The following is a 230,686-nucleotide window of genomic DNA, read 5'->3' as shown; positions in this document are numbered from 1 at the left end:
CGGAGGCGCGCAAGGAGCGGATCGATCAGGCGATCGACGAGCTCGATCGGATCCTCGCCGAGCGCGCCCACCCCCAGAAGCCGCAGGCCTCGCGCCCCGAGGACGCGACCGAGGTGATGCTCCGGCGCATCTCGATGCTGCCGATCCTGCAGGACGGGCCGGAGGCGACGGAGGGCGGGGGCGCGGCCGACGCGGCGCCGCCCTCGTCCCCGGCAGGGCCCGCGAGCTCGCGCATGTCGGGGCCGGCCAGCTCGCGCATGTCGGGGCCGGCCAGCTCGCGCATGTCGGGGCCCGCGAGCTCGCGCATGCCGGGGCCGACGAGCCCGCGCCGCGCGGCCCAGGATCCGATGCGCAAGTCGAATCCGGACGCGACGCGCAAGTCGACCCCGGATGCGACCCGCAAGTCGAATCCGGACGCGGCGACCTCGCCGCTCGAGTTCCCGGCAGGGCTCCAGCCCCTGGCCATGGGCCCGCCGCCGCTGCACGCGGGTCGTCCAGCGGCGCACGCGGGGCCGGCGGCGTACGTCGATCCGGTGGCGCACGCGAGCGGCCCCACGAGCGCGGTCGCGTCGGTGCCCGAGCGCCGCGCGCCGCAGGGTCCTTCGAGAGGGTCCATCGTCCGCGTGGCGCTGCTCGCGCTCGTCGTCCTGGCCCTGGCCGCGGCCGCTGCGTTCGTGCGGATCGAGCGTTCCGGCCGCCCGCCGTCCGGCGGTGCGGTGCTGCCCTCCGCGAGCCCCAGCGCGCCCCTGCCGACCGTGGACGCGCCCGACGCTGCCGCCGACGCCGCGGCAACGCGGGACACGGCCGCGACCGCCGCGACGACCGCGAGCGACGCCGTCGCCGACGCCGCGCCCCCGGCCGACGCGGCCGCCGCGGAGCTGGTCGCCGACGCCGGCGCCCCGGCCGACGCAGCCGCCGATGCTGCGGCCTCCGCCGACGCGGCCGCCCCTCTCGCCAGCGGGCAGCCAGCGTACGTCCCCGGCGCCGCGCCCGCGCCGGGGACACCGTACCCGGGCTCCTCGGTCACCCCTGCGCCGCGCGTCCCAGGGCCCTTGCCCACGCCGACCGTCACCGGGTGGCCTCCGCCACGGCCCTCGCTCCAGCCTGCGCTCCCGTCGACCGCACCCGCCCCGACGCCGCCGCGCGTGCCCGTTCCCGCTCCGGCTCCGTCGCGGCCGCGCCCCGCTGCGCCGCCCCTCGACCTGGCGCCGCGGTAGCGCCGTCGGACGCGGCAGGGCCGCTTCCCGGCAGCCCGCACGGCCATCACATCGCGCTCAGTCCTGCTTCGGCCTCTCGGGCGGCGCCTCGTCGGGCGGCGGCGGCGGCGGCGGTGTGGCGCGGGACGCAGCCTTCTTCAGCGACGACTCCGCGAGCGACACCAGCATGGCCAGGTTCACCGGCTTCGAGAGCAGGAAGATCGCGTGCCGCCGCAGCGCGCGGATGCGAGCCTGCTGCGACTCGTCGGCGGTCACGACGAAGACGGGCGTATCCCGGTTCAGGGCCCCCTTGGCCGAGAGCGACTCGAGCACGCTGAAGCCGTCGACCAGCGGCATGTGGAGATCGAGCACCACGAGCTCGAACTTGCGCGCGGAGAGCCGGCGCAGCGCCGGCGCCCCGCCGTTCGCCTCCTCGACGTCGCCCAGCCGACGGAGCGCGCGCGCAAACATCGCTCGGATCGCGGCGTCGTCGTCGATGACGAGGATGCACGTCACAGCATCACGATGCTCGCACGGATGCGGAAGCGCTGGAAGCTCGCCGCCAGGCTTCACATCGCGCGGAGCGAGCGTACGCAAACCTGCGCAGCGGTGATCGTCCTCTCGCGGCTTCGCTTCATTCCGACGTCGGCTTCGCGCCTCCGCGTTCGCCAGCGCACGGCAGCGCCTCGCGATCGAAGCGACGAGCGCCCGGCTCGCACGACGCAGACGGACGCATCATCAACGCAGATCCTGTGTTCAGCGGCCCCGGCCGAGACATGGACGCCACGTACGGGCTGCGGTAAACGCGGAGGAAGACGTCATCGACACCGCGCACCGCAAAGGAACGGATCCCATGGGCAAGTTCACCCTCACGCACGAGATCAACTGCAACCTCGAGACGTTCTGGAAGCTATTCCTGGACAAGGGGTTCAACGAGGAGCTCTACAGGAAGGAGCTCGGCTTCCCCGAGTTCACGATCACGGAGCAGGTCGAGACGGAGACGGAGATCCGCCGGAAGTCCGCCGGAAAGCCGAAGATGAATCTGCCCGGACCGGTGGAGAAGCTGCTCGGCTCCGGCTTCCGCTACACCGAAGAGGGCAAGCTGAACAAGGCGACGAAGGTGTGGACCTTCAAGCTGACGCCAAGCACCCTGGCCGACAAGATGCGCAACGAAGGCACGGTGCGCGCCGAGGCGATCGGCGACAACAAGGTGCGTCGGATCGCCGAGATCGTCATCGAAGCGAAGGTGTTCGGCGTCGGCGGCATGCTCGAGAGCAGCGCCGAAAAGGAGCTGCGGCAAGGGTGGGAGCAGAGCGCGGTCTTCATGAACAAGTGGATCGCCCAGGGCAGAACGATATAGCCAGCCCCGCGCCGAGCAGGGGCCGATCGGCCGGCCCCTGCCGCGCAACCTCGGGTGCCTGAGGCGGAGCGCCTGAGGCACGCGCCGCCCGACGAACGGACGGCGATGCCGGCGAGGAGGGGATCGCGAGCGGCGTTCTCGCGGCTTCCATCCAACGAGCCAGCAAGGACGCGATCCTTCACGTCCAGGGTCGAAACGGAAGATCAGCGGCTCCGGCTCTTGCTGAGGCGGCGCACGGGAACCAGGGCCACGGCATGGAGCACGTCGTCATCATCGGAGGCGGCTTCGGCGGCCTCTACGCGGCGCGGGCGCTCCGGCGCGAGCCGGTGCGGGTGACCGTGATCGATCGGCACAACCATCACACGTTCCAGCCCCTCCTGTACCAGGTCGCGACGGCGGGCCTGAGCGCGAGCGACATCGCCACGCCCATCCGCCACGTGCTCCGCAAGCAGAAGAACACGAGCGTGATGCTCGCCGAGGTGAAGGCGATCGACCCCGTCCACAAGCGGGTGATCTTCGAGGACGGCGAGCTCGGCTACGACAAGCTCATCGTGGCCGCCGGGGCGTCACACTCCTATTTCGGGCACGACGAGTGGGCGGCCGTCGCGCCCGGGCTCAAGACCGTCGAGGACGCGCTGGAGATCCGACGGCGCGTCCTCCTCGCCTTCGAGGCGGCCGAGCGCGAGCCCGATCCGGCGCGGCGGAGCGCCTGGATGACGTTCGTGGTGGTGGGCGCGGGCCCGACGGGCGTCGAGCTCGCCGGCGCCCTCTCGGAGCTCGCGAGGCACACACTCGTGCGCGAGTTCCGGCACATCGACCCGAGCAAGACCCGCATCCTCCTGCTGGAAGGGGCCGGGCAGGTGCTGCCGTCGTACACGCCGGAGCTGGGCGAGAAGGCGCGACAGCAGCTGGTGGCGCTCAACGTGGAGGTGCGGACGAACTGCCGCGTCACCGAGATCGACGAGGAGGGGGTCTCGATCGGCGACAAGCGGATCGACGCCAAGACGGTGCTCTGGGGGGCCGGCGTGGCGGCGTCGGCCGTGGCCCGCACCCTCGGAGCGCCGCTCGACCGGGCGGGGCGTGTGCTGGTGGCGCCGGACCTGACGGTGCCCGGCCACGAGGACATCTACGTCATCGGCGACCTCGCGTCGGTGAAGCAGGAGGACGGGACGCCCGTGCCCGGCGTGGCGCCCGCGGCGATCCAGGGAGGGCGCCATGCCGCGCGCAACATCGCGCGCACCTTGCAGGGGCTGCCGCGGCTGCCGTTCCGGTACAACGACCGGGGATCCATGGCGACGATCGGGCGCGCCGCGGCGGTCGCCGACTTCGGCAAGCTGAAGCTCTCCGGGTTCCTGGCGTGGCTCGCGTGGCTGTTCGTCCATATCCTCTTCCTGATCGGCTTCCGTAACCGCTTCCTGGTGCTGTTCTCGTGGGCCCTGTCGTACGTGACCTACCAGCGCGCCTCGCGGCTGATCACGGGAGAGATCCCGCCGCTCCTGGAAGAGCACCGCGCGCCGGGGCTCGAGGCGCGCAAAGACGACGGCGCCGTCAGGATGAGCCAGCCGATGGAGCACGCGCGCTCGCGCGCATAGGCGCCGCCCGAGAGCTCACATGTCGTCCGGCGGCGTCTTGCGCTCGTCTGGACCTCGGCGACTGAGCTGCGTTAGCGTCATCGACCATGCACAGCCATCCCGGACAGGGCGCCTCGGCGCACCCGTGGCGAGCGCTCCTCGCCAGCGCAGCACCTCTCGCCGCACTCCTGCTCAGCGCCCCCTCCGCCTTCGCGCAGGCGCCTCCTGCGGCGCCGCGCGCAGCCGCGCCTGCCGGCGAGCCGCAGCCCGCGCCCTACGGGGCCCCCGCGCCGTACGGCGCGCCTGCCGCCTACGGGCAGCAGCAGCCCGGCTACTACCCGCCTCCCGGCTACGGCCCGCCGCCGGGGTACGCGCCGCCGCCCGGATACGCGCCGCCGCCCGGATACGCCTCGCCTCCCGGCACGTACCCGGTCGGCCCGAGGGTCATGAACTACGAAGAAGGGCAGGCCGTCCCGGAGGGCTACCGCGTCGAGGAGAGGGCGCGCCGCGGCCTGGTCATCGGCGGCGCCGTGACCTTCGGCGTCACCTACATCCTCTCGGCGATGGTCGGGCTCGTCGCGGAGAGCGCGGACAGGGCGAGCGGCGGGACCGGGGAGAGCTACCTCCCGCTCTACATCCCGGTCGCCGGCCCCTTCATCACCATCGGCACCGCGGATGCGAAGGGCGGCGGCGTCTTCGTGCTCATGGTCGACGGGCTGGCTCAGGCCGCCGGGGTCGCGATGTTCATCGGCGGCCTCGCCGCGCCGGAGAAGAAGCTCGTCCGCAACGACGTCTCCCTGTCGGTGAAGCCGATCGTCACGGGCGACACCGTCGGCATCGGCGTCTCCGGCTCGCTCTGAGCGGGCGCCGCCCGCGCCTCGGCGTCACGTCACCACGGGCGGCGTCTCATCCATCGTCTTGACGGCGCGCTTGGCCCTGCGGCGCACGTCGACGTGCAGCGACTCGTCGAAGTTGATGGCCGAGAACGCCGCCCGCGCCTCGATGTTCTTGCCGAGGGCGGCGTACGCCTCGGCCTCGTTCCATCGCAGCTTCCAGTCGCGCTTCGCGAGGTCCGAGAGCCTCGCGGCATCGGCGATGATCTCCGGGTACCGCTGCTGCTTCCCGAGCTCGCTCCAGTACTCGGCGCGGAGATCGTCGTCCCCGGGCGCGAGCGCGACGGCCGCCGCGAAGCCCGCGAGCGCGTCGTCGAGCCGGCCTGCGACAAGCTCGGCGCGCGCGAGCGAGCGGCGCGCGCCGGCGCTCTCGGGGTGGGCCGCGACGAAGGCGGCGAGCGCGGGGATCGCCTCGTTGACCTTCTGGATGTCCGCGGGATCGCTCGGCCAGAACCGGAGCGAGAGCGCGGCGAGGTCGCCGGGGTCGCTCTCCAGCGCGCGCTCGATCGCGGCGGGCGCATCCGCGCCGCGGCCCGCCTGGGACAGGCACTTCGCGAGCTCGACCCACGCGCCCGACGAGGACGGCGCCGTCACCACGAAGCCCTCGGCCGCGGCGAGCGCCTCGTCGGTGCGCCCGAGCGATCGGAGCGCCGCGATCCGCGCGAGGTGCGCGCGCTCGCCGTTCGCCCCTTCGCCCGCGGCGGCGACGGCGCGCTCTGCAGCGGCCAGCGCGACGTCGTGGCGGAGCTCGCGCTCGTGGTAAGCGAGCTGCTCGAGATAGAAGGCGCCGTCGCGCGGCGCCGCGTCCCACTGGCCCGCGAGGTACTCGAGCACCGCGTCGGCGCGCACGTAGACGAGCGAGGCCGCGTCGCGCGGGTTCTCGTAGATCGGCACGAGGACCCCGAGCTGCACCATCGCGTCGAGCGCGGGCTGGCAGTCGGGCTTCGCCTCGAGCGCGAGCACCATCTCGTCGAGGGCGGCGTCCTTCTTCTGCATCGCGAGGTGCACCTGCCCGACCGCCACGTGGTAGTCGGCGTCGCCCTGGAACGTCTTCCGGATGGCCTGGAAGCTCTTCAGCGCCGCGGGATGATCGCCCAGGTTGGCCTGCGCGGAGGCGAGGTTCAGCCGCGCGGCGTGATCGTCGGGATCCATCGTGATGATGCGCTTGAGCGCCGAGATCGCCTTCTCGTAGTCGCGCTCGCCGAAGGCCTTCTGCGCGCGCTCCCAGACCGGGGCCTTGTCGAGGAAGGCCTCGAATTGCGAGACGAGCGTGCTGTTCTGCTTGCGCCAGACGCCGCTCTTGCCGGGCTCGGAGTTCGTCAGGAAGTCCTTGATCCACTTGCGGGCGGCGTCGATGCTGAGCCCCTTGTCGGCCAGCCCTTCGAACTCGCCCCGAGGCACCGGCATGCGCGCGGGGATCCCCTGCCGGCGCGCCGTGGTCTCGTCCAGGCCGATCAGCACCCAGTCGCTTTGCTCGCTCATGATTCAAGGACGGTAGCCGCCGTGCCCCGCCGGGATCAAGCGACGTCTCGGCGTGTCGCGCGTGTCGCGCATGTCGCGCGCGTCGCGCATGTCGCGCGCGTCGCGCATGGTTGCCCTCGCGAGCGCAGCGGCGCTTCAGGAATAGAACCAGGCCAGCAAAACGAACGCCATGAACGCCGCCGCCGCGACGGCGAGCGCAAGCGTGCGCGGCACGCCGAGGAGCATCGGCCGTAGGCGTTCCTGGAACGCGACCGCGTCAGCGGAGCTGGGCGGGCTGACCGGCGCGTCGACCCGGACGGCAAGCGCAGCGGACGGCGCGCCTGCCGCGTCGCTCCTCGCGGGGCCTTCGGCCGTGATCAGCGGGGCCGCGCTCGCGCCGCCGGGCGCCGGCGTGAGCCGATACGGGGGCGCGCCGAAGTCCGAGGCCCGCGACGTGGTCGGTGACGCGAGGTGCTCGAGGCCGAGCTGGGCGAGGAGGGCTCGCTGCTCGTTGCCCGACGCGACGGGCATCGCCGCCGTCTCGGGCGCGAGCGTGAGCGGCGTGGACATCACCTTGTGCATCGCCCGCTCGAGCGCGAGCGCCTCGTCGAGGCGGTGCGACGCGCGCTCCGGCGCGGCGCTCGCGGAGAGGCGCAGCGCCTCGACGGCCATCTCGGAGAGGTGAGCCGCCACCTTGGCCTGCGCCAGCTTGCGCTCGGCGTGCGCGACCGCGAAGCGCGCCTCCTCGCGGAGGCGGATCGCCTCCGTCGTGAGGCGGTCGACCTCTACGTGCAGCTGCTTCGGGCCTTCCGGTGCGCCCTGGGCCGTCAGCGCGGTCCCGGCGTCGTGCTCCACGGAGTACGCGGCCACCACAGGGGTCGCGGGCGTCAGATCGTTCCCGGAGATCTGCAGCGGCTCGTTCCCGGACACCGGCAGCGGCTCGCTGTCCCGCGCGGTGATGGATCCGTACGAAGGCAGGCTGCTGCGCCGCCGTCCTGCGCCCGAGCTGGAGGACGCGGGGTCGGCGCGCCCCCGGCCGTTGCTGCCGACGACGACCGTCGCCTCGTCGGCCGTCTCGGAGGCCATCGGTCCGCGCCGGCCCAGGACGTCGTCCGCCGTGTCCGCCTCGCGCGGCGTGAAGCTGGTCGGCGACGGGGACGGCGTGCCGCGTCGCGCCTCGATGTCCGTCGCGTCGTTGTCCTGAGCGCGCGCCGCCCCGTTGCCGCGGGGCCGATCGGGGGGGCTCGCCCCCCTGCCCCGCGCATCGGCCGAGGGCCGGCGCGGGATCGCCTCCGCGGTCGAGAGCGAGGGGCGCGGCGCCTTGGCGACCCCGGCGAAGCCGCCGGCGACGGCGCGCTCGAACCAGCGCATCTGCCTCATCGCGTTGCGCCGAACGAAGCGCCCGAGCGCCTCCTCGTTCCCCTCGAGGTACCCGTGGCTGTGCAGCCAGCCCTCCAGCCGAGCGAGGATCTCGTCCGCGCTCTGGAAGCGCGACGGCGGGTCGGTCTCGAGGCAGCGCGACACGATCGACACGAGCTCCTTGTCGATCTTCGGCCGGAGCTCCCGCAGGTCGGCCGCCGGCTGCGTCGACATGCTCCGCAGGAGCTCGTAGTCGCTCGACGACGGCCACGGGTGCTTGCCCGTGAACAGCTCGAACAGCACGACGCCGAGCGAGAACAGATCGGAGCGCTTGTCGGCGGAGCCCCCGCGGGCCTGCTCCGGCGCCATGTAGGTCGTCACGCGCCGGCGCGCCCCGACGGCCGTCGTCATCACGCGGAGCGACGATTTGGCGAGCCCGAAATCGGCGATCTTCACCTCGCCCTGGAACCCGACGAGCACGTTGCCCGGCGTCAGATCGCGGTGCACGAGGTTGAGCAGCGCGCCGCTCGGCGAGCGGAGCTCGTGCGCCGCGCTGAGCCCGCGACAGAGCGTCGCGCCGATGTGAACGACGAGCCGCTCGGTGAACATCTCGCCCGTGTCGAAGACGGTCTTCATGAGCCGCGCTAGGCTCACGCCCTGCACGAGCTCGACGGCGAAGTACCACCCCTGCTCGTCCGTCCCCCAGCCGGCGACCTCGACCACGTTCGGGTGCTTGAGCGCGGCGGTCGTGCGCACCTCGTCGAGGAACCGGGTGGAGACGTTCTGATCCTCGGCGAAGTGCGGGTGCAGCCGCTTGACGGCGAGCAGCTCCCCGGGCCGGTGCGGACCTGCCGACCTGCAGAGATCAACGCGGGTGGTGGCCCCCGACGCGATCTCGGCAAGGAACTGGAGCGAGAGCGCAGCCGGCGCGGGCTCGGGGAGCCGAGACATGCACGGGGAAGTCTAGCGGGCGACGGCACCCACCGGAAAGAGCCTCAACCGCCCGCGCGCACCGCGGCGATCGCGGCGGCGACCCCGGAGGGGGTGGCCTTGAGGTGCACGTCCAGGTGGTCATCCTTGGTCTTTAGCGCACGGACACCGAGCACCGGCGCGCAGATGCGCAGCGCCCGCGCGACCGTCGGATTCCCGCCGAGGGCCGGAATTTTGAGGAGATCCAGGGTGATCCTGTCGTCTTTCGCGTCGATCAGCGCGGCGGGCCGCTTGGGCATGAAGGACACGAGATCGCCGGGCTTGTTCAGGTCGATCGCCCCCGAGCCGATCAGCCCGGCGATCGGCGAGGCCTCGTCGCCCATCACCTGGAGCTTGAGGTCGGCGATCCGCAGGCCGACCTGGATCGCGTCCGCGCGCACGTCGAGCTCCTCGGCGAAGACCGTGAACGAGGCCCGGATCGGCGCGCCCATGACCTTCACCGTGAGCGCGAGGCGCAGCCCCGGGGGCGCGGCGTCGATCTCGATGTCCTTCGGCGCGCGCTTTCCGCCGCTGAGCTCCCGCGCCAGATAGCGCAGCGCATCGATCGGGACGCCGAGGCGCAGGCGGAGCGCGCCGCGCAGCGCCCTCCCGATCTCCTCGGGGTGCGCCTTGAGATAGTCACCGGCGTGGCGAAGCAAGACCTTCGGGTCGGGCTTGGGCATCGTTGGGGCAGCTACGTTTGCCCGGAGTCTGGCCTGCGCGCAAGGGGCGAGCGCTCGGTCACCAAGCCATCGACGAGCGGAAAGGCCGCTGTTCGAGAGGGGTCGACTCGGTCACACTCGGGCCCGATGCAGACCAGAATCCTACTTGTCATGGCGACAACAGTGCTCGCGATCGGCTGCGGATCGGCCGACGCGACGCTCGGGTGGACGCCGAGCGGCAGCGGGGGCGGGGGCCAGGACGGTGATGGCCGGGGCGTTGACGGCGACGAGGAGGGCGGCGGCGGGGGCCAGGACCATGGCGACGACGGCGGAGGCGACGGCCAGGACGATGGCGACGACGGCGCGCCGACCGGCGAGGAAGGCGGCGGTCCGAGCGGCGGGGCGCCGGGCGCCTTCTGCGCCCCGCCTCCGGCGTGTGATGCGGCGCCGCCGGATCCGGGCGAGGAGCTCGCGTGGAACCACCCGTCTTCGTACCTCATCGCCGGCGCAGGGAGCCCCAACCACCGCGGGCGCGACCTCTACCTGACGCCGGATGACCCGCAGTGGATCATCGGCAAGTTCGCCTACGGGATCACGGACAAGGACCTGAAGGACGAGCGTGTCGACATCTACGTGCTCCGCGGCTGCGACGGCGCGTGGGAGCGCCTCGGCTCGGCGACCACGACGGAAGCGGACTCGGCGCACCGCGCGGTCGAGGGCATCAGCGACGACGGCGGCCGCGTCTACTTCGAGATCCCGGCGGCGCAGCGGCTCGGTCCGGGCCGGCACCGGATCCACATGGTCGTGCGCGGCGACCTATCGAGCACCGATCTCTTCATCGAGGTCGTCCCGCGAGGTGCCCCGATGTTCGTCAGCGACGTCGACGGGACGCTCACCGGCACCGAGACTGAGGAGTTCACCTCGCTCCTCCTCGGGGAGTTGCCCGATGTGCACGCGCACGCGGCGGCGGCGCTCCACCGGCTCACGTCGAAGGGATACCGCCCGATGTACCTGACGGCGCGGCCGGAGTGGCTCGTCCAGCGCACGCGCGATTTCCTCGAAGCGTACGGCTTCCCGCCCGGCATCGTGCACACCACGCAGGGCCTGACCGGCGCGACGGGCGACAGCGCCGCGGAGTACAAGACGGCGGAGCTGGAGCGGCTGTTCGACGGAAAGGAGCTGCTGCCCGCGTGGGCCTTCGGCAACACGGCGACCGACGCCGACGCCTACCAGAGCGCCGGCGTGATGCCGCCCGGGCGGCGCGTGTTCTATCGGTTCGACGACGACACGCACGGGGGCCGTCGCATCGACGACTACGGCGAGCTGCTCGCCGAGATCGACGCGCTCCCCAGCCTCTGCGACTGATCCGACGCGCCTGCGCGTCAGCCAGGCGCCTGCTCGGTGAGGGCGCCGCTCGCCGACGGCTCCGCCGCGGCCGAGGCGCCGGCCGGCGCCTCGACGCGACCGCCGATCGAGCGGAGGAGCTCGCTCACCGCGGCGTGGGCGCGCTCGCGCAGGTCGTTGACCCGCGCGCCCTCGCGGCCGTCCGGGCGGACGGAGATCGGCTCGCCGACCCGGACGCGGACGATCCGCACAGTGCCGTCGCCCGAGTCGATGGCGCCCTTCTTCATGAGCAGGTGCGTGCCGTCGATGGCGACCGGCACCACGGGCACGCCGGCGCGGACGGCGGCATAGAAGCCGCCGTTCTTGAACTGCCGGAGGACGCCGTCCTCGCTCCGCGTCCCCTCGGGGAAGACCAGCAGCGGCTTGCCGCTCTTGAGCACCTCCTCGAACCGCGCGATCGCCTCGACCGCGGCGCGGGAGCCGACCGTGCGATCCACAGGCACATGGCCCGCGAGCCGAAGGTGCCACCCGAGGAACGGGATCTTCATGAGAGAGCGCTTGGCAGCCCACTTGAAGTCGCCCGGCAGCACCGCGCCGAGGGCCAGGATGTCCAGCAGGCTCTGGTGGTTCGAGCAGTAGACGAACACCCCCGGAGGCACGTTCTCGAGGCCGCTCGCCTGGATCTCGATAGCGAGCCCGCGCGCGCTCGCCTGGCACCAGCGGCGCATCGCCCAGAGGCTCGCAGCGCGCTGCGGCGTCAGGGGGCCCAGCGTCAGCGACACAGTGCCGTACGCCATGGTCCTGAGGGTGAAAGGGACCCACTGGCGCGTTGCCAGCCATGCGCTCTTGAGATCCATACTACAGCGCTTACCACTCTCCATGTCGGGCGAAAACGCGTAGGTTCTTGCGCACTAGGGCTCAGCGCAAGCGGCGTTACCCGACTGCCGATCGCCGCTCTGCAGCGATGCGCGCCACGGCGCTCGCGTCGGCGCTCACCGCGGACCGGGACCTCTCCGCGGCCAGGGTGGCCGATCGAGCGACGCGCTCTCGCGGCGGCGTGCAGCTACGGGCCGAGCGGCGGCGTGAGCAGCCCCCAGCCGACCGTGGCCGGACGCCCGGCGCGCTCGAACTTGACGGTGTACAGGCCTACCTCTTCGGCGCCCTGAACGACCGCGGGGCGCAGCGCGCCGACCCATTCGGCCCAGACGTTCGCCCCGATCTTGAGCCGCGGCTTGACGGGGAGCGGGCGGAGCGCCGACTCGTCGGCGAGCAGCGCGGCGCCGCCGTACCCGAGCGCGAACCACCGCGCGGAGCTGCTGGCCAGCGACGTCCGGACGGCGCCTGGCTCGGCCGGGGGACCACCGAGCCGCGACACGAGGAGCACGTGACGCCACGTCTCACCGTCCTTCCACGCGGCGAAGTTGCCGGGAGCGAGCCCCTCGGTCTGCACGACGAAGCGAACGCCCTTGAGCTGCGCGAGCGGGGTCCGCGGGTCCATGTCGGTGTAGCGGACCTCGATCTTGTCCTTCACGAAGCGCGTGATGACGGCGTGCTTCATCGTGCCGTTCCACTCCGTGAGCACCGGAGCGTGGGGCTGGAGGCGGGGCGCGTCGGGGACGGGGACGACGTAGCCCGGGTGAACCTTGTACGACGGTCCGCCCCTGCCCTCGACGATGAGGTCGTCGCCGTCGAACCCGACCACGGTCGCCGAGTACAGCACGAGCGTGGACCCGAGCTTGGCCCCGGCGAGCATCCGGTCCGAGAACGTGAACACGCGGCGGCCTGGATCGAGCTTGCTCGGGTACGGGGGAAGGCCGAGCGGGTTGGACGCGTGCGCCGCGCCGGTCGGCGTCGGGGCCTCTGCGAACGCAGGCCGCGGCAGCGCGGCGACGGGCGGGCTCTGGGAGGGCGTCGGCGTCGGGGTCGATACGGGCGCGGAGTCGCACGCGGCCGCGATGCACGCTGCCAGGAGGCAAGCGAGCGCCGCGACCGCGCTGCGGGAGCGCGGCGCGCGGGCCCCGAAGCATCGCGTCGCGCGGCTTTCGCGATCGTTCGCGGTGGCGCGACCCAGCCTGCGGGACCCAGCCCCGAGGCCGCCGGGACGTCGGTCAGCCATCGGGGGCGAGCATGGACTGCGAAGCCGACGACGGCGAGCAGAAAGGGATAGGAAGGTGACGTGACGAAGCGTCGGCGGTCCCATGTGACCGCCCGCGTCAGAGCCGGAGAATGAAGGCGCCGCGGTGCGGCGGAGCACCGCGCTCCTCGCGACGCGCTCGGCGCCTCTGCGCTACCCTGCAGCGCGATGAAGCGCGCGTTCAGCGTCGAAGAGCTCAAGCAGACCGCGCCGCGCCTCGCCGTGGAGCGCCGCGCCGTGCGCTTCCAGGACGTCGACGCGGCCGGGATCGTCTTCTATCCGCGGGTCCTCGAGTATTTCAGCGACGCCTACATGATCGCGCTGAAGGAGCGAGGCATCGACGTCCCCGCGATGATCGCGGGCGGCGCGTTCAAGCTGCCGCTCGTCCACGCGGAGGCCGATTACCTCCTGCCGCTCCGCTTCGGCGATGCCATCGAGGTCGAGGTGCTCGCGCCGAAGCTCGGCGACACGTCGTTCACGGTGGGCTACCGCGTGACGACGGCGGGCCGGGTCGCCGCCATCGGGCAGACCGTGCACGTGTGCATCGACGGCGCGCGCTTCACGCCGTGCCCGCTCCCGGACGATCTGCGCGGCGCGCTCGGGTAGGCGCGCCGAGCGACGGCCGCCCGGCGGCGCGCTGGGCGCTGGCGCGGCGGGGCTAGCTCGGCGGGAAGGGCGCGAGCGCGGTCGCGAGCTGCGCCGCCGCGCCGGCGCGATCGAGCTTGCCCGCCGCGGTGAGCGGCAGCGCCGCGACGGCGCAGAGCCGCCGCGGGCGCTTGTGCGGGGCGAGCCGCGCCGCGACGACGGCCGCGAGGTCGCCGAGCAATGCGGGTGGAAGCGCGGCGCCGCCCGGCGCGCCGGGCGCGGGCTGGTCGGGGACGATCGCGGCCGCGACGACCTGGCCCCAGCGCTCGTCCGGCACGCCGAACACCACCGCGCCCGCGACGCCCGGGCAAGACGCGAGGACCTGCTCCACCTCGGCGGGGTAGACGTTCTCGCCGCCCGTCACGATGAGATCGCTCCGGCGCGAGGCGACGTGGAGCCGCCCGACGGCGTCGATCGCGCCGAGATCGCCGGTGCCGAACCAACCGGCGCCGTCGACCAGGAGCTCCGGCGCGCGCTCGGGGCCGCGGTAGTAGCCGCGGAACAGCACCGGGCCGCGGATCTCGATGCGGCCCACGCCGTCGCCGCCGGCGCCCTCGATGCGCAGCTCGACGCCGGCGATCGGGGAGCCGGAGCCCGGCTCTCGCGAGCGCGGATCGCGCGGGCGCTGCACGGTGACCTGCGAGCACGCCTCGGTGAGTCCGTACGTGGTGAGCGCAGGGACGCCGCGGCGCGCGCACTCGTCGAGCGCCCGCTCCGGGGCGCCCGCGCCGCCGACGAGCACCGCGCGGAGCCGGGCGAGGACGTTGTCGCGATCGGCCTCGAGCAGCGCGAGCAGCATCGTCGGCACCACGGAGAGCAGCGTCGCGCGATCGCGGGTGATCGAGGCGAGCACCGCGGCGGGATCGAAGCGCGGCGCGAGGATGACGGCGCGCCGCGCGAGCAAGCAGCGGGTCATGATCGAGAGGCCGCCGACGTGGCAGAGCGGAAGGCAGAGCAGCCAGCGATCGTCGTCGCGCACGCCGAGGTTGGCCGCGCTCCCCTCGGCGGCGGCGAGGAACGCCTGACGCGGGAGCACCGCGCCCTTGGGCCGCCCGGTGGTGCCCGAGGTGTAGACGATCGCCAGATCGCCTGTGGGATCCGGACGCGGGACGCCCGTGACCTCAGCGGCGCGCGGTCCGCGCTCGCGCAGCGCGGCGAGCTCCGGCGCGACGTCGTCGAGCAGGGCGGCGAGCGCGGGCTCGCGCAGCACGAGGTCGGGCCGCGCGTCGTCGATCAGGATGCCCGCCTCGCCAGCCGTGAGCCGGGGGTGAATCGGGACGAGCACGGCCCCGAGCGCGAGCAGCGCGTGGAGGACGACCACGGTCCCGAGCGCGTTCGGGGCGACGAGCGCGACGCGGGCTCCCTGCCCCACCCCCGCGCGGGCGAGCCGCGCGCACACGGCCGCGACCGCGGGAGCCAGCTCGCCGAAGCGGAGGGCGCCGCCAGGGCCGACGCGGAGGGCGGGGACGTCGATCGCGCGCGGCGCGTCCTCCTCGGCGCCGCCGTGGACGATCGCCGTCCGGGCGGCGATCGCGGGATCGCACACGGCGTCGAGGAGGCTCAGTCCGTCCATGGTCGGACGCCGAGGCCGGGCTGTTCGCTGGCGGCGATGAGCCCGCCCTCGCGGAGCTGCGGGATCCGGAGCTCGGGCCACGCCTCCAGGCCGGCGTGCGCGTCGAGGCCGCACGCGAGCGGGGGGCGCGGCAAGGCGAGCGCGAGCTCGCACGAGGCGGCGAGCGCGATCGGACCGTCGAAGAGGTGCGTCACCACGGCGTCGAGGCCGCGCGCCTGCGCCCTGCTGGCGAGCGCGTGCGCGCCCAGGAGACCGAGCATCGCGGGCTTCAGGATGAACGCGGCGCAGCCTTCCGCTTCCAGCAGGCGCTCCGGCATGCCCTCCAGGGCGAGCGACTCGTCGGCCGCCCACGGGACATCCTGGGCGCCGAGGTGATGGAGCAGCTCCGGCGCCACCGGCTGCTCGACGAAGCGCGGGCCGAGCGGGGCGAGGGAGGCGAGCCGACGGCGCGCCTCGCCGAGCGACCACGCCGCGTTCGCGTCGAGCCGGAGCTCGACGCCCGGGTGCTCCCGCCGGAGCGCGCGCAGCGCCTCGAGGTCGCGCGTGAAGCCCTCCTCCCCACGCGAGCGGAGCTTCACCTTGATCGCCCGGATCCCGCGCGCCGCGAGCGCTCGAGCGCGCTCGAGCATCTCCGGCAGCGCCGCCGAGGTCGTGAGCAGCCCGTTGACCTGGACCTCGGCGTAGCGCCCGTGCCCGCCGAGGCACGCCGACATCGAGAGGCCGAGGCGCTGGCTCACCAGATCGAGCAGCGCCGTCTCCAGGGCGAAGCGCGCCGCCGGGAGATCGCGCAGCCGCGACGACAGCGGCGCGAGGGCGCGCTGGATCGCGAGCGCCGTCGCCGCGCCCTCGGCCGGCAGGTCGATCGCGCCGAGCGCCCCCGGCAGCTCGGCGAGCGCGCGCTGGCCCTCGTCGGCCGTATCGGGCGAGAAGCCGGGGAGCGGCGTGGCCTCGCCCAGGCCGACGCGCCCGTCGTCGTCGGTGAGCGCCAGAACGAGGCCCCGGCGCGCGCCATCCAGGACCCGTGGCGCGAGGCGGGCATCGACGACGCGCATGATCCCTACAGCCGGGCCGCGAGGCCTAGCGAGAAGAGCAGCGCGTAAGCGAGCAGCAGCTTCGCCGTCCCGGCGAGGCAGTCGTTGAGCGGCCGGCCGTCGGTCGTCGCCAGCACCCGGAGCAGGCGCGCCGCGCGCGGGAACGTCGCGAGCACGAGGAGCGTCCACCGCCGGCCCTCGCCGAAGGCGAGCGCGATCGGCACCGCGTAGGCGACGGCGAAGAGCATCGCGTATTCGATGACGCCCGCGCGGCGTCCGAGCCGGACGGCGAGCGTGCGCTTGCCGGCGACGACGTCCGTCTCGCGATCGCGGACGTTGTTGACGACGAGCACGGCGGTGGCGATGGCGCCGACCGGCACGGCCGCCGCCCACGCGAGCGGCGGGACCGAGCCGAGCTGGACGAACGCCGTACCGCAGACGGCGACGAGCCCGAAGAACACGAACACGAAGAGATCGCCGAGGCCGTGGTAGCCGAGCGGGTACGGTCCGCCGGTGTACGCGACGCCGGCGAGGATCGAGACGACGCCGATCACGACGATGGGCCACCCGCCGACGAGCGCAAGGTGAACCCCGAACGGCAGCGTGAGGGCGATCGTAACGAGGAGCCCGACGCGCACCTGGCGCGGGGTGAGCAGGCCGGCCTGCACGGCGCGCGTGGGGCCGAGCCGCTCGTGCGTGTCGGCGCCCTTCTCGTGATCGAACACGTCGTTCGCGAAGTTCGTCGCGATCTGGATGAGCATCGCGCCCGCGAGCGCCGAGAGCGCTGGGCCGAGCCGCATCCCGCCGAGCGCGTAGGCGACGGCCGTCCCGACCATCACCGGCGCGAGCGCCGCGGTGAGCGTCGCCGGCCGGCACGCGAGGAGCCACGCTCGGAGCGAGCCGGGGCGCACGGCCGCTGCGCTCGCGGCCTGAGGGGCCGCCGCCGCGCTCACGATCCCCTCCTCGGCCCGCGGGGCCCGCGCGCTCCCGCGGCGACGCGATCGCCCCCGCGCTGCGCGACGTCCTCGCCGGACGCGTCGCGCGTGACGTCCTCGGGTCCGGGACTCCTGTTCGCGTTCACCTGGCTCATGACCGTGGCTCCCTCTCGGCTAGCTCGGGGTTCTCGGCGCGCGCGCCGCTCATGGAGACTGGAGATCCGCCGCCGCCCCCTCCGCGGCCGGCGCGCTGCACAGGGCGGCGACATCGCGGCGGACGTCGGACCAGAGCCGCGCCACGCGGGCGGCGCCGTCGTGGGGCGGCACAACCGCCTCGATCAGCGTCGCGCCCGGACACTGGTACGCCGCGGCGAGCGCGCGGGCGAGGTCTCCGGCGGTGCCGGCGCGCTGGTAGGCGAGCCCGAACATCGCCGCTGCAGGCCCGAAATCGAGGTGCTGCGGCATGGTGAAGCACCGCTCGAGCAGCTCGGCGCCGCGCCTCGCGATGGGGAGGTGCTCGAAGATGCGGCCGCCGTCGTTCTGGACCACCACGATGACGAGCGGCGCCCGGCCATCTCCCGTTGCCTTCGCGGCGAGGAGCAGCCCCGTCAGATCGTGCAGCAGGCTGAGATCGCCGAGCAGCAACGTGACCGGCGCGGCCGCGGCCACGCGGGCGCCGGCGGCCGCGGACACGAGGCCGTCGATCCCGCTCGCCCCGCGCTGGTGCAGCACGCGCAGCGCGCGCGCCGACGGTGGGCAGTATGTGTCGAGGTCGCGCACCGGCATGCTGTTGCCGATCGCGAGCAGCGAGCCCGCCGGGCACGCGCTGGCGACCGCCCGGGCGATCGCGCCCTCCGTCAGCTCGTCCCCGGCGCACGCGCGCGCGGACTGCGCCGCCGCGATCTCACCGGCGCGCGCGAACGTCGCGGCCCAGTCCCGCCGCCCGCGCCCCAGGCTCAGCGCCGCGCCGGCGAGGCGCGCCGCGAGCGCCTCGCACACCTCCACGGGCTCGCCCATGACCAGGGCAGCCGCGGCGCTCGTCGGGTCGTTCCAGCCGTGCGCGGCGACGACGACGCGGCGGGTGCTCGCGTGCTCGGCGATGTAGGTCGCGTACCCGGCCGACGTCGGCGGGGCGCCGAGCTCGAGGACGAGATCGGGCGCGTTCGCCGCGCGAAACTCGGGCGCGCGGAGGAACGCGTCGAACGACGCCGGCATCACGACGCCCTCGGTGAGGCCGCCGAAATAGATCTGGCTCGTGCCCTCGGCGAGCACCGGGAAGCCGGTCGCGCTCGCGAGCGCGAGGACCGCGCCGCGCGCGCGCGCGTCGTCCTCCCGGCTCGGGGCGGGGCCGCACACGATGAGCCCACGCTCGGCGCGCGCGCAGCGCATCGCGAGCTCCTCGATCGCGCGCCCGTCGACCGCGGCGCGAGCCGGCACGACCCGCGTGCCGCCGCGGCGCATCAGCGCCTCCCACTCCGCCTGCCACGGCTCGGGCCCGAGCGCGTCGACCGGCTCGAGCGGCTTGCGGAAGCGCGCGTTGATGTGGACCGGGCCCGGCGTGGGCGAGAGGGCGCGCGCGACCGCCTGGGCCGCGATGCGCGCCGCCGCGCGCATCGCGAGGGGCGACGGATCCGGCAGCCCGAGCTCGGCGAAGTGACGGACGTGGTCGCCGAAGAGCTTCGTCTGATCGATGGTCTGCGCGGCGGCGGCGTCGGCGAGCTCCCACGGGCGGTCGGCCGTGATCGCGATGAACGGGGTGAAGCTCTGGTGCGCCTCGATGATCGCCGGGAGCGCGTGCGCGCCGGCGGTGCCGGAGGTGCAGACGAAGACGCTGGGCCGGCCGGTGACGCGCGCCTGCCCGAGCGCGAAGAACGCGGCGGCGCGCTCGTCGACGACGCTGTGGCAGCGCACCTCCTCGCTCTCCATGGCCGCGATCGCGAGCGGCGTGGAGCGCGAGCCGGGGCAGAGGACCAGGTCGCGCACCCCGGCCTGCGCTAGCGCGCGGACGAACAGCTGCGCCCAGGCAGAGTGGAGGTTCGACCCGCCCATCACCGCCCCCCGAGGCCCTCTCTCGCGCGCACCTCAGGCCCCCTCGGGCGTCGCGACGAAGAGGCACACGACGCCCATCGTGAGCGGCTCCACGCGGAGCACGCGCAGCCCCGCGCCGCGCATCAGCTCCGCGAACTCGTCGGGCGGCGGGAACCTCGCGATCGAGTCCTGCAGGTACCGGTACTCGTCCCTGCCCGAGATCGCGCCGCCCACGTACGGGACGACCGTGTGGATGTGGAAGCGCGCGAGCTTGCTCATGAGGCCCCCGCGCGGCTCGCTGAGCTCGAGGATCGCGATGCGACCTCCGGGCCGCGTCACGCGCGCCATCTCGCGGAGCGCCCGCGCGCGATCCGGGACGTTGCGGATCCCGAACGCCATCGAGATGGCGTCGACGCTCGCGTCGCCGAGCCGGAGCTGCTGCGCGTCGCCGACCTCGAGCTCGATCCGCCCCGCGAGCCCCGCGGCCTCCACCTTCCGGCGGCCGACGCCGAGCATCCCCTGCGACGGATCGACGCCGATGACCTTGACCTCGTGCGTCCGCGCGATCGCGATCGCGAGATCGGCGGTGCCGGTCGCCAGGTCGAGCACCGTGGCCCCGGGCGAGAGCTCGAGCGAGCGCACCGCGCGCCGCCGCCAGCCCTGATCGAGCCCCATCGAGATGATCCGGTTCAAGAGGTCGTACCGCTCCGCGATGCCGTCGAACATCTCGCCGGTGCCGAAGCGGCGCCCGCCGCGCGGAGCCTGATCCTGGTTCGCCTCGCTCATGTCCCGCCCTCCGCTTGGTGCACCGCGCGCGGCGCCTCGGCTCGCTCGGGCGCGAACCGCTTGCCCTCGCCTGACGCCGGCGCGGCGCCCTCCCCGCCCCCTGCGCCGAGCGCGCGCTTCCGCTCGTGGAGCCGCATGTGGCCTCGCTGGATGCCCTCGCTCGCGAGCGCGCGCAGCGCCGCCAGGTTGGACGCGAGCCCGACGGACGCCAGCACCACCGCCAGCTCGCGCGCGCTCTTCGCGCCCACGAGCTGCAGCGCGGCGCGCACGCCGGCGTGCACCTCGGTCGCGCCGCCCACCGTGCCGACGGCGAGCGGCAGCTCCGCGCGCCCCGCGAGCCCGCCGGGGATGCGCTCCCACGTGCTGAGCGGCCGGTACCGGCCGCCGATCGACGCGTACGCGTGCGCGCCCGCCTCGATGGCGCGGAAGTCCTGCCCGAGCGCGACCGCGGCCGCGTCGAGCCCGTTCATGAACCCCTTGTTGTGGGTCGTCGCGCGGTACGGATCGAGCTCCGCGAAGCGGCTCGCCCGCGCGATGCCGCTCGCCACGTCCGCGCCGCCGAGCGCGTCGTCCGTCACGGTGGCCGTCACCCGGACGAGGCGGCGGACGGTCAGGTTCGAGAGGATCCGCAGGCCCAGCGTCCCGCCGGCGATGCGCTGCACGAGCGGCGCCACCGCCTCCGCCACGGTGTCGACGAGGTTCGCGCCCATCGCGTCGCCGACCTCGACGTAGAGGTGCACAACGAGCACCCCGAGCTCCGCCGAGAGGACGCGCACCTCGAGATCGCGGCAGCCGCCGCCGCGCGCCACCATCCTGGGGATGGCCGCGTCCCCGGCCGCGAGCAGGCTCGCGCGCGCGGCCTCCAGCCGGCCCGCGGCCGCCTCCGCGTCCGGCACGTCGTCGAGCTGGACCTGGGCGGTCATGATCGGCGGGTCCGCCTCGCCGGAGAAGCCGCCCGACCGTCGGACCATGCGCGCCGCGTTCGACGCGGCGGCGATGACGCTCGGCTCCTCCACCGCCATCGGCACCAGCACGTCGCGCTGGTTCACGCGGAAGTTCAGCGCCAGGCCGAGCGGGAGCGCGTGCGTCGCGATGACGTTCTCGCACATCCGATCGGCCACCGCCGTCGGCAGCCCGCCCCCGCCCGCGAGGTGCGCGAGCGCGGCCTCGTCGAGCAGGCCGAGCGCCTGGATCGCGCGGAGCCGCTCTTCGAGGCACCGCTTGTAGAAGCCGCTGATCCGGCTGGACACGTTCTGGCTCATCGGGCGTCTCCGCGCGCCGCGCCCGCTCGCGAGAGCGGCGCGCGCTCCGCGCACTGCGTCAGGGGGTTCGTCATCGCCGCTCACCGCTTCCGCCGGGGCGTCGACATCGCGACCCCCTCCAGCGCCGCCTTCGCCGGGCTCTCCGGGAGCGGCTCGATGCTCCGCACCGCGTCCCCGCAGAGCCGGGACGCGAGCTCCAGGCAGTCGTCCACGACGTGCTTCTCGACCATGATCTGCGCGATGCGCCGGCCGAGCTCCGGCTCGACGGCCGTCTCCTCCGACGCGCAGTGCGCCTCGAGGGCGGGCGTGAGCTCGCGGTCTCGCTCCATGGCGAGCAGCAGCGGGTACGTCATCTTGCCCTCGCGCAGATCCGTGAGCAGCGCCTTGCCGGTCGCCTCTGGATCGCCCGCGAAGTCGAGGACGTCATCGACGAGCTGGAACGCGATCCCGAGGCTCGTCCCGAAGCCCTCGAGCGCCTTGCAGAGCGGCTCGCCCACGCCGCCCGCGCGCGCCCCAGCGAACATCGCCCAGCGGAACAGCGACGCCGTCTTGCCGTCGACGATCTGGAAGTACTCGCTCGTGCTCGTGCGCACGCGGCCCCGCGACGCGAGCTGGAGCGCCTCGGCGACGACCATCTCCTTGATCACGAGGATCACCCGCTCGAGCACGTCGGGCATGCCGACCGCCTGGATCTTGGAGAGCGCGTCGAGCAGGAGGTAATCGCCGCCGAAGATCGAGGCGGCGTTGCCGTAGATGACGCGCGCCGCGTCCGCGCCGCGGCGGCGGTCGCCGAGGTCGACGACGTCGTCGTGGAGCAGCGTCGCGTTGTGCACGAGCTCGACCGCCACCGCGAAGGTCCGCGCCGCGTCGTTGAAGCCGCTCCCGATGTGGGAGGCCAGCGCGACGCAGATCGGCCGCAGCCGCTTGCCGTTCAGGCCGAGCAGGTGCCGCGCGCTCCGGTGCGCCGGCGTCTCGCCGTCCAGCCCGACCTTCGCGATCTCTCTCTCGATGTCGCCGAGGTCCCCGTCGAGCAGGCGCCTCAGCTCCGCGAGGCGCGCCGCGAGCGCGTCGAGCCCTCGCCCAGCGCACATGCCTCCGAGGCTCGAGACGACATCGCTCCGCTGGACCGTCCCAGTAAACGTTGTTGTCGCAGTCATCCCATCTCCACCTGGAAGCACGAGCGCGCGCTGCGCCCCGCACCGCGCGGGGACCACGTGACGGCCCTGCTCTCCGAAATCACCGTCCCGCTAGGCGCCTCGCCGGGAACGCACGGCGCGGATGGGGAACCGGACCAGATCCCCGAACCGCGAGAAGTCCACGGTCCTGCTCTTGATGAACCCGTCGAGCGCCGCCTGAGCGACGATCACGAACGAGAGGAGCCGCTCCACCCGATCGAGGCTGAACCGGGCGGCTTCGGTGGGAGGCAGGCCCTCGAGCAGCGCCGAAGCCCGCTCGAGGCGCTCCCTCACGGAGTCGGCGATGAGCCGCTCGCGCTCGGCGAACACTTTGGAAATCATCTTCCAGAAGTCCGTCTCCGCCTCGAAGAACTCCTTCCGCTCTCCCGGTTTCCATACTCTTCGTACTACACCCCACCTTTGCAATTCTGTCAGCGACATACTCATTGCGCCGGAGGAAACCTGCAGGCGCTCGCCGATCTCGGCGGCGGAGAGGGCTCCGCCTTCGATGAACAGGACGGTCCAGATCCGCCCGAGCACGCGGCGGAAGCCCCAGTGCTCGATGACGTCGCCGATCGCGTCCGCCGCGAGCAGCTCCGCCTGGCGATGGATGTCGCTTGCGTGGCTCATGAAAGTTTCAAAATTCTCTGAAAGAACTGTGTGGGCCGACGTGCACCGGCGTCAAGACATTCCCGTCCGTTCTCGTCGCAGAGCACGAACGAGCGGGCGTCGGATCCGCCGCGTCCGCCACGCGGCCCTTCGTCGAGCTCCGCGCTGCTCCTGGGCAGCTCTCGCGTGTCCGCGGCCGCGGGCCTCTGCGCGGGGCCGCTTCTGGGGGTCGCGGCGGTGCGCGGCGTGGATGGGGGGTGAACCGATCGAGACGGCGTCAGCTCACGCGATCCGGGCCATGAGATCCCGGTTTTCCCGGAGCAGCGCCTCGGGCATGCGCGAGCCGAACGACTCAAGGAACGCCGCGCGATCGCGCGCTTCCTCGAGCCACGCGCCGCGATCGATCGCGAGGAGCTCCCGCATCGCCTCGTCGTTCACGCCGAGGCCGCTCGTGTCGAGCTCTCCGTCCGCGGGCATGATCCCGATCGGCGTGTCGCGTCCCTTCGCATCGCCGCACACGCGCGCGACGATCCAGCGCAGGACGCGGAGGTTCTCGCCGAAGCCTGGCCAGAGGAGCGCGCCCGCCTCGCTCTGCCGGAACCAGTTCACGTGGAAGATCTTCGGGAACCCCGCGCGGTTCTCGCCGAGATCGAGCCAGTGCCGGAAGTAATCGCCCATGTTGTATCCGCAGAACGGGCGCATCGCCATCGGGTCGCGGCGGACGACCCCGACCTTCCCGGTGGCCGCCGCGGTGGTCTCCGAGGCCATCGTCGCGCCCAGGTAGACCCCGTGGGCCCACCCGTGCGCCTCGCAGACGAGCGGCGCGAGCCGCGCGCGCCGGCCGCCGAAGACGATGGCCGAGATCGGCACGCCCGCCGCGGCGTCGAACTCCGCCGAGATGGACGGGCACTGGCGCGCCGGCGCGGTGAACCGGCTATTGGGGTGCGCCGCGGGCTCCTTGCTCTCGGGCGTCCACCGGCGTCCCCTCCAGTCGGTGAGCACCGGCGGCGCCGGGCCGTCGAAGCCTTCCCACCACGGCGTCCCCTCCGGCGTGAGCGCCACGTTCGTGAAGATCGAGTTCCTGGCCAGCGTCGCCAGGGCGTTCGGGTTCGTCTTCGAGCTCGTCCCGGGCGCCACCCCGAAGAAGCCGGCCTCGGGGTTGATCGCCCAGAGCCGGCCATCCCGGCCGATCCGCAGCCAGGCGATGTCGTCGCCCACCGTCCACACCTTCCACCCCTTCTGGGAGGCCGGCGGCACGAGCATGGCGAGGTTCGTCTTCCCGCACGCGCTCGGGAACGCCGCGCAGATGTACGTCACCCGCCCTCTCGGGTCCTCCAGGCCGAGGATGAGCATGTGCTCCGCGAACCACCCTTCGTCGCGCGCCATCGTGCTCGCGATGCGCAGCGCGAAACACTTCTTCCCGAGCAGCGCATTGCCCCCGTACCCCGAGCCGACGCTCCAGATGAGCCGCTCCGCCGGGAAATGGCAGACGAAGCGGCGCTCCGGGCTCAGGTCCCCGAGCGAGTGCAGCCCCCTGCAGAAGTCGTCGGAGCTGCCCAGCGCATCGAGCGCGACCCGGCCCATACGGGTCATGATCCGCATGCTGGCCACGACATAGGGGCTGTCGGTGATTTCGATTCCGACCTTCGCCGAGGGCGATCCCACGGGGCCCATCAGGTACGGGACGACGAACATCGTCCGCCCCTTCATCGCCCCGTCGAACAGCCGCCCTACCCGCTGCGACGCCTCATCCGGCGACATCCAGTTGTTCGTCGGGCCCGCATCCTCTTTATCGGGAGAGCAGATGAACGTGAGGTGCTCAGTCCGGGCGACGTCGGTCGGGTCGCTCCGGTGAAGATAGCAGTTGGGGTATCTCTCCCCGTCGAGCGCGAGCAGCGTACCGTCGCTCAGCATCCCCTGGATCAGCGTTCGGTTCTCCTCCTCGGAGCCGTCACAGAAGACGACCCGATCAGGTCGCGTCTGATGGGCGACCTCGTCTACCCACGCTGAAAATTTCCGGTTTTGCATACGTCTGCGAGCCTAGCCCGAGCGAGAACCTCCGCCAAGTGACAGCACTGTTGTAGTATTTCGTCAAATCTGGACGATCTGGCGCAGGCCCTCGGGCGCGGCAGCCGGTCGGCGCTGGCACATCGGGATGGGCTCAGTTCACGCGAGGCGAACGCAGGGACGTTCGGCTATGCTGGAGACGTGCAGCGTGTCGTCGACCTCCCTGATCGGGGCAGACTGATCGTCGCCACCGATTTGCAGGGCAATGTCGCGGATTTCGAGCGAATCGCCGAGATCTTCGAGCAGGCGGCGACCGGCCGTGACGGCGCTGTCCTCGTGATTACGGGCGACCTGGTCCACGGGCCCGAGCTCGACGAAGGGGAATGGCCCGACTACCTGGGCTCGTTCTACCGGGGCGACTCCGTGACCTTGTTGAAAAAGGCGAGGAGGCTCGCCGAACGCCACCCGGGCAGGGTCCACTACCTGCTCGGCAACCACGAGCACGCGCACGTGGGAGGTCCGGTGGTGGCGAAATTCTTCCCGGACGAGGCGCTGCGGCTTGAAGATCTCCTCGGGCCGGAGGACACGCTGGCGATGCGGAGCTGGTTCCGCGGGTGGCCGTTCGTGGCGGCCGCACGCGCAGCCCGGCTGGTCATGCTCCACGCGGCTCCGCACGCCCGTATCCAGAGCCGGCAGGATCTGGAGCGGCTCCCGCTCGACGGGTTCCTCGACGTGCCGCTCTCGGAGATGAGCCTGCATGGAACGCTCGGCGCGCTGCTCTGGGCGCGGAGCACATCGAGCGACCGCGCTCATGCGTTCCTCCGCGCGATCGACCCGGACGCTCGCGTGGCGATCTACGGGCACGACGTCGCGCGCGAGGGGTACGCCACCGAGCGCGAGCCGCTGCTCTGCCTCTCGACGAGCTTCGGTTGCTACGACGGCGACAAGCTCTACCTGGAGTGGGATCTCGCCGAGCCCGCGGAGAGCGCGGCCGACGTCGCGTGGCGCGGGCTCCGGTCGCTGTATCCGGACGCGCCGCGCGTCCACAGCGAACCCTGAGCGCTCCGGCGAGGACGTCGCGGGGCGCGACGACGACGCTCACGCCGCAGAACCGGGGGCGATCTGGGCCGGCGGCGCGGGGGGCTTCGGCGCCGCGTCCGCGTGGCGGCGCTGCGCGAGGATGCCGATGAGCGCGAGGATCAGCAGGACAGCCTGCGCTGCCAGCGTCTCGACGGTCGGGAAGATGCCGAGCGCGGGCACGCCGCGGAAGGGCAGCGCGTGGACAGGCACCTTGCCGGCCATCTGGAGGGCGGCGATGCCCTGCCCGGCGAAGGCGACCGCGAGCCCGTAGAGGAGATAGCTCGAGACGCGGAAGACGAGCTGCGGGGGCGCGAACCTGCCGGCGCGCGTGTAGCCCGCGACCACCGCGACGAGCACCACCGCGCCGACCACGGCGCCCGCGAGGGCCGCGGCCCCGGAGGCGTTCGACGCGAGCAGGGCCTGGTAGAACAGCACCGTCTCGAACGCCTCACGGTACGCGGCGAGCAGCGCGACGCCGAAGAGCGAGAGCGCCGCGCGCCTCGGCGAGATCTGCCCCTTCAGGAACCTCATCCAGCGGGCCACCTCGCGCTTCGCGAGCAGCGAGTAGCTCACGTAGAAGAGCACCACCGTCGCGAGGAGCGCCGTGACCCCCTCGATGAGCTCACGCTGCGCCCCGGAGATCGCGACGATCCGGGCGGAGGCGATCCACGTCAGGACGCCGAGCACGAGCGCGGTGACCCAGCCGAGGTGCACGAAGCGCCGTTTGTCCGCGAGCCCCGCCTGGGCCGCGAGGCCGAGGAGCGCCGCGATGAGGAGCGCAGCCTCGACGCCCTCCCGCAGGACGATGCCGGCGCTCGACACGACCGTCGAGGCGAAGCTCTTCGGCGCCGAGGTGGGCGACAGGAGCGACTCGGCGCGGCCGACGTCGCGCAGCAGCCCGTCCATCGCCGCGCCGAGCTCGGCCGGGGACGCGCCGCGCTCGAGGTCGCCGCGCAGCTCCCTGCTGCGGGCCTCGAGCGCTGCGGCGAGCGAGGCGTCGACGGCGCGGATGGGCGCCTCGATCGGCTCGATCCCCTCGAGGTACGCGTCGATGAGGTGCCCGCGGGCCGCGTCGCGCTCACCCCGCGCGATCGCCTGGCGCGCGCGCTCGATCTTCACGCGCACAAGGCCGAGCGGGGTGCGGGCGGCCCGATCCTCGTAGGGCGCGCGGAGCCGCAGGTCCGCCAGCACCGCCGCCTCGGCGTCGGCGGGGATGCCGGCGCTCCGGAGCTCTTCGCGCAGATCGGCGTCCGTGCGCGCCGAGAGCTCGGCGAGCGTGTACGCCGGCGCGGCGCCCGCCGGCGCCGGCGTGACACCTGCGTGGCGCAGGCCCGTGACGAAGAAGGCGAGGTCCCAGCGCTCGGCGTCGGACAGGAAGGTGAACGGGGCCATCGCCGTCCCGTCGACGCCGAAGCGGATCGTGCTCACGACGCGGTACGCGGCGATCGCCTCCCCGCGCTCGGGATCATGGAAGTTCACGGGGCGCGGCGTGAACGTGGCCGCGCGGGCGGTGTCCGCGCGCCCGGCCTCGCCGTGGCACGTCGCGCAGTGCTCCATGTAGAGGCGCTTGCCCCGCGCGGCGTCCGGCGCGGCGCGCGGCGCCTCCTCGATCTGGAACGCGCCGACGAGCTCGGTCCGCAGGCCCGCGATCAGGGCCGCGACGTCTGCCGGCGGCGCCTTCCGATCAAGCAGCTCGCGGAGCTTCGCGAGGCGATCCGCGAGATCGAACGCACGCGCCGGCGGGATCACCGGCTGGATGCGCGCCGCGATCTTCGCGCCGTCGGCGGCCAGCGAGAGCTGCTCGGCATACTCGTCGGGCACCGTGACGACCCCGCTCGCGACGGAGCCGCCATAGTCCGCCGCGATGTAGCCGAGGATATGGACGAGCCGCTGCGCCTCGACCTCGGGTGGCTCTCCCTGATCAGCGCGGGCGAGCGGGGCCCGCAACAACACGGCAGCCAGGCACAGGAATACGAGCCTCCAGCGGCCACGCGTGAAGTTGATAGTCATATTCAGAAAAATGACGCGCGCGGGCGGGGCGAGCAAGGCGGGGGATAGAGATGAGCTCGATCGGGAGCGCGCCGTCCGTCGTCGTCGACCTCGGCGTGCGCTAACGGCCGAGCTCCTCGACGACGGCCGCGACGCCCTCGTCGATTTCGACGTCGGTGACGTACGGCGCCGGGCCGATGCGGAGCACGTCGCGCCGGGAGTCGACGAGCACGCGCCGGGCGCGGAGGCGCTCCACGACGTCGCCCGCACGCGCCGAGCGGACGGCGACGAAGCCACCCCTGCGCTCGGGCTCGCGAGGCGTCACGACGTCGCCGCCGCGGCCCGCGGCGTCGAGGAGGCCGAGGATGCGCGCGGTCTGCCGGAGCGATATCGCGCGCAGCCGAGGGACGGTGAGGCCGAAGCGGTCCCAGTGCTCGATCACCGCGGCGGCGCGGTAGAGCGCAGAGGGGTCGAACGTGGATCCCGCGAAGCGAGCGCCCCCCGGCGCGTAGGCGACGCCGCCGCCGCTGCCCGCGAGCGCGCCGAAGTCGGCGAACCAGCCGGTGAAGACCGGGCGCAGCTCGCAATCGCGCGGGACGCGCATCCAGCAGATCCCCTCGCCCATCGCCGCGTACTTGTAGCCCCCCGCGACCGCGAAGACGTGAGGCGCCGCGCTGCCCCACGCGATCGGGACGACGTTGAAGGCGTGGTAGGCGTCCACGAGCGGGACGGCGCCGATCTCGGCCGCGCGCGCGACGATCTCGTCGAGCCGCGGCACCACCGTCGAGCTCTCGAAGAGCACGGCCGAGATCGCGAGCATCGAGGTGCCCGGCCGGAGCGCGGCGAGCAGCCGATCGGCGAGCGTGTGGCGCGGCTCGGCGCTCACCCAGTCGACCTCGACGCCGTCCTCGGCGAGACGAGCGAGCTGGCGCCTGAGCGAGTGGAACTCGCCCTGCGTGGTGACGATCCGTAGCCGCTCGCCGCGGGGGAGCGACGTGATCAGCCGGTAGACGAGCTCGTGCGTGTTCTGGCCGAAGGCGATGGCGTCGCCGCGCTCGAAGCCCATCCGCTCCAGGATCGCCGCGCCGACGGCGGAGAGCCTCGGCAACACCGCGGCGTCCCACTTGCCGTCGACGAGCCGCGCGGCGTCGTCGAAGCACGCGGCGAGCGCGTCGCGCGCCACATCAGGCCAGGCCTGGTGCGAGTGCCCCGTGAGCAGGATGCGCGGCGCCGCGTCCGCCGGCGCGAGGAAGCGCGAGTAGGCCGCGCGAAACGCGTCCAGATCGAGAGAGAAGCCCTGTTCCACGTCTCCTTGCATTCCAGCGCTCGGCCGCGGCCCCGCGCGGCGGACACCAGGGCGGCGAGGCCCCGTGCGGGCTGCCGCTTAACCCACTTCGATGCTCACTACCACCCGGTCGATCCGCGCGGTGCGGCGCGTCGCGCAGGGTGCGTGGATTGCGTCCTCGACGCGCATACAGCGGACTGGAGCGGCCTGCCATGTCCCCGCGCGCGGCGACGGCCCAGGCGACCGGACGCGAGAGGACCCGCTCCTGCACGAGATCGAGCCTCACTGGGGCTGGCTCCTCGGCCCGCCGCGACGTGATCGCCGTGGCGAGGCGACTGAACGCGCGATGGAGGCGCGCACCCGGCCGGTCCGATCATCGTAGGTGGAGGTAGCTCAATCGGAGCCAAATGGAGCGGCACGCGCTCCGGGTTCGAGGTGGGAGGTTCCATGACGCGCGAGGATTGCTGCGGCGTGGGAGGGGGGCCGGCGCGCCGGCGCGCTAGACTGCGCAACCTGCCGATGCGACCGCGCGCGGAATACCTCGAAGGGCTCGTCGATCTCCCGTCCCACGACGACCCGAACGTCCGGCGCGCGCTCTTCCGTCAGACGATGGCCTCGCTGGCCCTCATCGACGCGCTCGATGGATCGACCCCGCTCGACTCCCTCAGCCCGGATGGCCTGCTGCGGAGCGTCCAGACCGCCATGGCCGACGGGCTGCTCGACGATCTGAGCTGGCTCGCGCCGGCCGCGGCGAGCGTGGCGCTCTACGAGATCGCCGGAGCGCTCCCGCTCGGGCCCGAGCGGCGCGAGCTCGGCCGGCGCGTCCTCGGACAGCTCTACGCCGGCAACGCAGCGACGTTCGTCGCCCTCGCCACGCGCATGGCGGCCGGCTCGGCCCGCGGCCTGTCCGGGGCAGGGATCCGCGCCCGCGTGATGCTCTCGCTCTGGCTCCCCGCCGGCACGGACATCCCGGTCGAGCCGCTCGCGCTCCTGCTCGCCTCGCGGCGCGAGCTGTCGCGCGACTGGATCGCGGCGCCGTCGACGGGCTCGCTCCCGGAGCGACGCCTCGCCGCGCGCTTGATCGAGCGCGCCGCCCGCGAGGCGACCCGCCGGGCCATGCAGGGCGACGACCTCCCGCTCCGGCTGTTCCGCAACGTCGGCGACGGGCGGCGGCGCGACCTCGACCGCAGCGCCGACGGGATCGCGCTCGCGTGGCAGACGCTCCTCGCCGATCGCGAGCCGCTCGTGTGGCGCCACATCGCCGCGGCGCGAGGGCTGCTCGCGGGCGTGCTGCCCGACTTCGCCGAGGAGGTGCGCGCGCTGCTCGCCCAGGATCTCTCCCCCACGGAGTGGCGGCGCGGCGCGGCGTCGCTCGCCGCGAGCATCGCCGTCGATCCGGACGGCGCGCTCGGCCGCGCCGTCGAGCTCCTCCGGAGCCCGCTGTTCGCCGCGGACCCGGGCATCGCCACGGCGATGGCCTGGGGGCTCCCCGTCGCGGCCGACGCGGAGCCCGAGGCCGCCGACGCGCTGCTCGACGAGATCGCGCGCGCGTCCCCGATGGCGGCCGCCGAGACGATCGTCGAGCTCCGGCGCGAGCTCCGCGGCGTGGTGAGCCGCGGCGAGCCGTTCGGCGCGCGCGCCGCCGCGCGGTGCGCGCGCGCGCTCGAGGACGCGATCGAGGCCCCGCCAAGCGCGCACGTCCGCGATGACGGGCTCGCGGCGCTCGCGCGCGTCATCCACCGAGACCTCTCGATGGACGGCCCCGGGGTGGCGCTGCTGCGCGGCGCGCTCGACGGCGCCGTCGCGGCGTTCGTCGAGACCGGACCGCGCGAGGCGCACGGCCGCGCGCTCGAGGCGTACGCCTTGGCGACCGAGGTCGTGGGCGCGCTCGAGGAGATCGAGCTCTGCGAGCTCGACGACGCGCAGAGCACCGCGGCGCGCAGGGCCGCGGTGGGGCTCGTGCGCGAGCTGGACGCCGAGCTGCTCGGCTCCGGCATGCTGAAGAGCCTCCTGCTCCTGAACCGGCGGCCGAGCGACGACGCGACCGGGGTCGCGTCCCTCGACGATCTCGACGAGCGGCTCGCCCGCTGGCTGCTGCGCGCCGAGGGGCGCGCCGCCCGGGCGAGCGCATCGCCCCTCCTGCACGTGACGGTGCACCAGCGCAACCTGCGCGCGCTCATCCACCTGATCGACGGCGAGAGCACCGATTTCGGCAGCGATCCCGAGCTCAAGGCGCGGGTGCTCGCCCGCTGGACGGGCGCCATCAGCGTGCTGCTCGACCGGCTGCGCGCCGAGCGCGGATCGTCTCTCCGCCGCGCCATCGCCGCCTCGGTCGCTCGCGGCCTCGACGCGCTCGTGCGCGAAGGCGCGGCGGACGCCGCCGACATCTTCTTGCACGCCGCGATGCGCGGCGGCGACCCCGACGACCTCGACGTGCTCGGCCAGGCGAGCATGCACCCGGACGTCGCCCAGCTGCTGCGCGCCTACGCGCGGTTCGCGCGCGGCCGGCGCGAGGGCGGCGCGCGCGAGCCGGACGGCGACGCCTCGACGTCGCGGTCGCGCCGGTCGACGCGACAAGGCGCCCTCGACGCGGAGCTCGCCGAGGCCGAGCGCGCGCGCAACGCGCTCGAGCGCATCGCCGCCCTCGAGGCGCTCGTCACGGCGCTGCCGGCGGGCGCGTCGCAGCGCACGGAGATCGTGCGAGGCGCGCTCGCCCGCCTCGCGCGCGCGCTCGGGGCGATGAACGCGGCTCGCGCGCTCAGCGCGCTGACCGCGACGGGCGACGGCGACGTGGACGCCTCGCCGCTCGCCGCCATGGAAGAGGCCTTGACGCGCCTCGCGCAGCTGACCGCGGGCGCGCGCCGGCGCTGCGGAGATCACCCGGCCTCAGCGCCCTCCGGCGCGACCGAGCCGCTGCGCCTCGCCATCGAGCTCGCGCTGCAGGAGGACGACGACGCGGAGCCGAGCGTCGCCGCGCCCATCGAGGCGCTCGTCTCGGCGACACGCGCGAGCATCCCGAGCGCGCTCGCCGATGTGGTCGCCCTCGTCGTGCAGCGCGTCCTGCTCCTCCCGGTCCGGCGGCCGAGCACGCCGGGCGGGGTCGCCCCGCCCGAGCAACCGTTGCCCGCGTGGCTGCCGAGCCGTCGCACGCTCGGGGGCTTCTACGTGCACCGGCAGCTCGGCGGCGGCTCGCTGGGGACGGTGTTCGTCGTCACCCGCACCGAGGAGCGGCACGATCCGGCGGCGGAGCGCTTCGCCCTCAAGGTGCCGGAGTACGATCACACGGCGGCGCGGAGCGTCTCGGAGGCCGATTTCCTCCGCCTGTTCCGGGAGGAGGCGGGCGCGCTGCTCTCGCTGCCCGACCACCCGAACATCGCCCGCTTCGTCACGTTCGACGCGGGCGCCCGCCCCAAGCCGATCCTCGTGATGGAGCTCATCGAGGGCATCCGCTGCGACAAGCTGCTCGACGCTCGAGGCCTCACCTCGCGGAGCGCGGTGGCGCTGCTCGACGGCATCCTCGCCGGGCTGGAAGCGATGCACGCCGTCGGCGTCGGGCACCTCGACATCAAGCCGACGAACGTGATCCTGCGCGGGGGACGCGAGCCCGTGCTCGTCGATTTCGGCCTCGCGGGCCGCCACATCCGCCCCGGCTGCGCCACCGGCTGCTATGGCGCCCCGGAGATCTGGGGCGTCGTCCCGGCCGGAGCCAGCGCGACCCCGCTCACGGCCGACGTCTACAGCTTCGGCTGCCTCGCCTACGAGATCCTCACCGGGAGGACGCTGTTCGACGCGCCCACCGAGGTCGCGCTCATCACGGCGCACGTCACGCACGACGGGCTCCCCGCGCCGATCAAGCGCATCGCCGACGATCCGAGGACCGCGGACATCGCGGCGTTCATGTATGCCTGTTTGCGACACAACCCGCAGGCCCGCGCGACCGCCTCTTCCCTGAGGGAGATGCTGCTGCGGATCACCGGCCAGCTCGCCGATCTCAGATGGCCGCTCGATGACGGGCGGACCGCGAAGTACAGCGTCGGTGGACCCCGGAAAGTCCATACAGGAATTTCCTGATGCGTTTTTCCTCTGAATCCTGTCGGCTCAGAGAGGGGTTTAAGCAGTAGGTTGTTTCTCGGCGGCGCGTTCGGGGGGCCGCGTATCAGGCCGCCATGGCCCCCGGGTCAGCGCTGCTCGATCCCCATCGACGTACCGGCGCACCCCGGCGGCCAACCTTTCTCGATCGCGGCTGAGCGCTTGAGTCGCGCCACGCGATGCTCCGTGGCGGGACCAGGTTCGTGGGATACGGGCTCAGCCGCTGGGCGAGTCAGGCGTACGAAAGGACGCCGCAGCGAGCTTCACGCTGCGGATGAGCGCGTAGCGCACGAAGACGCGCCCCGCTATAAGGGGTGGCGTCGTTGATCCCCGCGCTGGAACCGCCTCGCGATGAAGCAGAGCTCCGATGCCGGGCGGACACGCTCGCCGGCCTGACGCTCGCCGATCTCGCGCGCGCGCTCGGTCGCGCGGTGCCCCGAGGCGGCGTGCGCACGAAAGGCGCCGCCGGCGCGCTCGTCGAGCGCGCGCTCGGCGCGACGGCCGGGTCGACATCGAGGCCCGATTTTCCCCACCTCGGGATCGAGCTCAAGACGATCCCCGTCGACGTGGCCGGAGCGCCGCAGGAGTCGACGTTCGTCTGCTCGATCTCCCTCTCGGACGCCGATCGCGCGGAGTGGGAGACGTCGCGCGCTCGCGCGAAGCTCGCCCACGTGCTCTGGGTCCCGATCATCGCGGCTCCGGGCCGGCCGAGCGAGGAGCGACGGCTGGGCGCCCCGCGGCTCTGGCGACCGACGGACGCGCAGGAGCGCGTCCTGCGCGCGGATTTCGAGGACCTGATGGGGTTCATCGGCATCGGCGCCGTCGAGGCGCTCACCGCGCACGCGGGGCGCTGGCTCCAGGTGCGACCGAAGGCCGCGAGCGGGCGCTCGCGGACGCTCGCGTTCGGACGCGACGGGGAGATGATCGCCGCGCTGCCGCGCGGCTTCTACCTGCGCCCCAGCTTCACGGGCGCGATCCTGAGCGATCCGGCTGCGATGCCGGCGTAACCGGCGAGACCGCGTCGCGGACGGGAGGCCCCGCCGCGCGTCACTTGCAGGGGACGACCTTCTTGGAGCCGTCCGGCATCGTGGCCGTGCATGTCTCCGTCGAGAGATCGTTGTTGACGGTCGGCGTGACGGTGCGCGGCGGCTCCGGCTCGTACGACCCAGCCGCCTCCGTTGAGCGCGCGCGCCCTCGCCCGCCAGCGCCTGCGCGCGGCGGCTTGCCCGGGCCGGCGCTCGGCGCCGCCGTAGCCGCTGCAGACGACCCGACCCCGGCATCGACCTCTGTCCCGGTCGCGCTGACGCCCGCATCCGACGCGCCTGCGTCCGCCGCGCTCGCGTCCGCCGAGCTCGCGCCCGCGTCGACGGTCGCTGCGCTGGCCGCAGGGACGACCACCGTCGGGCTCGCAATCGCCGTGTCCGGCGCCTGAGGCGGCGACGCCGTCGGCGCGCCGGGAGCCGCGGTGTCGCCCGGCGAGGGCGCGTCCGCCGGAGCGGCCACCTCGCTCCCTCGCACGGCGAAGCGGCTGCGCTGGAACTGGAGCGCGCCCCACGCGCCCACGAGGACGGCCACGGCCCCGACCGCCACGTAGAGCCACGTGCGCCCCCGGCGCGGGGCCTCTTCTTCTACCGGAGGCACAGAGCCGCCCGTGCGAGGGCCCCTGTCGCTCACCGACGGCCCACCGCTGCTCACGCGCGACGCGCGCGACGTGCGCGCCATGGCCGCTCGCGAGGCCGGAGGAGGCAGGTCGAGCTCCACGGCGTGCTGGCGAAGGATCCCCCCGATGGTCGTGCGCGTGCCCGGCGCGGCATACGGCGCGAGCGCCTGAACGAACTCCGCGATCGACTGGAAGCGATCTTCCGGCTCGCGCGCGATCGACTTCTCGATCACCTCGACGAGGCCCTCCGGCACCTCGGGGCGGAGGTCCTGGAGCGCCTCGGGCGGCGACGTGTAGATCTTCGCGCATAGCTCGGGGAAGCTATCGGCGACGTACGGCGGCCTGCCGCCGATGATCTCGAAGAGACACACGCCCAGCGCGTAGATGTCGGTGCGAGGATCGACGCTCTTCGAGGAGCGCATCTGCTCGGGCGACATGTACAGCGCGGAGCCGAGGATCGTGGTCGTCTGCGTGAGCGAGACGTTGCCCGTGTCGCCGGTGAGGATCTTCGAGACGCCGAAGTCGAGCACCTTGATGAGCGGCGCGCCGTCCGGGCGCTTCGTCAGAAACAGGTTCGCCGGCTTCAGATCGCGGTGGACGATCCCGAGCGAGTGCGCCTCCGCGAGCGCTTCGCACGCCTGGACGATGTGATCGATGCACTCGCCGATCGCGAGCGTGCCCGCCTCGGCGGCGTGGCCCGCGAGGTCCACGCCGTCGAGCAGCTCCATCACCATGTAGGGCTCGCCGCTGTCGAGCGCGGCGACGTCGAGCACGCGCACTACGTGGTGCGTCTGCAGCTTGGCGACCGTGCGCGCCTCGCGCATGAACCGCTCCGCCGCCTCGGTGTACGACATGAACTCCGGCAGCAGGAATTTGATGGCGACACGCGTATCGAGATCGAGGTGCAGCGCCTCCACCACGAGGCCCATGCCCCCACGGCCGATCGTGCGCTCGACGCGGTATTTGCGCGCAATGATGGTGCCAGGCGCAATCGTGTAGACGTTGTCGGGCTTGGGTGCCCCCCCGCCGAGCGGAAACGCGGCCGTCTCCAGGCCAACCGAGGCTTCTCCTTCGGGTTCCTCCGCGCCGAGCGGAAACGCAGCCGTCTCCGGGCCGACCGAGACTTCTCCTTCGGTCGAGTCCGGCTCACCAGAGGAGGGCGCCATCGAGCTAAGGTATACACGTCGCGCTTCTCCGAAGCGATTCCCCTCACGCGGCAGGAATGCAAAGTGCTGCGAAAAAACACCCCCCAGGTGGGACGTTCACGGGGAACGGGCGCAGGCGGGCGCGGCCCAGGGCAGGCCTGCTCCCGTGGCGCACCGCGGATTGAAGCGCCGCACGATCCGCCTGTGAGCGCCGACCGATGGCCAGATCACTCCTTCAGGATCGGCTCAACGGTCGGCCAAGGCGCTTGCCCTCGCAATGCCTGTTGACAGCGAGCTCAACGGGTGCGGGCGGGCGGGGTCCGGGACCGGCGCAAGTTCGCCGTCGACGAGGTCCGGTGCGGCCCCTCGGTGCCCTGCGCCGGGGTGTGCCGCGTCGCCTTGAGGTTGCCGAGATCGGCCTCGATCTCGACGCCGAGCGCACGGCAGCGCCGGATGAGCCGCTCCAGATCGACCCCCGCCTCGATCAGCAAGCCCGAGGGGGGTGACGGATCGACGAACATCTCGGCTGCAGGCCGCCGCGTACGGAGCAGCTCGCGGATCTCGGGATCTTCGATCCAGAGGAAGCCGGACGCGCCGACGAAGCTCGCCTTGCCGATGACGACGCTCGCCTGGATGAGCATGCGCGAGATGGTGTCAGGCAGCGGCGCGATCGCCTCGATGCGGGCGCGCAGGGCGTCGCTGTCGAGGCCGACCGACAGCGCGCGCGCGATCGACGGCGGCGTGAGCAGAAGGTCGACCTGATCGCCGACGCGGCCGATCTCCGCGAACGACGAGAGCCCGAGCACGGCGGCGACCTTGGCGATCGGACCGACGCGCAGCGCGTGCGCCTCGACGAACTTGCTCTTGCTGTTGTCCGAGCTCGGCGCCGAGCCCGCGAGCAGCGCCCGCCCGCGCGGCGTCAGCCGGAGCGCCAGATCCGCGCTGGCCACGTCCTCGGCCCCGCCGAGATCGATGATCCCGAGCGCCGGCAGCGACTCCAGCGCGATCCGCCGCGTGATGTCGGGAACATCCGGCGCCTCGACCGAGGCGCGCTCGGCCCAGCGGCGGACCAGCCGCTCGACCCCGGCGATGCGCTCGTCCGCCGCCAGGTAGCCCTGCAGCGACTGCCAGGGGACCCAGCGGCCCTCGCCGAGGTCGTGCAGCGCGTCGATCACCATCTCGCGGAGAGCGCCGATGGGGCTCGCGTCGCGGTTGTCCGAAGCGACCCGGAGCACCTCGCGCTCGGCCCGGGCTTCATCCCACGCGCCGCCGCGGCGCCATGTCGTGAACAGGAGCGGCGTCAGCTCCTGCACCTGGAGCGAGCCGGGGGGCGTCGCCGGCGACGCGGCCGAAGCGTCCCAGAGCCCGACGGCGCGCGACAGCGCGGCGACGAGCGCGACGCCCTCGACGTCGCGCCCGAAGCGCTGCGCGAGCCGAACGAGCAGCGATCGCGGCGTCCCGACGCCGGGGCGCACGTCGCTGCCCGGCTCGCGCACGCAGTACGAGAGCGCCAGCGCGAGCATGCCGGGATCCGAGGCGAAGCGAGCGCGCCGCGGAGCGTGATCTTCCTCGAGGACGAACGACCGGATCTGCTCGCGCCGCTTCTCGCGCATCCGGCGGCGATCCGCGCCGACGATCGCGGCCACCTCGGTCGGCACGACGTGCCGGTTCGGATGGATCGGGATCAGGAACGCGCGGCGCTCGAGCGCGAAGCCCGCGCCGCGGCGGCTCGCCGTCACGCCGCTCGCGCTGCGCAGGCGCATCGGCTCCCGCTCCAGATCGAGCAGCTCTTGCGTGTCGACCTCGCCGCCGACGGCCTCGACGGACTCGAGCAGGCGTCGCTCGACGGGCGCGAGGCGATCGATCTCCTCGCGGAGCCGGTCCGGATCGCTCAGCGTCTCCCACGCGTTCTCGAGGGACAGCGCGATGGGCGGCGTGGCCGGGCGACCGAGGTAGTGCGTCGCGATCGCGCTCATCGTCTCGAACGGCGCCTGCGCGAGCAGGGCGCGGATCGCCCGGGGGTCCTCGCTCTCCCAGCTCTTCAGCTGGACGAGGAACGCCGCGGGGAGCACGAGCTCGATGCCCTCGTCGGTCTTGCGCGCGTAGACGACGCCACGGGCGATGAGCGGCTCGAGCCCGGCAGGGAGCGAGGGGACGACGAGCACGCCGCCCGCCTCGGCGATGCGATGGAGCAGCTCGCGGCTGGCGGTCGGGAGCCGCGACGGGTCGCGCACGTCGGGGAGACCGACCAGCGCCCGCGCCGCCTGAGAAGGCGCGTCGATGCGCTTCGCCGCGTCGATGCGGATCCCCATGCGCGTGATGAGGCCCTTGAGCTCCGACTCTGGGAGGGCGCGCAGGATGGCGTCGAGCCGCCTCGGCGACTCGTCGAGCTCAGCCTCATCACTGCTCGCCATGCCTCCCGATTCGCGTGTCACCCGACCTAGCTCCTCATCTGCAGGATGCCCCCGCCCCGACTGTCGTCCGTTGGTTGTGGTCATGCGCTCGACCTGATCTCCCGGATATCCGATGACCCACGTTAACCAGCGGAATAGTCAGCCTCCTACCGTACACCAGGATGCTCGTCCAGCTTCAAGAAATCGAGCACTTTCATCCGCCGATCGCAATTTTCTCCGCTCACAATTTCGCTCGCGGGCAGAGCCACGTTCCCCGTTTCGCCTGTTCACCCCGGCGTTCTCCGCGTGTTTTTGCCGTGTTTTTGCCGTGTTTTTCGCGTGTTCTCCGGCTGCTCTCCGCGCGTCCTCCGCGCATCCTCCGCGCATCCTCCGCGCGTCCTCCGCGCGTCCTCCGCCCAGATTGCGCCTGTTCTTCGCATGACCACCCGCTGTTCGCCCGATTCGCCTCAGGCATCTCAGCTTCCATCTCGAGCGCTCTTCATCGTGTACCGCGACCATACGAAATCGCACGAAGCCGCACGCAATCACACGCGCTCATACGCAATCGCATGCGGCCGCGTGACATGCATGCGGCCGCATGGTCGCGTGTGCGGCGCCGTGGTGCGCCACGCGCGCCTTGGCCTCGCTCGATACGGTTTGCCACGCGATCGACGTCGGCGTTCGCGACGTCGGCTTTGACATCGTCAGCGCTGACGACGTCCGCGACGTCGGCCGCTCGACGTCCGCCGCACGACTCCCCCCTCGGCGTGCCCGGGGCGCGGGTCGCGCGGGTTCCGTCTCGCGCCACGATCGCGACGTCGCGATGCCGCGCACCTGTCGTAGTCGCCAGGCAGAGCCGGCCGGTTCGCTGCATATCGCTCACGAGGACGCCTCGGCGGCGAGCCGCGCTTGCCTTCCCGCGGGCCCACGTGGGAACGTCGCACACCTCCTTGATTTCCCGCCCCTGCTCGAGGCGCACCATGTTGTGCTCCACACCGCACGCCCGAAGCGACGAGCCCTCCTCCCCGCGCACACGCCCGCGGGTCGACAGGATCAGGCGACTCCTGAGTGACCCGGTGCCCTTTGCGCCCATGGCGTCGCGTGGAGACCCATCTTGATTCTGCGCGACCCCGTCCACGGCCTGATCGAGTTCGAGAGCGGCGAGGCGGCCATCGTTCCGCGCCTGCTCGGCGCCCGCGAGGTGCAGCGGCTGCGGCGCATCCGTCAGCTCGGGCTGACGTCGCTCGCCTTTCCTGGCGCAGAGCACACCCGCTTCGCGCATGCGCTCGGGGCCGCCCACGTGATGCGCCTCCTGATCGCGAGGCTCCGTCAAATCGACCGCGACCTTCCGTTCTGGCAGAGAGTGACCAGCGACCGCGCGCGCGACGCGATCGCTGCAGCGTTCCTGCACGATCTCGGCCACGGCCCGCTGTCGCATCTCTTCGAGGAAGCGATGCCGGGCGCGCTCCACCACGAGCGCTGGACCGAGCGCATCCTGCTCGACCCTTCCTCCGACGTGCACCAGGTGCTCGTGCGCCAGGATCCCTACCTGCCGCGGCGGGTCGCCGACCTCATCGGCGGCCGGCACGAGCTGCCTTACCTCGCCAAAGCGGTGAGCGGGACCTTCGACGTCGATCGCTGCGACTACCTGCTCCGCGACGCGCACGCGACGGGCGTCAGGTACGGCGAGTACGACCTGCCATGGCTGCTCCGCAGCCTCCGGTTCAGCGACGTCCAGGTGGAGATGCCCGGCGGCGGCGCGGCGTCTGCCCCGCCGGCACCCGCGCTCGCGATCGACGGGACGAAGGGGATGAGCGCGATAGAGTCGTTCCTGCTCGCCCGCTTCTTTATGTTTCAGCAGGTCTATTTCCACAAGACGACGCGAAGCGCGGAGTGGATGATCGGCGCCATCCTCCGGCGGGTCGTCACCCGCCTCGCCGCCGGGGACCGGATCCCCGAGGTCCCCGCCGCCGTCGCCGCGATGGCCGTCGGCGAGATGCCCACGCTGGAGCAGTACCTCGAGCTCGACGATGAGGTCCTGCTCGGCGCCATCCATGCCTGGGAGGCGGCGCCCGATCCCGTGCTGTCCGACCTCGCCCGCCGCCTGCGCGTGCGCTCGCTCTTCAAGTCGATCGAGCTGTTCCCCGAGCCCGGCGAGGCGCCGGCCGGGCGCGACGCGCGGCGCGCGGCGGCGCTGGAGACCGTGCGCGAGATCGCGCAGAGCGCCGGGCTCGACCCGGAGGTGTACGTCGGCGTCGACATCGCCGAGGACACGCCCTACGCCGAAGACGAGTCGCTCCTGGTCGTCTACTCCAGAGGACGCCCGCGGCGCCCCGCGGAGGTGTCCTTCTTGCTGGACCGGCTGCGCAACGAGACGATGACACGCACCCGTATCCTCTTCGCGCCCGAGCTTCGAGACACGGTGCGGGAGGCGCTGATACGCTGATGGCCACCCGGAACAAGGCCGCCCGGGGATCGTCCGAGCCAGGGCGCGAGCGCCGCACCATCGCCAGGACGCTCGCCAGCGTCGCGGCGCTCGTGGCGCTCGCGGCGGCGTCCACGGCGCACGCGGAAGGCGACGGCGCGTATGGTCGGCTGGACGGAGACGTCGAGCTGCGCGCGGGCGCGGGCGCCTCGTTCGCGAACGGCGGCCCAGCGCTCTGCGCGCAAGGCGCCGCAGCGTACCTCTCGACCGCCGGCCTGTACGCACATTACACCGACGCGCTCAGCGCGGATGGAGCGCCCGTTGCGCGCTCGATCGCGAGCGGCGTCTTCATCCAGCCGCTCTTCCTCGGCCGCTACGCGAGCGATCTCGAGCGCGGCGGCCCATGGCTCGATCTCTTCATCGATTCCGTCGCGCTCGGCGTCGGCGCGTTCTGGGAAGCTCCGCCCGGAGCCGGGCTCGCCGCGGAGCCCGGGCTGGAGCTCTCGCTGTCGCTCGACGTGCCGCTCCTCGACGATGCGACCGGCCCGTTCCTCGGTCTTCGGGGCGCGCTCCGCTTCCGCGGGCCAGAGCTTTCGGGCGACGAGAGCCGGCGCGACGCGCAGCGGGCGCTCCTGGCGGTCACGCTGGGCTGGCACCACGTCCTCCGCGCGCACCTCGTCGACGCAGGCGACCGTGGTCCCGCCCAGGTGGCGTCGCAGCACGGCGTGGCTTCCGCGAGGAGCCGTTGAGCGCCGCGCTCGACGAGCTGCGTGCGGCGCTGGTAACCGCGTTCCGTGAAGGGCTGGCGGAGCTCGATCCCGCAGGGCTCGTCGAGCGCGCGCTCGACGCCGAGGCCGGCGCGCACCGCGGCCGCGTGTTCGTGATCGCGGCGGGCAAGGCGGCGCCCGGGATGGCCCGGGGCGCGCTCCGCCGCCTGGGCCGCAGGATAGCCGGAGGGCTCGTCGTCACCGTCGCGGCCCCGGCGCTCGCCGCTCGCGATGAGAAGACATCGCCGACCGATCCCGAGGAGGCCGCGCTGCGCCCGCTGCGCGTGATGCGCGCGGCCCATCCCCTCCCCGACGCGCGCAGCGTGGACGCGGCCGAAGCGGCCCTCGCCATCGCGGCCGCGCTCGATCCCGAGGATGTCCTGATAGCCCTCCTCTCGGGCGGCGCCTCGGCGCTGCTCGCCGCGCCGCCTCCGGGCGTGTCCCTCGCGGACAAACAGGCCGTCGTGGCGGCGCTCCTGGAAGGAGGGGCCCCGATCCAGGACGTCAACCTCGTTCGCCGCCACCTCTCGCGGATCAAGGGCGGGCGCCTCGCGGCGGCGGCGGCCCCGGCGCGCGTGCTGACGCTGCTCATGAGCGACGTCGTGGGCGGACGCCCGCACGACGTCGGCTCGGGCCCGACCGTCCCGGACCCGACGCGCGTGGAGGAGGCGCTCGCGGCGCTAGAGCGCTGGGCACCTCGGTTCGCGTGGGTCGCGGCGGCGTTCAGCGAGTCGCTGAAGCCAGCGGCAGCGGACGCGCGCCTCCTGGAAGCGCGCGTGCTCGCCGATCCAGACAAGCTCGCCCAGCGCGTGGCGGCGGCCCTCGCCGACAGGACAGGGCTCCGCGCCGCCGCCGCCCCCGCCGAGGACGGCGGCGCGCCGGCGATCGTGGAGCGCCGCCTCGCGCTCGCGCGCACCCTCGCTCCCGGCGAAGCGGTCGTGATCCCGTGCGAGCCGACGCTGGCGCTGCCGGCCCAGCGCGGCGCAGGCGGCCGCGCAGGATGGATCGCGCTCGCCGCCCTGCGCGGCTTACCGCCGGATGTCGCGCTCCTCTGCGCAGCCTCCGACGGCGTCGACGGCAGCTCCGGCGCCGCGGGCGCGGCCGTTGCCCGCGCGGCAGCGACCGCGGTGGACGACCGCGCGATCGACGCGGCGCTCGCACGCTTCGACGACACCGTCGTTCACCGCGCGCTTGGCACGCGCGTCGAGACCGGGCCGACAGGTCACAACCTCACGGACCTGCACGTCGTCGCGCGAGCTTTCACCAGCGGCGCGCATGTGAGCTGACACAGAAGCGCGGAGGCGAGCGCAGAGGCGCGCCGGAGCCGACGCAGAGCCGCGCGTCACGACGCGAGCTCACGCGTGCTAGCGCTGGTGAGCGGTGCGCGCGCCGCGGGGACGGCGCGCCCTCACTGCGGCTCGACGACAGCGGCGGTCGTGTCGCCCATCGCTTCGCGCACGGCGAGCGCCAGCGCGCAGCTGTTCGCCTGCCGCTGCCGCGCATCGAGGACGCTCCCCTCGACCGAGGGCGTCCCGCCGATGAGGTTGCCGCTCGCTTCACGGCGCACCCGGAGGATGGGCTTGCCGTCGGAGAGCCGCCACACCCCGACCCGCGCCATGTGCGGCACGCCGAGCAGCGCCTCGGTGCTCGCCGCTCCTTCGGCCGGCTCGTCGAGGACGAGGAGGTAATACTGCGCTCGTGTGAGCAGCTCCGCCGCGAGCGGCACATCGTCCCGCATCGTGTCCTCGAAGCTGGACTCCAGCAGCCGCAGGCGGAGCTCGCTCGAGGCGTCCTGCGCGTCGCGCACCCACTCATCCGAGAGGACGTGCATGGTCCGGTAGGCGACGCGCAGGTTGAAGGGCTGCGCGGGCCTGGAGCAGCGCTCGGCCTCGTTGCAGTACTCGCCCGCCGGGCAGTCCCGCGTGCGCTTGCACTCCGCGCCGGCCAGCGGGTTCGGGTTCGGAGCCCGCAAGAGACACGCGGTGAACGCGTCGCGGAGCGACTGCTGCGCGTTCTTCCGGATGGCGTCGACGCCCGTGGCCTCGTCCACCCGGAGGCGCAGGTAAATACCGGCGAGCTCGCGGAAATTCCACGTCTTGAGCGCTTCTCGATCCACGAGCTCGGCCCCGGCGCTCCGCGCCAGATCGAGCGTCCAGCCCTCCACGCGCTCGCGCATGGGGAACCAGCGCGGGCCGAGCTCGACGGCGACGGCGCGCTGGCGCGCCATCAGCTTCTGGCGCGCGCTCTCGATCTGCCCCTGGGACCATTTCCAGTGGAGGATCGCGGAGACCGCCAGGACGAGGGCCGTGTAACCCCAGAATTTGGCCGGGGGCCAGCGCATCTTGGAGCGCGCTTCGCGCGCCTTGTAGACCGACGGCAGGCCGCGCTCGCGGGGCGGCTGTTCAGAGGACATAGGAGAGGCTCCACGCAGGAGGCACCAGCCCGATCACCCGAGCAAGGCAGCCTCCTCCACACGAGCCGCGTAGAGGGGAAAGCCGCGCCGAGCGCGCCGCTGGCGCCACCACGTTCCATGGTGACCGGGGACGCCGGGAGTCGCCCGGCATGCCCCATCCTTCTGTGCTCGATAGGTCAAGAAGCAGGGATTACTGCGACTTCGGGAGCTTGCTGACCATGAAGCTGACGTTCGGGTAACCGGCGAACGCCGCGGTCTGGAACACGCTCTTCACGACAAGCGCAGGCACGTTCTGATCGACCTGGAGGATACACACGCCGGGGAACGGCTTGTTCGGCTGGACCTGCTTCCACAGCTCGCGCTTGTTCTTGAGCAGGTTGAAGAGCTCGTCGATCTTCTGGAGCCGTCCGAGCTCCTCGATCGCACGGGTCGACCCGGCCAGGGCGCCGTCGACGAGGATCTGGTTGCCGTTGACCGCGACCATCGGCGCGTCGATGACGTCCTCGACGTTCTCCGCCTTCGGGAGCTTGACGTTCTTGTCGACCGCGATCTCGCCCGACGCCGAGAAGGACATCAGGAGGAAGATGACGGTCACGACGAGGAAGTCGATGAAGCTCACGAGGTTGAGCCCCGCGTTCGGGCTGCGAGCGCCGTGTCCGGACACCTTGTTCCACACGAACCGGAGCGGCACGCCCTTCATCAACCGGCGGCCCGGCTGGTGGATCACGTGGGCGTGGGGATTCTTGTGGTGCTTCGGATTGAACCTATCCATGTGCGCGCTCCTGCCTCAGCGGACCGAGAACGTCATGTTGAACACGGGGACCTGCTTGTTCCCATCGGGCAGCCGCATCTCGCGCTTGGGCGCGTAGAGCGCGTCGAGCACCGCGACGATCTCCTTGAAGGGCGTGCGGTTGTCGGTGTGGAGGATGGCCTGGTCGAGCTTCTTGTCGCTCGGATCCCGGTGACCGCCGTGGGTCTTCCACTCCTCCTCGATCCGCTTCGCCAGCTCGGGGTAGCGGACGATCTTCGCGCCCGCCTCGCCGATCTCGACGGGCGACTTGTTCACCTTGACCTCGTTGACCACCGTCGCGCCCTGCTTCCACACGAGCCCGAACTCGCTCTCGCCGATGTGCAGGTTCAGCACCTTCTCCGGCGTCTGCGGGGTGAGCTCCTTGTTCGGGTCCGGAGGGCCAGGGACCTGGGCGTCCGCGTTCATCCGCGAGTTGGTGACCCACACCGCCGTGATCAACAGGAATGCAATCGTGACCATCAGCAGGTCGATGAACGGGATCATGTTGATATCGCTGTTCGTCGACCGCTTTTTGCCGCCACCGTCGCCGACGTCTACGCCGCCCATATTGCCTTCCCAACGTGAGCCTGCGCTCACCTATCCAAGTTGTTCCGGGGAACGCCCTGCCCGCAGCTCGCGGTGGGCCACCATGCTGGGTCTGACTTCGTCGCTCTTCCGAAGTTCCCGGGGCCCCGGCGGCGAAAGCCGCCGCCCGGGGCTTCGAGGCACGAGAGCGGGCCCAGGTGACAGCGCACGCGAAGGGCGCGCGACGACCCGGGCCCGCCGAGGACCATCAGGCAGCCGCCTGACCTACTGCTGCGACATTCACCTTCTGACGGTTCGCGACGACGAGGTTGAGGATCTGCACCGACGCCTCGTTGATGTCGTCCTCGATGTGCTGCGTCTTGCCGTTCAGCACGGCGAAGCCGATGAGGCCGATGATGGCGACGCCGAGGCCGAAGGCGGTGCAGTTCATGGCCTCGGAGATGCCGAGCGCGAGCACGCGGGCCTTCTGGCTCGGGTCGACGGACTCGCCGGCGACGGAGCCGAACGACTTGATGAGGCCCGTCACGGTCCCGAGCAGGCCCGAGAGCATCGCGAGGTTCGCGAGCAGCGCGAGGTAGGAGGTGCGCGCCGAGATCTTCGGCAGCTCGCGGAGAGCCGCCTCATCCATCGCCGCCTGGACCTCCTCGTCGGGGCGGTTCACCTTGACGAGGCCGGCCTGGACGATGCGGGCGAGCGGGGCGTTCGCCGCCGAACACATCTTCACGGCCTTGGCGACGTCGCCCGCCAGGATGCACTTCTGCATGGTGGCGAGAAAGACGTCCTTATTGATGGACGAGCCGAACAGGTAGAGGGCGCGTTCGACGATGATGCCGATCGTGAGGATCGACCAGAACAGGATGGGCCACATACCCCACCCACCCTCTTTGAAAGCTTCATACGCTCCGTGCATTGCTTCTGTCCTCCAGTTCGCCTCGCGTCCCCGGGATGAGGTTCCGCGCAACTCGATCGGTTCCCTTTAGTCAGACTCGTGTTGCCGAGGGGCGGCAGTCTTTCACTCACACGTAACAACGGATGAGAGGCCTTTTTCGCTTGGCGGCGCTGGCCGTGGACGGCGTGCTCCTGTCGCTCTCTGGCGAGATGCCCACGGGACGCTAGCCGAGCGGCGCTGACCTCTGCAAGAGTCCTGTTCGTCTCTCCTGGGGCCGGCGCCCGGCGCCGTCCCAGCTCTCCCACCTGTCGTCCAAGACTGACTTCGCGTCGTCACGCCAGGGGCCCTTCATGGCTCTGGGCGCGGCTCCCCGTTCACCGCAGAGCGTGCCGCCTTGTGGCCAAGCTACGCCGACGCGCCCGGGGGACTCGCGCATCTTCGCGATTGAGACCCGGCGCCGTCAAGAGAGATTTGGCCACACGTGAGCGCTCTGATACGGGCAAAACTTTACAACAATCGCGAGGTTATGTCATGATCGGCCGGGAGCGATGCGGGCCGACCGGCACCAGATCCCGCGAAATTTCAGGGGGCGCAGCGTCAGCATGACCGCCGCCGGCCCGGCTGCGCGCCGCGGCAGTGCGCGCCGCGTTACCCTGGAGCGAGCGCAGCGACTCAGCGGCCCAGCCGACGGGGCGACGGCAGAGCACGGCAGGCCGCTCAAGCGCTGGCAGCTGGGGCGATCCAGGGGTCTCCGTACCCACCTGTCCGGCCTCGGCGCTCCGGGCGTCGGCCGCCGGGGCCGGGGCGAGCTCGCCGTGAGACACGCTGGTTCTTGCGGGGATTTTCGCCGATCCCGGCCTCGCGGCCTGGGGCGCGGCCACATCGCCGAGCTTGCACACGGGATCGCGCGGCAGTTATAGTCGCCGCGCCTGGAGATTGTCGGGCTTCTGACGACGCTGAGAAAGGGACTTCGAGGATGCGTCATCTGCTGATGTTGGCGGCCGAGGGTGGTGGCGAAGGTGGGATGTGGGAGGCCATCAAACACAACCCGACCTTCCTGATCGCGAACCTGGTCGTCTCCGCGGTCGTGGTGACCATCGTCATCGAACGAACCGCGTTCCAGCTGGGACGCTACCGCGTGAACTCCAAGGAGTTCTTCGCCCAGGTCAAGAAGCTGGTGGCGGCCGGCAACATCGACCGCGCCATCAAGCTCTGCGACGCGAGCGACTACCCGATCCTGCAGCTCGTCAAAGCCGGCCTCACCCACGCGAACAAGGGCGCCGACGAGATCGACGCCGCCCTCAGCGAGAAGCTCTCCGAGCTGAAGCCGGCCGTGGAGAAGCGCATCGGCGCGCTGTGGTCGCTCGCGAACATCGCGACCCTGATCGGCCTCATCGGGACGGTCTCCGGCCTCATCAACACGTTCGCCTCCATCGCGGCCCAGGGCCTCTCGCAGGCCGACAAGCAGCGGATGCTCTCGAACGGCATCGCGGAGGCCATGTACAATACGGCGTTCGGCCTCGCCATCGCCGTCGTGTGCATGATCGCGCACGTGCTACTCCACACCCGCTCCAAGAACATCCAGCACGATCTTGAGGCGACGACCGAGCGCGTCTTTAACCTGCTCACGATCAGCAGCAAGCCTGGCTACTAGCCCATGGCGGACCCGCAAGACGTCCCGCTCAGCTCGGCGCAGCGATCGAAGATCCGGCGCCTCTCGCAGCCCAAGGAGCCCGACGCCGGGGAGGAGGCCGGCGAGCTCAACGTCGTTCCTTACCTCGACATCATCACGAACATCCTCATCTTCGTGCTCGCCAGCGTGTCGGTGACATTCGTGTCGTCGATCGACACGACGCCTCCCTCCATCGGCGGGGGCAAGGTGCGCAGTGAGCTCTCCAGCAAGGCGTTGAACCTCTCCGCGTTCATCACCAGCCAGGGGATCTCGCTGAAGACGTCGAGCGGCAACATCGCGACCGGCTGCCAGGACGTCGGCGGCGGGGTCACGGTGCCGAAGGCGAACGACAGCTATGACTACCCCGCCCTCACGGCGTGCGCGAAGCGGCTCAAGAACGCCCGCCCCGAGTTCAAAGAGGAGACGCAGGTGACGATCACGGCGAACCCGGGCATCGACTACAAGACGATCATCGACGTGATGGATGCGCTGAGGAGCGACGACGGGGAGGAGCTGTTCCCGGAGGTCCACTTCGGGGTGGCCAGATGAGCGCCGAGCAGCCCCCTGCGCCGCGGCCGAAGGCGAGCGTCGTCCGCTACAAGGCGGCCCTCCGGAAGGCGATCCGGAGGAACCGGCGGGAGCCCGAGATCGACTTCCTGAACATCACGGCGATGCTCGATCTGATGACGATCATCCTCGTCTTCTTGCTGAAGAGCGTGGGATCGTCGGCGGCATCCATCCCGCAGTCGAAGGACCTCACCCTCCCGAAGTCGGTGATGCAGTCCGAGCCCTCCCAGGAGGGCGTGGTCGTCATCGTCTCGAAGTCGCAAATCCTGGTCGGAGAGGATCCGACCCCTATCGTCGTGCTGCCCAACCGGGAGCAGCTCGCGCAGTCCGGCGTCGACGCGAAGTACAAGCGCAGCGGACCGAACGATCTCTACATCGTGCCTCTCGCGAACGCCCTGTCCCACGCGCGCGAGACGGACAAGGCCATTCGCGCCGCGAAAGGGCTCGATCCGTCGTCGTCCGAGGCGATCATCGTGGCCGACGGGACGACGCCCTACCGCCTCCTGATCGAGGTCCTGTTCACCCTGGGGCAGAGCGAGTTCGGCAAGTACCACCTGATGGTCCTGAGCGGCAGCCGCAAGCCGTAGCCGTCTCCCCCACCCTGCCAGCCCAAAGCCCCCGCGGCGCCCCTCCGAGCGCCGCCATGGATGGACGCGTGCCACCGTGAACGGGCACACGCCCCTTGCGCACCGTCATGGCTCGGCCCGTGCCCACGAGCGGCGCGCTCCTCCCGCGCGCCGCGCCATGGCTCGGCCCGGGCCCACGAGCGGCGCGCTCCCCCCGCGCGCCGCCGCTCGTTCAGTCCACCGCGAACAGCTCTTCCAGGTCGGCCTTGGTGAGCTTCTTCGCGCCGCCGGCGTCCTCGCTGAGGACGGACGCGACGAGCTGACGCTTCTTGTCCTTGAGCAGCAGGATCTTCTCCTCGATCGTGCCCTCGGCGATGAGCCGATAGGCCGTCACCACCTTCGTCTGCCCGATGCGGTGAGCGCGGTCGGTGGCCTGCTGCTCGACCGCCGGGTTCCACCACGGATCGAAGTGTATGACCGTGTCGGCCGCGGTGAGGTTCAGGCCGGTGCCGCCCGCCTTGAGGCTGATGAGGAAGACCGGCACGCTCGGATCGCTCTGGAAGCGCTCGACGCGCTCCGCCCGGTCCTTCGTGGACCCGTCGAGGTACTCGTAGGCGACTCCATCCTCCTTCATCGCCTTCTCGATGAGCCTCAGCATCATCACGAACTGGCTGAAGACGAGGACCTTGTGCCCACCCTCGACGGCGTTCGCGATGAGCTCCCGGACCGCGACGAGCTTGCCCGAGTCGTCGTCGCCGAACTCCCGCGGCAAGCCGAGCAGCCGAGGGTCGCAGGCCGCCTGCCGGAGGCGGGTGAGGCCGGCGAGGATCTGCAGCTGGCTCTTCGCGAGGCCGACGCGCTCGACCTCGCCGAGGACCTGCGCCCGCACCTCGCGCGCGACCTGCAGGTAGAGCGCCCGCTGCTCGCCCGTGAGATCGCAGATCTGATCCATCTCGATCTTCTCCGGCAGATCCTTGGCGACCTCCTGCTTCGTGCGTCGCAGGATGAACGGGTGGATCGCGGCGCGGAGCCGCTGCGCGGTCTTGTAGTCGCCCGCCTCGATCGGGCGCGAGAAGCGCGCCTCGAACTTGTCGAGCGAGCCGAGCAAGCCCGGCGAGACGAAGTCGAAGATGGACCAGATCTCCGAGAGCCGGTTCTCGATGGGCGTGCCCGTCAGCGCGAGCCGGCGCTTCGCGCGGAGCCGCTTGGCCGCCGCGGCGGTGGCGCTCATCGGGTTCTTGATGTGCTGGGCCTCGTCGAGGATCGCGTAGCTCAGGTCGAGCTGCGCGAGGAAATCCTCGTCGCGACGGAGGAGCGCATAGCTCGTGATCACCACCTCCGCGGCCTTCACCTCGTCGATCTGGTCCTTGCGATCGGCGCCGTGCCAGAGGGCGACCGAGAGCGATGGCGCGAACCGGGCGAGCTCGCGCTCCCAGTTCGTCACGACGCTCGTCGGGGCGACGATCAGCGCGCGCATGTGCTTCTCCTCCTGCTTGACGGCGAGCAGGAGGGCGAGCGTCTGGACCGTCTTGCCGAGGCCCATGTCGTCGGCGAGCACGCCGCCCGATCCGATGTCATGGATGAACTTGAGCCACGAGAGGCCCGCCTCCTGGTAGGGACGGAGGGTCGCCTTCAGGTTCCTGGGCCGCTTGGTGCTGCCGATCTCGTCGATGTTGCTGAGCTTCTGGAAGAGCTCGCGCGCGGAGGCGGTCACGTTCGATCCGCTCGCGTGCTGGAGCAGCTCGTGCACCCGCCCGGCCTGCGCCAGCGGCAGCCGGCCGTTCTTGCCGGCCGCCATCATCAGCTCGACCTCACGGTCGAGCATCGCGCGCACGGCGTCCGGATCGAACGCGGCGAACGACCCGTCCTCGAGGCGGACGTAGCGCTTGCCCTCCGCGAGACAGCGGCGCAGCTCGTCGCGGTCGACGCCGACGCCCTCGCTCTCGAAGCTGAGCTTGACGTTCAGCCAGTCCATCCCGGAGGTGACCTTGGCGAACACGCCGATCGGCCTGCCTCGCACCTGCGTGTCGACGAGATCCTCGGGGACGAACAGGTCCCAGTCGTCGGGGAGTTCGGCGAGCCCCTCGGTCCAGAAGGTGAGCGCCTGATCGCCGTTCGCGATGAAGCCCTGGCCGGTCTCGTCGGGCCTGAGCCCGAGGGCGAGCAGCTTGCTCGCCGCCTCCTGCTGCGCGGCGATGTCCACGCGGATGCAGCGGGCGCGCTTCATCCCCTCCTCGGGCGGCTGTATGAGCACCGGGGGCGACATGCCGTCGGCGCGCACGGCGACCTCGGCGTCGCCGTAGGCGGCGGTCAGCGTGACGCGCGCCTCGATGAGCGAGCCGCCCGCGCGCATGCGGAACGTGGGCACGAGGTCGACGACCTCGGCGATCTGGTTCAGATCGGGCAGCTCCGCGCCGACCTCGAGCGCGATCTTGGGCAGCCCCTGCATGATGATGCGGGCCAGCTCGCTCATCGGCTCGCCGATGGTCGGCGAGCGGAGCAGGCGGCGCATCGCCGCCGGGGAGACGCGCTTGTCGATGCGGCGCGCGAGCCCCTCCTGCGTGTCGATGTGCCAGCCCGGCCAGCCCTCGAACCACCCGCCCTGCAGCAGCGAGAAGCGGCGCTTGTCGTTCCCGCGCTCGAAGCTCGTCTTCACGATGATGGTGTCGCCGCCGACGGTCTCGAGATCGAAGCGCGGCCGCAGGCTGTCGTCGCCGAACCGGAGCTGCATCAGCGCCGGCTCGAGCAGCACGCGCTGGCCTTCGAGCAGCGGGAGCAGCTCGGCCACGTCCTCGCCGCGGATGTCGACGGCCGGGTGGCGCGGGTTGCCGCTCTCGAACCGGGCGAGAAGACGGAGCGCATCGCGATCGGGCGTCGGATAGAGCGCCTGCCAGGCGAGCGCCGCGGAGGGCAGCACCGGGACGCGCGCCTCGGCGTCGAGGACGGTGACGGTGAGCGCCCCCTGCCGCACGTGGAGGCGGAACTCGACGCGCCGTGCCCCGGTGACGCCCTCGGGCGGGAGCCAGGCGCCGATCCCGGTCTGCTTGGCGGTCGCGTCAAGGACCGGCGCCGCGAGGGCGACGGGCGAGCCCGGCGGCCCGAGGTTGCCGACGACGGTCGGGACCGGCGCCGGCGGCGTGATCGCGAGCCGCCCGCGGCGGTCGCGCCGGCGCACGCGCTTCAAGGCGTCGCCGCCGGCGTGGGCGGTCTGCGGGACGAGCGCCGGGATCGGCGGCTCGCGCCGCGGCTGCGCGCCGCGCGCGTGATCGCGGATGCTGATGAGCAGCGCCGCGACGTGCTTGCAGTGCTGTCCAGCCTTCTGGAACGCCGGACAGGAGCACTGCGACTGGATGCCATCGGGCGAGAGCTCGACCTTGACCGGATACGGCTCGGAGTCGGCGGCGCGGACGGTGCCGCTCGCCATCGTCTCGTTGATGGAGATGTCCTCAACGACGCGGCGGCGGAAGTACTCCAGCCCGCGGAGGAAGGTACGGGCGCCAAGCAGCCTTCGCAGGCCACGATCGCTGAGGGTGGAGAGTGCGTCGGAGATCGGAGGCGGCACGTCGTGGGCTCGGGATACGGGTGCGGCGGCAATTCGCCGGGATGGGTCGGGTGAACGGGATCTCTTGGGAAATCCCGCTGGGTGAAGAACCGTCATCAGATGAAGAACGGCAAGAACACGATGGTCACGGCGGGGAGCATCTTGATGAGCACGTGGATCGCAGGACCGGCCGCGTCCTTGAGCGGATCGCCGATCGTGTCGCCAACGACGGCGGCCCCGTAGGTGGGGTTGTCCGCCCGCGCCCCCGTCTCGTCGACAAGGTAACGCCCACCGTGCGCGCCGGTCGCGATGTACTGCCTCGCATTGTCCCAGATCGCCCCGGTATTCCCCAAGAAGAGCGACCCGAGGACGCCTGCGACCGTCCCGGCCATGATCAGGGCCGCGACTGAATCGGCCGCGACCAGAGGATTATCTTCCGTCCTTGCAAAGCGCAAGGCAAGTCCCACGACGACGGGCACGACCGCCGAGACGAGGGCTGGCGCGATCATATGGCGCAGCGCTGCCCGAGAGACCATCTCGACGCAGGGCTCGTGATCGCCGACGAAACCCGGCGGGCGGGCGCGGGCCTGGCGCCTCACCTCGTCGAGGACGCGACGGCCGGCCTGGAGGACATTGCGAATGCAGCGGCCAGCCAGCCAGAAGACAAGGAGGATCCCGACCAGCGCGCCGAGATAGATCTCGGGCCGGTCGAGGCGCACGACCATCGCGGCCGCTTCGCCGCTGCTCGGCGTGCTCGCCGTCATCGCACGCCGCCGGGACTCGTCGAGGTAGCCGGCGACGAGCAGCAGCGAGGCGAGCGCGGCCACGCCGGCCGTGTACGCCTTCGTGAACGCCTTGGTCGTGTTGCCGACGGCGTCGAGCACGAGCGTGCGACCGCGCACGTCCGGCCGCTCGCGCGCGATCGTCACGGCGACGATGCCGCCCGCGTTGTCCACGATGGGACCGAACGCATCCATGGCAAGGACGTACCCGGCGGTGCCCAGCATCCCCATCGTCGCGACAGCGGTGCCGAACAGGCCCCCCCCGACGAGCCCGGAGCGGGCTCCGAGCAGGTAGGAGCCGAAGGTGGCGCCGACGACGATCAGGAGCGGGAGCACCGAGCTCTCGAGGCCGATGGCGAGCCCGCGCAGCACCGCCATCGCGGAGCCGCTGCGGGCCGCCTCGGCGAGCTCACGCACCGGGCGGTGGCGCTGCTCGGTGTAGTACTGCGTCACGTGCAGCACGCCGATGCCCGCGACGATGCCGATGACGCCGCACGCGAAGAAGACGACCCAGTGGGCGTCGAGCAGCCACTTGGCGGCACCGGCGATGCCGACGGCGTGGAGGGTGGCCGTGACGTAGAGCCCCCGCACGAGGGCGTTGAAGGCGTCCTCCCGGTCGTCGGTCTTGACGACCATGACGCCGAAGAGCGTCGCGATGACGCCGAACGCGCGGCTGACGAGCGGGAAGAGCACGACGGCGAGGGCGCTGGGCAGCCCGGCGTTGTTGCGGAAGAGCATCGCGCCGACCACCATGGCGCCCGCGTTCTCGGCGACGGTCGAGGCGAAGACGCCGGCCGCGCGCCCGGCGCAGTCGCCGACCGTATCGCCTGCCAGATCGACGATCGTGGCGGGGTTCTGGAGGTCGTCCTCGTCGAGCCCGACCTCCGCACCGGCGAGGTCTGCGCCGAGGTCGGCCGCCTTGGCGAAGGTGCCGCCGCCGAGCTGCGCCATCAGGGCAGCGAAGGAGGCGCCGAGGGGGTAGCCGGCGATGACCCAGGGGACGGTCGGGGCGAGCGCGAGCGCCTCGGCCGGCTCGGCGCCGAAGCCGCCGCGGAACGCGAGGACCGCCGCGAACAGGCCGCCGAGGCCGAGCAGGCTCATGCTCGCGACGAAGAGCCCCGACACGGCGCCGCCGCGGAGGGCGATCTGCAGGGCGAGATCGAGCGAGCGGCGGGCGCCGCTCGCGGCGCGCACGCTGGTGCGGGGCGCGATCCAGGTGGCGACGCGGCCTGTCGCGACCGCGCTGGCGGCCCCGACCGCGAACGAGAGCGTCAGCCACACGCCGAGCTCCAGCGCCGGCACCGGGTTCTTCTCCCCGGCGCGCCGGAGGAGGCCGTAGGCGAGGAAGATGGCGCCGCCGAGCATCGCGGAGACCGCGCCGATCACGCTGCTCTGGCGACGAAAGTACGCCTCGGCGACCCCCTGGATGATCGCGGCGACGCGCTGCATCTCGGGCTCGACCGCGGGGCGTGCGACGACCCAGCGAGCGAGGTAAGCCGCAAAGGCGAGCCCGATCAGGCCGCCGCTGAGGATGAGCGCAAGCTCCGTCATGACGGGCGGACCGGGCGCGCACCGTGGAAGCGCTGCCTCGGCCGTTGAGGGATGGTGCGGGTGGTGCCCGCGGAAGCGCCGCAGGAACCCGCGCTGCAGCGGCGCACGCCTTCCCTACTCCGGCCAGGAGAGCCGCGCAAGCGAAGAAGACGCGCGCGGCCAGGTCATTTCAGGTCCTTCGCATCGCGCCCGACCGCGTGGTCGAGCCGGGTCTTCGCGACGAGCGCGCCGACGCGCGCGTTGAGCTGCTGGAGCCGCGCGCGGGTGACCTCGGCCTCCGCGTCGACCACGTCGACGCTCGTCGCCCGCCCCGCCCGGAACAGCTCGGACCTGACGCGCATCGACTCCGCGGCCGCCGCGAGCTGGCGCTCTGCGGACTCGATGCTGCCCGCGGCCTTGTTCAGCTCAGCGTACGCCGAGGCCACCTCGAGCCGGAGGCCGTCGCGCAGCGCGGCCTTCTGCTCGGCGATCTGCGTGGTGCGGGCGTTCGCCTCGGCGGATGCGCCCGCGGTGGTGAAGATGTCGTTGATCACCCACGAGGCCCGGACGCCCGCGGACCATGTCATCGCGAACTTGTCCTGCGTCGGGAAGATGCGCTGGTTGGGGTTCGCGTAGGTGAGATCGGCGAACCCGTCCACGCGCGGGAAGTAACCGGCCCTCGCGACCGACTCGGCCTTCTCGAGCGAGTGCTGCGTCTCGTCGAGGGCGCGGATCTCGAGGCGCTTCTGGAGCGCCTCCTGCACCAGCGCCGGGAGCCCCTCGGCGGGCGGCTTCGCAGGGGCGCTGCCCATCACGTCGATCCCCAGCGCGAGCGGCCTGTCCGGCGTGGCGCCGAGCGCGATCCGGATCTGGTCGTCCGCGACAAGGAGCGCGGCCTGGGCCTCGTTGAGCACCTGCTCCGCGCCGGCCACCTGCGCCTCGAGCCGGAGCACGTCGGCGCGCGAGAGCAGCCCCACCTCGAAGGTGCGGCGCGCGTCGTCGACGTGCGCCCTGGCCTGAGACACCGCCTCACCTGCGACGACGACCTGCCCCTTCACGCGGACCCAGTTGAAGAACGCGACCTTCGCGTCGGCCGCGGCCTGCAGCGTCTCCGCCTGGAGCTCGAGCTTCTTCGCGCTCTCCGCGTGGGACGCGGCGGCGTATCCCTGGGAGATGCGGAACACGTAGTCCGAGATGGGTACGGCGAGGTTCGCCGTGAGCGAAATGCTGTTGAGCGGCGCCGGAAAGGACAGCGACGAAGCACCGACAGGCAGACCGCCGCTGTCGACGATGCACTGGCCTTGCACGCCGGTCGGACACGGACCGACCTGGATCAACCCCGTGTTCCGCGCGCCGACGACGCCCCCGAGCCCTGCGCTCTCGACCTCGGAGAGGCGCGTGTAGGTCGCGGTCGCGGTCACCCGCGGAAAGAAATTGACCATCGCCTGGTCGACCTTCGCCGACGCCGCGCGGAGGTCGGCCTGCTTGGCGCGGAGCGACGCGCGCGTCCGCAGCGCCGCGGTCGCGACGTCGTCCGGCGTCAGCCCCCCCGGCTGCGGCGCGAGCGCCGTGGCGAGCGGATCGGCCTTCGACGCCGCCGGCTGGGCTGCAGCGGCAGCCACCTGAGGCTGCGGTTGGCCCGCGGCAGGGGGCGCCGGCGCGGGCGGCGGGGTGACCGGCTGCGGAGCCGCCGGTCGGGGAGCGGCCGGTTGCCCCGCGGCCGGTGAGGCGATGAGCCCGAGGGCGAGCAGCCCGGCGAGCGTCGAAGCCAGCGAGATGCTGCGTCGAGACGAGGGTGCGGTGCTTTTCATGACCGGTCGGTCACTTATGGGCGGCGAGAGCACCCGTCAAGATCGCAGGCGATCCCGCGCATCGCGCCTCGGCGATCGCTCCCCTCGCCGTCGCGCGTGCGTGACCGGGCGGCGTGCTCTCTGCTCTCCCCATGACGCGCGTGGCGGAGCAGGCGCACATGAACCCGTGACGGCGCCCCGCGCTGCCCAAGGACGCGCTGGCGACGTGGTCTGACCTGTTCGCCATGGCGTGCCGCAATGGGCCAGAACAGCCGGGACATGACGGCTAGCTCCCGGGAGGGAGCTCTCGTCCAAAGCACCGTTCGCACCCGCTCACGAGCGCTGCGGGCGGCATAAATCCGACGGTGTTCTGAAGGCAGCGCTTATTGCGGCGCGCGATCAGATGGAAGAACATCTAATGAAGTGGCCGCCATCTTGCTTGGCGGCGGACCGGAGGCCCTCATGCATAGACTGCTTGCGTCGCGCCGCAGCGTTTCCCCGATCCTCGCCATCCTTGCGATCGCATCATCCTTCGCCGCCTGCGCCCCGTGGGATCTCGGTGAGGACGACCCCCCCGCCATCGACGATCCTGGGAGCGTCGCGGTCGCGGCGGAGCCTCCGCCCGCCATCAGCGGCGGGACACTCGCCGTGAGCAAGAGCGGCCTCCGGGCGGTGGCCGCGGATCCCGATCGCGACCGGGTGTGGATCGTCGATCTCGCGGCGCAGAAGCTGACCGCGGAGATCGCCCTCCAGAAGGGCGACGAGCCGGGCAGGGTCGTCGAGGACGGTGCGGGGCGCTTCCACGTCGCGCTCCGTCGCGGCGGCGCGATCGTGACCGTCGACGCGGACAGCGGGACGATCGTCGACCGGCGCGCCGTATGTCCGGCGCCCCGGGGGATCGCTTATGACGAGCAGACAGATCAGCTCCATGTCGCCTGCCTCGGCGGCGAGCTCGTGACGCTCCCGGCGGGTCCCGGAGCGGCGACGCGCAGCCTGAGGCTCGAGCGCGACCTGCGCGACGTCGTCGTGGACGGGGATCGGCTCCTTGTCAGCAAGTTCCGTGCGGCCGAGTTGCTCACCGTCGAGGCGGACGGCAGCGTCGTGGAGAATAAAAAGCTCCCGAAGTTCAACCTGTTCGGGCAGGAGTTCGCGCCGACGGTCGCGTGGCGGACGATCAAGCTGCCGGCGGGCGGTGTCGCGATCGTCCACCAGCGCGCCCTCATCGCGCCCGTCGAGATCGTGGAGGGAGGCTACAGCTCCGGTGGATGCGATGGGAGCGTCGTCCACAGCACCGTGTCGGAGGTCGGCTCCGACGGCCAGCCGAACCTGGCCGCTGCCCTTCCCTCTGCGACCCTCCCGGTCGACGTCGCGGTGTCCGACGACGGCGCCTCGTACGCGGTCGTCGCGGCCGGCAAGAGCGAGATCCTCATCACCAACGCCGTGAACATGAACTTCCCGGCGGACTTCGGCGAAGGAACCTGCGTCGAGCCGCAGCAGCGGGTGCCGGTGGACGGCGAGCCCACCGCCGTCGCGTTCGCCGGCGACTCCGTTGTCGTGCAGACCCGCGAGCCGGCGGGCATCCAGATCCTCGGGGTTACCGCCGCCGGCAACCACGTCGCCAAGAAGATCACGCTCCCCGGGGAGAGCCGGAGGGACACCGGCCATGAGATGTTCCACAGGAACGCGGCCGGCCCGATGGCCTGTGCGTCGTGCCATCCGGAGGGAGCCGACGACAACCATACCTGGAACTTCAACCCCATCGGACCGCGGCGCACCCAGTTCGTCAGCGGCGGGATCCTCAACACCGCGCCGTTCCACTGGGACGGCGACATGTCCGGCATCGAAGCCATCATGGATGAGGTCTTCGAGCGGCGCATGGGCGGCATGCACCAGGGACCGCGCCGGGTGAAGATCTTCGCCCGGTGGATCGACAGCCTCCCCGCTCCGCCGGTGTCGGAGGCGCCCGACACGGAGGCCGTCGCGCGGGGCGATGCCCTCTTCCACGACAAGGCAGTCGACTGCGCGAGCTGCCATACGGGCGCTCAGCTCACGACCAACGAGTCGCTCGACGTGGGTACGGGCAAGGCCTTCCAGGTGCCGTCGCTGGTCCGCATCGGAGCGCGCGCGCCGTTCATGCACGACGGGTGCGCGCCGACGCTGAAGGACCGGTTCACGAACCCCGCCTGCGGGGGCGGCGACCGGCACGGCAAGACATCCCACCTGTCGGAAAGCCAGATCGACGATCTGGTCGCCTACCTCGAGACCCTCTGACCCCTTTAGGCGGGATTTTCCGCCGGTGAGCCCGCCCGATCGCGACCCGTCACCGCGAATGATGTAACGAGCGCCGAGCCGCGATATGCTGGCGCGGCGTGAACGTCGCCGAAAAAGTCGCCACCCTCGAAGCGCTCCTCCACCGGGTGCAGCGGAACGCCGCTGCGCCTCGAACCCGGGCGCAGCTCGCGGCCTCCGCCGAGCTCGTCCCGAACCGCGGCGAGACGCCCGGCGCCATCGCCAACGACACGGCGGGCGCGGCCTCGCCCGACCCCAGGTTCAGCTCGGCGGAAACGTCGCCGGCGAACGAAGCACGGCCCGCAGCGGCGGCCGGCGCGATCGCCGCGAGCGGACTGTCTGCGCCGCGCGCCCCCGAGCCCGTCTTGGACGACGTCGGGGGGATCGTCGGCGCTAGCCCAGCCGACGCGCGCCAGATCGCCGCGCCCGCTGCGACCAGCGCCGCGAAGCAGCCTGCGGCGGCCGCGAAGGCGCCGCAGCAATCCCCGGCGAAGACGCCGCAACAGCCGCCGGTGAAGGCGCCCGCGACGGCCACGCCCACCGCGAGCGCGGCCAAGGCTCCGGCCGGCAAGCCGGCCGCAGCGACGCCGGCGCTGGGGCGCAGCCCGGCGCCGCCCCCCAGCTCACCCGGCAAGCCGGTCGCGAAGCCCGCGGCGTCGCTCGATCTCCCGCGGGCCGATGCCCGTGACGCCGGCCCCCCCGCCGGCGCCCAGGAGACCTACCGTCCGCCCGCGGACGCTGCCGAGCTGAAGGCCGCCAGACCCGCGGCCAAGGCCACGGCGCCCGCTGCCGCCGCCAGGTCGGCTGGCCAGGGCAAGGACGCGGCCGCTGCAGGCCCGGCGGTTCCCGCGGCCCGGGGCTCCAGCCCGCGCGCAGAGACGAAGCCGTTCTTCCCGCACGAGGACGTGGCTGCGCGGCCGAAGGTGACGGAGGGCGACAGCGAGCTCTCGTTCGCGGGGCTCCTCCCCGACGAGCCGGAACCCGGCCAGAAGCCCGCTGCAGCGCTGAGGCTCCCGGCGGAGCGAAGGCCGACCGCGGAGGCCGCGCCCGAGGCGCGCGCGGAGCGCAGGTCCTTGCTCGACCGCGCGGAGGCGCCCGTCGCGGCGCACGCCACGACCGCATCGGCTGCCGCGGACGACGCCGCCACGCTCGAAGCGGTCACGGGCCGCGCGCCGTCCTCTTCTGGTGAGCCGGTCACCCCCAAGGCGCCGGACCCGATCGCCGCCGCCACCCGACGCGCGATGGGGGAGCCTGCCACCGAGAGCGAGTTCAGCCGCGAGATGGTCGACGACGAGCCGACCGTGATCCGCGGCATGCTCGAGGACGAGCCCACCGTCATTCGTTCGCGCCCCGAGGGCCTCGAAGACGAGGAGACGGCGGTCCGTTCCGCGCGGTCCGAAGCTCAGGCGATCGCGCGCTCGGTCGCGGCGGAGACGGGCGATACGTCGCACGGAACGCCGAAGGATGGGAGCGAGGAAGCGGAGCGCAGGTCCAGGCCGAAGGCGATCGACCGCGACCTTCTCCCGAAGGTCATCACCAAGGACCCGCCCCTCCCGGCCGACAAGGACGTGAAGCCGTCCGACCACGTCACGACGCGGCCGACCGCGGACACGGGAGCCACCGTACGACCGCCGCCGCGCCCGCGCTCCCGCGCTGGCCTCGTCATAGCGGCCGTGGCGCTCCTCGTCGGCGGCGCAGCGGTCGCGTATCGGCTCGGCGTGTTCGGCTCCGAGCCCGCTCCCCTCCCGAACGTCGCCCCCGACACGTCTCCGGGAGCGACCCAGAACGTGACAGCGCAGCCGACGACCACCGCGCCGACGCCGACCGCCGCGCCCGCCGAGACGGCGCCGGCTGCTCCGTCGGCGGTCGAGACGGCGACGCCGGCAGCGAGCGCGGCGCCCGAGGCGAGCGCGGCGCCCGAGGCGAGCGCGGCGCCCGAGGCGAGCGCTGCACCGGCCGCAGGCAAAGCCGAGGATTTGCCGCCGAACCGGGGCCACCTGACGGTCAACTCGCCAGAGCGCGCTTCCGTGTATGTGAACGGCTCGCTCGCCGGGAGCACGGGAGAGACGCTCGACGTGCCTTGCGGGACACGTTACGTGCGGCTCGGCAAGCTGACGACGGAGAAGACGTCGGACCCCGTGTGGCTCTCCGCCGGCCAGGCGGTCATCGTCGGCTGCCGCAAACAGACGGTCGTGTCGATCACGCCCGCCGCGGCGAGCCCGACGCCCGATCGGCCGACGAAACGGAAAGGCAGCCCCGCCGGAACCGCCTCCCCGGACGGCGAGGGCGCTGCGCCCGCTCCGGCGGAGGAGACCGCGCCGGCGCCTGATCCCGCTCCGTAGCGACCCCCCCTTCACCGCTCCGATCGAGGCTTGCCCGCTCGAGAGGGCCACGTGCCCCCTGCTGAGGGGCAGGAGCGCGGTGCTAGTCTCCGCGCCCGATGGATTCCGAGACGACTACCCTTCCCCACGAGGCCGGCGCCGCGGCTGACGACGCGGCGCCGTCGGCGTCCGGCAGGGAGGCGAGCTCTGGCCCCTTCCCGATGCGTAGCCCCGCGGGAGGAGGGCCCCTCGACGACGTGGCCGAGACAGAGCTCGGCGCCATCGCAGGAATCGTCGCCAGAGCGCGCACGGCGCAGGTCGCTTGGGCCGAGGTCCCGATCAGGGAGCGCGCCGAGCGCATCGCGCGCGTCAAGCGGCGCCTGCTCGCGCGGGCCGAGGAGATCGCCGCGCTCGTTCACCGCGAGTGCGGCAAGCCGATCGAGGAGGCCGCGCTCGCTGAAGTGCTCCCGAACGCCGATCTCGTCGACTACTGGACACAGTCGATCGAGGAGCTGCTCGACGATTCCCCCGTCGCGCTCGATCCGCTCGCCTACCCCGGCAAGATCGGGCGAATCCAGAAGGATCCGCGCGGCGTCGTCGCGCTCATCACGCCCTGGAACTACCCTGTCGCGATCCCGCTGCGCACGATCGTGCCGGCGCTCCTCGCGGGGAACGCCGTGGTCTTCAAGCCGAGCGAGGTCACGCCGCGCTCCGGCGCGCTCGTGGCGTCGCTGTTCGAAGGGCTGCTCCCGGAAGGCGTCCTCGCCGTCGCGCAGGGCGGCGGCGACGTCGGCGCCGCGCTCGTCGGCGCCGGCGTCGATCTCGTCGTCTTCACCGGCAGCGTCGCGACCGGCAAGAAGATCGCCGTCGCGTGCGCCGAGCAGCTCGTCCCGACGTCCCTGGAGCTCGGCGGGAAGGACAGCGCCATCGTGCTCGGCGACTGCGACCTGGAGCGGGCCGCACGCGGCGTCCTCTGGGGCGCCTTCACCAACGCCGGACAGAACTGCGCATCGATCGAGCGGGTCTACGTCGAGCGGTCGATCGCGGACCGCTTCATCGCGCGCGTCGTCACGCTCACCGGGCAGCTCCGGGCCGGGGTCGACGTCGGCGTGATGACGACCGCGCGGCAGGCCGAGCTCGTGCAGCGTCAGCTCGAGGCGGCCGTCGAGAGCGGGGCGGAGATCCTCGCCGGCGGCGCGCCGGCAGGGGGCTCGCTCGCGTTCCCGCCGACCGTCCTCAAGGTGGAGCGCGAGGACACGCCGCTGCTACGGGAGGAGACCTTCGGCCCCATTCTTCCCATCATCGTGGTGAAGGACGCCGAGGAAGCGATCGCGCGCACCAACACATCCCGCTTCGCGCTCACCACCAGCCTGTGGACCCGAGGCTACGAGCGGGCCCCTGCGCTCGCGCGACGGCTGCGCTCCGGCGTGGTGACGATCAACAACCACGGCTTCACGGGCGCGCTCCCGGCCGCGCCCTGGACGGGGACGGGAGACAGCGGCTACGGCGTCACGAACAGCCCGCACGCGCTCTCGGAGCTGACGCGGCCGCGCTTCTTGCTCGAGGACCGCAGCAGGGCGAAGAGCGAGCTGTGGTGGTACCCTTATACGCCCACGCTCCGGACCATCGCCTTCGCGATGGCGCGGGCGCGAGGTGGAGCCGGATGGTTCGGCCGCATCAGCGCCCTCGTCGAGCTCGTCGCCGCGCTCGCGAGGCGCCTGCTCGGTCGCTGATCGCGAGGCCCATCGAGCGAACGAATGCGCCCTCTGATCCTCCTCTCCAACGATGACGGTTACTCGGCCCCGGGTCTGATCGCGGTGCGGGACGAGCTCGCCCGGCACGCCGACGTGGTGGTGTGCGCCCCAGCGGTCAACCAGAGCGCGACGAGCCACTCCCTGAGCCTGCACCGCGTCCTCCGGCTGCTGGAGACTGCGCCCGGCGTGTTCGCGGTCGATGGAACGCCCGCCGACTGCATCTACGTCGCCCTTCACGCCGGCACGCGCGTGCTGCCGCGGCGCCCGGATCTGGTCGTATCGGGCATGAACCGCGGGCTCAACCTGGGCGCCGACATCTTCTACTCGGGCACCGTGGCCGCCGCGCGCGAAGGAGCGCTCCGCGGGGTCCCCGCGATCGCGCTCTCCGCCGACGCGGGCGCGTCGCTCCCGGCCGCCGCGGAGCTCGGCGTCAGGCTCGCCCTTGCCCTCCACCGCGCTGCCGGACAGGAGGGACGCCGACCGGCGCCGCTGCTCAATGTCAACATCCCCGCGGGCGACAGCTGGCCCGTGCGGGCCACGCGCATGGGCGCGCGCTTGTACACCGAAGAGGTGATCTTTCGCCGGGATCCGCGCGGGCACGAGTACCTCTGGATCGGCGGCGCGGGCGTGCGTCACGACCTCGTCCCTGGCTCGGACACCGAGGCCTACGACGAAGGCGCCGTCAGCGTCACGCCGCTGACCCTCGACCTCTTCGCCGCGCAGCACGAGGGCATCGCAGGCCGCCTCGCCGCGGAGCTCAACGACGGCCGCACCGCCTGACGGAGCTCGCGTCGCGACGCCGTGGGGCGCTTTCCGGCTCGGGTGCGCTCGCCTACGCTCGGCGCATGTTCAACCACGACGCCCTGCCCTCCGAGCACGCGCTCCGTTACCTCAAGGCGCACCTACGCAACGTCCCGGATTTTCCGAAGCCCGGGATCCTCTTCAAGGACATCACGCCGCTCCTCGCGGATCCGCGGGCGCTCCACATCACGCTGGATCTCCTCGCCCAGCGCTTCATCGGCGAGCACGTCGACGTCGTGGTCGGCGTCGAGTCCCGGGGCTTCATCTTCGGCGGCGCGCTGTCGGCCCGACTCAACGCGAGCTTCGTGCCCGTACGCAAGCCCGGCAAGCTCCCGGCCGCGGCCGACCGGGTGGCGTACGCGCTCGAATACGGCACGGCAGAGCTCGAGATGCACAAGGGTTCGATCACGCCGGGGGCCAAGGTCCTCATCGTGGACGACCTGCTCGCGACCGGCGGCACGGCCGCTGCCGCGGCCGAGCTCGCGCGCAAGCAAGGCGGCGAGGTCGCCGGCTTCGCCTTCGTCGTCGAGCTCGATTTCCTAGGCGGTCGGGCCCTCCTCGCGGAGCGCGCCGGCGCCGCGGTCCCGATCTTCTCGATCGTCCGCTTCGCCGCGGGCGAGTGATCGTTCAGTCCTGGCCGACGCCGACCTGCAGCTTGCGCGCGACGGTGCGGCTCGCGGTCGTCGCACGGGTCGGCCCGCCGACGGGGAACGTGATCACAACCGCGCCCGCCCCGTCCTTGGTGATGCCCCCGCCATGCGCCCCGACCAGCCTGCCCAGGCTCGCCGCATCGAGCGCGGCGCCGGCGCCGCGCAAGGCGTCGATCGGCCCTACCCCGGGCAGCGCGGCGAGCGCCCCTCGATCGACCGCCGACATCTCGGCGAAGAGGCCGGACGCATAGACGAGCGCCGTCGCCGCCGCGGCCGGATCCGGGCCGCGGAACCAGGCGCCTGCGTCGTGGTAGGGCAGGTGCGCGCAGCGCGCGTACAGGGCGCCCAGCGCGCCGGTGGCCGCATCGGTCATACGATCCGCGAGCGCGACGAAGCGCGCCCGCTGCGCGGGATCGAAGTACGCCCGCGCGTATCCGCCGGAGAAGCGCGCCGTGATCGCGCGCCACGACGGCGAGCGCCCCGCCTCCTCCGCATCGAACCCGGGGACGATCTCGACGAGCCCGTCGGTGATCGCGGCGAGCTCGGCGTCGGCGCCCGCCGTCAGCTTGCCCTGCGCGATGAGCGCGCCTAGCCCGACGGACTCGGCGGTCAGCGCTGCTGGTTCCCCGGCGCCGCCGGCCTCCGCCGCGGCGGTGCCGCGCGGCATCGCCAGCCAGAGCTCCGCGACCCAGCCCGCGAGCTCGAAGGGCCCCATGGAAGCGCCGGCGTAGATCCGCTTGCGCGCGGCCTCACAGGTGCGCGCGTTCCGCGCCGCATCCTCGCCAGCGGTCGTCTCCGGCGCTGGGGGTGAGGCGGCCGGGGCCTCCCGCGACCGGAGCATGCGCGACGCGAAGAGCGCGACGACGGCCACGAGCGCGATCACGCCGACGGGGATCACGATGTGCCGCGACGGCCGGACCCGGGCGGCCGGCGCCGGCGGCGCGAGCGAGCTCACAGCGCGATGCGCCTGCGCGAGCCGCCGCGCGATGTCGGACGCCTTGCGCACGCGCAGCTCTTGCGGCAAGAGCGGCCACTGCTCGACCAGCTGCTCGAGATCGATCGCCACCGGCGCCCCGCGCCCGCGCAGCGCGATCTGCCGCCCCTGCACGCTCACCGAGCCCGGTGTTCCAAACAGGCCCAGAGCCTCCTGTACAGCCGCCTCGATCTCCCGCGCGGTGGGCTCGTCCACGATCGCAGGGTAGCCGGATTTGCGGCCGGCGTGCGGCCGCTTCTTCGCGCCGCGTCCGGCTGTCGTGGGCGCCGGCACGGGCGGCGAGGGAAATGCCGCGGAGGGCCGGTGGACATGGCACATTCCCGCGCGTGCAGAAGACGCGCGTCTACCTATCGCCGGGCATGTTCGGCTTCGCGACCCTCGCCTCCCTCGAGTACTTCGAGCACTTCATCCGCGCGATCGAGGAGCGCTTCCGCGATCGCGGCCGGATCGTCGAGATCCACGTCTGCGAGGTCCACCCGACGGCCTCCATCCTCCGCCGTGCGGCGAAGCTCGCCCGCCTCGTGGACGAGAGCGCCGGGGACGACGACGGCCCGATCCACATCGTGGGCCACTCGACCGGGGGCCTCGACGCTCGCCTCGTCGCCTCGCCCTCGGTACGGCTCCCCGGGAACGCTCACCGCCGGCTCGGCTGGACGAGCCGGCTGCGGTCCGTCACCACCATCAACACGCCCCATTTCGGCACCCCGCTGGCCGCCTTCTTCGCCACGGTGAGCGGCCAGCGCCTGCTCTACGCCGTCACCGCGCTGACGGTGGCGGGCCTCAAGCTCGGCGCGCCGCCGCTCGCGGCCGCGTCCGCGCTGGTCGCCGCGTTCGGCCGGGCGCAGCTCGGCTTCTTCGAGATCGAGCTCATCGATCGCGCGGTCGAGAGCTTCATCCGCGTGCTCGACGACGCGTCGAGCCGCGAGCTGCGCGCGTGGCTGAAGCTCCTGCGCGACGACCAGGGCGCCATCGTCCAGCTCATGCCGGAGGCGATGGACCTGCTCCACGCCGGCCTGGAGGACCGCGCGGACCTGCGCTACCAGAGCGTCGCGACGTACGCGCCGCGCAACGCCGTCCGCGACTGGGTGTCGGCGCTCCGGTCGCCATGGGGGGCGATGTCGGCCGCCATCTTCACAGCGCTCTCGAACATCACCGCTCGCTTGAACGAGCACTACCCTTGTCGCTCCCATGACGGCTCGATCGAGCAGAAGCTCGCGCGAGTGCTCGGCGAGCTGCCGCCGCCGGACGCCAACGACGGCGTGGTCCCGCTCGCCTCGCAGGTCTGGGGCGAGCTCATCTGGGCCGGCAAGGCCGACCACCTCGACATCGTGGGCCACTTTCCGGGCAAGGGTGGGCACATCGACTGGCTTGCGAGCGGCGCCCGCTTCAATCGCCTGCGCTTCGACGCGGTGCTCGACCGCATCGTGACCGGGATGGTGGCCGGCGAGCAGAGCGGCCTGAAAGAGCAGGCAGCGGCGCCGCTGCGCCCGCTGGTGGAGGCGCGGGCGTCCGAGCGCGGCCTGGACGCGGGGCAGAGCGGCGCCTCGAGCGCGCGCGGCGAGCCCACCGCGTGAGCCGCGGCGGCGCGGCGCGCGCGCTCGAGCAGATCGCGGCGGAGCTCGTCGAGTGCCGGCGCTGCGCGCGGCTCGTGGCGTGGCGCGAGGAGATCGCGCGGGAGAAGCGGCGCGCTTATCGGGACCAGACCTACTGGGGCCGCCCTGTGCCAGGGTTCGGCGATGCGGATGCGCCGCTCGTGATCGTCGGACTGGCCCCGGCGGCGCACGGTGCGAACCGCACCGGCCGGATGTTCACGGGCGATCGGTCGGGTGACTTCCTTTATGCGGCGCTCTTTCGCGCGGGGCTCGCCTCGCAGCCGACGAGCACTTCACGCGGCGATGGGCTCTCGCTCCGGGGCGTGTTCATCACCGCCCCCTGCCATTGCGCTCCCCCGGACAACAAGCCCACGCTCGCCGAGCTCGCGGCGTGCCGCGGGTGGCTCGACCGAGAGCTCGCGGCGCTGCATCGAGCGCGCGTCTACCTTGCGCTCGGCAAGATCGGCTATGACGCAGTCGGCGCGCTCGCCCGCGGACGTGGCGCGTCCGCCGGGGATCGCGCCGACGCTCCCCCACGACTCCCGAAGTTCGCGCACGGCGTGGAGGCGGCCATCCCGGATCCGCGCGGCGGCGCCGCGGAGGTGAGGCTCTTCGGCAGCTACCACGTCAGCCAGCAGAACACCCAGACGGGGCGGCTCACCGGCGACATGTTCGACGAGGTCCTGCGCCGCGCCGCGAGCGCAGCAGGGCTTCGCGTCCCCGAGCGATCCGGACGCTAGCCCTGCTGCGACAGGAGCTTCTGCAGATCGCCCGACTGGAACATCTCCATCAGGATGTCGGAGCCGCCGATGAACTTCCCATCCACGTAGACCTGCGGGATCGTCGGCCACTGCGAGTAGTCCTTGATTCCCTGGCGCAGCGATGGGTCGGACAGCACGTTGACGTCCTTGAAGTCCACGCCGCACTTTTTCAGGATGTCGACGGCCCGCGCAGAGAAGCCGCATTGCGGGAAGGTCTTGGTGCCCTTCATGAAGAGGACGACGCGGTTGCTCTCGACGGTATCCTTGATCGCCTGGTGGATGTCGCTCATGGCTCGTTCCTGATCTCCCGCCGGCCGCGAGCGGGATCGCCCGTTGTTCAATCTACACAGAAGCGGCGCGTGAGTGCCGGACCGCACGCCGTGGCGGCCGGCGGGGCTCGCGACGGGACCGCACTGGGCTCGCCAGGCGGACCACGTGACCGCCCCGCCTCGCGGGCGGTTGTGAACGGGGTCTTTGGTGTCGCCCTCCGCCCGCGTCAACTGGGCGAGAGCGTCGCGCGGGTCCAATGGAGGGCCGCAGGGCCCAGTGTATCCTCGGGCAGGTGCGACGACGGCTGGGTGCGTCCTCGCCAGCGACGCTACGGGGTCGGTGGGCTGCAACGGCCAGGCTCAGCGCATCGACCGAGGGGCCTCGGCGGCCGCGACCGTGGAGGACCACGACGGGCGCGCTCCCGCCCGTGGACAACGAAACGTACAACGCTGGTCGACATCGTGCTCCCGGACCTGTGTGCCCAGGCCTCGGCGGCGCCCGCTTTCGGCTGCCTGGGCGCGCCTCGAGCTGCCTCCACCTCAGCGTCTGGCCTCGCGCTGCCAAGTCGTTGTAGAACACGCCCCCACCTCGGCCGTCTCACCGACCGTGACCTGCGGCCGTGAGCCGCCGCGGGTGCGGCAAGCGTCCCAAGGTCGCGGCCTCACCCGCACAACCCTGAAGGAGCCTCGTATGCGCTTGCACGTCCTCGTCCCCGCGGCCCTGCTCGGCCTCGCGCCCCTCGCCTGCGGTGGCAGCGACCCGGAGCCGAACAACCCGTCGCAGATGCAGAACCAGTACGGGGCGTCAACCCAGTACCCGCCCGGACAGTACCCGCCTGGACAGTACGGTCAGCCTGCCCAGCCGGGCCAGTACGGTCAACCTGCCCAGCCGGGCCAGTACCCGCCGCCTGCCACCACGACGCCCGCCCCGACGCAGACCCCGACAGCGACGGGCACGAGCACCGGCCAGGCGACCCCGATCGCGCCCGCTGCGGTGAGCGCGGCGACCCCGGTGCTCACCGCCCTGGCGGCCTCCGAGGTCCAGGGCATGCAGCCGGAAGGCGGCGCGTTTGCCGGGCAGTTCCAGGACGGCCAGACGCTCGAGCAGCCGTTCAATATCCAGCCGGGCAAGTGTTACTCCGTGATCGGCGTGGGCCTCGGCGTCCAGGAGCTCAACCTGCAGATCGTCGCCCAGCCCGCGCCGATGCTCCCGCCCGTGGTGCTCTCCCAGGACAACACCACCGGACCGAACGCCACGCTCGGCGGCAAGGGCTCTTGCTTCAAGAACCCGCTCCCCGTAGGCGGCCCTGCGAAGGCCATCATGAGCGTCAAGGGCAGCGGCCTCGCCGTCGCCCAGATCTACGTGAAGTAGTCGCGTCCCCGCGATCCGGCGCCGCCTGCGTCACATGGCGCGGCGGCGCCGCCGTTGGCGGCGCTTCGCCGCAGCGCTGTCAGCGCCTCGCCGCACCGGCGCCAGCGCCTCGCGGCGTCGCCCGCTGTTCCGCCACGCAGCGTTGCACTCCCTCGCGGCGCGGAGCGAGAGCTCGCCCCCTGTTGAACCCGCTCGCCTCGCGTGCTGCTCGGCGGCTTCGGTGGCAATGACCGCCGCTCCCCTGGAGGGCCTCCGTGTGCTCGGCCCTCCGCTGTTCGCCGGGGAAGATGCAAGGTACACTCCAAGCGTGCGCTTGCCTTGGAAGCACTCGGCTCTCCGGATTGCCATGGTTGGACTGGCATCCTGCTCGCTTCGTCTGGCCGACGGAACGGCGGAGGGTCCCGATGTCCCGACGGATACCCCTCGACCCACCGTCGTGGCGTTCGAGGAGCGGGGGACGCTGCAGCTCGTCCCGGGGGAGCTGCGCACGGTCTGGATCAGGGCCCAGCCGCCAGCGCCCTACGAGGTGAGCTTCACCCTCCTCGGCGAAGCGGCGGGCGCATGGGTCGACCGAACGACGACCGTCGCGGACGAAAACGGCAGGGCTTCGGTCCAGCTGCACGCGTCGACCCTTGGAAGCACGTTTCGACTCCGCGCCGCAACGAAGGATGGGACGTCCGCAGAGCTCGGTGTTTCGGTGAGCGCGGAGGGCTTCGGCACGCTCCGCGTCATCCCGGCTTACGAGGGAAGGCGCGTCGCGAAGGACTGGACGGCGAGCGTCGTCGCGGAGGCCACCTGCGAGGAGATCGCCGCCGCTGCGCCCGAGGCGCCCGTGGGCGCGCTCGTAGCGCACGGCGGTCCAGACGAGCCGGTGGTCGTCGAGGGCGCGCCTGTGGGACCGAGCCTCAGCGTCGCTCTCCACAGCGGTCGAATCATGTGGGGTTGCGTGGGCGAACGAGAGCTTCAGGCCGGCTCCGCGCGCGACGTGTGGGTCCCGATCAAGGATCTTCCCATCGATCTGGCGGCGACGCGCCTCGACGCGAAGCTGACCCTCGTGACGGCGGAAGGGCTGAACGCGATGCTCGAAGCTGCGACCGAGCAGCTGCTCGACGCATTTTTGCCTGCCGGCGAGGAATCCGAGCTCCTGCTCGACGCCATGCAGCGCGCGGCACCACCGGACCAGGCGCCCGCGTTCGCCGCGCAGCGGCTCGAGCACGACTGGGACGCCGCGACCCAGGCGCACCTCGCCGCGCAGCCGATCCCTCTGCGCAACAGGTGTCGTGGATGGGCTCACGCCGGGCTCGCGGGTACGCCGCTCGCGCTCGACGGCCAGCTGAGCGGCGTGGACAACATGAAGGGACGCGCTCTCTTCGAGGCGACGTGGCTCGGCAGCGTGACCGCTGACAGCGCGGGCGTTCCACCGGCACATTTCATGTCGTGGACCGCGGATCCCGGCGACGTGCTCCGGCTTGCGGGGACGCTGACCTGGGTACCAAGCCGGTACATCGGCGGGGTGACCGGGCTCGGGGTCGCAGCGGAGTCGGCTGCGGAGTCCGTCCCTGCGGCGCTCGCCGCTGCGGCGGAGTGCCCGACGCTCGGCGAGCTGCTCGGCGGCTACCCCGGCTGCACCGGCGACTGCATGGCGACGCTGTGCGCTGGCGGGATCAAGCTCCTCTGGCGCGCTGGTCTGGAGGCATCCGAGACAGCCGGGATGATCGGCGAGATCGTCGTGAACGCTTCGGGCCCTGCGCAGATCAACAGCACCGCGGCGCCGATCGCATGGACCGCAGACTGGCTCGGAACCATTCGGTACGGGGAGGGCGAGCAGGTGAGCGTCGAGGGACAGGTAAACGCCGTCTCCCCGGACACCATCGCCAACTAGTCCCGCCAGCGAGCAGCCGGGCAAGGAATGGCGGAATTTCTGCGCCGCTTCGCGGTTCCTCCGCGCGGGCAGCCCTGCCTTGGTTGCCTCGGGGCCCCGCCCCGATCGCGAGCGCCCGCTTCGCGGAACCAGCGGATCATCTGGCAGCGTCCTTCGGTCCGCAGCGCAACCGCCACCTCCGGCCCGTCGCTCGCTCGGTCGCAGCGAGCGGGATCGCGCTGGCGCCAACGTCGTTCTGCTTCTCGGGTGCCTTCGAGAAGGCGCCCTGCAGCCTCACCGCCATCGCCTCGACGCACGCGCTGCCGGGGTCCAGGCGAAGCCGGAACTCGGCGTTATCGACGGAAGAATAGCTGCCGCCGAGATCGAAGCTCGGCATGCCCTCCAGGCTGGTGTCGAGGAGCCAGCCATCCTGACCCGGATAACAACGCTCGAGCCGTGGTTCCACGAGGTCCTTGCGGCCGAGCGGCACCGCCTCGCCCAGCGCGCCGGTGTCGCGGTCGATCGGGAGCACGTGCCAGGAGCCGGCGCGCACGCCAGGGTCGGGCGCTGCCGAGATCAGCAGACCGATACCGCCGCCGAGCGCACGCCGGACCAAGCGCGGCGGCTCCACGCCGTAGCTCGTGCGACCGGGCCGATAGTACGTCGCCAACTGCCGCGCGATCCCGAGGTCGGCGCGCCACAGCGCCACGACCTCGTACGAGCCGCCGGGCGTCACGAAGAACCACGTCTCGCCGAGCCGCACCGCGCCGTTCGGAAACGGCCGGAGGAAATTGCCGGCACGGCCGGCGCTGTCGCGTAACGGAAGGATCGGCAGCCCTTCCGAGACCGCGAACAGGCTGCATCCGGCGCCCCGACACACGTGGGTCAACGCGGCCCGTCCGCCAGGATCGAGGTACGCGCCCCAGGACGCAGCCCCCTGGTTCACCACCCCGAGCGCCTCGGCGGCCGAAGCCTCATCCGACCAGGGCGAGGCGCTCACACCGCTGGAACGCACCCCGCCCTCCGGGTCGAAGCGATCGTCGAACCGGAGCAGCCAGCGCCCGGCGCGCGCCCAATCCGCGCCCCGCTTGCCCCATGCGTAGGCGCGCATCGTCACGATGTCGTACGGAGCCCCGTTGTCGAGGCCGATCTCGTCCGCCCCGAGCTTCGGCGGCGGGCTGTTGCGGAAAGGAGCCCACGGCGACGTCGCGATCTCCTTCGACGGCGTGCGCGCGATCGACGACGCCGGGCGCGCGCCTTCGGCGCGCACGGAAGGCGCGGCGGACGGCTTGTCCTGCAGCGGCGGCGTCGTCGAGCCGAGCGCCTCGCAGCGCATCGCGATCGGGCTCCCCGCGCGGAGCGGCATCTGGAGCGCCGACGGGGGCTTCGCCTCGGCGAGATCGTCCGGCAGCGCCGTCTTGCCCCACCCGACCCGGATCCAGCCCCTGAAGACGCAGCCGACAGGCCCACACGCGCGCGTCCTCGACGCCGCAGTGTCGTCGTCTCGCTCCGGCAGGTCGATCGAGCGCCACGTCATGCCGCCGTCCGTCGACTCGGCAGCGCGCTCGCCTTCTCCGAGAGATAGAGCGAACCGCCCGGACAGCAGCGCGCCCGTGCCGTCCTGGCGCGGCGCGCCCGCGGTCACCTTCCCGCTCTTCACGTCGATCCGAACGCCGAGGATGGGCCCGCCAGCCTCTACCCAGCCGCCGATGACGCCGGGCTCACGCTCCTCGAACCCCTCGATCCACATGCCGCGCTGCAGATCGCGCGCGGTGCTGCGGGGCTTGTTCGGAAGGACCAGCGGGATCGTGGTCACGTCGCTCCCCTTGAGCAGCGTGAGCTGCCCCGATGCGTCGAGGCGGGGCGGCGAGACGACGGCGACTCGGCCATCCGACAGCGCGACGACGCGCTCGATCCCGACGTCTCGCACGGGTGCGCGGACGTGGATCTCGCGGGTGCGCCCGTCGGCGGCGACGACGCAGTAGGCACGCCCGTCATGCACCTCGCCGTCGTCACTGCAGGCCCCGCGGATCACCAGCGCGCCGTTGCCGCTCGAGACCACGAGACGGGGCCCGTCGAAGCGCATCAGCCGGCGCATGCCGAGCGGCGGCTGGAAAGCGTAGAGCGTCGTCGGCCCCTCGCGCTCGCCGCACACGAACCCGAACGACGCGCCCGTGCGGATCGCGTGGCAGGTCGCCTCTCGCTCCGGATAGGCGTCGGGCGCGATGTCGACGACCGCCCCGTCGCGCAGCGAGACGCGCGCCAGGGCGCCGCCGCGAGCCACCACCGCGGTCGTGCTCGAGTCGGGCCACCCGTCCTCGACCGCGGCACGAAGCGGGCGTCTTCCGAGAGGCCCCTGGGCGCGCGCCGGCGGCTCCTGCACGTCGTCGCTAGCCTCCAGGGTGCGGTATGTCACGCCGCCGCGCGCATCGACCGCGTAGAACCCGTTCGCGGTCATCACGGCGGGGTCGCCGCCGACGACGCCGACGGAGGTCGGCCGCGCGTCGATCTCGACCTCACGCCACGTGGCCCCTGCGTCGAACGTGACGAGCAGGCCGCGCAGATCGGCCTCGACAACGGCGCGCCAGCCGTCGGCGAACGCGAGCTGGCCGTAAGCGCTCGCCGGTGGGAGCGGGCCGAGCGGCATCGCCGCGCCCGTCTGCGCGTCGATCGCGAGCAGCCGATGGTTGTGCGAGAGCCGGGCATAGAGGCGATCGAACCCCGGGATGATCTCGTTCGCCTCCGACGACAGCTGGACGAGCGGATCGAGCGGGGCGAGCCACGCCTCGGCCCGCCAGAGCTGCGCGCTGCCGCGGTTCGAAGCGTAGAACAGGTAACCGCCCCCGAGGCGCGTCGGGAGCTTGAGCGAGGTGACCTGGCCCGACGGCAACAGGTCGGCGGCGCGCTCGAGCGATCCATCGTCGTGCGCGATGACGCGCATGCGATCGATGAGCACCCGCTTGGCCCCCGCCTCGCTGGCCACCACGCCGCGCTCGCCGACGAGATCCGGGAGCAGCATCGACGGCGTGACCATGGTCACGAGCGCCCCTTGCGATGATCGCCCGCCGGGAGCCGGACGCGACGCGTGCCCTGCGCCGCCGCGATCGCTCGGCGCCGGTCCTCCGGATGGCGTCATCGCCGCCCCTCCACCGCACCCCGCGACGCTCGCGCAGAAGAGCAGCGTCATCGCGGAGCGCCGCGCCGCGCGCGGCCTCCACCGAGGAATCGGCGGGTGCAGCCGCCCGTCGGGCTCGCTCATCACGGACGATGCTAGCGCGGCCGCCCGTGCGCCGCACCGTCCTTGCTGGCGCTCAGGCGAGAGGTGCAGCAACGGATCGCGTCGTGCGCGGCTTCAGCGGCCAGCTCGCGCCGTTCGCGCATCGCAAGGCCAGCGCCAGCGCAGCGACCACGCGCTCGACGCTGGCGAGGTCGATCTTGGTTCACCGCTCGGACGACGGCCGCCGCGCGCTCACTTGCCCTTTGCAGAGCACTGCATCGCGCACATCAGATCGCCGACCGCGCACCCGCAGCCGCCGCGCTTGGCGGGGGCCGGAGCGGCCGCCGCCGGAGCGGCTGCAGCAGGCGCCTGCTTGCCTGCGGTGCTGCCACCGGTGCTCGGGCGCGACGGCCTCGCAGCCGGGCGCGCCCCCGCCGCCGTCGGCGTGGCGCTCGGTGCCGCGCTCGCGACCGGCTCGGCCGTCGCGGTCGCTGACGCCGTCGCCGACGCGGTCGGCGCCGCCGTCGGCTCGGGCTCGGGGGGCGCCGTCGTCGCCGGCGCCGCCGCAGTGGGCGGCGTGGTCTCGGCTGCGGTGGACACCGGCGTGGTGCCGCCGCCCTTCATCAGGAAGAAGACGCCAGCGATCGCGATGCCCGCGATCGCGATGCCAGCGCCGATGATCAGGGGAGCGCGGTTCTTGGAAGGAGCCTCCCCGGCGGTCGGCGGCGCGACGGACGGCGCTCGCGCCGTGGTCACGATCGGCGCGCTGAGCTGAAACAGGCCGCCATCGTTGGCGACGATGCTCGCGACCGGCGACGGCGCTCGAACACCAGCTCCCGATGCGAGGGCCTTCAGATCGATGAGGCCGGAGTCGTCCGAGGCGCTGACGGCCGCCCGCGCAGGGGCAGGCGCGGCCTTCGCCGTGAGCGCGCTCAGCGAGAACAGCATCGAGTTCTCGTCGCGCTGGCCAGGGGCGGCGCCGCTCTTGAAGAGCGGAGCGCTCGTCGCTACGTCGTCGGAGCTGGGCCGGTGCGCCTCGGCCACCGGGCTCCCGCCGAAGAGGTCCTGCGTCGGACGCGCTGGATCGCGGCGCACCGCCGCTGCCCGGGGAGCGGCCGCCGCGACCGACTCGACCCCCGGGGAGGTCTGCCCGAGGGCCGCGCCCCCGCTGGGCGCCGACGTCGATTGCACCGACGCAGGCTCCTGCGCGGCCACGGAGGCAGGAGCACCGCCTGCATGGAGGGCCGACACGATCGTGTCGATCTGGCCGAGCGGCTGCCAGTCGGCCATCCCGTCCGCCCAGACGTACGTCTCGGCGTTGATCACCCCCGACTGGTAGCTCGCGACGATCTCGGCCAGCGCCATCGAGCGCTGATCGCCGTCCGCTACGTTGACCAGGTACGTCGTCCCGTCGTTCGGAACGCTCGTGCCTGACACCGGATCGGCGAGCCCGCCGTTCGTCGTCACGCCCGAGCTGTTCACCAGGATCGTGGCGCCGCATTTGCGGCACTTGATCTTGACGGTTCTGCCTTGGACCTTCTCGTCCGAGACGGTGTATTTCGACTGACAGGACTGGCAGGTGATCTTCATTGGGGGCTGGCCCGCAGGGGTGTAGTGCCGGCGAGGCGTCGCGTAGAGTTTACCTTGATCCCGCGCCGGTGGCCCGCTCTCTGACGTGCCAGTTGCGCGTCTGATCTCGCAGCTCCGCTTTACGATAGCCGAGGTCGTCGTCCCTTCGTAAAGCACAAAGGGACGGACCGCCGATGGGACCGCTGTCGGGGTGCGGCGCAGCAGCGCGCAGGTCGGGTCCCGGAGTGCGACCAGCCGCCTCTCCGCGCGGCTCAGCCGCTCATCCCCACTGGGAGGCGGCTCACACTCCTCCCACGCGCGATTGCTGCCGTACTGCGATCGTGCGGTACGGCGGTGCAGCGCAGCGGGCTCGCGGCGCGGCGAGGGCTCGCGGCGCGGTGCGGCGAGGATGCTCCGTCAGGCGTCGCCGCGCGCGGAACCGAGCTCCTCCAGGACGGGCTCGTCCGTGACGACCGGCACATCGTCGACCGGGTCTTGCGGCTCGGCGCTCTCGCTGTGCCCCTGGGCCTCGTGGCTCCCCACGTGCTCGCCGTACGCCTGCAGCTTCGAGTACAGGCCGCGGCGGCTGATCCCGAGCACGCGGGCCGCGCGCTGTTTGTTGCCGCGCACCGCCTCGAGGGTCAGCAGGATGAGCTTGCGCTCCGCGTCCGCGAGGCGCGTGCCGACCGGAAGGCGCAGCACGAGCGGGTGCTCCGCCGCCTCGCCGGCGTCCCGCGACGGCTCGGCGTCGTGCGCGCCCCCCTCCCCCGACGGCCTCCGCGGCAGCGAGGCAGGGCCGATGGAGGACGGCGCGGGCTGCGCGACGACGTGCGACGGCACGGGCTCGGAAGGGACCGCCAGATCGGAGGAATGGACGATCGGCACCGAGAGCGGCTCGGCCGGCTCGGGAGGAACGACCGGCGCCGTCACCCTCGTCGACGGGATGCTGTCGTAGGAACGCCGGGCCGAGCGCCGCTCGATCCGGCCCTGGCCGAGCTGGACGTCGTTGGCCGAGACCAGCTCGTTCGACGCGAAGAGCGCCGTCTGCTCGATGACGTTGCGCAGCTCGCGGACGTTGCCCGGCCAGTCGTGCTCGGCCAGCCGCTCGACGGCGGCGTCCGAGAGGCGGCGCGCCGGGGTGCCGTAGCGCTTGGCGAACTTGAGCAGGAAGCGCTCGGCGATGGGCAGGATGTCCTCCCTGCGCTCGCGCAGCGGGGGCAGCGTGACCGTGAACACGTTGAGCCGGTAGTAGAGGTCCTCGCGGAAGACGCAGTCGTCGACGAGGTCGAGCAGATCCTTGTTCGTGGCGGCGACGACGCGGACGTCGGCCTCGATCTCCTTGCGGCCGCCGACGCGCGTGAACCGGTACGTCTCGAGCACGCGGAGGAGGCTGACCTGAACGGCCGCGTCCATCGTGCCCACCTCGTCGAGGAAGACGGTGCCGCCCGCCGCCGCCTCGAATTTGCCCTCCGCGGCCGCGAACGCGCCGGTGAACGAGCCCTTCTCGTGGCCGAAGAGCTCGCTGCCGATGAGCTCGCGCGGGATCGCTCCCGTGTGGACCGGCACGAACGGGCCCGCGCGGCGGCGGCTCCGGTTGTGGATGGCGCGCGCGACGAGCTCCTTGCCCGTGCCGCTCTCGCCGACGATCAGCACGGGGGCCATCGTCGCGGCGACGCGCTCGATGCGGGTGAAGACCTCCCGCATCCGTGGCGAGCCGCCGATCATCCCCTCGAACACGAGCTGCCCATGGAGGGGATCGTCGTCGTCGAACTCGGTCGGCGGCGACGAGAGGAGCTCGCGGACGAGCAGCACGAGGCGCGCCGGATCGAGCGGCTTCTGGAGGTAGTCGGCCGCTCCCAGCTTGAGCGCGTCGACGGCGCTCGTGATCGACGCCGCGCCGGTGACCATGACCACGTGGGGCGGCGGCGCCTTCGGCTCAGGCCCCTCGAGCTCGCCGGGCGAGAGCCGGCGCATGAGATCGACCCCCGTCATGCCGGGCAGGTTGAGGTCCGTGACGAGCACGTCAGCCGGCGTCCGCTGGTGGATCTCGAGCGCTTGCTCGCCGCTCGACGCGACGACCACGTCGAGCCCTTCGTGGCGTAGCACCGCCTCGAGGATGGCCGCCTGATCGGGCTCGTCCTCGACGAGGAGCACCCGGCCGTGATGGCTGTGGCCCCGATGCGGCGAGCGCGCTTGTCCGCGCGGAATTGCAGCTGAAACTGCGTTCGGTCCCAAAGCTTCCCTCCCAGCTCGGCGGACGGACGGCTCGGCCCCGTGCGATATGAAACGTGCCGTTAAACTTGTACCTCGCGGGGGCCTCGCATCAACTCGGGAGTTGCCTCCTTCTCGGGTGCAAAGCCCCCTTCACATACCGTCCGCGACATGCCGTGTCTGCCCGACGGATGCGGCGCCCCGACCCGCTGACTCCTGTGGTGACACGCCGCCGCGCGCATCACCAGCGCTCGATGATGCCGCATGCGATGCGATCGGCCAGCGCCATGCACGTAAGCATCGGATTCACGGCGGGACTTCCAGGAAAGATGCTCGTGTCGACGACGTAAACGTTCTCCAGATCGTGGCAGCGCCCCTCCTCATTGACCACCCCGTCCCGCGGGCGCCGCGACATCCGCGCCGTGCCGAAGGCGTGGTTCGCCGCGGTGATCGTGTCGCGTCCGTCGAGCCGCTTGCTCTTCAAGATCTCGGCTTCTTTCGGCGATGTCAGCTCGTCGGGGACGCCGTGCAGCCCGGGCAGGATCGACACGGCCCCCGCCGCCCAGCAGATGTCGGACAAGATGCCGAGACCGCGCTGAATCTTCTCGACGTCACGCGGCGCGTAATCGAAACGCACATCCGGATCCCAGCTGCCGCGCTTCGGACGTACCGTCCCGCGTGACTGCTCGGCCGCAATGATGACGTCGAACGGCGCCATCCGGTTGTAGGTCCGGAGGTGACGCTGGTAATCGTGCCCGAAGCCGGGGAATCGAGCGGCGAGCACGGCGGGAGGCGACCAGAGGACCTCCAGCTTGATGCCTTGCTCGATGAAGTGGAGCGAATGGTATCCCTGGGTCGCGCCCTCCCACGGGTCGATGGGCTCGGGGAACACCGCCATGATGGCGAGCCCCGGGTGGAGCTGAAGCTCGTTGCCCACGTAGCCGCTCGAGCCGGCGGCGCCGCTGCGGAGCAGGATCAGCGGCGTCGCCATGCAGCCGGCCGCGAGCACGACGAGCTCGGCCCGGATCTCGACGGGCGCCCCCTCGCGCCACGTGAAAGGCTCGATGGTGCGCCCGCGCATCCCGGCGGCCCGCCTGCCGGAGAGGAGAAGGTGCTCGGCGCGCACGCTGGTGAAGACGCGCGCGCCCGCCCGGATCGCGGCCGGGATGTACGAGATGTCGGTCGACACCTTCGCGCGGTTGCGACACCCCGTGAAGCACTCCCCCGAGCCGCGACAGCCGCGCACGTTGCGATGGGTCGGCTCGCTCGACAGCCCCAGCACATCGCAGCCGCGCTTGAAGCGCAGGTTGCGCTCGCCCTGCACCTCCATCGGCGTGGGGCAGACGCCGAGCAGACGCTCGACGCGCTCGTAGTGGGGCAACAGCGCGTCCAGGGTGAGCGAAGCCGTGCCGGTCCGCTCTGCCCACTTGTCGAACACCCAGGCGGGCGACCGCGCGCAGATGGCCGAGTTGACGACCGAGCCGCCCCCGAGCGCGATCGCCTGCATGGTCGGGATGAGCATGCGCCCGCGGGCGGCCCGCATCCCGCCCTCGCGCAGCGTGCGCGAGAGCGACTCGCCCGCCTCCTGGCGGAAATCCTCCACCCCGAACGGCGGCCCCTCCTCGACGAGGATCACGTCGCGCCCGGCCTCGGCGAGCTCCTTGGCGACGACCGACCCGCCCGGCCCCGAGCCGACGACGAGCACCTCGCACGACGCCCGCACCTCGCCGCCGTAGTCGGCGAACACCTTCACCTGGGACCGCGGCTCGCTGGGCGCGAGCGGCTCGACCGCGGCCCTCGATCGGAGCGTGGCCTCGGAGAGCGAGCGCGGCTCGCGGTGATCTCGGCTCACGGCGCGAGGCGGCTCCGGGAGGACGGGGAGCTTCATGCCGTCACCCCCGGCGCGAGCGACGGAGGCTCTGCGGCGGGGGGCTCTCCCGCCGCTCTCGCGACGGCGCGGCGCTCGAAAGGCGTCGCGCAGCAGGCGACGCCGATCGCGCCGGCGACCTTCTCGTTCGCGAGGTAGCCCATCGAGAGCATCGTCCGCAGCGAGAGGAACGTGACCCGCCGCAGGTAGATGCAGCTCTGCGCCATCGACGCGAGCACCGCGATGCGATCGGCCTGCGGGAGGCGCGTGAAGCTGGCGCGGCGCGGCCCGAACACCCAGGGCGAGAGCTCGACGAAGTGGAACAGCAGCCTCATGTACGGCCGTAGAGGCCGAGGCGTGCGCGCGACGTAGCGGTCCATGTACTCGACAAGCCCGGCCTCCGTGCCGGAGACCGGGATAGGACCCCCGGCGGGGAACAGGGCGTCCGCGCAGGCAGCCACGATCGCCCGCTCCTTCACGGACAGCGCGCAGGAGGGCGGCCCGGAGGCCGGCGCCCTGCGCCCGAGGAAGACGGCAGCGAGGGCGAGCGCCGCGAGGGCGACGACGAGACCGATCACGGGCAGGTGCGCAACGAGCTCGCTCATCTCTCGACTCCTTCCTTGTCAGCACGGGAAGCCATCGCCGTGGCTGCCTCGACAGCGTAGTCCTACAGCCAGAGTGCGCAATTTCGTTCGCACTGCGTCGGGGTGTTCACACACCATCCTGTCCCGTTTTACGCAGCTCGACGTTGTGGCCGTGACAATCGCGGTATGGTCCGCGCCCGATGAGCGACGAGCCCGCGACCGCAGCGGACAGGACGGAGGATGTGGGAGACGGCGCGTGCATCGAAGGCGAGGAGCCGACGAGATCGGAGCGCCGGACGTCGGCGGCGCGCGATCTTCGAGCGTGGCTCGACGGAGCGCCCCTCTCCGCCTCGCTCGAGCTCACGCTCGGGCTGCTCGCGCCGATGCTGGTCACGCTCGCGGCCGCGCTCCGCGTCGCGAGCTTCACGATCGACGACGCGTACATCTCGTTCCGGTATGCGGAGAACCTCGCGAACGGAAACGGGCTCGTTTACAACGTGGGCGAGCGCGTCGAGGGCTACACGAACTTCCTCTGGACGGTGCTCCTCGCCGCGGCGGTGAAGCTCGGCGTAGCGCCGGCGACGGCGTCGAAGGTGCTCGGCGCCGCCTGCGCCGCGGGCGCGCTCGTCCCGACCTACCTCCTCTCCCGGCGCCTGCGTCCGTTCTCGAACGTGCCCTGCCTCGCGACGTGGCTGCTGGCGACGAGCGTCCTCTTCTCCGGCTACGCGGTGTTCGGGCTGGAGACGCCGCTGTTCCTCCTGCTCACGCTCTCGGGGACCGAGCTCTTCTTCCGCGAAGAGGACGCCGCCAGCGACGACGGCGGCGCTCGCCCCGCGCTCGCCTTCCCCTGGTCCGGCGCGGTGTTCGCGCTCGCCGCGCTCACCCGCCCGGAGGCGCCGCTGTTCCTCGGGCTGCTCGTCGTCTGGCACTCGGAGCAGGCGCTCTCGCGCCGGAGCGCGCTGCGCCTTGTCGCGTTCGCGCTCCCCGTCGCCGCGCACCTCGTGTGGCGGCACGGCTACTACGGCGCGTGGCTCCCGAACACGCTCGCCGCGAAGACGGGCGACTTCGCGCAGCAGATCCAGGGCGGTGGCGACTACGTCCGCAAGTACGCGCAGCACGCCGGCGCCTTCCTGTGGCTCGGGCTCCTCTCGGTCGCCTCGTCCCTCGTCCACCGGCGCCGGAGCGGCCTCGCCGTTGCGTCGATCGCGCTGCTCTTCGGCGTGTACGTCGTCGCGGTGGGCGGCGACTGGATGCCGTACTTCCGGTTCCTCGCGCCCGCGGAGCCGTTCGCGTTCCTGCTCGCCGACGACGCGGTCCGCGCCATCGCCGCGCGCCGCGAGCGCGTGGCGTCGCTCGCGATCGCCGCCTTCGGCGCGATCACGATCGCGACCCGCGCCGGCGAGCTCGCGCGGGCCCAGCGGAACCTCCTCGTCAACGACAAGGGCTTCTGGGACGACGCGGCAGGGCGCGCGGCCGACTGGCTGGTCGAGAACGCGGAGCCTGGTCCCGTCGCGCTCGCCGACATCGGCTACGTCGGTTACCGCACGGGCTTCCCGGTCGTGGACATGCTCGGGCTGCTCAGCCCTGAGGTCTCCCGCCTGCCGGGCGCGTACACGCACAAGGTCGGGGCCGGCTACACCGACGCGCTCTTCGCCAAGAACCCGCGTTACTTCGTACTCATCGCCGCGGGGATCGACTGCAAGAGCCCGACGGTGCCCTCCTCGCGCGCGTCGTACGACGATCCCAGGTTCACGAAGGACTACAGGCTCCGCGAGGTCATCGCCCTCCCGAAGGGCGGCGCCTGGTGCATCTACGGGAAGACGTCGTATCCCTGACGAGCGCTCGGGCGACGCGCGCGCATCGCCCGAGCGTGCGCATGGCCTCGCGCTCGCGTCGCCGGCCCCCGCGGCTCACGTCCGAGCGCCCGTCCGCGCCGGCGCTCCTCCCCCCCCGGCGTCCGCTTCCGCCGCACGGGCCGCCCAGAACGCGCGCACGTCCTCGATGCGCTCGGTGCGGCGCGCGTCGGGCAGGCTGTCGAGCAGCACGCGGCCATAGCCGCGCGTGCGGATCCTGCGGTCCAGGATCGCGACGATGCCGCGATCGGTCCGCGATCGGATCAGCCGGCCGAAGCCCTGTTTCAAGGTGATCGCTGCCTGCGGGACGCTGTAGGCGATGAACGGGTTGCCGCCGCCCTGCTCGATCGCCGCGCAGCGGGCCGCGACGACCGGATCGGTCGGCACCGCGAACGGGAGCTTCTCGATGATCACGAGGCGCAGCGCCTCGCCGGGGACGTCCACCCCCTCCCAGAAGCTCATCGTCGCGACGAGCACGGCGTGCCGCTCCGCTCGGAAGCGGCGGAGCAGCGCGCCCTTCGGCGCGTCTCCTTGCACGAGCAGCGGGGCCTGCCGCCCCGGAGCGCTCCCGTCCGCCCGGGCCTGCGCCGAGGCGCGCGCGAGCCGGACGCGGAGGGCCGCGGCGAGCGCGTTCATGGCGCGGATCGACGTGCAGAGGAGGAACGCGCCGCCGCCCGTGATGCCGATGAGCTCGGCCGCACGATCGGCGGCGCGCTCGACGAACGCCGCGTCGGTCGCCTCCGGGAGGTCGCGCGGCGTGTAGAGCAGCGCGGCGCTCGGGTAGTCGAACGGCGACGGGACCTCGAGCTCGTCGACAGGGACCGGCACGTCCTCGTAGAGGCCCATCCGCGAGCGGAGAAAGCGGAAGCCCGCCCCGGTCGAGCCGCCCGTCGTCAGCGTGGCGCTCGTCAGCACCACGGCGCCGATCCGCTCGAAGACGTGCTCGCGCAGCATGTCGCCGAGATCGACCGGCGACGCGCCGAACGAGACGGCGCGGCCGCGCACCTCGACCCACGTGACCTGGTTCGTCGCGGGATCGACGATGCGCGCCGCGTCGTCCCGCAGCTGCGCGGCGCGGTTGCCGACGAGCTGCACCGCCTCGCTGATCGCGTTCGCGCTCGCGTACGACGCGAGCGCCTCGAGGTGGTCGTCCAGGCGGTGGTACGCGTCGAGCAGCTCGCCGGACCACGCGTCCCTCGCGAGCGGGCTCCTGGCCTCGCCGCGATCCCCGCTGCCGGCGGCGCCGCCCAGCGAGGCGAGCCGATCGAACAGCGCGTCCGCGGACTCGCGCACCACGGCCGTGATCGCTGTCCCCTCGCCGCGCCCGAGGATGCGATCGGCGAGGCCCGACGCGATGAAGGCCCGGTCCGCGTCGCGCAGCATCGAGTCGACCCGCGCGCGCGAGACGCGGACGCCGAAGAAGCTCGTCGCGATGTCCTCGAGCTGGTGCGCCTCGTCGAAGATGACCGCATCGTACGGCGGGAGCGCGCCGGCCCCGGCGAAGCCGCGGCGCGCGCCGGCGATCTTCAGCGCGAGATCCGCGAAGAAGAGGTGGTGATTGACGACGAGGAGGCGCGCTGCCTCGCTGTCGCGCTTCATCCGCGTGACGAAGCACCGCTCGAAGTGCTCGCACGAGGCGCCGAGGCGCGTCTCGCTGGACGACGCGACCTCTCGCCAGACCGGATCCCCCTCGGCGAGGTAGGAGAGCTCCGCGACGTCACCCATCTCGGTCTCCTGCGCCCACGCCTCGATGAGCGGCAGCGAGCGCCCCGCGGTCCCGGCGCCCGCGCCAGGGCTCGTCCGGAGCTCGTCGAAGCGCCGCAGGCACAGGTAGTTGCCGAGCCCCTTGACCAGCGCCGCGCGCGGATCCAGCCGGAGGTGCTCGGCCACGAGCGGCAGATCCTTCGTGTAGATCTGGTCCTCGAGCGCCTTCGTCGCGGTCGAGACGACGACCTTGCGGCCGCTCAGTATCGCGGGGACCAGGTAGGCGAGCGTCTTGCCCGTCCCGGTGCCCGCCTCGCAGAGGAGAACGCGGTCCTCCGCGAGCGCTCGTTCGACGGCGCTCGCCATCGCGAGCTGCCCCTCGCGGTCCTCGTACCCCTCTAGGCCGCGCGCAAACGGGCCCGAGGGCCCGAGCAGGCTCGCGGCTCGGTCGAACGGCATCGCGTACCGCTCACCGCGGCAGGGCAGTCTTCTCCAGCGAGAGGGCGAACCCCACCTCGCTGACGGCGAGCTCGAGCGACGCCACGCGCTTCTCGAAGTGGACCTCGCACCACGTGTCGAGCGTCCGCTCGGGATCGCCGGGGTCGCGGACCTGGCGGAGCGCGGCCTCGGCCTCGGTGTAGCCATGCGCCACGGCGGGCTCGGCCATCCCGCGCGCCCGCTCGAAGAGCTGCTCGTCCGCCGCTCCCGGGAAGTCGTTGCGCTGGGCGCGCACGACGAACCCGACCCGAAGCGGCTCGGCGCCGACGACGATCCCCGAGTCCATGAGAAGGTTCTCGCGCACCCGCTCCGCGACCTGCACGGCGTCGCCCCGGGTACGGTAGACCTCGAATCCGGCCTGGAGCAGGGCCCTTTTTATCTCCGCGGGTGTCGGCATCTTCCGCTGGTTTCCGGCTACCCCCAGCTGTCAGCAGGAACATCCATCGCAAAATTGCGGGTGTCTCGTCAAGCCGACAGCACCGACATCGCCGACGGAGTGTGGCGCTCTGGCGCGCCGGCGCGCTCGTGCGTGCTCACGAGCTCGATCGTGGCAACCGCGAAGGTCCACCTTCCAGGCCCTCCAGGCCTGCCACACCCTGCCGATCAGCCACACCATCCAGGAAGCACACGCCCACGATCGATCCGTCTGGCTCGTCTTGCACCCACATTATCCTACCTGGGCGCGGGGTTCTGCCATCGAGCCAGACCGTTAGTTCCGTACCAGGATCGAGTGAATTTTCTATCACCACCCGAAGCCCGCCGACGCTCACGTTCAGCGTCCAGCCGGCGACGGCGCGCTCGCCGGTCTCCAGGCGCACCCGTTCGCTCAGCTCGCGGCGGGGGCTCCTTCGCCGGTTGGCCAGGAGCTCAGGTGGAATCTGGAGCGACGGGGGTGTGAGGGTTCTGCGTCGAATCACGAAAGAAAATTACAAGCATACGCCGTGCCCGGGGGACAGAAATGTAGGCTCCGGTCGATATTCAGTATGGACGGGAGCTGGTTCCGTGGTTCCACACGCCCCGGCGGGGATCGCTGAACCACGGAAGCAGCTGCAGAGGCGGCTCAGTCAGTGCGCGTCTGCATGGTCAGTGCGCGTCTGCATGGTCGGGCTGGTGGCCGGAGCCGTCGTTCGGCTCCTCGAAGACGGAGACAGGCTCGAGCAGCGCCAGCTGCTCGCGCTTGATGCCTACGCCCTTGTCGGAGAAGAAGAGGTCGTTCTCCTGGAGCCGCGAGCGCACACGGGCGATGAACAGGATAGGCATGCCCGCCTGCGTGTAACCAAGCTGCACGAGCGTGCCCTTCGGCCAGTTGCCGCCGTCGAACGCGAGCTCCTTGCGAAGCGTGTAGAACCCCTCCGCGGGAAGGCGCTGCAGCGAGTCCGCCCACGTCGTGCCCCGGAACGCGACGGCTGGGCCGTGGAAGTGCCAGCGGTTGTGAACGTTGTGGTCGGGCGTCGTGACCGTCGGCAGACCGTTGTCCGAGTGGTTGTGGAAGGAGACGATGGTGCCAGCAGGCACCTTGTCCTCGTTTCCGGGGAGCGGTTTTGTCGTCAGGTAGAGGCCGCAATCAGGGAGCTGAGACTTCGAGCTTGCCATGGCCTGTGCCCCTAGCCCCGCTCTCGACCGCCGTCAAAGACACGCCGTCGACGCCGTGCTATGCCGCGCCAGGCCAAGGCGGGAGGCCGCTCGAGGAGCGAGCGGCGCACGCCCCGGGAGCGAGCCCTTCGTGAACAGACTGAGCCAAATCTTCGGCGCCGCCATCATCATCGCGATCGCCGTCGTCTTCATCGTCCAGTTCCGCCCGAGCACGGGCCCCGTGCAATCGGCCGGGAGCACCTGCGCCGTCGAGGTCCGAGGCAGCTGCATCTCCTCGATCGACTTCAACGCGTCGAAGAACCTGCTCGCGATGCGGAGCGTCGACGAAAACCGCCTCCGGGCGATGGGTTACCGGCGGCTCACCGCCGAGGGGCTCTACGAGCGGTGGCTCCTCAACGAGGACGCGAAGCGCCTCGGGATCACCGTCTCGGACGACGAGCTCACGAACGAGCTCGTCTCTGGCAGGGTGCATGTCTCGCTCCCCGCCGACAAGATCCGCCAGGTCGGTTACGCCCTCAGCCTCCGGGAAGACCTCACTCGTTACCTGGACGTTCGCAACCGCCAAACGAAGAAATTCGACAACAAGCAGTATGAGAAGCAAATCCGGAACATCACGAAGATGAGCCCCACGGACTTCCGCGATTACCAGCGGAAGGAGCTCATCGCGGCCCGGATGCGCGATCTCATCCGGACGCGGGTCCGGGTCGGCGAGAATGAGGCGTTCGAGCAGTTCTCGCGCGAGAAGTCCACCCGGACGCTCAGCTACGTGCGCTTCGACCGACGCTTCTACAGCGATCTCATCGTGGACACGTCGGAGAAGGCCATCCAGGCCTGGGCCGACAGCAACAAGGAAGAGCTCGACAAGGCCTGGGAGGGGCGCAAGGCGCAGTATCAGCCCGAGTGCCGCGTCGCCCGGACCCTCGTGGTCGAGGTGAAGCCCGACGAGGCCGAGCAGGGGCCGGAGGCCGGCAAGGCGGCCGCGAAGGCGCGGATCGAGGGCGCGGTCCAGCGCCTCAAGAAGGGCGAGAGCTTCGCCGACGTGGCCCGCAGCGCGAGCGACGATCCGAGCGCGGCGCGCGGCGGCGAGCTCGGCTGCGTGGCCAAGGGCCGCCTCAGCAAGCCTGTCGAGGACAAGCTCTTCGAGATGAAGGCGGGCGAGGTGTCGGACCTCATCGAGACCGAGGACGGCTTCCACGTGATCAAGCTCGAGCAGATCGCGAAGGACGCCGAGGCCGAGAAGATCGGCCGGCTGGAGACGGCGCGCGACCTCTACATCGCCCACGAGTCGGAGCGGCTCGCGGCCGAGGGGGCGAAGCAGGTGCTCGCCGCCGCCGCTGGCGGCAAGTCGCTGGAAGACGCGCTCGCCGCTTACATGGCCCAGCTCACGCCGGCGAAGGCGAAGGAGGGCGCCGCCGCCCCGGGCGCGAAGGCGACCGGCGAGGCCGCCGCGGCGAAGCAGGACGGGAACAAGGCCGCAGGCGCGAAGGAGGGCGGCCAGGCCGAGCCCGGCGAGGCGCGGGCCCCCTACACGATCGCGAACCACCCGAACCGGCCCACCGTCGAGACGAGCCTGCCGTTCAACGTCTCGGGCTCGCCCATCGCGGACGCGAAGGACAGCACCGAGGCCGCGCGCATCGCCTTCCAGCTCGACAAGCCGGGCGACCTGCCCAAGGACCTCGTGCCGCTGGCGAACGGCTACGCGGTGATCCAGCTCAAGGAGAAGACCTCCGCGAGCCAGGAGCAATGGGACAAGGACCGCGAGTTCTACACGTCGGCCATGCGCGCCGCGAAGCAGAACGACGCGCTCATCGGGTACATGCGCCGGCTGAAGTCGACGATCGGCAGCGAGGTGAAGTACGACCAGAACCTCCTCAAGGAGTCCAAGCCAGCCGAGGACGGCTCCGGCGAGCCGCCGCTGCCGCTCGAAGACGAGGGGGAATGACGTCGCTCCCGCTGCGTGACGCGCGCGACGTCGTCCTCTCGAACGGCCTCAAGGTCGTCCTCGTCCCGCAACCGCACGTCCACCGCGCCGTCGCCTCGCTGTACCTGCGCGTCGGCTCGCGGTTCGAGGACCAGCAGAACAACGGGATCTCTCATTTCCTGGAGCACATGGTGTTCCGGGGGACCCCGACGCTGCCGTCCGCGCACGCGCAGGCGCTCGCCTTCGAGCGCCTGGGAGGGACGCTCTATGCGGCGACCCACGTCGACCACGGCGTGATGAGCATCTCGGTGCCGCCGGCGAACCTGGAGCCGGTGCTCGCCCTGCTCGGCGAGGTGACCACGTCGCCACGGTTCACCGCGATCGAGGTCGAGCGCGGCATCGTGCGCGAGGAGATCCTCGAGGACCTCGACGACGAGGGGCGCGACATCGACGCGGACAACAACGCGCGCGCGCTCATGTACGAGCGACACCCGCTCGGCTTCACCATCACCGGCGACATCGACGCGCTCGATCGCTTCGACGAGCCGATGCTGCGCGCCCACCACGCCCGGCACTACACGACGGCGAACGCGGTGCTCTGCCTCGCGGGGCGGCTCGATCCCGAGGCGTGCGCGCGGGTCGTCGAGCGGCACTTCGGCGCCATGCCGCGCGGCGAGCAGGTGCCCGCCATGCCGCCGCCCAACGGGCAGAAGAAGCCGAGGTTCCGCTTCATCGAGAACCAGTCGAGCCAGACCGATCTGCGGGTCGCGTTCCGGGGCGTGAGCGAGCGCGATCCGCGCGAGCCCGCTGTGGAGATGCTTCTCCGCGTCCTCGACGACGGCATGTCGACGCGGCTGTACGAGCGGATCTGCGACCGGCTGGGCCTCTGCTACGACGTGTCGGGGATGTTCGAGGCCTACGAGGACGACGGGGTCGTCGACATCGCCGCGGGCGTGCAGCACGACCGCGCGACCGTTGTGGTCCGGGAGATCTTCGCGTTGCTCCGCGAGCTCGCCGAGGTCGGCCCGCGCGAGGACGAGCTCGCCAAGGCGCGGGACCGCCACCTCTGGTCGGTGGAGGCGATGCTCGACGACGCCGAGGCGACCGCCGGCTTCCACGGGCTCGCGGCGCTCGCCGACATCACGCGCACCCCGGAGGCACGGCACGAGGAGCTCGCCCGCGTCAGCGTCGCGGACGTACGCGACGCCGCGCGCGCGTTGTTCCGGCCGGAGCGCCTCACCGTGGTGGCCGTGGGCCTGCTCCGCTCCTCGGAAGAGGCGAAGCTGGAGAAGGCTGTCCGCTCGTTCGGCTGATCCGCCGGGAACCCCGGCCGCGGCGCGCCCGCGACGCGCTGCACCCCCGCGGCCCGCATCGCGCCCGACAGAGACGATCGCAGCGACAAGCAGAAGGCGCCGCGAAAGCGGCCGGCCACGGAGGTGCGCCCCCGCACGCGAGGCTGACTACGGCTGCTCGCCGCACCGGAGCCCCTGAGGCGCTGGGCGGCGTGGGTCGGGTGACCGATCCCACCCATGCCAGCCGGTCTTTCAGGGAGCGGAGCGCGCAGCGGCCACGACGATTGTATTTGCGTCTATGCGCATTCATACATATATAAAGCCGTGGTCACGGTTGCGGAGACGCCGGCTCAACCGGAGGAGGCGGTCGCGCGGTGCGAGCTGTACCGGCTCCTGTCGGATCCGGTGCGGGTGCGGCTCCTCGGCCTGGCCGCGGCGGAGGAGCTCGCGGTCGGCGAGCTGGCCGAGCTGCTCCGCGAGGGCCAGCCGAAGATCTCGCGCCACGCGGCCGCGCTCCGCGAGGCGGGGCTCCTGCTCGCCCGGCGCCAGGGGACGTGGACGCTGCTCCGCCTGGACCCGCGCGCAACGACCGACCCCGTGGTCGACGACGCGGTGCGCGCGGGCCAGCGCGCGTGCGCGGCGGACGGGACGCTCGCGCGCATCGAGGAGGTGCTCGCCGCGCGTGACGCCGAGACGCGCGAGTTCTTCGCGCGGGGCGGGCGGCCGCTGCGCCCAGGGCCACCGTCCGAGCTCGCCGCCTACCTCGCCGCGCTCGCGCCGCTCCTGCCCCATAGGCGGCTGGCGGTCGACGCAGGCACCGGCGACGGGGCGCTGCTCGAGGTGCTGTCGCCCATCTTCGATCGCGTCGTCGCGCTCGATCGCGCGAGCGCGCAGCTGCAGCTCGCCGGGGAGCGGCTGCGGCGGCGCAGCCTCGAGAACGTCGAGCTTGTGTGCGGCGAGATCGACGGGCCGGAGGTGATCCAGGCCGTGGCGCGCGCGCTCGGCGTCGATCCTCCGGAGGCCGGTGAGGCCCTGTCCGGGGGCGCCGACGTTGTCTTCGCGGCGCGCGTGCTCCACCACGCGCCGCAGCCGGCGAAGGCGATGCGCGCGCTCGTCGAGCTCGCGCGCCCGGCGGCGCCCGGGCTCGGCGAAGGCGCGCACGCCCGCGGAGGCGCGGTGTGCGTGCTCGATTACGAGGCGCACCACGATCAGGCCCTGCGGGAGCAGGAGGCGGACATCTGGCTCGGCTTCTCGCCGGGCGACCTCCGGGGCCTCGCCGAGGAGGCCGGGCTCTCGGGCATCGCGCTCCGGCGCATGCCGTCCGCCTGGCAGGGCGAAGGCCCGGATCGACACCTGGTTTGGCAGCTGCTCGTCGGCTGGCGCGGCGCGCGCACAAGCGCATTCACCGAAAAAGGCAAAGGGACACCATGACTGCTGAGAAGAAGCTCTCGTACAAGGTCGCCGACATCACGCTCGCCGACTGGGGTCGCAAGGAGATCCGCATCGCCGAGAAGGAGATGCCCGGCCTGATGGCGCTCAGGGCGGAGTACGGCGCGACGCAGCCGCTCAAGGGCGCGCGCGTCGCCGGCTGCCTCCACATGACGATCCAGACCGCGGTGCTGATCGAGACGCTGGTGGCCCTCGGCGCGGAGGTCACCTGGACGAGCTGCAACATCTACTCGACGCAGGACCACGCGGCGGCGGCGATCGCGGCGGCCGGCATCCCGGTCTTCGCCTGGAAGGGCGAGACCCTCGAGGAGTACGACTGGTGCATCGAGCAGCAGCTCTACGCCTTCAAGGGCGGCAAGGGGCCCAACATGATCCTCGACGACGGCGGTGATCTCACGATCGTCGCCCACGAGAAGCACCCGGAGCTCTTCGCCGGCGCCGACCCGATCCGCGGGCTCTCGGAGGAGACGACGACCGGCGTGCACCGGCTCTACGAGATGCACCGCGCCGGCAAGCTGAAGGTGCCCGCGATCAACGTCAACGACTCGGTGACGAAGAGCAAGTTCGACAACCTCTACGGTTGCCGCGAGTCGCTGGGCGACGGCATCAAGCGGGCCACGGACGTGATGTTCGCGGGCAAGGTCGCCGTCGTGTGCGGCTACGGCGACGTCGGCAAGGGGTGCGCGCAGTCGCTGCGCGGCCTGGGGGCGCGCGTGATCGTCACCGAGATCGACCCGATCTGCGCGCTGCAGGCGGCGATGGAGGGCTACGAGGTGAAGCGCCTCGAGACCGTCGCGCCGATCGGCGACATCTTCGTCACGGCGACCGGCTGCGAAGACGTCGTCCGGGCCGAGCACATGCTCGCGATGAAGGACGAGGCGATCCTCTGCAACATCGGGCACTTCGACTCGGAGATCCAGATCGCGTGGCTCGAGAAGAACCCGGAGATCAAAGAGGAGAACATCAAGCCGCAGGTCGATCACTTCATCTTCCCGGACGGCAAGCGGCTGATCGTCCTGGCGCGCGGCCGGCTCGTGAACCTCGGGTGCGCCACAGGCCACCCGTCGTTCGTGATGTCGACCTCGTTCTCCAACCAGGTGCTCGCGCAGATCGCCCTGTGGACGGAGAAGCACACGGTCGGCGTCCACCTGCTGCCGAAGAAGCTCGACGAGAAGGTCGCCGCGCTGCACTTGCCGAAGCTCGGGGTCGAGCTGACGCAGCTCACGACGCAGCAGGCGAAATACCTGGGCGTCCCCGCCGAGGGCCCCTTCAAGGCCGAGAACTACCGCTACTGAGCGGCGGGCTTTCGGCGCCTCCGCCGCTGGGGTAGGCGGCCGATCGATGGATCCTCGCCACAGCAAGGACGAAGCCCAGCGCACCCTCGACACCTACGCCCCCGCCTGGGGCGAGGATCTCGCCCTCCGCGTCTACACCTCCCGCCTGCTCGGCGCCGATCCGTCGCTCGTCCTCCACGGGGGCGGGAACACGAGCGTCAAGAGCACGGCCGTCGACCTGCTCGGCGATCGCGTCGACGTCCTCTTCATCAAGGGCAGCGGGTGGGACCTCGCGACCATCGAGCCGCGCGGCTTCCCGGCGTGCCGCCTCGCGCCGCTCCAGCGCGCGTGCGAGCTCGAGGCGATGACCGACGAGCAGATGGTCGCGCTCCTGCGCGGCCAGATGCTGGATCCGGCGAGCCCGACGCCGTCGGTCGAGGCGCTGCTGCACGCGATCATCCCCGCGAAGTTCGTCGATCACACGCACGCGGACGCGGTGCTCTCGGTCATCGATCAGCCCGGCTCGGCCGAGGTCGTCCAGGCGATCTACGGGGGCGACGCGCTCTTCGTGCCGTATGTGATGCCAGGCTTCGCGCTCGCCCGCCGCGTCGCCGAGATCGTCCGGGAACGCCTTGCGGAAGGGGCGCTCCCGTCGGTGATGATCCTCGACAAACACGGCATCTTCACGTGGGGAGAGAGCGCCGAGGAGAGCTACACGCGCATGATCGACGCCGTGACGCGCGCCGAGCGCTACATCGTCGAGCGCAGCGCGATCGTCTCGCACCCCACGGTCGCGACGGACCCCGACGTCCGCGCCGCCATCGGGCCGGTCGTCCGCGGCGCGCTCGCCCGCGCGTCGGGGCGCCCGTGGGTCTGCACGCTCCGCACCGGCCTCGACCTGCTCGCGTTCTGCGCGCGCGACGATCTGGCCAGGGTCTCACAGATCGGGTGCGCTACCCCGGATCACGTCATCCGCACCAAGGCGCGGCCGCTCGTCATCGACTGCCACGAGATCGGCGACACGGCGCGCTTCCGAGCGACGGTCGAGCAGGCGATCGCGAGGTACACGGCCGAGTACCACGAGTACTTCCGCCGCTCCTGCGCGGCGCGGGGCGTCGTCCGCGACGAGCTCGATCCGTTCCCGCGGGTGCTGCTGTTCCCCGGGGTGGGCGCGCTGTGCGTCGGCGGATCGCGCGCCGAGGCGGAGATCGTCGCGGATGTCTACGATCACACCGTGTCCGTGATCGAGGCCGCCGAGGCGCTCGGCGGGTACCAGCCGGTCCCGGAGCTCGACCTCTTCGACATGGAGTACTGGAGCCTCGAGCAGGCGAAGCTGAAGCTCGGCGCAGGCCAGAGGGGCCCGCTCGATCGGCGGATCGCGCTGGTCACCGGCGCCGCGTCGGGGATCGGCCACGCGACCGCGGCGGCGTTCCTCGCCGCGGGGGCGCACGTGGTGCTGGCCGATCGCGACGAGGAGTCGCTCGAGAAGGCCGCCGCCGAGCTCGGGGGCCGCCATCGCGGCCGCTGCCTGAAGGTCGCCTGCGACGTGCGCAGCGAGGCGAGCGTGAACCGCGCGTTCTCGCAGAGCGCGGCGCACTTCGGCGGCGTCGACGTCGTCGTCTCGAACGCCGGCCGCGCGTTCTCGGGCTCCCTCCACACCTCCGAGGGGCACGAGGCGCTGTGCGCGTCGCTCGAGCTGAACCTGCTCGGCCACCAGAACGTCGCCCGCGCGGCGGCGCGGGTGCTGCTCGCGCAGGGCTCGGGCGGCGCGATCCTGTTCAACGCGTCGAAGAGCGCGTTCAACCAGGGGCCCGATTTCGGCCCCTACGGCGTCGCCAAGGCCGCGCTCGTCTCGCTCATGCGCCAGTACGCCGTCGACCTCGGCCCCCAGGGCATCCGGGCCAACGCCGTGAACGCCGACCGGATCCGCACCGCGCTCTTCGGCGCCGGCTTGCTGGAGGCGCGCGCCCGCGCCCGCAACGTCTCTGTCGACGACTACTTCCGCGACAACCTGCTCCGGCGCGAGACCACCGCGGCCGACGTGGCGCAGGCGTTCCTCTACCTCGCGACCGCCGAGGCCACGACGGGCTGCGTCGTGACCGTCGACGGCGGGAACGCCGCCGCTTTCCCCCGCTGAGCGGGCCGGGTCAGAGCTCCTGCGCGCTCGGCCCGCCGCTTCCCCCGCCGAGCATGGATCCGTCGAGGGGCTTGTGGGCGTCGAGCCGGATCTTCTTCCAGTCCCCCGAGCGGAACTTCCACACCATGGTCGCGGCGAGGAGGACCACGTAAGCGACGCCGGCGCCCCAGATGCCCATCAGGCCGAAGCCGAGCGTGATGCCGAGCAGCCACGCCAGCGGGACGAGGCAGGTGAAGTGCAGGATGAGCTCCACGACCATCACGAACAGCGTGTTGCCCGCGCCGAACAGCGCCTGCGTCAGGATCATGCCGACCGCGACGAGCGGCGTGCAGATGCCCATCACCTGGAGCGGCCGGAGCGCCGCGGCCTGGACGAGCTCGCTGCTGCTGACGAACGCGAGGATCTGCCGGGCGAAGATCGCCTCGAGCAGGCCGACGATCCCGAAGATCAGGAGCCCCAGCCGGACGCTGGTCCAGCCGAAGCGCGCGGCCTTGTCGCCGTCCTTCTCGCCGAGCGACTGCGCGACCAGCGTCGCCGTCGACGTGCCGAAGGCGAGGCAGGCGGTGAACGTGAGCTTCAGGATCCCGACGATCACCGTGGTCGCGGCGCCGTAGACCGGCTCCGCGCGGCCGCCGGGACAGAGCGGCGAGACCACGCCCGCCGGAGCGACCTGGTCGAGCTTGCTGGCGATCGCGTAGAAGAGGGCGAAGCCCGTCATGATCGCGACGGTCGCGATGGCGCTCGGGATGGACAGCCTGAGGATGGACCAGACGAGCGGGGCCGAGAGCTTGCTCGTGGCGAACGGGCGGTAGTGGCGCCGGTACGTCGGCAGGAGCGCGTACGCGAGCATGATCGCGAGGCCGACGTAGGTCGAGATGAAGCCGGCCATGCCCGCGCCGGCGATGCCGTACTTCGGGATGCCGAGCGAGGCGTTGCCGAAGATGAGCAGGATGCAGAGCACGATGTTCAGCCCGTTCATCGCGAGGGCCGAGACCAGGTGGATGTGCGTCTTGCCGATCCCGTCGAAGAACGCCTTCAGCGCGAACGTCGCCGCCATCGACGTCACACCGAGCAGGCGCCAGCCGAGGTAGTCGAGCGCCGCCTGCCGCGCGTCCGGCACCTTGATGATGACGGACAGGATGTACGGCATCGTCAAGTACCCGATCGCGGAGAACACGACGCCGGCGACGATCGAGAAGAACAGGGCGTTCGCGAGGACCGCGCCCGCGTCCGCGGGGCGATTCTCCGCGAAGCGGCGCGCCGTGAACGCCTGCGTGCCGACCGAGATCGCGCTGAGCGAGCCGCCGAACAGCCACAGGACGATGAGCGACGGCAGGAGCGCCGCCTGCGCGTTCGAGGACTCGGGGCACGGCAGGTGCGCGAAGAAGACGATGTCGACCTCGTTGACGATGCTCTGGGTGAGCATCGCCGCCACGGTCGGCAGCGCGAGCCGCAGGATGGCGCGATGGGGAGGGCCCGAAGTAACGGCGTTCGAACCCGGCGCGGACAGGGCGATCTGAGCCATCGCAGGCTGCGCGGTATACAACGCCGCAGCCTATGCGCGAGCGAAATGCGCCGCGTGGCGCGCGGCTACTCGGCTTTCGCGACCCGGGACCGCCGCTTGTGACGGCGCCGCTTCGCTTCGCTGCGATCCTCGTGCGCTTCTTTCTCCGCCGTGTCAGCCTCGCCACGAGCGGGTGTCGCCGCGGCCGACTCGCGCGCCGCAGACGAGGACGAGCGTTCGCGCGCCTTCGGGTCGCGCTTCGCGACCTCGCGGGAGGCGCGATCCTTCGCGCCGCGTGCTGCAGGCTTGTCGGCCTTCGTCGCCGACGCACGCGCGGCCACCGCCGGGCCGCGACGGGCGGCCTCGTCCCTCGCGGCCGGCTTCGCCGCGTCGCTCTTCACGACGGCGGCCTGCGCAGGCGGCACGACCGCCCCGGGCAGCGCGGCTCCCGCTCGGGGCGCTGCCGGATCGGATCCGGCAGCGGGCGCGGCAGCGAGGGACGAGGGCGTGGTGGTCCCCTGCCCCGCCGCGCCGAGCGCCGGCGCCAGGGCGGCCGCGAGCGCTGCGGGGTTGGCAGCCGCCGCGGACGCCGGCGTGCCTTCGGCCGCCGCGAGCGTGTCTCCCGCCGGCATCGGTGCGGCGGCTGCCGCGAGCGCCGGCGCCTCCGGCGCTGCTGCTGGCGCTTCCGCGGTGACCGACGGCGCCTCCGGGGCCGCTGCCGTCGCGCCCGGCGCATCGGGCTGCGCGGTGTCGCCCGACGACGGCACCGCCTCGCCCGCGGCGCTCTCGTTGAGGAGCGCAGCGACGGTGGGGACGCGGGCCGCGATCTCGCGCCCCTTGCCGACGACGAGCACGCCCGCGAGCGTCATCGCGGCGGCCACCGCGGCGAACCCCAGCGCGCGGCGGCGGGTGCGCGCGCGAGCGGGCTTGCCCAGCGCGTCCAGGATCGCCTTTCGCATCTCGGCGGCGCTCTGGAAGCGGACGCTCGGATGGCGGGCCAGCGCGCGCATCACCAGATCATCGACGAAGGGCGGGATCTGCCGGGTCGGCGCGCGCTCGCAGAGGCGCTCGGGGCTGCCCTTGATCTTCGCGTCGATCAGCGCGACGAGGCTCTGCTCGACGAACGGCAGGCGCCCGGTGAGCATCTCGTAGAGGACGCAGCCGAGCGCATACAGATCGGCGCGCCCGTCGATGCGCCCCGACGCGGCCTGCTCGGGGGCCATGTACTCGGGCGTCCCGACGATCGCGACCGCGGCTCGGGCCGGCCCTTCGCCGGCGCCCGTCTCGTCCGCGACGGCGCGGGCCTCGCCGCGCGCGTCGGAGAGGCGCTTCGCGAGCCCGAAATCGAGCAGCTTCAGGCCCGCATCCGCGAGGGAGAGCGCCCCCTCGGCGCCGCACGGGCGCGTCAGGAACAGGTTCTCGGGCTTGATGTCGCGATGCACGAGCCCCTCGGCGTGCGCGAGCTCGAGCGCGCTCAGCACCTTCGCGGCCATCGCGAGCGCGTCCCTCCAGTCGACCGCGCCGCCGCGGACGAGCACGGCGTCGAGCGTCTCGCCCTCGAGGAGGTCCATGGCGCAGAACAGGCGGCCATCGGCGGCCATGCCGAAATCGTGGACCTTCACGAGGTGCTCGTGGGAGAGGCGCGAGAGGACGCGCGCCTCGCGGCGGAAGCGGCTCGCGATCACGTCGGTCGCGGAGTGCTCCGCGGAGACGACCTTCAGCGCCACGCGGCGCCCGAGATCGACGTGCTCGGCCTCGTGGACGGTGCTGCTCGCGCCCGTCCCGATCTCGCGCAGCAGCCGGTAGCGCGTCCCCGGCAGCGTGCCGTCATCCACGCGCTCGGCGGAGGCCATCGCTTCCGCGCGCGGGCTCACCGGCGTCACCGCGGTGGCGCGGTGGGCCTTCGCGGCGGAGACGAGGGCCGCGAACTCGCCGCGCGAGCGCCCCGGCTCGCCAGGGAACAGGCGCTGCATGAGGTGCGCGGCCCGAGCGCGCACGCCGCGCTCGCCGCCGGGCAGGGCGACCGCGGCCCCGAGGAGCGCGGCGAGGTCGCGCGCCGCGGCGCGGCTCGACGGGTAGCGGGCGTCCCTGTCGAAGGCCGTGAGCCGTCCGATGGCGTCGTCGAGCGCCGGCGGAGCCCCCAGCGACAGAGCGATCGGCGGCGGGTCGTTCTGGTTGCGCGCGACCGCGGCCATGTGCGTTTGCGCGTCGCCCTGGAGGAACCGGCGCCCCGCGCACAGCTCCCAGAGCATGATCCCGAGCGCATAGAGATCGACCCGCGCGTCGCCCGGGTCTCCGTTGGCGACCTCCGGCGCGACGTAACCCGGCTTCGCGAAGACGACGCCCGCGACGGTGTGGCAGCGTCGGTTCTGCCCGCGGGCGGTGCCGAAATCGATGATCTTCACGTCGCCAGCGAAGCCGAGCATCACGTTCTGCGGCGACAGATCGCGGTGGACGATGGCGAGCGCGGCGCCCGACGGGTCCCGGCGCTCGTGCACGTGGGCGAGCGCCTCGGCGATCATCGTCGCGATCGCGACGGCCTCCGCCCAGTCGAAGCGATGCCCGAGCTGCACCGCGCGGGCCCGGACCTCCCCGAGGCTCCGGCCCTCGACGTGCTCGACCACCGCGTACGGCTCCCCGGTCGCCGGGTCGACGTCCGCCTCGATGACCTGCGCGACGCCGGAGTGCTGGAGCTGCGCCTGCACCCGCGCCTCGTCCAGGAAGCGAGCGATGTAGCTCGGGTCGGACGCGTGCTCGCGGCGGATGATCTTCACGACGACCGGGCGCTCCGCCCCCTCGAGGCCGGTCGTGGACGCGAGGAACACCTCCCCCATGCCTCCCCGGGCGATGCGCCGCAGGAGCACGTAGCGGCCGAGCGGCCGGGGAACATCGTCCGCAGCGAAGCCGCTCTTGTTGGGCTCGTGCGAGGGCGGAAGAACCGGGCGAGGCACGGTCGCGGAGGAGTTCGCCATGAAGCGAACCTACCGGATGTAGGACAAGGTGGGCCAAATTCGAGCAGGGTCGCTGCGCGACGCGGAAACCGGCCGCGCTCCTGCTGACGCGGTTCGCCTGATGCACCGGTTCGACACAGGGGCTCTCCAGTTTATCCACAGGGTTATCCACACCCTGTCGACAAGTCGCGTCCTCGGACGGTACCCTGGAGAAGCGTCGGGATCCGTCCTGGAGGCCCAGAAGTGCCGCGTTCCCGCGGGACGCGGGCCATTGCTCTCCTTGCACGCCTCGGCTAATCCTTGCCAGGGATGTCGCGACACGCTGTCCAGCGCCTGATGACCGTGCTGACGTTCGCGTTGGCGCTGGTCTTCCCGCTGACAGCGCGCGCTGTGATCGTCCCGGTGTGCGAGGACGACCTGATGACGATCGTCGCCCCGCCGGACGAGCCGTCATGCACCGTCCTGACCAGCGTCGACGACGCGACCGGCGAGACGAGGGACGCGCCCATCTGCGATCCCCGCGGCGCTTCCTCGGTCGCGCCGCCCCGCATGCTCCCGATCACCGACGCCCGGATCGACGCGGCGCCTGGATGCGCCGGGAGCGATGGCGGGCCGATGGTCGGGCCGAACTCGCGCCATTCCGGCGCTGTGAGCGAGCTCTCCAGCGCTCCCCAGCAGGCGCTCCTCCTTCCGGAGCTCGTCCTCCCTGCCCCGTGCGCGCCCGTCGCGCTCTCCTCGTTCGCCGTGACCTCCGGCGGGCCGCGTCCCGGCGTCGAGCAAGGCGTCTACCACCCGCCTCGATGAGGCGAGCTCGCCGGCAGCCCACACGCGATCGCGCCGCGCGGTCTCTCGGAGACCGCCGCTCCCGGCGCGGCGGTGGGCTGTCGCGCGATCCGGAGCGCTTGCCGGTCTGACCCGAGCCCTCTGGGCGCTGGTCCGGGCCCACGTCGCGCAGGCTCGCCCTCCCCAGGGCGACGAGCCGTCCGCGATCGAGGCCTGGCGCAGGCGCCGGCGCGCTGGGGTCGAGAGCGGCCCTGGCGCTCCTCCGGGGGCTGCGCCGCGCGCACGCGCGGCGGCGGCTCCCTCGGCCCGGGGTGGCTCGCCGCCCCGGGAGCTAACGATTGGCGATCTTGTCGCGGGCGCTGCACCCGGTGTCGCGCCCGCGTTGAAGGAGGGGCCCGCCTGGCGGAGCCCCACCACGTTGAGAGAGGAAACATCATGAACAAGGGAACAGCCATCGTCGGCTTTCTTCTCTGCTTCATCGCAGGGATGGGGCTGATGTGGAGCATCGATCGGAGCGCCGGCTCGCGCGGACATGACGTGATCGTGAGCGCCGACGACGGTCAGCCGTGGACCGACGAGGACGCGGCGGTCCCGGTGTCGTCGAAGGACCCCATGTGGGGCACGCGGGCGGCGCCGGTGACGATGGTCGTCTTCAGCGACTTCGAGTGTCCGTTCTGCAGCAAGGTCGAGACGACGATCAACCAGCTCAAGGAGAAGTACGGCCCCGAGAAGCTGCGCATCCTCTGGAAGAACAACCCGCTCCCCTTCCACAAGAACGCGCGCCCGGCGGCGCTCGCGGCCGAGACCGTGTTCCGCCTCGGCGGCTCGAAGGCGTTCTGGAAGTTCCACGAGCTCGCCTTCCAGAACCAGAAGAGCCTCTCGCCCGAGAACTTCGAGAAGTGGGCCGGCGACGCCGGCGTCGACAGGGCGAAGTTCAAGGCGGCGTTCGATCGGCAGGAGTTCATGGCCAAGATCGACGCCGACATGGCGGTCGGCAAGACCTCGGGCGTCACCGGCACGCCCGCCTCGATCATCAACGGCGTGTTCCTGAGCGGCGCTCAGCCGATCGACAAGTTCACCTCCGTCATCGACGAGCAGCTCAAGGCCGCGCAGGCGGCGGTCGCCGCGGGGACCAAGCCCGACAAGGTGTACGCGAAGCTCGCCGCGGAAAATAAGGCGAAGGCGCCGCCCCAGAAGGACCGCGAGCGCCCGCAGGAGGACGACAAGACCATCTGGAAGGTGCCCGTCGGCGAAGCGCCGGCGAAGGGCCCGGCCACCGCGCTGGTCACCATCGTCGAGTGGTCCGACTTCCAGTGCCCCTTCTGCAGCAAGGTCGTCCCGACCTTGGACGAGATCCTCAAGACCTACGGGGACAAGGTCCGGTTCGTCTGGAAGAACAACCCGCTCCCGTTCCACCAGCGCGCCGAGCCCGCGGCTGAGCTCGCGATGGAGGCCCGCGCGCAGAAGGGCGACAAGGGCTTCTGGGATGCGTACGAGCTGCTCTGGAAGAACCAGCAGAAGCTCAACGACGAGGACCTGCTCGGCTACGCCAAGGAGCTCGGGCTCGACGTCGAGAAGGTGAAGGCCGCGATCGCCACCAAGAAGCACGGCGCGTCCATCGCCGCCGATCAGGAGCTCGCGGACGACCTGCAGGCGTCCGGGACCCCGCACTTCTTCATCAACGGCCGCCGGCTCGTCGGCGCGCAGCCGATCGACAAGTTCAAGTCGATCATCGACGAGGAGATCAAGAAGTCCGAGGGGCTGCTCGCCAAGGGCGTCGCCGCCAAGGACCTCTACGCGGAGATCATCAAGGACGGCAAGGAGCCGCCGCCGCCCGAGCGCAAGGAGATCTCCGCGCCGGCGCCGAACAGCCCGTGGAAGGGCGGCGAGAAGGCCAAGGTCGTGATGCAGGTCTTCTCGGACTTCGAGTGCCCGTTCTGCAAGCGCGTCGAGGACACGGTCTCCCAGATCTCGAAGACCTACGGCGACAAGCTGAAGATCGTGTGGCGCCACCGGCCGCTGCCGATGCACAAGAACGCGCCGCTCGCGTCCGAGGCCGCGCAAGAGGCGTACGCGCAGAAGGGCAACGCCGGGTTCTGGGCGTACCACGAGACGCTCTTCGCGAATCAGGGGCAGCCGGACGGCCTCTCGCGCGCCTCGCTCGAGAAGTACGCCGAGGAGCAGGGCCTCGACATGACGAAGTTCAAGAAGGCGCTCGACGCGAGCACCCACAAGGCGTTCGTGGACTCCGAGGGCGCCGTCGCGGACAAGGCGGGCATCAGCGGGACGCCGGCGTTCGTCGTGAACGGCTACTTCATCAGCGGCGCGCAGCCGTTCTCGAAGTTCAAGAAGCTCATCGACAAGGCCATGAAGGAGGCCGGCGAGACCGCGCCCGCCGGGGTGAAGGTCGACGCCGTCAAGAGGCCGGCGCCCGCCGCGCAGCCGGCCGCCGCCCCCGCCGCCCCCAAGTGAGCCGCAGCGCGGTTCGCTCTCTCCCCTCCCCCTGACCCTCCCTACGCGCCCCACCCGACGGGCGGCTCCCGCTGAGCGGATGAGCCGCCCGCCTCCCTGCACGACGCGGGATCCGGTGGACCTCCCTCTGCGCGCCCTCTGTCCGTGAGCCGTGCGCGCGCCGCTCCCACGGGAAGCGGCGCCGCGAGCCGCGGCCTCGCGCCGGGACCTGCTCCGTGGCTACGGCATCAGCCGGTGGTGCGGAACCGCGAGCGCCCCTCGGAGATCCACCACGCGCGGTAGCGCTCCTGGGCGGCCTCCCGCTCCTGCCGCGGCAGGTCCTCGTAGTAGCCGAAATACTCCTTGGTGATGCCCTTCAGCTCGTCGATCGCCGCGCGGCGGATGGCGGGCTTCTCGTGCGTGAGCGCGTCGATGATCCACTCGATGCGATGGCGCTCGCCGTTCCTCGACCACCACGACAGCCACCTGCGCGCGTCGCGTCCGTGATCGTCCCGCGTGATGACGACCAGCGCCCGCGTCGCCGCCTCGACGATCGCCTCGTGAGGGTCGGTGAGCGCGCTCATGAGCGCCGGCACGCTGGCTCCGGAGCGGATCTCGGTCATCGTCTCGATGGCCGCGAGCCGCCGGGTGGGCGATTCCTCGCGATCGCGCGCGATGTGATCGAGCCCCTGCAGGATCGGCCCGCCCGCGAGCGGCACCGCGATCAGCGAGGCGGCCGACTGGATCGCGATCCGCCGCACGGCGATGCTGTCGTCGAACAGCCGCGGGAGCAGCGCGTTGGCGGCCTCCGGGTACGGCAGCTCGCCCAGCACGTGCGTGGCCCACAGGCGCACCTCGGGATCGGGCGAGGCGCTCCGCACCGTCATGAAGGGAAGCGCCGGGCGCCGGATCGCGACGATGAGCTCGAGCAGCGGTCCGCACTGGGAGGCCGGGGGCGCCGCGGCGACGATCGCCGCGCCCTCCGGACCGGAGAGCTGCTCGCGGAAGCGCTGGCGATCGACCCGGAGCGGACCGGGGAAGCGCGCGGCGACGATGGAGATCGCCGTCTCGCCGTTGCGCACGAGTTCGGCGAACGCCCTCGCGCCTGCCTCACCGCCCGCGAGGACGTGCTGCAGGAGCGAGGTGTACTCCGCGCGCAGGTCGCCAGCCGGCGACGACGAGACCGCAGCGCGCCGCTCGGACGGGGGCCTCGCGTACGCCGCGGAGGTCTCGACGGCGACAGGCGTGCGGCGGCGCCAGGAGGGGCGACCGACGGCCGGCGCCGGTCCGAGCTCCCGTTGCTCTTCGGCGCCCGGCGTGATCGAGCTGTCGAGCATCCACGGAGGCCGTGAGTACCGCTTCGTCCGCGCCTCTTCCGGCTCACCGAGATCGAGATCCTCAGACGTCGAGAGGGCTGGCGACGCGGGGATCTCGAGGTCGGGGATCTCGTCGATGATCGCCGACGTCGACGGGGCGATCGGCGCTGGCGGCGGCGTGGCCGCCGGCATCATCGGCGCCTTGACCGCCGGCATCATCGGCGGCGTGACCGCCGGCATCATCGGCGCCGTAACCGCCGTGCCCGACACGACGTCCACGTCCTCCTGGAGGCCCAGCCGGAACTGCGGATCCGTGCCGAGGTTCTGTGTGTGCGGCGTCGGGGCTGGCGGGATGGTCGAGCTGAAAGCCATCGCGTGCGCCACACCTTCGTCCGACGGCACGGGCTCAGCCTCCACGCCCGTGCCGCGCAGGCCAAATGCCCGCGCGACGGCATCGATCCCCGAACCGCCGTCCTCTGTGGACCAGCCGCCCTGCGTCCGCACGGCGTGCGGCGCGACATCCGAGGCGTCGGCGAGCGGGGGCTCTCTTACGTCGCGATCGGCGTCCGCGGCAGGCAGCTGGGCTCCCGCGGCGACGTCTGAGCCGTGCACCTCCGCGCGGACCATGCTGCTCAGCTCCATGAGCGCAGCGCGTGTGCGCAGTGAGAGCGGTCCATCCGTAACCTGCTCGTCCATCGGCGCCGCGGCGTCCTGCGACGGCGCAGCGGTGTGCTGCGACGGCGCAGCGGCGCCCTGCGACGGCGCAGCGGCCCCTTGCGACGGCGCAGCGGCCCCTTGCGACGGCGCAGCGGCGCCCTGCGACGGCGCAGCGGCGCCCTGCGACGGCGCAGCGGCGCCCTGCGACGGTGCGGTGGCGGGATGCAGCGGCGCGGACGCCTTGAGCGGAGGCGTGGCGGCATCATGAGGCGCCGGGCCGTCGCTCTGCTGGGCTCCGCCGCTGCGGTTCAGCTTCTTCCGCAGGATGAGCCGCTCCAACACCGTCGCCGCGATGCCGGCGAGCGCGATGAGATCGCCGATGTTGGAGAGCTCGACCGAGGTGGCGCCGTCGTCACCGTAGATGAGCGCTACCGCGCGGCCGCGCACGACGATCGGGACGACCGCCACGGCAGCCGCGTGCACCTTCCTGCCGAGCTCGCGCTGGAGCTCGGCGTCTGGTGCGCTGCCGGCGAGGGCGGTGACGAGCGGCGCGCGGAGCGCGCGCGCCCTGGCGAGGGCGCTCGGACGCTCGAAGGGCACGGCGATCTTCGCGACGCGCTCACGCTCGGCGCCTGGACCTGAAGCGTTGCGGCCTTCAGCGCGCTCGCCGTGCACCGTGAACAGGACCGTGTACTCGAAGTACTGCTGAGCGAAGTCGAAGAGGACCGCGAGCACCTCCTCGCTCGATCCGACGGCGGCGAGCGCCTGCTCGGCCATGGCCAGCGTGAAGGGGCCCTTGCGCCTCTGCGCAGCCGGCGCCGACCGCCCCGCTTCGCGCTTCGAGACCTTCGCCGCCGGTGAGCTCGCCGAGAGCTCATGTCGCTCCGCCGGAGGACCCGCATGGGCCGGCGCCGCGGGTACCGACGCTGCAGGAGCCGGCGCCGCGGGTGCCGACGGCGCCGGTGCCGGATCCGCGGGTGCCGACGGCGCGGGAGCTGGCTCCGCGGGTGCGGATGCGCCGGGCTCACGGTGGAGCGCCACGGCGGGCCGCGGAGGTGTCTCTTGCTGAGGACGGTGCGCAGCAGAGGCCCGCTTCAACCAGCCCTTCAGCAGCTGCGTGCCTGGCACCGGCGAACGCACGCCGGATGGCGCCGGCTCCGGCGAGGCCGCCGCTGCCGGGGCCGGCGCCGGGGTTTCCTCGGGCGGCGCCGGGGCTTCCACGGGCGGCGACGTGTGCACCGCCTCCGATGTCGCGAACGAAGCGAGGCGCGGTGCGAGCTGCTCGGGGCGCGGCGTCGGCGCTGCCGGCTCGTTCGCGGGCTCTTCCTGCGACGCAGCCACCTCGCCGGGATGCGCGGCCTCCGCGCCGGGATCCGGCGCGGCGAGGTCGCCCCAGGCTTGCGCCGCAACGGCGCGATCGCGCTGCGGCGCTACGTCGGCGCGGTGGGAGGCGACCACCTCGACCCGAGGCGAGTGCGCCTCGGGATAGCGGAGCGAGGACAGATCGAGCGGGTACGCAGCGACGACCGTCGGCTCGTCATCCATCTCGTGGAGCGGCGGCTTCCTCGGCGTGGGCACCGCCTCGTTGAGCGCGACCTCCGCGACGACCGTGTCTTCATCGTAGATCGAGGTCAGCGACTCCACCGTCGGAGCATCCTCGATGCTGGATCGCTTCTGCTGGGTCTCAACAGCATCGTCGGGATCCTCGACGCTGGCCGGTGAAGCCGCGTGGACCCCTGGAGGCGCCGGGGCGTCGACGCCTGCCGGCGAGGTCGCATCGGCGGCAGGGGGCGACGCCCCGGCGATCTCGGCCGATGGATCCGCGACGCCGTCGGCTGGAGGGGCGGCGCCGATCTGCGCGGGCGAGGCGACGTCGACCGCTGCGCGTGGAGCCGCGTCGGCGCCAGCGGGTGAGGCCGGCGGCGGCGACGCCCCCGGCGCGACCGCGGCGCCCGACGCGGTCGACTCGTTCGGGCTCGGCTCGGCGCGCGCGTCGAGCTGCTTCACGAGCCGCGACAACCGCCGCTCGAGGGCGACCCCGTAGTGCTCGGCGAGCGCCTGGCGGATGCGCACCAGCGGCGCGGCGAGCTGCCGCAAATTGACCCCCAGCGCGAAGCTCAGCTCCTCCGCCACGGCCACCGCGAGCGGCTCGGCCGTCGCGATGACGAGCGTCGCCTCCCGCTGCAGGGCCCCCGTCGCCGCCGCGTCGAGGCCTGCGCGCACGTCGAGGGGGAACACGCGGTGCTGGACCGCAACATCGACCGGGATCGTCCGGAGCACCTCGGGCGACGCAGGCCGCAATCGACCCACGGCGGGCGGGAGCCCGAGGCTCTCCGCGAGCAGCGCCGTGAGCTCCCGCTCGTGCACCGCTCCCAGCTCCAGCACATTTGTGGCGAGATCACCGCCGTGGAGCACCTGGCGGGCGATCGCCTCCTCGACCACCCGCATCGAAGTAACCCCATGCTGCACGAGGAGAGAGCTCAGCGTCGGCATCGAGGCGCATTCATCGGTGGGCGGTGGAAGTTGGAGCACGCTCGCGACGTGCGACCCCGTCCATCCTAGACGAAGTCTTCATCGGACACGATCCGCGCGTTGCGCGCCTGGGCAGAACTTCATTCGTCATCGCCGCTCGCGCTTGCCGCGCGGCTGCGACCCTGCGTCTCGGGCGAGCCGGAGCGCCCCTGTGTCTCGGGTGAGCCGGTGGGAGAGCCCCGTCGAATGCCGCCGAGAGAGCAGATGAAGCGCAGCCCGGTCACCGAGAGCTCCGCGACCGGCTCCTTCGTGCCGCCGTCCGCGCGCTCGGACGACGGCTCCACGGTCAGCCCGCCCCCGTGCGCGGCAAGGATGCCATGCGCGATCGCCAGCCCGAGTCCCAGCCGCTCCCGGCGGCGCGGCGCGACCGGGTCGGCGGGGATCGCCGCCCGTTCGCCGAACGGCTCGAGCAGCCGGGCGAGCGGCTCCGGTGCGACAGGGCCCGCCTCGTCGATGACGGTCACCACCGCCCCGCCGCCAGCGCTCGAGACGCGGATCTGCACGGGGCGATCGCGCGAGCGCAGGATGGCGAAGCCGAGCACGTACTCGAGCGCCACACGGAGCAGCTCCGCATCCCCCTCCACGGTGGAGCCCCCGTCGGGCTCGGTGTCCAAGGAGATGCGCACGCCCCGCGCGGCGGCCGCCTCCTCGAGGTGCGCCGCCGCGCGACGGACGAGCTCGCCCGCGTCGCACGAGGTGATCGCCATGGGACGGCTCGCGTCCGCGCGGAGCCAGATGGAGTTGTCGAACTCGTCGAGCAGCCGCTTCAGCCGCTCGCCCGCGCCGCGCACCCGCTCCAGCATGTCCCGCGGCGCCGCCGCGAGGTCTTTCTGGTAACGCAGGAGATAGTGGACCCCCGCCAGCATGGTCGCCAGCTCGCCCCGTAGATCGTGGCCCACACGCGCGAAGAACTCGTCATCCATCCACATAAACGCCTGCTCCGAATATGCAGCAGCGCGGACCTCGAGCATCAGACGAGCAAGCCAACTGTCGTCGGGGCTGCCCCGAAACAGCGGTCGCCGGATGCTGGGGGTGAGCCGCGCAGAGACCCCCCATCTGCGCTGGACAGTTGATGGTTGCGGATAAGCGACCTGGGCACAAGGTGTACGTGGGGTTCAGGTTCCGCCTCCACCAGCGCGGGGGGACCTTTCCAGAAACGCCGGCGGGAGGTCGTTGCTCTTCGTCACTCTCCTTCGATGGTCCATGCTTCCGTGCATCCGCGCATCGAAGCCGAGCACCTGGGGAGCGCTGTCAGCCGAGCCGCGAGCGGGGGAGCATGTCCGAGGCAGAGCGCAGAGAGTTCACCGAGCATCACGACGAGCAGGGCGACGAGGATACGCTCGTGATCGAGCGGCGGCGCCGGGTCCTCATCGTCGATGATGATCCCGATTTCCTCGTCATGGCGGAGGCGGCGCTCGCTGCGCACGGCTTCCTGGTAGAGCGGGCGGCCGGCGGGTTGCGCGGCGTGTTCCTCGCGACGCAGGACGTGCCGGATGTGATCCTGTGTGATCTGCGGATGCCCGGGATCGACGGCTTCGTCGTCGCCGAGGCGCTGCGCGCCGATCCGGCGACCCAGCACGTGGCCATCTTCGCGTGCACTGGCCGGCGCGATCTCGAGGCCCGCGCCGCCCTCAACGCCTCGGCCTTCGACGGCGTGCTCGTGAAGCCGGTCGACTGGGACAGCGCCGCTCGCTTGCTCAACGAGATCGTCGGCGTCCGCCGACCCTACGGACCCACCTAGGGAACGTCAGGAGCCACCTGAGACCCCTACAGGACAAATGCAGGATAACCCCTGCACAGGAGGGGAAATGCCCGGCATCGTGCCGGCAATCAGGTATACAAACATCGCGTGACCCGAGCGGATCGCCCCCCTACATGACCTCCTTAGAGAGGCCGGCCGAACGACTGCCGGAGCCGCTCACGATCGGGCGGCGCGGTGCGCCGAGGAATGGAAAGGTTCACTGGGATGGAAGTGAAGTGTGATGACAACGCGGTCTCGCCGCTCGTCCTGGTCGTGGACGACTTCCAGGACAACCGGGAGATGTTCGCGGAGTACTTGTCCTTCTCCGGGTTCCGCGTGGCCGAGGCGGCGACGGGGCGCGAGGCGCTCGATCGCGCCTTCGAGCTGATCCCGGACCTCATCCTGATGGACCTCTCGCTGCCCGAGATCGACGGCTGGGAAGCGACGCGCCATCTCAAGAGCGATCCTCGCACCATGCGGATCCCCATCGTCGCCCTCACGGGTCACACGCTCGCGGGGCACTCGCGCGAGGCGAAGGACGCGGGGTGCGACGCCTTCCTGACGAAGCCGTGTCTGCCGGACACGCTCGTGCTCGAGATTCGCCGCCTCCTGTCGCGCGGCAGCGCGTCGCCGCAGCCGGACAGCGCGCCCTGACGCACCGCGAATCCGCTCTCCAGGGAACCGGCGAAACCTGCACAGCGCGCACGAGCCCGCGAGATCCGCGAGACGCGCGCGCTCCGCGAGACCGCGAATAGCGCACGTGCGCTCCCGCGCTGCCAGGACTTGACTGCGGCACCACCTGACTATTCTCGGTGCGGTCTTTCTGGCTAACTGATCGCTTGAGAGGCAGAGGGGAGAAGGATGGCGGGGGTGACGAGAAAAAAAGCCGGGAAAAACGCGACGGACGGCGCGGAGACAGCGCACGGCCGCACGCTCCGCGGGCGCGCCCCAGCAGCGCCCATGCGCGCTCCGAAGCGGGGCTCGAAGTCTGCTTCGGCGAACGGGCCTCGATCCGCGGGACCGGCGACCCTGCGCGCCAGGGCGCCGAGGCGATCGAAGGCGGACGCGGAGCGGCACGCCGCTAGAGGCGATAGAAGCGATAGAGGCGACGCGGTCAAGCGCGAGCGGCTCGAAGAGCAGTGCCAGCGCCTGGAGCGTCGTGCGGAGACGGCGGAGCGCATGCTCCGCGAGACCGTATCCACCATCTCTCACGACCTCAGGAACTCGCTGAGCGTGATCGTGGTGAGCGCCCGCATGCTCATGCGCTCGATCCCTCAAGAGGGCCCGGGCAGGCGGCAGCTCGAGGCGATCACCCGCGCGGCAGACGAGATCAACCAGCTCGCGCAGGACCTCGTCGACGCCATGAGCATCGAGAACGGCTCGCTGAAGGTCGGCAAGGGCGCGCACGAGGTCGAGCCGATCCTCGACAGAGCGATCGAGCTCGTCGCGCCCACGGTCGCGCTGAAGCCGCTCGAGATCGCAAAGGAGATGCCGCACGAGCTGCCGCCGATCGCGTGCGATCGGGAGCGCATCGTCCAGGTCATCGCCACCCTGCTCGGCAACGCCATGCGCTTCACGCCGAAGGGCGGGCGCATCACGGTGCGCGCCGAGCCGTCCGGCACCGACGCGCGATTCTCGATCTCCGACACCGGCCCTGGCATCTCCCCGGATCAGCAACCGCTGCTCTTCGCACGCCACGCGCCCGCTCGCCGCCCCATGGGACAAGGGATGGGGCTCGCGGCGTTCGTCACCAAGGGCATCGTGGAGGCCCACGGCGGCACGATCTGGGTCGAGAGCTCGCCCGGCCAGGGCAGCACGTTCTTCTTCACCATCCCCACCGCCGGGCTCTCGGTGCGCACAGCCACCTGAACGGCATGCGCCCTGCGGCGCGCCCCTGACACGGAGCGCGCGCAGCGGGTGGGCGCGCGCCGTCAGGCCGATCCGAGCGCCGACAGCCAGCGGCGGAGGATCGCGCGACCCTCCGACAGCTTTCCCAGCGAAGACCACTCGTTGCGCTGGTGCGCCTGAGCGTTCTCTCCAGGGCCGAAATTGACCGCGGGCACGCCGAGCTCTGCGAAGCGGGCCACGTCGGTCCACGCCTGCTTCGGCTCGACCGCGGCGACGCCAGCCTCGCGGAGCGCGACGACGAGCGGGTGCGACGCGTGCGGCAGCGCCGAGGGACTGAGATCGCGCCAGACGATCTCGGCGCGGCCGTCCACGAGCGCCTCGATGGTCCGCTGCGCCTCCGGGATCGATGTCCCAGGCGAGAAGCGGTGGTTCAGGTTCATCGTGAACTCGTCCGGGACGACGTTCCGCCCGCGCCCTCCCTGCGCCATCGTCGCCGTGGTCACGGCGCGGTAGACGAAGCCGTCGATCTCGACCTCGCGCGGGGCGAGCGCGGCCAGCTCGACCAGGAGCGGGCCCGCCTTGTAGATGGCGTTCTCGCCCTGCCACGGCCGCGCGCTGTGCGCCGTCCGCCCGCGGAACGTCAGCCCCGCGTGGAGCGACCCGCTCGCGCCGAGGCTCAGCCGGTTGTCGCTCGGCTCGAGGCACACCGCGAGATCGAGCGCGCGGAGCTCCGGCTCGCGCTCGATGACAAGCGCGAGCTCGTTCTCCAGGTACGGGCCCTCCTCCCGCGCGTAGAACACGAGCGTCAGATCGACGCCCGCGATCGCCTCCCGCTCGCCCTCGGCGAGGTCGAGCATCAGCGCGAGACCCGATTTCATGTCGCTCGCTCCGGGGCCGTAGAGGCGATCCCCCTCGATCCGCGGCGGCCCGTCGTGCGAGGTGCGCACCACGTCGAGGTGCCCGGCCAGCGCGATCTTCGGGCCGCCCGTGCCCTGCGTCACCTGCACGACGAGGGAGTCGCCGTGGCGGCGCACCGGCGCGGCGAGCCGAGCCCGCCCGAGCCGCTCCGCCACCGCGCAGCACAGCTCCTGCTCTTCGCCCGTGGGCGACGGGACAGAGCACAGCCAGAGCAGCGTGTCCGCAAGATCGGCCGCGACCGCGGCCGCCGCGTCGGCGTCGGAGCGCGCGCTCACACCGGCACCGCGAAGTCTCGCAGCGCCGCGTTCAGCGACACCTTGCGGTCCGTCGCCTCGCTCCGCTTGCCGATGATGAGCGCGCACGGGATCGAGAACTCCCCTGCGGGGAAGCGCTTCGGCCGCGTGCCCGGGATCACCACGCTGCGCGCGGGCACCCGGCCGCGGTACTCGACGACCTCCGGCCCCGTGACGTCGAGGATCGCCGTCGACGCGGTGAGCACCACGCCGGCGCCGAGCACCGCCTCCTCCTCGACCACGACGCCCTCCACGACGATCACGCGGGAGCCCACGAAGACGCCGTCCTCGATGATCACCGGCCGGGCTCCCGGCGGCTCGAGCACCCCGCCGATGCCGACGCCCCCGGCGAGGTGCACGCCTCGCCCGATCTGCGCGCAGCTCCCGACCGTGGCCCACGTGTCGACCATCGATCCAGAGCCGACCCACGCGCCGATGTTCACGTAGCCGGGCATGACGATCGCGCCCTGCTCGAGGAACGCACCGTAGCGCACCGTCCCCGGCGGGACGACGCGCACGCCCGCCTTGTCGAGCCCGCGCTTGAGCGGGATCTTGTCGTGGAACTCGAAGGGGCCGGCCTCCATCACGCTCATGCTGCGGAGCGAGAAGTAGAGCAGGATCGCCTCCTTGATCCACGCGTGCGTCACCCACCTGTGCGGCGCGCCCTCGCCCGTGGACGCCGCGCCTTCGCCGCCCGCCTGCGGGCTCTTGTCGGGCTCGGCGACGCGGAGCAGGCCTTGATCGAGGCACTCGATCGTGCGGAGGACCGCGGCCTCGTGCGCGGGCGAGCGCAAGAGCTCGCGATCACGGAACGCCGCCTCAACAAGGGACTTCATGGATTCTTCGGTGGCCATGGCGCCGCCTTTAGCACGGCCGCGCCAGCACCGGCACCGGCCTCAGAACGTCATGGTGACGACGCGGCCGCCCGTCCCCTCGACGAGCTCGATGCGCGCGCGGCGCGCGACGACGCGCGCCACGGCGGCCGCCCGCTCGCCTCCGTCGCGCAGCGTCACGTCGAGGGCGACGGCAGGCGCGCCCTCACGCGGGCCGCGCTCGGCGATGCGCACCATCGAGCGCCCGTCCGAGAGGCGGGATACGGTGAGGTGAGGGCTCGCGACGCCCGCGGCGCTGACCATACCGACCGCGAGCTCCATGAGCCCGCTCACGGCGCGCACGTCGCCCTCCACCTCGTTGGCGCGGCCGTCGGAGGCGGCGATCGAGATGCCGACGACGGGCCGCCCCTCGGCCGGGGAGGCGCTCCAGTTGCGGAGCACGTCGATGAGATCGAGCGGCGTGGGGCGCAGCTCGAGGGTCGCTATCACGAGCTCGGACAGGCGCAGCGCGCCGCTCAGCTCCCGGGCCGTCCTGCGCACCGACGCCTCGAGCGCGAGGCGCTGCCGCGCGTCGATGCCGCGATCGGCGCCGCCGCGATCCCCGCGACCGCGCCCGGCGCCGCGCGCCGGCGAGGCGCCCGACGCGGCGCGGGACAGCTCCTCCGTGAGGCGCGCGACCTCGACCCCTGCGTGGCCGAGGAGCGCGCACGCCGCGTCGGCCGCCGCGGCGTCGGCCGCGGCGGCGGTGTCTGTCTCGACGAAGCCGTCGCGGACCGCCGCGGAGAGGCTGTCGAGGGCAGCGACGAGCGCCACACACCCCTCGCACACCTCCGGCAGCGCGAGCGCGACCCCGCGCGGCCCGACGCGACGCGAGCCGAGCAGGTGCGCGAAGCTCTCGATGCCCGCCGCGCCGTCCCGCGCCGCGCCGAGCGCAGCCGCGAGCCGCTCGCCGAGCATCAGGCCGTCGCGCTCGGAGCGACCTCGTAACCAGCGAAGAAGTAGGCGATCTCCCGCGCGGCGGTCGCCGTCTTGTCGGACCCGTGGACCGCGTTCTCGCCCACGTTCGCCCCGTAGAGCTTGCGGATCGTCCCCGGCGCCGCCTTGGCCGGGTCCGTCGCGCCGATGACCTCGCGGTACTTCGCGACCGCGTCCTCGCGCTCGAGCGCCATCACCAGGATGGGGCTGCGCGACATGAACGTCACGAGCTCGTCGAAGAAGCCGCGTCCTCGGTGCTCCGCGTAGAAGCCCTCGGCCTCCGCGCGGGAGAGGTGGATGCGCTTCATCGCTTTGACCGTGAAGCCCTCCTGCTCGAGGCGGGCGACGATCGCGCCAGCCGTGTTCTTTTCCATCGCATCAGGTTTGACGATTGAGAGGGTTCGCTCGAGGGCCATGGGCGGGCCAGTTAGGCGAAAACGCAGAGCGTTGCAAGCACTACGGATTCCGTCCCCGGAGGCCGCCGCCCGCCTCGCTGCACGGCCCTCCGCACGGCCGCGATTCCGCCGTCGCCGTCCGCCCCGTCGCGCCGCTCCCGCTCCAGGCTGCTCTCCCGGCCGCGCCTCAGGTCGCGCAGCGGCCGTGTCCGATCCGCCGGCTCGCCGCTCGGCGCGGCTCTCCGCGCTCTCCTCGCGCTCGCGCTTCATCGCGCCCTCGTCGCAATTCCGTCTCGCGAGCTCGACGCGCGACACGCGCGTTCGCCATCAAGCTGTCACAATGCGCTGCTACATACGTGGGCCATGCCGAGCCACGTGCTCATCGTGGAGGACGAGCGCGACCTTCAGCGCGTCCTCACTTACAACTTCCGTCAAGCTGGGTTCGATGTGGTGTCCGCCGGGAGCGGCGAGACAGCGCTCCGCGCGGTCAAGGAGGAGCGGTTCGATCTGGTCCTGCTCGACCTGATGCTCCCGGACATGTCGGGCACGGAGATCTGCCGCCGCCTCAAGCAGAACCCGCAGACCTCGGCGGTGCCCGTCATCATGGTCACGGCCAAGGGCGAGGAGATCGACCGGATCGTCGGCTTCGAGCTCGGGGCCGACGACTACGTCGTCAAGCCGTTCAGCGTGCGCGAGCTCATCCTGCGCGCCCGGGCGATCCTGAAGCGCTCAGAGAGCCCGGCGTCGGCGCCGGAGAAGTTCGACTTCGGCATCCTGCGGGTCGACCGCGCCGCGCACCGGGCCTGGGTGCAAGACGCCGAGATCGCGCTGACCGCGCTCGAGTTCCGCCTGCTCATGATGCTCCACGATCGCCGCGGGCGCGTCCTCTCGCGCGATCTCCTGCTCGACGAGGTGTGGGGCTCGCACGTCGACGTCACCGCGCGCAACGTCGACACCCATGTGAAGCGCGTCCGCGAGAAGCTCGGGGCGGCGGGCGACTACATCGAGACCGTGCGCGGCGTCGGCTACCGGTTCCGCGCGGAGCCCGAGGTCGCCTAGGGGCCCATGCGCATGCTGAGGGGGCTGGGCAACGGCGCGAAGCTCGCGGCGGCGACGGTGCTCGTCCTCGTCGTCGCTGGCGTCCCGATCGAGCGCCTCGCCGCGCACGACGTGGAAGGGGCGCTGCTCGCGGAGCACAGCCCGCGCGCCGCCGTCGACGCCGCCCTCCTTCGCTCGCGGCGCACCCTGCTGCTCGGCATGGGCACCGTGATCGTGGTCGCGGCCTCGATCGGCGCCGCCACGGCCTTCTTCATCAGGCGCCCCATCCGGAGGCTGACCCGCTTCGCGCAGGCGATGTCCGAGGGCGACCTGTCGACGCGCGCACCGCTGCGCGGCCCGGGTGAGCTCCGCCAGCTCGCGCGCGCGCTGAACCACCTCACGAGCGAGCTCTCCCGCTCCACCGCCGAGGTCCGGACGGAGCGCGCCCTGCTCGCCGGCATCCTCGACGGGATGAGCGAAGGCGTGCTCGTGCTCGATCACGACGGGCGGATCCTCCTCGCCAACCGGGCGCTCCGCGCGATGGCCTCCCTCGGTGAGGACGCGCTCGGCCGATCGGTCATCGAGTCGATCCGCAACGCGCGGCTCACCGAGGCGATCCAGCTCGCCGGCAAGCGGGACGAGCCGGTCGACGTCGAGGTCGAGCTCGGGCGGACGCTGCCGCGGCGGCTGCTCGTGCGCGTGTCGCGCCGAAAGGGCCCGGAGCGGCTCGGAGACGACGCGCACGAGGCCCTCGCCGCGTGGGGCACGGAGCACGACGGCGCGTCCGCCGAGCCGGGGCTCATCGCGGTGTTCCACGACGTCACCGACCTCCGCCGGCTGGAGACGATCCGGACCGATTTCGTCGCGAACGTGTCCCACGAGCTGCGCACGCCGGTCACCGCGATCAGCACCGCCGCCGAGACGCTGCAGCTCGGCGCGCTGAAGGACCCTCATGAGGCCGCCGAGTTCGTCGACGTGATCGATCGGCACGCGAAGCGCCTCCGCCACCTCGTCGACGACCTGCTCGACCTCTCGAAGATCGAGGCGAAGAACTTCCGCCTCGCGCTGTCGGACCTCGACATCGCCCCCGCCATCGAGCACGTCACGCAGCTGCTCGCCGAGGCAGCGCGCCGGCGCAGCGTCACGCTGACGGTCGACGCCTCTACGCTCCCGCCCGCCCGGTGCGACCGCCGCGCGCTCGAGCAGGTGCTGATGAACCTGCTCGACAACGCCATCAAGTACGCGGGCGAGGGAGCCCACGTCACCGTGAAGGCGCGCTCGATCGACCAGCAGGTGATGATCGCCGTCGCCGACGACGGCCCCGGTATTCCGCCTCACCACCTGGGCCGCATCTTCGAGCGGTTCTATCGAGTCGACGCCGGCCGCTCACGCGACCTGGGCGGCACCGGGCTCGGCCTCGCCATCGTGAAGCACCTCGTCGAGCTGATGAACGGATCGATCGAGGTCGAGAGCGCGATCGGCCGCGGCACCCAGTTCACCGTCCGCCTGGCGCGCGCCGGGTGATCCACGCGACCGGGCAAAGCCAGGAAAGCGCGGTACTCGCTGTTCCACCTTGCTGTCACGGAGCTGTAACAAAACTCGATTACGCCTTGCTGTGCATGGCTCGAATTCTGCTCACCCTGGCGTTGTTCCTCCTGACCGCGGCGTGCGGTCGCTCCGATACCCCTCAAGACACCGGTTCGCTCCCCGGCGCGAAGAAGGACACCGCGCCGCAGCCGACCGCTGATGGGGAGACCAGCCTGACGGGTGCGGGTGCGACATTCCCGTACCCTCTCTACACGAAGTGGATCTCTGAGTTCCAGAAAGCCAACTCCAAGGTCAAGATCAACTACCAGTCCATCGGCTCCGGGGGTGGGATTCGGCAGATCACCGAGCGGACCGTCGACTTCGGCGCCACCGATGCCCCGATGAACGAGGAGCAGCTCGGGAAGGCCGCCGGCATCCTGCACCTGCCGACCTGCCTGGGCGCGGTCGTGCTGACCTACAACCTCGAGGGCGTCCCGTCTGGCCTGAAGCTGACGCCGGAGGCGGCCGCACACATCTTCCTGGGCAAGATCAAGAAGTGGAACGACCCGGTCCTCCAGAAGGAGAACCCGGACGTGAAGCTCCCCGACAAGGAGATCGCGACGGTGCACCGCTCGGACGGCAGCGGAACCACAAAGATCTTCGTCGACTACCTGAGCGCGGTCAGCCCGGAGTGGAAGAGCGGGCCAGGGACCGGGACCAGCGTCAACTGGCCTGGCGGCCTCGGCGCGAAGGGCAACGACGGCGTCTCCGCCCTCATCACGAGCACGCCCGCCTCGATCGGCTATATCGAGCTCGCGTACGCGATGCAGAACAAGCTCACGTTCGCCTCGCTCAAGAACAAGAGCGGGAAGTTCATCACCCCGTCGCTCGAGAGCACGACCGCCGCAGGCGCTGGCGCGGCCGCCAAGATGCCGGATGATCTCCGGATCTCGCTCGTGGACGCCGAGGGCGAGGACGCATACCCCATCGCCGGCTTCACGTACCTCCTCGTGTACCAGGAGCAGAAGGACCTCGCGAAGGGCAAGGTGCTCGCCAACTTCATGAAGTGGGCGATGCAAGGCGGCCAGAAGTTCACGAACGACCTCCATTACGCCCCGCTGCCCGCGGCTGTCGTCGAGAAGGTCAACAAGAAGCTCGCCGCGTTGGTCGGCCCTGACGGCAAGCCCCTGCTCGTCCCATAACCCGCCAGGAATGCGCGTCAGCCGTGTGAACGGCGCTCCGCCGCACGCGGCTGGCGTGCGCGCAGGAGCGCAGGATAGGTCCATGAGCACCGTAGAAGTTCCGATGCAACAAGCCGCCTCGTCCGCGCCGCAGAGCGATGCTCCACATGGCACGCGCGGAGCCGATCGAGCGTTCCGCGCCATCCTGACGATGTTCGGCCTGACGGTGCTCGCGGTGCCAGCGCTGATGGTGCTGGAGCTCATCCGCTCATCGCGGCTCGCCATCGACAAGTTCGGGCTGGGGTTCCTCACCGGGCGCGTATGGGACCCTGCGCGCGAGGAGTTCGGCGCGCTCCCGTTCGTCTACGGAACGGTCGTCACGTCGCTGATCGCCATCGTGATCGCCGTCCCCGTCTCGCTGGGCCTCGCGATCTTCCTGTCGGATCTGGCCCCCCACCGGATCCGCAAGCCGCTCGGGTTCATGGTCGAGCTCCTCGCGGCGATCCCGAGCGTCGTCTACGGCTTCTGGGGCATCGCCGTGCTCCGCCCCTGGCTCCGGGACACCGTCGAGCCGGTCATCATCAAGTACTTCGGCTACATCCCCCTCTTCGAGGGCCCGCCGCTCGGCTTCGGCATGTTCGCCGCGGGCGTCATCCTCGCCATCATGATCGTCCCCACGATCACGTCGGTGTCGCGCGAGGTGATGCAGGCGGTCCCCCAGCTGCACCGCGAGGCGGCGGTCGGCCTCGGCGCGTGCGCGTGGGACACGATCCGCTACGCGGTCCTCCCCTCGGCGCGCTCGGGCATCATCGGGGCCATCATCCTCGGGCTGAACCGGGCGCTCGGCGAGACGATGGCCGTCACCATGATGATCGGCAACGTCCCGAAGGTGAGCGCGTCGATCTTCCACCCCGGCTATTCGATGGCGAGCGTCATCGCCAACGAGTTCGTCGAGGCGACAAGCGACATGTACGTGTCGGCGCTGTCCAAGATCGCGCTGCTCCTCTTCGGGGTCGCCCTCCTCCTCAACCTCTTCGCCCGGTGGCTCGTGAGCTCGACCAAGAGCAAGCTGGAGCAGCGCGCATGAACAGCGACACCCCTGTCCCCGTGGCGAGGCCAACGAGCGCCCCCCGGCGCACGCTGCTCGCGCCCGCGCCGGGCGAGACGCTGCGCCGCGCGCGCGGCTACTTCTTCGAAGGGCTCTGCGTCGCGAGCGCCGTCGTCGTCCTGGTCCCCCTGTTCCTGATCTTCGTCTACGTCGTCAGCAAGGGCCTTGGCGGGCTGTCGCTCGACTTCTTCACCCAGCTCCCGAAGCCCGTCGGCGACGAGCGGAGCGGCATGGGCAACGCGGTCGTCGGCACGCTCATCCTAATCGCCATCGGCTGCGGCATCGGGTTGCCGACGGGCATCCTCGCCGGCATCTACCTGGCGGAGATCGGGCGGGGCAAGCTCGCGGCCGCCATCCGGTTCATCGCCGACGTGCTCGGCGGCGTCCCCTCGATCACCATCGGCGTCTTCGTCTACGCCCTCGTCGTGGTCACGATGAAGCGCTTCTCGGCGCTCGCCGGCGGCATCGCGCTCGCGATCGTGATGCTCCCGACGGTGACCCGCACGACGGAGGAGCTGCTCAAGCTGGTGCCCGCCCACCTCCGCGAGGCGTCGCTCGCCCTCGGCGTGCCGGAGTGGCGCACGAGCCTCCTCGTCGTGCTCCGGACGGCCTCGCCGGGCATCGGCACCGGCGTGATGCTCGCCGTGGCCCGCATCGCCGGCGAGACCGCGCCGGTGCTCCTCACCGCGCTGGGCTCGTCGTACTGGAGCTTCGCCGTCGACCGCCCCATCGCCTCGCTACCGGTGCAGATCTGGCGGAACGCGACATCGCCCTACCCCAAATGGCAGCAGGAGGCGTGGACCGGCGCTCTCGTGCTGATCGTCATCGTCTTTCTCCTCAACTTGCTCGCGCGCATCGCCACGTCGCGGAGCGTCAAGGCGCGTTAAAGGCACTCGATGAGCCCGTTTGACTCACTGCACCACAAAGTACGGTCCGGGGAACGCCGCAGCGGGCTCGACACGGACGGCATCGACAGCCGCTCCCTGGATTCAGAAGACGAGGCTCCGCCGGCCAAGATCAGCGTTACCCGGCTGAACGCCTATTTTCATAAGTTCCACGCCATCCACGACATCACGCTGAACATCCCCGATGGCCAGGTCACCGCGGTCATCGGTCCGTCCGGGTGCGGGAAGTCGACGTTCCTGCGCTGTCTCAACCGGATGCACGAGCAGGTGCCCGGCGCCTCGGCGAAGGGCTCCGTCATGATCGACGGCGTGAACATCTATGACAAAGCCGTTGACCCGGTGCGGCTGCGGCGCCGCGTCGGCATGGTGTTCCAGAAACCCAACCCGTTTCCAACCATGTCCATCCGCGAGAACGTCCTCGCCGGACACAAGCTCAACGGCATCTCCGTCAAGGATCCCACTGGCCTCGTCGAGAAGTGCCTGCGCCAGGTCGCGCTCTGGGACGAGGTGAAGGACAAGCTCGATCAGTCCGGGCTATCCCTCTCGGGCGGCCAGCAGCAGCGCCTCTGCATCGCCCGCGTCCTCGCGGTGGAGCCGGAGGTGATCTTGCTCGACGAGCCGTGCTCTGCCCTCGATCCCATCGCGACCGCGCGTGTCGAGGAGCTCATCGACGAGCTGAAAGACCGATATACTTGCGTGCTCGTCACACACAACATGCAACAGGCCGCGCGGTGCTCTGACTATACCGCCTTCTTCTACATGGGGGATTTGGTGGAGTTCGACAGGACCCAGACGATCTTCACCAACCCCAAGGAGAGCAAGACGGAAGACTACGTCACCGGTAAGTTCGGCTGATGGAACCGGGGGAGAGAATCATGCCGACGTCGCACACGAGCAAGGTCTACGAGCACGAGCTACGCACGCTTCGCGAGAAGCTGCTGCTCATGGGCAGCCTCGTCGAGGAGATGATCCAGAAAGGCTCGACCGCGCTCGCGACGCGCGACACGGGGCTCGCCAAGGCGACGATCCGGCTCGATCGCCGGATCAACCGGCTCGAGTGCGAGGTCGACGAGCTCTGTATGAGGATCCTCGCGACGCGCCAGCCCGTGGCGTCCGACCTGCGCTTCGTCACCACGGCGCTCAAGATCGTCACCGATCTGGAGCGCGTCGGCGACCTCGTGGTGAACGTGTGCGAGCGGGTGCAAGAGCTCAACGAGGAGCCGCCGCTCGCGCCGGTGGCGGATCTGCAAGGCCTGGCGGATGAGGCGATCGAGGTGGTGCACGAGGCGCTGGACGCGCTTGTCGCGCGCGACTGCGAGCGGGCGAACCAGCTGCTCACGCGCGATGACGTGATCGACGAGCACTACGCCCGCATCTTCCAGGAGGTGCTCCTCATCATGAGCCGCGATCCGAGCACCGTGTACCGGGCCACGCGCATCCAGTCGATCGCCAAGTACATGGAGCGCATCGCCGATCACGCCATGAACATCGCCGAGTCGGTCGTCTTCCTCGTCAAGGGGACGGACATCCGGCACCACAACCGCCTGAAGGAGAACGATCCGCTCGCCTCGACGCCGTCCCCCGGCCTGCGGCTGCGGTAGACGCCAGCGCTGCCCGGAGGCGCCGCCCCCCGGCCTGCGGCTGCGCTAGACGCCAGCGCTGCCCGGAGGCGCCGTCCCCCGGCCTGCGGCTGCGCTAGACGCCAGCGCTGCCCGGAGGCGCCGTCCCTCCGTGGCCGTGCGCGTGCCCGTGGGCGTCCTCGTGCCCGTCCTCGCCGGAGCAGCGGGCGTCCTCCCATCCGACCCAGTACGGGCCGTCCGGCCCGTGCTCGCGCTTCCAGATCGGCAGGCGCTCCTTGATGCGGTCGATGAGCAGGCGGCACCCGCGGAAGGCCTCTCCCCGGTGCGGCGCGCTCGCGGCGCAGGCCACGGCGACGTCGCCGACGCGGAGCGCGCCCACCCGGTGCGTCGCGGCGACGCGCACGCCGGGGATCTCCGCGGCGATCTCCGACAGGATCCGCTCGAGCTCGGCCTCGGCCATCGTCCCGTAGGCCTCGTACTCCAGCAGCGTGACCGAACGGCCCTCGTTGACGTCGCGCACGACGCCGAGGAACGTGGCGATCCCGCCCGCGCCAGGGTGAGACACCGCGGCGATGAGCTCGTCGAGAGGGAGCGGCTCGGCGCGGATCCGGCTCACGGCGCGCTCCGCTGGAAATGACCCGACCGGCCCCCGCTCTTCTCCAGGAGCTTGATGTCCGAGATCACCATCTCGCGATCGATCCCCTTGAGCATGTCGTAGATCGTCAAGCACGCGGCGCTCACCGCGACCATGGCCTCCATCTCGACCCCGGTGCGATCCACCGCCTCCGCGGCGGCGGTCACCCGGATCGCCGCGGAGGGCTCGTCCACGTCGAGCGCTACCGAGACGTGCGTGAGCGCGATCCCGTGGCAGAGCGGGATGAGCTCCGGCGTGCGCTTCGCCGCCATGATCCCGGCGATCCGCGCCGCGGCCAGCACGTCGCCCTTCGGGGCGTCGTCGCGCGCGACCCGGGCGATCGTCTCGGGGCGCATCAGGACAGCGCCCGACGCGACCGCGCGGCGATGTGTGATGGGCTTGCCTTCGACAGGCACCATGCGGGCCTCGCCGCTCGGGGAGAGGTGGGTCGAGAGCGCTTCGCCCTCGCCGGGTCGATCAGGGGTTCGCGACATCGCCCCGGAATCTGACACGGCAGCCCGGCGGACCGAAAGCCGAACGTGATCCGGCGCCGCGCCGATCACCCGCCGCTTCAGCCGCCGATCGCGCGGATCGACACCGTGGAGGCCGTCTCTTCGGTGCAGCCCTTCCAGATCTTGCCGTCTGGCTTCAGGCGCCACGCCTCGTCCAGACGCTGGCGGATCGCCGCCCGATCGCCGCTCTGCGCCTCGCGCGAGGCGTCGACGCCGTCGTCCGTGGCGAGGCACGGCCGGAGCACGCCCGTCGAGGAGACACGCAGGCGATCGCAGCTCTCGCAGAACGTGTCGCTCGTGCCCGTGATGAAGCCCACGCGGAGCGACGGGTCGCGGCGAGCGCGGACGTACCTCGCCGGACCGAGGCCGGGCTCGGTGACCGCCTCCCCCGGGAGGATGTGCTCGGCCAGGCGCGCCCTCATCTCGGCCGCGGTGACGAGGTGCGCGCCGACGAGCCGCGCGCCCTCGGCGATCGGCATCACCTCGAGGAAGCGCGGCACCATCCGCCGCTCCCAGGCCCACAGCGTGAGCCGCTCGATCTCGTCGTCGTTCACGCCGCGGAGGACCACCGTGTTCAGCTTGATCGACGAGAAGCCCGCCGCGATCGCGGCGTCGATGCCGTCGAGCACGCGGGCGAGCTCGCCGCCCCGGGTCATCTCGCGAAAACGCCCAGGATCGAGCGAGTCGATCGAGACGTTCAGGCGGTGCAACCCGGCGGCGCGCAGCGCCCCGGCGAGCCGCGCGAGCTGCGACGCGTTCGTCGTGAGGGCCAGATCCTCGAACCCGAGCGAGGCGAGGCACGCGACGATCGACACGATCTCGGGGTGGAGCAGCGGCTCGCCGCCGGTCAGGCGCACGCGCCGGACGCCGGCGTCGCGCAGCGCCTCGAACATCGTGCGCCAGGCGTCCGTCATCAGCCTGCCGTCGGCGTAGCCGTCATGCCGCGACGGGCGGCAGTAGGTACAAGCGAAGTCGCACCGATCCGTGACCGAGATGCGCACGCTCTGCGGCGCGGGCCCCGCGTGCGCGCCCGCTGCCTCGCCGGCGCCGTCCCGGTACGGGATCACGGCGGCGCGGCGCCCCGCCTCCCCGCCCCCGACGAGCGGCAGGGATCGCTTCCGCTGGGTCGACGCTTCGCCCGCGTTGCGCGCAGGATCGAGGCCGCCGGTCGAAGAAGGCATCGCGCGTCCCTCTCGGCTCCTCTTACCCGCCTGCCACCGGCGGGATGAGCGCCACCTCGTCACCGAAACCCACAGGATCGCTCGGCGTCGCATAGACGCCGTTCACCGCCACCCGGATGGATCCCTTGTAGGGGCCGAGCCCCGGATAGCGAGCACAGACGTGATCCAGGAGCTCCGCCGCGGTGCAGGGACCAGCCAGCGGCAGCGCCACTTCTCCGGTGCCCAGCACATCCCTCGCGCCCGCGAATGCGAGCACGCGTACCGCTGCATCCATCACCGCAACCTAGCATCGCTCCGCCGACGAGACACGACGAACTGCCGCCAAGCGACCTCGGGCCACCCCGGCGAGATCGAGCCTACCGGGCCCGGCCGGCACGGCTATCATCGGGCGGCTCACCGTCATGTCGGAAGAAGGCTTTTTACCGGGCACGATCTTGGCCGGTCGCTACCAGGTTCGCCGCGAGCTCGGCCGCGGCGGCATGGGTGTCGTCTATCTCTGCCGCGACCTCGTCCTCGACGAGCGCGTCGCGGTGAAGCTGCTCGACCGGCCAGGCGCGGCGACCCGCCCCGAGGACGCCTGGTGGTTCCAGGAAGAAGCCCGGGCGCTCGCCGGGCTCTCCCATCCGGCGCTCGTGAAGGCCCGCGACTTCGGGGCGCTCAGCAACGGGACGCCGTACCTCGTGATGGACGCCGTCCCAGGGCGATCGCTCCACGAGTGGCTCTACCTCGCGCGGCTCGAGGACCCGCTGCCCTGGCCGATCATCTGGAGCGTCATCGACCAGGTGCTCGGCGCGCTGGCGCACGCGCACGCGCGCGGCGTGATCCACGGAGATCTGAAGCCGTCCAACGTCCTCGTCGATCTGCAGCACGGCGGCGAGCCGCCGCTCGTTCACGTGCTCGACCTCGGGCTCGCCTGGCTCATCCAGGACCGGGTCGATCACCGGCTCGACGGCTCCAGGGAGAGCGAACCCACCGTGCGGTGGGGCGCGGGCACCCCGGGATGGATGGCGCCGGAGCAGATCCGCTTCGCGGCGCCCCACGTCGGGCCGCCGACGGACCTCTACGCGCTCGGCTGCATCCTCTACGCCCTGCTCGCCGGCGGCGAGGTCTACGACGGCAGCAACGACGAGCTCCTCCAGCAGCACCGGAGCGCGCCGATCCCGGACCTGCCGCTTCCAACGCCGGTGCCGGGCGACGTCGCGAAGTTCGCGAAGCGGCTGCTCGCGAAGCGGCCCTGGCACCGGTTCGATTTCGCGGGGGATGCGCGGCGGGTGTGGAAGCGGTTCGAGCCGCGCAGCAACGCGAACGTGACCGCCACGCCCCTGCCGATCGCCCTGTTGACGAGCGGCCGGCTGCCCCCGAGCCGCAAGGAGCTGCTCACGCCCGAGCTCATCGAGCCTCCAGACGACGACCCGCCGCCGTCCGTGACGACCACCGGGCTGCTCGCGCTCCGGCCGAGCCCGTTCGTCGCGCGGACCGGTGAGCGGGCGCGGCTCATGGAGGTCGTGGCCGAGATGGTCGACGCGCCGAAGGCGATGCACCGGTTCGTCCTGCTCGCGGGCGAGGCCGGCGTCGGCAAGAGCCGGCTGGCCGAGTGGCTCTGCGAGGAGGTCCACGAGCGGGCGCTCATGGTGCCGCTCCGCGCGCGCTACCGGCGCATCGCGGCGCCGCTCGACGGCGTGCTCGGCGCGGTGACCCAGCACTACCGGCTGGAGCGGGCCGAGCGCGAGATCGTCGAGAAGGTGCTGATGAACCTCTGGGAGGTCCCGCCCGAGGACGAGGTCGGCAAGACGTGGGTCGCGGCGACCGCCGAGTGGATCAAGCCGTCGCCGCCAGGCAGCGAGGCGGTCGGTCCGACGGGGAAGCGCTTCCGCCTGGACCGCCCGGAGCTCCGCTGGCTGATCATCCGCAAGACGCTGGAGCGGATCGGCCGGGACCGGCCGGTGCTGCTCTGGCTCGACGACCTGCACTACGCCTCCTCGACGACGTTCGAGGGGCTCCTCACGCTCCACCGCGACGCGCCGAACCTCGGCCTGCTCGTCGTGGCGACCGTCCGGACCGAGGCGGTCGAGTGCGATCCGGTGGCGGCGAGGCGCATCGAGGGGGCGCTCGCGGCCTACGTCGGGGAGCGGCTGGACGTCGCCCCGCTGAACCCGACGCAGACGCACGCGCTGCTCCGGGAGACGCTGCCGCTCGACGACGCGGCGGCCGAGGCGGCGACGGCCCGCAGCAAGGGGAACCCCCTCTTCGCGCTGCAGCTGCTGCACGCGTGGGCGGGCGGCGGGCACCTCCAGCTCCGCGCGGGCAAGTACTTCGTGCCGCGGGGGTCGATGGCCGTGCAGGCGGCGACCACCGCCGACCTCTGGGAGGAGCGCCTCGCGGCGCTGCCCGAGGACCTCCGCACCGGCGCGCGCGCCGCCGCCGCGCTCGGCGGCGACATCCGGCGGGAGATCCTGCGCGCGCTGCTGACGTCGCTCGATATCTCGGCGGACCGGGCGCTCGCGGCCATGCAGCGCGCCCAGATCCTCCTCGCGGTGGGCGATCGCCTGCGCTGGCCGCACGCGCTGCTCCAAGAGCACCTCCTCTCGCAGCTCTTCCTCGAGCCGGACGCGGCCCGCGTGTTCCGCGCCGCCGCCGACGCGCTCGGGGCGCACCCGGCCGCGTCGAGCCGCCGCATCCTCCGGCACCGGGTGGTCAGCCTCCTGCGCGCCGGCGACACCGACGAGGCCGCGGCGCTCATGCACGCGCACGTGGCGGCGCACTGGCAGAGCTCGCGCGACATCGCCGCGACGCTCCGCGATCTCGCCGTGCTCGACGGCAAGCTGCCCGGCGGGAGCGACTCGCGCCCTGGCCTACGGGGCGGCGTGGATGCGCGGCCCGTGCTGACGGGGACGCGGCTCGGGACGCAGCTGCGCTTCCGGGGCGAGGCGCTGCGGCTGGCGGGGAGGCTCGACGAGGCGCGGCGCGACGCGGAGGACGCGCGGCGCATCTTCGAGCAGGCCGGCGACCGGGAGAACCAGGCGCACTGCCTGCGCCTGCTCGGGCACATCGCGTCGGACCTCGGCGCGGAGGCGCAGGGCCGGCGGCTCGTGGCGCGAGCGCACGCGATCTTCGACGAGATCGGCCACGGCCACGGGCGAGCGCAGTGCGAGGTGCTGCTCGGCGAGATCGACTACCTGCTCGGCGAGCACGCGCGGGCGCGGGCGGTGCTCGCGTCCGGGGCGGCGCGGTTCATGGAGGTGGGCGATCGGCTCGGCCGGGCGCAGTGCCTGCTGCTGCAGAGCATGGTCGAGCAGGCCGGGGCGACCTCCGAGGCGGCGCGCGCGCTGCTCACGACCGCGCACGCCGACTTCGACGCCATCGGCTACCGGCTCGGGCTCGCGCAGTGCGATCTCGCGCTGTCGCACTCGGACCACCGCGTCGGCAACTTCGAGGCCGCGCGCGCGGGCGCGCTCGCGGCGCGGCAGAGCTTCCGCGACGTCGCGAACCCGCGCGGCGAGGCCGGGTGCGAGCGCCTCCTCTCGATGGCGGCGCTCGACGCGGGCGAGCCGGATCTCGCCGAGGAGCACGCGATCGCCGCCGGCAGGCTCTTCGAGCGGCTCGGGGATCCGTGGGGCCTGGTCGAGGCGCGGCTGCTGTTCGCGCAGATCGCGCTCCACCGCGGGGACGCAGAGCTCGCGCGCGAGCACCTCATGGCGTGCGAGGCGGTGGCGCTCGCCGAGGCGGAGCCACGGCAGCACCGGCACCTGACGCTCGCCTGGCTCGCGTACCACGAGGGGCGCTTCCACGAGGCGGCGCGCGAGCTGGACGCGGCGCGCGCGGCCTTCAAGGACAGCCGCACGGGTGACCATACGCCCCAGCTCCTCGAGCGCTTCGCGCGGATGGGCTGGCCCAAGCCGGCGGGGACGCGGATCAGCGGCTGGATGCGCACGCTCGAGAGCACCTAAGGCGCGGGCGCGTGGGGCGCGGATCCTGGCTGCGTGGGCTCTCGTGCAGGAGAGGGACGATCGACGGTCGACGCTCTCACGAGATGCGTCGCCGAGCGGGGCTCACCCGCACAGGAGACGGGTCCAGATCGGCGTTTTCGGCGCGCAAGCGCACTCCTGTGCGCTGAGCACCGAAAACGCCGAGATGGGCCCGTATCCGAAGCGGGCGAGCCCCGCTCAAAGAGGGAGCCAGAAGTCGGGCCCGAAGAGGCGGCGCGCGTCCTCGATCGTGCGGAGGGCGCGGGGCAGGTCGAGCCTCGCCTGGTGCTCGGCCAGCTGCACGACGTAGGGGATCCAGAGCGGCCTGCAGACGACGAGCGCGGCGAGGTGGAACTCCGCTTCCTCGGTCTGACCGAGATCCATCGCCACACGCGAAAGGAGGCTGTGCACCGGGACAGGCGACCCGAGCGGCGCGATCGCCGTGGCGCAGCGCCGCACGCTCTCCGCAGCCTCCTCGCTGGGATGCCGTCGGAACTCCTGGAACGTCTCCTCGAGCTCTTGCTCGTCGCTCACCTGCTCCGGCAAGTGCTGCGCGACGAGCGACTTCCAGTGGTCGACGAACGGCAGGCCGGCGAGCGCGCTCGAGCCGTCGGCGTGGGCAAGGAGCATATCGGCCTCCTTCCAGTCGCCAGCCTCGCGGGCGAACTCGAGCCCGGAGACGACCCGCGCCTCCTCATGGAGCCCAGGCTCCTTCGTCAGGAGCCAGCGCTGCCAGTAAAGCGCACCCCGGAAGGCCACGCGCGCGAGCGGCTCCTTGCCGCCCGCGCGCATCTGCTGCGCCATGTCCAGGAGCGCGCCCTTGTGCCGCTGCACGTCGTCGACGAGGAGGCTCGCCGGCCAAGCACAGAGCCCGCACGCCTCGGAGATCATCACACCCCCCTCGCACCGCGCGAGAGCCGCCCGCCGACAGGCAGTGCAGAAGAAACCCCCGCGACACAGAGCAACGCTACCACGACGCCCGCAGCGCGCGAGAGGTCGTCGCCGGCAGGTGGCAGGCAGACAACATTGGCGACGGCAACAGCGCTCGATCGCAACCGCGCGAGCGACCTGCACCGGATGGATCCAGGGCCCGGAACCGCACGCAGCTGCTCACGAGAACGAGAACGATATCCGCCCGCTCCTCGCTGCGCGCGCGGGCTCATGGATCTCGATCTCCACCGAGGCTTCCTGCACAATGCGCATTTGGCGGCAGCGGCAGAGAGGGGTCGCCGGCGGCCGCCCGAGGTGCCGATTGGCGATCGAGATTGAGAGGACAACCCGGCGCCACGGCGCTCCTGACATCATGCAGCGCCGACGATGAGCCATCCTGATCTCCACCGCGCCGCGTTCGAGGCGGCCGACGACGCGCTCCTCCTCCTCGACAACGGCCGGGTGATCGACGCGAACCCGAGCGCGATCCGGCTGCTCGCCGGGTCCGCGGACGGCCTCGTCGGGCGCGAGCTCACGGATCTCTCGCCGCTCCTGCAGCCCGACGGGCAAGCCTCCGCCGAAGGCTTCGCGCAGAGGCTCGACGCGGCGAGCCTCGGCGAACCGCAGCGGTTTCGCTGGCTCTACCGGCGCCCCAGCGGGGGCTTCATCCATGCCGACACGCAGATCGCGCGGCTCGCGCTCCCCGACGGAGCAGGGCCGATCCTGCGCGTGGTCGTGCGCGAGGAAGACAAGGAACAGCGGCGGCTCTACGCGCTCGCCGTCGACATGCTCGGCGCCGCGACGCTCGACGGGCGGTTCAAGGAGCTCAACCCCTCGTGGGAGCGCACGCTCGGGTTCAGCCGCCAGGAGCTGATGGCGAGGCCGTACCTCGAGTTCATCCACCCCGAGGACAAGGCGCGCACCCTCTCGGAGACAGACACGTTCTCGACGGGCGCGCAGACGATCACGTACGAGAACCGCTTCCTCTGCAAGGACGGCTCGTACCGGTGGCTCGAGTGGAACGCGATGCTCGCGCTCGATGAGGGGCTCGTCTACTTCGTCGCCCGCGACGTGACGCGGCGCAAGACCGCCGAGATCTCGCTCCGTGAATCCGAAGAGAAGCTGCGAGCGCTGTACGAGGGGATCCCGCACTACCTGGTCGTCGTCGACAAGGACGCGCGGATCGCCTCGCTGAACCGGCCCTATCCGGGGATCCGGGAGGACAGCGTCCTCGGCCGGAGCCTCTACGATTTCACGTCGCCGGAGTACCACGCCACGGTGAGGGAGGCGCTCCAGACGGTGCTCCAGGAGGGAGGCCGGGCGAGCTACGAGGTTGTGGGCCTCGCGGTGAACGGCGGGCGGGCGTGGTACGCGAACCACGTCAGCGCGATCCGGGGGGTGAACGGGGTCACGAACGCGCTCATCGTGGGGGAGAACATCACCGAGCGCCGGCGCGCCGAGGAGCAGCGCCGAGAGAGCGAGGCGCGCTTCCATGCGGCCGTCGAGGCCAGCATGGACGCGTTCCTCACGCTGGCCTCCCACCGCGACGAGAGCGAGGAGGTCGCCGATTTCGTGATCACGGGGCTCAACGCGCGCGCCGCGGCGATGCTGTCGATGCCGCGCGAGCAGCTCCTCGGCCATCGCCTCTCGGAGCTCGTCCACTCGGTCGAGGCCGGCGTCCTCCTCGAGAGGTGCCTGCGCGGCCTCCGGAAGGGGGCGCCGATCGAAGAGGAGATCCTCCTGCCCGCGCCGCCCACCCGGGCGTCGCGCCCGAGCGTCTGGGTGCACCACCAGATCGTGCCGATCCAGGGCGGCGTGGCCGTGACGATGCGGGACACCACCGATCGCAAGCGGCTCGAAGATCAGCTGCGCCAGTCGATCGAGCGCCTCGAGGCGTACGCCGAGGAGCTGGAAGGCAAGAACCGGATGCTCGCCGCGGAGAACGCCGAACGCGAGCGGACCGCGAGCGTCCTGCGCCAGCAGCAGGAGGCGATCCGCGCGCTGTCGACGCCGATCATCCAGGCGTGGGAGGGCGTCCTCGTGCTGCCCATCATCGGCGCGCTCGACAGCGTCCGGGCCACGGACATCATGGAGAAGCTGCTCGGGGAGATCGTCCGCACCCAGGCCCACTTCGCCGTGCTGGATCTGACCGGCGTGGAGGACGTGGACACGCCGACGGTCGATCACCTGTTCCAGGTGACGCGGGCCGCGAGCCTGCTCGGGAGCCGCTGCCTCGTCTCGGGCATCTCCCCCGGGGTCGCGCAGGCCATCGTGACGCTCGGCAGCGACGCGCGGGCGCTCGAGACCTTCGGCGAGCTGCAGGACGCCCTGCGCCACGCGCTGCTCGTGTCCGGCGCCCGGATGCCGAACACGCGGGGCAAGGCGCGCTAGCTCCGCCAGCCTACGCGTCGTCGGCCGCGAGCTCGTCGTGGAGCTCCCGCGCGCGCGCCGCGTGGCGCGCCACCTCGACGCCGTCGCCGATCGCGGCGGCGTGCGCCGCGGCGCGGTCGTAGGCCGCGGCGGCCGCCCGCAGATCGCCTCCCCGCTCGTAGTGGTGGGCCAGGAGGGCGGCGCCCTCGTCGCCCGGCGCGCGGTGCTCGATCCAGTCGGCGACGAGCAGGTGGATCCGCCGGCGGATCTTGAGGCTCAGCATCTCGTAGGCGACCTCGCACGTCGCCTGCTCCACGAACACGTACTCCCGCTCGCCGGGGAACGACGCGGGCGAGCGGAGCCGGATCAGCTGGCGCTCGCACAGGCGCGCGAGCAGCTCGGCGGTGGACGCGCCGCCCCCGTGGCGCACCGAGAACGGCGGATCGAGATCCTGGAGCTCCGCGAGGATGCGCTCGCTCGACATCGGCGAGCGCGCCTGCGGGGCGTCGTTCCGGAGCCGCTCGACCGCGCCCTCCCAGAAGGTCCGGCCGACGACCGCTGCCTGCGCCAGGAGGCCGCGCGCGGCTTCGTCCAGGCGGTCGAGGCGCGCCTGGACCACGCCGTGCACCGCCGGCGGCAAGCTGAGCGCGCTCAGCGCGTCCTCACGGACGTGCCAGGCGCCCTCTTGGGCCTCGATCGCGCCGGCGTCGACGAGGAGGTGGAGCGTCTCCTCCACGGTTCGCGGGTTGCCCTCGGAGCGCTCGGCGATCGCACGCACGAGCTCGGGGGCGCGATCGGGAACGCCGCGGAGCCGATCCCGGATCATCTCCTCCGCGTGCCGCCGCGCGAGCGAGGGCGCGTCGACGCGGACGTAGGCTTCCTTCCCGACGCCCCAGTCGGGGCGGCGCTCGTAGAGCTCGGGGCGCGCGGCGCACACCACGCAGAGCGGCAGCCCCTCGGCGTGGGTCACGAGCTCCTCGACGAGGTCGAGCGTCGCGTCGTCGGCCCACTGCAGGTCGTCACACACGATCACCATCGGCGTCCGCTCGAGCGTGAAGGTGACGAGCAGCGCGAGCGCGGAGGCGATCCGGCGCCTCGCCAGCACGCTGCCGCGCGCCGCGGCCTCGAGGAGCCCGGCGGGCGCAGGCCGCGCGCCCAGGATCGCCGCGAGCCGGGCGAGGATCTCCTCGAGGTCGCTCCCTCCGCTCGGCCTCGACAGCGAGGGGGACGGATCGAGCTCGTCGTCGTCTTCGTACCGCGCCGCCCCGGCGCCCCGGCGCCCGCTGACGGTCGAGCTGATCGGCCCTCGGAGCGGGACGGACGACGCGTGGGTCACGATCGGCGACGCGCCCCCGAGCGCCGCGGCCCTGGCCCCCGCGCCGGCGGCCTCCCGCTCGGCGCGGACGCGGGCGCGCGCGGCGCGCAGCCGGACCCAGCGCAGGCCGCGGCGCAGCTTGCGCAGGATGACCTGGGCCGGATCGGCCTCGTGGATCCCGAACCAGCGTCGGAGCAGCGCGCCGGCCAGGCCGTAGCTCGAGTCCCGCGCGAGCGCCGAGCACTGCGCCGACAGGACGAGCAGCCCCCCGGGCGGCGCGAGCGCGTACCCGCGCTCGGAAGAGGGCGCGCCGCTCCCCGTGCCGCCGTCGTGGAGGCCCGCGAAGAGCTCGGCGAGCATCCGCGTCCGCCCGACGCCGGGCGCGCCGACCAGCGTGATGAGGCGCGGCCGCCGCTCGTGGAAGGCGGTCTCGACGAGATCGCACAGGCGCTGCATCTCCGCGCCGCGGCCGACGAGGCGCGTCGCGAGCCCGTGGAAATCGGCGGGCGGGAACGCGTGGTGGAGCGGCGCCTCGCCGAGCACGCGGTAGATCGGCGGCTCCGCGCCGCGAGCGGTGGACGCCGGCGAGGCCGCCGGTGCCCGGATCGCGCCGGCGCTCGCGCCCGCGTCGATCGGCTCGACGTGGAAGCGCCCGAGGACGAGGCGGTGGGTATCGCGGCCGATCACGATCGCGCCGCGCGGCGCGAGCTGCTGCAGGCGCCCCGCGCCGTCCACCGCGTCGCCGATGACCGCGAGATCCTGCCGCGCCGAGCCCCCGGCGCCGACGAACGCGCGCCCCGTCGCGATCCCGAACCGCACCGAGAGGCGGACCGCTCGCGCCGCGCGCGGCAGCGTGAGGCGCGGGATCGCGGCTTGCGCGCCGAGCGCCGCGACGATCGCTCGCTCGGCGTCGCAGTCGGTCGAGCGGGGGACGCCGAAGACGGCCATGACACGCCCGCCGATCGGCCGCTCCACGATCCCGTGCATCTGCTCGACCTGCTCCGCGAGCACCTGGTAGCAGCGGTCGACGACGTCCTTGACGTCCTCGGGATCGAGCCGCGACGAGAGCGCGGTCGCCTCGGATAGATCGGCGAACAGGACGGTGCAGACCCGGTGCTCGCCGCCCTCGAACGGCAGGGCGGCCCGGGTCCGCGGCGAGCCGCGATCGGAGCTCACGCTCCCCCTCGCCCCGCTGCTGTCCGGCGCCCGCCATGGCTTCGACGAAGGCGGCAGCGACGGCGGCGGGACCGACAGCGCCGGCGGCGGAGGCAGCGGCGGCAGGTGGACGGCGGCGAGGTCGAGCAGTCCGTCCGCGTCGTCGTCCGCGTCGCCCGTACCGAAGGCGGGCGCGCGCAGGGTATCGCGCGCCACCACGACGACGCTGGAGCGGTGGGCGGCCTCCAGGGCGGCCCACATCTCGCCGAGGTTGTGGAACCGCTGCGAGGGGTTGATCGCGAGCGCGCGGCCGAGGACCGCCTCGACGTCGGCGTTGGCGTTCACGCCGCGGGCGCGGAAGCTCGGCCGGATCGCCTCGTCGCTCGAGGCGACGAAGAGCTGGATGACGTCGCTGCCCGAGAGGGCGGGCTGACCGCTCGCGACCTCGACGAGGATCAGGGCCATCGCGTAGACGTCGGTCCAGGGCCCCGTGGCGCCGAACCGCGGGCTGAACTGCTCCGGCGCGCCGTACTGCGGCGTGAAGGCGCGGAACGTTCGTCCCGTCTGGACGAGCGCCTCTGCGAACGTCGGCGTCTCGGAGAACACCTTGGCGAGCCCGAAGTCGAGCACCTTCATGCGATCGCCGAGCAGGAACAGGTTGGCCGGCTTGACGTCGCGGTGAGACACGTTCTCGTCGTGGGCGACGGCGAGCGCGGAGGCGACCGGCGCGAGGAGCCTGATCGCGTCGCCGAGGCTCCTCGGCGGGAGCTTCTCGGCGCTGCGGCGCTTGAGATCCTGCTCGAGCGTCTCGCCCTCCAGCCACTCCATGACGATGTACGGCGTCCAGGGCCCCTTCGGGGCGGCTGCAGCGCCGATGTCGAGCGCCTGGACGATGCCCATCGTCCGGCGCGAGAGCTGGTGGAGCAGGCGCGCCTCCTCGCGGAACTTGGCGAGGAAGCCGTCTTGCTGGTCGGCGCTTAGACCCGCGGGGATCTTGAGACATTTGACGGCGACCGGCGAATCGAAGCCGAGGTGCCGGGCGCGATAGACGACGCCGAACGCTCCCTCGCCCGCCAGCGCCTCGACGGCGAACTGGCCGTCGATGATCGACCCCACCCAGCCGAACGGGTCGCTGGCCTGCATCGTTGCCTAGGCTACCTGTTGCGCCGAACCAGAAGCAACGGCCGCGGGCGAGGGGATGTGCGTGGCGGGGCGCGCGTGGGGCCCCGCCGAACTCGCAGGGGCCGCTCGCGGCTCCCTCGCTGCGCGAGGGAGCCGCGAGCGGCAAGTTGTGCTCGGACAGCGGCCCGTCCCCACGCGCGCCCCGCCACGCACATCCCCTCGCCCGCGGCTCCAGGAGAGAAAGAGGCCATGACGGCCGCGACGGGCGACTGGCATGGAGATATTTTCGCTGGCCAGGTAACGGGTGGCAGGATTCAGGCTCGATAGGGCCACTCCTCCTACATGCGCGCCATGGAGGTGAGCCGCTCAGCAACTGATGAGCTCGCGTAGCAGACCACGATGGATCGTTCCTTATCGAAGAGCGGGAGGGAGAGCGCGCTGAAGAGCGGGAGGGAGAGCGCGCTAAATCGGTTCACCGCTGCGGGCGGCAGCGCCATCCTGAACCCATGAACTTCTTGCTTCATCGCCACCTCGCCGCGCGCGATCTCGGCTCGGCTGCCGCGGCCGCTGCGGCGATGCTCCCGGACCTCTGGCGCATGGCCGACCGGCGCGTCAGGCCGTCCCGCGCGCCCGATCGCCCTGCCGCCCCGCCGCCGCGCCTCGCGGAGGTGCTGGCCGGCATCGATCACCACGTTGCCGTCGATCGCTGGTTCCACGCCGCCCCCGTCTTCATCGAGGGGGAGCGCCGCCTCGCCGAGGCGCTGCGCAGCGCCTCGCTCGGCGCGCCGCGGCTACCGCTGTTCGCCCACGTGCTCTGGGAGATGTGCCTCGACGGCGCGCTCGTCCGCAGGACCGGCCTCGCCCCCCTCCTCGACGACCTCCGCGCCGGCCTAGCTGCCATCGACGGCGCCCCCACCGAGGACGCCGCCTCGATCCACCACTTCCACCGGCGAGCCCCCTCCCCCGCCGGCGCCGTCGCCGATCGCACCGCCTTCGAAGCGCGGCTCCGTCAGATCTGCGACGAGCTCACCCGTGGCCCATGGATCGCCGGCTACCAGGACGGCGCCGGCCTCGTCCTGCGCCTCTCAGGCGTGCGCGCGCGCTTCGGCATGCCCCCCTTCACCCCGGACCAGCACGCCCGCCTAGCCACGCTCCTCGACGCCCTCACCCCATCCGCCGACGACGCCCTGACCGACCTCCTCCGCACCGCACCAAAGCACTAACGCGCCGCATCCCCCCTCTCTCTTCCCTTCTCTCTCTCCCCCAGACGGCGTCCGCGGCGGTCGCCCGCACAGGAGACGGGCCCAGCTCGGCGTTTTCGGCGCGGAGGCGTACGTCTGTACGCCGAGCACCGAAAACGTCGAGATGGGCCCGTATCCGAAGCGGGCGCCCGCCCTGCTACTCGTGGATGATGATGGTGGTGCCCTCGCCCAGCTCCTCGCCTGTGTTGATGGCGTGCCATCCGGGCGGGACCTGGGGCTCGGTCCACAGGAACAGTCGGTGGGAGTCGATGGGCGACAGGTTGATGCAGCCGTGGCTGCGCGGGGTGCCGAAGACGTCGTGCCAGTACGCGGTGTGAAGCGCATAGCCGCTCGCGAAGTACTGGATGTACGGCACGTCCTTGAGGGCGTAGGTCCCCTCGCCGCGGCGCCGCGTCACGCCGTACTCCCCGTCGCCCTTGCGAGGGACCACCTTCTCGCCTGCCGCGGGCTTCGCCGCCGCGCTCGCGCCGGGCTTCTTCGACGCGCGCTCCTTCGACGAGCCGCCCTTCTCCGGCTTCGCGCCGCGCGACGCCGACGGCGCGTCGGCCGTCGTCTCCGCGCGGCCGCCGACGCTCGACGACTCGTTCGAATCCATGGTCGCCGTGATGTGCTTGTTGCGGATGCGGAAGATGCCGCGCACCGTCGCGGTCGTGGTCTTTGGATCGGCCACCCCGGCCTGGCCGGTCGAGACCAGCGTGGCGTAGACCGGGCGCTTGCCCTCCCAGAGGACCAGCGTCTGGTGCGTGATCGACACCTCGATCCACTTCTCGCCCTTCTCGGCGACCTCCGGCCACGCGGACGGCGCGACCGCGAGCCCGACGTCCAGCTGGCTCACATACCGCTGATCCCGGGTGCGGTAGTACTTCACGCCCTCGATCCGGCGCATCCTGCCGGTCAGCGGGACGACGTCCCGGAACGGCAGCTCCTTGCCCGGCGTCGCCTTGTCTCCCTGGATCTGGACGTCGCGAGCGCCCCGCGCCCGCACGAAGGCGAGCGGCAGCGTGAGCGCGTCGGTCAGCTCGACGCCGTGCCAGGGAGAGCCGGTGTCGGGCTTGATCTTCGTCGCAGGCACGAGCCGGAGATCGGTCGTGATCGCGAACCGCCGCCCCAGCGACTCCGGTCCGGTCGGGAACGATCCGATCAGCGACAGCCCGGTGAAGCGCCGCGCGCGATCGGCGAAGACCGCGTAGTCCGGGACCTTGAAGTCGCTGATGTTGCGGATGAGGCGCTTGCCGCCCTCGAGCCAGAACGGGATCGGGTCGCCCTCGCCCTCCCCGCCGAGCAGGGCGCCCTCGCCCAGCTCGAGCGAGTTCTTCCCCAGGCCGAGCTCGCCGAGCTGCTTGCCCGGCAGCGGCACGCCGCGCGCGTCGATCGCCACGTCGTTCGCGCCGAGCACGACCCGCTGCACGGTCGCCTTGTTCTCCTCGAACCACGACAGGTGCTCGTCGAGCTTGAACTCCGACTTGCGCTGCTCCTCCGCGGTGGGCACGCGCAGGTAGAGCGGCAGCACCGCGCGGACGAAGGCGTACCGGTACGGCAGCGCGGTCCTCAGGTTCGGCCCTGGGCCGGCGGCCTTGAGGATCGGGTCGTCGAGGTCGAGCGTCGCCTCCTCGCCGACACAGAGGTAGCCGCGAGGCTCGATCGCGTACCAGCCGCCCGGGCAGCCCGCGGTGCCGGCGGGCTCCGCGGAGCGGGGCACCCTGGAGCCGACGCGCAGGTAGCCGAGCTTCTTCGACGTGTCGCGCGGCTCCTTGTAGACGGTCGCCACGAACGCGGTCACGCCGAGCAGCGGCTTGTCGCTCGGCGGCCACGCGGGCGCCGCGAGCTCCGCGGGCGCGGCCTGCCCCTCGGCCGACGCGAGCGCCGCGGGGGCCGCGTCCGCGCCCGCGTCGCCGGCGGACGCCGTCGCCCCCGCGTCGGCCGGGACGTCCGCAGGCTTGCGACAGCCGCACGCCGCCGCCGAGAGCGCCGCGAGGTGAGCGAGACGAAGAGCGAGGTGCGCCGCGCGCAGCGCACGTTGAGGCTTCCCGAAGGACAGCAGGGCGCCCATGCGGGCGTACTTGCCAAAATCGGCGCCCGACGAAAAGCCCAAAACACGCGGCGGGCGCGCGCGGGCGCTCAGGCCAAGAGGCCCGGCAACACCCCCGTGCAGTACGCGGGGTTGCCGAACGTCGAGACGTCCACGCCCATCGCGTTGCACAGCGCGACGAGCAGGTTGTTGTGGGGATCGCCGGCGTAGCGCAAAAATCTTCCAGTCCTGAGCGCCCCGCCCGCGCCCCCGGCGATCACGTACGGCATGTCGCGCCGCGAGTGGCTCTGCCCCTCCGAGATGTCCGTGCACCAGAGGACGAGCGTGTTGTCGAGGAGCGTGCCCGTGCCCTCCTGGACGGCGTCGAGCCTCTCGAGGAGGTACGCGAGCTGCTCCGCCTGCCAGCGCCCGATGTCGACGAGCTGCTGCTGCTTTTCCTCGTCGCCGATGTTCGAGTGCGAGAGCGCGTGGTGCGTCTCCGACTGGCCGAGCCACGTGAACACCTTGCCCGCCTGGGTCGCGCTCCACTGGATGGACGCGACCCGCGTGAGATCGCACGCCAGCGCCATCGCGAGCAGGTCGGTCTGGAGCCTCCCGATCGCGGGGAAGTTGTCGTTCGCGTAGACGTCGAGCGGATCGCCCAGCGCCGGCAAGGCGCACGCGCCGCCGAGGAGCGCCGGCACGTCGAGCCGCTGCTCGATGTCGTTCAGCGCGTCGAGGTGCTGCTCGAGCTTCCGCCGGTCGCCGCCCCCCAGCTCGCGCGCGAGGGCGCCGTAGTCCTCCATGACGCTGCCGAGCACCCGGCGGCGCAGGGCGCGCCGCTGCGTGAGCTCCACTGGGTCGGCGCTGAGGTCCAGGAACAGCCTGTCGAACGCCGCGCGCGGATCGTCCTCGGGCGGGACCGGCTGGCCAGGGCCGAGGTACGAGAGGCGCGACGAGACGTTGGCGTACTGGACCTGCACGCCGAGCTCGAGCGACGAGAGCTTCGTGCGATCCCCGAGCCTCGCGGCGAGGAGCTGGTCGACCGAGATGCCCCCGCCCCAGCCGACCCGCACGCCAGGGTTGCAGGCGTACGGGAAGAGGTTGCCCTCCTGGAGCTCCGTGCCCGTGAGCGCCTGGCCGATGCCCTGCTGATGGGCGTCGCCCGGCCCGTGGTAGGCGGACTCCATGTCGATGCCCTCGAGGACGAGCAGCTTGTCCCGGTAAGGCGAGAGCGGCGCAAGGATCTCTCCCAGCTCGAACGACGACTCGGTCCCGGTCGGCTGCCAGGCCTGCTTCACCGTGCCGAGGCCGGTGAAGAAGACGACGAAGCGCTTCGGGAAATCGACGGCGCTCGCCGATCCGGCCATGGCGTCGAGGAACGGGAGCGCGAGGGCGAGCCCCCCGGCCCCGCGCAGGAAGGTGCGGCGATCGAGGCGCCTCCTCGACGCCCGGCGCTGCGCGGCGCCGCTCACGGCGCGCCCCCTGCGCCCCGCGCCGCGCGGCGGTAGCGGAACGCGTCCGTCTGGGTCAGCGCCACGAGCAGCGCCTTGATGTTGTACCCGCTCTCGGCGAACGCCTCCTGGATCTGGCGCATGCTGCACTCGTCCTCTTCCTGCTCGACGCGGCCGTAGCCGAAGCGGAACCACTGCGTCGCGACGCACTGGCGCACCTCGTCGCTCTCGGCGAGGCGGTGCGCGAGCTCCACCGCGCCATCGAAGGGCCCGTCGATGTCGCGGCTGCCCGTGATCTCGCCGGTCGCGTCGACCGGGACGCCCTGATCGACCTCGCGGTAGAGGCCGATCCCGTCGTAACGCTCGAACCCGAAGCCGATCGGATCCATGAGCCGGTGGCAAGCAGCGCAGCCCGGGTCCTCCGAATGCCGCTCGAACTGCCTGCGGGTCGGGATCCCGTCCCTCACCGGGGGCGGCTGGATGTCCACGTCGGGCGGCGGCGGCGGCAGGATCTGGCAGAGCAGCCGCTCCCGGACGAACTTGCCCCGGTGGATGGGCGAGGACTGGTCCGGCTTCGCGAGCACCGACAGCACGCTGGCGTGGGTGAGGAAGCCGGCGCGCTGCGCGGGGTCGAGCGGCACGACCGAGAGCTCGCCGGGCGCCTCCGCGCCGCCCGCCTCCAGCCCGTAGAACGCGCGGAGCTCGGCGTTCATCAGCGAATAGGGCGCCGTCAGCAGGGTCGCCACGTCGCCGGCGTCGTCCTCGAAGACGACGTGATCGAGGAACGCCTCGGTCTCCGACCGGAGGAGCGCCGGGAGCCCGGCATGGAAGCTCGGGTAGACCGCCGTGTCCTTGGTGAGGGTGTCGATGTTCGACAGCTGCAGCCACTGCGCGTGGAAGTTCGCCACCGCGGCCCGGGCGCGCGGGTCGTCGAGCATGCGGCGGGCCTGCGCGGCGATCTGCTCCGCGGTGCGGAGCTCCCCCGCGTCGGCCGCGGCGAACAGCGCGTCGTCGGGCATCGAGCTCCAGAGCAGGTACGAGAGCCGCGAGGCGATCTCGTGATCCGAGAGCTGCACCGCGCCCTCGCCGGCCGGATCCGGCATGCCGTGCTCGACGCGGTAGAGGAAGTGCGGCGACTGGAGCATCGCCTGGATCACGAGCTCGACGCCGGTCGAGAAGCCGTGCTCGTCGTTCCCGAAGGCGAAGAGCCGCGCGAGCCGCTCGCTCTCCGCGGGCGCGAGGGGCCGGCGGAACGCGCGCTTGCCGAGGCGCTCGATGAGCTCGGCGGCGCACACGTCGGGCCCCTGCACCGCCGGGTCGCACCCCGCAAGGAGCTTCCCGAGATCCTTCGCGGCCCGCGCCGCGATCGCCTCGGAGGCCTTCATGAGCTGCTCGGCGAGGAGCTGCGTGACCCCGAGCGCCGCCGCCTGGTTGTTGAACCCGAGCGCCTCCTCCTCGACCACGAAGGCGTCGGCCGGCGCGCTGTCGTCGCCGAGGAGATCGCGGATCGTGTTATTGTACTCGAAGCGCGTCATCCGCCGGAGCGGCGACGCGCCCGGCTGGACCGCCGCGCAGCGCGGCGCCTCGTCCTTCACGCCGGCCTCGCCCCCGCGCCCGCCGGAACAGGCTGCTGCCGCCGCCGCGACGGCGATCGCGAGCCCGAGAGAGCCGCCGGGGCCGCGCGCCGCGCGGCGGTGCCGTCCACTTAACCGATCCATCTGCCCTCTCCCGTGGGCGACGCGCTGGCCTGTGCTGCGTTGCGGCGCGGCGCATCGTGTCCACTTAACCGATCCATCTGCCCTCTCCCGTGGGCGACGCGCTGGCCTGTGCTGCGTTGCGGCGCGGCGCGGCGCGGCGCATCGTGCGACGACCTTTCTCACTTCGCCGGAGCCCGTCAAGGCGCCAAGGAATGACGAGGCGCGGCGAGCCCTGCGAGTTCGATTGTAGCGGAGTCTCCTAGCTACACTGCGCGTCACTAGAAATGTCGCTCGGCGCTTCGAAAGACGCTGGATCCAGCAGCGACATCGCCTGTAGGCTCGCGCGCGTGCATTCTTCGTTTGACGCCGCTGCCGGCGAAAGGCCCGCGCGGAAGCCGACCAGGTTCACAACGCTGTCCCTCTCCTTGAGCCTCTGCGGGAGGATCCTCCTCGGGCTCTCCGCCGCGACGGTCACGACGTTGGCGCTCTCGCCCATCGCGCTCGCCGCCCCCAAGGGGTCGAAGTCGATCGCGATCCGCATCGAGGGGCCGAACGCGGACGACATCCGCGAAGACATCGTGTCGCTCGTCCCGGAGACGCTGAAGGTCGTGGACGACGACGCGTTCTCGAAGTCGCTGAAGGGCGCCGGCCAGACAAAGCCGGTGGGGGACGCGCTGGTGGTCAAGGCCCAGCGGAAGAAGGCCCTCGACCGCATTCGCAAGGCCGGCAAGGCCTCGAAGGCCGAGGGCGTCATCTACGGCGTCTCGCGGACGAACAAGAAGAAGAAGAAAGAGGTCTACCTCGTCTACGTCGACGAGAACGCCGGCGACCTCGCGGTGGACAGCGCGGTGCCGCTGAACGGCTCGCGGGACGACCGCAAGAAGGCGCTGGAGGAGCTGCTCGGCCCGACGCTCTCGCAGATCGCGCCGCCGCCCGCCGCGGCCGACGAGGACAAGCCGAAGGACGGCGGCGACGGCGACGGCAGCGGCGACGACGAGAAGGCCGGCGACGGCGACGAGAAGGCCGACGGCAGCGACGACAAGGGCAGCGACGGCGACGAGAAGGGCGGCAAGCGCAAGCGCCACGATCCCCGCTCGGCGCTCTTCTCGGTCGAGCTCGGCGTCGAGTTCACCGGCCGCTGGTTCGAGTACTCCGATCCGGTCACGCAGAACCTCCGGCCCTACGACGTCTTCGGTCAGCCCGCGGTGTCGATCTCCGGCGAGCTGTACCCGCTCGCGTCGACGGACATCCCGGTGCTCAAGGGCCTCGGCATCACCGCGGGGTACATGCGGGCGCTCGGCCTCAACTCGGCGGTGGGCGAAGGCGACCCGATCAGCACGACCTACCAGCGCATCAACCTGGGGCTGCGGGAGCGGCTGTCGATCGGCGAGTCGTCCGTGCTCGGCATCTCCGCCGGGCTCCGGCTCCTGACCTTCGAGGTCGACGCGGCGGAGGCGCTGGCCAGGACGGTGCCGAACGTCTCCTACACGCTGGTTCGCGCCGGCGTCGACGCGCGCGTGCCGGTCGGCCCGGTCGCGCTGGCGCTGGGCGCCGACTACCTCATGCCGCTCTCGTCGGGCCCGGTCTACGACCGGTTCGCCGGGGCGAGCGTGCAGGGCATCGGCGCGATGGCCGGGGTGCTCGTGCCCGTCACGACCGGCGTCGAGGCGCGGCTCCTCGTCGAGTACGCGCGTTTCTTCTCGTCGTTCGAGCCCGCGATCGGCGACGACTACGTAGCCGGCGGAGCGATCGATCAGTACCTTGGGGTGCGGCTCGCCGGAGCCTACGTTTACTGAGCGAGAGAGAGAGGTAGCACGTGACGTACATCGCTTTTCTTGGTGGGCGCACCGCGCTCGCAGCCGCGGCCGTGATGAGCGGCGCCGCGCTGATCATCAGCTGCGCGGGGACCCTCGACGACAAGGACCAGTACCTCACCGGCGGCGACGACGGGCCTGGCGGCGGGAGCGGCCAGGGCAACGGCGCGACGACCGGCGGCACCGACCCGACGACCAGCGGCGGCGACCCCACGACCACCGGCGGCGGCGGCGACCCCACGACCAGCGGCGGCGACCCCACGACCACCGGCGGCGGCGGCGAGCCCGCGACCACCTCGACGGGCGCCGGCGGCGTGACCGGGTGCGCCGAAGCGCCGGCGCTGGTCATGTCGAAGTGCGCCAGCTCCGGCTGCCACGATGCGACGACGAAGCTGGCGGGCCTCGATCTGTCGACGGGGTGGGAGACCAGGGTCGCGGGCCAGGCGGTCGACTGCGGCGGCAACGCCATGGTGCTCGTGCCGGGCGACCCGGAGGCCAGCTTGATCTACAAAAAGGTCACGCCGGCCCCGCCGTGCGACAACCGGATGCCGCTCGGCGCCCCGATGCCGCTCATGGAAAGCGAGATGAAGTGTCTCTACGACTACATCGCCGCGCTCCCGAAATGAGGTAGCGAAGGAGCGTCTGGCCGCGGCGGCGGCGCGGATGGCGCGCTCGTCCCCTGGATGAGATCGCCTCGTTGGCGCCCCCCTGGCCAGACGCTACGCTCGCCGCGATGCTGCGCCGGCGCTCGTTCTGGATCGCCGCGGCCGCCGTCGCCTACACCGCCTTCGCCGCGCTCCGGGCGTCCGGCGGCCACGGGCCCGCGTGGCTCGCCCTGGTCGGGCTGCCGCTGCTCCTCGCGCTGGGCCTCCGCTGGGTAGAGCGGCCGCCGCGGGGCGAGGACCGCATCGATCCGGCGGCCCGCAGCGCGGCCGCCGTCTGCCTCACCGGCGCCGCGATGCTCGCCGCCGCGCGGAGCGGCCCCGCCGGGCTCGCGCTGATCGCGCTCGGCAACCTCGGCGCGGCGGCCGCGGCGATGGCCGCGCTTGTCGGGCTCGCGCGCATCGCCGGCCTCGGCGGCCTGCTCGAGCCTCCGCCGAACACGCGGCGCCTCGACGCGGTGGCGTTCGCATCGCTCTTCTGGACCGTGGCGGTCGCCCTGCCGGCCGTCTCCGCGGTCGCCCCCGAGCGCGCGGCGGATCTCGATCCGCTGCTCGTCCACTACGCCACGTCCGCCGCGTCGCTCGGCTCGCTCACGGTGACGCTCGTGGCGATCGCGCGCGTCCGCATCGCGCGGCGGCTCGAGCTCGGCGTGGCCGACCGGGTCGAGGCCGCGCTGCTGCTCACAACGACCGCGCTCGCGGTCGGCCTCGCGGCGGCCTTCGTCGGCGTCGCGCCGCCGGAGTCGATCCTGCCCGTCACGAGCGCCGTCGCGGCGGTCTGCGTGGCCTTCTGCACCGTGGCCGCGGACGCGGCGCAGGTCTCGCGCGCGCTCCGCGGCACGCTCGCCGTCGCGACGCTCGCGACCCCGCCGGCGCTGCTCGCGGTCTACGCGGTGCACCAGGCGCCGCGCGGCGATCTCGGGCTCCCGGGCGCGCCGCAGTCGTCGGTCGGCGTCGCCGTGTTCGGCGCGTGCGCCCTCTGCGCGCTCGCGGGGCTCGCGGCGCCGGCGCTCGCGCGCCGGTTCGCGCCGGAGGGGGCGCGCTGGCTCGGGGCCTTCGACGCCGCGACGCGCGCGGCCATGAACCCGGAGCCGGAGGCGGCGCTCGAGGCGGCGCTCTCCGCCCTGCGCGAGGCCTCGGACGCGGGCGTGGCCGGGCAGGCCCCGCCGGCGCTCTACCTGCTCTCACCGCCCGAGCGGGTGACCGTCGATCGCGCCGGCTACGCGCGCACCGAGCCGGCGGAGGTGCCGGCGCGCCTCATCGAGCTCGCCCAGCTCGAGCCGGAGCGCGTCCTGCGCGTCGAGGCCGCCGAGGCGGTCGAGGTCCGGCGGCCGGAGGTGCGCCCGCTGCTCGCCTGGCTCGCCGAGCGCGACGTCGGCGTGGTGGCCCTTGTGAACGACGCGGAGGGCCCGATCGGCGCCCTCGCCATCCCGCGGGCCCGGCGCGCGTCGCCGATGACGCTGGAGGAGGTGAGCGGCCTGCGCGCGGTCGCCGACCGGCTCGGGGCGGTGATCGCGGTGTCGGCGATGCTGTCGGGGTCGCGCGGCCGCGAGGTCGCCGCCCGCCGCGAGGCCGAGGAGCGCGCGCGGGAGGTGGGCCGGCTCGAGCGCGCCGTCGCGCAGGGCGCGGGGCGGTTCCGCGCGATCGCGGCGCTGCTCGCGCGGCCGGCGCGGGCCGCGGCCTACAGCCCCGCCGCGCGCGCGGCGCTCGAGCAGCTGGAGCGGCTCGGCGTGGGGGGCGGCCCGGTCACGCTGCTGACGGCGCCCGGGATCGACGCGGTCGCGTGGGGCGCGGTCGTCCACCTGACGTCGCCGCGCGCGGGCGGCCCGCTGGCGATCGTCGACGGCGCGGCGCCCGTCCCCGAGGGGTTCGCGCAGGCGTTCGCGCAAGCCCGTGGCGCTGCATCGGCCCGCGACGAGCCGGCGATCGAGGGTCCCGAGGGGACGCCGAGCGCGCTCGCGCTGTGGCGCGATCCGGACAGCTCGCCCATCGAGGCGGCGCGCGGCGGCACGCTGCTCGTGCTCGACGCCCAGGCGTTGCCGTCGGAGGTGCAGAGCTACCTCGGCGCGGCGCTGCCGGACGACGTGGGGCTCGTCGTGGCGGTGCCTCAGACCGTCGACGCGCTCGCGGCGACCGGCCAGCTGAGCGAGCGGCTCGCGGACCGGCTCGGCGACCGGGCCGTCGCGCTGCCCTCGCTGTCGTCGCGCGCCGAGGATCTCCGCGCGCTCGCGCTGGATCACCTCGCGCGCATCGGCGTCCGCCTGCGGGGCCGGCCGTTCGGCCTCGATCTGCGCGCGCTGCAGGCGGTGCTCGATCATCCGTGGCCCGGCAACGACGCGGAGATGGGCGCGGTCCTGCTCCGCGCGGCGCTCGTGGCCAAGGGCGACGTGATCGGCGAGAAGGACCTGGCGGCGATCGGCTTCGCCCCGCCGCCCGAGCCGTCCAGCGGGGCGGACAGCGTCCGGAGCGAGCCGCGCCGCGCCCGGCGGCGGCGCGCGGACCCGAGGGGATAGGCGTCCTGCGGCGCTACGCCTCTGGCCGGGCGCGCCGCGCGGCTCTGGGCGGCGCGCCGGGCCGGATCTGCGAGCGCTGCAGCATGTCCTTCCGGAGGAAGTGATCGAACATGTGCTGGCAGCTGGGACAGGGGTCCACGGGATCGCCGCCGTCGAAGTACCTGGACGCCGCGGCCTGGATCGCGATGCCGCCGTCGGGGATCTCGCGCAAGGCCCGCCGCGTCCCAGCTTCGTCCAGGGTGCCGGGCCGGAGCGCGTGCTGCCGCTCCCATGAGGCGAGGTAATCGCTGAGCGCCGCGGGCGCCGAGCACCGGCCTGGCTCCACGGGGATCTTCGCCTGTTCCCCCCTGGAGAGCGCCTCGATCCAGCCGCAGTACCAGGCGGTGAAGCTGTCGTGGGTCGGGACGACGCCGAGGCCTGCGGCGCGCAGATCCGCCCAGACGCTGCCGGCGCGCGGGCCGCGGATCACGAGGACGGAGAAGTAACCGCAACCCATGTGCGCGAGCGCGACGGTCCCGCGGACGGCCTCGTCGGCCTGGAGCGCGGCGCGCTGGGGGGCGGTGAGCGTCCGCGGATCGGGCCGGTAGGGCCTCGTGTGGGGGAACTCGCCGGTGAGGCTCTCGAGCTGTCCGCGGCCGTCGAGCGGCAGGAGCCCGTAGTACGGGCCGGCGCCGGCGCTGCCGACGCGGGTGAGGAAGGCGGCGTAGTCGGCGGGGATGCGGGCGCCGCACGACGCCTCGATGCGCTCGATCTCTCGCGGGGTGAGCGGCGGGTGGAGGCGGTACCCGTGCTCTCGGGCGCCGAAGCGGTTCAGCCACGGGTCGTGATCGCGGTGCAGGTGCTCGAGCGCCTCGGCGACGCCCGCGACGAAGCCCTCGACGACCGCGACGGGGGCGGGGTGGTGGAGCCCCTCGGCGCGCAGGCGCTCGAGCGATCGCGTGGCGGCGCCGCTCTCCGGGTGCGCCTTGGCGTAGGCCGCGAGCTTGTCGTACGCGGAGGTGTCGCCGTCGCGCGCGGCGCGGTGGTAGACGAGGATCGGGAAGGCGACCGGGTGCCCCGGCTGCTTGTCGAGGACGGCCTCGAGGTGGCGCAGGCCCTCGTCGGTGCGGCCGGCCTCGCAGAGCATGGCGCCGAGGTCGCAGCGGGCCGAGACGTCCTCGGGATCGAGGCGAGCGGCCGCCTCGAACGCGTCGCGGGCTGCGTCGAGCTCGCCGCGCTCGCGGAGGGCGTAGGCGAGGCTCACCGCGGTGGCGAACGTCGGATCGAGCTCGAACGCCCGGCGGGCGAGCTGCACGGCGTCGTCGAGGCGGCCGAGCTTGCGGAGGATCATCCCGGAGACCCAGGCGACCTGCGGGTGGTCCGGGTGGCTCGCGCGGAGCGCATCGAGGACGGGCAGCGTCTTTTCGAGGGCGCCGCGGGCCTTCGTGTCGAGGTGCTCCTCCGGGTAGCGGGCAAGGAGCTTCACGAGGCGGTAGACCGCGGCGTCGACCTCCATGCGCGCCACGTTCTTCGGCGTGAGCTCCGGAGAGCCCTGTCGCGGCGTCGGTTTCTGCTTGCGCCGCCCGGTCCTGGACATGGCGGGACGGTAGCTTGCCCCCGCGGAGGCACAAAGCAGCGGCGGAGGCCCGCAGGGCATCACGCGCTGCGGGAGAGGTCGACCGTCGAGACAGCCGGGATCGCGGTCCGCTCGGGCGAGCTCTCGCGGATGCGGGAGTCGGTCGTCGGCGATGCGGCCTTGCAGAGCGGCGCCGCGTGGGGGGACGCCCGCCGGCGTGCAGCGGCTCTTCGCGCTCGCTGGCATGATGCCACCCACGAAGGTGCTGGCTCCAGGATACCAAAACAGGAAAGGCGTTGGGCCGCTCGAGCGCTTCTCCAAACCAAACGACAGCTTCCACAAGGACCCGAACAACAAAGCTCCGAAACTATCGACACCGGGAACAAACAACCTAGGAACCTGGTCGCTCACCAGCAAAGGCTGGATGCGTCACCCCTGAGGATCGATGCATGAGCCAAGCTCGTCATATTCTGTTACATTCCCACGTTAGATCGCGTTGAACCTCTGTCTGGATCGGCGTCGACGTTCTTGAAACGGATCGCGCTCGAGGCCCATGTGCGGCGCGCGATGCGCGATCACGCAGGGACGTTTTTCATGGCCGATGACGGCCTCGCGATCGCGCAGGCTCTCGACCTGCCCATCATCGAGGAGCACCGAAGCTACCGGTCCCCTCACCCGGGCCCCCGGCAAGATCAGGATGGGTAGCGAGACCGCTCAGTAGAAGCGGTAGCCGAGGCTCGCCGGGGCCGCGAATACCCAGCCGTCGAGCCCCTTCATGACCGTCGGCGAGACGCTCAGCAGGAGCGCGCCCGACGTCCAGCCCGAGCTCGGCAAATCCGCGAGCACCAGCGATACATCGACGCTCCCGCCGAACGCGAGCGTCTCCACCAGCGCGCTCTCGGGGAGGCTGCCCTCACGCGCGTTCACGGCGACCTCGCTCCGACCGTAGTTGAGGTGGACCACCTCGGAGGGGATCTCCCCCTTGATCCCGGTGACCTTCGCCTCCTGCCCCACCGGGCCCACGAGCCCCGAAAGGCCGAGCCAGATGCGCCCGAAGCGCATCGAGACGGACGGGCCGCCGACAAGGAGGTAACCGCCGCCGAACCGGTAACCGCCCCGCACCCGCGCGCCGAGGTGCAGCTCCTCGGAGAGCGCAAACCCGACGAACGCCTCACCGCCAGCGAAAGGCCCGATCGCCGGATCGAAGCTGGCATGACAGACCTCATCGTCGCAGGGCGCGATGAGCTCGCCCTCCGGGACGTTGTAGCTGTAGGAGTACGCGCTCAGATCGCCGAAGCTGCCGGCGTCCATCAGCCCAAACAACGCGCCTCCAGCCACCCCGGCCTCGATCACGAAGCTCCCGGTGTGCCTCGACGAGGCGCCAGCGCTCGGCCCCGGCGCATCCGCAGCAGGCTGCGCAGCAGTCTCCGGCGCAGCAGCAGCGTCCTCGGACCCCGCGCGGGCCTTTCCCGCCCCCGCGGCGCCCTTCCCAGGCGACGGCGCAGCTGCGCCCTTCCCAGGCCCCGCGGCGGCCTTTTCAGGCCCCGCGGCGGCCTTCTCAGGCCCCGCGGCGCCCTTCCCGGACCCGGCCGCGCCCTTCCCAGGCCCCGCGGCGCCGTCCCCGGCCCCGGCGCTCCCCTTCTCCGCCGCCGCCACCTCCCGCGCGGGCGCTTCCGGCGCGGGCGCAGGCTGCGCAGCGGCCGACGCGTCCTTCGCGAGCGCAGGGACCGCCACGCTCTTCCGCTCGCCCCGCTTGATCGAGACCGTGTGCTCCCACGACTTCCTGCCAGGGGCGCTCGCGCTCACCTTGTGCTGGCCAGGGTCGACCGGCCTCGCTTGACCCCAGAGCGCGCCGTCGATCGGCGCCCCGTCCAGCGTCACCTCGAGCCCATCGACCGCGGCCGCGCGAGGCACGCTCAGCGTCAGCCGCGGGAGCGACAGCTCCAGCTTCGCTCCCCTCGCCTTCGCGTCGGCCTCCAGGCGCTTGTTGCCCTCCTTGCGGGCCGCCGCGCCGAGATCGATGTACTCGGACCACGCCGTCGCCACCTTGCCCTGCTTCTCGTGGCACATCGCCAGCGCAAGGAGCGTCGCCGACCTCGAGCTCAGCCTGTAGCTCTCCTCGAGCTTCGGACAGGCCTCGGCGAGCTTGCCCTTCTTCATCAGGCTCTTGCCCTCGTCGAGCAACGCCTCCGCCTGCGCGAACGCGACGCCCGGGCTCACCGCGAGCGCAACCGCAAACGCGACGCCGGCGAGGCGCGTGCAGGAGCGCCCCGAGCGCAGCAGCGCCTCGCGACAGGACCCGCGACGCCGCGCGCGCCAGGGGAGAGCAAGCAACTTGTCGGAAGTCTCAGCGTCTTGCCGGTTCAAACGGTTCGTCGCTCCCAGGGCGATGCCCGTGAGGTGATGTCGAAGGCGCGGGCGCGAAAACGGCGCGCCTCTCCAAGGAGGACGGAGCGTACCACGCCCCGTTTGAGCCGAGCAAAGCGGCGCGCGGTGCGTCGCGATGACAGAGCGGGCGCATGGCGGCCGCGCGTCACCCGACGCCGCGGCGCTCTTCGCTGTGCCGCGCGCGGTGCGTCGCGATGACAGAGCGGGCGCACGGCAGGCGCGTCACCCGGCGCCGGGGCGCTCGTCGAGCAGCTTGATCCCGGCGGCCACCTCGCTCGCGAACGACTCGGCGAGCGCTCGCGCCTGACCGAAGCGCGGCGGGATCTCCCGCGCGGCGCGGGCGAGCGCCGCGACGGCGAGGTCGTGAGGCTGGCGCAGGAGGACGCGGTACGCGAGGGTCCGACCTGGAGGGGTCGCGACGACCGCGAGCGTCGAGGCCGACCACGCGAACGGCGGATCCTTCCGGGCGGCGGTCGCGAGATCCGTGAGCGGCGAGCGCGTCATCCAGAGGGAGACCGCGTCGGCGAAGTCCGGCGCGGCGAGCCCCGGAGTGCCATGGCCCATGTCGGCGAGGCCGACGCGGCGGGTGTCGATCTCGACGCTGCGCAGCTGCCGCCACCGGAGCAGCCGCGCGGGCGGGCGCTGGCCGCGGAAGCTCGCGCGGCCCGTCCACCAGGTGACGAGCGCGTCCGTGCGGAAGCAGTCGAGCACCCGCGCGAACGTCGCGTGCCGCGAGAGCGCGGCCCCGACGTCGGACGGCGCGGGCACGAGCTCGCAGAGGTCGCGCACGCTCGCGAGCAGGCGGGGATAGCGGCTGCGCGTCAGGACGCCGGCGAGCTCGTGGTTCGTGAGCTGGAGCAGGTCGTTCAGCGCGGCCAGGAGCGCCCACTCGGCGACGGCGAGCTCCGGGAGCACGTCGATCGGGGCGATGAGGCGGGCGACGCGGACGCGGACCAGATCGATGCGCGAGCCGAGATCGCGATCGATCGCCGGCACGCCGCCGCCGAGGAGGAGCGCGAGCCGCACCCCGAAGGGGCGCACAGGGCGCAGAGGACCGCCGAGGACGAGCGGGGCGAGCACGTTCGCCTGGAGCTCGGAGAGCCGCTCGGCGATCGCTTCGGGCTCGGTCATTGGGGCGTCCGGCCAGCGCCCGGCGGCAGCGCCTTCGGCTCGGGCATCACCTCGGACGGGGCGAGGTCGCGCAGCGGCCGGATGCCGACGCCGCCGAGCACGACCTCGGGCAGCTCGGTGGCCAGCGCCGCCGTGAGGCCCGCGGAGAACACGGTCACCGCCGACCACTGCTGCGCCTCGAGCAGCGCCGTCTCCAGGGGGACGAATCCCTCCTCCGATACGCCGATCGCCCGCCCGTCGCGCCCGATGAACAGCGCCTGCCCGGCGGGGGCGCCCAGCGCGCGGAACAGCACGGCGGGCGCGACCGCAGGGACCGCATCGTAGCCGGCCGGGATGTAGAGGCCCGGATGGACCTCCCGGAAGAACTCGCCGACCGGGATCCCCTCGATGCCGGTGGGGTGCCGGAGAAAGGCGCCGGCGGCGGTGAAGGCGATGCGCGCGCGGCGCAGGGTCTCGGGGCCGAGCGCATACGCGACGTGCCGCAGGAGCGGCATCTCCTCCGGCCGGATCCACGAGGCCGTGACCGATCGCCACGGCTCGGAGCTCGGGACGAGGCGGAGCGACAGCACGACCGACGCGGGGCGCTGCGCGTCGCCCTCCGGCGTCGCCCTCGCCACCGCGGGCTCACGGCCGAGCTCGACCCGGGCGAACGCCGCGACGTCCCCCATCGCCGGCAGCTTCGCGATCTCCAGCGCCTCGCGGCCACCGCCCCGGAAAAGCACGAGGCCCGCCTCGCCGAACACAGGGCAGGCGCGGAGGTTCACCGGGTGCCGGAACCCCACCTCCACCGCGGCGCCGGGCGCGACCGGGACGAAATACCCGAGCCCCGGCGTGCTCGTGAGCAGCGGGACCATCCGGGCGGGGATGGCCGGCGCGCGGAAGAGGTACCGGAGCACCGGGGCGTCATCGAAGCTCGACTCCGGCGGCCACTCGCACAGGCCCACCTCCGCCTCGACGCTGCTCCGGGAGAAGTAGCGGATGAGCGCCGGGCCGAGCCCCGACTCCGCGAGCAGCCAGCGCGGGCCAGGGTCCCGCCCGGCGGCCGGATCGAGGTGCGGCTCGAGCCGGAGCAGCAGCGTGCGCACGTCGACGCGCCGCTCGACCTCGTACGTCTGCGAGAAGGCGTTGTGATAGAGCGAGAGCGCCGCGTCGCTGGGCAGGATCTGCGGGACGTCGTACCCGAACGGCGCGGCCGCGTCGCGGTACTGGACGAAGTGCCGGCTGGTGCCGGTGAAGCTGTAGCCGCCCGCGAGCCGCGCGATCTCGGCGACACGGTCGAGCCGATCGCTGCTCTCCGCCGCGAACAGGAGGGTGACCTCCCGCGCCCCCAGCTTCGATCGCACGACCTCGACGACGAGCGAGCGGAGGATGTCCGCGAGCGAGCCCTGCCGTGTGTAGAGCGCCAGGAAGGCGACGAGCCGGTCGATCGAGGGCAGGAGCACGAGCCCCTTGGCGCCGAGCGCGACCCCCTTGGCATCGAGCCCGAGGCCGGGCGTGCGCAGCCGGGTCTGGTGAACGGCGACGCGATCGAGCATCGAAATGGCTCCCGACGTTGGAACGTAACGTGCGTGAAAGAACGTTGACGTTGGAGGAGCAGCGGAGCCGCAGACCGTAAGAGGAGCCGCCGGATCCGTCAAGAGAGGCCCGGCACGCGCGATCCTCTCCCGTACCCGGTCCACGCGACCGCGACACTGGAACTGCCAGGAGCGACGGCGTAGTCTCTTCCGCGAATGCGCCCTGTCGGAACACCGCAGGCCCACGCGGCCCGGCGCCATGAGATCGCCTCTCCGCCACGCCGGAGCCCCCTCGGCGCCCGTCCTGTGGCCCACGTCGGCTAGCGCATGAGCACCGCGCGCATCGAGTCCGCATGGCCGCTCCTGGCAGGCCGATTCCACATCGAGCACGAGGTCGGCCGCGGCGGGATCGGCACCGTGCACCGCGCGTTCGACGTGCAGACCGAGCGGTACGTCGCGCTGAAGATCATCACGGCGGTCGGCGTCGACGCCGAGGACCAGGCCCGGCTCTCCCGTGAGGGGCAGATCCTCTCGGAGCTCGATCATCCGGGGATCGTGCGGGTCGTCGCGTTCGGAACGCTGGAGTCGAGCGCGTCGGACGGCGAGGGGCGGCGGATCGAGGAGGGGGCGACCTACATCGCGATGGAGTGGCTCGACGGCGAGGACCTGGCGACGCGCCAGCGGCGCTCCCCGCTCCCGCTGCGCGACGCGATCGAGGTCGGGCGGCAGGTGGCGAGCGCGCTCGCGGCCGCGCACGCCGCGGGCGTCGTCCATCGCGACATCAAGCCGTCCAACATCATCCTCCTCCGCGGCTCACCGGACGCCCCCCTCCGCATCAAGCTCGTGGACTTCGGCGTGGCCGCGTCGAAGGAGGTCGTGCTCACGACCGACGTGGGCGGCCTCGTCGGCACGCCGGCGTACATCTCGCCGGAGCAGGCGCGCGGCGACGCGACGGTGGACGCGCGCAGCGACCTCTACTCGCTGGGCGCGACGCTGTTCGAGCTGGTCGCCGGCCGGCCGCCGCACATGGGGCCGACCTCCATCGCGACCCTCGTCCGCCTGGCGACGACGCCCGCGCCGCGCCTCTCGGAGTTCCTGCTCGACGTGGTCCCCGCCCTCGACGAGCTGATCCACGCGCTGCTCCTCGCCGACCGCGAGCTCCGGCCGAGCTCGGCGCGAGAGGTGGCGGACAAGCTCGCGACGATCGCCGGCGAGCCGTACCTGCCCACCCCGTCGCCGCTGCGCGTGAGCGACAACCCCCCTGGCGTGATGGGGACGCGGCTCGTGACCACGATCGTGGCGCTGAACGTGGCCACCGGGGAGGAGCGCCAGCGGGAGCTCGACGCGCTGCGCCGCCGCGGGGCCGACGCGCTCCCGCTCGGCACCGACTCGATCGCCGCCCACCTCGGCGTGCGGCAGGCCCACGGCGACGAGGCGTCCCGCGCCCTCGAGCTCGGTCTCGCGCTCGGCGGCCGCGGCGGGCGCGTCGGCGTCGCCTCGGGCCGCATGCGCGTCGACAGGACGCGCGCGGCGGGCGAGGTCGTCGATCGCGCGGTCGCGCTCGCGCGGGAGGCGGGCCTCGGCAGGGTCCTCGCGGACGCGACCACGGTCGAGCTGTCCCGCGGGCGCTTCATGGGCGATCCGCTGGAGGGCGGCGCGGTGCGGGTGATCGCGCGCGCGCCGAAGCGGCCCGACGCCCAGACGCCCTTCGTGGGGCGGGACGCCGAGCTCATCACGACCGTCGCGGCGTTCGACCGCTGCGTTGAGGACCGGACGCCGGTCGTTGTGAGCATCTCCGGGCCGCCGGGGATCGGCAAGAGCCGGCTCGCGCGCGAGTTCGTCGCCCGCATCGCGGATCGTCCGGATCCGCCGAGGCTCGTCCAGCTGCGCTGCGAGTCGTTCGGCCGGGCGCAGGCGCTCGGCGTCGCCACCGACGCGCTGCGGGTGCTCATGGGCCTGCCGAAGGGCGCGTCGCTAGAGCAGGCCGACGCCGCGGTGCGCGCGCGGCGGCCGCTCCACGGCGACGGCGGGCTCCTCGCGCGCCTGCTCGCGAACCAGCCGTTCCCCGACGGCGTCGATCTGCGCGGCGCGCGCGACGCGCTCTACCTCTCGATGACCGACATCGCGGTCGACGCCGCGTCGATCGAGCCGTGCGCGCTGCTCGTCGAGGACGCGCAGTGGGCCGACCCGGAGAGCATCGCGTGGCTCGATCACCTCCTCGGGCGGACGACGGGGAGGGCGCTGCTCATCGTGCTCATGGTGCGCCCGGCGTTCTGGCGCGACCAGGGCCAGCGCTTCGCCGGCCGCGACCACGTGCGCGTGGAGCTGCGCCCCATCGCGCGCCGGGCCACGCGCGAGATCGCGCGGGCGGTCTTCAGCACCGCCGCGGCCGCGCGGCCGTTCGATGACGCGACGCTCGACCGCGTCGCGCAGCAGGCGGCCGGCTCGCCGCTCTTCGCCGAGGAGCTCGCGCGGGTCATCGCCTCGGGCAAGGACGCCGCCACGGCGCCGACCATCGAGGCCGCCATCCAGGTGAGCCTCGACGCCCTCGACGAGCCCACGCGGGAGGCGGTGGTGCGCATGAGCGTCTTCGGCCTGTCCGTGTGGGACGTGGGCCTCGCCGAGGTCGGGGTGGCCGAGCCGGCGACGGCGCTGAAGAAGCTCATCGCCGCGGAGCTCCTCGTCGCGCAGCCCGCGTCGCGCTTCCCGGCCGCGCGCGAGTTCCTGTTCAAGCACGCGCTCGTCCGCGACGTCGCGTACGCCTCGGTCGGCGACGAGCTCCGGCAGAAGCTTCACGCCGCTGCGGCGCGCTGGCTCGACCGGCTCGGCGAGGACAGCGCGACGGTCGCGCAGCACTTCGACCTCGGCGGCGAGCACGAGGAGGCCGCGATCCGCTGGGAGGCCGCCGCGCGGCGCGCCCTGGCGACGAACTCGCTCCGCGATGCGGTCACCATGGCCGATCGCGCGCTCGTGTTCTCCCCCGACAAACCGACGGCCTTCGCGCGCGCGGTCCTCCTGGAGGAGGCGTACTCGCGGCTCGACGCGCGGTCGGCCGAGCGCGACTCGGCGATCCGGGCGATGGGGGAGAACGTCTTCGACGAGGCGAGCGAGCTGCGCACGTTGACGGCCCGCGCGCGCTACGACCACGCGTGCGGCTCCGGGATCGATCTGGAGGAGCGCCTGACGGCGCTGCGCGACCGCGCCCGGTCGATCGATCTCGTCGAGGAGGAGGCGCAGTGCTCGGCGACGCTGGCGCAGGTCTACGCGTTCGCCGGGCAGCTGGCGATGGCCGAGCAGGAGGCCGCGCACCTGCTCGACCTGGCGGCGCGGCGGAGCCTCGTCTGGGCGGCGGTCGACGCCTGGCAGACGCGCGCGGTCGCTCACCAGACGCGCGGCGAGCCCGCCGCGGCGCTGGGGGCGCGCCGGAACGCTGCGCGGGCCGCGCGCCGCGCGGGGCTGCAGGAGCGCGAGGCGATGCTGACGATGAACGTCGGCTTCGCGCTGACGACCATCGGCGCCCGGGAGGAGGCGCTCCAGGAGATCGAGGGGGGCATCGCCAGGGCGCAGGCGATCGGCAGCTCCGGGGCGGCGCGGCACGGGCAGATGATCCTGCTCTGCTGGGCGGCGACGTTCGGCCCCGAGCCGCGGCTCGACGCCGTGCTCGCGGAGCCGCGCGCGAGCGCGGACGAGGCCTCGGGGAGCATGTGGGTCGTGCGCGACCGGGTGACGCTCGGCATCCTGTTCTACCGGGGCTGCGAGCTCCTGCGCCTCGAATCGTCGGGCCTCGCGCGGGCGCGCTCGCTGCTGAAGAAGGCCACGGACGCGTACCGCGTCACGGACAACCGCGACGTCCTGCCCGTGGCGCTCGGGTTCTGCGCCGAGGCGGAGCGCCGCTTCGGCAACGCCGAGCAGGCCCGTGAGATCGCGCGGGAGGCGGCGGCGCTGGTGGAGGCGGGCGCGCCGAGCTTGCTGAACGAGGCGCCGATCTACCTGGCGCTCCACGACGCCTGCGTGGACATGGGCGATCTGGAGGGCGCGCGGGCCGCGATGGAGCGCGCGATGCCCCCGCTCCTGCGCCGGCTGAAGGGCCTCGAGGGGACGCCCTACGCGAGCTCGTTCCTGCTCAACCTGCCGCAGAACTCGGCGCTGCTCGCGGCCGCCGAGGCCTACGGCTGCGTGCCGCAGGAGCTCGAGGCGATGCTGAGCGGCCGGCCGTAGCGACCCGCGCGCCGCCCCCGGCGGCTACGGCGAGCCCGCGGCCCTGCAGGTCACTTCCGGGGCGCGGCGGCGCCGCCCGCCTTGGGGGGCGTCGACTGCACCGGGCGGAGGTTGATGGTCAGCACCTCGTCGCGCGTGAACACCACGAAGCGGGCCTCCGGGGTGTACCCGTCGGCCGTGACCCGGATGCGGTGCCCGGTGCCATCCCGGCTGAACCTCGCGAAGAACGGGTTGCTGGGGAGCTCGACGTCGTCGAGGTAAATCTTCGCGTCGAGCGGCGTGGCGATGATCCGGAGCTCGACGAGGTTGGCGATCGGAGGCGCGTAGGTCGGAGGAGGAGCCGGCGCGGGCTCCGTCGTGGGGTTCGGCTGAACATCTACCTCCGTCGTATCCGGACGGAGCGTGAGGACCGCCCACGCGCCGCCGATCAGCAGCACCGAGAGCGCGGCGATCCCTGCGCTCCAGAGCGCCTTGCGCCGGGTCGACCTGGCGTTGGCGACCATGATCGTGGGGATCGTCTGGCGGTTGGAGATGCTGTCCTCGCGCGACGCGTCGTCGCCCAGCATCTGGTCCCCCACCGGGGCGGAGAACTGCTGCGACATCTGCGACAGCGGCATGCGCTGAGACCACGGCACGGCGCCGCGCTCCTCGAGCACCGGCAGGACCTCGAACTCCTCCCCGCCCTCGGCCGCGCCGGCGTGGAGCCGCCCCAGCTGGTCGCTGATCGCGGACCTGACCTCGGCGCGGCGGTGCGCGAACGTCTCCCCGATGATGCGACCGATCTCGGCCGAGGAGGGGCGCCGACCCATCGTCGCGAGGTACGCCTCGACGTCCTCGCGCATCTGGGCCGCCGTCGCGTACCGGTCCTCCGGCGCCATCGCGAGCGCGCGCGAGCAGATCCGCTCGAGCGCGTCGGGCGCCGCGGGCCACCGCTCGCGCAGCTTCGGGATCTCGCCGAACGTGAGCCGCTGGAGGATCTGCACGTCGGAGAGATCTCCCCAGAAGCGCTCGCCCACGACGAGCTCCCAGAAGATGAGGCCCATCGAGAAGATGTCCGCGCGGCGGTCGACCATCGTCGCGAGGGCCTGCTCCGGCGCCATGTACCGGATCTTCCCTTTCACGACGCCGGTGCTGGTGTCCGCGTCGCGCGTCGCCCACTTCGCTATGCCGAAGTCGACGACCTTCGCCTGCCCGTCATACGTGACGAAGATGTTGTGCGGGCTGATGTCGCGGTGGACCACATGGAGCGGCTGACCGTTGAAATCCATGAGGTCGTGCGCGTAGTGCAGCCCAGCGAGCGCGTCGGCGAGGATCGCCAGGTAGACCGCGCGGTGACGCGACGGGTCGATCTTCCTGCAGATTCGATCGAGCGAGTGCCCCTCCAGGTACTCCATCACGATGTAGTACTGGTCGTCGATCTGACCGCACTCGTACGTCTGCACGACGTTCGGGTGGTTCAGCCGCGCGGCGAGCCTCGCCTCGTCGAGGAACATCGCGTTGACCTCGGGCTCGGTCGCGATCCCCGGCTTGAGCCGCTTGATCACGACCAGCTTCTCGAACCCGAGCGGGCCGCGATGCGCAGCGAGGAAGACCTCGGCCATCCCTCCCTGCCCAAGCTTTGCGATCAGCCTGTATCTCCCGAAGCCTCTCGCGGACTGCACGGGGAGCCGGACGATCATCGATGACGAAGTCACAGCACCCGATCGTTCGTAAGGATTGCTGACTCGTCAAGCAGACTCATGGACTTGTGCATCCAGCCGGCACCGCGGAGACCCGGGGCGACGGGCGGGCGCGTGCCCCCCCGAGTGCCCCGGGTGCTCCGGTTAATGAGGTGAATTCCGCTACTTAGGCCCCGCTACCGCGCGCGATCACCCCTCGCCGATGGCGATCCCGAGCGCCTGACGCAGCGCGAAATACTGATCGCTTGTCGAGAAGACGATCAGCTCCTTGAGCCTGTCCTGGGGCGGGAGATCCCCGGGCTGCTGCGGCTCGGCGGCGATGATCTTCTTCGCGATCTCGAGATCGCCCGAGAGGAGCAGGCCGGTGCGCGCCGCGGTGATGTCGACGCACTGGACCCACCGCTTGATGTTGGCCTTCGCGCCCTCCGCAAGGAACTTCTTGACCACCATGCGGAGCCCCTCGAGCTGCACCGGCTGCATGAACCCGCGGAGCGTCTGCGCGGTGGCCGTGATCTGCTTCTCGATGTCCTGCGGCACCGGCGTGTCGGGCGCGACGAGCTTGATCCCGGCGAAGAGGAGCACCGTCAGCTCGGTGACCGTCGGGAACAGCGTCTTGATGTAGTGCTCGCCGCGGTACATCGCGAGGTGCTTGCCGACGATGAACGTGAGCTCCTGCGGCGAGAACCCGGTCAGCACGGTCTGTCCCGCGACGGACGCCGGCTGCTCGTTCGCCACCGCGACGAGCGCGCCGGGCACGTCGCTGCGCACGTAGAGCCGCGGCGCCGCCAGGCCGAGGACGTTGGCCGCCCACCCGAAGGTCCGGGCGAACGTCACCGTCGAGGTCGCCGGATCCTGCAGGAAGCGCTGATCGAGGACCGGCAGCTCCCGGCGCTGCTTGAGCGTCTCGATCTTCGCCCTGAGCGCGGCCATCGCGATCATCTCGAAGATCTTGCCGACGTAGAGGTTCTCCTCCTCGTGGAACAGGTTCCTGATCCACTGCTCGTTGTCGAGCCGGCTCTTCGCCTGGATGAGCCCCTGCGGGCGGTAGTCCTCGAAGTACTGCTGCTCGTCGGGATCGGCCTTGCGGAGGAACGACAGCGCCGCCGCGACGCACCAGGCCTGGTCGTAGCGCTTGCTGTCCACGTACAGGCGGTAGAGCCGCTTGTACGGGTCGATCTTCATCGGATCGATCTTGACCATCGCCTGGAACTCGGCGGTCGCCTGATCGAACTGCTCCGACTGCTCGTAGAGCTCCGCGAGGATCAGGTGCTCCGTCGCGTCCTCGGGCTTGAGCCGCGACGCCATCCGGAACGTCTCGACGGCGGCCGTCCTGTCGCCGAGCCGATCGCGGTAGATGAGCCCGAGCGCGTGCCAGAGGCTGTACTCGAGGTCCGTGTTCCCCTTGCCGGCGACCCGGTGCAGCATCTTGCGGTACGCCCGCTCGAGCTGCTTCCACTCCTTCTGCGCCGTGAGGATCTTGTTGATGCGCTCGAAGGCCTCGAGGGAGTGCGGGTTCAGGTCCAGCGTGTCGTTGAACAGCTCCACCGCGCGCGCCGGGTCGTCCAGCTTGTCGCGGTAGATCTGCGCCATCGTGTAGAGGTAACGGCTCTTCCGATCCGGCTGCGGCTCGAGCTCCGCGATGCGCTGGAGGCAGTCCACCATCCGCTCCCACTGCCCCGTGCGCTGGTAGAGCTGGAGCAGCTTGTGGAGCAGCACGTGGTTCTGCGGCTCCAGGTCGAGCGCCTCCTCCAGGGCCTCCACGCCCTTCGGGATGTTGTTCTCCTTGTCGACCCAGATGTCGCCGATGTCGTTCAACATCTTGAACCGCTCGAGGCCGTCCATGATGTTGTCGAGGATCAGCCGCTTGTAGTGGCAGACCTGCTTCCAGTCCTTGAGCCCGTCATAGACGGCGACCATCGCCTCGAGCGTCGGCCGGTGCGCGGGCTCGGCACCGAGCGCCTTCTCGAAGTTGTTCACCGCCTGCTTCGACTGCCCCTGCGCCTGCTTGATGCAGCCGAGCTTGTAGTAGACGGTCGCGCGCTCCTCGGTCTCGGCCTCGTCGAGGCTGGTGAGCACCTTCTGGTAGTTCGTCAGCGCGCTCGCCCAGTCGTTGAGCTTGAAGCTCACGTCCGCGAGGCCCCGGATCGTCTCCTGGTCGGTCAGATCGAGGTTGTGCGCGGCCGTGTACGCCTTGAGCGCGGCCTCGTCCTTGCCGATCCGCTCGAGGACCTTGCCGAAGGTCCGCTGCAGCCGGTGCTGCTCTGACCGGTCGCGCTTGCCGCTCTTCCTGACGAGCATCTCCGCGAGCGGCTCGGCCTGGGCCCACCGCTCCGTGGAGACGTACTCGCTCAGGAGCGGCATCGCGGCGTCCTCGTTGTCGGGATCGCTCTGGAGCGCCATCTCGTACGCCTGCACCGCGAGCGAGTGCTCGCCGAGCATGTCGTCGCGGAGCTTGCCGAGCTCGACGAGCAGCCGCGCCTTGGCGCGGGGCGCGTCGGTGTTCATCTGCTCCTGATCGAGGTAGCGCGCCGCCCGATCCCAGTCGGCCGCGTCGATCGCGATCACCCGCAGCGCCGCCAGCGTCGGCACGTGCGACGGATCGAGATCGAGCGCCATCTCGAAGCGCTCCTGGGCCTGGACCCGCTCGCCGAGCTTCTCGTCGAGCTGCCTGCCGATCCGGAAGTACATCTCGACGCGCTGCTTGCCGTCGGCCGTCAGGTCGGCGACGCGCGTCATGTACTCGATCGCCTTCGCCGTGTTGTCCTGCTTCTCGTAGAGCTTCGCCAGCGCCTCCAGGGCCGGGATGTGCGTGTCCTGGATGTCGACGATGTTCAGGTACGCGTCGATCGCGCGGTCCAGGTCCTCGATCTCCTCGGCGTAGACCTTGGCCGTCTGGGACCAGAGCTCGATCTTCTTCTGCCGATCCTCCGCCGCGTTGATGTGGCGATCGTACGTGTTGATGAGGTCGTGCCACTGGCGGAGCCGGCGGTAGCAGCGCTCCAGGGCCTCGAGCGCGGGCTCGTGGGTCGGATCGATCTCGACCACCTGCTCGAGCCGCGCGGCCGACAGATCGGGCTTCAGGAACTGCTCCTCCTGGAGGGTCGCGATCTTCATCAGCACGTCGATGCGCTCGCGCTCCGTGGTGACCACGTCGAGCTGCATCTCGAGGACCCGCACGAGGTCCGGCCACTGGTGCGTGGTCGTGTAGACGCGCTCGAGCCCCCGCATCGCGAGGAGGTTCGAGGCGTCGATGTCCAGCACCTCGCGGTAGACCGCGCCGGCCTTCTCGATCAGCCCGAGCTTGGACTCGTAGAGGCCGGCGGTGCGCAGCTTCACGGCCGCGACGACGTCGGCCTCGCTCACGGCCCGCGCCTTGCGGAGCAGGACGTCGACGAGATCGTTCGATTGATCGCGATCCGAGTAGATCCGCTCCAGCGCCTCGAGGGCCGGGAGGTGCAGCGGATCCACGTCCAGAGCGCGCCGGTAGAAGCTGAGCCCCTGCTCGACCTCGCCCATGTGCTTCTCGAGGACCTCGCCGAGCTCGGTCAGGACCTCCTTCCGATCGACGTCGGTCACCGCGACGTTGAGGGCGCTCGTCAGCATCTGCCCCTGCTGCTGCCACTGGCCGGTCTTCTTGAAGAAGTTCGCCATCTGGCGCAGCACCGCGACGTTGTTCGGGTCGTGCGCGAGGATCTGCTGGTAGTACGGCTGGGCGTACTCGGGGTGGCCGAGGTCCTCCGCGTACCACTTGGCGAGGCGCAGGCAGAGCGTGATCTTCTGGAGCGGCGCCGTCTGCTGCTGCAGCCACCCGTTCACCGTCTGCACGAGCTCGGGCCAGCGGTTCGTCGCCTGCGCCATGCGCTCGAGGTAGCGGACCGTCTCCATGTCGGAGAAGTCCATCTCGAACGCCGTGAGCAGGGCGTCGAAGGCCTGCGGCTTGTCCTCGAGCTGCTCCTCGAAGACCCGGGCCACCTTGCGGAGGATGTCGGTCTTCTCCGAGACCTCCTCGCGCGAGTCGAGCCGCGCGAGGTAGAGCTCGATGAGCGGCTCGCTCCGCCGGGCCGCGTCGTGGAGCTCCTCGAGCGCCGCGAAGGCCTGGTCGTGCGTCGAGTCGAGCTCGAGGACCTTCTCGTAGGCGAGCGTGCCCCGGTCCTTCTCCTCGACCTGGTGCTCCCAGATCTGCGCCACCTCGAGGTACTCGCGCACCTTGTCCGCCGGCGACTCGTAGGCGGCCGCCCGGCCCATCTTCACGTCGATCACCTCGACCCAGCGCCCCTCGGCGCGGAGCAGGTTCTCCAGGGCGGCCATCGCCTCGAAGTCCTTCGGGTCGACCTCGAGCAGCTTCCTCCAGGCGTCGATGGCGTCGTACGCCTGCCCGAGGACGTGCTGGTAGGTCGTGCCGAGCTCGCGGTACAGCGCGATCACGTTCTCGGCCGGCAGCACGTCCCGCGCCCGGTCCACCGTCTGGTGGAGCGAGCTCACGATCTGCTCGGGCTCGTTGCGCAGCCGCCAGATCGCCGCGATGGCGTAGAGCGCCTCCAGGTTCGCGTAGTCGATGTCGAGGACGCGCTGGTAGTCGTCGAGCGAGGAGTCGTCGCGGCCGAGCTGCTCGTGGAACAGCTTGGCGCGGCGGAGCAGCACCGCGACGCGCGACTCGTCGTCGATCGCGATGTCGTAGTGCCGCTCGAGGACGTCGCAGAGCTCGGCCCACTGCCCCACCCGCTCGTAGAGGTTGGAGAGCGCCCCGAGCGCCTCCGGATCCTCTCCGCGGAGGTCGAGGACGCGCTTCCACGTCTCGACCGCGCCCTGGACGTCGTTCAGCCGATCGGCGAGCAGGTGCGCCATCTTGGCGCGGATGTCCGCCTCCTGGCTGTCGCCCATCGCGTTCTCGAGCTCACGCTCCAGCACGACCTTCAGCTGGGTCCAGGCCCCCTTGGTCGTGTAGATGCGCTCGAGGGCGCTGATCGCCTGCTCGTTCGTCGTCTCGAGCTCGTCGAAGATGCGCCGGAACGCGCGGATGGCGTCGTCGAGCTGGCCGAGCCGCTCCTCGTACGTCTGCCCGAGCCGGAGGTAGAGGTCGACGAGCTCCGGGCGATCCTCGGTCGCGCGCACGCGCTGCTCGAGGACGCTCGCGAGCTCCGGGTACTGCTCGAGCTGCGTGTAGATCCGGTCGAGGTTCGAGAGCGCCTCGGCCTCGAGCGGCTCGATGCCGAGCACGTACCGGTACGTCTCCTCGGCCTTGGCGACGTCGCTGAGGTCGGTCTCGAAGACCCGGGCCAGCCGCTTGCCGATGCCGGTCTGCACGTCCTTGTCGCTGTGGATGCCCAGCACGTCGGCGTACGCGTTGGCGAGCATCTCCCAGCCGCCGTCGACCGAGCCGGCGAGCCGCTCGACCTCCTCGATCGTCTTCTCGTCGCCCGGATACTCCTTCAGCGCCCGCATGAAGACCGCGAGGGCGCCGTCCGGCGAGATGAGGCGCTCCTCCTGGAGCTCGCCCAGCCGGTAGTACATCGCCTGCCGGTCCTGCGCCTGGGTGAGGTGGGTGAGCTCCGCCTCGAGCACCCCGCCGAGCTTCTCCCACTCCGCCGCGGCCTGGTAGAGCGGCTCCAGGATGGCGCCGATCTCGATCTGCTTGATCCCGGCCGCGAACAGGCCCTCGAGCGCCTCGAGCGTGGGCGAGTGCTCGGGGGCCGCCGTGAGCACCTCGCGGTACGCCGCGATGGCCGCCGGCAGGTCGTTGAGCCGCGTTTGATAGACCACGCCGAGCCGGTACTTGAACTCGAGGATCTCGTCCGGCGACTGCGCGATCTCGGACTCGCGCGAGAGGATGCTGACGAGATCGCCCCACCGCTCGGTCGCGGTGAACAGGCGATCGAGCGACGCGATCGCCGGCTGGTTCTCCGGCTCGACCTCGAGCACGCGCCGGTAGCGCGCGACGGCGCTGTCGATGTCGTCGAGCTGCGTCTCGAAGATCTGCGCGAGCCGGAGCCCGAGCTCGACGAAGCGCGCCGGCTCCTCGCCGAGCCGGCCGAGCTCTGTGTCATACAGCGCGGCGACCTGCGGCCAGCGGTTCACCATCATCGCGAGCCGCTCCAGGTTCGAGAGCGACTCCTCGTTGCCGATGTCGCACGTCACCGCCCGCGCGTACGTCTCGAACGCGGTGACGTGGTCGCTCAGCATCTCCTCCGAGAGGCGCGCGACGCGGTGGAGCAGATCGACCTTCTCGTACGGGTCCTCGGCCACCCGGACCCGCACCTCGAGCACGCTGATCAGCTTCTGCCACTCGCCGGACGCGTCGTAGATCGGCTCGAGCACCAGCGCGGCGCCGAGCGGATCGCGGCTGCCGTCCTTGATCTGCTCGAGCGCGCGCAGCGTCGGCTCGTGATCGGGCATCTGCTGCAGGAGGTCGCGGTAGAGCTCGATCGCCCTCGACACGTCGTCGAGGTGCTTCTCGTAGAGCTCGGCGATCCGGTACTGGTAGCTGATACCCTCGGCCGGATCCGCCGTGATCTCGGCCTCGTGCTGGAGCACGCTGAGCAGCTCGAGCCAGTTCTGCGACGTCTGGTAGAGGACGTCGAGCCGGCCGAGCGCCTGGAGATCGTCGGGATCGATCTCGAGCACGCGCTGGTACGTGTCGATCGCGCTCGCGACGTTGCCGAGCTCGCGCTCGTACACCGCGCCGATCTGGTAGTAGATGCGCTTCTTCTCGTTCGAATCGAGGACGAGATCGGCCTTCTTCGCGTAGACCGAGAGCAGCTCCTGCCAGCGCGAGAGGCTGAGGTAGAGCTTGGTCAGCGCGTCGATCGCCCGGAGATCCTCGGCGTCGAGCTCGAGCACCTTGCCGTAGACCGCGATGGCCTGATCGTGGCGCTCGAGCACCTCCTCCTCGATGCTCGCGGCCTGGAAGAGGGCGAGCTTCTTCTCGCTCAGGTCGTCGAGGATGTCCGCCTTCTGCTGGAGGATCTGCGACAGCTCGTTGTAGCGCTCCGCGGTCCTGAACAGCCGCTCGAGCGACTCGGCCGCGTGCAGGTTGCGCGGGTCGGTCTCGAGCACGCGCCGGTAGTGCCCGACGGCGCTGTCCATGTCGCCGAGGTCTCCCTCGTAGATCCGCGCGCTCATCGTGTAGAGCGAGCTCGCGAGCTCCGCGTCGGTCTGCTGGGCCGCCAGCGTCTCGAACACGCGCGCCAGGTCCGCGAAGCGGCCGGTCGCGCGCGCGAGCCGGTCGAGCCCCTCCTGCGTCGACTCCGAGGCCGGATCCTGGCTCAGCGCCCGCGCGTAGGTGTCGAAGGCCGAGCTGAGGTCGCCGCCCGCGTCCTCGTAGAGGACCGCGATCTGGTGGAGCAGCTCGACGCGACGGGTCACGTCGTCGCTGCGGCGCACCTGCACCTCGTGCACCCCGATGAGCTTCTGGTAGTCGCCCGACTGGCGGTACAGCGGCTCGAGGATCTCCGCGATCGCGACCTCGTGCTCGGCGATCTTCCCGAGGCGCTCGAGCGCCCCGAGCGCCTCGACGTTCGTGGGCTCGCGCTCGAGCACCTGCCGGTAGATGTCGATCGCCGAGTCGACGAGCCGCATCCGCGACTCCCGGAGCGCGGCGAGCCGGAGCATCAGCCGGATCTGCGCCTCCTCCTCGACCGCGATGCCGAGCTGCGCCTCGAGGTTGTCGGCCAGCTCTTCCCACATGCCCTGGCGGCTGAAGAGCCCGTCGAGCGCCGCCAGCGCGACGTGGCTCGTGTTGTCGATGGAGAGGACCTCGCGGTAGGCGGCGATCGCCTCCTCCGGCTGCCCGAGCCGCTGCTCGTAGACCTCGGCCATCTGCGCGTAGAGGCCCTCGCGCTCGGTCGGCTCATGCACGAGCTCGATGCGGCGCCGGTAGACGCCGATGAGATCGCCCCAGCGCTCGGTGCGCCGGTAGAGCGCGTCCATCGCCTCGAGCGCCTCCGAGTCGGCGGGATCGATCGAGAGCACGCGGAGGTAGCCGTTCGCCGCCTCCTCGACCTTGCCGAGCCGCTCGTGGATGCTCGCGAGGCGCATCCAGTACTCGCGGCTCAGCCGGGCGTCGCTCAGCGAATCGGCGATCTCGCTGAAGATGACGTCGAGCCTGTCCCACGCGCCCGCCTGCGCGGCGAGCGACTCGAGCTCCGCCCGCGTCTCGGCGTGCGACGGGTCGTCCTTGAGCGCCCGCGACTGCGCGTCGAACGCGCGGCCCAGGTCGCTGAGGCTCTCGGCCGCCGTCCGCGCCACCTTCCGGAGCAGCGCGACGCGCGTCGCCGTGTCGCCCTCGGCCGCGGCGAGGATCTCGAGCGCCTGGATCAGCTTCTCCCAGTCGCCGCGCCCCTCGTAGATCTCCTGCAGGATGGCCGCCGCCTCGGCCCGCAGCGACTCGTTCGAGAGCAGCGCCTCGAGCGCGAGGCGCGCCGCGTCGTTGCCCGGATCGAGGATCAGGATTTCCTTGTAGTTCTCGAGCGCTCCGGCCGCATCGTTCAGGTGCTTCTCGAGGGTGCTCCCGAGCCGGAACTTGAGGTCGATGAGCGCCTGCTCGTCGAGCGGAGAGTCGATCCGCTTGCGGAGCACGTCGACGTAGGACTCCCAGTCCTGCTGCTCGCGGTAGAGCTTGTCGAGCGCCGCGAGCGCCTGCGGGTCCGTCGCCTCGTCGTCGAGCACCTGACGGTAGGTCCCGATCGCCTGCGCCGCGTCGCGGAGCTCCCCTTCGTAGAGCTCCGCGATCGCATAGAGGATCTGCTTGCGCTCCTCGGGCTCGGTGACGATACCGAGCTTCTTCTCGTAGATGCCGAGCAGATCGCCGAACCGGCCCGTCTCCCGGTAGAGCCGCTCCAGCGCGCCGATCGCGGCCTGGTTCTCGCCGTCCGCCTCGTACACGGCGCGGAACTGCGAGAGCGCCTCGTCGATGCGCTTCACCTCATCGAGCAGCACCCGCCCGAGCCGGAGCCGGAGATCGACGCCGAGCGCGATGTCCCCCTCGCCCTCGGCGCGCGAGATCGCCGACGAGTAGGCCTGGATCAGGGCGTCCCACCCCTCGGTCGACCGCGCGGCGCGCTCGACGTCGTCGATGCACTGCTCGTCCTGCGGGGCGATCTGGAAGGCCGAGAGGTAACGCTCGAACGCCCGCTGCGGCTCCTTGAGGCGCGTCTCGTAAAGCGCCGCGACCTGCCGGTAGAGGTCGAGCTTTGAGGCGTCGTCCTGGTCGTGCGAGAGCTTCACCTCGATGGCGCCGGCGAGCCCCTTCGGGTTGTTCGCCTGCGTGTAGATCGGGATCAGCGCCTCGGCCGCGGCGAGGTGCGAGCCGTCGATCGAGAGCACCTTCTCGTAGGCGCGCGCCGCGCGATCCGCCTTCTGCTTCTGGACCATCCAGAGGTCGGCGATCTTCACGAGCAGGCTGATCTTGGCCGCGTCGTCGGTCTCCTTGGCCTCCTGCGACTCGAGGACGCGGATGAACTCGTCCCACTTGCCGCTCTCGGCGTAGAACACCTCGAGATCGTCCCAGCGCTGGAGCTGGAGGTACGCCTTCTTGAGCGCCTCCTGGGCCTTGCGGTCCTGGGGGTTCAGCGCGATCACCTCCTGCCAGGCCTTGACGGCCGCCTCGTCGTCCTTGAGGCGCTCGCCGTAGAGCTGCGCGAGCTTGCTGAGGAGCGCGAGCTTCTGGGTGCTGTCGAAGGTCGTGTCGACCTGCTTCTGCAGCACCCTGGCGAACGCCTGGTAGTCCTTGTTCTTCTCGTAGAGCCCAGCCAGCGCGTTCAGCGCCTCGGGGTTCTCGGGGTCGTTCGCGAGGACCTCGTCCCAGAGCTCGATGCAGAAGTCGACCTTCTTCACCCGCTCCGACGCGAGCTTCGCGATCTCGAGGTACTTCGCGGCGCGATCGCCGCCCTCCGGGAGCGCCGCGGCCTCGCGGCGGAGCAGCCCGATGAGCTTCTCCCAGTCGCGCCGCTTCTCGTAGCTCTGGCGGAGGAAATCGATCGCCTGCGCGTGCTCGCCGTCGATCGCGAGGATCGCCTCGTAGCACTTCACCGCCTCGGCCGCGTTCGAGAACTTGCCCGAATAGAGCTCCGCCGCCTTCGCGAAATTGTCGATCTTCTCGGCAGGATCCGACACCGCCTCGGCGATCTCGATCAGCGTCTTGACGTACTCGTTGTAGCGCTTGGCCTGCTCCTGCTTCTGGGCCTTGGCCTTGAGCTCCTCGACGCGGCCCGCCATCTCCGCGGCCGGGGGCGGCGGCGCCGTCGGACGCCGTCCGACCTCCGAATCGGCGGGCCTGCTCTCGGCGGGAGCCCGCGCGGGCGGCGGAGGCTCGATGTCGGCCACCGAGGACCGCGCGTCGCGCTCGTCCACCGGCGGGGCGTCCACCGGAGCGCTCGCGGGCGCGCTCGCCCTGCCGCTCACGGGGGCCTGCGCGCTCACGGGCGCCGGCGCGCTCACGGGGGCCTGCGCGCTCACCGGGGCCGGCGTGCTCACCGGGGCCGGCGTGCTCAGCGGGGCCTGCGCGCTGACGGGCGCCGGCGCGCTCGTGGGAAGCGGCGTGGCGTCCGCCGGCGCCAGGATCGGCGCAGGCGCCGCCGGCGCGACGGCGACAGGCGCAGCGGCGGGCGCAGGCGCGGCCGGCGCAGCGGCGACGGCTGCAGGCGCGGCCGGCGCGGCCGTGAGGCGCTCGCCGATCTGCGCTTCGAACGCGCTCACGCTCGGGTGCGTCGGGGCGACCGCCGTGAGCTTCTCGAACCAGGCCCTGGCCCGGATGAGATTGCCGAGCTGGCGCCACGCGACGCCGCCCGCCTGCGCGATCAGGAACGGGGAGCTGCCGTTCTGGTTGGCAGCGCTCTCCGCCAGCGACGCGACGCGCTCCCAGTTGCCCTCCTTCGTCCCCCAGAGCTCGCGCAGGTAGGCGAACGCCGCCTCGTTCGAGGGGTCGAACCGGAGCGATTCCTCCAGGAGCTTCGAGCCGAGCTCGACGTTCTGGTGCCGCGTGGCCCACCGGACGCCGAACTTGAACGCCGCCTCGCCGCGCGCCACGCCGGCGCGCGCGTCGAGGATGCGGCGCTGCGTCTCCACGATCGCCTGCGGCCGCTCCTCCTCGGTGAGGAGCCCCTCGAACATCGCCGCGGCCTGCTTGTCGGAGGGCGCCGTCTCGTACGCCCTCCGGAGCAGGTCCTCGAGTTGACCGCGATCGAAGCGCTTCGCGAGGCGCGCCGCGCGGAGCAGCAGCCGCTTGCGCTCGCCGGCGCTCGCGGCCGCGTCAGCGGCATCGACGAGCTCTGCCATGTGCGCGGCCCACGACGACTGATCGACCTGCATGTCGCCGAGACAGGCCCGCGCCTCCTCGCTCGTCCCGCCGGACGCGGCGAGCCCCTTCGCGTACATCTCCGTCGCCCGCTCGAAATCGCCCGCGTCGCAGAGCACGTCGCCGAGCTCCACGCGCAGCTCGGCGGCCGCGGTCCCCTCGGGGGCGTTCCTCAGCTCGAGCTCCAGGAGCTTCTGGACCATGTTGGTCTTGCCGAGGTCCCAGTAGATGGAACGAGCCGACTCCAGCGCCTCGAGGAGCGCTGGATTCAGCTTGTAGGCGTCCTGGAAGTGCTTCAGCGCCTTGACTGGCTGAAGGAACTTCTCCTCGAGCAGCCGCCCGAGCTTCAGGTGATATGCCGCCTTCCGGATCGCGTCCCCTTCGGCCGCAATCCCCTTCTCGAGCTCCTCGACGAGCCCTTGCCAGTCATGAACCGACTCGAGATGATTGAGACGCTGCGCAAGATCCATTGATTATCGACCCTCGGCCCCGACCTTCGAACGAATTGAAACGCTTACGTGCCCCGTGCCGCGCGCGGCATCACGGCTATTGACCGCCGAGCCGCGCGACGAGCGTGTTCGCCGTCTCGCACTCGGCCTTGAAGCTCGCCGCCTTCGATCCCTTGCAGGCGCGCGTCGTGAACCCCTTGAGCATCTGGATCGCCTCCTGTTTACGCGGCGGATCCAGGGTCGCGTACGTGCTCCCAAGACTCCAGAGGATCTGCACCGACTCGGGACCATCCGTCGGCGCTACCGCCTTGGCGGCCTCGAGCTCGGCCACCATCTCCGCCGTGGCGCCGCGGTCCTGGTAGACCGACGCGTAGAGCTGGTGGATACCGAAGAGGTACTTGTCCCCCGGCTTCGCGAACGACTTCGCCTCCTTGAGCACCTGCTCGGCCTCCGTCGTGTAGCCGAGGCGGAGGTACAGGTCGGCGAGCGACGCGTAGTAACGGATCTCGTTCGGGTTGTGCTCGATCGCCTTGGTGAGGTTCTCGAGCGCCTTCTGCTCGTCGTCCGTCCAGAGGTAGACGTTCCCGAGCTGGGAGTAGCAGTCCGCGAAGTTGGGGTCGTTCTCGATGCACTTCAGGTAGGGATCTTTGGCTTCTTCGTAGGAGATCGTCTTCTTCTTCGCCTGCTGCTCGAGCGCCCACCCCCGTTCGAACCAGTAATTGGCGAACTTCGGGGCGATCTGTGTGGCGCGAGCCAGCGTCGATGCGACCTTGTCCCACGACTCCTGCTTCTTGTGCGCCATCGCCAGCTTGAAGAAGATGCGGTGGTTGTTCGGGTCGAGCTTGGTCGCCTGCTCGTACTTGTTGGCCGCACCGTCGGGGTTGACGGCGACCTCCTTGTCGGCCTGATTCGCCAGGATGACGGCCTCCTGGCGATGCCGGCTGCAGCCCAGGCCCGCCGCGCTCGCCGCGACCAGGCCAACCATCAAGAATGCCCCAAGCTTCATCTCGCTCACCTTTCGAATGGACCCGGCATCACCGGCCCCTGAGTGACCTGGGCGTCGCGTCGCCCCTCTTCCACGTCCCGGAGCCGGCTGCGCCGCTCCTTCCACGTCCCGGAGCCGGCTGCGCCGCTCCTTCAGCGATCCCGGAGCCGGCTGCGCCGCTCCTTCAGCGATCCCGGAGTCGGCTGCGCCGCTCCTTCAGCGATCCCGGAGTCGGCTGCGCCGCTCCTTCAGCGATCCCGGAGTCGGCTGCGCCGCTCCTTCAGCGATCCCGGAGTCGGCTGCGCCGCTCCTTCAGCAATCTAGGAGACGGGCTGCCCCGCTCCGTGTGGCACCGTCACAAGCGTCCCGAGGTGGCGCGCGTTGAACCTCGCGCGGCGACGCGAGAATAGGCGGATGCAACCGCGGAAGTCCAGGGCTTCAAACCCCGCGCACGCGCCTCCCTGCAGCACCTCAGGCCGAGCCCCCTCCCCCGCGCTGGCGGACGCCGACCTGGCCCCCGCGGCGATCGCCGCAGACGCCTGCCCGCGCGCAGCGCTGGCCACGTCCAGTCCTGAAACGGAAAACGCCCCGCACTGCGCGTGCGGGGCGTTCGCTCGATCCGAGCGGTGAGGCGAGCTCAGCCGCCGGGGCTCAGCATGATCGGGTAGACGACGGTGACGATACCGCCCTCGGGCTGCGGGAACGACAGGCCGTAGAACGCCCGCACCACGCAGGAGACCACGCCGTTGTCGGGCAGATCCGAACCGCCGTTACCCACGTTGGACACCGCACCGTCGCGCCCGATGACGAAGCGCACCGCGACGCGGCCCTGCAGATTCGGGTTGTTCCTGAGCCCGTTCTCGTAACAGAGACGGAATCTACCGAAGTTCTGGCGGACGATACGCTGGATGACCTCGGGCGGCAGACGGCCGCTCACGCTGGTCGCACCCATGCGCACCTGCGGCGGCTTGGTGCGATGCGATCCACCGAGACGGCCATGGCCGGAGCCGAAGCCCTGGCCGGTACCGGTGCCGGCGCCGTGCCCGATGGTGCCGATCGAGCCGAGGCCGATGCCCTCGCCGCGTCCGCCGCCGCCCTCGCCGATGCCGGAGAGGCCGAGGCCGCCGGCGCCGAACGAGTCGCCGATCTGATCACCCCACATGTTGCCGCGGGCGCTCAGCGGGTCGTTGCCGAGCGAATCGTCGCGCCCCCACGGCGCGGTCGGGGCGTTCGGATCGCCACCGGCGCCGGCGTTCAGCAGCCCGATCATGCCGAACTCCGCGGCGTCGCGGAGCGCGGCCTGGCGGGCGATGTGCGGATCGGGGTTGTCGGCCGGTCCCTGGACGCCGTAGCGGTTGCCGGTGGCCTTTGTGTTCGGGTTACCCATCGAACCCTCTTCACCCTTGGCGCGGGTACCGGTGCCACCCTCCTTGTTGTCCGCCGCGTTCTCGGCGACCTGCTCGGTCTCCTTCTCCTCCATCTCCTTCTCGGCGGCCGCCGCGAGGTACTGCTGGATGAGGAACTGCTGGTCAGCAGAGATCCCGTCCTCGCCCGTATCGCCGAGCGGCGGCATGAAGAAGGCCATCGCCGCGAGCAGCCCGAGGTGCACAGCCATCGAGAGGCCCGTGTACAGAAGGCTCTGCGTATCCAGCTGGAAGTGGCCGGCCACGACCTTGCCCGCGTTCACGGCGGACACCTGGAAGACGATGCCGTCGAGCTCGATCTTCGCCTTGGCACCGGACGGAAGCGCCATCTGGTAGGCGCCCGAGAGCTCGGAGCACGGCTGTGTGCGGCCCTGATCGATCGCCTGCTGCACTGTCAGCTTCGGCTGCCCGGGGATCTCGATGGTCCCGGTCGCGCGGGGCAGGAGCACCACGGAGACCGATCCGGAGCGATCCGCGAGGAGGATGGGCGCCCGCGTCGTGCCGAGCTTCTCCGAGGGGATGAAGTAGTCGCACTTGAAGTTCTTCCCCTCCTCTTCACCCACGTAGAAGGAGCGCGGCGGCGTGAGGTGCTCGACGTGGAGCACCGAGGCATCCCACAGAATCATGACCTCGACGGAGGCCGCCGGGACCTCGACTTCCTCGCTCGGCACATCCGGCCCGTTCTTCACGAGCGTGTATGTGTAGGAGCCCTCCGGCGCGTCCGGGGGCACCTCATCGACGGCCTGCGCCGACTGCGCGAACGGGTTGTTGTAGGAGAACGGGTCTGCCCCGCCCGCGGCGGCCGCCGCGAACGGGTTCCCCGGAGGAGCGGCGGCGAACGGATTCCCGGGCGCCGTTGCGCCAAACGGGTTGCCAGGTGCCGCCGCAAACGGGTTCGCCGGCACAGGCTTCGCGGGCCCCGCTGCCGCGGCGACCGCGACCGGCTCCGCGCGCTCCAGCATGATCTTCGTCCCGCCGATCTGGAGCTGATCGCCTGGGCTGATCTTGCACTTGTTCACGCGCGCCCCGTTCACCATCGTCCCCGGCTCGTTTCCGAGATCGATGAGCGTGATGTCCTGCGGGGAGGCGACCTCGATGACCGCGTGCATGCGCGAGGCAAGCTCGTCATCGACACGCAGATGGCTCTTCGCGTCCTTGCCTACCTTGACGATATCCTGGGTGATCGTCTCCCGGCGGACGAGCGCCTCGTTTTGGTAGAGCGCAAATGTGAGAGCGACCCTTTGCTTGCCTTCCATCTCCGCCAGCCTTCCCTATGCGCTCCGCGGCGCACGCCCCCAGCACCGGGGGGTAAATCGATAGGGCAGGTGCCAAACCTGCCCGTCACATCAGAGGTTCTCGACCGACTTGAGCATCTCCGGAACGAACGAGGTGCGGGGCCTGATCAGCGTCGTCCGGACAGGACCGGGGCGCACGCGGATGGTGGCGTCGTTGGGGCCGAACCCGCCGGCGTTCAGCGGATCGTCGGAGAACTCGTACCCGTACCCCTGCTCCTTCTTCCCACCGCCCTGAGCAGCATCCTGCGCGAACGCCGATGAGGCGACCACGCTCGTAAGAACGGCAGCCACGACTCCCGCACCCAATCGGGTCAACCCTCTCATTTCAGCCTCCTCACAATGTTCCGACGCGGTTACAGTGCCATTGTACCGCCTTCCGCGGCGGCCGGTCAACCAGCTTCGTATGCCATCGAGGCGTCGGAGAGCACGACCCACACTCGCCTCGACAACCGATTCCACCCAAGGTTCCCAGAGCGCTGCGACGAAGACGAAAAGAACGAGCCCCCTTCTCCTTGATGCAGCTTCGTGCAGCGAGAGAAAGGGGCTCAAGGTGCCGCTGTCTGGCGCACCTCCCCGCGGTCCGACCCACCCGTCGAGCTCGCCCGGAATACTACCGTATCCCTCGCTCACCCTCCTTGTGACCGGACCGCTCGAGACGTCCGCTATGGCGGGGCACATGTACGTGCGCGACGGGCTCATCCGCGTCGTTCGGCTCGCTGGGGCGAACTTTCGTACGCCTCACTCGCCTGCCTAGCGGCTGAGCCCGTGTCGCCCGACCCTGCGCCCCGCCATCGACAGCGCCCAGGACGAGGCTCCGCTACTGGCTCGGAGCCGGGGTCGGGGTCGTCGCGTCGCCCCCTTCGCCCCCTTCGCCCTCGCTCCCGGCAGCTGCCTCCTGCTCGGCTTCCTTCGTCTTCATGTCGGCCTCGGCCGCCTTCCGCTCGGCCTCGGTCTGCTTGTTGAACGCGATGATCTGGTCGATCTCGGTCATGCGCTCCTTCGACCGCTTCACCGCGTCGGCGAACTCGGCCGTAGCGCCGGCCTTCTGGATGAACTGCCCGAACAGCCCCTTCGCCGACATGAGGGCGCCCTCGGCGCCCTTGCCGCCCGACTTCGCCTTGTACTCCTGGGTCAGGATCGCCTCGTTGTAGTAGGTCTCGGGGCGCTCGGGGGCGACCTTCTTGGCGGCGTCGAGCTCCGCGCTGGCAGAAGCCACCATGTTGTCGAAGTTCGAGTCATCGATCTGACCGCGCAGGGCGAGCGCGAGGCCCAGGTGAGCGTCGTAGTCGTTCGGACGCATCTTCAGGGCCGCGCGGTACGCCTCCTCCGCCTGCTGGAACCCGCGGAACTGGAGGTTCACGGCCGCGTAGTTCATCTGCGCCTCGTAGAAGGTCGGGTCGAGCCTCCTCGCGAGGTTGAACTCCTGTACGGCGCCGTTCAGGTTCGCGAGCTCGACCTGGATCATTCCCGCGGTGTTGTGGATCGGCGCGTAATTGGGGTTCTTGCGGATGGCCTGCGAGCACACAAGCGCGGCGAGTTCCAGCGCCTGGGTATCGACCTTCTTCTGCTTGCTGACGTTGGTCGCGACCGCCTTGCCCGACTTCCGGCCCGCCTTCTGCTTCGCCGTCTCCAGGTAGTAGATGGCGAGCTGGTTGAACGCGGGCATGAAGGCGTCATCGACGGCCAGCGCGCTCTGGATGTACCGCTTCGCGCGCTGGAAGTCGTTGGGGCCGTCGTTGTCGGCGACCTGGTTGCCGCGCTTCATGTACAGGAGCGCGAGGTGCACGAGCGCCTCGACATTCTTGTACTGAGCATCGACGACGGCGGCCTGACGCATTTCGCTGATCGCCGCGTCGATGTTCCTCTCGCCCGAGTCCGCCAGGTTGTAGAGCGCCACCTGGACCCGCGCGGGGTGGAACTTCGGGTTCTTCTGAAGCGCTTGCGTGAAGTGCTTCTTCGCCTCCGAGTGGTTCTTGCAACGCTGGTACGCGAGCCCCGCGTTGTAGATGGCCTCGGCGAACGTCGTGTCCCCTTGCTGGTCCGCTGCGTCGAGGAACAGCTGGGCCGTCGAGCTGCAAGTCGCCTCGGACCAGTCCCCAGCCTTGTCGTGCTGGACCATGGTGTCCATGGCGGTCTTGAACTTGTTGGCCGCCTCGACCGACACGGCCTGACCCTTGCTGTCCGTGATCGTCTTGCCCGTCGGGTCCTTCGCCCCGTGAGCCGTACCGCCGGTGCTCCCGCCGCCACAACCCGTCGCGGCAAGAAGGAGCACCGCAACCGCTGCCAATGAGGTGATGCTTCTCATGTTTCGCTCCATCACTTCCTGGGTCGGGTCGTGGCCCGATCGAGCGCCGAGCCTTCCTTGGACGCGCCGGACGCCGGCGGCGCCTTCTTGTCGTCGCCCGCCTTCTTGTCCTCGCTCGCCTTGTCCTCCTCGCCCTCTTCCTTGCCCTTGCCCGCAGCCGGCTTGTCGGTTGCCGTCAGCGCTTCTCGGAAGGGGGTGCCGTCGAGGTTCAGCGGCGCGGGGCGCTCGCTCATGCCGGAGTTGACGCGCGACGGCGCACCGCGGAATTCGTCGATGAGGTGGTACTCGGCGCCGTAGTTCTTCGACAGCCACACCTCGCAGGTGCGCGAATAGTCGTCGAAGTACTGGTACTTCACGGACAGGTCGAGGCAGGTCTTGAACGCGCCCTTCGCCATCTGCTTCTGCGGCTCGCTCGCCTCGTCCAAGCGCGAGTAGTACTCGCCCCGGATCTCGTCGTACGAGACGTCGGTGCCCGGGACCATGCCGTGCCCCTTCCACTCCTTCGGGATCGGCGCGGCGCGGAACTCGGCGACGAACTTGCCCCACATCTGACCGACGCGCGCGCCGGCTGCGATGACCCACTTCGGCGGAGGCGTCGGCTCCAGCTTGAGGATCTTCTGGTACTCGGCGTCGGCCGCCTCGATCGCCGGGCGCTTCTTCTTCACCCAGTCGGCGACCTTGGTGTTGATGTGCTTGAGGACGTCCTCGCGGTTCCCGGAGCCCTTGTACTCGGGGAACTTGATCTTATCGACGTCCTTCCGCTTCTGCTCGGCGAAGTGGAAGTAGGCCTCGCCAACCGCGGTGAGCACCTTGCCGAGCCGGCGCAGCTTCTCCGGCTCCTCGCCGCCGATCGCGTCGAGCTTCTTCAGCGCCGCCGCGGGGTCCTTCCAGTAACCCCGGACCTTGTTGTACTCGCCGTTCGCCGGGGTCACGCTCTTCGTCTGCAGGAGGACGCGCGCGTACATCGCGTGCGCCTGCACCTGGACGTCGAACGTCGCGTTGCGATCGATCTGCGGCATCGCCGTCGACAGCCGTCGGCGCGCCTGATCCCAGTCCTCGCGGTCGATGTAGTGCGCGCCGATAGCGAACGCGATCTGCGCGGTCTGCGTCGGCTTCGCCTTGCCGTAGTTCTTGTTGAAGAGGTCGGCGTCCTTGATGGCCTGGTCCTCTTGACCGAGGCCGAGCCGCAGCACGACCGCGTCCTGGAGCGCCTCCGCGGCCTTGTCCCCCTTCGGGTTCTCGCGAGCGTAGCGCTCGTACCAGTTCGCCGCCTCGTCGTAGACCGCGATCGCCTGGTAGTTGCCGCCGATCTCGTAGATCGACGTCTTCGCCAGCTCGGTGTTGTGGAGGTTGTACCGCGGGTCGAGCAGGATCTTGCGCGCCGAGATCGACTTGGCGATCAGGCGGGCGGCCTGGAACGCCTTCGCGGCGTTGTAGAGGATCTCCTCGCTCTTCTCGCAGGCGGGCTGCTTCGCCTCGCAGGCGGCCTCGCCGTACTTCTTCCACATGTCCATGTAGGCGACGGCGGCCTTCTCGTAGTTCTTGAGGGCCTCGACGCCGCCGGCCGCGTCAGCAGCCTCTACGAGCTTCTGGGCGCGCAGGCGCTCGATGTCGCGCTGGATGCGGATCAGGATGCCGCACTGCTCGGCGTTCTCCTTCTCCTTGCCGCCCTTGCAGTAGAGGTCGACGAACTTGGGCACATCCGCGGCCATGTCGTCGTAACAAGACGGACGCGGCGGATCCATGTTCGCCCCGAGGACGTTGAGCGACTCGAGGTAGAGCTGGGACGCGTAGATGCCGACTTCCTTGTCGGCGTGGTTCAGCGCCACGTCGCGGAACGCGAGCGCGGCCTCCTCCCAGTGCTGCGCCTCGAAGTACGTGCGGCCGCGCGCGTACTTCACCTCGACGTACTGCTCCTGGGCCTCCTTGTCGTTCGCCGCGGGCTTGATGTAGCAGACGTACCGGTTGAAGGCGGTGATCATGCCCTTCTGGCTGTCGCTGAAGTCCTTGGGCAGGAACTTCGCCTTCTCCGCCTTCTTGTCGCCCTTCTTGGCCGTACCGCCGTCGGGGAGGTTGCCGGACCCCTTCTTGTCGGAGCCGTCCTTGTGGGTCTCGGTATAGATGTTCTGGTAGCAGAGCACCGAGGCGTACGCGGCCTCAGCCGCCTGCGGACCGTTCGGGTCCTCGGCCACGACCGAGTCGAACGCGGGGCCGCACTTGGCCCAGTCCTTCTGGAAGTACAGAAGGTCGGCCATCGCGTACTTGATCTTGAAGATGTTCGGCCAGTCCTCCTTCAGGATGCGGGGGAACTCGAACTTGGCGAACTGATCCTGCTTGAAGTTGTTGACGACCTTGTCATAGAGCTGCGCGGCGAGCTGCATCGTCTTCTTGTCGCCGGTGCCGCGCACGCCGCCCGAGCCCACCGCCTCGAGGTGCCACGCCATCGCCGTCTCGGTCAGCAGACCGGCGGTGATGTTCGAGCACTTCAGCTTGGCGTCCGCCGGGTGCCCCTCGCCCTGGAACTTGTTGTGGACGTCGAGCTGGCGCCCGAGCTCGCCCATGATCTGGTCCTTGTTGCCGGACTTCATGGCGAGCGTCGCCTCCGCGATGTGCCCCTGGTACACGCAGTACTTCGGGCCGCGATCGCGGGTCATCAGGTCGGTGTAGAGCTCGATGCCCTCCTTGTAATGACCGGTGTCGAGGTAGTTCTGCCCGAGGTCGTCCATCATCTTGAACGTCTTCTCGGAGCTACCGCCCGTGTCGCCGCTGAGCGGCCGGAGGAAGTCGTGCGACTTGCGCGGGTCGCCCGCGAGCGCATAGACGGGGATGATGTCGCGCCGCGCCGAGACCGCGAGCTGCGCCGCGTTCGGCATCTGCTGGAACTGCTGCCCGTACTCGATCGTCTTCTTGAACTCGCTGATGGCGCGGGCGAAGTCGCCCTTGTTCCAGTAGACGTAGCCGAGCTTGTAGTGCGCGTAGCCCCAGACCTTGTTCTCGGGCGGCGGGTACTGGGTGACCTTGACGTACGACTGCTCGGCCAGGTCCCACTTGGACGGGTCACCCTGCGCCTCGTTGAAGAAGAGCTCGCCGAAGGCGAGGTACGCGTTCGGGATGTACTTCGAGTTCGGCCAGTTCTTGATGAGCTCGAAGTAGACCTTGCGCGCGTCCTCGAGCTGCTGGGCCTGCTCGTACTCATAGGCGAGGTAGTAGAGGACCTCGTCCGTGCAGCCCGTGCTCTTCGCGGGATCGGCCGCGTTGGTGCTCTGGCAGTACTTCGGATACTGCGTCTTCAGGTCCGTGTAGTACTTGATCGCCTGCTTCCGCGCGAGAGCGAGGATCTTGTCGGCCTTGGCGACCTCGGCCCGGAGCCCGGCGACGGCCTTCGGGTTCTTCCGCTTGGCCTCGTCCGCCTTGATCTGCCCCTCGGTCTTGTCGCGGAACGCCGCCGACTCGAGCTCGACGTAGCCCTCGGCGAGGCGCCGCATCAGCTTCGGCCGATCCGGCGCGTTCTTCGGCGTCGAGGAGTACAGACCCTCGAGACCCTGGATCTCCGTGACCAGCAGGCTCCTCACCTTCGGGGCGAGGCGATTGCGCCGCTCGTCGCGCTGCGCCGAGGCCTGTGAAGCGGTCGGATTGGCCGGCTTCGTCAAGTCCTCGCGCTTCTTCAGCTGGATCCCCTGCGGGGCTGACTTGAAGCTGACCTGTGGCTTCTTGCCCGCCGACACCTGGAGCTTGCCGCCCGGACAGGCGGCGATCGCATCTTTCGCCGGTTGCGTGATGCACGCATCGGCCGCCGACGCCGGGCTCGTCGAGACCGCACACGCCGCCACGGCCAACGTTCCCGCCGCCGCGCGGAGCGCATGCAGTACACCGAACTTCGACTGCTTCATCTCCATCTCCGTCCCTCCGCCACGGACCCCCGTGAGGAAGCGCTGCCTGCCCCGCGACCTCCCGCCGCGGGGCCAACCATGATGAAATCGCTCACTTGCTGCACTTCGACGTCACGACCTGCCGGTAGAAGCCGAGCTCGTCGCGCCAGTACTCGCCGTCGAACGGCCAGAGCACGTGCTCGTCGTCGGGCTTGACGACGCCGTACGTCAGCGCGTCCTCCTTCGACAGCTGGCCGCTGACGACCTGCTGATCCAGCTTGTTCCTCTCGGCCGCGGTGATGTCGATGAGGATCTTCGACGAGTCGCGGAGGTGCTCGTTGAGCTCGTCGAGGTTGCGCTGGTAGCGCTCCCGGCCGAGCGTGCCGGCGTTCCGGATCGCGAGGCTCCTCGCGAACTCGAGCGCGTCGGTCACGTCGCTCCCCACCGGGGAGTTGCGGAAGTTGGCGGGCGCCTTCTTGAACCGCTCCGCCTCCTCATCGAGGATGCGCACGTACTCCATGTTGCGGCGGAGCTGGCGATCGGAGAGCGCGTTCTCGACGATCGGGCGGACCCGCGGCGGGATGTCGCCCTTGCCGGCGCCCACGTCCTTCAGGAACTGGAAGAACCGCTCCTCGTTCCCCTCCCCCTGGTAGCGGGACAGGATCGACTCGAGGTCCTTCTTGATCGGCTCGTACTTCTTCTTCATCTTCGCGACGATCGTGGTCGCGTCGCCGTACTGGCAGATGGTGAACGAGACGACGGCCTTCAGGATGTCGGCCTCGGGATAGAACGAGTTCGGGAAGTAGGGCGACTCGATCGTGTGGATGTTGCCGAGCGCCTGCGGGTAGAGCCCCGCCATGAAGTACGCCCAGGACTGCTCGAAGAGGCTGTCAAGCCAGTACTCGCTCGCGACGTCGACGCGGTTCCAGTACTTGACGGCGGCCGAGAGCTTCGCGGCGTCGATCGTCGGAACGTTGTTGTCGTCGAGGCGAACGGACGCCGAGTAGTAGGTGCGCGCCATCGAGAGGAAGGCGAGGTCGCGCATGCGCGCCTCGTCCTCGAGGCCCTCGACGCCCTCGTCGATCGCCTGGACGATGCGCTGGAACGACTTGACCGCCGGCACCGACTTGCGCAGCTGCACGTACGAGATGCCGCTGAAGAACTGCGCTTGGACGTAGTACTTGCTCTTCGGGTCGACCTTGGCGAAGAGGCTGATGGCCTCCTCGTAGTTCCGGTTCCGGTACTTGTAGCGGCCGAGCAGGTAGTTGAGCTGCCAGTAGAGGTCACGCTGCTGGGGGTTGTTGAACCGCGCGACCTGCTCGGTCTTGTACTTGCCGACGCGCTCGATGATGTCCGCCGGCTCCGGGAGCTGCGTCGCGAGCTTGGACAGCCAGAGCAGCGTCTCGTTGAACTTGAGGTGGTTCGGCTTGTCGGCGATCTGCGAGAAGATCGCATAGCTCGCCTGGTAGAACTGCAGGCGGTAGAGCGCGATCGCGAGGTGGTACTGGGCGATCTGCTTGTTGCCCTCGTCGTCCCCGGTGTCGCCGTCGACGACGCGCTTCAGCTGCCGCGCGGCGTCGCTCCAGCGCTCGCTGTCGAAGAGCCGCTTGCCTTGCGCCGCCTCCTCCGTCATCTGGCCCGCGGTCACGGGGCCCGCATCCTCGTCGAGGTTGACCTCTTTGCTGGGCTTCTTGTCGCCCTTGGCGTCCGCCTTCTCAGCCGCGACGGGCTTACCTTTGCCGGGCTGCGCATGCCCCACGGCGGGGGACAGCAACAGGGCAGAAGCTACAAGGCAGATACTCGCCACCCGGTTCCGCATCGTCGTTCCTCGCTTTCGGCGACGTAAAGATCGTGGCCCCTTCGCCCCGTTTCGCGGCTCCACACACAGGGAACGCGCGCCGTAGACCCCCGAGGCAGCTCGGTCGGGAACCAAAAAGTTCAATGAGAATCAACGGATACTTGCGTGTGGCGGGGGATGGTAGGATTGTGGCGCGCAGCTTGTCAAGCGATGCCGGGCGTGGGGCCCCTCTTGTATTCCCGTCCTGAGACACGGGGCGCCGCGCCGGCCTTGGGGTTGCGCACTGCGTAGGTGTCGATGGTGGAATTATCGAACGGAGGCGCGGTCGCTTCCTTAAACGCGATCGTCGCGCCGCCGACGCACCGCCGCCGCCCAGGCGGCAGCCTGACCGTCCGCTGCCAAGGGACCTGCGCGCGCAGGGTCGAACGCGTCGCGCCGGCGGCGCCCGGCCACCTCGGCGACGTGGACGGGCGCGCCCATCCGGCTGTTGACGCTCAAGGCGCGCTTCGTCTAGGGTCCAACCGCTGACGTTGTGCCTTTGAGCACCTCGACTCGAGCGTTTTCTTGCCTCCCGTCCGCGCGCCGCTGCCGAAGCGGTGGCGCGCACCGCCGCCGAAGGAGCACGTTCTGATGACCCGTTCCATTCTGTCCGGCCTGCTCGGCCTGCTCAGCGTCGTCGCAATGGCGAGCCTGCCCTCCGCGTGCGAGAGCGGCGGCGTCGGCGACCCGTGTCTTCCTGAAGATGAGTACGATCCGCAGTTCGCTGGCTTCAAGGTGACGGAAGAGAACATCGAATCGCGGTCCTTCCAGTGCCAGACGCGGATCTGCCTGGTGAACCACTTCCAGGGGCGTGTGAGCTGCCCGCTCGGCCAGGAGGCGCCCCCGACCTGTAGGCCCGGGCAGCCCGGCTGCACCAATTGCGTGCTGTCGGAGTCGTACTACGCGCCCGACTGCGATCCGGCGAAGCCGGATGGCGGCAACAGCCAGTGCCTCAGCGGCGTGTGCGACAGCGCGGGCGCCTTCTGCCGCTGCGATGGCCCCGAGGACTGCCCCAGCGGGGGGTGGGACTGCAACACGGAGAAGGGGGTCTGCGAGCTGCACATCTGCCGCGACACGATCCCCGACGACTGCCAGGACCCGACCAAGTCGGCCGCGGAGAACGAGGGCAAGCCTTGCTGCGTTCCGGGGACCAAGGATCCCATCGCGGCGCCCGTGTGTGGCCAGTGCGCCGGCAACTCGAACCGGAACGCGCAGCAGGCGGTGTACTGCTCGTGCCGGTGCGGCGTGGCCGATGGAGAGAAGGACGACCCGAACTTCAACTTCTGCGAGTGCCCGCAGGGCTTCACGTGCTCGGAGATCCGCCCGAACGTCGGGCTCGGGGATCCGAACATCACCGGGAAGTACTGCATCAAGCAGGGCACGCAGTTCGAGAACGAGGGGGCCTGCGGCGACGTGCAGGGCCGCGCCAACTCGGATCAGTGCGAAGGCTTCTAGGCGTCGGGTGACCGGCCGCCGCGGCCCGCGCAGCCCTCGACCGGCGACGGCCGATCTGGCCGGCACCTCCCTCCCTCCCAGCGACGTTTCGGACTCACACGACGGCCTGCCGCCCCGGAGCACCGCGATGCGCGGCGCTCCGGGGACCTCGGCGCCGCGCCGGCCCGGGAGCAGGCCTGCCGGCGCTCCGACAGCCGACGTGCGGCGAGCGCTCGGCGCACGCGCGGAGGACGCGGTCGTCGCTCACCTCGCCGCGCAGGGCGTGGAGATCGTCGCGCGCAACGCGCGGGTCGGGCGGCTGGAGATCGACGTGATCGCGCGCGACGGCCCCGTCATCGTGATCATCGAGGTGCGGACGCGCGGCGCCGGTTCATACGTCCGCGCCCTCGACAGCATCGACGCGAGCAAGCGCGCCCGCGTGCGGCGAGCGGGCGAGCAGCTCTGGCGTGCCAGGTTCTCGCGTGTGCGCGGCGTGGAGAGGATGCGCTTCGACGCCGCGTCCGTGACGTTCCTCCCGAGCGGAGAGGCCACGGTCGAGATCGTCAAAGCCGCCTTCTAGCGCGGTGCTCGCGCGCTGCGGATACGGGCCCATCTCGACGTTTTCGGTACTCGGCGTACCGGAGTATGCCTCCGTGCCGAAAACGCCGATCTGGACCCGTCTCCTGTGCGCGCGAGCACCGCGCGGCGACCGTCGGAGCGGCGAGGACTGCGCGGCGACCGTCGGAGCGGCGAAGACTGCGCTGCGACGGGCGGATCGGCGGGAACGCGCGGGGACGGCGGATCCCTTGGGGGACCACACAGCCTGTGCGGTCCGTGATTTTCCGATTTTTGGGGTTGATTTCGGACTGGGTTCGGAGAGTGCGCACGCGCGTGATCGCGCGCGGGCTCGATCACGCGTCGAGCTGCTCCTGCATCTCGCTGCGGAGGCGCTTCAGCTGCGAGAGGCCCTCGGGATCGATCTCCATCGTCCCCTTCTCGTCGCGCGCTCCCGCCTCGAGGTTCCCGAGGATCGCGTCCATCTTGGCGATCTTCGCCTGCTGGTGCGCCCTCAGGTCCTCGACCATCTTCTCGAACGCCTCGAAGAAGTGCTGGAGCTCGTCGCCCTTGCGGAGCTTCTCGCGCACGACCAGCTTGCCCTCGCCGACCTGGCGGAGCAGCCGCTTCATCTTGAAGATCGGCCCGGCGATCTTGTGCGTGAAGACGATGCCCGCGACGCCGACGCCGAGGACCAGCAACGACAGGAGCGCGACGATGAGGCGGAGCAGCATCTGCTGGTTGTGCGCGACCTCGGCGGCCTGCCGCTCGAGCACCTCGGCCCGCTGCTGCAGCGTCGCCGCATCGCGCTCGAGCCGCGACTGCTCGTCCTTGAGCGTGCTCTCGTCGCGCTGCGCCGCATCGCCGAACGTCTTCGCGAGCTCGGGGTCGTCCCGGTACTCCTTCGCGATGTTCATCGCGACGACCTCGCTGACCCGACGGCTCTGGACGAGCACCTCCTGGCCGCGCTTGACGGTCTCCTGACCCTGACGGACCGTCTCCTGTCCCTGCTGCACGGCGCTGCGGCTCTGCTCGATGATCTTCGAGCTCGCGTTCCAGAGGAGGATCCCTAGCGCAACGGAGAGCGCAAGGCTGATCCCCACGAGGAAGCCCGTGTATTTCAGCTGGAAGTTCTGGTCGAGCAGATAGTTCCGCGCGCTCCGCTGGTAGCGCGCTCTGACCTCCGGCGCGGAGGTCTGCGGGGCCGTGCTGGAAGCGTCGCTCATGGGATCCTCGAAGCTGGCTGGAGATGACAACGGTCGTGGGGCACTGGAGAAGCCGATATCGAGCAGCGAAGGCGCGTCACAGCGACGCGACGACCTTGTGGAAGGTGTCGACCGCGTTCTCGACGCACATCTTCATCAGGATGTTCTCGCTCTGGACGTCTTTCTTCGGGGTGCCGCTCTGCGTGAGCTTCGGCGCGAACTCACCCTGAAGCGACTTGGACGGATAGGTCCACATGCTGACCCGGACCACCTGGGTGAGGTTGCCGCCCTGGTACACGGCGGGCTCGACCGTGGCGAGGAGATAGAAGCCCTTCAGCTTCTTGCCGTTCAGAATCTTCTTGCCTTGCGCCACCGTCTCGCCCTTGGGGGCGACCGCGTAGCCGGCCTTCGCGAGGAGCTTCGACTGAATCGCGGCGCGCACGAGCGGCTCGATCTCCGCCTCGGGGCGGCCGCTCTTGTTCGTGATCTCGATGGCCACGTAGTACTTCGTGTCCGCGCCCGGCGGCGGCGGCGCAGCCGAGCCACCCCCGCCGCCGGCGGACAGCGCCGCGATCGACTTCTGCATCTGCGACTTGACGGCCGGCGTCTGCTCGCGGCCCTCGGCCCGCTCCAAGCACGCGAGCCCCGCCGGCTTGCCGAGCTTGCCGAGCGCCGCGGCCGCCGCGACCTTGACCGATGCGTTGCCGTCCGTGAGGGCATCGCAGAGCGGCTTCGTGGCGGCGTCGTCTCCCGACGCGCCGAGCGCGAGCGCCGCCTGCGTTCGGACGCGATAGTCCTCGTTGGTCCTGAGCTGGTCGGCGAAGTAGCTCGTGCGCTGATCCGCGTAGAGCTTCGTGGGTATCAGCGACAGTACAAGCGTCACAACCAGCAACACGAGCGCAGAAAAGGGCCGACGCATTCCACGTCCGACGATACACGAGCGCATCGCCGCCGTGGCGATCCGATCAGCGGGTCTCCACCCGAAATTTGGTGCGCACACGCTCGCACTTTTGCCTTGCATTCGCTCGCTCCTCGCTGCCACCAGACTGGACGGTTTGACGCCGCCTGCCCGCGGCGCTTCAACGCGTGAACGATGTTGGGTTCGCGGCGAACACGGCTTCACCATCCGCTTATCTATCCACCCTCCATCCGCCATCGTCGTGGATCCGGCGCGCTGTCGCCGCCTCGCGTGCACGTCCGCTCACGTCCGCTTACGTCCGCACTCGCCGCCTGCTCGCTCGCTCGCGCCGCAGGCGCCGGGCGAGCGCGAGCTCGGCGCGGCGGCGGATCGGCTTCCCCTTGCCCGTGCTGCGCCCGCGTGACGGATAATGCGCGACCATGATGAGGAGCTCGCCGGAGGCCATCGGGAGATGCGCGGACTGAGACGAAGCTCGCCAGGTGCGCTCCTGGTGGCCACGGCGCTCGCGGCGGCGTCCTCGGCGCACGCGCAGACGCAAGGTGCGCCGCTCCGCATCCATGTGCGAGGAAGCGCGCAGATCGACGCGGTCGCATGGACCGAGCCCAACGACGGGTTCGTCGTGCGCGGAACCGTCGTCGACGACGCGCGGAGCGCGATCGCGGAGGCGCCGCTCTCCATCGATGCCCTCACGAGCACCGGCGCGCCAACGGGCCTGCCAGCGATGGACGGGTGCGCAGCCGACGGCGCGGCGCGCGTCCGCGAGCCCCGCCCCTCGCAGGGCGGGTACGTGATCGCCACAGACGAGCGCGGCGGGTTCTGCCTCCGCGGGCGCGCGCCGCTCGCGGGCGCGACATTGCGCATCCGGTTCCCGGGAGGAAAGCTCTACGACGCGGTCGAGGCGAAGATCCCGATCGAGGCGAACGCGGCCCCGCTCGCGCCGGTGATCCTGCGGTTCGATCCGCCCGTGGACGCCGTCGATCTCGATCGCCCGACGGTGAACGTCACCGTGGCGCTCCGGATCGATCGCAGCGGCGCGCGCGACGTCCCGAGCGGCGCGCCGTTCGAGCGCGAGCGGCTCCCGGTCGTGCTCGAGGACGAGCGCGGCGCGCAGCTCGCGGAGGCGCCGACCGGCGGCGACGGCCGCGCGCGCTTCGAGCTCCCGACCGAGCGCCTCGACGGCGCCGGGCAGGGCATGCTGCGCGCGCGCTTTGATGGAACCGCCACGCTCGCGAAGGCGATCGTCAGCCAGGGCGTCGTCCGGTACGCGCAGGTCACGCTCGAGCTGTCGCGCCCGGTCGAGCCGACGCGCGCGGAGGACGGCGTGCCGATCGACCTCGAGGTGCGCTCGTCCCGTGGCCCTGTCGAGGGCGGCGTGGTCGAGGCGCTGCGCGCGGGCGAGCCCGTCGGGGCGGCCGCCGTGACCGACGGCAAGGCGCGGGTGATCGCCGCGTTCACCGCCGAGCGTGAGGGGACGGTGCCGATCACCCTTCGATACGTGCCCGCCTCCCCGTGGTGGATCCCCGGCGCGGAGCTCGCGATCGACGTGCCCGTCGCGGGCCCGGGGGCGTGGAGGCAACTCGCGCTCGGCGCCGCCGTCCTCGCCATCGCGGGCTGGGTGCTCGGCGGCTGGCGGCGGGCTCCGAAGCGCGCTGCTGCGCGCGCAAGCGACGAGCGGCCCGTCGCGCCGCCCGGCCGCGCTGGCGTGCGCGTCATGGGGCCGCTCGAGGGCGCGACCGGCTGGCGCGGCGCCGTCGCCGACGCGCACGACGGTACCCCCATCGCGCGCGCCGAGATCACGATCGTCGTGCCGGCGTTCGACGGCAGCGGCGTCATCGCCCGCGCGCTGACCGACGACGTCGGCGAGTTCTTGCTGGAGGCGCCGTACCGGAGCGACGCGAAGCTCGTGGTCCGCGCGCCGACGCACAGCAGCCATGAGCAGGCGCTCCCGTCGCCGAGCAAGCTGGGCATCGCGCTGGTCACGCGGCGCCGCGCCGTGCTCGACCGCCTCGTCCGCTGGGCGCGGCGCCAGGGAGCGCCCTTCGAGGGGCCGCCGGAGCCGACGCCCGGGCACGTGCGCCGCGTGGCGAGCAGGGTCCAGCAGCGCGAGGTCGAGCTCTGGGCAAGCCGGATCGAGCACGCCGCCTTCGGTCCCGATCCCGTCGACGAGGGGCTCGAGCAGGACCTCGGGACATCGGAGCCCAAGCCGGGCGTCTCGCAGCTGGCCCCGTGAACGGGACGCAGGGGGCGCACCGGACGCGCGGCGCCGGCTCCACCGCCGCGCCGATCTGGCGTTTCGCTGGCCGGATCACGCCCCCGCGCGGCCGCACGTTGACGTATGGGGTGCGTCCCATATAGTCGGCACCCTCGCCGGAGAACGCCAACGTGGAAATCGCCCTAATTATCGTCGGCCTCGTCGTGGTGGCGGCGATCGTCTACTTCGTCACGAAGAAGGCGTCGCCACCGGAGATCGCAGCGCCCCCCGAACCGAAGAAGCTCCAGGAGAAGGCGAAGCAGCCCTCCGAGAAGCCGGCGGACAAGCCGACCGAAAAGCGCGCCCAGAAGAAGCCTCCGGCGGAGGAGGCTCCTCCTGCGAAGGCGAAGGAGCCCGCGCCGCGGGAGGAGCCGCCCGCGGCGGCGCCGGTCCCTGTCGAGGAGCCCGTCGCGCCGCCGCCCGCCGCCCCGCCGTCGGCGCCCAAGCCCACGGTCGCGGAGGCGCCCGTCGCGCCCGCGATCGAGGCGCCGGCCGTCAAGCCGGCCGCCAGACCGGCGCGGGAGACCGCGCCCCCTGCCGCGCGCAAGCGAGACATCGAGGGGCTCCGCAAAGGCCTCACGAAGGTGCGGGAGAGCGAGGGGTTCTTCGGCCGGCTCAAGGCGCTGTTCGCCGGCAAGAAGGAGATCGATCCCAACGTCGTCGAGCAGATCGAAGAGGTGCTGCTCACCTCGGACGTCGGCGTGAAGACGTCAGAGCTCCTCCTCGACGAGATCCGCTCGGCGCTCAGCAGAAACGAGCTCGCCGACACCGACAAGGTCTGGGACGCGCTGCGCGAGCACGCGAAGCGGATCCTGCGCGTCGGCGCCGGCGGCGGGCTGCCGCTCAAGGCGCAGCCCACCGTGGTGATGGTGGTCGGCGTGAACGGCGTGGGCAAGACGACCACCATCGGCAAGCTCGCGACGCAGCTCAAGGCCGAGGGCCGGACGGTGGTGCTCGCCGCGGGCGACACGTTCCGGGCAGCGGCGGTGCAGCAGCTCAACGTCTGGGGCAAGCGCGTCGGCTGCGAGGTCGTGCGCGGCAAGGACGGCGCGAACCCCGGCGCGGTGATCTTCGATGCGATCCAGAAGGCGAAGGACACGGGCGCCGACGTGGTCCTCGCCGACACCGCCGGCCGGCTGCACACGAAGACGAACCTCATGGAGGAGCTGGCCCGGGTCGCGCGCACGATGAACAAAGCGCTCGAGGGCGCGCCTCACGAGACGCTGCTCGTGCTCGACGCCACGAACGGCCAGAACGCCATGCAGCAGGCCGCGCTCTTCAAGGAGGCGCTGCCCATCACCGGCATCGTGCTGACGAAGCTCGACGGAACCGCCAAGGGCGGCGTCATCCTCGGCATCTGCGCCGAGCACGGGCTGCCGGTCCGGTACGTTGGCATCGGCGAGCGCGCGGAAGACCTCCGCGAGTTCGAGCCCGACGAGTTCGTCGAGGCGATGCTCGGCCGCGCGAGCGGCTCCGAAGACGCGGCCGCCTGAGCCGCGCTCCGTCGCGCGATCGCTCGCGTCGCTCGATCTCCCCTCACCACCCAATCGCTCGGCTCGACATCGGTCCAACCGACGGGCGATGGCACCGAGCTCTCAACACGCCGCGCCCCTACCGCTGAACCTCAGGGGCCCGCATCGTCGTGCCCCCGGCGCAAGCACACAGGAGATCCGAGCCCGCGGTGATTGTGCAGCGAATCTGCTGCTCGGCGCGAGTCCACACGGTCGCGTGCCCTCAGCGAACGCGCCGGTCGTCCATGGCAAAAGGATTTGGTTGTTGATCCTTTTATTTTCGGCGTGATATAGTCCGTCGGGCTTGGCGGTTGACCGAATTAGTTAATGAATTCGAGTAGTTAGGAAGCTGTACTAGCTGGGCGATCGATCGCTCGCATCGCACGGACTTCGGAAGGGATGGCGATGAACCAGGCTCGCGTGGGGCTTCTCGTTGCGGCTGCGCTGGTCGCGGTGCCGCTCACGGCATCGGCTCAGCCAAAACAGCAACCCAAGGAAATCAACCTCGACGAGCCAGAGACTCCTGCCGAGGGCACGGAGCCGGCGGAGGCCCCCGCGGCTCCGACCGATGGCGGCGAGGAGACGGGGCTTGGGGACATCTGTAAGATCGACCCGACGGCGTGTCCCACGATCAATTTGGAGAAGGAAGCCGCGAAGGATCTCAAGAACGAGACCTACGCGGTGCAGCAGATCTACGCGCTGCGCTACCACCGCTTCGAGGTGAACCCGTACTTCGGGCTGACGATGAACGATCAGTTCGTCGGCCACAACGGGCCGGGGCTCGCGGTCAACTGGTACCTCACCAACGTCCTCGCGATCGGGGTCAACGGCAACTGGTACGGTGGCCTCAACACGCCGTCGGACTTCAATTTCCAGACGAGCAGGGCGGCGCGTGTCGGCGAGCCGATCACCGAGTATCAGTGGAACGCGAACGCGAACTTCACGTACGTCCCCGCGTACGGCAAGTTCGCCGGGTTCAGCGACTTCATCTTCCACTACGACTTCTTCGTACTGGGCGGTGTCGGCGCGATCTCGACGAGGCCGATGGCCGTCGTCGATCCGGACAACCGCAGTTTCGACTGGAAGCCTAAGCTCTCCTTCCATGTCGGCGGCGGCCTCCGCATCTTCTTCAACCGCTGGTTTGCGGCGATGTTCGAGGTCAGCGACTACATCTTCTTCGACGAGCTCGAGAACCCCAGCGTCGCAGCGAACCCTCAGGACAAGAGCACATGGCTCGCCGAGGGGAACAGCTTCACCAACAACGTACAGGCGCAGGTTGGACTGTCGGTCTTCCTGCCGTTCTCCTGGGAATACCGGCTGCCGAAGTGAGGACTTTGGACGCGGGGACGCGCAGACGCCGAGCGCGAGACATAGGATGATTCAGCCAAAGACGGGGACAGGCATGATGCGTCGATTCGTCCAAAGCCTCTGCACCGTGGTGGCAGGGCTTACCGGCTGTGCACTTCTGATGACGGCTGCGCCCGCGGAGGCGCAGGAGATCCAGCTCACGGGCCCTCTGGCCGGCGCGCCCGCCGTGCGAAAGCTCCGGCTCCACCGTGAGGGGCGGTTCGAGGTGGCCCCAGGCGCATCGTTCACGCTGCTGGACGAGTACCGGCGGACGATCATGCCGGGCCTGCGGCTCACCTACCATCTCACGGACTGGCTCGGCATCGGCGCCTGGGGCGGGTACGGGTTTCAGTACAACGCCGGGCTGACGGACGAGCTCCAGCGTGTCGCGATCGACTCGCGCAACTGCGACGCCCAGCCGTTCACGAAGGCGTGCAAGCTGACCGAGGTCAACCTGACCAAGGGCGACCTGACGAAGGATCAGCTTGGCCAGATCCAGTGGGTCGCGGCCCCTCAGATCACGGTCGTGCCCTTCCGCGGAAAGCTGGCCCTGTTCGCCGAGCTCTTCGTCGACACCGACGTGAGCTTCTTCGCGGGAGCCGCGGCCATCGGCGTGAAGGAGCGCAAGCAGTGCACCGAGGACTGCGCGAACACCTTCGGGCTCGAGAGCCGCATGGCCTTCGCGCCGACGTTCGGCCTCGGGTGGAACTTCTACCCGTCGGACTTCATCGGCTTCGGCGCGGAGTGGCGCGCCCTGCCGTTCGCATGGAATACCTCGGGCTTCGATAACCACGGGCTCGGCACGGATGAAGCGTTCCCTGACCGCAAGGTGGACGACAAGGACCGTGAATTCCACTTCACCAGCATGGTGACCGTGAACCTGAGTTTCCAGCTCCCCACCGGAATCAAGACGACCGAGTAGACCGAGTAGACGCTTACGCCGGCCCGCCCGGGACAGCTCGGGCGGGGAGCGCTCTCTGCTGGGAGCCCCCTCTAGCGGGGTGCGGGTTCGTGTGATACGGGCTCAGCTGCTAGGTAGGCGAGCGAGGCGTACGAAGGTACGCCGCAGCGAGCCGAACGACGCGGATGAGCCAGTAGCGCACGAAGGTGCGCCCCCGCCATGGCTCGGCTCGCGGCGGTGAGATCCGGCGGTGATCGCCGGGGAGCTCGCGCCGGGCGGCGGGGACAGCCAACAGAGGTCAGCGTTGGGTATTTTCGATTTTCTCCGCAAGAGCAATCCCCCTGCCGGGAGCGCCGCCTCCGACAGGAAGGTGGCCGGTCCTGCCAAGGTCGTCGCGGACAAGCGCGCACAGACGTACGATCGGCTCGACGCCATCCAGTCGCTCGCCGCGATGAAGAACGCCGATGCAGCGGCGGCGCTCCTCAGGCGCTTCACGTTCTCGATCGACCCCTCCATCACGGATCAGGAGGAGAAAGATCTGGCGTTCCGGGGGATCGTCGATACGGGCAAGGACGCGGTGCCGGCCGTGGTCGAGTTCTGCGTCAAGGCCGAGGCGCTCACCTGGCCGCTCAAGATCCTGCGGGCGTTGCTCGATGATGCCAACTACCGGACCGAGCTCGTCCAGCTGCTCGATCGCTTCGACACGGAGTATGCGCGCAACGTCGAGCCGAAGCAGCAGCTCATCGTCGCGCTGTGCGACATCAAGGGCGACGACGTGCGGGTAGCGGTGGAGCGGTTCCTCGACGATGTCAACGAGACGGTCCGTTTCCACGCCGTGCAGACCATCTTCTCCCAGGGCGATGAGGCGAGCGTGCCGGCCTTGGTGAAGATGCTCGCGACCGAGGAGTCGGTCCGGGTGAAGAACAAGGTCGCCGAGGGGCTGATGACCCGGGGCTGGACGGTGCCGGCCGAGCTGCGGAGCAGCACGAGCCAAGCGCTCCAGGACTCGAGCGGCTTCAGCGTGGGCTCGGACGGCAAGCTCCGGAAGGGCGCCGGATACGGCTGACCCAGCGCGCATCGTGACAAGTCCGTTCGTCCTGCGATCAGGTTGACAGCATCACGGCGTGTGGACGAAACTCCACGCCATGCTTGTTCAGCCCTCGGCGGCAGCTGAGAGCGAAGCCGCGAAGACCGGCCCGCACAAGACGAAAGCGAGCACAGTCCGTGATTGAGCACCGCTCATGGCTGGCGGAGCTCCCGTCACGACGTCGCGTGCCGCGCCCGCGATCCAGCGAGGCGCGCCCAGGGACGCTCGCAGGAAGCGCTCGTCGCCTCTCCCCCTCACGCGCGCTGGCCGCGGCGTGCCTGCTGCCTTGCGCGCTCGTCCAGCGCAACGCAGCCGCGGCCGACTTCGAGGTCCAGTCGACGACCGGCGTCCAGGCCTACGAGGTCGCGAGCCCCTGGGGCGACACGAACATCGAACGGCGGCGGCTCCTTCAGACGCTGGGGCTCGCCGTCTACAACCTCCAGGGGGACTCCGCCCCAGGCAAGGCCGACTACTCGGCGACCGTTCGGCTCCGGCTCGACGCGGACTTCGGGATGAATGGCCACCTCGCCGGCGTTCAGCGGGGCGGCGAGACCGACTACAGCATCGATGGCGGCTCGCGCTACATCCCGGGGCTGCGCGAGGCGCCCCTCGACCTGATGTATGCGTACGTCGAAGGGCGGAACGTCGCCAGCGGGTGGCTCGGCTTCCGGGTCGGCCGCCAGTACGTGAGCGACGTGCTCGGGTGGTGGTCGTTCGATGGCGCTCTGGTCCGGGTGACGACGCCCTACTACGTTCAACTCGAGGCGTACGGCGGGCTCGAGCAGCGCGGCGGCCTGCCGCTCTCCACGTCGCGCTTCGAGCAGCAGGGGATCTGGCGCGGCAGCCACCGGGGATTCGGCGACGACCGGACTCAGCCCGGGAGCGCTGCCGACTTCCCGTCGTATCAGGAGGCCGATCTGGCGCCGGCGTTCGGCGTCGCGCTCGAGAGCGCCGGTCCGAGCTTCGTCCACGGTCGCCTGACCTACCGCCGGGTTTACAACCTGGGGACCTCTATCACCCAGCAGTTCCCTGATGCGGACGGGCGCGTCCGGACGACCGAGGGGTCGCGCATCTCGCAGGACCGGCTCGGGTACGCGGCCAACATCAACAAACCCGATCTCGGCGGCCTCAAGGGTGGAGTGACCTACGACTTCTACAACCAGCGCGTCGGCTCGTTCTACGGCGGCCTGGAGGTGTACGCCGGAAGCCGCGTGACGCTTGGGGCGGACGTTGACTACTTCGTTCCGACGTTCGACGCCGACTCGATCTGGAACTGGTTCACCCACGATCCCATCACCACGATCACCGGACGGGCGGCGGTGGACATCACCCGAGAGGTCGATGTCGCGGCCTGGGGCGGCACGCGGATGTGGATCGCCGAAGGCAACCCGGAGGAGTTCGGCGCCGGCCAGTGCGAGGCCGCTGGGGAGGGGCCGGACTGCGTCGGGACGACGTCGCTCGATCCGGATAACGGTGACGTCAGCGAGTATGGGCGCGACGAGAAGAACCGCGCCGCGACGATCACGACCGATGTGCTCGCGAACCTCGCGGGCCGCTACCGCACGCGCACGACGTCGGTCGAGCTCCGCGGGATGTTGCAGACGGGCGAGCGCGGGCGCCGGACAGGGGCTGATCTCTCGGGAGAGAAGCGGCTGAGCGGGCAGCGTTATGCGCTCGGAGCGCGGGTGTCGCTGTACAACTGGGAGGATCCGCTCAGGCCGGACCGGAGCGCGACATCGTTCGGATATGTCCTCGGGGCCGGGTATCGGCCGGGCGAGGTCGCAGATTTCAAGCTCGAGTGGGAGCACGACATGAACCGGCTGGTGGGCCAGCGCTTCCGGGTCGTCGGCCTCGTGAACCTGCGGGTGGCGCCGTGAGTGAGGATCGCATGGACGCAACACAGGACGGCCGGCGCCGCGCCCGGCGAAACGAGGCGAGGTTCGTCCCCGGGTGGGTCGCGATCGTCGCATGCCTGGGCGCGCTGGCGCTCGCGATCGTGGGCCCTGACGCTGCCGCCCAGCCGAAGCCGCCGGCGGCGGCAGGAGACGACAGCGCCGAGGCGGCCGATGGCGACGCGGAGGAAGGCGACGCCGACGGAGAAGCCTCGGCGCAGGCGCCGCGCGGCGGGTACACGTCGGGCCTCCATCCGATGCCCGCCGACGCGGAGGTGCCTCTGGCCTGGATGCCGCCCGGGACGAGCGCGACCCCGATCCCGAGCGACGAGATCTACCCCCCGCAGACGCTGACGATCCGCTTCAACCACAAGAAGCACGTCAAGGGGCTCAAGCAGACGTGCAAGTCGTGCCACGGCGCGGCCTACACGAGCGGCGCAGTGACCGACCGGCTGCTGCCGAAGCCGAGCGAGACGTGCGACAACTGTCATGATGTCGATCACTCCGACCTCACCCAGGTGAAGGCGGGGACGAACGAGAACGGACAGTGTGCGTACTGCCATATCGGAGAGAACGCTGGCAGCGATGGAAAGGTGGCGCCGCTCGTGCTCCCGCACGCGAACCTCCGCTTCCCTCACCAGAAGCACGTGAGCCGGAACATCAAGTGCAGCCAGTGCCACGGCCGGGTCGACCGGCTCGAGCTCGCAACGCGGGATCAGCTGCCGCGAATGGCCGGCTGCTTCACGTGCCACAACATGAGCGGCGCGGCCCAGGGCGAGGCGAAGAGCGACTGCGACGTCTGCCACCTGACGCGCCCCGACGGGCGGCTCGTGACGGCGTTCGCCACCGGCGATCTGCTGCCGCCCGCGTGGTTGCACAGCGCGGGGCACACGCCCGACTGGCTCGAGCGGCACAAGCAGATCGCCGCGAACGATAGCGCCTTCTGCGGCTCATGCCACAGCGCGAACTACTGCACCGACTGCCATGACGGGAAGATCCGTCCGCGCAACGTCCATCCGAACGACTTCCTCTCGATGCACCCGCAGGCGGCCCGGCAGGACAATCCTCGCTGCGTGAGCTGCCATCAGGAGCAGACGTTCTGTGCGGACTGTCACCGGCGGACGGGCGTGGCACGCGATGCGCCGAGCGCAACGCGGCCCGCCGGGCGCCGCTTCCATCCCCCGCCGGCGGAGTGGACCACGGCGCCGCGGAGCGCGAAGCACCACGCCTGGGAAGCAGAGCGAAACCTGAATGCGTGCGTTTCCTGCCACACCGAGCGGGACTGCGCGACCTGCCACGCGACGCGCGGGGCGTCAGGCGGGCAAGGGCTGAACCCGCACCCGCTCGGGTTCGAGAGCAAGTGCAAGACGGCGTTCTCCCGGAACCCGCGTCCGTGCCTGGTGTGCCATCAGTCGAGCGACAGGTTCGTGCAGCGGTGCCAATGAAAAGTCAAAATCCGTCAGTATATTCCTTGCCCTGGCCTTCCGGCGACGGGTATAGCGAAGTGCGCGCGGCTTCCCTAACGATCGCCGCGAACGCCAAGGAGAACGGGCGTGAAGGAGCTGATCAAGTACCTGATCGACAACCTCTATCTCGATTTCCAGGGGGAAATCACGCTGGAGCAAGTGCGGGGCTTCCTCCGCGAGGACGACGGACGGGAGGCACGCCAACTTTTGTCGAAGCTCATCGAGGAGAAAGGGGTAGACGACATGCTGATCACGCTGGCCGACTGTCTCAAGGAGCACATCCAGTCCGGGGTGAACGAAAAGGTCGTTCGCGAGCAGCTCTCGCTCTATTCCGAGAGCTGAGCACGCTGGCTCGCGCCACGCGCCTCGCCCCCCTCCCCCTCTGCCTTCACGCGGCCCTCGCTACGGCCGGTTGCGACGTGGGGGAGGCCTCGCTCCAGCCGATCGACGCCCCTCCTGTCCAGCTGATCGAGGCGCGAGCCACAACCAGCCTTGACCAGAACTACCAGCCCGTCCGCACCGCGCTCGATCCGGCCGGCACGACCGAAGTCCTGTCGACCGCGAGCCTCGTGCTGAAGTTCGATCGCTTCTTGCTGCCGAGCTCGGTGAGCGGCGCGGTCGGCGCCGAATTCGTGTGCGTCTCGGGCGATCTGGCCCCGGTGGAGACGTACGCGGACTGCGTCAACCCGCTCGCCCTGGCGCCCACGTACAACCCCGTCCAGCGAGAGGTCATTCTCCGCCAGATCGAGGGCATGCCGGGCCTTGAGCTGGGGGCCCGGTATGCGCTGACGGTCCTCAGGCCGGCGGACGAGGCCGCGCCGGCCGGCGTCCGCGCGTTCGACGGCGCGCCGCTCGGCAGCAACACGCGCATCGAGTTCACCGTCGCGTCGGCGCTCCCACCTCAGGCGATGCCGGAGCGCCCGCCGAGCGGCGACTTCTTCTGCCAGCGAGATCTCGAGTGCGTCGCGGGCACGGCAGATTGCCAGGGCGACGCTCCCCTAGATCCGACGTGCGTCGGCTGCGTGCGGGGCGCCGCGTACTACCTCTCCACCTGCGTGGGGTGCCACATCGACGGAAGCGCCGCCGCAGGGCTGAACCTGAACCTGGGGGGGCCGATGTTCAACCGGATCGAGCCGCTCCTCGAGACCGTGATCGGACACGCCGCACACCAGACGCAGATGGGCGAGAAGGCGCACGTGGCGGAGACGTCTCCGGAGCGCTTCGGCAGGGCCATGCCGCTCATCGACCCGGGAAACCCGGGGAACAGCTACCTGCTCTACAAGATCCTCATCGGGCAGATCGCGCTCGACCCCTCCTTGCCCGCAGATGAGGCGGAGAAGCTCCGCCAGGAGACCGAGCGGCTTCAGGCGGCGTTCGTGGTGGGGATGCCGATGCCGCCCCCGCCTTCAAAGCCCCTGTTCCGGTTCCACCCGCAGGCGCCGGACGATCGGAGCGTCACGCCGTACGTGGACGGCATCGACATCCTGTCCGCATGGATCCTCGACGGCGCCGAGCCGCGGGACTGCTCCGCTCCGGTCACCCCGCCCTGACGGCGCCTGCGCGCCGTCACATCACGCGATTCCGCCCGGCCTTCTTCGCATGGTAGAGCCGCTCGTCGGCGCGGCGGTAGAGCTCCATCGGCGAGACCGGCGCGTCCGGCGTGACGCCGGCGACCCCGAAGCTCGCGGTGACGGCGATCTCACCCTCCTCGAAGCGGAACGGCGTGCGCTCCACGAGCGCGCGCAGCTTCTCGGCGACCAGGCGGGCGCCGTCGAGGGCGATCTCGGGCACGAGCAGCGCGAACTCCTCCCCGCCGACGCGCGCGAGGACGTCGTCGCGGCGGACGTTCGCGGCGGCGAGCGCGGCCATCTGGCGGAGCACGGCGTCGCCCGTGAGGTGCCCGCGGGTGTCGTTGATGCTCTTGAAGTGATCGATGTCGAACATGATGAGCGCGAGGTGGCGATGGTAGCGGCAAGCCCGCGACACCTCGCGCTCCAGCGCGACCTCGAACGAGCGCTTGTTGTGGACCTGCGTCAGCCCGTCGAAGGTCATCAGCCGGTAGATCTCTTCGTGGTACGAGAGCTCGACGTTCCCCCCCTGGATGAACTTGAAGATCGTCCGGCCGATCTTCACCTGGTCGCCGTCCTTGAGCGCGCGCTCATCGACGGCGATGTCGTTCACGTAGGTGCCATTTGTCGAGCCGAGATCGCGGACAACGTAGCTCATCCCGTTCCAGGAGATGCGCGCGTGACGTCGGCTCACCGCCTCGTCGTCGAGCGGGATATCGGTCTGTATCGCGCGACCACACTCGATCGCGCCGGTCCCTAGCGCGATGCGGCGCCCGAGCTCGGTGCCGTAGATCACAACCAGGCACGCGGTGCCAGGCGCCGCCGGCAGCACCGGCGGGGCGATCGAGGTGCAGGTGACGAGCGTCTGCCGATGATCGTTCTCTTGCTTCGCCACGCTAGGGGACCCAAGTACACCAGAGCCGGGGTTCCAGGGCAACGCGCGTCGCGCGTCGGACATGGTAGGCTGCGCCCATGAAACGCTGCGGTTTCGCGCAGATCTATGTCGCTGCCACGATGGCCGCCGTGCTCGCAGCTCCTCTGAGCGGATGTGGCACGAGCTCGCCCCCGATCGACGAGGGCGACGCCGCGCCCGCGCCGCAGCAACCCGAGACCGTCACGAGCTCTCCGGACGCTCCGCCGCTCCCGGGCGAGACCGAGTGCAAGGTCGTCGTCCAGACGGGGATCCCCGTCGCGCCGGCGCAGCACGTGGCCACGTGCGCGCCTGTCCAGTACGCGACCAATCCGCCGAGCGGCGGAGATCACTGGGGCGTGTGGGCCCAGTACAAGCGCTTCGAGTCGGCGGTCCCGCGCGAGATGTACGTCCACAACCTCGAGCACGGCGCGGTCGTCCTCGCGTACCGGTGCCCCTCGTCCGGCTGCGAAGAGGTGAAGGCGGTGCTCGACGAGGTGCGGGCCGAGGCCGCCTCCGATCCGAAGTGCCTCATGGTGCCGGGAGGGCCTGAGGCGCGCCTCGTGATGACGCCCGACAGCGCGCTGAACACCCCCGTCGCAGCCGCGGCCTGGGGAGCGACGTACACCGCGACCTGCCTCGACAAGGCGTCGCTCGCGCGCTTCGTGGCGGACCACTACGGCAAAGGCCCGGAAGACCTGTGCAGCATCACGGGGGCCGCCGACGTCGATCTGCCCGACGGCGGCGCGCCGAGCTGCGGCGACGCAGCCGGCGATGGGGGCGGCGATGGCGGCGGCGGAGGCGCGGGGGGAGCGGGCGGAGCGGGCGGAGCGGCCGAGGGCGCCCCACCGAAGCCGTAACCAGGTTGACAGCTGGCTCCTGGGCCAGGAGCATTCTGGGGATGAGCGAGCCGTCGACCGTGACACCTCGGTTGGCAGAGCGCTTCCGGCTGGTGGACGTCGCGGGCTCCGGCGGGTCGGCCGAGGTGTGGAGGGCCGTCGATCGGGAGCGCGGCGGCGTGGTGGCGCTCAAGATCGAGCGGGGCGAGGGCGCAGCGCCCGCGGCGCAGCGCGCGTCCGCGCGGCGGGCGCTCGCCCGCGAGGCGCTGCACGCGGCGCTGGCGCTCTCGCCGCGGCTCCCGGAGCTCATCGACGTCGGCTGGCTCGCGGCGCCACCCGTCGGCGCGCGCGTCGACGGCCACGCTGGCGAGGAGGGGCGCGCGTTCGTGGCGATGCGCTGGATCGAAGGGCGATCCGTCGCCGACGCGCTGCGCGGCCTGCCTCCGGGCGAGCGCGCGGCGCTCGCGCTCGCCGTCGCGTGCGACGCGGGCGAGGCGCTCGCCGACCTGCACGGCATCGGCCTGGCGCACGGAGATCTGAAGCCGGAGAACCTGATCCTGACGCCGGACGGGCGGATCGCGGTGATCGATCTGGGGCTCGCTTGCTCGATCCACGAGACCTCCGTGGACGGGGCGACGCTTAGGTACATCGCGCGCGGGGACGCGGAGCTCGGGGACGCGCGGGCGAGGGATCTGCTCGCGCTGGGGACGCTCCTCGCCGAGATCGCCTTCCGCGGCGTGGCGGACGCGGACGACCCGGTCGGGGCGGCGCGGGCCGCGGTGGCCGCGGAGAGCGCGGCCGGACCGGCGCTCGACGCCATCTGCCGGGCCCTGCTGTCTCCCTCCCCCGCGGCGCGCCCGTCGTCTGCGTGGGTCACCGAGTCGGCCCGCGCCGCGCTCCCAGGCGCGCAGCGCGCGCGGCCCCCGTTCACCGCGTCCCCGGCGGGGCCGGCCGGTCGCGATGCCGAGGCGCCCCGCGCCGAGCGCGATCGACAGGACCGCGACGCGCGCCGCGTGCGCGCCGCGTACCTGCGCCTGCGGCGGCACGAGCTCGAGACCGCGCTCGGGGTGCGCGACGACGTGGCCCCCTGGCTCGCGGACGCGTTCGCGGTGGTCCAGCGGGTGCGCGTGCTCTCCGGCGCGCCGCTCCGCGCGGGCGACGGCGCGGCGCGCGCAGCACCGCCGCAGAGCGACGCGCCGTGGCTGGGGCGGCTCGGGCCCGACCGCGTCGCGCGGTGGCTCACCGCGCTCACGGGGACGAGCGCGGCCGCGTGGCCGATGGCGCCCCTCGCGTCGACGCCGGAGCGCGCGCTCGCGGAGGCGCTCGTCGCGCTGGCGCGGCAGATCCCGCCGCGGGCCTGGACGTTCGCGGACGTCGAGGCCGCCGCGCTGGGAAACCCGGGGAGCGGCGCGCGGCGGCGGGCGAGCGCGGCGCCGAAGGAGCGCGGCGGAGCCGGCGATGAGGCCGCGGCGGCGCAGTCCATCGGCGCGGCGGAGGCGGCGGAGCTGGCGCTCGCGATCGCGCGAGTGCCGCCGGATCCGCTCGCCATCGAGGCGATCGAGCAGCGCGACGACGCTCCGGTCAGCCTGGTCGTCGCGGCGGCCAACGCGCTCCGGCTGCACGGCGACCTCGGGCGCGCGCGGAGCCTGATGCTGCGCGCGTGCGTCCGGGATGCGCCGGAGGCCGCGGCGCTCGCCGCGGAGGTGCTGCGGCGCGCCGGCGATCGGGCCCTCGCGGAGGAGCGCGCACGCGCCGCGATCGAGGCCGGCGCGGACCCGGAGGGGCGCGCGCGCGCGGTGCTCGCGCGCGTCGCGATCGACGCGGGGGCGCTGGGCGCGGCCGAGGCGCTCGTCGGGGAGGCGGTCACGGCGCCGCTCTGCGAGGTGCGCGCGCTGCTCGCCGTGCTGCGCGGCGACACCGCGCGGGCGCTGTCGGAGGTGGCGCGCGGCGAGGCGCTCGCGAGCTCCGTCGAGGAGCTGGCGCGGATGGCGGCCGTGCGCGGCTACGCGTGGCACGCGAGCGATCCGGAGCGCGCGCACGCGTCGTTCAGCGCCGCCGTGGACTACGCCGTCCGCGCCGGGGCCGTCGTCGAGGAGGCGACCTACCGGACCGGCGAGGCGGCGGCGGCGGTGGATCTCGGCGATCTCGACGGAGCGATCGCGACCTCGACGCGCGCGGCGCTGCTCTGGGAGCACCTCGGCCGGCCGGCGCAGGGCGCCCGCGCGCTGCTCGCCGGCGCGGCCGCCTACGCCACCGCGGGCCTCGTGCACGAGACCTGCCGGACCGCCGAGGACGCCATCGCGCGGGCGCGCGACGCGGGCGACACGAAGGCAGAGGCCTACGCGCTCTGGGCCCTCGCGGATGTGGTCGCCGCGCGCGGAGACGGCGTCGCGAGCGCGGACGTGGGATCGCTGGTCGACCCGCGCGCGGCGGCGGCGCGCGCCGCGGCGCTCCTCGCCGGCGGCTCCGCCGAGGACACCCTCCGGGCGGCCGCGCGGCTCCTGCGCGACGGCGCCGGCGATCTCGATGGCGCCCGCCTCGAGGAGCTCGACGAGGTCGCGAGCGGCCCGGACCTCGCGGCGGCCTCGCGGCTCGACTGGTGGGGGGCGCGCGCCGCGATCGCGCTCGCCGCGGACGACGGCGGCGCCGCGATCGCCACGGACGGCGCGCCGCGCGGCCCGGCGGGCGCGTCGGAGTGGCGCGGCCGCGGCGACCGCGTCCTCGCCGCGATCGCCGCGATCGCGGGCGCCCGCGCGCCGATCGCGGCGCGCGGCCCGGCGCTGGCCGCGGCGCACGCGCTCGCCGTCAGGGCCGGGCAGACGGACGTCGCGCACCGGTTGCTCGCGGCGCTCTCCGATGCCGCGCGCGAGCTGTGCGGGCGCAACGCGGGCGCGGCATCGGCAGGGGCCTCCGCTGCCTTGCCTGGGGCGTCGACGCTCTCCGCCGCGGTCCGGTCGCTCCCGTGGGTCGTCCGGGCGCGGGCGCTGCCGGAGAGCGGGCTTCGGCCCGAGCAGGCGCGCGATCTGGAGGCGCTCGTCGGCGCGCTCGGCGAGCGCGAGCGGCTCGCGCCGCTGCTCGACCGGGTCGTCGACGCGCTCGTGCTCTGGACGGGGGTCGAGCGCGGGCTCTTGCTCCTGCGCGCGCCGAACGGGCGCCTCGTCCCGCGGGCCGCGCGCAACCTGGCGCGCTCGCGCCTCGGCGCGGAGCAGCTCGCGCTGTCGGAGACGCTCGCGCGCCGCGCCCTGGAAGCGCGCGAGCCAGTGGTCGCGGTCGACGCGGCGGGGGAGCTGCCGAGCGTGCACCGCAGCGTGCACGCGCTGAAGCTGCGGAGCGTGCTGGCCGTGCCGCTCGTCGCGCGCGGCGAGGCGCTCGGCGTCGTCTACCTCGACGACCGCGTGCGCCGCGGCGCGTTCGGAGCGCAGGAGCTCCGGTGGGCGCGCGCCATCGCGTCGGTCGCGGCGCTGGCGATCTCGGACGCGCGCGCGCAGGTCGAGCTGCGCCGCGCCGCCCGCCGCGCGGAGCGCGCGTCGTCGCGCCTCGCCGAGGAGCTCGCGCGGCGCGAGGCGGAGCTCGACGCTGCGGCGCTCGAGCTCGCGAGGGCTCGCGGCGGCCGCGACACGCGGTACCGGTACGACGCCATCATCGGCGAGAGCGAGCCTCTGCGCGCGATGCTGCGCCTCGTCGATCGGGTGACCGCGTCGGAGGTGCCGGTGCTCGTCTGCGGCGAGTCCGGCAGCGGCAAGGAGCTCGTGGCGCGGGCCATCCACCACAACGGCCCGCGCGCGGCGCACGCGTTCGTGAGCGAGAACTGCAGCGCGATCCCCGAGGGGCTGCTCGAGTCGGCGCTCTTCGGGCACGTGCGCGGCGCGTTCACGGGCGCGGATCGGCCGCGCGCCGGGCTCTTCGAGGTGGCTGACCGGGGCACGCTGTTCCTCGACGAGATCGGCGAGATGAGCCTCGCGATGCAGGCGAAGCTGCTGCGGGTGCTCGAGGACGGCCTCGTGCGGCCGATCGGCTCGGAGCGGGCGCGCAAGGTCGACGTGCGCGTCATCGCCGCGACGCACCGGGATCTGGAGGCGCTCGTCCGCGCCCGCGCGTTCCGGGAGGATCTGTTCTACAGGCTGAACATCATCACGATCCGGGTGCCGCCGCTGCGCGAGCGCGCGACGGACGTGCCGCTCATCGTCCGGCATTTCATTGAAAAGCACGGCCGCGGACCGGTCCGGGTCACGCGCGGGGCGATGGAGCGGCTCTCGGCCTACGGGTGGCCGGGCAACGTGCGCCAGCTGGAGAACGAGATCCGGCGGGCGATCGTGCTCTGCGACGGGACGATCGACCGGGAGCACCTCTCGCCGGAGATCGTGCAGGGCGGCAGCGCGGCGCCGCGCGAGCTCGGCCTCAACGTCCGCGCGAGGATCGACGCGCTGGAGACGGAGCTCGTGCGCGACGCGCTCGAGCGCACGCGCGGGAACCAGACGCAAGCCGCCAAGCTGCTCGGCCTGTCGCGGTTCGGCCTGCAAAAGATGATCAAGCGGCTCGCCATCGAGGCGTGACGAGGGCCCGAGCGGGTCACCTCGACTTCACGAGGGCGCCCGCATCGCGCAGGATCGCGTCGATCCCGGCGTCGTCCGCCTCGTAATAGCCGCGGATGACGCCCTCCTTGTCGACAAGCACGAGGCGCTCGCCGTGGAAGATGCTGAAGAGCCCAGGGCTCGACTCCTTCTTGCCCATGGCGATCTTGAAGCCATCGAGGATCGTCGACTCGATCTGATCGAGGGGCCCAGTCAGGAACGTCCAGCGCTCGAGCGGGAGCCGCTGCGACGCCGTGTAGGCCGCGAGCACCGCCGGGGTGTCGTTCTCCGGGTCGACGGTGAATGTCACGAGGTGCAGCGCGTCACCGAGATCGCGCCCACGGTCCTCGATCTCCCTCATGCGCTGCGTGAGCTTGGGACAGACGGTCGGGCAGGTCGTGAAGATGAAGTCCGCGATCCACACGCGGCCCCGGAGCTGCTCCAGGCCGAACCGCTGGCCCCGCTGATCGGTGAGCTCGAAGGCGGGCAGAGGGATGCGGATCGCGGGCGCCTCGGCCTGGCGGTGGACCGCACGCCCGACGAACCCGAGCGAGAGGAGCGCCACGAGCCCGGCCAGCGCGAGGAGCGCGGCCCAGAACAGCGGCGTGCCGACGAGCCCCCCGCGTCGAGCCCTCCCCGCGTCGCCGCGGTCGGACGGAAGTGATTGGCCAGTCGGCTCCGCTGGCGGCGGAGCGCCGTTCGCGTGGCGCGTCGGCTCCGTGGAGACCATTCGATGACGCTTAAGGGCCTGTCCCCGAAGGGTCAAGGCGAAGGAGCTCCGCTCACGCGCCGACCATCAGCGCAGCGAAGAGGAGCACCAGGTAAACCATGGAGGCGAAGAAGACCTGGCGCGCCCAGCGCGCGCCGGTGCCCGCGCGGAGGCCGTAGACGCCGAGCCCGAAGAACGCTCCGCCGAGGAGGACCGCGGCGCCGAGATAGACGGGGCCCGCCACGCCGAGCGGGACGAAGAGCATCGAGGCCAGCACGAGCAGCGCGAGGTAGCCGACGATGTGGCGCTGCGTCGTGCGATCGCCCTTTTCGAGCGGCAACACCTTGAGCCCCGCGCGCCCGTACTCCTCCTGGCGGAAGAGCGATATCGCCAGGAAATGCGGGATCTGCCAGAGGAACATGACCGCGAAGAGCAGGAAGCCGGGAGCGTCGATCTGCCCTGTGACGCTCGTCCATCCGAGCAGCGGCGGGATGGCGCCGGGGATCGCCCCGATCGGCAGCGACAGCGTCGTCCGACGCTTGAGCGGGGTGTAGACGAGGACGTAGCTGAGCAGCGCCAGCGCGGCGAGCGCGCCCGTCGTCGCGTTCACCCCGAGGAACAGCACCGGGATCGAGGCGGCCGAGAGCGCGATGCCGAACCAGAGCGCCACCTCCGGCGTCAGCCGCCGCGCCGGCAAGGGGCGGTTCCTCGTCCGCTCCATCAGGAGATCGGTGTCGCGCTCGATGTACATGTTGAGCGCGTTGGCGCCGGACACGACGAGGACCGTCCCCAGCAACGCCAGCGCAAGCTGCGCAGGCGGCACCGCCGCGCGGTCGATCGCTGCCTCTCCGGCCAGTCCGGCGCGGAGATAACGGCTCGCGACCCACATGCCGCCGAGCATCGTCGCGGCGACCATCCTCGTGATGCGCGGCTTGGTGAGGCTCACCAGATCGGCCGCTCCCTTGAGCAGCGGGCGCGCGTTCGTGGGGACCGCACGGGCATCGCCCCCGGACGGCTCAGCCTGGCGAACGTACGGGACCGGGGCGCGCTCGGCGGCCTGCTCGACGCTCATGGTCACGCGCGCACCTCGCGGCCGTGCCCGGCGCTCACGCCGCGCGCTCGCGCGGCACCCCCGAACATCCCTGGCCTCGGAACAGCCATACTGAAAAACGACGTCTTCACCGGAGCGCGGGAGGCGGGAGAAAACAGCATCTGGTCCGGGACACTAGCGCGCGCAACACGTCTCGGGGAGTCGAGTTCGTCAGTTGTCGCCCGCTTCCTTTAGGGCACGAGTCGCCCTGCGGCAACCGTCGAGGCGTGCTCATCCGTTCTTTGCGCGCCGAGCGAGCCAGGGAGGGTCGTTCGCCTGCTCTGCTCGCGCTGCTCGCCGCCAGCCGGACGGCCGCGGGCGGTGCGCTGCCTGCCAGAGGCGCTGTCGACGATCTCACCAAAGGCCCTTGAGCTCGTCCTTGTTTTCCGCCGGCTCAGGCTCGGTGCCCGCGTACGTGAACGTGACCTGGGCGGGCTTGTCGTCCGCGACCACGACATCGGCCGTCTTCAGGCCATAGCGAGGGTGCCACGCCTCGAGCTTGTACTTGCCGGCAGGGACCTTCTCGATCGCGAAGGAGCCGTCATCGCCGCTCACCGCGAAGAACGGGTGATCCGTCACCACGACAAAGCCGCGCATCCACGGGTGGACGTCGCAGGTGAGCTTGATGATGCCGTCCTTCCACGCCTTCGTGAGCGGCGCGGCGCCCCCCGGCTGCGCCTGGTTGAACAGCGTCTCAGAGCCCTTGTAGGTGTGCACGTTGTGCAGCGTCCGGTCGCTGTTCTTGATGTCGACCTGCTGCTCGGAGACCACGCCCTGGATGCGCGGCACATACATGCAGTCCTGTTGGTCGACCGCCGCGTGCGCGTCGGGCGCCGTCCAGCTGCCCGGCACGCCCCCGACCGCGATGCGGACGAAGGTGTCCTTGAGCTTGCCGTCGTTGACGACAACAGCGTTGTACGGGACCTCCTTGTCCTGGCAGACCGGGGCGTCCTTGCGCGCGGCGGGGACCTTCATCTCGACCGGCTTGCCGGTGAACTTGACGACCCCCCGGATGACGCCCTTGCCCTCTGGCGCGGCCGCGGCGGTCGCCTGCCCTGTGGCCTTCGGTGCTTCAGCCCGCTGCGTCGCGGCGGGCTTCTCGACCGAGGCCACCGGCGGAGCCGCCGTGGTGGCCGTCGCGGCCGTACCGCCGCTGGGCTTCGAGGGCTCTTCGGGACACCCTGCGAGCGTCAGCGCGGCGAGCGCGAGAGCAGAGAGCGAGGCGAGATCGCGACGATGCATGAGGACTCTCCCGTGCTCGCGGCGCGCCGCGCAAGCCTGGTTCCCGCCCTTCCGAGCCTGACGTGACGTGTCTAAGGAGGGACCGGCTGGGCCGGGCGGCGGCCCCCACCGCGTCCCTTGGGTGAGCAGCCGGTGGAACGCCGCGCGCTGTTCTTCCGCACGGCGACGGCGTGCTTAACGAGTGTCGTCGCTCGCGTCAACCTGACGCGCCGCCGGTGATGTCCGGTTTCCCTGGGCCCGGAAGCGCGCTCGACGTGCGCTCGCGCTCGTTCGCGAGCACGGCCGCCCAGAAGCCGCGCTCGTCGCGGGAGGCGAGCGCGACGCAGAGGGCGGCGATCACCAGCGACAGCGCGCCGAGCGGCACCTCGGGGGCGCTGCGCGCGACGAGCAGCAGCGCCAGCGCGCCGCCCAGCGCCGGCAGCCGCGGCGGGGCGACGAGCGCGAGCGCGACGACCACCACCGAGAGGGCGGCGACGAAGAGCTGCATCGAGAGCGGCACGACCGGAGCAGGGCGGGTGAGCAGCCGGTCGAGCGCGCGGCGGAAGAGCGCCTCGACCATGGATGCGTCGTCGGCGGCGCCCGCCAGCGCCGCCCGCGTGGCGAACAGCGCCGACGCGAGCGCCACCAGCGAGAGCGGGCTCACCAGGCGAGGCCGCGGCGGCTCGCCGTCGCGCGGCCGCGCGTCGCGGCTCGCGCCGAGCGCGACCGCCGCCGCGAAGACGGCCAGCGCGTCGAGCGCGAACGCGGCGGTCGCGACGGAGCTCGTCGCGCCGGCGAGCGCCTTCGAGCCGCGATCGTTCGCCCAGACGGCCAGCAGGACGCCGGTGAGCCGCACGAGCGCGGAGGCGCCGACGAGCCCGAGCGCGGCCGCGACCGGCCGCACGAACGGGACGCGGAGCGCCTCCCACGCGCTGCCGAGCGCGAGGATCGCGGCGCTCACCCCGATGAGCGCGGCGGACAGATCGGGCACGCGCTGCACCGTCGCGTGCAACACGACGAGGATGACGAAGCTGCCCGCGACGATCGCGGCGATCCGCAGCGCGTACGGGACGCGGCTCCGCACGACCGCGCTGATCAGCGCCATCGCGATGACGATGGCGCCGATCGCGAAGAGCTGCGAGGCGCCGGCGCCGGCCAGCTCGACCAGGTGAACCGCGCGCTCGATGCCCACCGCCAGCCCGACCATCGCGGGCGCGAGCATGCGGCCGAGGATCATCGCGAGCAGGGCGAGGACGGCGAGCGGCCGGATGAACGCGAGCACAGGCAGGCCGGCGAGCGGAGGTCGCCCCGCGGCGGAGGATCGGCGCTCGGCGGGCGGAGGATCGCCGCCCTCGTCGCGGCCGGGCGGGGCAGCGGCGTCCGGCGCGGCGGAGGGAGGAGGGCCTTCGGGGGGGAGATCGATGTTGAGGAGCATGTGAGGAAGAGCGCCCGTCGCTCAGCCCTTGTCCCAGGCGCGGGGGGCGTCGAGATCTGTGAAGATCGCCGCGGTCGCCGAGGCGTCGATCAGGTCCTGCATCCGCTGGCCGCCGGCCTCCTCGACGATGCGGTCGTCGTACTCGTCTGCGAGCACGGACAGATCCCGGAGGGCGACCAGGATCTCGTCGGCGTCGAGCGTCTCACCGCCGAGGAGCGTGTGGACGATGACCACACACGAGCCCTGCGCGACGTAACCGAAGGCGCCGAAGCGGATGCGCGCGTTCAGGCGGAGCAGCTTCATCGCGAGGTCCGGCGTCATCTCGACGCCGCGGGCGAGCTGCGCGACGAGCCGCACGAGCGCGCGATCCGGCGCCCAGGGGAGGACATGGAGGTAAACGTACGCCGTCCCCTGGCGGACGACGTAGAACTGCGGCTCGACCCGCGTGAACGCCGGAGAATCCGCGAGCGCCGCCTCGATGCGCGCGTTTGTCACTCGAACGGCCTCGTCGGAATCCTTCGGCATGACGCGGAGGATACATCGCCGCGGTCGCGGTGCAGAGCCGAGACCTAACGCCGGAGCGGAAGCAGCGGACCCGGTGGCGCCAGCGTGCCTTCGTCGCCCGGGACGGGCCGCGGCCCCCTGCGCACCGGCGCCGGCTCGATGGGGGCGGCGTCGGACGCCGCCTTCAGCAGGAACGGGCGGGCGTTGCGGGTGGAGCACGCGTCGTACGGATCCCGGTGGAACTCCCAGTGCAGGTACACGTTGCCGTCCGGCGAGACGATCGCGTCCGGCGCCTTGCCGAACGGCGACGCGCGCTGCACCGAGTTCAGCGCGACGATGTCGAAGGCCGTCATCCCGCTCGGCCTCGTGACCCCGAGGCGCACGATGCTGCCGCTGTCCTTGTTCAGGACGATCTCCACGTGCGTCACCCGGTTCTGGTTGAACGCGTGCCCCGGGGGCAGGCTCTCGAGCGACGCAAGGAACTCCTCCGCGAAGATCGGGTGGAGCCGGTTGTGGATCATGTTGATGTACGTCGCGAACGGCACCCGCGCGGCGTTGAGCGAGGTCTGGTTGCCGGGCTTGACCGAGGGGTCGTAGTTCTCGATCGCGGCGCGCCACTTCTTCCACTTGTCCGTCGTCTCCCACGAGCCCCGGTGCGCGCTCCTGCGGGAAGCGCCGTCCGAGGCCCGCTCCGCCCTGAGCTTCTCGTTGCCGACGGCCGCCTGCACGCCGGCCATGTCCAGGTTGAGGTTGGGCCCCCCGGGAAGCCCCGGCGCGCCGAGGCCGATCGCGCCGACGCGGACCGGGCTCTGGTAGGGCTGCGGCATCGCCTTCTTGCCGGCCACGCGGCTCTTGCCGTCGCCGCCCGGGTTCGCCGGATTGAGGGTGTAGCCGCCGTGCGCGCCGTCGATCACCTCGGGCGACGCCGGGCCGGAGCCGCCCGCGGCGCCCTTCTCCGGCGCCGGGAGGGCGGGAGCTGCCTGCGCCACGCGAGCGCCGCCGCTCGCGCCCGGCACGCTCGGGGGGGACGCCGCCCGGGAGGCCTGCGCGGCCTGCGCGGGCGACGCCGGGCTGTGGTGCTCCACGCTCTCGCTCTCGGGCTTGCCCTCGCCGGGCGCGTGCTGCTCGTTGCCGGCGCGCTCCTCGCTGTGGCCGCTGTGATCGTGGTCGCTGTCGCCGACCATGTCCTTCGGCCCCTTCGGCCCCGACGGCGTCCCGGCCGTCGGCGTGGGATCGTCCTGATCCTTCGAGCGGATCTGCGCCATGGTCTCCTCTTCGACCTTGTTGGCGTCGTCCGCGATCCGGTTCGCCTCGGGGTTGTCCTCCTGGTCCTTCTGGACGTGCTGACGGACGGCGATCCGTTGATCCGCCGGGGGCAGCGGCGGCGGCGGCGCCGGCTGGACCGGTACGATCTTGGCCGCGTCTTCCTTGGGCGGCTCAGGCTTCGGCGGCGCCTTCGCCTGGCGCGGCGGCTCAGGCTTCGGCGGCTTCCGCGGCGGGATCGTCTCCGCCTTGGTCGGCGCGGGCTTCGGCTGCTGCGGCTCGGGCGTCTCGTCCTTGTTCGGCTCGCTGTCCGGCGCTCGCTCTGGCGGCGCGAGCGGGGCGGGCGGCGGCGTGAGCGCCACACCGTCGGTCAGGATCTCGAACGTCGTGTCGCCCGGCCGGAGCCCCTCCCTCACCGCGTGGACCATCTGCCGCAGCTGGGCTCGGTCCTCGATGACCTGCGCGACCTCGACCGCGCCCTCGCCCCCCGCCATGTGCGCGACGATGGCCGCGCAGATCCACAGGGCAAGCGGGATGTGGGCGTCACGCGGCACGACGTTCAACGCCTCCGCGCCGCAGGGGCCGCACAGCGCGACGTGGCGCAGCCGTAACAGCAGCGAAAGACGGTCACCGGTGGCACCTCCAGACTCCGCGTGAACGACCTGCTCGAACAGTGCGCCGATGCGCCAAACGTATCCCGGAAGCGGTTCGAACCTAGCATCCAGGGATCAGCACAGCAACGGTCGGCGCGCGCGAGGCCCGCGTTCCGCGCGAGCGGCGAGGGGCCTCGCGGGCGGCGCGGCGCGCGCGAGCGACTCGGTCCGCAGGGAGCAGCCCCTGGGCGGTCGCGACGGTGTCCCGGCCGCGCCGGTCCTTGGTAAGGCTCGCGTGAGGCGCTCGTGAGGCTCGCATGAAGAGCGCTGCGCCGCCGCGCCGGCGCCGCGATCAGACCTTGATGATCGCGTCCCAGTGATCCGCGATCTCCTGCGCCGTCCAGATGCCGCCCTCGTCCTTGAACTTCCCGGGGCTCTGGACGACTTTGTAAATGTACATCTGCGCGCCGGCGACGGCGAGGACGTTGCCGGTCCTGTCCGCGCACAGGTCGGACGCGAGGAACAGCGCCGCAGGCGCCACGTGCGCCGGCGTGAGCGTGTCGCCCGCCGATTGGAACATGGGCAGATCCTCCGTCATACGGGTCTTGGCGATGGGCGCGACCGCGTTGACGGTGATCCGTTGCTTCTGCAGCTCGATGGCGGCGGTGCGGGTGAGCCCGTAGATGCCGGCCTTGGCAGCCGCGTAGTTCGCCTGTCCGAAGTTGCCGAGCATCCCCGAGACGCTCGTGGTGTTGACGATCCGCCCTCCCCCGCCCTGCGCGACCATCTGCTTCGCCGCGGCCTGCGTGCAGAGGAACGTCCCCTTCAGGTGGACGGCGATGACGGCGTCCCACATGCCCTCATCCATCTTGAGGAGCGTCTTGTCGCGGACGATTCCCGCGTTGTTCACCAGGATGTCGACCCGGCCGAACGCATCGACGGCGGTCTTCACGATCTTCGCCGCCCCCTCGGGGGTCGCCACGCTGTCGAAGCTCGGCGCGGCCTCGCCGCCCGCGGCCCGGATCTCCTCCGCGACCTGCGCCGCCATCGCGTCGCTCGATCCCGACCCGTCGCGCGTCCCGCCGAGGTCGTTGACGACGATCTTCGCGCCCTCCCGGGCGAAGAGCAGCGCTTCCTCGCGGCCGATCCCGCCGCCGGCTCCCGTGATGATCGCGACCTTTCCGTCGAGCAAGCCCATCGCAGATTCCTCCTGATCCGCGCGCCGGCGCGGTGCGCCGTGCCGTTTTCGCGCGGAGCTTCGCACGGCGGGCCTCGGCCCGGGCACACATTCGTGCGCGCAGGTGTGCGCAATCAAGCGCCGGACGAGCGACGGACGAGCGCCGGACAAGCGCGAGCGGGCCCCTTGCGGCGGGGGCGACGTCCGCGCGCCCACGCGCCCGCGCCGCTTCTTTGCCCGATCGAGCGCGGCGATGATAACGCCGCGTTCGATGCAACTGCCCAGCCGCCTTTCCACGTCGACCCTGGGAGACCTGCTCGGCGCGCTGCACCGCGAAAAGACCACCGGGCTCCTGGAGCTCTGCGAACTCCGGACGCCGAGCGGCTCGACCGTGCCGGGCCGCCAGCACAGGATCCAGCTCTTCTCCGGCCTGGTGACGGCCGTCGAGACGCCGCTCCGGGTGCCCCGCATCGGCGAGATCCTCGCGAAGGAGGGCTCCGCGCCCGAGCCGTCGATCCAGCGGCTCGCCGCGCTCGTCGCCGCGCACCGGGGGCGCCGGACCGGCGAGGTGCTGGTGGCGGCAGGGCTCATGCCGGCGAGCGCGGTCGAGCGCGCGCTCCGGATCCAGCTCCGCGCGCGCCTCGAGGCGCTCTTCAGCATCGAGGAGGCGACCATCTGCTTCCACACGGCGAGGCCGCTCGCCGGGTCGCTGCGGCAGACCGGCCCGCTCTCGCCGAGCGATTTCCTCCACGGCCGCCCGCGCGCGCGGGATCGGCAGCGGCGCGGCGGCTCGTCGGCGCGCGCCGCGCACGGCGGGCCGGCGAGCGCGCCGCCGCGCGCCGCCCGCGTGGACGAGCCGCGCCGCCGAGCGCTCGAGGTGCTCGGCTTGCGCGACGGCGCGACCGAGGCCGAGATCCGCCGCACCTTCCGCCGCCTGGCCGCGTCCCTGCACCCCGACCGCGCCGCCGCGCAGGCCGCCGACGGCGCCCAGCGCACCGCGCGGTTCGCCGAGCTCTCGGCCGCCTACCACCTGCTCGTCGCCTGACCGCCTACGCCCGGCCCACGAGGCGCTCGATCAGGAACGACGCCACGGTGATCGGCTTCGTCCCCGGGCCGAAGCCGGCGTCGAAGCCGAGCTCGACGGCCAGGTTGTGATCGATGCGCGGGCCGCCGAGCAGCAGGATCACCTTGTCCCGGAAGCCCTGGCGCGTCGCCAGCTCGACGAGCGCCGCCGCGTTCTCCTTGTGGCAGTTGCGCTGGGTGATCACCTGCGAGACCAGGATCGCGTCCGCGCCGAGCGCCTTGGCCTTCTCGCAGAGCTCGGCGTTCTCGACCTGCGCGCCGAGGTTGTGGGCGTCGAAGCACTTGAAGCTCTCGAGCCCTTTCTCGCCGGCGAACCCCTTGTAGTTCAGGATCGCGTCGATGCCGACGGTGTGCGCGTCGCTGCCGGTGCAGGCCCCGACGACCACGATCTTGCGGCCGAGCTTCTTCGCCTGCGCCTCGATGTCGTCCCGCGTGAGCGGCTGGGCGGCGAGCTCCTGGACCTCGATGTCCGAGAGGTCGACCCCGTGCTGGGAGTGTCCGTAAACGACGAAATACGTGTGCTCCCGGCTGGCCTGCTCCATGGCCGTGACCAGCGGCTCGCGCAGGCCGTGCGACTCGGCAAAGCGCTTCGCCGCCTCGCGCGCGCGATCGCCCGGCAGGACGCGGAGCGTGAACGACATCTGGACCATCCCGTCCCCCTCTCGGTCGCCATACGCACGCAGGATGTTTCGCGGTGTCATGCTCACCTCCGTCTACAGGCACCAGGGGGCGGACTGCGCCGATCCCTCGTTGACAGTAGCGCCAGGCGGCCTCGCGCGGCTAGGGCGATCGCGCCGCAGAGAGCGAGCGAAAACGACACGAAAGCTCAGGGAGCATGCCTTTTTAAGACTCCAGTGACGTGGCTTCCCGGAGCGGTTCGAGCCCGACTCTGGCGCTGTGCTGGGACGAGAAGGGAGTGAGACGCCAGGATGTAAGGGGGAGAGATCCAAGAGTTCCTGGCGTCCATGGCGCCTCGGCGGTCCCTTTTCCGATCGTTCCGTTCCCCTCGATCGGCGCGTCAGCGCTGGAAGGAGAGGGGCTCGTTGCAGCGCGGGCATCGGCCCGACCAGTACCGCTCGTGGTGGGCCGGCTCGCTGGGGTCCGGGCGTCGGATCCGCCGCGCGCAGCGGGCGCAGTGGACCCGATCGACGAGCTCCTCGATGAAGCCGTGCGACGGGTGGGCGTCGACCAGCTTGCGCAGCTCGGAGAACACCTCGGACGAGGGAAGGCGACCCGCGCGGCGCAGGAGATCCTCGGCCGCGCGGCGGACGTGGTCCCCCGTCGGCGGCTTCGCCTTCGCGGGGGGCGCGGGCGCCGGGAGGTGAGCGAGCTGAGCGCGCATCCGCTCGAGCTCCTCCCTGAGCCCGTCGATCGCGCGCTGCTGTCGGTCGAGCGCCTGCCGCTGCTCCTCGACCCGATCCTCGAGGATCTCGAGCCGCACCGCATCGGTCGCGTCGCTCCGGTAAGGCGAACCGCCGCGCCGTGTCCCCTCGGGCGTCCTTCCGCTCATGCGCCCATGCTCGCAGATTCCGGTCGGCTTATGGGCGCTCCAGCACGTCGAGGATCGGATTGAGGTACTCCGGGTGACGCGCGACGACCCCCGAGTACCCCTTCCCCCCGGTGCGGGTGCGCTTGACGTCGCCGAACGCGCCGCGCCCGATGGCGTCCCAGAGGGTCTCCCGATCGACCTCGTGCAGCAGCGCGTGCGCCTTGTCGAGGACCTCGCGGGCGCGCCGCTCGACGATGCCGCCCGGCTTCCACTGGATCTCGTCGCCGAGGTGCCGCGCCGCGGTGAAGACGTAACGGGCGCTCTTCAGGGAGAGATACCGGTCCATGAGGAGCGGTGTGTGGACCGCCTCGCTGAACATCCCGAGCAGCTCGATCGACTGGCCCGTGGTGATTCCGACCAGATTGAACATCGCGTCGTGAACGTGGCTGTGGAAGATGTCGCCTGTCTTGAACTTCGTGGGCGGCATCCACTTGATCGGGTGCCTGTCGAAGATCTGCCGGACGAGCTGGGCCTGGGCGAGCTCGAAGAGGAGGCTGTCCTCGAGCCAGGGGTTGATCTCGAAGGCGTGGCCGAGGCCCATCTGCTCCTCGCGGAGGCCCGCGCGCCGCGCGAACGCCTCGTTGATGAACTGCGACGCGAGCACCGTATGGGCCTTCTCGACCGCGTCGGCGGTCGTGAGGTAGTTGTCCTCTCCCGTGTTGATGACGATCCCGCTCCTCGCGATGATCCTGCGGGAGAAATACTGATCGATGAACGTCCGCTGCATGTTGATGTCGCGGAACAGGATCCCGTACATCGCGTCGTTGAGCAGCATGTCGAGCCGCTCTACCGCCGCCATCCAGGCGATCTCGCTCATGCAGAGGCCGGACGAGTAGTTCGTCTGCGCGAGGTAGGTGCCCGTGTCGCGGGTCGCCTCGTCGGCGGCGCGCCGGATGATCCTGAAGTTCTCCTGCGTCGCGTACGTGCCGCCGTACCCCTCGGTGGTCGGCCCCTCCGGGACGTAGTCGAGGAGCGACTGGGCGGTCGCGCGGATCACGGCGACGATGTCGGCGCCGGCGAACCCGGCGGCCTTGGCCTGCACGGCGTCGTCGTAGATGTTGCCCGTCGCGACGATGACGTACTTGAGCGGCGCGACGCCGACCCGGTGCGCCGCCTTGTTGGCCTCGCGCTCGTCGCGGGCCCTGTCGATCCGGGCGATCGCCTCCCGCGTCGCGGCCTCGAGCGCGCCGCGCGCCTCGGCCGCGGAGGGCCCCGGGCCGAGGTCGGCCGCCTCGCTGAACGCCAGCATCTCGGCCGCCTCCTGCACCGAGGCGGCGCCCTCGCAGAGCGCCCGGCCGAGGTGGTACGCGACGCCGCGGCCGGCCTGCCCCGCCTTGTGGATGCGATCGACGAGCGCGTTCACGAGCGGTGTCCCCTCGGCGTCGGCGCCCACCACGCCGTAGGCGCGCGCCACGGTGCGCTCGACTCCGACCGTGGTGTGGCGGTCGATGAAGCGCTGCACGTCGTCGGCGATGTCGGCGGCAAACGCGCGGCACGCCTCCACCTTTTCCTGCTCCACGGGGACAGTCGTCATGGATTTCTCCGGGGCAAGCGGTCTTAGCGCACTCTCACCGCGGCTGGTACTCCAGCGCAGGATCTGCGGCGGAACTCGGAACAGCCGACCTCGAGGGGTTCGACCGTGCGCGAACGAGCGAACGAGCCACCGAAGACGACGCGCCGCGGTGCGCGATCACGGCGCGCGGCAGCAACACCGGCGGCGGCGGTCGGGACCGCGCGTGCGCGCTGCGGCGGGCGGCGCTAGACGGGGGTCATGGGCAAGCTCATCCTGCTCTTCACGGCGCTCCCGATCCTGGAGCTCTGGCTCCTCGTGTCGATCGGCGGCATCATCGGCTTCTGGCCTACCGTGGCGATCGCGCTCGGGACGGCGATCCTCGGCGCAGCGCTCGCGAGGCGCGAGGGGCTCAAGGTGCTCGCCGCGTGGCGCGGCGCAATGGAGGCGGGGCGCGTCCCGGACGAGGGGCTCACGGAAGGGCTGCTCGTGCTGCTCGGGGGCGTGCTGCTCGTCGTGCCGGGGGTGCTGACCGACGCGGCAGGGCTCGTGCTGCTGCTCCCGCCCGTGCGCCGGCGGATCGCGGCGGCCGTGCGAGAGCGGTTCGAGCGGCGGGTGGCCGCGGCGGCGACCACCGCCGGCATCGGCGTAGACGGCCCCGGCAACGGCGCGTTCTTCAGCATGAGGGTCATCGACCTGAGCGGCGGGCCGTTCGGCGAGCGTGATGGCGAGCGTGATGAGTGGCGCGCTGGCGCGTTCCGCGGGCAGCCGGCGTCACGGCAGGTCATCGACGTCGAGGCGGAGGTGATCGAGAGCGCCGAGGAGGGTGAGGCCGGCGGGTCGGCGCGGACGATGCGACGACTGCCCGGGTGACACCTCGATGTCATCAATGCCCCGGCGAACGCACGCGCGCTCGCGTCCCGGAGCACCAACGACGCTCGCGCACGACACCCGAACACCCGCGTCATCAGCTCCGCGAGACACGCGAGCAACAACGCATGACGATCATTCACGTCCGGGCTGCACGAATGAAACGACAAAGAAACAGAGCGCATTGTAGGCTCCTCAACGTCGTCGGCGCAGCCCGACATCCCAGGAGAAACGACATGAAGATCTGAACCTGCGCAACATGACGCAACAACGCACAACGCCCCCAACGCAGCAACCTCTATGCTATATCCAACTCGAACCGCGATCCCCTCGACCCGGCCGCGCCGCCCCGACAGCAGCGCGAAGAACGGTCCTGGGATGACGTCCAGCCCTGAACAGCGCCGACGCGCTCGCCTGAACGCGCGGCAGAACGCGCGACAGGCGGTGCTCCAGCGGCCCTGCCGTGCGCCGTCGCGGAGGGTGCCCCGATGAGGCTCATCAAGTCGATGGCCGGCTGGCTGCTCGGATACGTCGATCCACGGGAGCCGCTCGGTAGCTCGCTCATCAACGCCCTTTCCCGACTCCCCATCAACCTCGCCGCGGACGCCGTGTGCCTCCGGAGGAACGCGGACTCGGGCGCCCTCGAGGTGCTCCTGACGCAGCGCGGAGCGTCGGCGACGAGCCCTGGACAGTGGGGCTGCCCTGGCAGCATCCTCTCGCCAGGCGAGCAGCCCGAGCACGTCCTCCAGCGGGTCGGCGTCACGATCTCCGACTTCACGTTCGTCGGCGAGTACTTCTCGGCCGCCACACGCGGCTGGATGCTCTCCCGGGTCCATCTGGCGAAGCTCGCCGAGGTCCCGGCCACGGGCACCTGGTGGCCAGTCGAGCAGCTGCCGGACAACATGGTACCCAAGCACCGGGAGCTCGTCATCCCGATGGCGGTCAAGGCCTTCCACGCCCAGCGCGCGAAGCGCTCGCAGGCCCAGCGCGCGAAGCGCTCGCAGAAGGTCGCCAGCGCGTAGCCCGCGTGAGGCGCCGCGCGGGGTCCCGCGCCGCCGCGCGCGTGGGCCCCGCTCGAGGCTCGCACGCTCGCTTCGAGGAGCGCGTGTGGGCTCACAGGAGATGTCCGGTCATCCCCCTTTCGGGATACCGCCATCTCCTGAGCCAGCAGCTCGACGGAGCTCTGCCGTCGTCCGTCTATGGCGCTCCGGGCACGCGCGGCGCGCAGCTGGCCAAAGGATGGAGCCATGTAGCGCCCGCTCACACCAGGAAAGGAAGCGTGGGGGGGCTGCGGCGGCCGTCCGCCCGCGCCGCGCTCAGCCGGCCGCTATGGTTCGCGCGCCGCTTGCGTTACGCTGCGCGGTACGGCTGTGGATCCCCGCGGCGGCGCTCTCCGCGGGTGAGTCCGCACGGACATGGAAGACATGACGGTCGACAAGACAGCTCTCATCGTGGGAGGAACGGGCCTCGTCGGCGGCCACTGCCTGCGCCTCCTCGTGCAGCAGCCGGCGTACACGAAGGTCATCGCCCTCCTCCGCCGGCCGGCCCCTATCGAAGATCCGCGGCTCTCCCAGCGCATCGTCGACTTCGACCGGCTCGACGGCGCGGACTTCGCCGGCGTGAGCGACGTGTTCTGTGCGCTCGGGACCACGATCGCCAAGGCTGGCTCCGAAGAGGCCTTCTACGAGATCGATTATCGTTACCCCATCACCATCGCCAGGCTCGCCGAGAGAGCCGGCGTGAAGCAGTTCGTCCTCGTGTCCTCCGTGGGCGCCGATCCGCGCTCGACCAGCTTCTACCTGCGCGTGAAGGGCGAGCTCGAGCAGGAGCTCTCGGCCGCGAGCTTCGCGTCGGTCCACGTCCTCAGGCCGAGCTTGCTCCTCGGCGAGCGGGGCGAGGCCAGGAAGGGCGAGGCCATCGGCATCGCGGCGGCGCAGACGCTCCGGTTCACGATGAAGGGCGGCTTGCGCAGGTACCGGCCGATCGACGCGAAGACCGTCGCCGGCGCGATGGTCGCCGCGGCGCTCGGGGGGCGCGCCGGTCGCCACGTCTATCACTTCGACGACATGGAAGCGCTCGCCAAGGGCCTCGGCGTCGTCCAGGCCTGATCGCCGCCATGGCGCCGCCACCCCCCCGGCGACGCAAGCGCGCGAAAGTGCTAGGGCTCGCGGCAGGCACGGCGCTCGCTCGACGACGCCGCCATGGCCTTCGCTGAACGCCCCTTGTCGAACGTGACCGAGCGCCTCGCCCCCTCCCCGCTGCGCCCGCCGGAGAGCCCGCCCCCGTCGCTCGACGCGGTGCTCGCGGAACGGTTCGGCATCGCCGCGTTCCGGCCGTGGCAGCGCGAGGCGATCGAGGCCCTGCTCGGGGGCGCAGGCCGCGTCCTCGTTGTCGCCCCGACCGGCGGCGGCAAGTCGCTCTGCTACCAGCTCCCGGCCGTCGCCCTGCCCGGCACGACGCTCGTCCTGAGCCCGCTCATCTCCCTGATGGAAGATCAGGTCCGCGCGCTCGAGGCGCGCGGCATCCCCGCGACGTTCATCGCGTCCAGCCTCGCGCGCGAGGAGAACGGCCGCCGCCTCGCCGCCCTCCGCCGCGGCGAGTACAAGCTCGTCTACGCCGCCCCCGAGCGCCTCGCCTTCGACGGGTTCCTCGAGGCGCTCGCCGCGAGCCGGCTCTCGCTCGTCGCCGTCGATGAGGCGCACTGCATCGTCCAGTGGGGCCACGACTTCCGGCCCGACTACCTGCGCATCGGCGACGCGCTCGCGCGGCTCCGGCCGCCCCGGGTCCTCGCCTGCACCGCGACGGCGACCCCCGACGCGCGCGACGAGATCATCCGCCGGCTCGGCTGGCCGCTGCCCGCGCCCGACGCCCCGGGCGACGGCGACGCGGTGAGCGGGCGCGGCCGCGCCCCCGACGAGCCGCCGCCCAAGGTGATCCTGCGAGGCTTCGCCCGGCCCAACCTCCACCTGCAGGTCTCCGCGGTGGACGGCCCGCGCGAGGCCGGGCGCCGCACGGCGCGCGCGCTGCTCGAGGCGCTCGGCGATCCCGGGCGGCCCCGCGGGGCGGGCATCGTCTACGCCGCCACCCGCAAGGGGGCGGAGCGCCTGGCCGAGGCGCTCCGCGACGCCGGCTGGAACGCCGAGGCGTACCACGCCGGCCTCGCCCCCGAGTCCCGCGCTCGCCTCTCGGCGGGCTTCGCCGATCGCAGCCTCTCGGTGGTCGTGGCCACGAACGCCTTCGGCATGGGCATCGACCGCCCCGACGTCCGGCTCGTCGTGCACGCCCAGCCGCCGTCGTCGATCGAGGCCTACTACCAGGAGGTCGGCCGCGCCGGCCGGGACGGCGCCCCGGCCCGCGGCCTCCTGCTGTTCGCGCCCGCGGACATCGCGCTGCGCCGCCGGCTCTGCCAGCTCGGCGAGGGGGGAGGTGAGGCGAGCGCCGACGACGCCGCGCGCGCCTGGGGGCTCTTCCGCGAGCTGCTCCGCTACGTCGACGCCGCGACGTGCCGGCACGACTTCATCCTCCGTTACTTCGGCGACGAGGCGGAGTCGCTCGGCGGCTGCGGCCACTGCGACGTCTGCCTCGAGGTCGACGCCCTCGAGGCCAGCGACCCGGCCGCGCTCGCCCGCGACAACGACCTCGTGCGCCGCGCGCTCGCCGGCGTCGCGCGGGTGAAGGGCGGCGCCGGGATGCAGGCGGTCGCGTCGATGCTCGTCGGCGACACGAACGAGCGCGTCCGCCGGATGGGGCTCGACAGGCTCTCGACGTTCGGCGTCCTCGCGGGCAAGAGCCACGACGAGGCCATGTCGATCCTGCGCGCCCTGCTCGCCAACGACTGGATCGATCTCACGACCGGCGAGTTCCCCGTCCCCCTCATCACGCCGGCGGGATGGCGCGTGATGCGCGGAGACGTGGCCGCCCGGGTGAGGCTCCCGCTCCCCGCCGCGCGCCGGCGGCCGCCGCGCCGCGCGGCGCCAGGTCCCTCGCCCGCGGCGCGCCCTCCCGCAGCCGCGCCCTCGGGGACGGCGCGCACGCCGCCAGCCCTGCAGGCGTTCTCGTCCGCAGCGACCCACGACGACGCGGCGCGCCCCGCGCAGACCGCTCCCCTCCCCGCCTCGCGCGAGCAAGCGGCGTCCGGCGTCGAGCTCGAGGAGCGCGACGTGCCGCTCTTCGAGGCGCTCCGCGCCCACAGGGCCGCGCTCGCCAAGGAGAAGTCGCTGCCCGCGTACGTCATCGCGCACGATCGGACGCTCCGGGAGATCGCGCGGATCCGGCCCGCGTCGCTCGACGATCTCGCGCTCGCGCGGGGGATGGGGCAAGCGAAGATCTCGAGCTACGGGGAGGGCATCCTCCGCGTCGTGCGGGAGTTCTCGAGCTCCTGATCGGCGCGACGGCGCTCAGGCGCGACAGAGCGCGGGACCCGCCGGACGGCGTGCGGCGGCGGGGAGACGGGAGAAGGATCGAGGCGGTTCTCCACGCCGTCCCGCTCGATCGCGGGGTCCGCTTCAGGCTCAGGCATGACCGGCGACGCGGAGCTCCGCGATGAGCTGGCCATCCAGGCTGACGAAGGTCGTCAGCCGCCCCTCGACGTTGATGAACACGTCGAGCATCAGGCCCGCGCCGAGATCCAGGACATGAAGGTCGCCCTTGAGGACCACCGTCGGGGCCTCTCCTCCCCTCGGCGGCCGTCTGGGTTCCCTCTCCATGGCCTTCTTCGAGTTCATGCCCGCCTCCGCCCGCCGGCCCGTCCGCGCCGCGCGCCCCCAGGACCGCCGCCCACCGCACGGTCGACCCGCGACCGACCACGCGCGCGAGCCGGCCCGCCCGCCGACCGCCACGATAAGCGCGTTCCGTGCCGTGCTCGCACGGCTGGAGTGATCCTTCCCTTCACGCCGCCCCCTTTCTCTCCGCTCCTCACCCGACCGGCGATGCCTTCATTTCATGGGATCGGTTTCACAGGAAGGCGGGAAGTTCGGCGATGATCGGACTTTTCTTCCCGGCTTCTCATCCTCCCAGCTGAATCGGGCAACCTGGGTCGCGCCGGGCAACCTGGGTCGCGCCGGGCAACCTCGGTCGCGCCGGGCAACCTCGGTCGCGTCGGGCGACCGCGCGCCGGGCAACCTCGGTCGCGTCGGGCAACCTCGGTCGATCACCTCCCCCGCGCCCAGGACGAGAGCGACGCCGCGGCGCCCACGGAGACCCGACCCGAGGCGAGCACCTGCCCGAGCGTCGGCTGCTCCACGAGCAGCGCCTCGACCCGGAGCAACGCCGGCAGGTAGACGACCTCCCGCGCAAGGCCGCCGCCCCGGTGGACGCGCGCCGCGATGCGCAGGGCGTCCGCCGTGGAGCGAGCGCCGCGCGCCTCGAGCAACCGCGCGGTCTCGACGAAGCCGGCGCCGCGCTCGACGCTCCGCGCCGCGAGGTGCCGCAACCCGAGCTCGATCCGGCGGGGGCCGATCAGGTACCCCTCCGCGCGCTCGCGCGCGAGCGCCCAGCCCTCCTGATCGTCGCCCCCGTTCGCCGTGCCGATCGCGAAGATCCCCAGCGGGAGCGCCGCGGCGCGCACGCTGGGCGCCGCGTGCCCCTCGATCTCGTGGAGCACCGTGCGCTCCACGTCGTCGCGCGTGAGCATGCGCCCCCGCGCCACCTGGATCACCCCGTCGCCCGTCGCGGCGAGCGGCGCGATGTCGGCGATCACGACCCGGAGCGGCAGGCGCCGCGCGCCGATCTCGCGCCGCATCCGCGACACGAGCGATCGGGGCGAGCGCGCGTCGTCGCTCCGCACCCGCTCCTCGTCGCCCGGCGCCGCGCCCGCCTCCTGCTCGACCCAGGTTGCGGCGAGCGCGTCCGCCTGCTCGTCGAACGCGTCGCGCGCGGCGTAGCGGCGGCGCGCGGCGGCCCAGCACCCCGCCCCGCCCGCGGCCTCGCAGATCGCGGCCTCCGCGGCGAGCTCGATCGCGCGGCCGGCGTAGACCGCGCCGAGCTCCCCTTGCGCCGCGAGCCGCTCGGCCGCCGCGTCCATCGCTCTCCGGAGCTCGCTGTGATCCTGCGCGGGCGCGTAGGCGAACCGCGGCAGCTCCCCGCCGCTCCGGCTCCAGGTCGCGACGAGCCGCGCGAGCTCCTCGACGAGGTTCACCGGCGTGCTCGAGCCGACGACGCGGATCCGCCGCGCCGCCGCGCCGAGGAGCCGATCCGCGTCCGGCACCCAGGCCGGAGGCGCCGGCCGCTCGGCCGACCTAGCGCGAGGACGCCGCACCACGGCCCGCCGATCCTTCCACTCTCGCCCCCACCCCGCTCGCCCCCACCCCGCTCGCCCCCGCGCCGCTCCCCGCCGCCCCGCTCGCCCCCGCGCCGCGAGGGCGCGGCGCGATCGGCGCTGCCTGCCTCAGAGCAGGTTCGCCGCGAGCTCCGCGAGCTCGCTGCGCTCGCCCTTGGCGAGCACCACGTGCCCCGCGATGCGCTCGCGCCGGAACCGCTCCGCCACAACGAGAAGGCCGTTCGACGCGTGATCTACGTACGGGTTGTCGATCTGCTGCGGATCGCCGGTCAGCACGATCTTGGTCCCCTCGCCGCACCGCGTGATGATCGTCTTCACCTCGTGCGGGGTGAGGTTCTGCGCCTCGTCCACGATGAGGTACTGGTGCGGCAAGCTGCGCCCGCGGATGTAGGTGAGCGGCTCGACCTGGATCCGACCGCTCTCCAGGAGCTCCACGAAGCCGCGCGCGTCGCGCCCCGGCTTCGTGCCGCCGCTGGAGAACAGGAACTCGAGGTTGTCGAAGATCGGCTGCATCCACGGGTTCAGCTTCTCGTCCACGTCGCCCGGAAGGAAGCCCAGATCGCGCCCGAGCGGCATGATCGGCCGGCTCACGAGCAGCCGGCTGTAGGCGTTGTCCTCGGTCGTCCGCTTGAGCGCCGCCGCGAGCGCCAGGAGCGTCTTGCCCGTCCCCGCCTTGCCGATCAGCGTGATCAGCCGGACCGAATCGTCGAGCAGGAGATCCAGCGCGAACGCCTGCTCCTTGTTGCGGGGCCGGACCCCCATCACCCCCTCCCGCCCGACCCGGAGCGCGACGATCTGCCCGCGCGTCGCGTCGAACCGGCCGAGCGCCGTGTGGCTCGGCGCCCCCGCGTCGCGGAGGAGCACCGCCGAGTTCGGCAACAAATCCACAAGGTTGGCGCTTGCCAGGAAGCCGCTCTGGAAGAACGCGTCGACCTCGGCGCCGGGCACCTCGAGCTCGACCACCGATTGCTCGATGGCCGGGTCGTGCACCCGCTGGTTCTCGTACGTCTCCGCCGGGATCCCGAGCGCGTCGGCGCGGATCCGGAGGTTCGTGTCCATCGTCACGAAGATGGTCGGCCGATCCTTGTGCCGGTCGCGGATGTCGATCGCCGTCTGCAGGATGGCGTTGTCCTGCGATCCCGACTCCAGCCCCACGAGCAGCTCCGGCCGCCGCTCCGGGATCGCGATCCGCAGCGTGCCGCCGCTCTCGAGGAGCACGCCGGTCGCGAGCGTCCCCGCGCCGCGGACCTCGTCGAGCAGCCGGGCGATCGTCCTCGCGTTGCGCCCGCGCTCGGAGCCCTCCCGCTTGAACTGATCGATCTCCTCGATCGCGTAGATCGGGATGATGACGTCGTTGTCCTCGAACCTGAAGATCGCGTGGGGATCGTGGAGCAGGACGTTCGCGTCGAGAACGTAATTCTTCTTCATGGGGGAGCGCGACGACGTAGCCCCCTGAAGCGACGGGCGCAAGAGAGCTGTTGTGCCGCCCGCTCTTGGGTACGGACACGCGTGTGGTCACGCGTGCGGTCATGCGTTGATCGACGCATCGGCGCGGGCCCCTCCCGGACATCGCGAGAAATACCGACCTTCGACTCGGCCGGATCTGGAACAACGCCCACAGTCGTCGCTCCGTCCGCCGCGTCACCGAGCCGGCCCGCCATCGTCAGAGATCGATCCGGTAGTCCTTGATCTTGTAGAGCAGCGCCCGGTGGCTGATCTCCAGCACCTCGGCCGCCTTGGTGCGGTTGCCCTTCGTCTTCTGGAGCGCGCGCCGGATGAGGATCTCCTCGATGACGCGCGACGTCTTCTTGATCGACAGCTCGCCGCTCGTCAGCTGCATCTGGATCGGATCGCGCGCCTCGCGGATCCGGTCGGGCAGGTCGGCCTCGCCGATGCGCTCGCCCTCGCAGAGCACCATGGCGCGCTCGACGGTGTTCTCCAGCTCCCGGACGTTGCCCGGCCACCGGTACTCCAGGAGCAGCCGCCTCGCCTCGGGCTCGAAGCCACGGATGTTGATGCCGAACCGCGCGTTGTTCTTCGCGAGGAAGTGATCCATGAGGATCGGGATGTCCTCCCGCCGCTCGCGGAGCGGGGGGATCGCGATCGGGAGCACGTTGATCCGGTAGAAGAGGTCCTCGCGGAACCGGCCGGCCTGCGTCTCGGCCAGGAGGTCGCGGTGGGTCGCCGCGAGGATGCGGACGTCGACCTTGATGTCCTTGCTGTCCCCCAGCCGGCGGAGCGTCTCCTCCTGGAGCACCCGGAGCAGCTTCACCTGAAGCGGGAGCGGCAGCTCGCCGATCTCGTCGAGCAGCAGCGTGCCGTGGTTCGCCTGCTCGAACAGCCCCGCCCGGTCGTTGACCGCGTCGGTGAACGCGCCCCGCTTGTACCCGAAGAGCTCGCTCTCCAGCAGGTTCTCCGGGATGGCGCCGCAGTTGACCGCGACGAACGGCCCGCCGCGGCGGCTCGATCTCCGGTGGATCGCCCGGGCCACGAGCTCCTTGCCGACGCCGCTCTCGCCCGTGATGAGCGCCGTGGTCTTGTAGTCGGCGACCTTCGCGATCGTCTTGAAGATCACCTGCATCGGCGGGCTCTTCGCGAGGAGCTCCTCGAAGAGGTTCTCCCGCCGGATCTCCTGGCGCAGGACGCGGTTCTCGCGGCGGAGCGCCTCCCGCTCCTCGGCCTTGCGGAGCGTGAGCAGCACCTCCTCGGCCTTGAACGGCTTCTGGATGTAATCGTAGGCGCCCGCCTTCATCGCCTCGATCGCCATGTCGACGTTGCCGTAGGCGCTCATCACGATGACCGTGGCCTCGTTCCCCTTGGCCTTCAGCGTCGCCAGGAGGTCGAGCCCGCCCATCCTCGGCATCCGGACGTCGGTGAGGATCACGTCGGGTCCGAACGTCTCGACCATCGCGAGCGCCTCCTCGCCGCTCGAGACCGCCTCGACCTCGTAGCCGTCCCGCTTGAGGAACGTGCGCACCACGAGGCGCAGGTTTTCTTCGTCGTCAACGACTAGGACACGGCGCATACACCCTGAAAACTTTTCCTACACCGGCGCGCACCACTCCGCAACGAGTTGCGTCTTTGCCCTTGCCGCAGCCGGTCATCCGCGGCGCTCGAGACTCGGGTGCAGCGCGCGCGGGCCGTCCGGCGAGCGAGCTCTGCGAACGTCGCCGCGCACCGCGCGAACGCCGCTGCGCGACGCGGAATGCGCGTGCGCGGCGACGGCGCTTCGCGGCGCTCGTGGCACGCCGGGACGACGCGGTGGTGGCAGTTGACGCGGGTCGCGCAGGCTGCTTTAGCGGCGACACGCGCCGGGAGCGAGCAGGGCCAGAGCGGGCCCGATCCGACACGCCGGAGCGGCTTTCGCGGGCAGGACCGCGCCCCTTAGTACGATCGCGTGAGGAGCCAGGGCATGAGGATGAAGGATCGTCTGGTCGACCAAGCAAAGAAGCTCACCTCGTCGAGCAGGGTCGTCCGTGTCATCAGCAACGATCGCGTGATGCGGCTCGCCACGGGGGTCATGGACGCGAAGAACCGCCTGCGCGCCGCCCGGGAGCGGGCCGCGGAGGCGTGGGACATCCTGCTCAACGGGCACGCGCTGCCCAACATCGATCCGGCGCTCGACGACGAGGCCGGCGTCCACGGCGCGACGCCGGCGCGCGCGCCGGCCCGTCGACCCGCCGCGTCCGCCGCGAGCGGCGCGGCGCTGTCGGTCGTGGAGGAGACGTCGAGCGGCGACGCCCCGCGCGAGCGCGGCGGGTCGACGAGCCGCCCGCACGTGAACGGCGCGGGCGCGAACGGCGCGGGCACCTACGTGGCCGCGGCGGCCGAGCAGCAGCTCGCGACCCAGATGGCGGCGCGGACGTCGCTGTCGCGGATCGGCGGGCGCGACGTGTTCGAGAAGGCGTACAAGTTCATGACCGCGGACAACGCCCGCGCGATGGGCGTCTACCCCTTCTTCCGCCCGCTCGACTTCAACAACGGCCCCGAGGCGCAGCTCGAGGGGCGGACCGTGATCATGCTCGGCTCGAACAACTACCTCGGGCTGACGACCCACCCGAAGGTGCGGGAAGCCGCGCGGAACGCCATCGACAAATACGGCACGAGCATGACCGGCTCGCGGCTCGTGAACGGGTCGATGCGTCTCCACAACGAGCTCGAGCAGAAGCTCGCCGCCTACCACGGCAAGGAGGCGGGGCTCGTGTTCACGACGGGCTATCAGGTGAACATCGCGACCATCTCGGCGCTCCTCAGCAACAAGCGGAGCGTCGCGATGATCGACAAGGACGATCACGCCTCCATCTACGACGGCGTGCGGCTCGCGCAGGCCGCCGGCGCCCGGATGGTGCGCTACAAGCACAGCGATCCCGCGGCGCTCGACAGCGCGCTCTCCGAGATCGCCGACACGGAGGGCGCCCTCGTGATCACCGACGGCGTCTTCAGCGCCCAGGGCGAGATCGCGAGTCTGCCCGGCATCGTCGAGGTGGTGAAGAAGCACAAGGCGCGGCTCCTCGTCGACGACGCGCACGCGCTCGGCGTCATCGGCCCGGGCGGCCGCGGCACCGCCGCGCACTTCGGCCTCAGCAAGGACGTCGACCTCATCGGCGGCACCTTCTCGAAGTCGCTCGCCTCGATCGGCGGCTGGCTCGTCGGAGAGCGAAAGGTCCTCGATTACATTCAGCATTTCGCCTACAGCTTCCTCTTCGCGGCGAGCGCCGCGCCGCCCTGCGTGGCGGCCGCCATGGCGGCGCTCGAGGTCATGCAGGAGGAGCCCTGGCGCCAGGAGAAGCTCCGCGAGAACTTCACCTACATGCGCACGGAGCTGCAGCGGCTCGGCTTCGAGCTCGGCAAGACCGAGACGGCCGTGATCCCCATCTACATCCGCGACGATCTCAAGACGGTGATGATGTGGAAGTCGCTCCTCGACGACTACTCGCTCTACGTGAACCCGTTCATCACCCCCGGGGTCCCACCCAAGCAGCAGGTCCTGCGCACGAGCTACATGGCGACCCACGAGCGCAAGCACCTCGATCACGCGCTCGAGGCGTTCGAGAAGGTCGGGAAGAAGTTCGGCGTCATCTGAGGCGGGTGAGACCGGAGCGGCCCCCCTCCGGGCTCGCTCCTGGGCTCGCTCCTGGAACCGAGGCGGTCGCGCGCGACGGCGCGCGCGGCCGCCTCGTTCCGTATTTTCACCGCGCGGCGGGCGTGGTGAGCTGAGCGGTCATGGACCTTCGACCGTTCGTGCAAGGTGTCGCCGGGGCGCTGGGGCCTGCGCTCCGCTCTTTCTTCCTGACCGCCGCGGCCATGTCGCTGCTGGCCGTCGTCCTCGCTGCCTCCTCGTACGCCATCGCGGCAGACGGCTCGGCGCTGCGCGGGGCGCTCGCGGCCGTCGCGGCGATCGCGCTCTCTGCCGTGATCGGCTTCACGCTGTCGTGGAAGCGGGCGCTCGGCACCGGCATCCTGCAGATCGTGCGGGCGAAGCGCCTCGGCGGGACGCTCGTGACCGCGGTGTTCGAGCAGCTGCTCGGCATTTCCGGGCAGGCCGATGTGGGCGCCCGCGGCGGGCGGGTGGCGCAGGCGGTGGAGCGCGTCCCGATCAACGAGGCCGTGAAGCGCCTGCGCCTCGCGGTGATCCACAGGGTGCAGGCGGCGCCGCGAGGGGGCGGCGTGCGGGGGTTCCTGCGGCGCAAGATCGAGGCGCAGCTGCTCGGCACCATCGAGACGCTGACGCTGGCGCGCTTCCGCAACGAGGCCAACCAGGCGGGGGGCATCGATCTGCTGAAGGTGCGGGACGAGCTCGCCCAGGGTGTCGACGGCCTCGTCACGGACCAGATCGAGGGGACGCTGCTGAAGGTGACGCTGCTCCTCGTCGGGGCCGCCACGCTGGCGTCGCTCGGGGCGGCCGCGGGCATCCAGCACATCCCCCTCTGACGCGAGGCGCAGCTCCTCTCCCCTGCGCGCCCGGGACCCGCGGCGATCAGGCCCTCGTCCAGGCGAGCGCAGAAAGCCGCTCGAGCCGCTCCCTCCCCGATCGAGGCCTATGTCCGCCAGGACACGCCCCTTCGAGCGCAGCTCGGGGGCTCGCCGTGCACATCTGCTTTGCCTAACCGCTCTCCACTACGTTAGTGTCGACCTGCTGCCGATACGTTTCATGTTGCTCTCACGTTTCATGTTGCTCTCAGGTTTCATGTTGCTTTCATCTCATGTTGCGCAGAGGAGGCAATTCGATGATGGAGAACGATATGGGGAGATGTTGCTCGGCGCTCGCCTGCGTCGTGGGAATGCTCGCGTCGCCGGCCGCCTGGGCTCAGGAGCCCACCCCGTCCCCGGCTGATCCGGGCGCAGCGGCCGCCGCCGGGGCGACGACCGCGACGGCGCCCCCGGCGGCGACCGCGGAGGCCGCCGCGCCCGCCGCGCCGGAGCCGCAGGCGAGCCAGATCCCGAGCTGGTTCCGCTTCGACGTAGACAGCCTCGGTCTCCAGCTCTGGGCCGGCGCCTCGCACCAGGTCGGCCCCGTCAGCCTCTCGAGCGACATCTATCTCACCCAGCAGGGAACCGCGGAGTTCGACATCGGCCCCGCCTTCACGATGGGCCCTGTCATCATCAACCCGATGGTGGGCTTCGCGTTCAACTTCATGACGATGGAGCCGGCGGCGCTGGTCGCCCCGCAGCTGTTCACCTTCGTCGACGCAAAGCCCATTTACTTCGAGTCGTGGATCCTCGGGTCGTTCTCCAGCATGTTCGACAAGAGCGTCCAGAACTACGCCTACTCTCGGGATTTCCTGCTCTACTACCCGATCGACGACTTCGGCATCGGCCCGCACCTGGAGCTGACGGTCGACCTCAACGACGTCGTGACCACCGACGACCCGGCGACGGCCGAGGACGAGGGGAGCGTCGACGAGAGCGGCCTCGCCAGCCTGCAGCTCGGCGGCGTGATCGGGCTGAACTACGGCACGGGAAACAAGCTGCTCCTTTACCTCGGCTACGAGACGCAGGAGGAGAGCCAAGCCGTCCCGAACAAGCTCGCTGGCCGGTTCACGTTCATCCACAACTTCTGACGATGCGCGCCGCTTAGGACCACACGCCTCTGCGTCTTCCCGCCGAGCTTCCCGCCGGCCTGGCGCG

The 230,686-nt window shown here is 71.7% G+C and carries 154 protein-coding genes (1 of these 154 cut by a window edge); 70 read left to right on the top strand and 84 right to left on the bottom strand.

The features are described from left to right. Positions 1–1,217 carry the 3' portion of a protein kinase domain-containing protein gene (locus tag WME90_RS15760; protein ID WP_437281938.1) on the top strand. The gene continues 973 nt to the left of window position 1, outside the view, so 1,217 of the gene's 2,190 nt are visible here — the last part of the coding sequence; the start codon falls outside the window, past its left edge; the stop codon is at positions 1,215–1,217. Positions 1,218–1,274: 57 nt separating this feature from the next. Here the strand turns inward: WME90_RS15760 and WME90_RS15755 are convergent, their stop codons facing one another. Beyond that, positions 1,275–1,712: a response regulator gene (locus WME90_RS15755; RefSeq protein WP_437281937.1), complete on the bottom strand. Its 438-nt coding sequence runs from the start codon at positions 1,710–1,712 to the stop codon at positions 1,275–1,277. A gap of 337 nt (positions 1,713–2,049) precedes the next feature. Between WME90_RS15755 and WME90_RS15750 the strand changes: the two genes are divergently transcribed. From WME90_RS15750 to WME90_RS15740, 3 genes are all read left to right on the top strand, one after another. Further along, complete coding sequence (locus WME90_RS15750; protein WP_437281936.1) at positions 2,050–2,556, top strand: DUF2505 domain-containing protein; 507 nt, start codon at positions 2,050–2,052, stop codon at positions 2,554–2,556. Between the two features lie 254 nt (positions 2,557–2,810). Then, positions 2,811–4,148, top strand: coding sequence for an NAD(P)/FAD-dependent oxidoreductase (locus tag WME90_RS15745; protein WP_437281935.1), 1,338 nt, complete (start codon positions 2,811–2,813; stop codon positions 4,146–4,148). Positions 4,149–4,234: 86 nt separating this feature from the next. Then, a complete protein-coding gene (locus tag WME90_RS15740; protein ID WP_437281934.1) occupies positions 4,235–4,987 on the top strand; it encodes a hypothetical protein in 753 nt (250 codons plus the stop codon). A 24-nt stretch (positions 4,988–5,011) separates the two neighbouring features. Here the strand turns inward: WME90_RS15740 and WME90_RS15735 are convergent, their stop codons facing one another. From WME90_RS15735 to WME90_RS15725, 3 genes are all read right to left on the bottom strand, one after another. Continuing rightward, a complete protein-coding gene (locus WME90_RS15735; protein ID WP_437281933.1) occupies positions 5,012–6,502 on the bottom strand; it encodes a tetratricopeptide repeat protein in 1,491 nt (496 codons plus the stop codon). Positions 6,503–6,637: 135 nt separating this feature from the next. Next, positions 6,638–8,791, bottom strand: coding sequence for a protein kinase domain-containing protein (locus WME90_RS15730; RefSeq protein WP_437281932.1), 2,154 nt, complete (start codon positions 8,789–8,791; stop codon positions 6,638–6,640). 44 nt (positions 8,792–8,835) lie between these two features. Beyond that, positions 8,836–9,492 (bottom strand): hypothetical protein, encoded by a 657-nt coding sequence (locus WME90_RS15725; RefSeq protein ID WP_437281931.1) that lies wholly within the window; start codon positions 9,490–9,492, stop codon positions 8,836–8,838. 150 nt (positions 9,493–9,642) lie between these two features. Here WME90_RS15725 and WME90_RS15720 point away from each other — a divergent pair, with 150 nt between their 5' ends. Then, positions 9,643–10,836, top strand: coding sequence for a lipin/Ned1/Smp2 family protein (locus tag WME90_RS15720; protein WP_437281930.1), 1,194 nt, complete (start codon positions 9,643–9,645; stop codon positions 10,834–10,836). A gap of 17 nt (positions 10,837–10,853) precedes the next feature. On the opposite strand, the gene WME90_RS15715 is transcribed toward WME90_RS15720, so the two are convergent. Both WME90_RS15715 and WME90_RS15710 read right to left on the bottom strand, forming a co-directional pair. After that, entirely contained in the window at positions 10,854–11,672 is an 819-nt protein-coding gene (locus WME90_RS15715) for a lysophospholipid acyltransferase family protein (RefSeq protein WP_437281929.1), read from the bottom strand. Positions 11,673–11,878: 206 nt separating this feature from the next. Then, positions 11,879–12,931, bottom strand: a complete 1,053-nt coding sequence (locus tag WME90_RS15710) for a hypothetical protein (protein WP_437281928.1) — start codon at positions 12,929–12,931, stop codon at positions 11,879–11,881. 186 nt (positions 12,932–13,117) lie between these two features. Between WME90_RS15710 and WME90_RS15705 the strand changes: the two genes are divergently transcribed. After that, entirely contained in the window at positions 13,118–13,555 is a 438-nt protein-coding gene (locus WME90_RS15705) for an acyl-CoA thioesterase (RefSeq protein WP_437281927.1), read from the top strand. Between the two features lie 52 nt (positions 13,556–13,607). On the opposite strand, the gene WME90_RS15700 is transcribed toward WME90_RS15705, so the two are convergent. The 9 genes from WME90_RS15700 to WME90_RS15660 all read right to left on the bottom strand — a co-directional run bounded on the left by WME90_RS15700 (position 13,608) and on the right by WME90_RS15660 (position 25,021). Further along, the gene (locus WME90_RS15700) at positions 13,608–15,167 is read right to left on the bottom strand and encodes an AMP-binding protein (RefSeq protein WP_437281926.1); all 1,560 of its coding nucleotides are present in this window, start codon (positions 15,165–15,167) and stop codon (positions 13,608–13,610) included. Further along, positions 15,155–16,219 (bottom strand): mandelate racemase/muconate lactonizing enzyme family protein, encoded by a 1,065-nt coding sequence (locus WME90_RS15695; RefSeq protein ID WP_437281925.1) that lies wholly within the window; start codon positions 16,217–16,219, stop codon positions 15,155–15,157. Before WME90_RS15695 ends, WME90_RS15700 begins: the two co-directional genes overlap by 13 nt. A gap of 5 nt (positions 16,220–16,224) precedes the next feature. Next, on the bottom strand, positions 16,225–17,151 hold the full coding sequence (locus tag WME90_RS15690; RefSeq protein ID WP_437281924.1) for a 1,4-dihydroxy-2-naphthoate polyprenyltransferase: 927 nt from the start codon (positions 17,149–17,151) through the stop codon (positions 16,225–16,227). A 186-nt stretch (positions 17,152–17,337) separates the two neighbouring features. Further along, entirely contained in the window at positions 17,338–19,182 is a 1,845-nt protein-coding gene (gene menD / locus WME90_RS15685) for a 2-succinyl-5-enolpyruvyl-6-hydroxy-3-cyclohexene-1-carboxylic-acid synthase (protein WP_437281923.1), read from the bottom strand. A gap of 33 nt (positions 19,183–19,215) precedes the next feature. After that, the gene (gene ubiE, locus WME90_RS15680) at positions 19,216–19,947 is read right to left on the bottom strand and encodes a bifunctional demethylmenaquinone methyltransferase/2-methoxy-6-polyprenyl-1,4-benzoquinol methylase UbiE (protein WP_437281922.1); all 732 of its coding nucleotides are present in this window, start codon (positions 19,945–19,947) and stop codon (positions 19,216–19,218) included. After that, positions 19,944–21,209 (bottom strand): hydroxymethylglutaryl-CoA reductase, degradative, encoded by a 1,266-nt coding sequence (locus WME90_RS15675; RefSeq protein ID WP_437281921.1) that lies wholly within the window; start codon positions 21,207–21,209, stop codon positions 19,944–19,946. Before WME90_RS15675 ends, ubiE begins: the two co-directional genes overlap by 4 nt. An 80-nt stretch (positions 21,210–21,289) precedes the next feature. Next, a complete protein-coding gene (locus tag WME90_RS15670) occupies positions 21,290–22,300 on the bottom strand; it encodes a polyprenyl synthetase family protein (protein ID WP_437281920.1) in 1,011 nt (336 codons plus the stop codon). 156 nt (positions 22,301–22,456) lie between these two features. Then, entirely contained in the window at positions 22,457–23,014 is a 558-nt protein-coding gene (locus WME90_RS15665; protein WP_437281919.1) for a GbsR/MarR family transcriptional regulator, read from the bottom strand. A gap of 261 nt (positions 23,015–23,275) precedes the next feature. Next, the gene (locus WME90_RS15660; RefSeq protein ID WP_437281918.1) at positions 23,276–25,021 is read right to left on the bottom strand and encodes a phosphoenolpyruvate carboxykinase (GTP); all 1,746 of its coding nucleotides are present in this window, start codon (positions 25,019–25,021) and stop codon (positions 23,276–23,278) included. Positions 25,022–25,201: 180 nt separating this feature from the next. Here WME90_RS15660 and WME90_RS15655 point away from each other — a divergent pair, with 180 nt between their 5' ends. Next, the gene (locus WME90_RS15655) at positions 25,202–26,059 is read left to right on the top strand and encodes a metallophosphoesterase (protein ID WP_437281917.1); all 858 of its coding nucleotides are present in this window, start codon (positions 25,202–25,204) and stop codon (positions 26,057–26,059) included. 39 nt (positions 26,060–26,098) lie between these two features. Here WME90_RS15655 and WME90_RS15650 read toward each other — a convergent pair whose 3' ends face one another. Next, positions 26,099–28,033, bottom strand: coding sequence for an FTR1 family protein (locus tag WME90_RS15650; RefSeq protein WP_437281916.1), 1,935 nt, complete (start codon positions 28,031–28,033; stop codon positions 26,099–26,101). 157 nt (positions 28,034–28,190) lie between these two features. Next, on the bottom strand, positions 28,191–29,375 hold the full coding sequence (locus WME90_RS15645; protein ID WP_437281915.1) for an aminotransferase class V-fold PLP-dependent enzyme: 1,185 nt from the start codon (positions 29,373–29,375) through the stop codon (positions 28,191–28,193). Between the two features lie 426 nt (positions 29,376–29,801). Here WME90_RS15645 and WME90_RS15640 point away from each other — a divergent pair, with 426 nt between their 5' ends. Then, a complete protein-coding gene (locus tag WME90_RS15640; protein WP_437281914.1) occupies positions 29,802–33,425 on the top strand; it encodes a protein kinase domain-containing protein in 3,624 nt (1,207 codons plus the stop codon). A 341-nt stretch (positions 33,426–33,766) separates the two neighbouring features. Then, on the top strand, positions 33,767–34,450 hold the full coding sequence (gene mutH / locus WME90_RS15635) for a DNA mismatch repair endonuclease MutH (RefSeq protein WP_437283617.1): 684 nt from the start codon (positions 33,767–33,769) through the stop codon (positions 34,448–34,450). Positions 34,451–34,490: 40 nt separating this feature from the next. On the opposite strand, the gene WME90_RS15630 is transcribed toward mutH, so the two are convergent. Both WME90_RS15630 and WME90_RS15625 read right to left on the bottom strand, forming a co-directional pair. Beyond that, a complete protein-coding gene (locus WME90_RS15630; RefSeq protein ID WP_437281913.1) occupies positions 34,491–36,269 on the bottom strand; it encodes a serine/threonine protein kinase in 1,779 nt (592 codons plus the stop codon). A gap of 275 nt (positions 36,270–36,544) precedes the next feature. After that, positions 36,545–38,662: a hypothetical protein gene (locus WME90_RS15625; RefSeq protein WP_437281912.1), complete on the bottom strand. Its 2,118-nt coding sequence runs from the start codon at positions 38,660–38,662 to the stop codon at positions 36,545–36,547. A gap of 1,093 nt (positions 38,663–39,755) precedes the next feature. On the opposite strand from WME90_RS15625, the gene WME90_RS15620 reads away from it, so the two are divergent. The 3 genes from WME90_RS15620 to WME90_RS15610 are packed head-to-tail and all read left to right on the top strand — an operon-like array spanning position 39,756 to position 43,119. Further along, positions 39,756–41,087 (top strand): HD domain-containing protein, encoded by a 1,332-nt coding sequence (locus tag WME90_RS15620; protein WP_437281911.1) that lies wholly within the window; start codon positions 39,756–39,758, stop codon positions 41,085–41,087. Next, a complete protein-coding gene (locus WME90_RS15615) occupies positions 41,087–41,815 on the top strand; it encodes a hypothetical protein (protein ID WP_437281910.1) in 729 nt (242 codons plus the stop codon). The genes WME90_RS15620 and WME90_RS15615 overlap by 1 nt, the downstream gene beginning before the upstream one ends. Continuing rightward, positions 41,812–43,119 carry a DUF4147 domain-containing protein gene (locus WME90_RS15610; protein WP_437281909.1) on the top strand — a complete coding sequence of 436 codons (1,308 nt, stop codon included), beginning with the start codon at positions 41,812–41,814 and terminating at the stop codon, positions 43,117–43,119. The genes WME90_RS15615 and WME90_RS15610 overlap by 4 nt, the downstream gene beginning before the upstream one ends. Positions 43,120–43,241: 122 nt before the next feature. On the opposite strand, the gene WME90_RS15605 is transcribed toward WME90_RS15610, so the two are convergent. From WME90_RS15605 to WME90_RS15590, 4 genes are all read right to left on the bottom strand, one after another. Further along, positions 43,242–44,246 (bottom strand): hypothetical protein, encoded by a 1,005-nt coding sequence (locus WME90_RS15605; protein WP_437281908.1) that lies wholly within the window; start codon positions 44,244–44,246, stop codon positions 43,242–43,244. Between the two features lie 190 nt (positions 44,247–44,436). Beyond that, complete coding sequence (locus WME90_RS15600) at positions 44,437–45,018, bottom strand: ExbD/TolR family protein (protein WP_020735583.1); 582 nt, start codon at positions 45,016–45,018, stop codon at positions 44,437–44,439. A 15-nt stretch (positions 45,019–45,033) separates the two neighbouring features. Continuing rightward, positions 45,034–45,603, bottom strand: a complete 570-nt coding sequence (locus WME90_RS15595) for an ExbD/TolR family protein (protein WP_437281907.1) — start codon at positions 45,601–45,603, stop codon at positions 45,034–45,036. Positions 45,604–45,829: 226 nt separating this feature from the next. Next, positions 45,830–46,450, bottom strand: coding sequence for a MotA/TolQ/ExbB proton channel family protein (locus WME90_RS15590; protein WP_231864858.1), 621 nt, complete (start codon positions 46,448–46,450; stop codon positions 45,830–45,832). A gap of 1,012 nt (positions 46,451–47,462) precedes the next feature. On the opposite strand from WME90_RS15590, the gene WME90_RS15585 reads away from it, so the two are divergent. Genes WME90_RS15585 through WME90_RS15575 form a run of 3 tightly spaced genes read left to right on the top strand, consistent with a single transcriptional unit; the run spans position 47,463 to position 49,297 of the window. Next, the gene (locus WME90_RS15585; RefSeq protein WP_437281906.1) at positions 47,463–48,125 is read left to right on the top strand and encodes a MotA/TolQ/ExbB proton channel family protein; all 663 of its coding nucleotides are present in this window, start codon (positions 47,463–47,465) and stop codon (positions 48,123–48,125) included. 3 nt (positions 48,126–48,128) lie between these two features. Then, a complete protein-coding gene (locus WME90_RS15580; protein ID WP_437281905.1) occupies positions 48,129–48,692 on the top strand; it encodes an ExbD/TolR family protein in 564 nt (187 codons plus the stop codon). Beyond that, the gene (locus WME90_RS15575; RefSeq protein ID WP_437281904.1) at positions 48,689–49,297 is read left to right on the top strand and encodes an ExbD/TolR family protein; all 609 of its coding nucleotides are present in this window, start codon (positions 48,689–48,691) and stop codon (positions 49,295–49,297) included. Before WME90_RS15580 ends, WME90_RS15575 begins: the two co-directional genes overlap by 4 nt. A gap of 211 nt (positions 49,298–49,508) precedes the next feature. On the opposite strand, the gene WME90_RS15570 is transcribed toward WME90_RS15575, so the two are convergent. From WME90_RS15570 to WME90_RS15560, 3 genes are all read right to left on the bottom strand, one after another. Beyond that, positions 49,509–52,838, bottom strand: a complete 3,330-nt coding sequence (locus WME90_RS15570) for an SNF2-related protein (RefSeq protein ID WP_437281903.1) — start codon at positions 52,836–52,838, stop codon at positions 49,509–49,511. Positions 52,839–52,933: 95 nt separating this feature from the next. After that, a complete protein-coding gene (locus WME90_RS15565) occupies positions 52,934–55,150 on the bottom strand; it encodes a sodium-translocating pyrophosphatase (protein WP_437281902.1) in 2,217 nt (738 codons plus the stop codon). 164 nt (positions 55,151–55,314) lie between these two features. After that, on the bottom strand, positions 55,315–56,940 hold the full coding sequence (locus WME90_RS15560; RefSeq protein ID WP_437281901.1) for a TolC family protein: 1,626 nt from the start codon (positions 56,938–56,940) through the stop codon (positions 55,315–55,317). A gap of 441 nt (positions 56,941–57,381) precedes the next feature. Between WME90_RS15560 and WME90_RS15555 the strand changes: the two genes are divergently transcribed. The 5 genes from WME90_RS15555 to WME90_RS15535 all read left to right on the top strand — a co-directional run bounded on the left by WME90_RS15555 (position 57,382) and on the right by WME90_RS15535 (position 64,707). Beyond that, positions 57,382–59,190: a c-type cytochrome gene (locus WME90_RS15555; protein WP_437281900.1), complete on the top strand. Its 1,809-nt coding sequence runs from the start codon at positions 57,382–57,384 to the stop codon at positions 59,188–59,190. Positions 59,191–59,288: 98 nt separating this feature from the next. After that, entirely contained in the window at positions 59,289–61,550 is a 2,262-nt protein-coding gene (locus tag WME90_RS15550; RefSeq protein WP_437281899.1) for a hypothetical protein, read from the top strand. Between the two features lie 98 nt (positions 61,551–61,648). After that, positions 61,649–63,262 (top strand): aldehyde dehydrogenase family protein, encoded by a 1,614-nt coding sequence (locus WME90_RS15545; RefSeq protein ID WP_437281898.1) that lies wholly within the window; start codon positions 61,649–61,651, stop codon positions 63,260–63,262. Between the two features lie 24 nt (positions 63,263–63,286). Beyond that, positions 63,287–64,063 (top strand): 5'/3'-nucleotidase SurE, encoded by a 777-nt coding sequence (surE, locus tag WME90_RS15540; protein ID WP_437281897.1) that lies wholly within the window; start codon positions 63,287–63,289, stop codon positions 64,061–64,063. Between the two features lie 65 nt (positions 64,064–64,128). Continuing rightward, positions 64,129–64,707 (top strand): adenine phosphoribosyltransferase, encoded by a 579-nt coding sequence (locus WME90_RS15535; protein ID WP_437281896.1) that lies wholly within the window; start codon positions 64,129–64,131, stop codon positions 64,705–64,707. Between the two features lie 4 nt (positions 64,708–64,711). Here WME90_RS15535 and WME90_RS15530 read toward each other — a convergent pair whose 3' ends face one another. After that, complete coding sequence (locus tag WME90_RS15530; protein ID WP_437281895.1) at positions 64,712–65,923, bottom strand: hypothetical protein; 1,212 nt, start codon at positions 65,921–65,923, stop codon at positions 64,712–64,714. A 131-nt stretch (positions 65,924–66,054) separates the two neighbouring features. Here WME90_RS15530 and WME90_RS15525 point away from each other — a divergent pair, with 131 nt between their 5' ends. After that, complete coding sequence (locus WME90_RS15525; protein WP_437281894.1) at positions 66,055–67,302, top strand: esterase/lipase family protein; 1,248 nt, start codon at positions 66,055–66,057, stop codon at positions 67,300–67,302. Beyond that, positions 67,299–68,060 (top strand): uracil-DNA glycosylase, encoded by a 762-nt coding sequence (locus WME90_RS15520; RefSeq protein ID WP_437281893.1) that lies wholly within the window; start codon positions 67,299–67,301, stop codon positions 68,058–68,060. The genes WME90_RS15525 and WME90_RS15520 overlap by 4 nt, the downstream gene beginning before the upstream one ends. Here WME90_RS15520 and grxD read toward each other — a convergent pair. Further along, positions 68,057–68,371 (bottom strand): Grx4 family monothiol glutaredoxin, encoded by a 315-nt coding sequence (gene grxD, locus WME90_RS15515; protein WP_437281892.1) that lies wholly within the window; start codon positions 68,369–68,371, stop codon positions 68,057–68,059. The genes WME90_RS15520 and grxD overlap by 4 nt on opposite strands. Before the next feature lie 670 nt (positions 68,372–69,041). Between grxD and WME90_RS15510 the strand changes: the two genes are divergently transcribed. Continuing rightward, positions 69,042–69,722 carry a hypothetical protein gene (locus tag WME90_RS15510; protein ID WP_437281891.1) on the top strand — a complete coding sequence of 227 codons (681 nt, stop codon included), beginning with the start codon at positions 69,042–69,044 and terminating at the stop codon, positions 69,720–69,722. A 436-nt stretch (positions 69,723–70,158) separates the two neighbouring features. Then, positions 70,159–71,604: a hypothetical protein gene (locus WME90_RS15505; protein WP_437281890.1), complete on the top strand. Its 1,446-nt coding sequence runs from the start codon at positions 70,159–70,161 to the stop codon at positions 71,602–71,604. A gap of 136 nt (positions 71,605–71,740) precedes the next feature. On the opposite strand, the gene WME90_RS15500 is transcribed toward WME90_RS15505, so the two are convergent. The 5 genes from WME90_RS15500 to WME90_RS15480 all read right to left on the bottom strand — a co-directional run bounded on the left by WME90_RS15500 (position 71,741) and on the right by WME90_RS15480 (position 81,052). Next, positions 71,741–74,842 carry a hypothetical protein gene (locus WME90_RS15500; protein ID WP_437281889.1) on the bottom strand — a complete coding sequence of 1,034 codons (3,102 nt, stop codon included), beginning with the start codon at positions 74,840–74,842 and terminating at the stop codon, positions 71,741–71,743. 210 nt (positions 74,843–75,052) lie between these two features. Further along, positions 75,053–76,390: a zinc-ribbon domain-containing protein gene (locus WME90_RS15495; RefSeq protein WP_437281888.1), complete on the bottom strand. Its 1,338-nt coding sequence runs from the start codon at positions 76,388–76,390 to the stop codon at positions 75,053–75,055. Between the two features lie 396 nt (positions 76,391–76,786). Then, positions 76,787–78,523, bottom strand: coding sequence for a sigma 54-interacting transcriptional regulator (locus WME90_RS15490; RefSeq protein ID WP_437281887.1), 1,737 nt, complete (start codon positions 78,521–78,523; stop codon positions 76,787–76,789). A 298-nt stretch (positions 78,524–78,821) separates the two neighbouring features. Next, complete coding sequence (locus WME90_RS15485; protein WP_437281886.1) at positions 78,822–80,468, bottom strand: GMC family oxidoreductase N-terminal domain-containing protein; 1,647 nt, start codon at positions 80,466–80,468, stop codon at positions 78,822–78,824. After that, on the bottom strand, positions 80,465–81,052 hold the full coding sequence (locus tag WME90_RS15480) for a gluconate 2-dehydrogenase subunit 3 family protein (protein ID WP_437281885.1): 588 nt from the start codon (positions 81,050–81,052) through the stop codon (positions 80,465–80,467). The genes WME90_RS15485 and WME90_RS15480 overlap by 4 nt, the downstream gene beginning before the upstream one ends. A 179-nt stretch (positions 81,053–81,231) precedes the next feature. Between WME90_RS15480 and WME90_RS15475 the strand changes: the two genes are divergently transcribed. After that, positions 81,232–82,866: a hypothetical protein gene (locus WME90_RS15475; protein WP_437281884.1), complete on the top strand. Its 1,635-nt coding sequence runs from the start codon at positions 81,232–81,234 to the stop codon at positions 82,864–82,866. 75 nt (positions 82,867–82,941) lie between these two features. Here the strand turns inward: WME90_RS15475 and WME90_RS15470 are convergent, their stop codons facing one another. The 4 genes from WME90_RS15470 to WME90_RS15455 form a co-directional block, all read right to left on the bottom strand. Next, positions 82,942–85,047, bottom strand: a complete 2,106-nt coding sequence (locus tag WME90_RS15470; RefSeq protein ID WP_437281883.1) for an ATP-dependent DNA helicase — start codon at positions 85,045–85,047, stop codon at positions 82,942–82,944. A gap of 10 nt (positions 85,048–85,057) precedes the next feature. Continuing rightward, complete coding sequence (locus WME90_RS15465) at positions 85,058–85,483, bottom strand: hypothetical protein (protein WP_437281882.1); 426 nt, start codon at positions 85,481–85,483, stop codon at positions 85,058–85,060. Between the two features lie 136 nt (positions 85,484–85,619). Continuing rightward, on the bottom strand, positions 85,620–86,003 hold the full coding sequence (locus WME90_RS15460; protein ID WP_437281881.1) for a PilZ domain-containing protein: 384 nt from the start codon (positions 86,001–86,003) through the stop codon (positions 85,620–85,622). Between the two features lie 166 nt (positions 86,004–86,169). Beyond that, a complete protein-coding gene (locus WME90_RS15455) occupies positions 86,170–86,679 on the bottom strand; it encodes a hypothetical protein (protein ID WP_437281880.1) in 510 nt (169 codons plus the stop codon). Between the two features lie 130 nt (positions 86,680–86,809). Between WME90_RS15455 and WME90_RS15450 the strand changes: the two genes are divergently transcribed. The 5 genes from WME90_RS15450 (at position 86,810) to WME90_RS15430 (ending at position 94,752) form a co-directional block, all read left to right on the top strand. Next, entirely contained in the window at positions 86,810–88,621 is a 1,812-nt protein-coding gene (locus tag WME90_RS15450; RefSeq protein ID WP_437281879.1) for a peptidylprolyl isomerase, read from the top strand. Continuing rightward, a complete protein-coding gene (locus WME90_RS15445; RefSeq protein ID WP_437281878.1) occupies positions 88,618–89,913 on the top strand; it encodes a M16 family metallopeptidase in 1,296 nt (431 codons plus the stop codon). The genes WME90_RS15450 and WME90_RS15445 overlap by 4 nt, the downstream gene beginning before the upstream one ends. Positions 89,914–90,216: 303 nt before the next feature. Further along, positions 90,217–91,323 (top strand): ArsR/SmtB family transcription factor, encoded by a 1,107-nt coding sequence (locus WME90_RS15440; RefSeq protein WP_437281877.1) that lies wholly within the window; start codon positions 90,217–90,219, stop codon positions 91,321–91,323. Further along, positions 91,320–92,636 (top strand): adenosylhomocysteinase, encoded by a 1,317-nt coding sequence (gene ahcY / locus WME90_RS15435; protein ID WP_437281876.1) that lies wholly within the window; start codon positions 91,320–91,322, stop codon positions 92,634–92,636. Before WME90_RS15440 ends, ahcY begins: the two co-directional genes overlap by 4 nt. Positions 92,637–92,682: 46 nt before the next feature. Further along, entirely contained in the window at positions 92,683–94,752 is a 2,070-nt protein-coding gene (locus tag WME90_RS15430) for a bifunctional aldolase/short-chain dehydrogenase (protein WP_437281875.1), read from the top strand. A 10-nt stretch (positions 94,753–94,762) separates the two neighbouring features. On the opposite strand, the gene WME90_RS15425 is transcribed toward WME90_RS15430, so the two are convergent. Both WME90_RS15425 and WME90_RS15420 read right to left on the bottom strand, forming a co-directional pair. Continuing rightward, positions 94,763–96,277 (bottom strand): MATE family efflux transporter, encoded by a 1,515-nt coding sequence (locus WME90_RS15425; protein ID WP_437281874.1) that lies wholly within the window; start codon positions 96,275–96,277, stop codon positions 94,763–94,765. A 65-nt stretch (positions 96,278–96,342) separates the two neighbouring features. Continuing rightward, positions 96,343–99,228: a protein kinase domain-containing protein gene (locus tag WME90_RS15420; RefSeq protein ID WP_437281873.1), complete on the bottom strand. Its 2,886-nt coding sequence runs from the start codon at positions 99,226–99,228 to the stop codon at positions 96,343–96,345. Positions 99,229–99,516: 288 nt separating this feature from the next. Here WME90_RS15420 and WME90_RS15415 point away from each other — a divergent pair, with 288 nt between their 5' ends. Together WME90_RS15415 and WME90_RS15410 are read left to right on the top strand one after the other, a co-directional pair. Then, positions 99,517–100,011, top strand: a complete 495-nt coding sequence (locus WME90_RS15415; RefSeq protein ID WP_437281872.1) for a hypothetical protein — start codon at positions 99,517–99,519, stop codon at positions 100,009–100,011. Between the two features lie 414 nt (positions 100,012–100,425). Beyond that, the gene (locus WME90_RS15410; RefSeq protein WP_437281871.1) at positions 100,426–102,462 is read left to right on the top strand and encodes a DsbA family protein; all 2,037 of its coding nucleotides are present in this window, start codon (positions 100,426–100,428) and stop codon (positions 102,460–102,462) included. Positions 102,463–102,689: 227 nt separating this feature from the next. Here the strand turns inward: WME90_RS15410 and WME90_RS15405 are convergent, their stop codons facing one another. Together WME90_RS15405 and WME90_RS15400 are read right to left on the bottom strand one after the other, a co-directional pair. Beyond that, positions 102,690–106,907, bottom strand: a complete 4,218-nt coding sequence (locus WME90_RS15405; RefSeq protein ID WP_437281870.1) for a hypothetical protein — start codon at positions 106,905–106,907, stop codon at positions 102,690–102,692. A gap of 119 nt (positions 106,908–107,026) precedes the next feature. After that, positions 107,027–107,869: a sensor histidine kinase gene (locus tag WME90_RS15400; protein WP_437281869.1), complete on the bottom strand. Its 843-nt coding sequence runs from the start codon at positions 107,867–107,869 to the stop codon at positions 107,027–107,029. Between the two features lie 353 nt (positions 107,870–108,222). Here WME90_RS15400 and WME90_RS15395 point away from each other — a divergent pair, with 353 nt between their 5' ends. From WME90_RS15395 to WME90_RS15385, 3 genes are all read left to right on the top strand, one after another. After that, positions 108,223–108,687 (top strand): response regulator, encoded by a 465-nt coding sequence (locus WME90_RS15395; protein WP_437281868.1) that lies wholly within the window; start codon positions 108,223–108,225, stop codon positions 108,685–108,687. A 225-nt stretch (positions 108,688–108,912) separates the two neighbouring features. Next, positions 108,913–109,341: a response regulator gene (locus WME90_RS15390; protein WP_437281867.1), complete on the top strand. Its 429-nt coding sequence runs from the start codon at positions 108,913–108,915 to the stop codon at positions 109,339–109,341. A 525-nt stretch (positions 109,342–109,866) separates the two neighbouring features. Beyond that, positions 109,867–110,556 (top strand): sensor histidine kinase, encoded by a 690-nt coding sequence (locus tag WME90_RS15385; RefSeq protein ID WP_437281866.1) that lies wholly within the window; start codon positions 109,867–109,869, stop codon positions 110,554–110,556. Between the two features lie 62 nt (positions 110,557–110,618). Here WME90_RS15385 and dapE read toward each other — a convergent pair whose 3' ends face one another. The 4 genes from dapE to ndk are packed head-to-tail and all read right to left on the bottom strand — an operon-like array spanning position 110,619 to position 113,970. Further along, positions 110,619–111,728, bottom strand: coding sequence for a succinyl-diaminopimelate desuccinylase (gene dapE / locus WME90_RS15380; protein WP_437281865.1), 1,110 nt, complete (start codon positions 111,726–111,728; stop codon positions 110,619–110,621). Then, the gene (locus WME90_RS15375) at positions 111,725–112,600 is read right to left on the bottom strand and encodes a 2,3,4,5-tetrahydropyridine-2,6-dicarboxylate N-succinyltransferase (RefSeq protein ID WP_437281864.1); all 876 of its coding nucleotides are present in this window, start codon (positions 112,598–112,600) and stop codon (positions 111,725–111,727) included. The genes dapE and WME90_RS15375 overlap by 4 nt, the downstream gene beginning before the upstream one ends. Positions 112,601–112,642: 42 nt before the next feature. After that, complete coding sequence (locus tag WME90_RS15370) at positions 112,643–113,536, bottom strand: hypothetical protein (RefSeq protein ID WP_437281863.1); 894 nt, start codon at positions 113,534–113,536, stop codon at positions 112,643–112,645. Continuing rightward, complete coding sequence (ndk, locus tag WME90_RS15365; protein WP_437281862.1) at positions 113,536–113,970, bottom strand: nucleoside-diphosphate kinase; 435 nt, start codon at positions 113,968–113,970, stop codon at positions 113,536–113,538. The genes WME90_RS15370 and ndk overlap by 1 nt, the downstream gene beginning before the upstream one ends. 342 nt (positions 113,971–114,312) lie before the next feature. On the opposite strand from ndk, the gene WME90_RS15360 reads away from it, so the two are divergent. From WME90_RS15360 to phoU, 7 genes are all read left to right on the top strand, one after another. Next, positions 114,313–115,008, top strand: a complete 696-nt coding sequence (locus tag WME90_RS15360; RefSeq protein WP_437281861.1) for a response regulator — start codon at positions 114,313–114,315, stop codon at positions 115,006–115,008. 12 nt (positions 115,009–115,020) lie between these two features. Then, positions 115,021–116,511, top strand: a complete 1,491-nt coding sequence (locus tag WME90_RS15355) for an ATP-binding protein (protein ID WP_437281860.1) — start codon at positions 115,021–115,023, stop codon at positions 116,509–116,511. Between the two features lie 95 nt (positions 116,512–116,606). Beyond that, positions 116,607–117,716 (top strand): phosphate ABC transporter substrate-binding protein PstS, encoded by a 1,110-nt coding sequence (gene pstS / locus WME90_RS15350; RefSeq protein WP_437281859.1) that lies wholly within the window; start codon positions 116,607–116,609, stop codon positions 117,714–117,716. A gap of 82 nt (positions 117,717–117,798) precedes the next feature. Next, complete coding sequence (gene pstC / locus WME90_RS15345) at positions 117,799–118,782, top strand: phosphate ABC transporter permease subunit PstC (protein WP_437281858.1); 984 nt, start codon at positions 117,799–117,801, stop codon at positions 118,780–118,782. Continuing rightward, the gene (gene pstA, locus WME90_RS15340; RefSeq protein WP_437281857.1) at positions 118,779–119,690 is read left to right on the top strand and encodes a phosphate ABC transporter permease PstA; all 912 of its coding nucleotides are present in this window, start codon (positions 118,779–118,781) and stop codon (positions 119,688–119,690) included. The genes pstC and pstA overlap by 4 nt, the downstream gene beginning before the upstream one ends. Before the next feature lie 9 nt (positions 119,691–119,699). After that, the gene (pstB, locus tag WME90_RS15335; protein WP_437281856.1) at positions 119,700–120,563 is read left to right on the top strand and encodes a phosphate ABC transporter ATP-binding protein PstB; all 864 of its coding nucleotides are present in this window, start codon (positions 119,700–119,702) and stop codon (positions 120,561–120,563) included. 20 nt (positions 120,564–120,583) lie between these two features. Next, positions 120,584–121,309: a phosphate signaling complex protein PhoU gene (gene phoU, locus WME90_RS15330; RefSeq protein ID WP_437281855.1), complete on the top strand. Its 726-nt coding sequence runs from the start codon at positions 120,584–120,586 to the stop codon at positions 121,307–121,309. Positions 121,310–121,403: 94 nt separating this feature from the next. On the opposite strand, the gene WME90_RS15325 is transcribed toward phoU, so the two are convergent. The 4 genes from WME90_RS15325 to WME90_RS15310 all read right to left on the bottom strand — a co-directional run bounded on the left by WME90_RS15325 (position 121,404) and on the right by WME90_RS15310 (position 123,889). Next, positions 121,404–121,904 (bottom strand): molybdenum cofactor biosynthesis protein MoaE, encoded by a 501-nt coding sequence (locus WME90_RS15325; protein ID WP_437281854.1) that lies wholly within the window; start codon positions 121,902–121,904, stop codon positions 121,404–121,406. Continuing rightward, positions 121,901–122,416, bottom strand: coding sequence for a cyclic pyranopterin monophosphate synthase MoaC (moaC, locus tag WME90_RS15320; RefSeq protein ID WP_437281853.1), 516 nt, complete (start codon positions 122,414–122,416; stop codon positions 121,901–121,903). Before moaC ends, WME90_RS15325 begins: the two co-directional genes overlap by 4 nt. Before the next feature lie 77 nt (positions 122,417–122,493). Next, positions 122,494–123,615 (bottom strand): GTP 3',8-cyclase MoaA, encoded by a 1,122-nt coding sequence (moaA, locus tag WME90_RS15315; RefSeq protein WP_437281852.1) that lies wholly within the window; start codon positions 123,613–123,615, stop codon positions 122,494–122,496. 22 nt (positions 123,616–123,637) lie between these two features. Further along, complete coding sequence (locus WME90_RS15310; RefSeq protein ID WP_437281851.1) at positions 123,638–123,889, bottom strand: MoaD/ThiS family protein; 252 nt, start codon at positions 123,887–123,889, stop codon at positions 123,638–123,640. A 127-nt stretch (positions 123,890–124,016) separates the two neighbouring features. Here WME90_RS15310 and WME90_RS15305 point away from each other — a divergent pair, with 127 nt between their 5' ends. Further along, positions 124,017–127,562, top strand: a complete 3,546-nt coding sequence (locus WME90_RS15305; protein WP_437281850.1) for a protein kinase domain-containing protein — start codon at positions 124,017–124,019, stop codon at positions 127,560–127,562. Positions 127,563–127,778: 216 nt separating this feature from the next. Here the strand turns inward: WME90_RS15305 and WME90_RS15300 are convergent, their stop codons facing one another. Then, positions 127,779–128,471: a hypothetical protein gene (locus WME90_RS15300; protein ID WP_437281849.1), complete on the bottom strand. Its 693-nt coding sequence runs from the start codon at positions 128,469–128,471 to the stop codon at positions 127,779–127,781. A gap of 426 nt (positions 128,472–128,897) precedes the next feature. On the opposite strand from WME90_RS15300, the gene WME90_RS15295 reads away from it, so the two are divergent. Further along, the gene (locus WME90_RS15295) at positions 128,898–130,901 is read left to right on the top strand and encodes a PAS domain S-box protein (protein WP_437281848.1); all 2,004 of its coding nucleotides are present in this window, start codon (positions 128,898–128,900) and stop codon (positions 130,899–130,901) included. A gap of 10 nt (positions 130,902–130,911) precedes the next feature. Here WME90_RS15295 and WME90_RS15290 read toward each other — a convergent pair whose 3' ends face one another. Next, entirely contained in the window at positions 130,912–134,493 is a 3,582-nt protein-coding gene (locus WME90_RS15290; protein WP_437281847.1) for a protein kinase domain-containing protein, read from the bottom strand. A 485-nt stretch (positions 134,494–134,978) separates the two neighbouring features. On the opposite strand from WME90_RS15290, the gene WME90_RS15285 reads away from it, so the two are divergent. After that, the gene (locus WME90_RS15285; RefSeq protein WP_437281846.1) at positions 134,979–135,695 is read left to right on the top strand and encodes a hypothetical protein; all 717 of its coding nucleotides are present in this window, start codon (positions 134,979–134,981) and stop codon (positions 135,693–135,695) included. Positions 135,696–135,870: 175 nt separating this feature from the next. On the opposite strand, the gene WME90_RS15280 is transcribed toward WME90_RS15285, so the two are convergent. From WME90_RS15280 to WME90_RS15270, 3 genes are all read right to left on the bottom strand, one after another. Next, positions 135,871–137,784, bottom strand: a complete 1,914-nt coding sequence (locus tag WME90_RS15280; protein WP_437281845.1) for a L,D-transpeptidase — start codon at positions 137,782–137,784, stop codon at positions 135,871–135,873. Between the two features lie 68 nt (positions 137,785–137,852). Then, the gene (locus WME90_RS15275) at positions 137,853–139,217 is read right to left on the bottom strand and encodes a DUF1552 domain-containing protein (RefSeq protein ID WP_437281844.1); all 1,365 of its coding nucleotides are present in this window, start codon (positions 139,215–139,217) and stop codon (positions 137,853–137,855) included. Further along, the gene (locus tag WME90_RS15270) at positions 139,214–140,914 is read right to left on the bottom strand and encodes a DUF1592 domain-containing protein (protein WP_437281843.1); all 1,701 of its coding nucleotides are present in this window, start codon (positions 140,912–140,914) and stop codon (positions 139,214–139,216) included. The genes WME90_RS15275 and WME90_RS15270 overlap by 4 nt, the downstream gene beginning before the upstream one ends. Before the next feature lie 326 nt (positions 140,915–141,240). Between WME90_RS15270 and WME90_RS15265 the strand changes: the two genes are divergently transcribed. The 3 genes from WME90_RS15265 to WME90_RS15255 all read left to right on the top strand — a co-directional run bounded on the left by WME90_RS15265 (position 141,241) and on the right by WME90_RS15255 (position 145,882). Beyond that, positions 141,241–142,689, top strand: coding sequence for a hypothetical protein (locus tag WME90_RS15265; RefSeq protein WP_437281842.1), 1,449 nt, complete (start codon positions 141,241–141,243; stop codon positions 142,687–142,689). A 20-nt stretch (positions 142,690–142,709) separates the two neighbouring features. Continuing rightward, positions 142,710–143,333, top strand: coding sequence for a hypothetical protein (locus tag WME90_RS15260; RefSeq protein ID WP_437281841.1), 624 nt, complete (start codon positions 142,710–142,712; stop codon positions 143,331–143,333). A 107-nt stretch (positions 143,334–143,440) separates the two neighbouring features. Further along, positions 143,441–145,882, top strand: a complete 2,442-nt coding sequence (locus WME90_RS15255; RefSeq protein WP_437281840.1) for a hypothetical protein — start codon at positions 143,441–143,443, stop codon at positions 145,880–145,882. Between the two features lie 13 nt (positions 145,883–145,895). Here WME90_RS15255 and WME90_RS15250 read toward each other — a convergent pair whose 3' ends face one another. The 5 genes from WME90_RS15250 to WME90_RS15230 all read right to left on the bottom strand — a co-directional run bounded on the left by WME90_RS15250 (position 145,896) and on the right by WME90_RS15230 (position 152,491). Then, positions 145,896–147,458, bottom strand: a complete 1,563-nt coding sequence (locus WME90_RS15250) for a tetratricopeptide repeat protein (protein WP_437281839.1) — start codon at positions 147,456–147,458, stop codon at positions 145,896–145,898. Positions 147,459–147,923: 465 nt separating this feature from the next. Beyond that, entirely contained in the window at positions 147,924–148,091 is a 168-nt protein-coding gene (locus tag WME90_RS15245; RefSeq protein ID WP_437281838.1) for a hypothetical protein, read from the bottom strand. Positions 148,092–148,151: 60 nt separating this feature from the next. Beyond that, positions 148,152–149,657 (bottom strand): hypothetical protein, encoded by a 1,506-nt coding sequence (locus WME90_RS15240; RefSeq protein ID WP_437281837.1) that lies wholly within the window; start codon positions 149,655–149,657, stop codon positions 148,152–148,154. 390 nt (positions 149,658–150,047) lie between these two features. Beyond that, a complete protein-coding gene (locus tag WME90_RS15235; RefSeq protein WP_437281836.1) occupies positions 150,048–150,956 on the bottom strand; it encodes a hypothetical protein in 909 nt (302 codons plus the stop codon). Beyond that, positions 150,953–152,491 (bottom strand): hypothetical protein, encoded by a 1,539-nt coding sequence (locus WME90_RS15230; RefSeq protein ID WP_437281835.1) that lies wholly within the window; start codon positions 152,489–152,491, stop codon positions 150,953–150,955. The genes WME90_RS15235 and WME90_RS15230 overlap by 4 nt, the downstream gene beginning before the upstream one ends. Before the next feature lie 306 nt (positions 152,492–152,797). Between WME90_RS15230 and WME90_RS15225 the strand changes: the two genes are divergently transcribed. After that, positions 152,798–156,688 (top strand): serine/threonine-protein kinase, encoded by a 3,891-nt coding sequence (locus tag WME90_RS15225; RefSeq protein ID WP_437281834.1) that lies wholly within the window; start codon positions 152,798–152,800, stop codon positions 156,686–156,688. A gap of 50 nt (positions 156,689–156,738) precedes the next feature. Here the strand turns inward: WME90_RS15225 and WME90_RS15220 are convergent, their stop codons facing one another. The 8 genes from WME90_RS15220 to WME90_RS15185 all read right to left on the bottom strand — a co-directional run bounded on the left by WME90_RS15220 (position 156,739) and on the right by WME90_RS15185 (position 181,758). Further along, positions 156,739–158,367 carry a protein kinase domain-containing protein gene (locus WME90_RS15220; RefSeq protein ID WP_437283616.1) on the bottom strand — a complete coding sequence of 543 codons (1,629 nt, stop codon included), beginning with the start codon at positions 158,365–158,367 and terminating at the stop codon, positions 156,739–156,741. Positions 158,368–158,556: 189 nt separating this feature from the next. Beyond that, positions 158,557–170,127, bottom strand: coding sequence for a tetratricopeptide repeat protein (locus tag WME90_RS15215; protein ID WP_437281833.1), 11,571 nt, complete (start codon positions 170,125–170,127; stop codon positions 158,557–158,559). A 76-nt stretch (positions 170,128–170,203) separates the two neighbouring features. Further along, positions 170,204–171,112 (bottom strand): tetratricopeptide repeat protein, encoded by a 909-nt coding sequence (locus WME90_RS15210; RefSeq protein ID WP_437281832.1) that lies wholly within the window; start codon positions 171,110–171,112, stop codon positions 170,204–170,206. Between the two features lie 616 nt (positions 171,113–171,728). After that, on the bottom strand, positions 171,729–173,771 hold the full coding sequence (locus WME90_RS15205; RefSeq protein ID WP_437281831.1) for an AgmX/PglI C-terminal domain-containing protein: 2,043 nt from the start codon (positions 173,769–173,771) through the stop codon (positions 171,729–171,731). Positions 173,772–173,861: 90 nt separating this feature from the next. After that, positions 173,862–174,101: a hypothetical protein gene (locus tag WME90_RS15200; RefSeq protein ID WP_437281830.1), complete on the bottom strand. Its 240-nt coding sequence runs from the start codon at positions 174,099–174,101 to the stop codon at positions 173,862–173,864. A 526-nt stretch (positions 174,102–174,627) separates the two neighbouring features. Further along, positions 174,628–176,115 carry a tetratricopeptide repeat protein gene (locus tag WME90_RS15195; RefSeq protein ID WP_437281829.1) on the bottom strand — a complete coding sequence of 496 codons (1,488 nt, stop codon included), beginning with the start codon at positions 176,113–176,115 and terminating at the stop codon, positions 174,628–174,630. 11 nt (positions 176,116–176,126) lie between these two features. Beyond that, on the bottom strand, positions 176,127–180,005 hold the full coding sequence (locus WME90_RS15190) for a tetratricopeptide repeat protein (RefSeq protein ID WP_437281828.1): 3,879 nt from the start codon (positions 180,003–180,005) through the stop codon (positions 176,127–176,129). A 91-nt stretch (positions 180,006–180,096) separates the two neighbouring features. Continuing rightward, complete coding sequence (locus WME90_RS15185) at positions 180,097–181,758, bottom strand: tetratricopeptide repeat protein (protein WP_437281827.1); 1,662 nt, start codon at positions 181,756–181,758, stop codon at positions 180,097–180,099. Between the two features lie 654 nt (positions 181,759–182,412). Here WME90_RS15185 and WME90_RS15180 point away from each other — a divergent pair. Both WME90_RS15180 and WME90_RS15175 read left to right on the top strand, forming a co-directional pair. Further along, positions 182,413–183,276, top strand: coding sequence for a hypothetical protein (locus WME90_RS15180; RefSeq protein WP_437281826.1), 864 nt, complete (start codon positions 182,413–182,415; stop codon positions 183,274–183,276). A 199-nt stretch (positions 183,277–183,475) separates the two neighbouring features. Then, the gene (locus WME90_RS15175; RefSeq protein ID WP_437281825.1) at positions 183,476–183,835 is read left to right on the top strand and encodes a YraN family protein; all 360 of its coding nucleotides are present in this window, start codon (positions 183,476–183,478) and stop codon (positions 183,833–183,835) included. 331 nt (positions 183,836–184,166) lie between these two features. On the opposite strand, the gene WME90_RS15170 is transcribed toward WME90_RS15175, so the two are convergent. After that, the gene (locus WME90_RS15170; RefSeq protein WP_437281824.1) at positions 184,167–185,036 is read right to left on the bottom strand and encodes a HAMP domain-containing protein; all 870 of its coding nucleotides are present in this window, start codon (positions 185,034–185,036) and stop codon (positions 184,167–184,169) included. 76 nt (positions 185,037–185,112) lie between these two features. Then, positions 185,113–185,898: a HEAT repeat domain-containing protein gene (locus tag WME90_RS15165; RefSeq protein WP_437281823.1), complete on the bottom strand. Its 786-nt coding sequence runs from the start codon at positions 185,896–185,898 to the stop codon at positions 185,113–185,115. A 526-nt stretch (positions 185,899–186,424) separates the two neighbouring features. Here WME90_RS15165 and WME90_RS15160 point away from each other — a divergent pair. From WME90_RS15160 to WME90_RS15120, 9 genes are all read left to right on the top strand, one after another. Beyond that, on the top strand, positions 186,425–188,164 hold the full coding sequence (locus WME90_RS15160; RefSeq protein ID WP_437281822.1) for a carboxypeptidase regulatory-like domain-containing protein: 1,740 nt from the start codon (positions 186,425–186,427) through the stop codon (positions 188,162–188,164). 152 nt (positions 188,165–188,316) lie between these two features. Beyond that, positions 188,317–189,678, top strand: coding sequence for a signal recognition particle-docking protein FtsY (gene ftsY, locus WME90_RS15155; RefSeq protein ID WP_437281821.1), 1,362 nt, complete (start codon positions 188,317–188,319; stop codon positions 189,676–189,678). Between the two features lie 417 nt (positions 189,679–190,095). Then, positions 190,096–191,025 (top strand): outer membrane beta-barrel domain-containing protein, encoded by a 930-nt coding sequence (locus WME90_RS15150; protein ID WP_437281820.1) that lies wholly within the window; start codon positions 190,096–190,098, stop codon positions 191,023–191,025. 139 nt (positions 191,026–191,164) lie between these two features. After that, positions 191,165–191,965: a hypothetical protein gene (locus WME90_RS15145; protein WP_437281819.1), complete on the top strand. Its 801-nt coding sequence runs from the start codon at positions 191,165–191,167 to the stop codon at positions 191,963–191,965. 283 nt (positions 191,966–192,248) lie between these two features. Beyond that, positions 192,249–193,010, top strand: coding sequence for a HEAT repeat domain-containing protein (locus tag WME90_RS15140; protein ID WP_437281818.1), 762 nt, complete (start codon positions 192,249–192,251; stop codon positions 193,008–193,010). A 206-nt stretch (positions 193,011–193,216) separates the two neighbouring features. Then, positions 193,217–194,908, top strand: coding sequence for a hypothetical protein (locus WME90_RS15135; protein ID WP_437281817.1), 1,692 nt, complete (start codon positions 193,217–193,219; stop codon positions 194,906–194,908). A gap of 11 nt (positions 194,909–194,919) precedes the next feature. Next, positions 194,920–196,368: a cytochrome c3 family protein gene (locus WME90_RS15130; RefSeq protein WP_437281816.1), complete on the top strand. Its 1,449-nt coding sequence runs from the start codon at positions 194,920–194,922 to the stop codon at positions 196,366–196,368. Between the two features lie 108 nt (positions 196,369–196,476). Beyond that, positions 196,477–196,731 carry a hypothetical protein gene (locus WME90_RS15125; RefSeq protein ID WP_437281815.1) on the top strand — a complete coding sequence of 85 codons (255 nt, stop codon included), beginning with the start codon at positions 196,477–196,479 and terminating at the stop codon, positions 196,729–196,731. Positions 196,732–196,808: 77 nt separating this feature from the next. Then, positions 196,809–197,939: a hypothetical protein gene (locus tag WME90_RS15120; protein WP_437281814.1), complete on the top strand. Its 1,131-nt coding sequence runs from the start codon at positions 196,809–196,811 to the stop codon at positions 197,937–197,939. Positions 197,940–197,955: 16 nt separating this feature from the next. Here WME90_RS15120 and WME90_RS15115 read toward each other — a convergent pair whose 3' ends face one another. Beyond that, positions 197,956–198,852, bottom strand: a complete 897-nt coding sequence (locus tag WME90_RS15115; protein ID WP_437281813.1) for a diguanylate cyclase — start codon at positions 198,850–198,852, stop codon at positions 197,956–197,958. A gap of 77 nt (positions 198,853–198,929) precedes the next feature. Here WME90_RS15115 and WME90_RS15110 point away from each other — a divergent pair, with 77 nt between their 5' ends. Both WME90_RS15110 and WME90_RS15105 read left to right on the top strand, forming a co-directional pair. Next, entirely contained in the window at positions 198,930–199,727 is a 798-nt protein-coding gene (locus tag WME90_RS15110) for a DUF3105 domain-containing protein (RefSeq protein ID WP_437281812.1), read from the top strand. 41 nt (positions 199,728–199,768) lie between these two features. Then, the gene (locus WME90_RS15105) at positions 199,769–204,259 is read left to right on the top strand and encodes a sigma 54-interacting transcriptional regulator (RefSeq protein ID WP_437281811.1); all 4,491 of its coding nucleotides are present in this window, start codon (positions 199,769–199,771) and stop codon (positions 204,257–204,259) included. Between the two features lie 16 nt (positions 204,260–204,275). On the opposite strand, the gene WME90_RS15100 is transcribed toward WME90_RS15105, so the two are convergent. The 7 genes from WME90_RS15100 to WME90_RS15070 all read right to left on the bottom strand — a co-directional run bounded on the left by WME90_RS15100 (position 204,276) and on the right by WME90_RS15070 (position 212,290). Next, a complete protein-coding gene (locus WME90_RS15100; protein ID WP_437281810.1) occupies positions 204,276–205,007 on the bottom strand; it encodes an SCO family protein in 732 nt (243 codons plus the stop codon). Positions 205,008–205,059: 52 nt separating this feature from the next. Beyond that, positions 205,060–206,058, bottom strand: a complete 999-nt coding sequence (gene cyoE, locus WME90_RS15095) for a heme o synthase (RefSeq protein WP_437283615.1) — start codon at positions 206,056–206,058, stop codon at positions 205,060–205,062. 372 nt (positions 206,059–206,430) lie between these two features. Continuing rightward, positions 206,431–207,318: a carboxypeptidase regulatory-like domain-containing protein gene (locus WME90_RS15090; RefSeq protein WP_437281809.1), complete on the bottom strand. Its 888-nt coding sequence runs from the start codon at positions 207,316–207,318 to the stop codon at positions 206,431–206,433. 196 nt (positions 207,319–207,514) lie between these two features. Continuing rightward, complete coding sequence (locus tag WME90_RS15085) at positions 207,515–208,732, bottom strand: hypothetical protein (RefSeq protein ID WP_437281808.1); 1,218 nt, start codon at positions 208,730–208,732, stop codon at positions 207,515–207,517. Between the two features lie 21 nt (positions 208,733–208,753). Beyond that, on the bottom strand, positions 208,754–209,257 hold the full coding sequence (locus WME90_RS15080) for a T3SS (YopN, CesT) and YbjN peptide-binding chaperone 1 (protein ID WP_437281807.1): 504 nt from the start codon (positions 209,255–209,257) through the stop codon (positions 208,754–208,756). Positions 209,258–209,301: 44 nt separating this feature from the next. Next, positions 209,302–211,053, bottom strand: a complete 1,752-nt coding sequence (locus tag WME90_RS15075; protein ID WP_437281806.1) for a hypothetical protein — start codon at positions 211,051–211,053, stop codon at positions 209,302–209,304. 391 nt (positions 211,054–211,444) lie between these two features. Beyond that, the gene (locus tag WME90_RS15070) at positions 211,445–212,290 is read right to left on the bottom strand and encodes an SDR family NAD(P)-dependent oxidoreductase (protein ID WP_437281805.1); all 846 of its coding nucleotides are present in this window, start codon (positions 212,288–212,290) and stop codon (positions 211,445–211,447) included. Between the two features lie 250 nt (positions 212,291–212,540). Here WME90_RS15070 and WME90_RS15065 point away from each other — a divergent pair, with 250 nt between their 5' ends. After that, entirely contained in the window at positions 212,541–213,314 is a 774-nt protein-coding gene (locus tag WME90_RS15065; RefSeq protein ID WP_437281804.1) for a J domain-containing protein, read from the top strand. 4 nt (positions 213,315–213,318) lie between these two features. Here WME90_RS15065 and WME90_RS15060 read toward each other — a convergent pair whose 3' ends face one another. The 3 genes from WME90_RS15060 to WME90_RS15050 form a co-directional block, all read right to left on the bottom strand. Continuing rightward, a complete protein-coding gene (locus WME90_RS15060) occupies positions 213,319–214,053 on the bottom strand; it encodes an OAM dimerization domain-containing protein (RefSeq protein ID WP_437281803.1) in 735 nt (244 codons plus the stop codon). 317 nt (positions 214,054–214,370) lie between these two features. Then, on the bottom strand, positions 214,371–214,862 hold the full coding sequence (locus WME90_RS15055) for a hypothetical protein (RefSeq protein WP_437281802.1): 492 nt from the start codon (positions 214,860–214,862) through the stop codon (positions 214,371–214,373). 28 nt (positions 214,863–214,890) lie between these two features. Then, positions 214,891–216,435, bottom strand: a complete 1,545-nt coding sequence (locus tag WME90_RS15050) for a lysine 5,6-aminomutase subunit alpha (protein WP_437281801.1) — start codon at positions 216,433–216,435, stop codon at positions 214,891–214,893. A 237-nt stretch (positions 216,436–216,672) separates the two neighbouring features. Here WME90_RS15050 and WME90_RS15045 point away from each other — a divergent pair, with 237 nt between their 5' ends. The 4 genes from WME90_RS15045 (at position 216,673) to WME90_RS15030 (ending at position 221,663) form a co-directional block, all read left to right on the top strand. Beyond that, complete coding sequence (locus tag WME90_RS15045) at positions 216,673–217,284, top strand: FxsA family protein (protein ID WP_437281800.1); 612 nt, start codon at positions 216,673–216,675, stop codon at positions 217,282–217,284. 485 nt (positions 217,285–217,769) lie between these two features. After that, positions 217,770–218,303, top strand: a complete 534-nt coding sequence (locus WME90_RS15040) for an NUDIX hydrolase (RefSeq protein WP_437281799.1) — start codon at positions 217,770–217,772, stop codon at positions 218,301–218,303. A gap of 393 nt (positions 218,304–218,696) precedes the next feature. Beyond that, positions 218,697–219,389 (top strand): oxidoreductase, encoded by a 693-nt coding sequence (locus WME90_RS15035; protein ID WP_437281798.1) that lies wholly within the window; start codon positions 218,697–218,699, stop codon positions 219,387–219,389. Between the two features lie 93 nt (positions 219,390–219,482). Next, positions 219,483–221,663: a RecQ family ATP-dependent DNA helicase gene (locus WME90_RS15030; RefSeq protein WP_437281797.1), complete on the top strand. Its 2,181-nt coding sequence runs from the start codon at positions 219,483–219,485 to the stop codon at positions 221,661–221,663. A gap of 129 nt (positions 221,664–221,792) precedes the next feature. Here the strand turns inward: WME90_RS15030 and WME90_RS15025 are convergent, their stop codons facing one another. The 4 genes from WME90_RS15025 to WME90_RS15010 all read right to left on the bottom strand — a co-directional run bounded on the left by WME90_RS15025 (position 221,793) and on the right by WME90_RS15010 (position 226,583). Further along, complete coding sequence (locus WME90_RS15025; protein ID WP_437281796.1) at positions 221,793–222,005, bottom strand: hypothetical protein; 213 nt, start codon at positions 222,003–222,005, stop codon at positions 221,793–221,795. A gap of 425 nt (positions 222,006–222,430) precedes the next feature. Then, complete coding sequence (locus WME90_RS15020) at positions 222,431–223,540, bottom strand: tyrosine/phenylalanine carboxypeptidase domain-containing protein (RefSeq protein ID WP_437281795.1); 1,110 nt, start codon at positions 223,538–223,540, stop codon at positions 222,431–222,433. Between the two features lie 126 nt (positions 223,541–223,666). Further along, positions 223,667–224,986: a PhoH family protein gene (locus WME90_RS15015; protein WP_437281794.1), complete on the bottom strand. Its 1,320-nt coding sequence runs from the start codon at positions 224,984–224,986 to the stop codon at positions 223,667–223,669. Between the two features lie 235 nt (positions 224,987–225,221). Continuing rightward, positions 225,222–226,583, bottom strand: coding sequence for a sigma-54-dependent transcriptional regulator (locus WME90_RS15010; RefSeq protein ID WP_437281793.1), 1,362 nt, complete (start codon positions 226,581–226,583; stop codon positions 225,222–225,224). A gap of 387 nt (positions 226,584–226,970) precedes the next feature. Here WME90_RS15010 and WME90_RS15005 point away from each other — a divergent pair, with 387 nt between their 5' ends. The 3 genes from WME90_RS15005 to WME90_RS14995 all read left to right on the top strand — a co-directional run bounded on the left by WME90_RS15005 (position 226,971) and on the right by WME90_RS14995 (position 230,619). After that, positions 226,971–228,641 (top strand): aminotransferase class I/II-fold pyridoxal phosphate-dependent enzyme, encoded by a 1,671-nt coding sequence (locus tag WME90_RS15005; protein WP_437281792.1) that lies wholly within the window; start codon positions 226,971–226,973, stop codon positions 228,639–228,641. A gap of 140 nt (positions 228,642–228,781) precedes the next feature. Then, positions 228,782–229,489: a hypothetical protein gene (locus tag WME90_RS15000; RefSeq protein ID WP_437281791.1), complete on the top strand. Its 708-nt coding sequence runs from the start codon at positions 228,782–228,784 to the stop codon at positions 229,487–229,489. Between the two features lie 296 nt (positions 229,490–229,785). Next, positions 229,786–230,619 (top strand): hypothetical protein, encoded by an 834-nt coding sequence (locus WME90_RS14995; RefSeq protein WP_437281790.1) that lies wholly within the window; start codon positions 229,786–229,788, stop codon positions 230,617–230,619. Positions 230,620–230,686 lie beyond the last annotated feature (67 nt).

The sequence above is a fragment of the Sorangium sp. So ce375 genome, assembly GCF_051473855.1.
Taxonomy (GTDB): Bacteria; Myxococcota_A; Polyangia; order Polyangiales; family Polyangiaceae; genus Sorangium.
Note: the sequence above shows the minus strand (reverse complement) of the source record. Positions and strands in the feature narration are given on the sequence as shown.

What these genes read in the sequence shown, in the direction of transcription:
- WME90_RS15750 (WP_437281936.1), top strand. Translation starts at nt 2,050, where the DNA reads ATGGGCAAGTTCACCCTCACGCACGAGATCAACTGCAACCTCGAGACG.
- WME90_RS15745 (WP_437281935.1), top strand. Translation starts at nt 2,811, where the DNA reads ATGGAGCACGTCGTCATCATCGGAGGCGGCTTCGGCGGCCTCTACGCG.
- WME90_RS15740 (WP_437281934.1), top strand. Translation starts at nt 4,235, where the DNA reads ATGCACAGCCATCCCGGACAGGGCGCCTCGGCGCACCCGTGGCGAGCG.
- WME90_RS15735 (WP_437281933.1), bottom strand. Translation starts at nt 6,502, where the DNA reads ATGAGCGAGCAAAGCGACTGGGTGCTGATCGGCCTGGACGAGACCACG.
- WME90_RS15730 (WP_437281932.1), bottom strand. Translation starts at nt 8,791, where the DNA reads ATGTCTCGGCTCCCCGAGCCCGCGCCGGCTGCGCTCTCGCTCCAGTTC.
- WME90_RS15725 (WP_437281931.1), bottom strand. Translation starts at nt 9,492, where the DNA reads ATGCCCAAGCCCGACCCGAAGGTCTTGCTTCGCCACGCCGGTGACTAT.
- WME90_RS15720 (WP_437281930.1), top strand. Translation starts at nt 9,643, where the DNA reads ATGGCGACAACAGTGCTCGCGATCGGCTGCGGATCGGCCGACGCGACG.
- WME90_RS15715 (WP_437281929.1), bottom strand. Translation starts at nt 11,672, where the DNA reads ATGGATCTCAAGAGCGCATGGCTGGCAACGCGCCAGTGGGTCCCTTTC.
- WME90_RS15710 (WP_437281928.1), bottom strand. Translation starts at nt 12,931, where the DNA reads ATGGCTGACCGACGTCCCGGCGGCCTCGGGGCTGGGTCCCGCAGGCTG.
- WME90_RS15705 (WP_437281927.1), top strand. Translation starts at nt 13,118, where the DNA reads ATGAAGCGCGCGTTCAGCGTCGAAGAGCTCAAGCAGACCGCGCCGCGC.
- WME90_RS15700 (WP_437281926.1), bottom strand. Translation starts at nt 15,167, where the DNA reads ATGGACGGACTGAGCCTCCTCGACGCCGTGTGCGATCCCGCGATCGCC.
- WME90_RS15695 (WP_437281925.1), bottom strand. Translation starts at nt 16,219, where the DNA reads ATGCGCGTCGTCGATGCCCGCCTCGCGCCACGGGTCCTGGATGGCGCG.
- menD (WP_437281923.1), bottom strand. Translation starts at nt 19,182, where the DNA reads ATGGGCGGGTCGAACCTCCACTCTGCCTGGGCGCAGCTGTTCGTCCGC.
- ubiE (WP_437281922.1), bottom strand. Translation starts at nt 19,947, where the DNA reads ATGAGCGAGGCGAACCAGGATCAGGCTCCGCGCGGCGGGCGCCGCTTC.
- WME90_RS15675 (WP_437281921.1), bottom strand. Translation starts at nt 21,209, where the DNA reads ATGAGCCAGAACGTGTCCAGCCGGATCAGCGGCTTCTACAAGCGGTGC.
- WME90_RS15670 (WP_437281920.1), bottom strand. Translation starts at nt 22,300, where the DNA reads ATGTGCGCTGGGCGAGGGCTCGACGCGCTCGCGGCGCGCCTCGCGGAG.
- WME90_RS15665 (WP_437281919.1), bottom strand. Translation starts at nt 23,014, where the DNA reads ATGAGCCACGCAAGCGACATCCATCGCCAGGCGGAGCTGCTCGCGGCG.
- WME90_RS15660 (WP_437281918.1), bottom strand. Translation starts at nt 25,021, where the DNA reads ATGCAAAACCGGAAATTTTCAGCGTGGGTAGACGAGGTCGCCCATCAG.
- WME90_RS15640 (WP_437281914.1), top strand. Translation starts at nt 29,802, where the DNA reads ATGACGCGCGAGGATTGCTGCGGCGTGGGAGGGGGGCCGGCGCGCCGG.
- WME90_RS15630 (WP_437281913.1), bottom strand. Translation starts at nt 36,269, where the DNA reads ATGGCGCCCTCCTCTGGTGAGCCGGACTCGACCGAAGGAGAAGTCTCG.
- WME90_RS15625 (WP_437281912.1), bottom strand. Translation starts at nt 38,662, where the DNA reads ATGGCGAGCAGTGATGAGGCTGAGCTCGACGAGTCGCCGAGGCGGCTC.
- WME90_RS15615 (WP_437281910.1), top strand. Translation starts at nt 41,087, where the DNA reads ATGGCCACCCGGAACAAGGCCGCCCGGGGATCGTCCGAGCCAGGGCGC.
- WME90_RS15605 (WP_437281908.1), bottom strand. Translation starts at nt 44,246, where the DNA reads ATGTCCTCTGAACAGCCGCCCCGCGAGCGCGGCCTGCCGTCGGTCTAC.
- WME90_RS15600 (WP_020735583.1), bottom strand. Translation starts at nt 45,018, where the DNA reads ATGGATAGGTTCAATCCGAAGCACCACAAGAATCCCCACGCCCACGTG.
- WME90_RS15595 (WP_437281907.1), bottom strand. Translation starts at nt 45,603, where the DNA reads ATGGGCGGCGTAGACGTCGGCGACGGTGGCGGCAAAAAGCGGTCGACG.
- WME90_RS15590 (WP_231864858.1), bottom strand. Translation starts at nt 46,450, where the DNA reads ATGTGGCCCATCCTGTTCTGGTCGATCCTCACGATCGGCATCATCGTC.
- WME90_RS15585 (WP_437281906.1), top strand. Translation starts at nt 47,463, where the DNA reads ATGTTGGCGGCCGAGGGTGGTGGCGAAGGTGGGATGTGGGAGGCCATC.
- WME90_RS15580 (WP_437281905.1), top strand. Translation starts at nt 48,129, where the DNA reads ATGGCGGACCCGCAAGACGTCCCGCTCAGCTCGGCGCAGCGATCGAAG.
- WME90_RS15575 (WP_437281904.1), top strand. Translation starts at nt 48,689, where the DNA reads ATGAGCGCCGAGCAGCCCCCTGCGCCGCGGCCGAAGGCGAGCGTCGTC.
- WME90_RS15565 (WP_437281902.1), bottom strand. Translation starts at nt 55,150, where the DNA reads ATGACGGAGCTTGCGCTCATCCTCAGCGGCGGCCTGATCGGGCTCGCC.
- WME90_RS15560 (WP_437281901.1), bottom strand. Translation starts at nt 56,940, where the DNA reads ATGAAAAGCACCGCACCCTCGTCTCGACGCAGCATCTCGCTGGCTTCG.
- WME90_RS15555 (WP_437281900.1), top strand. Translation starts at nt 57,382, where the DNA reads ATGCATAGACTGCTTGCGTCGCGCCGCAGCGTTTCCCCGATCCTCGCC.
- WME90_RS15545 (WP_437281898.1), top strand. Translation starts at nt 61,649, where the DNA reads ATGGATTCCGAGACGACTACCCTTCCCCACGAGGCCGGCGCCGCGGCT.
- surE (WP_437281897.1), top strand. Translation starts at nt 63,287, where the DNA reads ATGCGCCCTCTGATCCTCCTCTCCAACGATGACGGTTACTCGGCCCCG.
- WME90_RS15535 (WP_437281896.1), top strand. Translation starts at nt 64,129, where the DNA reads ATGTTCAACCACGACGCCCTGCCCTCCGAGCACGCGCTCCGTTACCTC.
- grxD (WP_437281892.1), bottom strand. Translation starts at nt 68,371, where the DNA reads ATGAGCGACATCCACCAGGCGATCAAGGATACCGTCGAGAGCAACCGC.
- WME90_RS15510 (WP_437281891.1), top strand. Translation starts at nt 69,042, where the DNA reads ATGCGCTTGCACGTCCTCGTCCCCGCGGCCCTGCTCGGCCTCGCGCCC.
- WME90_RS15500 (WP_437281889.1), bottom strand. Translation starts at nt 74,842, where the DNA reads ATGAGCGAGCCCGACGGGCGGCTGCACCCGCCGATTCCTCGGTGGAGG.
- WME90_RS15495 (WP_437281888.1), bottom strand. Translation starts at nt 76,390, where the DNA reads ATGAAGATCACCTGCCAGTCCTGTCAGTCGAAATACACCGTCTCGGAC.
- WME90_RS15485 (WP_437281886.1), bottom strand. Translation starts at nt 80,468, where the DNA reads ATGAAGCTCCCCGTCCTCCCGGAGCCGCCTCGCGCCGTGAGCCGAGAT.
- WME90_RS15480 (WP_437281885.1), bottom strand. Translation starts at nt 81,052, where the DNA reads ATGAGCGAGCTCGTTGCGCACCTGCCCGTGATCGGTCTCGTCGTCGCC.
- WME90_RS15475 (WP_437281884.1), top strand. Translation starts at nt 81,232, where the DNA reads ATGAGCGACGAGCCCGCGACCGCAGCGGACAGGACGGAGGATGTGGGA.
- WME90_RS15470 (WP_437281883.1), bottom strand. Translation starts at nt 85,047, where the DNA reads ATGCCGTTCGACCGAGCCGCGAGCCTGCTCGGGCCCTCGGGCCCGTTT.
- WME90_RS15465 (WP_437281882.1), bottom strand. Translation starts at nt 85,483, where the DNA reads ATGCCGACACCCGCGGAGATAAAAAGGGCCCTGCTCCAGGCCGGATTC.
- WME90_RS15455 (WP_437281880.1), bottom strand. Translation starts at nt 86,679, where the DNA reads ATGGCAAGCTCGAAGTCTCAGCTCCCTGATTGCGGCCTCTACCTGACG.
- WME90_RS15445 (WP_437281878.1), top strand. Translation starts at nt 88,618, where the DNA reads ATGACGTCGCTCCCGCTGCGTGACGCGCGCGACGTCGTCCTCTCGAAC.
- ahcY (WP_437281876.1), top strand. Translation starts at nt 91,320, where the DNA reads ATGACTGCTGAGAAGAAGCTCTCGTACAAGGTCGCCGACATCACGCTC.
- WME90_RS15430 (WP_437281875.1), top strand. Translation starts at nt 92,683, where the DNA reads ATGGATCCTCGCCACAGCAAGGACGAAGCCCAGCGCACCCTCGACACC.
- WME90_RS15425 (WP_437281874.1), bottom strand. Translation starts at nt 96,277, where the DNA reads ATGGCTCAGATCGCCCTGTCCGCGCCGGGTTCGAACGCCGTTACTTCG.
- WME90_RS15420 (WP_437281873.1), bottom strand. Translation starts at nt 99,228, where the DNA reads ATGGCGAACTCCTCCGCGACCGTGCCTCGCCCGGTTCTTCCGCCCTCG.
- WME90_RS15415 (WP_437281872.1), top strand. Translation starts at nt 99,517, where the DNA reads ATGTCGCGACACGCTGTCCAGCGCCTGATGACCGTGCTGACGTTCGCG.
- WME90_RS15410 (WP_437281871.1), top strand. Translation starts at nt 100,426, where the DNA reads ATGAACAAGGGAACAGCCATCGTCGGCTTTCTTCTCTGCTTCATCGCA.
- WME90_RS15405 (WP_437281870.1), bottom strand. Translation starts at nt 106,907, where the DNA reads ATGCCGACGCTGAGCTCTCTCCTCGTGCAGCATGGGGTTACTTCGATG.
- WME90_RS15400 (WP_437281869.1), bottom strand. Translation starts at nt 107,869, where the DNA reads ATGGATGACGAGTTCTTCGCGCGTGTGGGCCACGATCTACGGGGCGAG.
- WME90_RS15395 (WP_437281868.1), top strand. Translation starts at nt 108,223, where the DNA reads ATGTCCGAGGCAGAGCGCAGAGAGTTCACCGAGCATCACGACGAGCAG.
- WME90_RS15390 (WP_437281867.1), top strand. Translation starts at nt 108,913, where the DNA reads ATGGAAGTGAAGTGTGATGACAACGCGGTCTCGCCGCTCGTCCTGGTC.
- WME90_RS15385 (WP_437281866.1), top strand. Translation starts at nt 109,867, where the DNA reads ATGCTCCGCGAGACCGTATCCACCATCTCTCACGACCTCAGGAACTCG.
- WME90_RS15375 (WP_437281864.1), bottom strand. Translation starts at nt 112,600, where the DNA reads ATGGCCACCGAAGAATCCATGAAGTCCCTTGTTGAGGCGGCGTTCCGT.
- WME90_RS15370 (WP_437281863.1), bottom strand. Translation starts at nt 113,536, where the DNA reads ATGCTCGGCGAGCGGCTCGCGGCTGCGCTCGGCGCGGCGCGGGACGGC.
- ndk (WP_437281862.1), bottom strand. Translation starts at nt 113,970, where the DNA reads ATGGCCCTCGAGCGAACCCTCTCAATCGTCAAACCTGATGCGATGGAA.
- WME90_RS15360 (WP_437281861.1), top strand. Translation starts at nt 114,313, where the DNA reads ATGCCGAGCCACGTGCTCATCGTGGAGGACGAGCGCGACCTTCAGCGC.
- WME90_RS15355 (WP_437281860.1), top strand. Translation starts at nt 115,021, where the DNA reads ATGCTGAGGGGGCTGGGCAACGGCGCGAAGCTCGCGGCGGCGACGGTG.
- pstS (WP_437281859.1), top strand. Translation starts at nt 116,607, where the DNA reads ATGGCTCGAATTCTGCTCACCCTGGCGTTGTTCCTCCTGACCGCGGCG.
- pstC (WP_437281858.1), top strand. Translation starts at nt 117,799, where the DNA reads ATGAGCACCGTAGAAGTTCCGATGCAACAAGCCGCCTCGTCCGCGCCG.
- pstA (WP_437281857.1), top strand. Translation starts at nt 118,779, where the DNA reads ATGAACAGCGACACCCCTGTCCCCGTGGCGAGGCCAACGAGCGCCCCC.
- pstB (WP_437281856.1), top strand. Translation starts at nt 119,700, where the DNA reads ATGAGCCCGTTTGACTCACTGCACCACAAAGTACGGTCCGGGGAACGC.
- phoU (WP_437281855.1), top strand. Translation starts at nt 120,584, where the DNA reads ATGCCGACGTCGCACACGAGCAAGGTCTACGAGCACGAGCTACGCACG.
- moaC (WP_437281853.1), bottom strand. Translation starts at nt 122,416, where the DNA reads ATGTCGCGAACCCCTGATCGACCCGGCGAGGGCGAAGCGCTCTCGACC.
- moaA (WP_437281852.1), bottom strand. Translation starts at nt 123,615, where the DNA reads ATGCCTTCTTCGACCGGCGGCCTCGATCCTGCGCGCAACGCGGGCGAA.
- WME90_RS15310 (WP_437281851.1), bottom strand. Translation starts at nt 123,889, where the DNA reads ATGGATGCAGCGGTACGCGTGCTCGCATTCGCGGGCGCGAGGGATGTG.
- WME90_RS15305 (WP_437281850.1), top strand. Translation starts at nt 124,017, where the DNA reads ATGTCGGAAGAAGGCTTTTTACCGGGCACGATCTTGGCCGGTCGCTAC.
- WME90_RS15300 (WP_437281849.1), bottom strand. Translation starts at nt 128,471, where the DNA reads ATGATCTCCGAGGCGTGCGGGCTCTGTGCTTGGCCGGCGAGCCTCCTC.
- WME90_RS15295 (WP_437281848.1), top strand. Translation starts at nt 128,898, where the DNA reads ATGAGCCATCCTGATCTCCACCGCGCCGCGTTCGAGGCGGCCGACGAC.
- WME90_RS15290 (WP_437281847.1), bottom strand. Translation starts at nt 134,493, where the DNA reads ATGCAGGCCAGCGACCCGTTCGGCTGGGTGGGGTCGATCATCGACGGC.
- WME90_RS15285 (WP_437281846.1), top strand. Translation starts at nt 134,979, where the DNA reads ATGAACTTCTTGCTTCATCGCCACCTCGCCGCGCGCGATCTCGGCTCG.
- WME90_RS15280 (WP_437281845.1), bottom strand. Translation starts at nt 137,784, where the DNA reads ATGGGCGCCCTGCTGTCCTTCGGGAAGCCTCAACGTGCGCTGCGCGCG.
- WME90_RS15270 (WP_437281843.1), bottom strand. Translation starts at nt 140,914, where the DNA reads ATGGATCGGTTAAGTGGACGGCACCGCCGCGCGGCGCGCGGCCCCGGC.
- WME90_RS15255 (WP_437281840.1), top strand. Translation starts at nt 143,441, where the DNA reads ATGCTGCGCCGGCGCTCGTTCTGGATCGCCGCGGCCGCCGTCGCCTAC.
- WME90_RS15250 (WP_437281839.1), bottom strand. Translation starts at nt 147,458, where the DNA reads ATGTCCAGGACCGGGCGGCGCAAGCAGAAACCGACGCCGCGACAGGGC.
- WME90_RS15235 (WP_437281836.1), bottom strand. Translation starts at nt 150,956, where the DNA reads ATGACCGAGCCCGAAGCGATCGCCGAGCGGCTCTCCGAGCTCCAGGCG.
- WME90_RS15230 (WP_437281835.1), bottom strand. Translation starts at nt 152,491, where the DNA reads ATGCTCGATCGCGTCGCCGTTCACCAGACCCGGCTGCGCACGCCCGGC.
- WME90_RS15225 (WP_437281834.1), top strand. Translation starts at nt 152,798, where the DNA reads ATGAGCACCGCGCGCATCGAGTCCGCATGGCCGCTCCTGGCAGGCCGA.
- WME90_RS15220 (WP_437283616.1), bottom strand. Translation starts at nt 158,367, where the DNA reads ATGATCGTCCGGCTCCCCGTGCAGTCCGCGAGAGGCTTCGGGAGATAC.
- WME90_RS15215 (WP_437281833.1), bottom strand. Translation starts at nt 170,127, where the DNA reads ATGGATCTTGCGCAGCGTCTCAATCATCTCGAGTCGGTTCATGACTGG.
- WME90_RS15210 (WP_437281832.1), bottom strand. Translation starts at nt 171,112, where the DNA reads ATGAAGCTTGGGGCATTCTTGATGGTTGGCCTGGTCGCGGCGAGCGCG.
- WME90_RS15205 (WP_437281831.1), bottom strand. Translation starts at nt 173,771, where the DNA reads ATGGAAGGCAAGCAAAGGGTCGCTCTCACATTTGCGCTCTACCAAAAC.
- WME90_RS15195 (WP_437281829.1), bottom strand. Translation starts at nt 176,115, where the DNA reads ATGAGAAGCATCACCTCATTGGCAGCGGTTGCGGTGCTCCTTCTTGCC.
- WME90_RS15190 (WP_437281828.1), bottom strand. Translation starts at nt 180,005, where the DNA reads ATGAAGCAGTCGAAGTTCGGTGTACTGCATGCGCTCCGCGCGGCGGCG.
- WME90_RS15180 (WP_437281826.1), top strand. Translation starts at nt 182,413, where the DNA reads ATGACCCGTTCCATTCTGTCCGGCCTGCTCGGCCTGCTCAGCGTCGTC.
- WME90_RS15170 (WP_437281824.1), bottom strand. Translation starts at nt 185,036, where the DNA reads ATGAGCGACGCTTCCAGCACGGCCCCGCAGACCTCCGCGCCGGAGGTC.
- WME90_RS15150 (WP_437281820.1), top strand. Translation starts at nt 190,096, where the DNA reads ATGGCGATGAACCAGGCTCGCGTGGGGCTTCTCGTTGCGGCTGCGCTG.
- WME90_RS15145 (WP_437281819.1), top strand. Translation starts at nt 191,165, where the DNA reads ATGACGGCTGCGCCCGCGGAGGCGCAGGAGATCCAGCTCACGGGCCCT.
- WME90_RS15130 (WP_437281816.1), top strand. Translation starts at nt 194,920, where the DNA reads ATGGACGCAACACAGGACGGCCGGCGCCGCGCCCGGCGAAACGAGGCG.
- WME90_RS15110 (WP_437281812.1), top strand. Translation starts at nt 198,930, where the DNA reads ATGAAACGCTGCGGTTTCGCGCAGATCTATGTCGCTGCCACGATGGCC.
- WME90_RS15105 (WP_437281811.1), top strand. Translation starts at nt 199,769, where the DNA reads ATGAGCGAGCCGTCGACCGTGACACCTCGGTTGGCAGAGCGCTTCCGG.
- WME90_RS15100 (WP_437281810.1), bottom strand. Translation starts at nt 205,007, where the DNA reads ATGGTCTCCACGGAGCCGACGCGCCACGCGAACGGCGCTCCGCCGCCA.
- cyoE (WP_437283615.1), bottom strand. Translation starts at nt 206,058, where the DNA reads ATGAGCGTCGAGCAGGCCGCCGAGCGCGCCCCGGTCCCGTACGTTCGC.
- WME90_RS15090 (WP_437281809.1), bottom strand. Translation starts at nt 207,318, where the DNA reads ATGCATCGTCGCGATCTCGCCTCGCTCTCTGCTCTCGCGCTCGCCGCG.
- WME90_RS15085 (WP_437281808.1), bottom strand. Translation starts at nt 208,732, where the DNA reads ATGCTCCTCAACATCGATCTCCCCCCCGAAGGCCCTCCTCCCTCCGCC.
- WME90_RS15080 (WP_437281807.1), bottom strand. Translation starts at nt 209,257, where the DNA reads ATGCCGAAGGATTCCGACGAGGCCGTTCGAGTGACAAACGCGCGCATC.
- WME90_RS15070 (WP_437281805.1), bottom strand. Translation starts at nt 212,290, where the DNA reads ATGGGCTTGCTCGACGGAAAGGTCGCGATCATCACGGGAGCCGGCGGC.
- WME90_RS15065 (WP_437281804.1), top strand. Translation starts at nt 212,541, where the DNA reads ATGCAACTGCCCAGCCGCCTTTCCACGTCGACCCTGGGAGACCTGCTC.
- WME90_RS15060 (WP_437281803.1), bottom strand. Translation starts at nt 214,053, where the DNA reads ATGACACCGCGAAACATCCTGCGTGCGTATGGCGACCGAGAGGGGGAC.
- WME90_RS15055 (WP_437281802.1), bottom strand. Translation starts at nt 214,862, where the DNA reads ATGAGCGGAAGGACGCCCGAGGGGACACGGCGCGGCGGTTCGCCTTAC.
- WME90_RS15050 (WP_437281801.1), bottom strand. Translation starts at nt 216,435, where the DNA reads ATGACGACTGTCCCCGTGGAGCAGGAAAAGGTGGAGGCGTGCCGCGCG.
- WME90_RS15045 (WP_437281800.1), top strand. Translation starts at nt 216,673, where the DNA reads ATGGGCAAGCTCATCCTGCTCTTCACGGCGCTCCCGATCCTGGAGCTC.
- WME90_RS15040 (WP_437281799.1), top strand. Translation starts at nt 217,770, where the DNA reads ATGAGGCTCATCAAGTCGATGGCCGGCTGGCTGCTCGGATACGTCGAT.
- WME90_RS15035 (WP_437281798.1), top strand. Translation starts at nt 218,697, where the DNA reads ATGGAAGACATGACGGTCGACAAGACAGCTCTCATCGTGGGAGGAACG.
- WME90_RS15030 (WP_437281797.1), top strand. Translation starts at nt 219,483, where the DNA reads ATGGCCTTCGCTGAACGCCCCTTGTCGAACGTGACCGAGCGCCTCGCC.
- WME90_RS15025 (WP_437281796.1), bottom strand. Translation starts at nt 222,005, where the DNA reads ATGAACTCGAAGAAGGCCATGGAGAGGGAACCCAGACGGCCGCCGAGG.
- WME90_RS15015 (WP_437281794.1), bottom strand. Translation starts at nt 224,986, where the DNA reads ATGAAGAAGAATTACGTTCTCGACGCGAACGTCCTGCTCCACGATCCC.
- WME90_RS15010 (WP_437281793.1), bottom strand. Translation starts at nt 226,583, where the DNA reads ATGCGCCGTGTCCTAGTCGTTGACGACGAAGAAAACCTGCGCCTCGTG.
- WME90_RS15005 (WP_437281792.1), top strand. Translation starts at nt 226,971, where the DNA reads ATGAGGATGAAGGATCGTCTGGTCGACCAAGCAAAGAAGCTCACCTCG.
- WME90_RS15000 (WP_437281791.1), top strand. Translation starts at nt 228,782, where the DNA reads ATGGACCTTCGACCGTTCGTGCAAGGTGTCGCCGGGGCGCTGGGGCCT.
- WME90_RS14995 (WP_437281790.1), top strand. Translation starts at nt 229,786, where the DNA reads ATGATGGAGAACGATATGGGGAGATGTTGCTCGGCGCTCGCCTGCGTC.